A 230,686-nucleotide genomic window follows, 5' to 3' on the forward strand; every position below is an offset into this window, starting at 1 on the left:
TTCCTGGGGAACAACGGCATTCCTCAATACGAGATCTCGAACTTCGCCCGTCCGGGCCATGCCTCCCGCCACAACCTTAAGTATTGGAAGCGACTTCCATACCTCGGTCTGGGGTTGGACGCACACTCCATGTTGGGCGGTTGGCGCTTCCAGAACACGGACGATCTGAATGCTTATCTCGAAGGCAAAGCAGCGCCCGACCCGGTTGTTGTCACGCCGCATGAGGCATTGGAGGAGGAGGTCTTTCTCGGCCTGCGGCTGAATGAAGGAATTCTTCTTCCTGAAGACGGTCCCGTCGTTCCAGTGCTGCAGCAGTTGGTTCGAGAGGGCCTGATGCAGCTTCAGGGAGAGCGGATTGCTTTGACGCCGAAGGGGCGTCTTCTCTCGAACGATGTCTTTACGGAGCTTCTAGGCGCTGGAGCATTTTCCCTGTAGGTATAGAGTGGGGTTTCCGCATCTACGAGCGTTTTCCGCAACGAAAACGCCGCTGCACTCCTCTTCCGGGATACCCAGCAACAGGGAAATGCTCTACTGCCTGAGACAATACTGGCATGGAGATTATCGAGCTTCGCAGCGATACGTTGACCCAACCCACCGCCGCTATGCGCCAGGCAATGGCTACCGCCGATGTTGGCGATGATGTTTACGGGGAAGACCCAATGGTCAACCGGCTGGAGGCGCGAGCCGCACAGGTCTTCGGTAAAGAAGCTGCGATTTTCGTTCCCACCGGGTCGATGGGTAATCTCACTTCCATCATGGTTCACACGCGGCCGGGGCAGGAGGTTATCTGCGAATCACGCGCCCATATTCTCGACTGGGAGATGGGATCGATGGTCTCCGTTGCCGGAACTGTGCCGCGCACCATCTTCGGAGACCGCGGCGTGCTGACCTGGTCTCAGATCCGCGAAAAGATCGTCCTCAATACCGCCGCGTATTATCGCGCGCGTACGGGGCTGATCGAGCTCGAGAACTCGCACAACATGGCAGGGGGAACGGTCACGCCGCTCGATGTCTTTGAGGAGATCTGGGCTGGAGCCAAGGAGTGTGGCATTCCGACGCATCTGGATGGAGCCCGCATCTTCAACGCCGCTACCGCGCTTGGAGTTTCCGTCTCACGGCTGACCAGTGGCTTTGACACGGTCATGTTCTGCCTCTCCAAGGGCCTGGCTGCGCCCGTCGGATCGATGATCGTCGGCAGCCGTGCATCGATCGACCGCGCACGCGTCATCCGCAAAACGCTGGGCGGTGGCATGAGGCAGGCAGGTGTACTCGCTGCTCCCGGCTTGATCGCCCTGGAGGAGATGTCCAAACGGCTCGCGGAAGATCACGCGAATGCCCGCCTGCTGGCGGAGGCGATTGCTACCTCGCCAGCTGTGGAGATCGATCTTTCAGGTGTACAGACCAATATCGTGATCTTCCGCTTGGCCGGCCACGGGGATGCTCCAGGTCTTGTTCGCCGTCTGGAAGCAAACGGTGTTCGCTGCAGTGCCATCGGTCCACACTCAGTGCGGCTGGTAACGCACAACGATGTTTCGCGCTCGCAATGCGAGACCGCCGCGAAGCTGATTGTGGAAGAGCTGAGCGCCTAGGACTTGCCTAGGCAGTCTCTGCGGGTGCGTGCACGATGAACTTCCGCGGCAGGGTCACGGTCACCTTGACTCCCGTACCATCGGCGAAAGCTGGGCTTTCAAGCTCGATCCGGCCCCCATGCTTGCTTAGAATGCCGCGGCTGACCCACAGACCAAGGCCTGTGCCTCTTTCTCCCTTTGTTGAGAAGAAAGGCTGAAAGAGGCTCTGCTGGGTTTGTTCGTCGATCGCCGCTCCGCTGTTGGTTAGTATGACCCGTGCCCCATCGCCCAGCCTGATCAGTTCCACGCGGACGGATCCTCCAGGGTCGGCGGCTTCGTAGGCATTGGTGATGAGATTGGTGAAGACCTGGCGCAGCTCCGCCGGATACCCTTCGACCAGTGCGGTCTCAGGCAGGATCTGCTCCAGCGTCACCTGGGCTCGCTGAATCTTATAGGAGATGAGCGAGATGAGGTCCTGGAGTAGTTCCCGAAGCTCGACCGGCACAGGCGTACGCGACTCACGATAAAGGGAGAGCATGGCGCGGCTGATCTGCGTCACCCGCGATAGCTCCTGGTCAGCCATCTCCAGTAGGTGGCGGCGCTCCTCTTCCTCGTAGGAGTCGGTGCGCAACAGGTAGAGAATATTGGCCACCGAGTCCAACGGGTTATGAATCTCATGCGCGATGGTGGCTGCTAGCCGCCCGGTGACAGCAAGCCGCTCGTTGGAGATAAGAATCCGCTGTGTTTGCTTCTCATGGGTAATATCGCGGAAGACAATCACAACGCCCACCATCAGGCCCTCTGCGTCGCGGATAGGAGCTCCTGAGTCGTCGATGTGAACCTCGGTCCCGTCGCGCCGCCGCAGAATGGTGTGGTTGGCAAGCCCAACCACGCGGTCCATGCGTTTTACGCGGGCGATCGGGCTCTCGATCGGCAGCCGAGTCTCTTCGTTGACGATATCGAAGACATCTTCGATGGGTTGGCCGAAGGCTTCATCGATCGTCCAACCCGTCAGCTCCGATGCAATCGGATTCAGCATGGTCACCAGCCCATGTCCGTCGGTGACGATTACGCCGTCGCCAATCGAAACCAGTGTTGTTCGCAGCCGCTGCTCCGATGCAAAGAGCTGATCCGCTCGCTCCTGTAGTGACGTCACCGATGTCTGGAAGCTGAGAGAGACACGGTTGAGCTGATGGTTCATGTAGATTGCGATCAAAGTGCCGGTCAGAAGGGAAAGGACAAGCAGGTAGACTCTGGTGATGCGTGCGCGTTCCTGCCAGACCCCTACGCTCTGCTGCCGCAGAACGCTGGTCGCCTGCATAGTCTCGGAAAACTGGCTGCGGATGGTATCCATCTGCGCTTTGCCCCGCAGATTCACCTCAGCTGGATTCTCATCCTTACCTGTGCGTACAGCCTCTATCTGGAGATCAGCGAATTCATGTTTCCATTGCAGATAGGATGCCCGGAGATTACGGATGCGGGTGGTTTGCGGCAAGCTCAGGCCTGGTGTCTGTTCAACGTCATTCAATCTCTGGACGATCTCGCCTTCATGGCCGCGGTACAGATCGAGAAATTGTTCATCATGCGTGAGCTGGTAGCCCCGGAGTCCAGTCTCCTGGTCGAGAATAAGCTTCTGCGCCTGCCCCAGCCGTTGCAGGTTCCGGTCGATCAGTTGTAACTGGTTCACCGCCAGGTTGGCGGAACGGATCTGCCACGACAGTACTCCGCTGACGATCAGCAATGCGGCAATCGGCAGTAGAAATGTCAGCAGAAGGATCCGTCGAAATTCACGAATGTTCAATGAACGGCACCTATTGCGGACTGGGGTCCGAGAACAGGCGCTTCAGATTCGCCAGCAATGCGGGCGCGCCTTCTCCCTTGGTCATGTAAAGCGAGACATTCGCGGTTGCGTCTGCCGGCAGACCTACATAGGCAGAGAGTAGCAAAATAGGAAGGTCAGGACGCATAGCCCGCATCTGCCGTGCTACCTCATCCCCATCCATGCCCGGCATGGAGTAATCCAGAATCACAGCCTCCACGGGATGAGCCTCCAGCAGGGACAGGCCAGAAGGACCATCAGGAGCGCTCAGCACACGGTAGCCGGCGCGTTCCAGCAGCATGCTCCGAATCCGAAGACCAACGGCTTCATCATCGACACATAGGATTAGAGGTGCGTTCCGCATCAGTGGGCCTGTGTGCCCACACTACACCATCCCCTTCGTAGATGGCTCGTAAATCCGTTGCGAATCAACAGATCAGATGAGCAGATTCACACTATTTTTGCATTCCAGACCTTCGGTTGCGATAGCCTAAGGCCGAACACAGGAGAAAAACGCTCTGTGAGCCAGACCATCTTTCTGCTGGAAGACGACCTCGATATCCAGCGGCTGGTGCAGTACCATCTGGAGGCTGCGGGCTTCATCGTCCGGGCTTTCAACGCGGCTACGAATGTAGCCTCTGACGCTGAGCGGCAACCCCCGGCCCTCTTCCTGCTGGACATCATGGTGCCCGGCGGTGACGGTCTGGATCTTTGCCGTCGTCTGCGCTCCAACCCCGCGCTGTCGACGATCCCCATCATTTTCCTCACCGCGCGCGCCAGCGAGAACGATCGTGTGCTCGGTCTGGAATTGGGAGCCGATGACTACATCACCAAGCCTTTCGGCACCCGGGAGCTGTTGGCTCGTGTGAAGGCCGTGTTGCGCCGCTTTGAACGTCCTACTGCGCCAAGCATTGTCAGCTTCGACAATATTGAGATTGATCAGGCTGCCATGCAGTTGAAGGTAGGCGGTCACCTGCAGACGACGACGGCGACTGAGTTTCGTCTGCTGGACTATCTGGCCCGCCATCCAGGCCGTGTCTTCACCCGCGATCAGTTGCTTGACGCCGTCTGGGGCGACGCTCGCTTCGTCACCCCGCGTTCGGTCGACGTCTATGTGCGGCGAATTCGCGAGAAGATTGAAGCCGATCCGGAAAACCCGCGTTACCTTAAAACCATGCGCGGCGCCGGTTATCGTTTCGAAATGCCGAAGACCGTCTGAGGGAACGCCTTGAAGCGGACCATCACTGGAATTGTGGTGCTGCTGTGCGTGGTTACGGCTCTGGCCGCATTTGGCGCTGGTTGGGCTTTGTCCGGCTCGCCTGTGTGGCTGCGCTTCATCACGCTTGCCGCCATCATGCTGGGCATCTCTTTAGTTGCCATCGCGATTATCAGCGGTGCGCTGCGGAGAGATGCCTCCACTCTTCGTCTGGCTATCGTGGCGTCCACGCCAGAGCAGCAGGCCAATCGGCCTGACCTGGGTGATTTTCAGGATCTCTGGCCTGCGTTTGACGCAGCCCGGCAGAAAGTTCGTTCCCAGATTGCAGCGATTGAAGAAGAACGGGCCAAGCTCGCAGCCGTCCTGGATTCCATGCAGGATCTGGTTGTCGCGGTGGATTCGGCGGGACGCATCCAGTGGGCGAATGAACCCATGCGTCGCGAGCTCGAAGGTGCGGTCCGCCACGGACAGGCGATTGTGCATACGATCCGTGATCCCGAGGTGCTGCTCTGCCTGCAGGTGGCTCTTGACGATGGCCTGGTGACACAGCGCCGGTCTACTTCGCTCAAGCCCGGTCGCATCTTCGAAGTGAACGCCGGTCCTATCCCCGGTGGCGGTGCTGTTGCCGTATTACACGACCTGACCCGCATCGAGCAGGTGGAGCGTACCCAACGTGAGTTCATTGCCAATGTCTCTCACGAGCTGCGCACCCCGCTGACCTCCATCTCCGGTTACGTCGAGACCCTTTTGGACTTTGAGCGGTCGCTGTCTCTTCAGTCCAGGGAGTTTCTTGAAACGATTCTGAAAAATGCCACTCGCATGACCCGCCTGACCGAGGATCTTCTGGTTCTGGCCAGGGTTGAAAGTGGTGAGAATCCCATCCATCCCACGGTCGTTCCCGCGGAGAAGCTGGTACGTGATGCGGTCGCTGCTGTCCGCGGTATTGTGCGCGACGCGGGCGCCAAGCTCGACATTGGAATCATGGACGCGATCAATGTAATGGCCGATGCTGATGCCACGACCCAGGTGCTCTCCAACCTGATCGAGAATGCGACGAAGTACGGCCGCGCTACAACCGGCGAGCCTGCTCGGATCGAGGTCTCTGTCGAACAAAAAGGGGCCTATGCGGAGTTCCGCATCCGCGACTGGGGTGCGGGTATCGCCTCGGAGCATCACGAGCGCATCTTCGAGCGCTTCTACCGTGTTGACAAGGCACGTTCCCGCGAGACCGGCGGTACCGGTCTCGGGCTCGCGATCGCGCGCCACATCGTGATGCAGCATGGCGGAAATATCTGGGTGGAGAGCCGGCTCACCCAGGGAAGCACCTTCGCGTTCACGCTGCCTGTGGTGCAGGGCTGATATGGTGAGGGGTGTGCGCTCCGTTGTGCCCATCCTGCTCTCGTTTGCCCTGCTGACCGGCTGCAAATCACCAAAGCAGACGGGCGCTCCTGCCGCAGACCCACGCATACTGACGATCAACGGCGCCGGGGCCAGCTTTCCCAATCCCATCTACTCCAAGTGGTTTGCCGAGTATGGCCGGTTGCATCCTGGTGTGCGCATTAACTATCAGCCCATCGGCTCCGGAGGCGGCATTCGGCAGGTCTCGCAGGGCATCGTCGATTTCGGCGCCTCTGATGATCCCATGACCGATACCCAGTTGCAGCAATCGTCCCATCCACTGCTGCATATCCCCACCGTGCTCGGAGCAGTGGTTCCGGTCTACAACCTGCCTGGCATCTCTGCGGAGGTGCGGTTTTCTCCGGAGGTACTGGCTGGGATCTACCTCGGAACGATTACTTTCTGGGACGACCAGAAGATCATTGCCGATAATCCCGGCATAAAGTTTCCGCATGAAGAGATTCTGCCGGTGTATCGCTCCGATGGCTCCGGCACAACTTTCATCTTCACCGACTATCTCACCAAGGTGAGTTCAGCCTGGGCGCAGCAGGTGGGTAACTCCACTTCAGTGAAGTGGCCGGTCGGTATTGGACAGAAGGGCAATGAGGGCGTTGCGGGCATGGTGCGCCAGGCTCCCTACGCTTTCGGCTATGTGGAGCTGGTTTATGCCTTGCAGAACCATATGACCTTTGGTCTGGTGCGGAACGGTGCAGGCCAGTGGATCAAGGCCACTCCTGCGGCTGTCACGGCTGCTGCCGAAGCTCAGGCCGATACGATCCCTGCGGATTTCCGGGTCTCCCTGGCGAATGCCGGCGGAACGGCCAGCTACCCGATCTGCTCGTTTACCTGGCTACTCGTTCCGCAGCAGTCGGCTGACGCCACCAAAGGCAGACAACTCCACGACTTCCTGCTCTGGATGATCTCTGAGGGAGAGCAGGAGGCTGCTGCCATGGGTTACGCTCCTTTGCCTCGTCCTGTAGCAGAGCGTTTAAAAAATACCGTCGCCAGTATCCGATAACACACGCAAAGCCTTATTAATCAAGCTGTTCATTCCGCGTTCACACATATTCCAGATACTCTAAGAAGGGGATCTGGAAGAGCCGGGTGACGATACAGCACTCAGAGATGGAGGGGGCACGGGCTGCCTCAGAGGTACGCCGCTTTTTGATGCAGCGCGGCAGTGGCGGTGTGGCTGACCGCACTTTTGCAGCCCTGATGCTGGGGTGTGCCCTGAGCATCTTTGCTATCGTTGCTCTCATCCTGGGAATTCTGATCCTACGCTCCAGGCTCAGCCTGCATGAGTTCGGCTTGAGCTTCTTTCTGCGTTCAGACTGGGATCCGGTCCGCGGCAGCTTCGGTGCGGTTCCATTCATCTGGGGAACGCTTGCCTCCGCCTTCCTGGCTCTTTTGATTGCGGTGCCACTGGCGCTTGGCGTAGCGATCTTTATCAATGAAATGTGCCCCCGTGCTCTGCGCACACCGATTTCGTTTCTTACCGAGCTCCTGGCTGCGATTCCTTCAGTGGTCTATGGCTTGTGGGCTATCTTCGTCCTGGTGCCGATCATGCGGAGCAGTGTCGGGCCCTTTCTGAAGAAGTTTTTCGGCTGGACAGGCCTCTTCCATGGCCCGAACTTCGGCATCGGTCTGCTGACGGCCAGCATGATTCTGGCAATCATGGTGTTGCCGGTCATCTCCTCCATCGCGCGCGATGTCATGAAGGCCGTGCCCAATACACAGCGCGAAGGTGTGCTGGCGCTGGGAGCCACCCGCTGGGAGATGGTACGTATCGGTGTGTTGCGCAATGCGCGCATCGGTATCGTCGGAGCCGTGATCCTTGGACTTGGCCGCGCTCTTGGCGAGACGATGGCCGTCACCATGGTGATCGGCAACCATGCGGCGATTCCAAAGAGTCTCTTCGCTCCGGCCTATACGCTGGCTTCTGTCATCGCGAATGAATTTACTGAAGCCACCGGCGACCTCTATCTGAGTGCTTTGATTGAGATCGGCCTGGCGCTCTTTCTTGTCACCATTGTCGTGAATGCTATCGCTCGCTTGCTGGTCTTCATGGTGACGCGCGGCAATACAGCGAGGGCGGTGTAACGTGCCTCATCGTCCATCGCGTGCCAATGTAGGCCGCCGCCAGGCGGCGAATCACTTGTTTACCATCCTGGCGATATTGAGCACCGTGCTGGTGATCGCTCCATTATTCGCGATCCTGGTGTACTTGCTGTTTCAAGGTGTCCGCTCGCTCAACGTGGCTTTCTTTACGCATCTGCCGCGGCCCGTGGGAGAGCCCGGGGGCGGTATGGCCAACTCGATTGTCGGTTCGGGCATTATTCTTGCCTTGGCCAGCCTGCTTGGAATCCCGGTCGGTATCGGCGCAGGAATCTACCTGCATGAGTACGGCGGCGGCAAGACTCTAGCGAATGCGATCCGCTTTACCGCTGATGTACTGAACGGTGTGCCATCCATCGTGATGGGCATTGCGGCGTATTCGCTGATCGTTGTTCCACAGAGGCACTTCTCGGCGTTTGCCGCAGGTGTGGCGCTGGCCATCATGATGGTCCCGACGGTGACACGCACCACGGAAGAGATGCTGGCAACGGTGCCCAATGCAGTACGTGAGGCGGCGTTGGGGCTCGGCATTCCCAAGTGGCGCACGGTGATGACGGTCAGTTTGAAGACTGCCTCTCCCGGCATTATCACCGGTTGCATGCTCGCGTTTGCGCGTATCGCTGGGGAGACGGCGCCGCTGCTCTTTACTGCCTTCGGCAACCAGTTCTGGCCTACCAGCCTGAATGAGCCGATTGCAGCGCTGCCACTCCAGATCTTTGTCTATGCCGTCTCACCGTACGATGAGTGGCATCGTCTGGCCTGGGCCGGCGCTCTGGTGCTGATTGTGATGATTATGGTCTCCGTCACGCTGGTCCGGGTGGTGACCGGGCGTGGCATGCTCAAGGGAGGGCACTGAGTGGGCGTCGGTATTGAAGTCGAAGACCTGAATGCGTGGTATGGCCAGACCCACACGCTGAAGGGCATCAATCTACAGATTCCCGCCAACTCGGCGACGGCGCTGATCGGCCCGTCCGGCTGCGGTAAGTCCACCTTTGTGCGCTGCCTGAATCGTATGCACGAAACCAATCCCGTCGCTCGTGCAGAGGGAACGGTTCGCGTCGGCGGCGTTGATGTCTACAAGGACGCTTCTCCGGTTGAGATTCGCCGCCGCATCGGCATGGTCTTCCAGCGGCCGAATCCGTTCCCAACGATGTCGATCTACGACAACGTTGCCAGCGGCCTGAAGCTGAACGGTTTCCGCAACAAGCGGGTGCTCGATGAGGTCGTGGAGCGTTCGCTGCGGCAAGCGGCGCTGTGGGACGAAGTAAAGGATCAACTGAAGGCCAAGAGCGGCGCCTCGCTCTCCGGCGGCCAGCAGCAGCGTCTCTGCATTGCCCGAGCGATTGCCGTTGATCCTGAAGTGTTGCTGATGGATGAACCCGCGTCGGCGCTCGATCCGGTCTCGACCGCGAAGATTGAAGACTTGATCTTTCAACTCAAAGACGAGTACACCATCGTCATCGTGACCCACAATATGCAACAGGCGGCGCGTGTAGCGGAGAAGACGGGGTTCTTTTTGAGCGGCCATCTTGTCGAGTTCGATTCGACTCACAAAATCTTCACAAACCCAAGCGACAAACGGACCGAAGATTACATCACGGGCAGGTTCGGCTAATGCGTATCCGGTTTCATCAGAGTCTGGATGAGTTGAAAGAAAAGCTGCTGGTCATGGCGGGCATGGCCGAGCAGGCGATTCAGCGTTCCATTGAGGCATATCGCACGCGTGATTTAGAGATCTGCGAACTGGTCTTCAAATCGGAGCCGGCCATCAATCGGCTGGAGCGTGAGATCGACCAGGCAGCGCTCGATCTGCTGGCGATGGAACAGCCCATGGCTATTGATCTGCGGTTCATTCTTTCCGTCATTCGCATCAATGCTGACCTTGAGCGCGTCGGTGACCAGGCTGTGAACATCGCCGTCCGCGTGCGAGAGATGGGGGCTTACTCGAATGTCGACCTCCCGGTAGACATTCCACGTGCCGCGTCCCTCGCTTCGGCTATGGTCCGCAAGGCTCTGCAGGCGTTCATCGAGGGCGATGCCGAGTTGGCACGTTCGGTGCTCGCGATGGACGATGAGGTGGATGCGATGAACGACGCTGCCTTTACCGCATTGAGCGCGCTTATCAAGCGTCAGCCGGAACTAACGCCACAGGCCCTGAATGCCTTGATCATCTCGCGCAATCTGGAGCGCGTCGGAGACCACGCAACCAACGTCGCCGAGGACGTAATTTTCTGGGTGCGGGGCGCCGACGTGCGGCATAAAGGCTCGGTAGCAAGTTAGCCGCTCTGTTTTGTGTAGGTTACAGGTGGATAACCATCCAGGGGTCTGGTCAATCTAACCTAGAACGATGAGCCAGTTTGTTCGACTCCTCTCTCTTGCCGCACTCTGTGCTGCTACCGCGGTCCAGGCGGACCCTGCCCGCTTCGATCTGACCGGCCCCAAAGTCGATATCCGCGTTACGCGCGGCAGCCGGACGCTCCCGATCGCACAGGTTGCGAATCTGCAGCCAGGAGATCGGCTCTGGTTGCGTCCGGAATTGCCGGAGACCCAGTCCGTGCATCTGCTGCTGATTGCGGCGTTTCTGCGAGGCACCACCAACCCTCCACCGGATGAGTGGTTTACCAAGATCGAGAGCTGGAACAAGAAGGTGAAGGAAGAGGGAGTCTTCGTCACTGTGCCGAAAGACGCGCAGCAGGCGTTGCTCTTTCTCGCTCCTGAGACGGGCGGAGACTTCGGCACGTTGAAGTCGGCTGTGCGCGGCCGTCCCGGTATCTTTGTCCGCGCCTCGCAGGACCTGACGGAGCTTGGCTTCGAGCAGGCCCGCATCGAGCGTTATCTGGCAGGAATGCGACAGATTCCGGCGACGAATGATACCAAGCTGCTTTCGGAGCGCTCTGAGGCCCTGGCTCGGACACTCGCTCTGAAGCCCAACTCCGATTGCTTCAACCAGCCTGCCGAGCAGCAGATTGTCTGCCTGACGCAGAGTGGGAATCAGACCCTGCTCGATGATGGCCATGGCGCCAGCATCGTAACGGAGCTAGCCAACAATGGCGGTGCTGACCTCGCTGGCGCTGCGGCTTCGACCGCTCCATTCGGTGGTGGCGCTTATAGTGCGTATGTCGGTGCGGTAGTGGATCTAACCAAGCTGTTGACCAACATGCACACCGCGCAGTACCAGTACATTCCTGCGGTAGCGTTTCCTGATACCGACCACTTCAATCTCCGCCTCAATGCCGCTCCTTCGTTTCACAATCCAAAGTCGGTGATCGTGATTGCTCTGCCGGGCATTCAACCGACGAAGCTGCCACCGCTGCAGCCGGCCAACCCGAAGGAAGTGACCTGTCTGCTCAAACCGGAGGTAGTACTGCATCTGCAGAACGCGCCTTTGGTCTTCTCGACCGGTATTGCGCATGACCTGGTGCTGCATGTGAATACCCAGGAAGGAAAGGATATTCCGCTGGTTGCCGATGCCTCCAAGGGCGGACTCGTATTGACCGCTGCTGTGGAGGGAAGGCGGTCGATGACGGAGGATGACACCCCCACAACATCGAATCCTGTCCCCCCTTCACCTGACGGATTGACTGGTACTGTCCATGGTCAGTGGGGTTTTGATTCCTTCGATGGCCCTACCTTGCCACTGCAGAACGAACCCGGCAAAGGCTGGAAGCTGGTGTCGGAAGATGGCGTGATCGTGGGTCGCGAACACTCCTTTACTTTGGCTTCCACGGGCGCCGGTTGTGTCGAGAAGGTGCAGGTTGTCAGCGGTCCGAAGAAGATTAATGCGGACTTTCATCCCGGAGATCAATCAAGGCAGGTCATTGCGAAGGCTATCCTCAAGGATGTGAATCCAGGCGATCTGCGGGTCGAAGTAGAGCAATATGGCGACCAGCCGCCGCAACAGGTTGAGACCAAGGCCTACACAGAAGCTGCGAAACTTACCTCATTCAAGCTGCACGCCGGCGATACCACCGCCATCCTGGAAGGAACCTCTCTGGATCAGGTGCAGTCTGTCGAACTTAACGGCCTGACGTTCGCACCTACCGGCGAACCAGACCGCATTCTGAACCTGGGTCTCCCGAAGGATGCCGCCGCACCGAAGCTCAAGGCGGGGGACGCGGCTACAGCCCATGCACACTTGAAGGACGGGCGTACCGTCGATGTGCAGGCCACGGTCCTGGAGGCGCGTCCCACGGTGACCTTGGTGAATCGGTATATTACAGCGCCGAACGGTGGCACACCATCGATTCGTTTGTCCAATAAAGACGACCTTCCTCTTTCAGATAGGTTGACTTTCTTCCTGAAAGCAAACGGGAACTTTCCACGCAACCAGAAGATTGAGGTGGCCACTAAAGATGGATCTTTGAAGACGCAGCTCAGCTTCGAAGACGGCACGCTGGTGCTGCAGGACGTGTCCACCGCGATTGCGAACCTTGATCCATCGAAGGCGCTTGGGGCGTCTGCTTTCGGCAAGCTGCAATTTCGCGCCGTGGGAGCTGATGGTTCTCAGGGAGATTGGCAGCCGCTTGCCACACTGGTTCGAACGCCAACGCTGAAGGAGATTCGCTGCCCAATCGATGACACCAAATCGTGCCATTTGGTGGGCAGCAATCTCTATCTGCTCAAGTCTGTAGCGGCAACCAGCAAGTTTGACAGCGCGAAGGAGGTACCGCCGGGCTTCGGCGACAGCCAGCTTGAAGTGCCGCGCCCCTATGGCACCGTGCTCTTTGTCAAGCTGTTGGATGATCCTGAGAGTGTCAACGCAGTCGCCTTGCCGGTAACGCCGGAGTTCTAAACTAAAAAAGGCACGGCGCTGGCCGTGCCTTTTTCTTGCATCTGGAGACTTAGATTGATCGCTTCTCGCGATGGAGTAGCTCTTCGAGCTCTTCCTTGAACTCCCGCACATCCTTGAAATCACGATAGACGCTGGCGAAGCGGATATAGGCCACCGTATCCAGCTCTTTGAGGCGGGACATGATGAGTTCTCCGACCTCGGAGGTGCTGCGCTCGCGCTCCGGTGAGTCGACAACATAGGCTTCGGTCTCGTCGACCACGCGCTCCAGCTTTGCCGCCGAGACCGGACGCTTTTCGCAGGCGCGCAGAATGCCGGAAAGGACCTTCTGCCGGTCAAACTTCTCGCGGCGGCCGTCTTTCTTTACGACCATGTAGGGAATCTCGTCGATGCGCTCATAGGTGGTGAAGCGCTTGTTGCAGCGCTCACATTCGCGCCGTCGACGTATGGAGTCGGCTTCTTTGCTTTCGCGGGAGTCAACGACCTTGTCTTGCGTAAATCCGCAGTAGGGACACTTCATCGGGATAACTTGATTTTATCAAGCAGATGTCTCGGCTGCGTGCTCGCTGGCCTCAGCAACTTTACCGATCGAGACGCTTTCGATGCGCGAGAACACCAGGCCGACGGGAATGATGCTGAGCGAGGTCACAATCAGAAGCAGCGCTCCACAGGCCGTAGAAGCCTCGATCGGGGCGCCATAAAAGGCCTGCATGGAGGCGGCTGTGGCAGCTATCTGGGTGAACCAGCCGATGACGGGAAGCTGCAGAAGCGAGCCGCCGAGCGATGCGGCCATCAGCAGCATCACGCTGGCAAAGGTGAGTGTTCCAAGCTCCGGAGTATGTACGAAGGCATGGGCCGTCTCCAGGTACGCTCCGGCGATCATCGCCCACATGACGATGGAAAGAATGATGGTGACGACGAGCGAACCAATGCTGGGAATCGCGCCCAATCCGTCGCGAAAGCCAAGGATCTTTTCGGCAACGGTTTCGCCGAGCCCCTCGGAGAGCTTGCCCAGAATTGCTTTGGCCATGGCTCCCAGTGCAGAACCGGCGATCCGAATGGCAATTGCAAAGATGGCGATTGCGATGGTTGCCGCAAGCGAGAAAGCGCCAACCCGGACAAAGGTCTCGTGGTGTGGCATGTTCTTTGGCAGAAAGAGCAGTGCCGTAGAAAAGACCAGCGCTGCCGAGCCCAGATCGAACATGCGCTCCAGCGTGTAAATCGCGATCTGGGGTGCGATCGAGGTCCTGGTGCGTTTGGCGATAATGTATGGGCGTGACAGGTCCGCCAGACGTCCGAAGATGGCGACTGCGGTAAAGCCGATGAAGTGCGACCCCGTCAGCGAGAGCGGCGAAACCTTGCGGAGTTTCCCCAGCAGGATGGTCCATCGCCAGGAACGGAAAAGATAGGTACCCCAGATCAGGCCAATGCCGGCAGCGACGTGCCTGTAGTCGATCAGGTGAAGCTGGCGCACAAACAGCCCGAAATCGAAGTGGATCTTCGACCGGAAGAGATAGATCAGGATGGCAAGAACTGCGAGTACTGCCAGAGAGACCGGAGTTTTCTTGTCCTTCATTGAGCCTGGGCCTGTGCCGTTACGTTACGGGTCTGCGCCTCGAGTTTACGCCGGTTAAATTCACGGATGACGCGGGCTACGTAGGCACGGGTCTCCCGGTAGGGAGGGATGCCATGATAGCGATCCACCGCTCCAGGACCTGCATTATAGGCCGCCAGAGCCATGGCCATATTGTCGTGATAACGGGTCAGCAGTGTGTCCAGGTAGGCCGAGCCTCCATTGACGTTTTCGCCAGGGTGGAAGCTGTTGTGAACGCCGAGCTCGCGGGCAGTGCCGGGCATGAGCTGCATCAGTCCCTGCGCTCCGGCGCGGGATACGGCGGCGGGCCGGTTGTTGCTTTCGGCACGAACGACCGCGGCCAGCAGGTCGGCGTCGACGCGATGTGCCGCCTCGGCTGAGGCCAGCAACTGGTGCAGCTCAGCGGGTGTCAGTGATGTCTCTTCTCTTGCCACGGCTTCTTTCGGCTCCGGTCGAATAGACGGCGCCGGGAGCTCGAAGAATTCAGCCTGAGTGATGGCTTCCTGTGGAACTTCCAGGTAGCTCTGTTCACTGGTGTAAAGCCGGACCCGGCCAGGCTCTGCCGCTGCTTCACGGCGGACGCAGTCCAGCGTAAAGCCGGTGCGCAGCGTGATGTGCTCGGCGGCGAAGGCGGTGGCGCTGAGCAGACAGAGACTTAGGACACGGACAAACACTGCTTAAGCCTACCGAATTTCCCGGGAAACGTCGCTTAAGAAAGCATTTAACCAGCAATGAGACGAAGTAAAAAGAAGATCGCGACGCCGGCAAAGAAGACTAGCGCCATGCGAATGCCGGGCTCACGGTTTACCTCCGGGACAAGGTCCGTAGCGGCCACATAGATGGTGACCCCGGCAGAGACCGGCAGACCAATGTGGACCCATGAGGGGAAGATATTGATAAGAAAGACTCCCGCCAGGGTCGCCAGACCCAGCGAAAGGGCCGCATTCAACGCGGTCTTACGGGACTGCCCGCTAGCCAGCATGACCGAAGCCACGGTGAACCCCTCAGGCAGCTTGTGCAGGAAGACCGCCAGAAAGACGATGTAGCCCAGCCAGTTGGAGATCAGGAAGCCTGAGGCGATCGCTACGCCGTCGAAGAGCGTGTGGACTCCCAGTCCCAGCAGCACGGAGTACGACTTGTAGCGGGCGATGAACTCGTCGTGATGGGTTTCTTCACCGAAGTGAAAGTGCGGCGTGATGGTGTGCTCAATCAGGTGAACGCCGCAGTAGCCCACAAGCACCAGCAGGGGAGCCCAGGTCGGGGCGAGTTTCAGGCTTTCAGGAAGCATCTCCAGAACGGCGGCCGCCAGCATGAAGCCCGAACCAAGGGCGACGAAATAACGCAGCGAGCGCGTCGTAGGCGAACGGCGCACGAGCAACAGGCCACCGAGGAAGTCGGCGAGACCGGCGACAGTACCGAGAGCAAGGCTTAAGGCAAAGGCAGACATCAGGAGGGTTCAGTTAAATGCTTTCCATTCAATAGTCTCTCATTGGATGGGGTAGCGGAGGAAAGGGTGCAGGAGCTAGACAGCACGATCCTGTGGCAGATCCTCGCTCGCCATGGCCAGAGTGACGCCAAGGGCGCAAAAAAGAACGATCTGCTCCAAACGGGTGGAGACCTGGTGCAGACGATCAAAGTCCGCCCGCTCCGGGTTGGTAAGAGGCAGGTTCGTGAAATCGCCGCCTACAAGCTGGCGATCATGCTCCATCAGCGGCATGATGTGGAAGCCGATATACATCGTCAGGCACAGCATGAGTGCGGTGAGGCTGACAATGGCCAGCATCTGCAGCCGGTAGCGGTGGCTGCGCTGGTAGAGCAGGACCGTGGTCAACGCAAGAACAACGCCGCAGCCAAGACCTACCCAGTGCAGCCGCGTAAGGCACAGGCCGACGATGATGCCGGGGATTCGTGTGTTGCCTTGTGTCATCTCCAGCACCTGCGGAGAGAAGATCGCAGGTGCGGCGATGGCGCCGAAGAAGACGATGCCGCCCATCCAGGCGACGAGCGAGAGCAGCCGGAGGGCACGAAGAAAGGCGACCATGCTTCAAGTTTCGTCGCAGTGGGGCTATCGGAGCAAGTTGGCTTGACTAAATGCGCTCGCGGCCTATGAGACGCTCAACGCGCTTTTCCATCGGTGGATGTGTGCTGAAGAGCCCTGCCAGATCGCTGGCCCGCAGGCGCGGCGCAGAGATGAACAGGTGTGCCGTTGACGGCGTCGCGTCCATCGGAAGGCGGCGCGAGGATGCGTCAATCTTCTGCAGCGCGCGTGCCAGGGCGTGTGGGTTCCCGGTCAGCTCTGCTCCGGAGGCATCGGCGGCATACTCCCGCGAGCGCGATACCGCGAGCTGAATCAAAGTGGCGGCAATTGGCGCAAGAATCAGCATTAGAAGTGCGCCGATGCCGCCGCCACCGCGTTCACGACCGTCCCGGCCTCCATAACCGCCAAACATCATGGCGAAGCGGCCCATATGCGCCAGCAAGGTAATAGCTCCCGCGATGGTGGCGGCAATCGAGCTGGTCAGGATGTCGCGGTTGCGCACATGTCCAAGCTCGTGCGCGAGTACGCCTTCCAGCTCCTCGTCGTCCAGTAGATCCAGAATGCCTGCGGTTACAGCGACGGAGGCGTGCTTGGGATTGCGCCCGGTAGCGAAGGCATTGGGGGACTCGGTAGGCAGCAGGTAAATCTTTGGTACGGGCAAGCCTTGCTTGTAAGCAAGCTGCTCCACGATGGAGTACACACGGGGAAGCTGTTCCCGGGTCGCCGGCTGCGCGCGGTACATCGCCAGGGCGATCTTGTCCGAGAAGAAATAGCTGACGAAGTTCATAACGGCGGCCAGCAGAAATGCCAACACCATGCCATTCTGTCCACCGAAGTACCCTCCCACGAACATCATCAGCAGGGTCAGGGATGTGAGCAGCACGGCAGTTTTCAGGGTATTCATGGCGGTCTTCGCCCTTCTGCATATTAGACGTAGTGGGATCGGCGGACGATGCTGGATCAGTTACCCGGCGTTCATACGCCGGTGATATACCAGGCTCATGGAAAACCTGCATCTCGATCGTCGCCGCTTCCTGCGGCAGAGTTTTGCTTTCAGCGCGACGGCGCTGTGGGCTTCGCGCCATGGCCTGGCCAAGGTGATGCCGAAGGATCCGGCCGCAGCCGAGCTGCTGATGCTGGGCGACTGGGGATATCTGAATCCCGCTGCGCAGCAGGTCGTCGCCAAGGGAATGGCCGATTACACGCTCCGCGAAAAGCTGAAGCCCCAGGCCCTGCTGATGCTGGGAGACAACTGGTACGAAGCACTTGAGGGCGGAGTGGATTCCGAGCGCTGGAAGAGCGGCTTTGAAGAGATGTATCCGAAGAACGTCTTCGATTGCACCGCATATGCTGTGCTGGGCAACCATGACTACCAGTGCTTTCCGGACAGCAAGGTCGAAGCAGAGCTGGAGTACTCGCGTCGCGGCCACAGCCGCTGGACCATGCCGGCGAAGTGGTACACCTTCGAGTTCCCGAAGAAGAATCCGCTGGTCACCTTCATCGCGCTCGACAGCAACATGCCGCATCCGATTGCTCCGCGGAAGGATGGCAAGCCGACGATCGACTTCACTTTGACCGAAGAGGAACGCATCGCCCAGCTCGCATGGCTTGAGGCGGAGCTGCAGAAGCCTCGCAAGACCCCTTTTACGGTGGTGATCGCGCACCATCCCGTCTTCTCCGATGGGCCTCACGGCGATCACAAGATACTGATTCGGGATTGGGATCCGCTCTTCCGCAAGTACGGTGTGCACGCGTACCTGGCTGGGCATGATCACGATCTGCAGCATCTGGAGTTCGAAGGGCATCCGACGACCTACTTTCTCTCGGGAGGCGGCGGAGCGGACCTGTATGACCTCAAGGTCGATCCCACGGTACGTGGGCCATATGCACACAAGGTCTATGGTTTCAGCCGCCTCTCGGTCACCCCAAAGAAGCTGACGCTGCAGCACCTGGACGGTGACGGCCGTCTGCTGCACGCCATTGACAAGACTCCGGAAGGAAAGCTCACGGTTCTGAGCTAATAGAAAAGAGCCACGAAAGACTTGAGGCTGCCCTTGGGCAGCCTCAAGTTATTTACGACCGGTTGATAGCGCGTTTGAGTACCACCTCAAGCGCGGCCTTCTGTTCCGTGTATTCCGCCTCGGTCAGCTTCCCGGTTGCGCGATCCGTTTCCAGGGCGAAGAGCTCGTCCTTGAGGGTCTGCAATAGGGGCGGAGCGGAAGGTGCAGACGGCACAGCTGGCGCAACTCCTGCCGCCGCGGCAGCAGGCTGCGCTGGTTTGCCGCTGAGGAAGAATCCTGCGGCGACTGCCAGCAGCAGCGCCAGACCGCTCAGAATCCACCACTTGTACTTAGTCAACGGATCCGGAGTGTCGATCGGAGTTCCTAGTCCACCGCCCGGCTTGGTATCGGTCGCTGCCGATCCGCCTGCGGGTGCTGCCTGGCTGTCGCCGCCACCCGTAGCGGGCTGCCCATCAGCGCTCGTCTGTGCTGCATCGCGCGGCAGTTGGCCGGTACCGGAGACGGTAAATCCAAGCTTGGCGCCGGGAGCGATGTCACGCGCCACATAGGTCTGGGCATTCAGCTCTTCGACAAGGTTGTACTGCGCTCCCCCGGCTGCCTCGAACTTGAAGGTTTTCGGCATCATCAGGGCGATAGTGCCGGTCTTCATCGTCGGACGAGGTCCGAGCGTCAGCGTTCCGTTGTACGGAAGTTCATACGAGACCTGGAAGCGCGTCTCGCCGGGACGAATAGGGAAGACAAAGGCGTAGTGGCCCTTTTCTTCCAGAGGCATCGGCGAAGACTGCACCGGCATACCGCCCGGCCCAAGCGCGGCGGAGCCAGAGATGGTGGCATCGGTCGGCAGCCAGAAGTCAAAGGGACGGTCAGAGTACTGTGTCTTCTTCGGGTTGGAGTCATTCTTCACGAAGAAGTTCTCGACTACGCGCATCCGCTTTCCGCTCTCGTCGGTCTGCAGACGCATCACGTCTGCCTCCCACTCAATGCCGCTCACCTTGGGAGCGCTGTCGAAGACCTCTACCTCAACGGACTCAGTTCCCGGAGGCGCAGGACGGAAGTACGGCGTCTTGTCATGCGTGACGCGCACCAGGTGAATGCCGGCGTCCGGCACTTGTAGTGTGAAGTTGCCTTTGGCGTCGGTAGTGGTCTTGGTGGACTCCTGCATGCCCTGCTGCAGGCGGATCAGCGTTACCTCGTCGCCGGCGGAAGGCTTATTGCGCGTCATGTTCTTGACGGTGCCGGTAATGGTGCCCTGCGCGGCGGCAATGGCGGGAATCGCGAAGAGAAGGGAAGCGCACAGGCGCTGAAACTTAGAGGAAGTCACCTCTTCAGGATAAAACGGACGGCCCCGGCTGCACGGTATTCGTACAGCCGGGCACCCAGACACGCTCCAGGTCTACTGCAGCGTGTCGCGCTTCTCCAGGTTGCCTTCCACATCCTTGCGGGTCAGCCACAGATCGCGCCACTGCTTGTCGCGGAGCAAAGGAAGCTGGTCGGTGTGGTGTTTGCAGCCCGGCTGCGAGCAGTTGCCATAGCTGACCAGCACCTTGGCATGCGGTATTTTTGTGAACTCCACCGCCATCGTGATGGTGTCGCCGTGTACCGGTGTCTTGATTCCATTGGCGATCGGCCCGAAGGTGACGACGCGGAAGATGCCCAAGTTGCCGTAGCCTCCGTTGCCGGGCAGGTCTACGCCATCAATCGCCGCTCCGCGCTCGGCGGCGGTATTGCCGTCCGACTGTCCGTTGATCTGGAAACGCATGACCTCACCCCATGGGCGATCCATTGCGCCGTAGGTCTTGATGGTCTCGTCGATGGCTTCGTCCAGCAACTGCACGGCGTACTTCGGATCCTTCAGACCACGCGGAGTGGTCAGCGGTTCCTCCACCTTGTAGGGGACTGCGAAGTTGCGCGAGCCGGAGGCGGTGGAGATGGTCAACTGCGCGTTGGTGAACTTCTGCGCCCAGACGTAGAAGAGCAGGGCTCCCCGCGAATTGGCTTCGGCGTTGCGATCCCAGCTCTTTAGCATATCGGCAGCCTTCTTCGTGCTGTCGCTACCGTACTGGTTTACAGCTTCCAGGAGCTCAGGCAGCATGCGGTCGGCAAGCTCCATGTGGGTCGAGAGCTTCTTGGCGGCCAGCGCCTCGAAGTTGATCTTCTTCTCCTCCGAAAGCATGCGCAGGCCGCGGTCGGAACGGAAGTGTGGGAACTTCGGAGCGACGTAGGCGGGATACTCCGCCGGATCCAACATCGTTGGCCAGCCCGCATCCCACGGAGGCTGGTTGGAGTTCTGCACATAGCCGGACGGCGGATCAATCAGCTTTGGCAGCTTCTCATAGGGCAGGTATTCGTTCCACAGATACTTCGATTCGTCGCCGGGAACCACGCCGCCCCAGAAGGCATAGTCACCCTCGCTGCGCTTCGGCAGGGTGGAGGCAAAGAAGTACATGATGTGCCCATCGCGGTCGGCGTACATCACGTTATACATGGGCAGTTGCAGGCGCTTGAGCTGTACTTCGTACTCGGCGAAGGAGTGGGAAATGTCCATGTGCCAGTACTGATCCAGCATCTGCGGCTTGTCCAGGCCGGCGACGCGTAGAGCGATAGGTGATCCATTGTCAGTTCGAACGATGGGACCGTGGACAGTGGACTTAATGGTGAGCCCTTGTTCTTTGGTGCTTCCATCCGGCTGCAGGACCTTCAACGTATGTGTCTCTACCTTGAAGGGAAGCACCTTGCCGTCGAAGAGATAGCCTTCGTCCTTGAGGACAATTTTGTAGAGGTCGGCGCCGTCGTTGGTATTCACCGTGTTGGTGATGGCGTTGTAGGGAGAGAAGCTGAAGCGCAGGACTGGCAGGCCAATCTGTGTAGCGCCGGAGAGGTCGATGCCTGGCGCTGTGAGCTGCACCTGGAAATAGCTCTGCTCACCGGCCCAGGCCAGATGCGGATTCATCAGCAGCATTGCTTTGCCGCTGGCGGAGTGCGAGGGAGCGATGGCCCAACCGTTGGAGCCATCTTCCATATCCATGTTGGGTGCGGCGGGATCATCATCCGCAAACGGAGCCATGCGAGGATCCAACGCGGCATCGGCTGTGCCTGCATTGCGCGCCGGGAACATCAGGCGCTGGCCCGCCACGAAGGTGAAGTTTACGAACTTCTCTTGATGGGTGATGATGTCCAGCGTCGTCACGGGCAGGACACGTTTGGCTTCCACGCTCAGCGTGTCGCCATGGGCTGCGGCGAAGGCATTGATGCCGGCGGCAAAGGCATCCAGGTATTTGCGGAACTCAGGCGTCTGCGCCGCCAGCCACTCCTCGCCGCGTTGCGGAATCCCGTTGGTCCATACCCAGGTGTCGTTGTTGAGGTTATTCGCTGCGGGGCTGATGGGATTCCCTTTCGGTCCCCAGTACTCAGCTGCTCTGCCACGTGCGTTGCCGTAGACGGTTAGCAACAGGTTCCCGTGAGCCGCTGTTTGTGCCCATCCATAGGCGTAGAACATGTCTTCGACGGACTTCGCGTAGATGTGCGGAACACCCCACGTATCCCAAAGGATCTCGGTGCCCTTCTGCGGGGTGTATTTCGGCGGCTCATGGCTGGCCGCCAGCAGGGGAGAGGAGAGAAGCGAAGACACGACCAGCAAAGCAGTGCGGCGCAGACTCACAGGAGGACTCCTGGATGGATTGTTCAGCTTTAAAAGGAATGTAACATTCGAACGGAGCTCGAACCCTGATTCAATTCTTCAATCATTCAGTTCTTCAATTCGCCATCGGTTGTCCGAAGGTGATCCAGAAACGATTGCAATCGCGCAGGATGAACTCACGCATACCGTAATGCGTGTCATGTGGCGGTTCAACAATATCGACGCGTTCGTGAAGACGCTCGTAGAGCGCATCCGCGTCCGAGGCGTAAAGATAAAGATCAACTTCACGCCGGAACGCATCGCTGGGGCGGCCTTCGATATTCAACATGATCTCGCTGGCGCCGTAACGCAGACGGGCCCAGTTCATCTCGCCGCACTCAATGTTTTCGCCTGTTTTGGTAAAGCCGAGGACGGAGACGTACCACTCCACTGTCGCTCGTACGTCCGGCACATGGATCATCGGGAAGATCGACTGGGTCATATCCCCTCCGCGAGTGCCACTATCGTAGCGCGGCGGACTTGGAAAAGGGGACAGTTAAATGCGGATTCCTTTGCCTGGGTGTGGACAAATTTGTTCGTGTGGTTTCGTTAGGAAATGGGGGGATTCCACACCCACCCTAGCGTTGCGAGGGTGGGGCACCCGGGGCAGAGATGAGAAGCAGATTTCTCCGCTACGTTACGAATGACAAAACAAAAGGTGCCCTAGCTCTGAGCGCTGAAGGCGCGTTCTATATCAGCCTGGGGCAACGCCCCAGGTATCCGGCTCTATAACTCCGCAGCGAAGTAGCTGAAGAATTCCATCTGGCCATTCGTTTGGGTTGTGTACCTTGGGATGCATGGGGTATCGCGAATATGTCGATGCGCCCTGGTGCTGCGTGGCCGAAAGGAATGCTGCGGTTATGCGCGTTCCAGGCGATCCATTTCCCCCATGATCTCTGCCGCTTCATTTTCCAGCAAAGACCGTTGGGTGACATAGTCCTCTTCCGGATATTTGCCGGCCTTGTACTCGAAGTTCAGGTCGCGCAGATTTTCGTACACGGCTTCTTTGCGCTCACGGAGATAGTCGAGCTGGGACTTGGCACGTTGCGAAAAAGGGTTCTCGGCCGGCCAGAAGATGTAGGCCAGTGAGGCGAGGGTCAGAATAGCAGCGGCAACCAGTCCCATCAGTACTCCGTCTCCCGGCGAATGCGCTCACGCACCGCGTCGTTCTCCGGCAACTGAACCGGAATGCCCTCAGGTGTGGTCACGGTGTTTCTACGGCGGCGCACCCAGGTGCGTACCAGTAAAGCCGTTCCGACGGTGGCCAGCAGGAAGACAACCACCGGGGTGATCCAGGCAACTGTATCGAAGCCGCCGCGGATCGGGGCAGCAAGAATCGTGGGACCGTACTTCGCGGCGAACCAGTTGAAGATCGAGGTATCGTCGCCGCCGCTCGCAACCTGTGTCCGCAACTCGCCGATCATGCGGTCAGAGTCCGGGCAGCCCACGTGGTTGCATTCCAGCAGAATCTGGCCGCAACCGCAGGCGCACATCATGGCGTGGCCAATCTTATTGAAGCGTGTACCGGTGTCATCCGCCGCAGCCATCAGAAGGACTGCTCCAAATAAAACCACGCAGAATTGCATCATGCGATGGCGAAACATTCGTGTGGAAAGGCGGTGTATGAAAGAACGGATCTGCATTAGTCACCGCTCCCGACTGCAACGGCTTCCGTATGCATGACACGAGAAGTTGCCAGCGCCGGTTTGATGGCCGGCGCGAGTGCGACGAAGGTTCCCATGATGATGATCAATACGCCGATCCAGATCCAGGCGATCAACGGATTCAGGAAGGCCTTGATAATCGGCTTGCCTGTCTCTGGATTCTTGCCTTCATAGATGACGTACAGATCGTGCTGCAGGGTTGAACGGTTCGCAACGATGGTGGAGTTCGTCTGGCTGGCGGCGTAGAAACGGTGCTCCGGCGCAAGCTGGGTCACGTATTTCCCATGACGATAAACATCCAGCAGAGCGTACTCGGTGTCGTAATTGGCGTTCGAGTCCTGGGTGTAGGACTGGCAGCGCAATTCATACGGTCCGATGTTGATCTTGTCGCCGAAGCCTACCTCCTGTTCCGTCGACTGGTTGAAAGCTCCTCCAGCGATACCGACAATGATTACGACAACGCCAAAGTGAACGATGTATCCGCCATAGCGGCGGGTGTTGCGCTGAATCAGTTGCAGCGAGGCTGCAAAGAGGTTCTTGCCGGTCTGTGTGCGGACAACATTAGCGCCGCGCAGAAACTCCGAAAGGATCGCGGTGACGACGCCCGCGCCGAGCGAGAAGGCCATCAGGGAGTAGAGCTCTGACTGATCTTCCCACGGGCGGATATGCGCAAACATCAGGCCGATGGCGGTCGCAACCGTCGCGATGGACGGCAGAACAAAGTTCCGGCGAATCGTCCGCAATGTAGTGCTGCGCCATGCCAGCAATGGACCCACACCCGTAAGGAACAGAAGGAAGAGGCCGATCGGCAGGGCGACGCGGTTATAGAACGGAGCGCCAACTGTCGCCTTGGAGCCCTGTACGTACTCGCTCAGGACCGGAAAGAGCGTGCCCCATAGCACCGTGAAGCAAGCGACCAGCAGAATGAGGTTATTGAAAAGGAAGCTGGACTCGCGGGAGACGATCGACTCGAGCTTGTTCTCCGTCTTCAGGTGATCGCGCTGCCGCGCAAAGACGAAGAGGCAGACGCAGAAGACGAGGACCAGGAAGCCGTAAAACCAGTTCCCGATGCTGGACTGGGCGAAGGCATGGACGGAGCTGACCAGGCCGGAGCGTGTCAGCAACGTTCCCAGCACCGTAAGCATGAAAGTGGAGAAGATGAGCCAGACATTCCAGCTCTTCATCATGCCGCGCTTCTCCTGCATCATCACGGAGTGCAGGAAGGCCGTGCCGGTCAGCCACGGCATCAGGCTGGCGTTTTCAACCGGATCCCATCCCCAGTAGCCGCCCCAACCGAGCACCGAGTACGCCCAGTGCGCGCCCAGGAAGATGCCGACGGTCAGGAAGAGCCAGGTCACCATCGTCCAGCGACGGGTGATGTGGATCCACTTCTCGCCGGGATAACGCATGATCAGGGCGCCGAGGGCGAAGGCGAAGGGAACGGTGAAGCCAACATAGCCCAGGTAAAGCATCGGGGGATGGATCACCATCTCCGGATACTGCAGCAGGGGATTGAGACCGGCGCCGTCTGGAGGAATCTCTCCCGGCTGGATGGAAAACGGTGGAGCCGCGAAGACCAACAGCAGCAGGAAGAATACCTGAACCCCAGCGAGGATCGTGGAGGCGTGGGCGGTCAGCCGGACATCGATCTTATGACGGAGCCGGAGGACGAAACCATAGGCGGCCAGCAACCAGCTCCACAGCAGCAGCGAACCCTCCTGCCCGGACCATAATGCGGAGAATTTGTACGCCGGATGCAGGTCGCGGTTGGTGTGGTGGAAGATATAGGCCACCGAATAGTCATTGGTGAATGCCGCCCATACCAGGGCAAAGGCCGCGCAGGAGACGGCGGCGAAGGTCATGATGCCGGCGCGGCGGGCGGTCTCGGAGAGGCGCTCAGGGGCAATGCGTCCGGAACGGCCGGTTGCCATCTGCCAGAGCGATGCTCCGCCCATAGCCAGGGAGTAGACAGCAAGCACAAGGGCCAGCAGCAGGGAGAAACTGCCAAAGGTAGGCATGGGGTGCGGCATGAAGAGGCTCCACCGCTCATTTTCTCAGGCCAGAGGCATGCCGGGCAATGAGCTTGCGCGGTTAGCGGACTGATCGGCCGGAAATCGCGCGTCCGGCCAGCCCCGATTCGGTCCCAGCCACGTCCCAGCTAGGCGATATCGCGCTTTTCGTTCCCGTCGCCAGGGTTGATCAAACGGTGGACGCTGGCCAGAAGGTTATCCGGCAGAAGAGGTTTCAGGCGAAAGTTCACGTTCAGGTCCGCATATTCCTCCTCTGCCTCTTCCATGCCGCTGATGACCAGCACTGGCAGAGCAGGGGCAAAGGTACGAAGCTCGCGCACGAACTCCGCCCCGGTCATGCCGGGCATGATGTGGTCGGTAATCACCAGATCGATGACTGCGGGAAACTCGTTGGCTCGAAACTGTTCGAGGGCGCGCTGCGGATTTAAGGCGGGGATGACAAAGTAGCCGGCACGCTTCAGGATCGTCTGGCGGGTGGCTGCTTGTACCGCATTGTCGTCAATCAAGAGAACCGTAGGTTGCATACGTTTGTTCGGCAGGAAATGAAGCATAAGTAAAGCAATCTTTCATGGGCCTGTTCCCGAACAGCGGAGGGACACCGAGCTTCATATTAGCCTGACCGTCGTCCCGGGCCAGAGAGGCACGCGGCGCAGCCGAACTCTCCTGGTTAACGACCTACGATGCACCTCCCCCTCGGTAAGGTTGCCGACACCGAAGGAAGGGCTTCCGTGAGATATCAGTAATCCGGTTAGAATGAGCGCGATGACGATGTTGCCCAAAATCGTCAGGACTGGATTCCATAGTGACCCTGACCTTCATTGACTGGCTGATCATGCTGGTCTACTTCGTTTTCGTGCTCGGCATCGGATTTACGCTGAAGCGTTACATGCGGACCAGCAACGATTTCTTCCTTGCCGGCCGCTCCATTCCGGCCTGGATCTGCGGTCTGGCCTTCATCTCAGCCAACCTGGGAGCCCAGGAAGTCATCGGCATGGGCGCCTCCGGCGCCAAGTACGGCATCGCCACCAGCCACTTCTACTGGATCGGCGCCGTCCCGGCCATGGTCTTTGTCGGCATCTTTATGATGCCCTTCTACTACGGCTCCAAGGCTCGTTCCGTGCCGGAGTACCTGCGGCTGCGCTTCGATGAGAAGACCCGGGCGGTCAATGCCTTCAGCTTCGCCATCATGACGGTCTTCAGCTCGGGCATCTCCATGTATGCCATGGCGCTGCTGATCCAGACCCTGGGGCTGTTCCGCGGCATTATTCCCGACCAGTACATCTTCCATGTCTCGGTTCTGCTCAGCGCTGTCATCGTGCTGGCCTATATCTTCCTGGGCGGACTCACCTCGGCCATCTACAACGAAGTACTTCAGTTCTTCCTGATTGTGGCCGGTTTCGCTCCGCTGGTCTGGGTGGGCCTGAAGAACGTCGGCGGATGGCATGGAATTCAGCAGCGCCTGCCCGGCGCGATGACCCATTCCTGGCAGGGCATGACCCACGCCAATACCAACCCCCTCGGCGTGGAGTGGTTCGGCCTGGTCATGGGACTCGGCTTTGTGCTCAGCTTCGGCTACTGGTGCACAGACTTCCTCGTCGTCCAGCGTGCCATGGCGGCTAATTCTGAGGAGAGCGCACGCCGCGTTCCCTTGATCGCGGCCATCCCCAAGATGTTCTTCCCCTTCCTGGTCATCCTGCCCGGCCTGATCGCAGTCAGCGTGCCTGCCGTGCAGCATGTCGCGGAGAACCATCTGGTCGGTTCCAGCACTGCGGGAACGAGCCTTGGCATTATTCCGCAGAAGGTAAACCCGGTCAGCGGAGCTCCGATGCTCGACGACAAGGGCCAGCCGGTCTATAACTACGACCTCGCCATTCCGGCGCTGCTGCTCCACTATTTCCCCTCGGGTATCCTCGGCCTGGGACTTACTGCGCTGCTCGCCAGCTTCATGTCAGGCATGGCGGGCAATGTGACCGCCTTCAACACGGTGTGGACCTACGACATCTACCAGAGTTACATCAACAAGCGCGCTACTGACGCCCACTATCTGATGATGGGACGCATCGCGACTATCGGTGGCATTTTGCTATCGATTGGCGCGGCGTACGCAGCGACCAGCTTCAACAACATCATGGACGCGCTGCAACTGGTCTTCAGCTTTGTGAATGCGCCTCTCTTCGCCACCTTCCTTTTGGGAATGTTCTGGAAGCGCACTACCGGACACGGAGCCTTCAGCGGTCTGATCCTCGGTACCGGAGCAGCTCTGCTGCATCATGGCCTGACACTGCCGCAGGATGCCGCTCCCGGCCTCCATGGCGCCTGGATCAAGCTCGTCCACACCTATCCCAGCGATATGGCGCAAAACTTCTGGACCGCAATTGTGGCCTTCTCTGTCAACCTGCTGGTGACCGTCGCTATCAGCCTGATGACGAAGCCTCGGCCTGAGCCCGAACTGGTCGGTCTGGTCTACTCACTCACACCCAAGCCGGTGGAAGAGCATCTCGCCTGGTGGCAGAAGCCGGCATCGCTGGCGATTGCTGTTCTGGTCTTGCTGGTGATTCTCAACCTGGTGTTCGCGTAAGGAGGAATGCATGGGACTCGATATCCGTTTTCCGCTCGGCCTGATGTTTCTTGTGACCGGCGGTCTGATGACCGTCTATGGATTCTTCACCCGCGGCTCAGCCATCTATCAGAAGTCGCTGGGCGACAATCTGAACATCCAATGGGGAATCGTGATGTTCCTGTTCGGCGCGCTGATGTGGTATCTGGGCAAGCGCCAAAGCTGGAAGAACGATCCTGTGAATCCGCGTCCATGGGAGCGGCCACAGTATCCGCACTAAGGTAAGAGTTAGAAGTTGCAAGTTGAAAGTTGAAGAGGTACGGCATGGGCGGGCGAAGTGATTTGCCCGCCCATGCCGTCTTTCGCGACGCGCAACTCAGCGCATGAGCCTGTGTTGAGTAAAGTTCCACAGCCGACTTGCGATAATCAAGATATGAAGCAACGACAGGTGGAGCAATATGAGATTGTCCGAAAGCTGGGCGCGGGCGGTTCCGGCGTCGTCTATCTTGCCACGGACACTCTGCTGCAACGTCCCGTCGTCCTTAAGCTGATCAAGCGTGGAGCTCTGACCGTCGAACAGATCCGGTCGACCGTTCTGCGTGAGGCCCGGCTCGCCTCCGCCATCGATCATCCCAATGTTTGCGCGATCTATGACACGGGTGAGACCGAGGATGAAGCATTCATTGCCATGCAGTACATCCCCGGCAAGGGCCTGGACAAGGTCATCGGCGAGGGTCCGGCGAGCCTGCAGCTCATCCTCTCGGCAGGCATGCAGATGGCAGACGGCCTGGCTGCCGCGCATGCGCTCGGTATCTTCCATCGCGATCTGAAGCCTGCCAACGTCATGCTGACGGATGGCGGCCTGATCAAGATTCTCGACTTCGGCCTCGCTCGCCGGCTCTCGGCGGAAGACATGCATTTTGACCCGGTGAAGCCTGGTGACAAGCGCGATGCCAATGCTCCCGTGGGGCCGACGTATACGGCACGCGGCGGAACCGTGGCTTACATGGCTCCGGAGCAGTTCGTGACCGGGCAGTCGAGCGTTCAGAGCGACATCTTTGCGTTGGGACTCATCCTGTACGAGCTCGCTGCCGGCCGCCATCCGTTCCATCGTCCCGATGCGCCGGAGTTCCAGTCCATTCGGGCGATTCAGTTCTCCGATCCGCCTCCACTACGCGAGATTGCGCCCTCGCTCCCACAGGAACTGGAGAGCGTTATCCTCCGCTGCCTGGAGAAACAGCCGTCGGCACGTTTCGGATCGGCAGTAGAGCTACGCGAGAGCCTGAAGACCATTCTGACCACGATGCAGCTTGAAGCTGTCGTGGTGCCTGGCGGCTCACCGCTCGCCCGTCCGCTCGAGACGCCGCAGGAGGAAGAGAAGCGCTCCACCGGCATTTTGTCGATGCTTGCCGAGCGTTTCCGCGACAGCGCCGAGACTCCTTCCAAGGAAAACTCGATCGTCGTTCTTCCGTTCGTGAACTTCGCTCCGGCAGGTGATGTCTCTCCGCTCTACGGGCATGCGCTCGCCGATGCTATGTCGGCCAGGTTGGCGCGTATCTCGGATCTAGTCGTGCGTCCCACCAGCGCCCTGATGAATGTGCCGGTGCAGCAGCTTGATCCGCTGGCTATCGGCCGCAAGCTGCTGGTGCAGTTTGTGCTCGCCGGAAACTTCCTGCGGTCGGAGAAGGGCTTTGACCTGAACTGGCAGTTACTGGACGTTGCCGGGCAGAGCATTCTCGCCGGCGGCGCCATCAGTGTGGCCTCGTTCGATCTGGTCGCCGTGCAGACGGAGATCAGTAATGAGGTCTTCGCCTCGCTGCAGGGCTTTGGCGGTCTGAAACGCAAGCGCGCCGCCGGAGTTCCGAGTACATCTTCACCGCTGACGGAAGACACCTCAGAGGACTATCTCCAGGGCCGTGCGATTCTTTCCAGCTTCATGCAGACGACCGGATCGCGTGACGACCTTGATCGGGCTCGGAAGCTGCTGGAGGCGGTGGTAACGCGGAACCCGAACTTTGCTCCGGGATGGACTGGTCTCGGTATCGCGCAACTGCAGTATGCCCGTCATGGTCTGGGTGGCCAGATGCATCTGCTGGAGGCACGCCGTGCCTTCGACAAGGCGTTGTCGCTCGATCCCGGATCGATTGAGGCGAATCTCTATCGCGTCTACATGCTGCTCTCACGTGGCGAGAAAGAGAGTGTTCGTCACGGGATCGAGAATCTGCTGCAGACCGCGGAAAACGAATGGAACGTGCACACCATCGCCGGCATCACCTTGCGGCTCGATGGCATGTACGAAGAAGCGCTCGATCAGTTCTCGACCGCCCTCCGCCTCAATCCCTCGGGAGCCCCGAATATCTACAACCATCGCGCCCGCGTCTATCAGTACCAGAACCAGTTGGAGCTGGCCGGTGATGAGATTCAGAAGGGCCTGACACTGCAGCCCGATCACGCTCTGCTGCGCATCACCCAGGGATATCAGCTGATGCGCCGGGGAGAGTTGCAGAAGGCCGTAGAGACACTGGAGTCGGTGGTTGCGGACGATCCCTCGCTGCGCATCATGTCGCCGACGATTGCGATGTGCTACGTGCAGCTTGGAGACCGGCAGAAGGCCTCGACCTTCATCCTGGATGAGACGTTGGCGGCTGCCGAGGCCGACTCCGAGATGGCCTATCGCCTGGCTACGTACTTCGCGGTAGAAGGCGATGAGAGCGAAGCATTGCACTGGTTGCGCCGCGCCATCTACCTGGGGAACGAGAATTATCCCTGGTTCTCAATCAACCCGGCATGGAGCAAGCTGCGCGGCCACGCAGACTTCGAGCGCATTCTTGAAGACCTGAAGAAGAGCTTCCGGAGAAACCAGAAGAACTGGAAGCGCCTGCTCAGCAACGTCCGCAAGCTAGGTTGAACTATTCAACCATTCAACTATTCAGCGCAAAAGAAAGAGGCCGGGTTCTCCGGCCTCTTTCTTTTGCGCTTTAGCAGTCTTTAGTTGTGCAGGGGCGTGGTCATCATCGGCACGCTCAGCGCGAAGTCGATGGTGGAATCCTTCATGATGGTGAGCTGGCGGTCCTGCTTCAGCCAGACCACGGTCGAGGCGCCGGCGCCGATACCTGCGCCTACCAGAGCCCCCACACCGCCGCCAATCATGGCTCCTGCAGCGGTGGCGCCACCGGTAGTAAGTCCCATGGTAGCCAGGGTGCCCTTGGCGTGATCCCGGCGAACGATATCGCCTTCGCTGCCGATACGAGCGGTTCCTTGCTGGTCGGTATCGATGACCTGCGCATGGACGACAAAGTGCGTTCCGTCAGGCAGGTTGATCTGCTGTGGCTCCAGGTGAATCAGGGCTGCACCGCGGATCCGCTTGCCACCACGTACTTCCGTCACGCGCCCGACCATCTCCGAACCGGCGGGGATGATGACATGGCCATCGCGCGAAACATCCTGAGCAATCCGGGCATGGAAGGGAGCGCCGAGCGGGGTATCGGTTGTGGAGATCTCATCGTTGAGGTGCACACGGATCAGCGTGCCCTGCGGAAGTTCACCCTTGGGGGAGGGGACGTAGGTCACTACACCGCTATCAGGGTCCGCGTCGGTATGCGTTTTCAGCTCAGCGACAGCGGTGGGAGCAGGGGCTGCCGGTACCGGCTTGGGAGCGGCAACGGGAGCAGGCATTGTCTGAACCGGAGCCGGAGCCGGTGCCTCGCCGAGGGCGGGCGGAACCGTGGCGACGGGCTTAGCTGCGCTGGGCTTCTGCGGGGCGGCGTCCTGCGTATAGTCCTCATTGGGGGGCACGGATACGCCGCTTTGCTGCGCAAACAGCGGCGCAATTGACAGAAGCAGGGCAGCGGTGGATACAGAGTGCTTGACGGACATAAAACCTCGCGCGCGCAAGAAGCGCAATTGTATAGACCAAGCGTAGCCCTATAGGTTGCGGATGTGACCACCCGGGAACCTCGGTTGCAAACACTGCTACGGCACCGTTAAAGCTGGCGTGGTCAGTCCACTGGGCGGTTTTCGGCTGCTAAAATTTTCTAGAAACGAGAGTTATTCCGTATGGCAGAGCTTGTCGAGATGATCGCCGGAGTGGGTGGCAGCGCTATCGCTGTCGATCGCCGTCCGAAACTCAACGACCGCCTTGCCCATCGCATTGTGCGCCCCTCGGGCGTGCTGTCTACAGATTTGAGGAGAGAGATGACCGAGATTGTTTCCATTCACGCCCGCGAGATCCTGGATTCGCGTGGAAATCCGACCGTTGAGGCCGATGTCCTGCTCGCCGGTGGCGCGCTTGGCCGTGCCGCTGTGCCCTCGGGCGCATCTACCGGTGAACACGAGGCTGTTGAACTGCGTGACGGCGACAAAGAGGTTTACCTCGGTAAGGGCGTGCTGCAGGCCGTCGAGAATGTCGAGAGCATCCTCGCTCCGGAGCTGGCCGGCATGGACGCCAGCAACCAGCGCCTGATCGACGCGACCATGATTGCCATCGATGGCACCGAGAACAAGAGTAAGCTGGGCGCTAACGCCATCCTGGCCGTCTCGATGGCCACCGCGCGCGCCGCCGCCGCGCAGCTCAAACTGCCGCTGTATCGCTACCTCGGCGGCGTGAATGCCTGCATTCTGCCCACACCGATGATGAACATCCTCAACGGCGGCGCACACGCCGACAATACTGTGGATTTCCAGGAGTTCATGGTTATGCCGGTCGGCGCGGAGAGCTTCTCTGACGCACTGCGCTGGGGCACTGAGGTCTTCCACACGCTGAAGGGCGTGCTCAAGAAGAAGGGCCTGAACACCGCTGTTGGTGACGAGGGCGGCTTCGCTCCTTCGCTGAAGTCAAACGTTGAAGCCATCGAGGTGATCCTTGAGGCCATCGAACTGGCCGGATACAAGGCCGGTGAGCAGATCGCCATCGCACTCGATCCTGCCTCGTCTGAGTTCTACAACAAGGAGACGGGTAAGTATGTCTTCAAGAAAAGCGACAAGCGCGAGCTGAGCAGCGAAGAGATGGCGTCGTTCTGGGAGAGCTGGTGCCGTCAGTACCCGATCGTCTCCATCGAAGACGGTCTGGCGGAAGATGACTGGGCCGGTTGGAAGCTGCTGACCGATAAGATCGGTAACTTCGTGCAGCTCGTCGGTGACGATCTCTTCGTCACGAACTCCCGCCGTCTGCAGCAGGGCATCGAGCAGGGCGTAGCCAACTCAATCCTGATCAAGGTGAACCAGATCGGTACGGTTTCGGAGACGCTGGAAGCTATCGCTCTGGGCCGCCGCTACGGATACACCTCGATCATCTCGCACCGTTCGGGCGAGACCGAAGACACCTTCATCGCCGACCTGGCGGTAGCTACCGGTGCAGGACAGATCAAGACCGGTTCGGCCAGCCGCACGGATCGTATCGCCAAGTACAACCAGCTTCTCCGCATCGAGGAAGAGCTGGGGCCGGGCGCCGAGTTCCTCGGAATTGAATCCATCAACTGCGGTGAGTAGCAGTTGTGAGAAGCCCTCTTCAAACTTCCTTTGTGACGATGGGTGCGCTGCTGCCGGCAGCTGCACCCATTGTTGCAATAGGGGCTGAGCCGCCGGCAGCCGAAGCAGTACACCAACGCGGAAAGTGAACCAGTAATGTCAAAGAACAAGCCGCTCGTCCTGACCATCCTGGATGGATGGGGTATCCGCACCGAGACCAAGGGTAATGCCATCGCTCTTGCCCGCAAGCCGAACTACGACCGTCTGTTGGCGGAGTATCCCAATACGACGATCCGCGCCAGCGATCACTTTGTCGGTCTTCCTGATGGACAGATGGGTAACTCGGAGGTCGGTCACCTGAACATCGGCGCCGGCCGTATCGTGCGCATGGATATCGTCCGCATCGATGAGACAGTCTCGAAAGGCGACTTCTTTACCGATCCCACGCTGGTGAAGGCGATGCAGGCTGCTGCTCATGGGCGGGCGCTGCATCTGATCGGCCTGGTGTCGGACGGCGGTGTGCACTCGCATCAGCGGCATCTCTATGCGCTGCTGAAGATGGCTGCAGAGCAGGGTCTGAAGAAGGTCTATGTGCATGCCTTCATGGACGGTCGCGACACACTGCCGAGCTCCGGGGCAGGCTATCTGGAAGCCCTCTCCCAGAAGTTCCGTGAGTATGGTGTGGGCAAGCTGGCTTCCGTGAGCGGACGTTATTATGCGATGGACCGCGATCTGCGCTGGGAGCGCGAGGCCAAGGCCTTCGATGCCATGGTGAAGGGGCACGCCGAGGGCGGAGCTTATGAGGACGCCATCGCCCGCGTGCGTGAGGGTTACAACAACGGCGTTACTGACGAGTTCATCGTCCCCTTTGTCGTTACTGAGCACGGCAAGCCGGTAGCAACCATTCAAGACGAGGACGCGGTCATCTGCTTCAACTACCGTGCCGACCGCGTTCGCCAGATCATTCGCGTCCTGGCTCGCAACTCGCACCTCTCCAAAGACGACGGACGCGAGTTGCCTAAGTCTGCGGAGCTCGAACTGGAGATTCCACGTCCCGGTGTGCCGAAGAACCTGCACGTGGTGACGATGACGCAGTACGACAAGAACTTCACCCTGCCCATGTATCTGCAGCCGGAGAGCATGGAAAACCTGCTCGCCAATGTGATGGGCAACGCCGAGCTTCGCAACCTGCGTGTGGCCGAGACCGAGAAGTACGCGCATGTCACCTACTTCTTCAACGGCGGTATCGAGAAGCCCTTCGCCGGCGAAGAGCGCGAGCTGGTGCCTTCGAAGAAGGTTGCGACGTATGATCTGGCTCCCGAGATGAGCGCCGAAGGAATCGCCGAAGTTGTCGAGAAGGCAGTCAACGATACGGCCTTCGATGTGATTGTCGTTAACTTCGCGAACGCGGATATGGTGGGCCACTCCGGCAAGATCGAACCTACGGTCAAGGGCGTGGAGACGGTCGATTACTGTCTGGGCCGTCTGTACAAGGCGATCAGAGCCCGTGAAGGCGCCATGATCGTGACGGCCGACCACGGTAACGCCGAGATGCTGATTGACCCGACCACCGGAGGGCCGCACACCGCGCACACCACCAACCCCGTGCCCTTCATCCTGGTGACCGATCAGGGCAAGAAGATCGGCGTGCGCGACGGTGGCTCGCTGCGCGACATCTCTCCGACGATTCTCGGGCTCCTCGGAATCCCGCAGCCCAAGGAGATGACGGGAGGCGACCTGCGGGTGCTTCCTCCAACGAAGTAGAGCGTCGCTGTAAATTCAACCAACCCGTGCGCTGGGTGGCCCATGTCCCCTTAGGGATATGGGCCCGCCTTTACCTTCCCATGCAAAGTTCTCACGGAGTGGGCTTACATCCTGCTTTTAAGAAAAGTACGACCGGTTTTCCCCTGATTGCGTCATAATTTCGTTCGCGAGAGCACCGTGAAACTCCTGTCTCTTCTTCTACTGACGTCTGTTGCAATGGCGCAAACGAGCCCGGAAACCGTCGGTGATGCATTGGCGGCGAACGGTGTGCCTATGGGCTTGATTACACCTGCTGAGCAGACCGCCGGCATGCGCAACGGCCATGTCATAAGCAATGACCATGAGGTCGTGGTCGCCTGGTATGCCGAAGACGGTGAGTTTCTCAAACCACCGCTGTTTCTCACCCGGTATGACCGCCACACAAGGCAGATGGAAAGGGCGGAGCTGACGGGCAGCAGCGCTCTCGGCGCGAAAGGCTTTCGAGAACCGATCGCTCTCAAAGAGCTTCCGGACTTATGCCTGGGAAGCTTGAACTCCATTGAACGGGTTGGCAGTGTGTTGTTGATTGGTACGCATATCAATCCCTCTGCGGCCTGCACCATCGTGCTTGGCCCGCGTCTTAATTTGCGCCACTCCATCTATGGCTGGGTTCTTGGAAGAGATGAGGACGATCTGATTCTTGAGGAATCGATGAGGCACTTTGCCCCGATTCATCCTGGAACTCTTGATGTCTTTCATATTTCCACTGGCGCCATGCAGCGGATTTATCCGCGCAAGGTAGATGCCGCCAGAAAGACTTATCAGGAAGCTCTGAGGAAGGTTATGCCCCCCGAAGCTGGATGCGGGGAGGATAACCAGATCTGTAGCGTTGATGAACTTGATAGCGACATTAGTGCCGTAAAAGTTTTGGGGCGAAACAGGTTTCGCTTCAGCGTAACGCTTTCGCCGGCGGGAATGGGCGAGCGCGCCGAACAGGAGATGCCGCAGCAAACGAACGGTTACGTTGCGACCCGTGTCGCTGGTGTATGGCATTTGCGGGCGGAAGGTGATCGCGAGCAACCTATGACAGTGAAAACAGCTCCTTCGTCTTTGCGGCGATGATTTCCATTGCAAAGCCTTGTGGTGTAAGGCAGCATGAAGCCATCTGGGAGAGCTTCGTTGCGCGTCTTTGCTCTTGGCTGTGTTGTGTTGGTTGCGACCCTTTGTTGTTCAGGACAGCAGAAGATCACTGCGGCCGGGGTGCTTACAGCCAACGGTGTGCCCGACTCTCTGATCCTTCCAGGAGAACGATCGCTGCTTCTAACTAGCGTTTCGACGGAAACGTTCGGGCCGAACCGCTACATCGCATGGTTACCGATAGATAGCGGAGACGCGATAGGCGGGCCTTTGACGGTAGTGCGCTACAACACCACCGATCACCATATCGAGCGCCGGGTATACAAAGACGGGGATGGCGTTCGCGATGCTCGTTATAAGGGGATGCCTGCTGGTCGCGAAGTCTCGGGTATGTGTTTCGAAAACGATCTCGGAGACTGGCGGGAGCAAGGAGGCTGGCTGACCCTTGGTTTTCACGTCAATCCATCGGAAGGCTGCGCCTTTATCTTTGATGACAAGTTTAACTTCCGGTTTGAGATCGATGGATGGATATGGACCGCCGTAGGGCGGTCACTGATTGTTGTAGAGAACCTTCGTCACTTTGCGCCCACACATCCAAACGCGTTGGATGTCTTCTCCCCAGTGACCGGAAAGCTCGAACCGATCTATCCCCGTCCGGACGACCCCGTGCGAAGCGCGTATCAGAAACGACTCAAACCCGTGATGGCTACGCCGCAAGAGTGCGCGGCGAAAAATCTCTCCTGTGATCTGCATTCCATCGATGCAGACATCGACGACATTACCGTCATATCCCCGACGTCGTTTCGCTTCGATATCACTCTGAGTGCCACAGGGATGGGTGGGACGGCGGAAAAAGAGGTTCCCAGTCTGACCACGCGGTATCTGGCAACATCGATCGGCGGATCGTGGAAGGTGAAGCCCATTCGTTTGCCCAGAGGGCACGATTAGAGCTGGCGGCGATTGTCGAGAGCACGGCTCAACGTGATCTCATCGGCGTACTCGATATCACTTCCCGCAGGAACGCCTGTGGCGATGCGAGTGACGGGAAGGTCGGGAGCCAGCCTGTGGATTTCCTGGGCTAAATAGTGGCTTGTCGCCTCACCCTCAACGGTCGGAGAAAGCGCAAGAATAACTTCCTCTATTTCCGATAAGCGATTGAAAAGATTGGCCGTGCGGAGTTGCTCGGGGCCGATGCCATTCACTGGGGAAAGAGTCCCGTGAAGGACGTGGAAAACTCCGTTCCATGTCCGGGTCTTTTCGATCGCGCCAATGTTGGTCGGCTCTTCTACGACGCAGACCAGGCGTTGGTTGCGGGTAGGGCTGGAGCAGATCGCGCAGGGATCGATGTCGGTGATGTTGTTGCAGCGCGAGCACAAGCGAAGGCTCGCCTTGAGCTGAAGAATCGCCTTGGAGAGAGCTTCGGCGTCCGTCGTGCTGGAGCGCAGGATGTGAAAGGCGAGCCGCTGCGCCGACTTCGTACCGATGCCGGGAAGTTTGCGCAGCTCTTCGATCAGCCGCGCCATAGGTTCTGCGAAGCGGGCCATGAGGTTAGGTCAGTCCCGGAATGTTGAGACCGCCAAGGGCCGACTGAACCCCCTGCTTCATGATCTCGTCGGCTTTGCGGCCGGCTTCGTTGATGGCGGCCTTGATCAGATCTTCGAGCAGCTCGATATCGGCAGGCGAGCCCATGCCAGAGGAAAAGGCCGTGGGGTCGATCTTGAGAGAGAGCAGTTCCTTCTTGCCGTTCATGCGGGCCGTAACCATGCCTCCGCCTGAGGTGGCTTCGACCTCGGCCTGGCGGAGCTTCTGTTCCATCTGCTCCTGCATCTGACGGGCCTGGCCCATCATCTCTCTCATCTTCGCGATGTCGGAAAAGTTCATACGTTTGTTGGACGGTCTGTTGATCGGTTGAGGGTCTATTTTTCGCGCAGGTCGATGACGGTTCGAATCTCTGCGTTGAACAGCTTCTGCGCCTGCTGCACGATGGGATGCTCCATGGCAGTTGCTTTGACGGAGCCTGCTGCAGCGGGGCGATCCTTCTTCGCTGCCGCGTTGGCTGCCGAGCCGGCCAGAAGCACCAGCTTCAGGTCTCCAGCGCCCTGCAGTCGCAGGGACGCCTTGATGATCTTCTCCGCCTCCGCGTTGATCAACAACTTCAACATGCCGGCCGAGAGTGTCGTCTGGACGCGCAGCTCGTTGCCTTCGATGATGAAGGTGGACTCATCCATCTGGTCGGCAGCGGAGCTGTGGCCCTTGCTGGCGGAGAGCTCATTGACGATGGCGTTCTGCAGTGCGGCGATGTCGTAGCCTCCTGCCGCCTGGGCTGCGGTTGGGGTTGGCGTTGCGACCGCTGTAGCGACGGGGGCAGGAGCCGGAACCACTACCTCAACTGGAGTTGCAGGCGGAGCCATGACAGGAGCGGGTGGGGGAGCCATCACGGGCTCCGCGATCGGTGTAGCAACCGGCTCGGCGAATACAGCAATGGAGGGCGCTACCGGCTTCGGCACGGCGATAGGGCTCGGTGTCGACGGCGCCTCCACCACTGGCTCAACGAGCGCGACCGGGGCCGCGACTTCTGGCAGGGGCGCCGCGGCTGGAAGCACAGGCTCAGGAGCCAGTGCCAGGTTGCCGGCTGTCTGGTCGATAGGAATAACGTTGTTCAGCGTTGGCCGCGAAGACATTTCTGTCTTGCGTGAGCGGTCTGCCTCGAAGGGAGAGAAGGCGGGTTTCGCCGGAGCGGCTGATGTGGCCGAGGTAGAGCTTCCAGGTTGCCCGCCGGAGGGGCGTGCCGGCGGAGGCGTTGCAGGCCGTACCGGCGGCGCTGCCGCAGCAGGGCGTGAGCTGGCTCCCGTCGGTGCAGGGAGCTGGCTGAGCAGGTCTTCCACCGGCAGCAACCGCTGCAGGTGAACCAGCTTCAACAGGCCGAGCTCCAGATGGAAACGTGGCTCCTGGCGAAAACCGAGATCGTCGAAGGTACGCAGCATCACCTGCAGAAAACGCGTCAACTCTTCTTCGGTGAAGAGCTGGGAGCTGCGGGTGGCGCGCCGGCGCTCATCCTGCGAGATCTGCAGCAGGTCGCTCTGATTGTTCTCTTCGGTCAGGTTTGCGATCTTGGCGACGACGCAGTTGCGCAGGTAGCGCACAAACTGACGGGAGATCTGTGTCGGGGAGTTGCCGGCGTCCAGCAACCGCGCTGCTGTCTGAATCACGACGGCGGACCGATTTGCGCTGACGGCCTCGAGGATCTCTTCAAAGACCGTGTTCGGCACACTGCCCATCAGATCGCGAATCTGAGTAGCGACGAGCTGTGCCTTGCCGTCCACCACCGGGGCGGAGGCGATGGCCTGGTCCATGATGGAGAGCGCGTCGCGCATGGAGCCGTCGCCCGCTTCCGCCAGAAGAGCGAGCGCAGCGTCATCCGCGGCGACATCTTCCTGCTGGGCGATGCCGCGCAGCTCGGCCAGGATGTCGTCATGTCGAACCGCGTGAAAGCTGAAGTGCTGGCAGCGCGAGCGGATAGTCTGCGGAATGTTCTCCGGCTCGGTGGTCGCCATCATGAAGACGATGTGGTCGGGTGGCTCCTCCAGCGTCTTGAGCAGGGCGTTGAAGGCGGCATCGGTGATCTGATGTGCCTCGTCGAGGATGTAGATCTTGTAGCGGTCGCGCGCCGGACGGTAGCGGGCGGCATCGCGCAGCTCGCGAATCTCATCGATGCCGCGGTTAGTAGCGGCGTCGATCTCGATGACGTCTACTGCATTGCCCTGGCGGATTTCGATGCAGGAGTCGCACTTCAGGCAGGGCTCGGCGGTGGGCCGCTCAGCCGAGCCGATGGCATTGCGGCAGTTCAGGGCCGACGCAAGAATGCGGGCGATGGTCGTTTTGCCGATGCCGCGATGGCCCGAAAAGATGTAGCCATGCGCGATGCGCTGCTGCTCCAGAGCATTGATGAGCGTCCGGGTGACGTGATCCTGTCCGGCCACGTCGGCAAAACGGAGAGGGCGATACTTGCGGGCAAGAACCTGATAGGCCATTGTTACTGGCGTTGATTGTATCGCCGGGAGGGGTGTGGAGATGCGGGTACCGGATTAAGGCACATCCTGGAACCGTACCCGCGGCGATGAAAATTCAAGCCCGGCCGGCTTTTGCAGTACGCGCTGCGATGCGTTTGCGCCGGCGAATCTCCTCTTCGCTGAACATCGTGCCGCGGCAGACGTTGGCGCCGCAATAGCAGGGCTGGTCTTCTTCGTCCGAGTCGTAGAGGTTGTACTCGTAGGTTAGTTCTTCGCCTGGGGCGATGTTGCGGATAGCGACAACAAAGACACGTTCATCGATCTCCTGCGTCTCACAGTTAGGGTTGCAGGAGTGATTGATGAACATCGCCGCACCAAAGCCATCGATCACCGTATTGCGATCACCTACGCCGAACAGATAGGTGACGAAACGGTCGGCATAACGTTCGTCGGCGACGTCCTTTGTAATGCGAGGACCATCATATTCAACAATGCGTGCGCCCTTACGGATGGGCGTAGTGGTGTAGCAGCCGGCTGCATGGATGGCACTGGAGCGGATGACGAGTGTCGCTGGCATAGATTGTGTGGGTGTATCCCTGTGGGGAGAGAGTAGCACGGAACGCCTGTGAACAAATGGTATGACGTGGGTTGGCGGCGCCACAGGTCACGGCGTCTAATACGACATATGCGTTGGCTGGTTTTGAGCTCGGTTGTGATGTTGAGTGGCCTCTGCTGGTCGCAACAGCAGCAGCCCGCGAAGTCGTGCCAGGATGCGGCAGGTAAAACCGTGGCCTGCGACGATCCAAAGGCGAAGACAAACGATCCGCAGACGCCGCAGCAGGTAAAGCAGGCATTTCCGTTTCCTGAAGAAGAATCACGGAAGGCAGCTGAAGGAAAAGATACGCCGCAGGAGCCAAAGCCTGAGGCGGATGCGCCTTCTGCTCAGAAGCCGGTAACGCCGGCCGATGTCAAAAAGAGCTTCCCGTTTCCGGGGGAAGATGCAGCCCCCGCAAATGACCCTGCAGGAAATTCCTCCTCTTCGTCCCCCAACTCCTCCTCTTCGTCGTCAAGCGGTAGCAATCCCAGCGATGAGTCGAAGACCGCTGAGGATGAGGACGCCGGTCCGGCGACTCCGACAGGTGTGAAGTTGAAGGATCTGGGCAGCCGGGGCGAGATTACGAAGAAGCAGACCCCCGAACAGCGTTTCGATGAAGACCTGAAGGTGGCCGATTTCTATCGCAAGGACGGAAACATCCAGGGCGCTTACAACCGTTATATCGATGCGCTGGATCAGTTTGCCGACGATCCGGATGCTCACTTCGGCGCTGCCGAGATGGCGCTGAAGCTCGGCAAGAAGGACGAAGCGCGGCAGCACTTCGAGGCCGTGTTGAAGGCCGATGCCGAGCCAAAGACAAAAAAGGCGGCAGAGAAGGCGTTAGCTTCGCTGAAATAGCTTTAGGCCTCGTCGAACTCTTCTTCAATATGCAGGTAGCGGCGCATGTAGCGCAGGGGTTCCTCTGCTGAAGCCATCTCGCGGAGATGGTATTTCCACGCATCCGTGCGTGCGGAACGGCGTGTATAGGGCTTGCGGATGACGGTGCCGATGGTACCGTCCGCCATGCGCCGTTGAAAGCTCTGGGAGGGCACCTGGAAGGTGATGGGTTCGCCGGGCTTCCAGAAGGCGTGCGCGAACTCATGAGAAAAGAGCAGGGCGTAGTAACGGCGCTGCTCACAGAGCGTGGCTATAGCGTCTTCGCCACTGGTCCAGGGCAGGCCAAGGCGGCTAATGTACCACTTCCGGAAGGGAAAGCCATTGGCATGGGCCTTTCCCACAAGCAAAGTCAACAGTTCGTACCGCGTCATAAAGACAGGAGAAGCGTCCAATTACAAATACTGCAGTGACCTTACGCTAGGTTGCCCGAAGCAAGTGGTCAAGACAAAAAGACGTATTTGATGGTGAGATGGAGTCTGATGAAGGTACGAAGCGTTGTAGTGAGTCTAGTGGCGGCGGGGATTCTGACAGCCTCGCAGCCCGTGTGGGCACAGGCACACCATACCAATCCCCTGAACCTGGATCCGATCGTTCGGGAAGGGTTTGAGCGTTTTTACGACTTGGATTACGACGGCGCACTCCAGCGTTTTGACAGGGTGGAGGCGGCGCATCCCGAGGATCCGATGGCCGTGGGGTATCAGCTCCTGGTCACGCTCTATCGCGAACTCTACCGGCAGGACCTGCTGGATACCACCTACTACGCCCACGACAGCTTTATCTTCAATAAACGCGAGACGAATGTCAGTCCTGCGGCGCGCCAGCGGATCGAAGAGTTGACCAACAAAGCCGTTGATCTTGCGGAGCGTCGCCTGAAGATCGATCCAAAGGACAAAGATGCCTTGTTCGCCCGTGGATACGCCAAGGGTATGCATGCGTCATTCGCCACACTCGTGGACCATTCTTTTTCGAAGGCCGCGAAGGAAGGCCTCTCCTCCCGTACAGATTCGGAAGAGGTGCTGAAGATCGACCCTGATTATGTGGACGCGAAGATGGCGATGGGAATTCAACAGTTCGCCGTCGCCAGCCTTCCCAGGCTGGTCCGTATTATGGTCGGAATCTTCGGCGTGGGCGGCAATAAGGAAAAGGGGCTGGTCCTGCTGCGGGACTGCGCTGCGCGCGGAACTGTGACCAGTGTGGAGTCTCGTACGGCGCTCAGCCTGTTTCTACGGCACGATGGACGATACGGGGAAGCCCTGGGGGTAACGCAGACTCTGGTGGCGCAATATCCGCACGATTACCTCTTCCGCCTGGAAGAGGCGAATCTTTTGAAGGACGGCGGTACCGGCATGCGCGCGGTTGATTCCTATCGGGCGGTCATTGCGGATGCGCACAAGAACGGATACTTCATCGAGCCCCGGCTGCATATGGCCTACTATGGCCTGGCGGAAGCGGAACGTGGACAGAACCTGATCCATGACGCTGCCGATCACTACCTCGCCGCGGCTTCGGCTCCAGCCGCAAGCGACTGGGTAAAGAAGCGTGCGCAACTGAATGCGGGCCAGATGCTCGATCTACTGGGTCGACGCGACGATGCAGTGCGTCAGTACCAGTTGGCCTCGGCGCCGATCGGGGACCAGAGTCAGGCTGATGAAGCGCGCAAATACCTGAAAAAGCCTTACAAAGGGAAGTAGATCTGCAGGTCCTTAATTACGCGGAGAGGTGCTGATGCGCCTCTCCGCGTTCTCGTTTTACCAGACGATAGACCCCCCAGGCGCAGGCGACGATCAGCGCTCCCCACAGCACAATCAGCAACGGTGTGGACCACTCGCTGGAGAAGTGCGTCCATCCTCGCAGAATGGATCGGCCATAGCGGTAGCCCAGCCAAGCCGCTGCGCCATGACGTATCAGACGGCTGGTGCCAAAGGCGGCGTAGAACTTTTTGCGAGGAACCTGCAGAACGCCTGCAGCCAGAAGGAATGGCGTCAATGGCGCGGGCGGAGGAAGAATCGCGGGCAGGGCAACTGCAAGAAGTCCATGTTTGGCTGTCCAGCTGGTGATGCGTTTCAGGTAACGCTGTGGGACACGCTTTTCAAGCGTATGCATGCCGCCCACCTTACCCAGGTGGTAGGTCATACTTCCGCCAACCAGAGAGCCTGCTGTCGCCACGATGGTTATCCAGAGCCATGCATGGTGTCTTGCCGCCAGAATGACCAGCAGGATGTCCGTGGCGCCGGGAATGGGCAGTGGAATGAACGATGAGTCCACAACCGCCAGAAGAAAAAGCCCAGCCATGCCCATGCCAGTTACAAGTTGCACTAATCCGCGGCGGGAATGGACGGCCTGGAGCCTCATATCCTGCTAGGACGTAGAGTTGTGTTGCAAAGTTCTTGTTCGGCGGGCGAAAAGTTTTTATTCGACAAATCGTAGTTCCGGAGCCTGCGGAATGGCTCCGGTCGCCGCTGCAAGGTCGAAAAAGTGCTTCATCGCTGCGACACACCGCTCATCGAGGACGTAGTGGATGTTTTCGGTAAGGTAGGTGCGGATGATCTGAGGAGAGACGGCGATGCGTTTCTTCCAATGGGCTACGAGATCTTCGATATGCGCCAGACCAGCGTCGCGGGAAGCGTTCAGGTCATCGATCAGCAGTGCTGCATTGGTCTGCGCCAGGGCCTCCGCGCTCAGAGCCCAGATGGCGGCCACCCAGGGCAGGCCGGTGCGCGTCGTCCATTCTTCGGCGACGTCGTACCAGTAGAGACGCTGGCTGGCGTGCATCTCGATGACCGGATGCGATTCGCTGGCGATGAGCGCAGGGTCGCCAATCAGCAGGGCAGCATCAGCATGCTCAAGCATGGTGTCCACCAGAGGAGCATGCGGCCGGAACTCCGGGTCGGTTCCAAGAAAATGCCGGAAGAGCACCTTTGCATACGCCACGGAGGAACGTGACGAAGTGTCCGCCGCGAGCGTTCGGATCTGATCCAGAGGAACGCGGCTTACGATCTGAATGGAGCGGACGCGGCGCAGCGAGGCGATTGTGCACCCGGGAACGATCAGCAGATCGGGGATGGTTGCAAGCGCTGCAATGGGGATCAGGCCCAGATCTGCTTCGCCCTCGGCCAGCTCATGCGCGCAGTTCGACGGCAGCGTGTAGTGAATGTCGTACCGTTCCGCGAGAGCTTCGCGTTTGGCAGAGTGCTCAAAGTCATAGAGCAGAGGTGCAGGGTTCAGAAAACCGATCGCCGAAATACGTAAACGTCCCACTCTTTCGAGTTTACTCAATCGCTGTCCAGTGGAAGCTCTGTTCTGATTTCGTGTCTTCGGCATGGTGTAAGGTGGCTACAATCATCAACTGCAGTGCAGGAGCCGAGCAGCAAAATGAATGCGTGCACCAACGACGCGCGTCTGGCATGGATGGCGCTTATCCTTTCCCCCGGCATGGGGGCGATTCGCAGCTGGCGTACGATGCAGCGTCTGGGAGACGCCGCCAGCCTGCTGACTCTGCCGCTGACTGAGTTGGAAGGCCTGGGACTGCCCGCCGCGGCGGCACAGTTTGTCGCCGATGGCCGGGCACTCGCGGCTGCGGAGGACGAGGCCCGGAAGGCTGAGGAGGCGGGAGTGGCCTTTCTGACTCCGGAGGATGAGGCCTATCCCGAACGTCTGCGGCAGATTTACGACCCGCCCGCGGTGCTGTGGCTGCGGGGCGACCCGGCAATCCTGAACCTGCCTGGAATCGCGGTGGTCGGTACGCGGCATCCCTCGACCTACGGACAGGGAATGGCGGAGCTGCTGGCGCGTGATCTTGCCGCACGTGGGCTCGTAATCCAGAGCGGTATGGCCCGGGGCATCGATACCGCCGCTCACAAAGGGGCTCTTACTGCGGGTGGAAAGACTGTGGCTGTCTGGGGGACGGGTGTAGATGTGATCTATCCCAAAGAAAACAAGCGGCTTGCAGAAGAGATCCTTCTCAAGGGCGGGGCGATCGTAAGCGAGTTTCCTCTCGGAACCTTTCCCGCGCCACAGAACTTCCCCGTGAGAAACCGGATTATCAGCGGCATGTCCGTCGGGGTGCTGGTGGTGGAGGCCGGAGAGTATTCCGGCACCCGGGTGACAGCCCGTTGCGCTCTGGAACAGGGGCGAGACATCTACGCCGTTCCGGGAAACGTGACCAATAAGAACGCCTGGGGACCGAATACGCTGATCAAGCAGGGAGCCCGGCTAACTGCAACATGGGAAGACATTTGGGAGGATCTGCCAAGCGACGTCCGAGCCCTGCTTACGGCCGGGGATGAATCCTCGCCGGGTGGAACCGCATCTCTATTCCCCGAGAACACAGCCAACGGAGAGGGAAGGCTGGCGGGATTGGGGGAGCAGGAGCGGCAGGTGCTCAGTGCTCTGGCCATGGATAGTGCCGTCCAACTCGATGAGTTGATTGAGAAACTCGAGGGTTCGATGGGGGCGGCCGAGATCTTTGCTGCGCTCTTCGAACTGGAACTTGCAGGGCTGGTGCGGCAGTTACCGGGCAAAAACTACGTCCGCGTGATGGTGTGAACCTTTTCCGGTTTCGTTACGTTTTGTGTTGCAGTCCGTCGAAGCAGCCATGTTCCGCAGTTGACCGCGGGGCCGGGAGGCGTGTTAGGTTCTCCAACAGTATTAAGAGCGAGTAGGCCGCCACCTGCGGCGGCCGGTTTAGAAGCGCAGAAGGAAGACCCATGGCGAAGTCACTGGTGATTGTCGAAAGCCCGGCAAAGGCAAAGACAATCGGAAAATATCTTGGCAACGACTACACGGTGGAGGCCTCAATCGGCCACATCATGGACCTGCCGAAGAACGATATCGGGGTAGAGCTCAAGAAACGTACCTTTGAGCCGACGCTGATCGTCTCTCCGGGCAAGGAGAAGGTCGTTGACCGCCTGAAGAAGCTCGCCTCGAAGGCTGATGCTGTGTACCTCGCGCCTGACCCTGACCGCGAAGGCGAGGCGATTGCCGCCCACCTGAAGATGCAGATCTCGCCCGCCGCGCGGGGTAAGCGGGTGCAGCGCGTTACCTTCAACGAGATCACTCCCAAGGCCGTGAAGGCCGCTTTCCAGCACGCCCGCGATATCGATGAGCATCTGGTCGATGCGCAGACGACGCGCCGCGTCCTGGATCGCCTGGTGGGATACCAGATCTCTCCGCTGCTGTGGGACAAGGTAAAACGCGGGCTCTCCGCCGGTCGAGTGCAGACCGTAGCACTGAGGCTGATCGTGGAGCGTGAGCGCGAGATCAATGCATTCCAGCCGGTGGAGTACTGGACCATTGATGCCGAGTTGATGCCGAAGGCCGGCAAACAGAGTTTCATCGCTCGTCTTGTCGGTATCGATGGAGAGCCGGCACGTGTAGCCAATGGCAAAGATAAGGAAGGCAAGGCGCAGTTCCTGTCGAATGCGCTGCCCGATCAGAAGATTACGGACGCTACCATCGCGGCTTTGAATAAGGCCACGTGGTCGGTTCGTGCGGTCGAGAAGAAGGAGCGGCGGCGTAACGCGCCCGCACCGTTTACGACCTCCAAGCTGCAGCAGGATGCTGCCGGGCGCCTTGGCTTCAATGTCCGCCGCACCATGGGTGTGGCGCAGCGTCTGTATGAGGGCATCGATGTTGGCAGCGACGGCACTGTGGGTCTCATCACCTACATGCGTACCGACTCGGTGCGCGTCTCGCCGGATGCCATCACCGAAGCACGTGACTATATCGGTAAGAAGTTGGGGACGCAGTATCTTCCTTCTTCGCCGAACCAGTTCAAGGGCAAGAAAGATGCCCAGGATGCGCACGAAGCCATCCGTCCGACTCACGTTGAGTACACGCCGGACTCGATTCGGAAGTATTTGACCGACGAGCAGTACCGCCTCTACAAGCTCATCTGGAATCGTTTTGTCGCTAGCCAGATGATGCCTGCGGTCTTTGATCAGACCACGGTCGACATCGCGGCGAAGAGCGATAAGACATACGACTTCCGCGTCTCCGGATCGGTGTTGAAGTTCGATGGCTTCCTGAAAGTCTATGAGGCTCCGCAGGCTGTTACGAAGAAGGCCCAGGACGAGGCAGGCAAGCAGGACGACGACTCCGACGATACCGATACCAGGTTGCCGGCGCTGAACCAGGGCGATGGGCTGAACCTGAACAAGCTTGATCCGCAGCAGAAGTTCACCGATCCGCCGCCGCGCTTCAACGAGGCTTCGCTGGTGAAGACTCTGGAAGAGCTCGGCATTGGCCGTCCTTCCACGTATGCGTCGATCATCAACACGATCCAGGAGCGCGACTACGTCAAGAAGCTGAAGGCGAAGCTTGTGCCGACTGAGATCGGCATGGTCGTGACTGAGCTCCTGGTCAAGAACTTCCCGTACATCTTCAAGTACGACTACACGGCGCAACTCGAGACCGAGCTCGACGATGTCGAGGACGGCAAGGAGAAATGGACAGATCTGCTGAAGGGCTTCTACGACCACTTTGAGCAGGAGCTCACGGTCGCCGAGAAGAATATGGAGGAGATCAAACGCTGGGAGAAGCCGACTACAGAGGTCTGTGAGAAGTGCGGCTCCCCGCTGATCCTGAAGTGGGGTAAGTTCGGCAGCTTCTTCTCCTGTTCCAACTTCTCGAAGGCGAAACCGATGTCCATTGCGGTTTCGAGCGTAAAGAAGGATCCGAAGGCAGCCATTAAGAAGATCACTGCCAAGCTCGGCTATCCGCTGACGGTGAAGGGCATGGTGGATGACGCGGAGGCCTTTGCGGAGGAGGTCGAGGACAACGCCCAGCTTCGCGATGCTTTGGCGCAGGCGTCTGACCGTGCCAAGAAGATCGTCATCGAGCCCTTCTCCTGCGACTTCACCAAGGAGAACTTCGCCGACAAGCCCGATCTCGCCTCGCCTGACGCTCAGGACGCGGAGCAGGAAGAGGAGTACTGCGATAACTGCGGGAAGCAGATGGTGCTGAAGAACGGTCCTTTTGGTCCGTTCATGAGCTGCCCGGACTACAGCGCCGACCCACCGTGTAAGACCATCCGCAAGCTGAACCAGAAGGTCCAGCAGAAGCCGCCGGAGCCGACAGGAGAGATCTGCCCGGAGTGCGGCAAGAACGAGCTGGTAAAGCGCCAGGGGCCCTACGGCGAATTCGTCTCCTGCTCGGGATATCCGAAGTGCAAGTACGTCAAGCAGAACCTGCTGGACGTGCCTTGCCCGAAGTGCGGTGGCAAGATTGCCGAACGGCGTACACGCCGTAACACCACGTTCTACGGTTGCACGAATTACCCGAAATGCGATTTCACGTCGAACCAGAAGCTGGTGCCGGGACCATGCCCCAAGTGCAAGTCCAGCTACCTGCTTGAGATCGAGCGTAAAGACGGCGTCTACCTGGTCTGCCCGAATAACGTGGAGGCCCTGCCGAAGCGAAAAGCAAAGGCCGGGGAAGAGGCTGCAAAACCGGCGACAGAGTGCCACTTCGAAAAGAGAATCGGCGACGTTCCTGCTCCAAAGGAACTGGAACGGCCTGACCCGGAAAAGACGCGTCCTCTAGTGGAAGCCTGATCTGATCTCGTTTACCAAGGCGAAAGGCCGGGTTACCCGGCCTTTCGTTTTTGCGCCGAACCTGATACAACATAGGCGAGGACCAAGGTTCTCTTACTTTGTAAGTTGTTGAAAAGATTGGGACGCTTTCATGGCGAAGGCAGTATGGAACGGCCAGCTTCTGGCCGAAAGTGATAATTTCGAAACGGTCGAGGGTAACATCTATTTCCCTGAAGAGACCGTCAAGCGTGAGTTTCTGCGTTCCAGCTCGACCATCTCGAGTTGCCCCTGGAAGGGGCAGGCCCGCTACTACACCATTGTGGTCGATGGTCAGGAAAACCCTGATGCCGCCTGGTACTATCCGGACCCGAAGCCCGCTGCGCGCCAGGTGAAACATCACATCGCTTTCTGGCGTGGCGTAGAAGTTTCGAAATAGACAAAAGTCCCAAAATGGTAATACGGCACAATACAGTCCGGTAAAAATTTCTTGCGGAAAGCATTACCACGGTACTAGTGTTGTTCCCCTATGGAAGGGGGCTCAGTTTCCATGTCGTCTGGGACCATCATTGCGTACTGCCTGGTAAATATTCTCCTTGGCATCATCCTTCATACGTCTTTCCGCCACTCCAGCCTGGCGCAACCGAAACGGGGAGAGCTTCTCGTTTACTCTCTGTTATTTTTGATAGCTGGTTTACCGATGGTCTTCGGCGCGTTTCTGTATGCGCTTGCCCGGTCGGTCGTGCAACATCATCACCAACTCCACCACGGCTGAGCCGACAGCCCCAAGATAAGAAAGGCCGCCTGTTGGCGGCCTTATCTCTTTGTATTTCTTTAGTATGCCTGCATTTGTTCGATCGGAAGACGAACCTGGAAGCAGGTTGCCCCTGGCCGCGATTCCACCGAAATGTGCCCGGAGTGCTTGGAGACGATTCGCTGCACGGTGTCCAGTCCCAATCCCAGTCCCTCTCCCGGAGCCTTGGTGGTGAAGAACGGCTCAAAGATTCGCGACTGCATCTCAGGCGGGATGCCGATGCCGGAGTCCCAGATCTCGACCAGGGCAAGCTGGCCGGAGGTGCGGGTGCGCAGCCGCAGCGTGCCATTGTCCTGCATGGCGTCCAGAGCGTTTTCGATCAGTGCGGTAAAGACCTGATTCAACTCGCTGCCGTAGGCGGGCACGTGGGGCAGCATCGGGTCGTAATCCCGTTCCACAATCACATGGCCCAGCCGCGATGCCATCATGGCCAGAGTGTTGTCCAGCGCAGCTGCCAGGTCGATCTCCTGGATCGGCGCCTGGTCCATATAGGAGTAATCCTTGATGGCCGAGATCAGGTCGAAGATCCGAACTGTCGCGTCGATAACAGTCTCAGTCATGCGCTCCGTCTTGAGAGCGGAGCTGATGGTGCCGATAGCGATAGGCAGCACCTCTTCGCCAATATGCGACAGATTGTCCAAGTCGCAGACTTCGAGTGTCGTCTCCGCCAGGACGGGGGCGTACTTCCACGGTTCACTGACGTTGTGATCCGTAAGCCACTCCGCAAAGTCATCCTCGCGGGCCGAGATGGCGATGGAGTCGCGAGCGATCACCGGCCGGCTTCCCGTGGGCGATTTTGTCCGCATACGCGTGACCCACTCGCGATACTGGGCCTTCTGATCTTCGGTCAGGCAAAGTGAGCCGAGCTGGTATTTCAAGTCGCCGTAGGTGCGCAACTCTCCCAGGAGCGACGAAGCCGCTCGCTGCGCCGCAGAAGCTGGGTTATTTAGCTCATGCGAAAGATTCGCGGCAAGCTTTCCCAGCGCGGCAATCTTCTCCGATTGTTGCTCCATACGCGTGACATCGCGAACGCGATTCAGCAGCGTGGAGACGCAGCGCTGGCCCATGCCGGGGATAGCGCGAAGCATGTCGTCAAACTGGTGACGATAGATGTGCAGGCCCCAGACATCGCCGACAGCCCAGCCGGTGCCGCCGTAGGTCTTCATGCGGGAGTAGGGAAGAAGGCCTGAAAGCTGTCCTACGCGTGAGATAAAGAACGCAACCGATCCGCGCTCGCGACGGCGAACGTGTACCTCACCCTTCAGCAGGATGGTCATACGGTCAGCGGGATCGCCTTCCTGAAAGACCTCTTGACCTGCGGAGAGTTTTTGTTCCGTGCCGTTCTCGGCGAGCCAGAGATAGTCTTCTTCTGCAAGGCCGTCCAGAGCCTCCACGCGGCGAAGCGCGGCGATGATCTGGTCGACCGGGGTACAGGCGGCGGTTGCTTCCGGAGTAGCGGTAGCCATACTTACAAACTCTCCTCGAGCTTCAACCTTAATGGTAGCTGAAGCAACTGCGGAGTCCAGGCTCTTCCACAGCGAACGGTCGAAAGTTCGCGTTGAGGTGCCGAAACTTTGCATTCACAAGGGCATACGTGTGTGAGACGGATATGGTTCCCGTATCGATAGGAAGAATTGGATGTGGAAGATGTGTTGTTGGCAGGAGGAGCGCCGGGCCTGATCTTTGTAGCGAAGTTGAAACGATTCATGCTTAAAAGACAATCCTCAGCGAATTCTGTTTCGCCGAGGATTGTCGAGAAGTTGCTAGCTGATGGCGGCGGTCACCAGCTCTTGCGCTTCACGTTGAATCTGCTTCAGATGTGCTTCGCCTTTGAAGCTCTCGGCGTAGATCTTGTAGACATCTTCCGTGCCGGACGGACGTGCGGCGAACCAGCCATTCTCCGTCGTGACCTTAAGACCGCCGATTGCCGCCTTGTTCCCGGGCGCTTCGGTGAGAACCGCAGTGATGGGCTCACCCGCAAGCTCCTTGCTGGTGACCTGCGAGGGATTCAGCTTACCCAGTTTGGCCTTCTGTTCGCGGTTTGCGGGAGCGTCAATGCGCTGATACACCGGAGAGCCGTACCTGGCGGTGAGCTCGGCATAGAGCTGCCCCGGGTCCTTTCCTGTGCGAACGGTCATCTCCGCGGCGAGCAGGCCGAGGATGAGTCCGTCCTTATCGGTGGACCACACCGAGCCGTTCTGCCGCAGGAAGCTGGCGCCGGCGGACTCTTCGCCGACGAAGCCAAGCGTGCCGTTTACCAGGCCGTCGACGAACCACTTGAAGCCTACGGGGACTTCCAGCATGGGACGCTTGAGACCCGCGGCGACGCGGTCGATCATCGACGAAGAGACCAGTGTCTTACCGATGCCGACCTTCTCACTCCACTGCGGGCGGTGCGTGAAAAGGTACTGGATGGAGACAGCGAGATAGTGGTTGGGGTTCATCAGACCCGAGCTCTTGGTCACGATGCCGTGGCGATCGTGATCGGTGTCGCAGGCAAAGGTGACATCGAAGCGGTCTTTGCCGGCGATGAGCGACGCCATGGCGTAGGGAGAAGAGCAGTCCATGCGGATCTTGCCGTCCCAGTCGCAGGTCATGAAGCGGAAGGTAGGGTCGACCGTCCGCGAAAGTACCGTGAGCGGCAGCTTGAACTTCTCTGCGATGCGTGGCCAGTAGGCGACGCCTGCACCGCCCAGAGGATCGACCGCAAAGCTCAGATCGGAAGATGCGACGGAACGAAGATCGAGCACTGAACCAAGATCGTCGACATATTCGCTGACGAAGTCATGTTTGTGCGTCGTGGAAGAGGCGAGCGCCTTTGTCAGTGAGATACGCTGAACACCCTTGAGGCCGGAGGCCAGAAGCTCGTTGGCGCGATTCTCAATCCACTTGGTGGCTGTGGTGTCGGCCGGGCCCCCGCTGGGAGGGTTGTATTTGAAGCCGCCATCCTCAGGCGGATTATGCGACGGCGTGATGACGATGCCATCTGCGAGGCCGGAGGTCTTACCGGCGTTGTAGACCAAGATGGCATGTGAAAGAGCAGGGGTAGGTGTGTAGCCTTGCTCGGAGTCGATCATTGTCTCCACACCATTGGCTGCCAGCACTTCAAGCGCGGAGGCCCATGCGGGATCGGACAACGGATGTGTGTCGGCCGCGAGGAACAGTGGACCCGTCGTGCCTTCGTTCTTGCGGAACTCGCAGATGGCCTGCGTAATGGCGAGGATATGGTCTTCGTTGAAGCTGGAGTGCAGACTGGAACCGCGATGTCCGCTGGTTCCGAAGGCGACCTTCTGAGCAGGATTGGAGACGTCCGGCTTTTGTGTGTAGTAGGCGGTAATGAGGCGCGGGACGTTAACGAGAATCGATTCCGGAGCAGGCTTGCCAGCTAACACGTTGGTCATAGAAGCAAGGATGACAGAGTTGCCGTCCGGGATGGAAGCCGCTTCTGCATCCGCATCATTTTCCTGTGAACAGGGTGGCCTGGGGTAGGCGCACTTGCAAATCGGTCTGACCAATCCTGTATGCTGGCAAGGCGTATGAAACACGGTTCGAAGCTCGTTTTACCGCTGATTTTGCTCGCCGGGGTGGCGTTTGGACAGGCGTCTCCTTCGCGCCAGATGGCAGATGCGGTGATCCGCCGGAACCCGACACCGCGCTGGGTCTATGAAGAGGGCACCATGCTGGACGGCCTGACGGCCGAGTGGAAGTCTAGCAGTGATGAGAAGTACTTCGATTATGTGAAGCAGACGGTGGACGCGCTGATCACCGAGGATGGAACGATTAAGGGCTTCAAGTCCGATGCGCACTCGCTGGACAACCTGGAGATGGGCCGCGCTGCCCTGATGCTCTACCGCGAGACCAAGGACAAGAAGTACGAGACGGTGGCTCGCTTCGTCCGTGCGCAACTGGATGAACAACCGAGAACGCCGAGCGGCGGTTTCTGGCACAAGGCGATTTATCCAAACCAGATGTGGCTGGACGGTGCCTTCATGGCCGAGCCCTTCTATGCCATGTATGCCGCGACCTTCGACGACAAGGCGGCGTGGGATGACATCGCCAAGCAGTTCCTGCTGATGGATGAGCATCTGCGCGATCCGAAGACAGGCTTGATGTATCACGGCTGGGATGAGAGCCGGAAGGAACGCTGGTCCGATTCGAAGACAGGCCGCTCGAAGGAGTTCTGGGCGCGCGCGATGGGCTGGTACGTCATGGCTCTTGTCGATGTCCTCGAGTACTTCCCGAAGGATCATCCGAAGCAGGCAACTCTGGTGAAGGATCTGAACGACTGCGTGGTCGCGCTGGAGAAAGTGCAGGACCGGAAGACCGGCGTCTGGTGGGATGTCCTGGACAAGGGATCGTGGGATGGAAACTATGTGGAGGCTTCCGCCTCGTCTATGTTCGTTTACGGCATGGCGAAGGGTGCACGTATGGGATGGGTGCCGAAGAGGTACCAGGCGTCCGCAGTACGTGGCTGGGCGGGTATCCAGCGAGAGTTTGTGAAGACTCTGCCGGACGGCGCCATCAGTCTGACCGGCATCGTGGCCGTTTCTGGACTGGGAGGTAAGCCGTATCGCGACGGGACGTATGACTACTACATCAATGAGAGGACAGTAGCCGACGACCTGAAGGGAATCGGCGCGTTCCTGATGGCAGGCAGCGAGATGGAGCGCATCCGGTAGTTCTGTCGATTGAATGGCCCATACACAGCTACGCTCGAATCGCTTTTAAGCTTTCTTACAAGGGGTGAACTGTATTTTGAGAATCCCACCATTGCGTTGCAATGGATGGGGTACCCGGAGTTGTGGCTATTCGAATAGCTCCCGCTCGAGCTTGGTCAGTTTGCCGGGATAGCTGACCGCAGTACTGTTACAAGCTCCGGGATCCTAGCCACGTCGCCACTGTGCAAAGCAGACTCGATCTGCGATGCGATCGCCGAGGCTTCAGGAAATCCATACATACCAAGCGCCCCAGAGAGCTTGTGCGCGGCCTCGAGCATTGCTGTGTGATCCGCATTGCCTGCCGCGAGCACGGCGATACGCTCTTCCACAATATGCCGATTCTTCTGCCACAGCGCGGCGATCAGAGCAGAGGTCTTTTCCTGGGCAGTCGACATCGATATCTACCAGCCAAGTGCCTCAGCCATCTGGTCGGCGAGGGTCATGGGATCGAAGGGTTTGAAGAGCACCGCGGCGACACCGAGGCCCGCGAAGCGGCGCTGATCGATCCCCTGTACTTTAGCGGTAAGCAGAATGACTGGAATACCCGCTGTTTCAGGATTCTCCTGCATGGCCTTGAAGGTTGTGGGCCCATCCATACCGGGCATCATCACGTCCATCAGGATGGCGTCGGGCTTTTCCTGTGCGGCGCGCTGGATACCTTCCTGCCCATTGGAGGCCGTAAGGATCTCCCAACCGGCGGTAGCTTCGAGGGCAAGCGAGGCGACCTCCCGGATGTCGTCTTCATCGTCAATGATGAGGATGCGTGGCACTGGGGGACAGAGTACAGGCGCAGGGCCACAGGCGCAAGATACTTCCGGCCTATTTCATCCAGGTGTCGTGAGGGTCTTCGTCGTGACGGCCGACGGTGATAAGGCAGGGAACAAGCAGCATGGTGGCGAGAGCAAAAGCGACAATCAGATCGTGCATGGGTAACCCCTCCGCGAGGTGGAAACGGACACGTGCCGGGAACTCTTTCTGTCCCTCTTGCGGATGACGTTAGCAAGCGATTGCTGCCCGGTTATCACCAGGATGTAATCTTTCGTCTGCCGCACGAACGAAAGTAACGATGGATCACTTTCCCTGTAGGTGTAACGTAGGGCTTCGGTATCTATGGGCGTTTCCGCAATGAAAACGCCGCTGCACTCCTCTTCCGGGATACCCAGGAACAGGGAAAATGCTCTAGAATCTGCAGCCATGAAGAAGATTGCTTTGTTCTGTGCAGGTCTACTGGTGACTTCGGCTGCGGTGGCAGGTACGCCGGAAGAGGATGCGGTGTTGGCTCCCGTACAGGCGTTCTTCGCCGGGCTCTCGGCGCGCGACGCTGCAGCGATGAAGGCGCCGTTTCTACCCGGCGGGTCGATGGTGTTGATGCGCAACGGCAAGCCTGGCCAGATGACGATTGAACAGTTCGCCGAACGTGTGAGCAAACCGGGAACGACGAAGATCGAAGAGAAGATCCATGACCCGCTGATCCGCATCGATAACGATCTCGCGGTCGTTTGGGCTCCATTTGATTTCTATGTCGACGGGAAGGTCGATCACTGCGGCACCGACCTCTTCAATATGGTGAAGAAGGATGGCACGTGGATGATCGCCGGGATTGCGGATACCGGGAAGAAAGAGTGCAGGTGAAAGGGTTGAAAGTTGCAAGTTGAAAGTTGAAGACGTACAGCATGGGCAAGGGTGATATCGCGCCCGCCTTGTAGCATCGTTAAGCGCACGAAGAAAGGCCGGGCATATGCCCGGCCTTTCTCGTTGATACGGGAGCTGGTTTACGCGGTAACCGGTTCGAGCATGGTGGCGAAGTTCTTGCCGGTGCGGGCGGCGTGGGCTTCTTTGTGGAAGGCATAGCCGGTGATGAGCGGCAGAGCCATGGTGGCCTCGGCGTAGACCATCTGCTCCCAGGCCAGGTCGACCTTGCCCCAGCTCGAAGCTTCCTTCAGCGTGGAGCCGGAGAGGGCGCCGTCGCGCGAGTCGGCAACGGTGATCTGGATGGCGTACTTGTGCATGGCCACATCGGCATCGTCGCCAAGCAGAACTTCCGCGGCCACGACGATGTCCTGGGCAAAGTTCTTGGGGACGCCGCCACCGACCATCAGCAGGCCGGTCACGGGATTTTCCAGCTTGATCTTGGTCAGTTCGTAGAAGTCCTTCGCGGAGTCGATGGCGACCATCGGCTTGCCGGCGGCGCTGCGGTGGTGCTGGTGAGCAACCAGGCCGAAACCGGCCGAGCAGTCGGAGAAGGCCGGGCAGAAGATCGGCACGTTCTTCTCATAGGCCGCGAGCACGATCGAGTCGGCTCCACCGTTTGCCGGGGTCTTGCCGTTCTTCACCAGGTAAGCGCCCATGGCGTGGATAAACTCACGCGAGGAATAGGCGCGGGGCTCGAGCGAGTCCGCGATGATCTTGGTGGTGTCGTCGCAGATGCGGAGCTCGTCTTCGTCGATGAAGGTATCGTAGATACGATCGATGGCCAGATCGCGGAGATCGGCATCGTGGGCGCCGTACTTGTACTCTTCGCTGGCGATCCAGTGCTTGAAGCCGAGAGCTTCGAAGAAGTCCTGATCGACGATGTTGGCGCCGGTGGAGACGATGGCGTCAACCATGTTGTTGCGGATCAGGTCGACGAAGATCTGCTTCAGACCGGCGGAGATGAGGGAGCCGGCGAGGCAGAGGATCACGCCGCAGTCCTTGTCCAGCAGCATCATCTCGTAGATCTTGGCGGCGCGGTTGAGGTCACGCGACGAGTAGGCCATGTTTGCCATGGCATCGACCAGCGGAACGACGTTGTGCTGCTTGATGTCGATGTGCTGGATGGGGTTGGTCAGGAGCTCTTTTTTAGTCGGCATAACAACCTCTAGGATATCAATTCTGCACTGGAACGGCGCGGGTTTTCGTGAATTTTCGGTTGGCGGAAAAATGCAGGGAATTTGATGGTACATCCAGGGTCTTTCGGGGGTGGATGGAGGCGGATATACTCGTCGCCATGCAAAGATTGCGGACCTTGGTGCGCTTTGGCGCGGCTGTAGCGTTGCTGCCTTTAATGGCGGCTCCGCCGACGTATGGATGGGGGCTGGAAGGCCACATGATGATTAACCGGCTGGCGATACAGGCGCTGCCAGCGGATGTTCCGGCGTTTCTGAAGACGCCCGAAGCGATCAACGAGGCGGAATACCTTGGGCCGGAGCCCGATCGCTGGCGCGACTCCACTGAACCCGAGCTAAACGCCGCGCAGGCGCCTGAGCACTTCATGGACATGGAGTGGGCTGATCTGGCTGGATCGCTGCCGCGCAAGCGCTATGACTTTATCCGCGGGCTGGCCGCGGCGCAGTCGAAGCATCCGGATGTCCCGCTGACTCCCGAAAAGGTTGGCCTGCAACCGTACGTAACCACCGAGGTTTGGGAGCGTCTGAAGGCGGCGATGCGGGCCTACCGGACATTGTCGGCCGAGAAGAAGGATACAAAGCCGGTGGAGGCGGCGATTCTGTTCTACGCCGGCTGGCTGGGGCACTATGTCGGCGATGGATCCAACCCGCACCATACGTCGATCCAGTACAACGGCTGGACCGGGCCGAACCCGAACGGCTACACCACCGAGCACAAGATCCACGGCCTGATGGAGAGCACGTACGTCAAGGCGAATATTAAGATCGCCGAGGTCTCGCCGCTGGTCAGCAAGGAGCCGAAGCTGCTGGGAGACGTCTTCGACGATTACGTGGCATACCTGCGGCACTCGCAGACCATGGTGGAGAAGACCTACCAGTTGGAGAAGGCGGGTGGCTTTATGGGATCGGGTACGCCGGAGGCGCGAAGCTTTATTGACGAGCGTCTGGCGGCGGGAGCGACAGAACTGCGCGACATGATCTATACGGCCTGGGTGCGCAGCGCGGACCCGGTACCGCCGTATCGTCCCTAGATCCAATGAATTGTGGGCACGAGCACGGGAGAGTCCGACGGACTCTCCCGTTTTTCATATTTGCGGCGTATTTACACGATCTGAACCAGATGTTGACCGTAGATTTGCAGGTTCTTCGCGGAACGGTGTCACTCTTCACGCAGCAATCAGGGCGAGGTGAGGATGGCAACTGCGGTTCGGACTCCGGTTTCTTTGCAGCCGGTTGTATGGGCGCCGGGCGATGCTGTGTTGCAAGCGGGGCCCTACCGGGCGAGGCTGGCGGTAACTGAGGCTGATCGGCTGGCGGTATATCGATTGCGGTTTGTCGTTTTCAATCTGGAGCTGAACGAAGGAAGCGAAGAGGCCTTTGCCACCGGCCACGATCGTGACCGCTTCGATGACGTGTGCGACCACATCGTCGTGGAGCGTATCGAGTGCGGATCGGTGATCGGCACTTATCGGCTGCAGACAGGCCTGCGCGCCTTGCAGGCGCATGGATATTACAGCGCACAGGAATTCGATCTCAGCCCGTATGAGTCGATGCGGGAGCGGACCATCGAGCTGGGCCGGGCCTGCATCCACCGTGACCATCGCCTGCCCGAGGTCTTGAATCTGCTTTGGAAGGCGATTGCCCGTTACGCCAAAGAGCGCGATGCTCGCTGGATGATCGGCTGCTGCTCGTTGAACTCGCAGGATGCAGCCGAAGGCTGGAGCGTCTTTCGCGGATTGAAAGAGTACCAGGTGGAGGAGCAGCTCCGGACGCTTCCTCTGGAGGCGCTCCGCATGGAGCCCGCCGGCGACGAGGCCGAGGTAAAGCAGCCTCCCAAGCTGTTGCGCAGCTACCTGGCGCTGGGGGCGCGCATCTGCGGAGAACCGGCGATCGACCGCGAATTCCGCACCATCGATTTTCTTACCCTTATGGATTTGGAACGGCTTCATCCTAGAATGGCTGCAAGGCTGTTTGGGTGAAGGGACGAGAGATTGACTGGTGTGTTGCGGGCGCTAAGGCGTCTGTTGTTTCTGGCGGGAATGACGGTGGTAGCGCTGACCGAAGCAGCGCTGCAAAGGGATAAGTCGGCGCGGGGCAGGGCGGTCTGGATGTGTAAGTGGAGCCGCTTCGTCGTGCGTATGGCCGGTGTGCAGCTGCGCATTGTTGGCGAACCGGCGCGGCACGGGCTGCTCGTAAGCAACCACATGGGCTATATCGACGTGCTGGTGCTGGGCTCGATTGTGCCGACGGTCTTCGTCTCCAAGGCAGAGGTAAAAGATTGGCCGGTCTTTGGCTGGTTGACCCGCATTGCCGGCACCATTTTCGTAAATCGTGAGAACCGGATGGCGACGGCCAGTGTGGCGGCGCAGATGCACGAACGCATGGAAGAGGGATTGATGGTGCTGTTTTTCCCTGAGGGAACAAGCTCCGATGGTGAAAAGATTCTCCCCTTCCGTACATCTCTCTTTGAAGCTCCGGTGAGGGCCGAAGCGGAGATCTGGACGTGTTGCGTTCGCTATACGATTCCGGGCGAGGGACGCGACGCGGTGCGGAAGAAGGTAGCCTACTGGGGCAATATGAGCTTCGGCCCGCACATGATGAAACTATTCACCTTGAAAACAATTGAGGCTGTGGTGGAGTACTCGCCGGTAGCGATCCGCACCGAAGACCGCAAGGATGCCGCGCGCCGCAGCGAAGAGCTCATGCGCGGCATGCACGAAGAACTCAATGCGAGCGAGCCTGTTCTCTCCTGAGCTTCAAAGCATTTTTCCCCTGTTGCTGGGTATTCCGGAAAGGATGTACAGCGGCGTTTTCATTGCGGAAAACTCCCATAGATACGGAAGCCCTACTCTATATCTACAGGGAAAAGCCTCAACGGGAGAGCAGGCTGCGCTTGCGCAGCTCCACCAGAATGCTTTCGACAGACCAGTCCAGTGCTTCCGTCCCCTTGACGGTCATGTTGGCATTGAGCTGCGAGGGGACGACGTACATCTCTGCCATCGGTCTCGCAGTAGCCTCGAACTGATCACGGACCGACTGTTCGGTACGTCCGCGCTCACGCATATCCCGGTAGATGCGGCGGTTGAGGCAGATCTGGTTCGGTGCGTCAACGTAGACGGAAAAGTCGTAGAGCGGCAGCAGCTCCGGATAGTGCAGCGCCAGGATGCCTTCGACAATGACTACGCGTGTCGGCGTAACCGGATCGAACTGGTTGGGCACACGCGAGTGTGTCTTAAAGTCGTAGATCGGACGTCGGATGGGATTACCGTTGGCGAGCAGGCGGACGTGCTCGATCAGGAGCTCAGACTCAAGCGAATCCGGGTGATCGAAGTTCGTCTTGTCGCGAGTCTCGAACGGCAGGTGCGAGAGATCCCGATAATAGAGATCGAGAGCGAAAAGCGTGGCCTCGAGCTGAGTACAGAGCTCGCGCGCGAGAGTGGTCTTGCCCGAGCCTGAGCAGCCGGCAATTGCAATGACGAGTGGCTTGAACATCATTAAATCTGCGGCACCAGAGCAGTAAGAAGCGCGGTGAACTGGCCCTCGATGCGCTTGCCGATCTCCATGACCTCTTCGTGATTGATCGGCTGGTCGAGCACACCGGCAGCCATGTTGGTCACTACAGACAGGCCCAGGACCTCAATGCTCATGTGGCGCGCGATGATGACCTCGTGCACGGTGGACATGCCGACAAGATCAGCTCCCAGAGTACGGAAGGCCCGGATCTCCGCCGGCGTCTCATAGCTGGGGCCAAGAACGGCGAGGTAGACGCCTTCGTTGAGCGTCCAGCCCTGTTTGGCGGCCTCATGGATGGCGAGCTTACGTAGCGCAGGCGAATAGGCCGCGGACATGTCGAAGAAGCGCGGGCCCAGCGCGTCGATATTGGGGCCAAGCGCCGCGTTGGTTCCGGAGAGATTGATGTGGTCTGAGAGGGCGACAATGGCTCCCTGGCCGTAGCGCGTGTTGATGCCGCCGGCGGCATTGGTAACGATCAGCTTTTTTACGCCGAGCAAGCCAAGCACGCGCGTGGGGAAGGTGACCTGAGCCATGGTGTAGCCCTCGTAGGCATGGACGCGGCCTTGCATGACAGCGACAGAGACTCCGCCAATGGTGCCCAGCACCAGCTTGCCACTGTGTCCCGCAACGGTTGACTGCGGGAAGTTCGGAATCTCAGCATAGGGAATCGTGACCGCGTCGGCTACCTGCGCGGCAAAGCTGCCGAGGCCGGAGCCCAGAATGATCGCGAGCTGCGGCTGAAGTGTGGTCTTTGAGCGGATGTAAGTCGCGGCGGTCTGTGCTTGGGCGAGGATGTCGGACATGTGGATTTGCGAAAAGGGTATCAAAGACGAAACCATAAAGCATTTTTCCTGTAGGTGGAGAGTAGGGTTTCCGCATCTATGGGCGTTTTCCGCAATGAAAACGCCGCTGCACGCCCCTTTCGGAATACCCAGCAACAGGGAAAATGCTTTAAAGCATTTCCCCGTAGGTGTAGAGTAGGGCTTCCGCATCGATAAGCGTTTTCCGTAATGAAAACGCCGCTGCGCGCCCTTGCCGGGCTACTCAGCAACAGGGAAAATGCTTTAGTCAGCGATGAGTGAGAAACAGAGTGCCGGGTTGTTGATGTTCCGTATCCGCGACAAGGAGCTTGAAGTCTTTCTGGTGCATCCAGGCGGACCGTACTGGGCAAAGAAGGGTGGCGGCTCCTGGACTGTGCCGAAAGGCGAGTTCGACGATGAAGAAGAGGCGCTAGCCGCTGCGGTGCGGGAGTTTCGCGAAGAAACCGGATTTGAAGCCGAAGGGCCGTTTCTTCCGCTGGGCAGGGTCCGGCAGAAGAGCGGAAAGATGGTCGAAGCCTGGGGCTTTCGGGGAGACTGCGATCCGGCCAGGCTGGTAAGCAATACGTGCCTGATCGAATGGCCGCCAAGATCCGGGAAGAACATCGAGATACCGGAAGTCGACCAGGGGCGCTGGTTCACGCTGGAAGAGGCCAGGAAGTATCTGCGCGAGGCCCAGTGGCCCTTCCTGGAGCGGCTTGCCGAGGTTATCCATTCCGAGGACAGCCGGTAAGGTCTTCTTTGGTTGAGACGCCTCTGCGTATTGGTGTGTCCTCACGATTTACCGCTAAATTGGAGATGTGCTCCCGTTTCCTGATATTTCAGCGTTAAAGCGAATCTCCAATATTATCTTGCCTTAGTCAGAATACCGGAGATACACTTCTCGAACGAAATTGGTCTTACCAATTTCTACTTTCCCAGGATAGAGGAGTTACAAGAATGAAGGCATCGCAGATGCGGAGCTCAGTGGTGACGACCGCTGCGAGGTCGTAAAGTCGGCGGTCAGAGTGTGACATACCGTTGGATAGCTGGGTTGACTCACAGTACGCGAATCAGCGATGGCGCTTCAGGAAGGAGGTCGAAGTGATCGGCACAGTTGCGGTCGTCTCGATGCGCCGAATTATCTGACTGGGTCAGGCGTATATCTTGAATGCAGGCGCGAAGTATCGTGTCCGCGACTCAGGATTGTGCCGGACTGTTCCTCCTCAACTGTTTCATGGATTGGGAGGTATGACTTCAAACTGATCACCGCTTCTTAGCGTCTGTCCATCGGGCCCTCTCAGAATGAACTCGAGTTTGTAATCTCCCGGAGACAGCCTGTTTTTTTCAGGATCAAAGGTTTGTGCGATCTCCCACCTCCCGTATCTTCCGGTCGTAATCTTTGTGGCTTTCCGGACGACAACCTTTCCATCAGGTGTGCGGAGGATACAGTCAGCCATCCACCCTCCAGGAAAAAACTGGGTTTGATCCCGAGAATTTTCTTCACGGACCATGATGACGGTCAGCCGGGCATATAGTGTTTCAGTGGAATGCAAGAGTTTCGGATTCAGTGGTATCCATTTGCAGGTGCCCTCATTCAAAGGGTCTAATAGATTTTCCCGAAGAGGAGGCGAACCAGGGAGGGGTGCTGCCAATGCTGTTTCCACGGGCTCTCCCGAACAGCGAGTCGAGAGGATGGTGGAGCTCACTCGCAATTCGTCGAATCTCGTCCAGGGATAAAGCTCAAAGCGAATCCCGGCAGTTTCGCCAGTGGTAAGCGACTTGGCGATCACTTCATAGCTGCCATAAAACAATGGGTTGTATTCCGCCCAGACCACACGAGCGCCCGGATTACCTGTCTTTTGCGGGCTTGAAACACGCCTTTCAACCAGGTGCTGCTTGCCGTCTCCATCTAACAAAATAAGATCGACCCTAATCTTGTCCCGGAGATCGGTCCTGCCCTGAACCGTTATGACACCATTAACAGCACCACCGTGGAGATTGGGGAAAAACCATCCACCAATGTGTATCGAGGAGTGCTCCTGATTTAGCGTGGCGCCAGCCTGCTCTAAGAGCGGAACGGGAAGTAGGGGGTGATATGGCGCATCTTCGGGTATGGATACAGCGTAATTTGCCGTCGGCGGATATAAGGCAGGAGCCAGAATGGGCGGATATGAGACCTCCCTATCTCCTCGAACTCCTTGTCCAGTACTGCCGATAATCAAGTCCTCGTTGGAACCTACCTGGGTCTGAACGGTGCAAGAAAATCTGATACCACATTGGGTGTGCGAACTTATCAGCAGGTTATAGGTGCCGGGTCCGTTTGCATTGATTTTATTGAACGCATCACGAAAACTGCTTCGATAAGACACCTGGGAGCCCTGCTTGTCATTCCTCGCGTCCTTCTCTTTCTTCAAAGAAGGAGTGGGGGCTGCTTCCAGATAATATGATTCGATGAAGTGATCAACCTGAGGGAGAAGCCAGGCGGACCACAACTGCCCCCCCGCTGGTCGTGTTCTGTCGGGACGGTAGACCACGGCGTGTCTGCCCGGCGTATTCAGCAGATTCTGCCAGGCTGCGAGCCAGGAACCAATCCACGCGTTGGCCTGAACAGGATCAAACTTCTCCTCCTTGATCTGGTCGAGTTCCTGCTCTAGGACCGTTTGATCCGTTGTAGCCGGCCACAGATGCGCATTTGGATCGACGATCGAGACGCTCCAATGTGCGGTGACCCCGGCCTTTACTTCTTTGCGTATCTCGCCAATGGCGGAGCTGATCCAAAAATTTCGTCCCTGTTCAGGCTCGAGCAGGAGCACAACGTTGACTGGCTCTATAGAAGCAATCTCTGATTTTGGGTCGATGATCGGATATGGCTGCGCAGAGACGACGGTTGCCGGCTTTCCATTTAGCCGAACCTGGAAGTCCTTGGCAGTAAGGCCGATCACTGCCTCGCCGTTCTGGTGTCTTGCAGTCACACGCACGGAGAGGAGCGCATCTTGTGCACGGGTAGCCTGTCCGACGACAGTATCCACGGGGGGACCCGTTGGCGTGCTTTGTAGTCCAATCGCCTTGCGGGGCTCAGAGCCCGCCGCTGTTGCCTGCGCCGTCTGCGCCACCGCAGGCTGACTCATCCAACCCAACACCATCAGCGATGCGATGAGCATCGGCACAGTAGCACCGAACGATGGCTTTCCACCGCATCTCGCTCTGCGAATCGCATAACAGTACAGTTCGGCACTCAGCGGCTTCTGTTCTATCCAGATAAAGGTAGACTCTTGCATTGATAGCCTCAGGAGTGCAGTCTCTCACGACGCTCCCGAAATACGGGGTTTGCGACAAGTTCACCCGGCCCCGAGACGCGCCAGGGCGTGGTGCGCCAATCCTCGGCCCGGTACGTCGTTTCCATATAAACAACGTACCGGGCCGCATGAAGACAAAGAAAACTCTTGCCAACTAACTATAGATAACTCGACAAGTTCGCAGTCGAGAGCTCTGGCGAATGTGAGTCTGGATACGACCACGCAGCAGTACAGTCAGTACGCCAGCGTAGGGCTGGAGAACTCAAACATCACGCCGCTTCCCGAGGAAATCCCTGCGTGGCTCCAGGTGTATCCATCGGAAGTCTTTCTCAGCCTTAGAAGATTTTATGTGAAGGCCGAGCATCATCTCGGCCTGAAGGAGCTTATGGAAAACGAACCGGAGAGCTTCTCATAATCCAGATTCCTGATTGCAGAAGCTCTACAGTTTTATTTTTCGAATCACAGAAATCGCGCTAAGCTCTTTCTCATCTTAAATTCTCATGGAGGGGGATCGAGATGCAGATCAATCTAGTTAATAATCCCTATGCAACCTGGCTTTCCATTTTTCTCATGTTGTTGATCTGCGCAATCTGGTCGGCTTGCCAGTGATCGAAGGCCTGCAAATATAGTCTTTCAGTGCAGATGATTCGATACAGCACAGCGTAGATCGCCACTTGGCTGTAGTTCTATCCGTTGGGATTATGTGCGATGGAACGCAGCTGGATGATGCAGCGTGCGCCGGACGTCATGCCGGAATCGAAAGCGATGTTACCGCTGCATCGTTCTACCACCAGTTTTGCGATGGAGAGGCCAAGCCCCGTGCCTTTCTGCCGGCCGCCCGGAGGATTCGATCCGGTATAGAAGCGGTTGAAGACCTGCTCCTGCTCGTTCGGCGGAATTCCCGGTCCTTCATCTTGAATAGAGAGCTGCACCATATCGCCGGCCATCACGGAGCGAACCTGAATGGTGGAACGATGCGGCGCAAACTTCCAGGCGTTGTGCATCACATTCACCAGCGCCAGCCGCAGCAGGTTGCGATCGGCCTGAATTGGTTTATCTGTTTCGAATGCGTAGGTGACCTTAACCTCCGCATCTTCCATCATCACGCCCAGCAGGCCAGCGACCTCTTCGACAAGCGGTCGTAGTGGAAAGATCTCAAACTGCCCGGGAGCTTCTGCGGCTTCGACACGAGAGAGAAGAAGCAGGCTATCGACGGTCTCGTTCAGTCGTGAGGTTTCTTCGAGGATATCTTCGATGGCCTTTCGCGAACCGGCTTCTGTTCCCTGACCGAGTGCGACCTCCCCGACGGTGCGGATCGACGCAAGCGGAGCGCGCAGCTCGTGTGCGGCATCGGCGGTAAAACGACGCAGCTGCTGGAAGGCACCATCGAGCCGGCCGAGTAGATGATTAAAGGCAAGCGCCATGTGGCCAAGCTCGTCGTCGGAGTTGGGGACCTCAAGACGATCATGCAGATTGCTGGCGCTGATGTGCGTGGCGTGTTCCGTCAGCGTGTGAATGGGGCGAAGGGCGCGGCGTGCAATCCCCTGCCCGGCCATGGCCGCCAGTATCAGGGCAAGCGGTATTGCAATCACCAGTAGCAGGAGGAATTGCAGCATCCGGTCGCGCAAAGGAACCAGGCTGTATCCTAGCCGGATCAGCAGAATGCGCCCATCCATGCCGTGAATGTGGCTGATGATGAATGCGTGATTGCCGTTCTCCAGGCGAACGACGCGCTCATTGAAGCTGCGGTCGCCTTCGCCGTTCCGAATGGGGCCATCGAGAGGCATGCCCCGCAGGGTGGGGCTGCGGTAGAGAACCTTGCCGGAGATGTCTCGTACCTCCATATAGCGGTCCACGAGGAGGTGCGACTGTGGACGGGAGAAGTAGTCCTGGCGGAGCTGTAGCTGGCCGACGGCGTCGAAGTAAAGCAGGCCTTCGACGGTGACAACATCTTGGATTTCGTCGTGCAGCATTTGCCGTGTCATTGCGGCGTACTGAAAGGCAAAGACGATGGCGGCATAGACGAAGAGCAGTAATGCCAGGACTGCGACGTACCAGAACGTGAGGCGGCTGCGGAGGTTAGTCGGCTTCAGCAGCTTCAAGGTCAGGGCTCCCTCAGACAGAAACCTAGGCCTCGCACGGTCTGCAGCAGTTTGACCGAGAACGGATCGTCAATCTTCCGTCGCAGCCGTGCGATCTGGACATCGATCACATTGTTGATGGGAGTAAAGCGTGAGGTCTCGCGCCAGATGTCACGAGCCAGCATCTCGCGGGAGACGATGCGTCCCCGGTTCTGCGTGAGGTAGAGCAGCAGATCGAACTCACGCTGTGTCAGGTCAAGCGGCTGGCCGTTGCGGGCGGCGCTCTGCGTGCGGAGATCGAGTGTAAGGTCGCCGATACGCAGTGGGCCGGGGTCAGAGGTCGGCAGCATGCGGCGTAGCAGCGCGTCGATGCGGGCAACCAGCTCCGGAAAGGAGAAGGGTTTTCCGAGATAGTCATCGGCGCCTGTCTTCAAGCCCTCAACCCTGTCTTCCACGGTGTTGTGCGAGGTAAGGATCAGCACGCGTAGGTCGATACCGTCTTGCCGGAGTTGCCTCAGGATCTCAAGGCCATTGCGATGCGGAAGGGTGAGGTCGAGCAGCAGCAGATCGGGCCGTAGCTTGTGAACAAGATAGAAGCCCTCTTCGCCGGATGAGGCCGTTTCAGCGTAATAGCCGGCGCTTTCCAGGCCGGAGACCAGGGCATCCGACATCTTTCTGTCGTCTTCGATGATCAGGATTCGCGGCTGCGACGACACGTCTGGTTGCTCCCATATCTATCATTCCCGATGGCCCGTTAGGGGGCAAGCCGTCCGAAGCGAATGTAAGACAGATGTAAGCCAATGTAAGAGATCAAAGTGATTCACTGCAGGTGATATTGCACCAGGCGAGGAAAGTCCTGCAGATGAAGCGTTTCGTCACGGCAGTCGTATTCCTTGGGCTCACGATTCCTGCCATACATGGCCAGACTGAGCCTCAACCGGCTCTGGAGCTGGTGCAGGCGGAGACGCAGGCGCTGGCCAATCAGCCGCGCATGCTGGCGGCCCAACTGCGGGCCCGCGCTTTTGCAGAACGGGTGAAACAGGCCCGGGCCGGCTACATGCCAACCGTCAATTTCAATGCCACCGGCGCCCAGGTAGCGGATGCGAACACGGCGGTGGCTGCGGGCAACCTGGTGACCTCCGCTTTATCTGGAAGGTTTGCCTATGGTGCCAGCCTAACCCAGCTCGTTACTGACTTCGGTCGCACCTCGGAGCTGGTAAGCGCTGCGCGTTCCACGGCAGAGGCACAGGCCGATGTTGCGACGCTGACGCGCGCCCAGGTGCGCCTGAATGTGCGAACGGCCTACTACCGGGTGCTGGCCTCGGAGTCGGTGCTGCGCGCCGCCGAAGCGGCGTTGGGGAACCGGAAACTGATCTCACGGCAGATCGACGCCCTCACCCAGAGTGAGCTGCGCTCGACCCTGGATCTGAACTTCGCCAAGGTGCTGGAGAGTGAAGCAGAGCTTGCGGTTGTGCGAGCTCGCAGCAACGTTGCCCAGCAGCGTGCGGCGCTGGCTACGGCGATGGGGTTGGAGCTGATGGTGACAGCGCCACTGGCAGAACCCTTGCTCACCGTAGAGGCGCTGCCAGGCTCACCGGAAGAGCTGCAACAGCAGGCTGCCGGACAGCGTGCCGATCTCGGTGCTGTAACGGCGCAACAGCGCGCCGCACAAAGCTTTGCCGCGGCCGAGAAGCGGTTGAGCTATCCCACACTGAACGCCTTAGGCGCCGCCGGACAACTGCCGTATCACGATCACACCCTGCACGATGACTATGCGGCCATCGGCTTCAACCTTTCGATTCCGGTTTTTAACGGCGGCCTCTTTACGGCACGGCGCAATGAGGCGGAGCTGGAGGCGAAGGCTCGCGCGCAGGATGTACGCCAGCTTCGTCTGCAGGTGAGTGAAGAGGTGCGTAGCAACTGGTATCGCGCCGACGAAGCTTATCGCAGTCTCGATGTTGCATCCCGTCTGGTGGCACAGAGCAAAGAAGCATTGCGTCTGGCCCAAAACCGCTACGAAGCCGGACTGGGCAGCATTGTGGAGTTGAATCAGGCGCAGTTGAGCGAGACCTCAGCCGAGATCACCTCGGCCGATGCGACCTACACCTATCTCACGCGGCGGGCGGAGTTGGATTTTGCCGCTGGACTTCTGAACTGAAAGGGCTTTCACACATGACGAATCGACATTGGGTGATGGCATCGGCTGCAGCGTTAGCAGCGATATGCATTGGAGCAAGCGGATGCAAAGAGAAGGCTATGGCCGAAGCTCCGGTGTTAACGGTCCCAATAGCCACGGCGGCGCCGGCCACTCTGGCGAACGATCTGATACTTTCCGCCGAGTTCCGCCCCTATCAGGAAGTGGACGTGATGGCGAAGATAGCGGGCTATGTGAAGTCGATCGGCGTCGACATCGGCGATCACGTCCCGCAGAACGCGGTGCTGGCAACGCTTGAAGTGCCCGAAGTGCAGGACGATGTCGCCAAGGCAAAGGCCGGAGTCGCCGCAGCAGAGGCGGACATAGTCACGGCCCAGGCCGCGATAGAGAAGGCACGAGCCGGCGCGGAGATCGCTTCTCTCTCGTTCAAGCGCATTCAGGATGTCGCAACGCGCGATCGCGGTCTGGTGCCCCGGCAGGAGATTGACGTCGCACGCTCGCGGGAGCTGGAGGCAAATGCCCAACTTGCCAGCGTGAATGCAGCGCTGAAGGCAGCGGAGCAGAAGAAGCTGCAGGCGGAGTCAGAGTATCAACGTGCAGTTGCCATGATGCAGTATGCAACTATCCGTGCCCCCTTCAATGGAGTCGTGACCAGGCGATATGCCAACACCGGATCGATGATCCAGGCTGGCATCTCCTCGCAGTCGCAGGCAATGCCGGTGGTGAGACTGGCGCAGAACGATGTGCTGCGCCTTGTGCTTCCGGTGCCAGTGACAGACGTCGCCGGTGTGAAGACCGGGCAGCTGGTAGATGTCGACGTAGCCAGCGTCAGCCGCAAGCTGCAGGGTAAGGTCACCCGTTATGCGGACTCCGTACAGATGGCGACGCGCACCATGGACACCGAAGTCGATGTACCGAATCCGGATGGTGCGCTGGTACCTGGAATGTATGCCGAGGTGCATCTTCACCTGTCCGCTCGGCCTCATGTGCTGAGTGTGCCGCTGGACGCGGTGGATGGCCTAGGAACCAGCCAGCAGCAGGCGTATGTGGTGCGTGACGGCGTCATTCATCTCGCTTCGGTCAAGGTAGGCCTGCAGACGCCCGCGAGGGTAGAGATTCTGTCGGGCCTGCAGTCCGGCGACAAGGTCATTGTGGGACGGCACACAGGTATGTACGACGGCCAAAAGGTCGATGCCCAGCCCGCAGCGTACGAAGCGAACACCACCAGCGAACGATAAGAAGGAAGACGCGCGAATGTCCGGGTTTTCGATCCGTAATCCGTACCTGATGGTAGTGCTGTGCCTCGTGGTCATGATCATGGGCACGGTCAGCGTGACCGAGATGCCGGTCGATATGTTTCCCCCGGTCAACCTGCCGGTGGTGGCCGTGGCGACCTTCTATTCCGGCATGCCGCCGCAGCAGATTGAAGCCAACCTCACCTACCACCTGGAGCGTCAGTTCACCCTGGCCAGCGGCATCGACCATATGGAGTCCCGATCGCTGCCGGGTGTCTCGCTGATCAAGGTGTACTTCCGTGCCGGAACCGACCCGGATGCCGATGCTGCCACCATCTCGTCGCTGGCCAGCAGTGACCTGCGCGATATGCCGCCGGGAACGTATCCGCCGATCGTCCTCAAGCAGGATGCTTCCAGCATCCCGGTAGCACTGGTGACGCTGAGCGGCTCAGGACTGAATGAGAGCAAGCTGAAGGACGTAGGTCAGAACTTCGTGCGTAACCAGCTTGCCAGTGTGGCTGGGGCCTCGGTAACGCAGCCCTTTGGTGGACGCTGGCGGCAGATCATGCTTTACGCCGACCCCTACAAGCTGGAGGCGAACCAGCTTAGCCCGATGGACGTGGTGCGGTCTGTGAACGACTCCAACGTCATTCTGCCTGCGGGCGATGTGCAGATCGGGCGCTACGACTACAACATCTATACCAACTCCATGCTCAAGGGTGCGGATGATATCGCCCAGGTGCCGCTGAAGATGGTGGGCCAGTCGCCCGTGCGTGTGGGCGATGTCGCCACACCACAGGACTCTTTCGGTCTGCAGTACAACATCGTGCGTGTGAATGGGCAGCGCGGCGTCTATCTGCCGATCTTCAAACAGGGTGGCGATTCGAACACAATCGCTATCGTTGATGGCGTGCACAATACGCTGCAGCATCTGACGGATGTTCCGGCATCACTCAAGACGACGGTGGAGTTCGATCAGTCCCGCTTCGTAAAGACTGCAATTGAGACGCTGGTGCATGAGGGAGGCGTGGGACTCTTCCTGACCTGCCTCATGATCTTGATCTTTCTCGGGAGCCTTCGAGCCACGGTCGCTGTCTTCTTCTCCATTCCGCTCTCGCTGCTCACGACCTTCTTTGTGTTGAAGATGGCGGGCAGCTCGCTGAACAGCATGGTGCTTGGCGGTCTGGCGCTGGCGCTCTCCCGCCTGATCGATAACTCGGTCGTCGTTCTGGAGAATATCTTCCGGCATCTGGAAGAAGGCGAGTCACCGCAGGAGGCTGCGGAGAATGGCGGCAGGGAAGTCGCACTCCCGGTGTTGGCGGGTACGCTTACCACAGTCGTAGTCTTCTTCCCGGTGACGATGCTCTTCGGTGTCAGCAAGTTCCTCTTCTCGGCGCTTGCACTTGCCGTCGTAATCTCACTCTTCGCGTCTTACTTCGTCGCGCTGACCGTTGTACCTCTCTTCTGCGCGCGATTCATCAAGAGTGGGCACGGCGATGTGGTGCACGAATCGGCCGAAGACGAAGCTGCTGTCACCGCTGATCCGAAGAGTACGCACCATGGAGTATGGTCGCGCTTCAATGCGAGGTTCACGGCGGCCTTCGATACCATGCTCCACCGCTATGACAAGGCGGTGGCCTGGGTGCTGGAGCGGCCATGGCAGACACTGGGCGCCTTCAGCGTCGTCTTCGTTCTATCACTGCTTCTATTTCCGTTGCTTGGGCTCTCGTTCTTCCCACGTACAGACGCGGGCCAGTTCGTCATCAGCTTCAAGGCTCCTTCAGGAACGAAGCTTGAGGCGACCGAGCAGGAAGCGGAGCGCATTGAGCAGATCGTTCGCCGTATCGTGTCGAAGCATGATCTGGGCATCATGGTGACCAACATCGGCGTCGATCCGGGCTTCTCCGCCTTGTTCTCTCCCAATGCCGCCATGCACACCGGTTTTACGCAGGTGGCGCTCGAGCACGATCATAAGCGCAGCAGCTTCGCCTATATCGACGAGGTGAAGGCGGCCATCGCGAAGGAGATTCCAGAACTGCAGACCTTCTACGCCTCGGGCAGCCTGGTGGATGGCGTATTGAACATGGGAGCTCCCGCGCCGATCGATGTACGCATTACGGGCAATGATGTCACTGCCGACTTCGGCCTGGCGCAGAAGATCGCGGGACAGATCCGAGGCATCCATGGAGTCGCCGATGTCTATATCCCTCAGGACATCGATTACCCTTCCTTGCGCATCTCTATCGATCGCACACGCGCCAGTCAGTTGGGGCTCAACGAAAAAGAGGTCGTATCGAACATCATTACGGCCTTGACCTCCAACCAGATGATCGCGCCATCAATCTGGATCGACCCCAACAGCGGCAACAACTACTTCCTGACGGTGATGTTCAAAGAAGGACAGGTCCGGTCGATTGAAGACCTGAAAGCGATTCCGCTGCACGGTAAAGACATTACCCAGCCAACACGTCTGGATATGGTGGCGAAGATCGAGCAGTTCAATGCTCCTACCGAGATGGATCACACGCAGATCCGCCGCAACCTGGATATCTATGTCCGCCCGCAGAACGAAGATCTGGGTGCGATTACGAAGCAGATAGGGGCGATCGTCGACCACGCCAATCCACCAAATGGCATCTCGGTCACGCTAGCGGGAAGTGTAACCTCGATGAACGCTTCGTTCCACAGCTTCGCCATCGGCCTGATTCTCTCGGTGCTGCTGCTTTACCTGATCCTGGTGGCGCAGTTCCGCTCGTTTCTTGATCCGTTCATTATCCTGCTGGCGTTGCCTCCAGGAATCACGGGTGTCATCCTGGCGCTGCTCGCGTGGAACACAACCTTGAATGTGATGTCGCTGATGGGCGTGGTCATGCTGGCAGGCATCGCACTCTCGAACAGCATCCTGATCGTCGAGTTCGCCCATCACCTGATGAAGCAGGGAAAGAATGTGCGAGAGGCGATCACGCTCTCCTGCCGCGTCCGTCTGCGGCCTATCCTGATGACCTCTCTGGCTACGCTGATCGGTTTGTTGCCTATGGCGTTGAAACTGGGCGAGGGAAGTGAGTCCTATGCTCCCCTGGCGCAGGCATTGATCGGCGGGCTGACTGTATCGGTCGTGCTGACAATCTTCCTTGTGCCGGCGGGATTTTATCTGGCATACAAAGACAAGCGGGCGGCCCATGTTTAGGGCGAGATAACGTCAAGGACAAAAGTGTGATCACGATGGATCTCGTCCATGCCGTCTTTTAGCCATGTTGCATTATCAACTTGAAGATGCGACACGATTTGCCTGCACAGTTCCTACGCAGTCAAAAACATTGCATTTAAATGAGACATATATGAAACCGCATTCACGCCGACGGGATGACAAACAAAAGCAGTACTAGACTATGGCTTCTGGGGCGGAACGGCGCTGGTCGGAATCTCAATGGCGCCGACCTTATTGCCGATGAGGTCGTGAATGCCGATACGCAGGAAGGTCTCTCCTTTGGCCGGAACGCTGATCTGTTGTGAGTACTTGATGCCCCCGCTCATCATGCCTTCGTAGTCGGTGGGTTTGAGTGAGACGGAGATTGGGTTGTTCACGGAGCTGAGCGCTTTGCCATCGCGGTCATAGGCGATAACAACGAACTGGACGGCGAGGACATGGTTTCCGTTGTCTTCCGTCGGCAGAGAGACGTTGCTCGGTAGAGCGGCATAGTTCACCGTGTACTGGCGAAAGGGGCCTTTGGTCGAGGGTGCAGTCGTGGTGGTGCCCACAGCCTTATCGCTAATTGTAGGAGAGCCTAAGACCTGGGCCTTGAAAAGGATTTCGGTCGGAACGGGGCCTCCACGCTGCATCGCAGAGCGCATCGCATCATAGCCGGACGGGACTGTCTGTGAATTGGTGGCGGCCATGGAACTCTGCGGAGCGTAGGCATAGTAGCCGTGGCGATAGGTAAGCTGGACGTTCTGTGTCGAGCTCTTGAGAGAGATCTTGCGATACTTGCTGTTCCAGTCCTTGTTGGTGGGTGTGTAGACCAGGGTGTAGAAGTTCGAGCCGGCATCAATGGCGTTCTGTACGGCCGATTTCAGGTCGTTGGTGTTACGGAAGGCTTTGCCGCCGGTGGCTTCGGCCATCTCCAGCATGGTGGCGTGCTCGGCGGCTGTTTGTGAAGAGAACTTGATCAGGTCCTGCGAGAAGGCACGTTGATTGCGGGCATAACGACTGCCGGAGTTGGAGGCATCCATCATGGGCGGAACGAAGAGGCCGCGAGCATCGATGGGATAAACCGCAACCTGGCTACGAGTAAGCAGATTGGTTGTGTCCTGGAACTCTTTATCGGCTGTGAACTGGATCGTGGAGGGATCATCCGCATTGGGGAGGATGCTGATTGGGAAGGAGCCAGAAAACCAGATCAGGTTTTTGCGGCCGGGAAACGAGGAGAGATAGCGACCAAGCTGGTTCATGGCGTCCAGCGTGTAGACGGTCCGCATCTGATCCTGGATGGCGGCGAGGTTGGCTTCGAACTGCTGCAGGTTCACGATCACCTGTGCTGCCGCCGGATCGCCTCCCATCGCCGCGTCCATTTGATCGGACATGGTTTCGGTTCCGATGGGATCGTTTAAAAGGGAAGAGGACCTGGGGTTGGACTTCTTGTGTTCGAGTGCGTTCCGCAAAACCGCTGGATCAGAGGTAAAGCCCTGCAGCAGGATCAGACGCGTGGTCAGGCCGAAGATGGCAATGTTTGTCCCCGGCTGCAGCGTCTTGAGAAACGCAAGCATCTGGTTACGGACATAGGTCTGGTCTTTGAGCGGAGTATTTAGTGTGTCCAGAAGGACGATGTTGAGCGGGCGATCGACCGGTGCAGCGGTGTAGTTGGTAAAGATGCCGGGATCGAGTTTGAGGGATGGGCCAAGCTTCGCCGGCGTGGTGACGGAAGGCGCGCTGTGTTCTTCGAAGCGGACGATGTTCTGTGGCTTTCCGTCTTCCAACAGGGTGAAGTCCGCAGGTTTGAGGTTGTGCACCGCATTGCCCCGTGAGTCCGTTACGGTGACGTCGACAATGACGATCTGTGTACCGGTGCGGATAGACGGGGTCTGTGCAGCGGCAGAAAGGGTGAGCACGATGAGAGCCAGAGCAGGAGACGTGCGCATAGTTTTTATGTGGAATGAGGGTAGCCGAAGATCAGACCCAAGGGGAAGAAAAAAGACCGGCACAGGGCCGGTCTTTTCGGGCTGAAGACTGAAGTAGGCGTCTAGATGACGTGGGGTTGGTTGCCGTAGCGCTGCTTGACGTAGTTGTCGAGGATGACCTGAAACTCCTGCACGATGTGGTCGCCCTTGAGTGTCGTAAAGAGCTTGCCATCGACATACACAGGAGCTTTGGGCTCTTCGAAGGTGCCAGGCAGTGAGATGCCGATGTTGGCATGCTTGGACTCGCCGGGGCCATTGACGATGCAACCCATAACAGCCAGCTTCATCTCTTCCACGCCGGGATAGATCTTCTTCCAGTCGGGCATGGAGGCGGTGAGGTAGTTCTGCACCTGCTGCGCCAGCTCCTGGAAGTAGGTGCTGGTGGTGCGTCCGCAGCCGGGGCAGCTTGTCACCTGCGGGGTGAAGCTGCGGATGTTCAGCGCCTGCAATACCTGCTGGGCGCAACGAACCTCTTCGCTGCGGTCGCCGCCGGGTGTAGGGGTGAGCGAGACGCGGATGGTGTCGCCAATACCGGCCAGAAGCAGGGGAGCCAGGCCGGCGGCGGAGGCGACGGTGCCCTTCATACCCATACCGGCCTCGGTGAGGCCAAGGTGCAGAGCGTGGTCACATCGGCGGGCTAGTTCAGAGTAGACATCGATCAGGTCGCGGACATTCGAGACCTTAGCGGAGAGCACGATCTGATCGCGGCGCAGGCCATAGCGCTCGGCGGCAGCGGCGTTGTCAACGGCGGAGACGACCATGGCCTCCATCATGACGTCGCGGGCGTCAAGCGGCGTGGCCGACTTGGAGTTCTCGTCCATCATCCGGGTCAGCAAAGCCTGGTCGAGCGACCCCCAGTTCACGCCGATACGGACGGGCTTCTGGTTCTTGACGGCGCATTCCACCATGGTGCGGAAGTTATCGTCGTCTTTCCGGCCGATAGAGACATTGCCGGGGTTGATGCGGTACTTGGAGAGCGCCTGAGCGCAGGCGGGGTACTTCGTCAACAGAATGTGGCCGTTGTAGTGGAAATCGCCGATGATGGGCGTATTCCAGCCTTTGTTGTGAATGCCTTCCACGATATAGGGAACAGCCTTGGCTGCGTCTTCATTATTAACAGTGATACGGACCATCTCAGAACCGGCGCGCGCCAGGGCGGCGATCTGCTGGACGGTGGATTCGATGTCAGCGGTGTCAGTGTTAGTCATCGACTGCACGACGACGGGCGCGTCGGAACCGACACGAACGCCTCCAACATTGACGGTTACAGCTTTACGGCGGTGGATTTCAGGCATTGGACTCTCTACCCGTAAGTTTACCGCAGCGGGATAGTGAGGCGGGTTAGACTGGAGGGAAGTGGCCCGGTAGCTCAGTTGCATAGAGCGGCGCACTCCTAAGGCGAAGGTCGCAGGTTGGACTCCTGCCCGGGTCACCACTTACACCTTCCAGCAACGTCCAGTAGAATCCAAGAAAGACCTGCAAATACATCAAAACAAAATAGATTTCCCTTTTTTGGGGTTTTAGGTCGTCCGATGACGTATGGTGAAAACCAGTGGTTTTGGGGATACTTTTTGGGGTACGCGCCTTGTAAAAAGGGGGTACTTCAAAAACCCACGGGGGTACTGGCGATGAGATCGGCATTGTCGGACGCGAAGGTAAAGCAGGCAAAGGCAGGGACAACAGCTTGGAAGATCACCGATGGCGGAGGGTTATTTCTTCTAGTGACACCAAGCGGCGGGAAGCTTTGGCGCTGGAAGTACCGCTATCAGGGCAAAGCGAAACTCATGGCACTCGGACAATATCCTGATGTCTCTCTGACTCTCGCCCGAGAGCTGCACAGAAAGGGCCGTGAGCTATTGGCTACCGGCGTCGATCCGATGGCCCAGAGGAAGGCGGACAAGCTGAGAACACGCGAGGCGGACGAGAACTCGTTCGCGACCGTCGCGGCCAAATGGCTGGAGCACTGGCGTGTTGGCAAGTCCGTCCGGCATTGGGGTACGGTTAGCCGCCGTTTGAAGGCCGACATCTTGCCGATCTTGGGAGCATGTCCCATCGGGACGATTGGGGCTCCGGATGTGGTTGCGGTGGCGAAGGCAATCGAGGGACGTGGACCCACAGACCTCCCAAAGCGGTCACTGCAATACATCGGGCAAATCTTCCGATATGCCATCGCTCATGGGTATGCGACACGCAATCCTGCGAGTGAGGTAAAACCCGGCGACATCCTGAAGTCAACGCAAACGGTCAATCAGGCTTGCATCGATGCAAAAGAGCTGCCTGATCTACTCAAAGCCATCGAGGTCTATCGCGGGACGCAAATGACGCGGCTGGCGTTCAAGCTGATGGCCCTGACCTTCGTTCGGACGGCAGAATTGGTTGGCGCGAAGTGGAGCGAGTTCGACTTAGCTGCGGCACGTTGGGATATCCCGGCTGAGCGGATGAAGCTGAAGGCTCCCCACATCGTTCCGTTGGCAAGGCAAACGATTGAAGTACTGGAGTCATTGCGCCTCATCTCGGGGGATTCCGAGTACCTGTTCCCCAAGGCATTATCCGGGGCGGCTAGGAGATCAAGGACTCCATCGAAGGCGGCGGACGCCGCTGCTGGCAGGTCTGTGACGATGAGCAAAAACACTCTCCTTGAAGGGCTGGACCGCATGGGCTACAAGGGCCGGATGACGGGGCATGGCTTCCGGAGCTTGGCATCGACGATTCTCAATGAGCATGACTTCGATGAAGCGCATATAGAACTGCAGCTCGCCCACATGAAGCGCAACAAGGTCGCGGCGGCTTACAACCATGCGAAGTACCTGAGGCAGCGCACAGTGATGATGCAGTGGTGGGCCGACTTCTTGGAACAGACCCAGCGTGGCGTCAAGGTTCTTCCCTTCCGGTCGCTTGTTGGGTAACGGATTGCCGCCGCTGGGCCTTCGAGCGTGAAAATAGCGCGTTGAAGAGGCCACGGACGTCACACGGGGCAACTGGGCGCGATTGTGGGGCGACCTAGGCGATTCGGGCAACCGGGGGTCTTCTTCTCCAGCCCCAACGGGTAGCCACTGCCCAATGCTTTGAGCTGCAACTTCGCCTCCGTGAGTGTGGCAAAGTGCTTGGATTCCACTCGGGAACAGGTGATCCTTGGACGCCCCCGAGGAGGAACGACATGACCAGCACACCAACACTCACAATCGACCAGACCGACGAACTAATCCTGAAAGCCTGCACACCCGAGGACGGAGCCATTGAGGACGCCGAGGTAAGCGAGACGGAGGTCTCCTACTTCTTCGAGTCCGGCGCGGTCGGCACAGTGTCCCGTGTAAGGGGAGCGGTCCAGATCACAAGTGCACACCGTAGTCGGTAACGCCCCTCCGACCGCACTAGACGAACCTGACGCGACTGGGCGCTTACTCTAGGCGACCTGCAAACGGGTCCGGGCACGCCACTGTGATTTACGATGGCGAAGACCAAGGTTTAGAAAACCGGGAAGCCTCGTGACTATAACTCAAGCTGTGACGTTGGATGAGATCGAAGAACATCTCAGGAACCTCGGTTCAGGCAATCACTCCGATAACATGGATCGGCTGAGCCGATTTTCATGCTATTTCTGTGTCGTGATGACGGAGGACGATTTCTTGGGCACCGTTTTCCTGCAAAACCCGGAGGTGGCGAGCATCGTCCCCGAGGGGGAAAGCCGTAAGCTTCGAGATGTGGCACGACGTGGGATTGATCTTCAACTGCCGGTTCTCGGCCCGAATTGGAACCTCGCGACGAACCTCGACCAGATGCGCAGTCAGCTCGCTGGTGGCAGTATCTGTTTGGGCTCCCCTGTCCTGTGTGAGGCTAGAGACGGTGAGGAAAAACACGGGGCTTGGTACCTGCAGGACGGTTCTCACCGCTCCCTTGCGTATGCGATGTTGTTGCTCATGGGTGAGGCTCAATATGAGGAGCAGATCGCATTTTGTGCAATGAATGCTCCGATGGCGGCAGCCCTCACACGATAGAGGCGACCAACCCAAGGTCAGCAGGAATAGCCAACTCACGATCTTCCGCCTCGTCTTTATGGCTCTCGTACCAATTGAACAGGCCTGCTGCGAGCAAAATCGCAGCGGCAAGAAGCAACACTGATCTCATGGCTTTTCCAAGCCAACGACCAAGACGTACATAGTTCATAGGGCGGCAGTCTAGCAGCCCCCTCGTCATCCCGAAAGGAAAATCCCATCGGACTCTCGTGGAGGCCCTTGTACCATCCTCTTTATGAACGATCCACTCAGCGCAGAACCCGACCTCATCAAAGATCTGCTTACGAAACCCATACCTAAAAACCTCTGGCACTACACCAGTTACAAAGCCTTTCAAGGCATCGTCGAGTCGAAGCAGATTTTTGCTACCGACCTCCGCTACCTCAACGATAGCCAAGAGTTCGTTCATGCCAAGGAATTGGCCCAGGAGCTTGCCGACGAAGTAGTAGATTCGTCCGCTGCCGGTGTGGTGGTGAATGGGATGCTCAAGAAAGCCGTGGACTTAGCATTCAATACGGGGCCGCTTCGTGCAGATCGACTTCAAGTTATGGTTGCGTCGTTTTCCAATGCGCGAGATCAGCTAAGCCAGTGGCGAGGCTACTCGGGGGCATCAAGCGGAGTGAGTATATCGTTCGACCTTTCGAAGATCCGACCGCCATTGGGGGTCGAGACTGCGGTTGTGTTCGCACCCTGCGTCTACGAGCTTTCGGAGAAAAAGGCGTTACTACAGCGTGCGCTCTCTCATATGGTTGGCGTTGTGGCTGAGTGGGTGCAGGACGTTCAGGAGGCGATCCAATCAGACCCCCAGCTTCTTAACAAAATTAAGAACCCGACTGAACATGGTTCCCCCTACGTCAATGGGTTGGATCTCAATGCCCGTCTTCGACAGGCCATGACGAAGGTCAACTTCGACCTCGTCCGCCTTTGTCCGTTATTGAAAGATTCTTCGTTTTCAGAGGAGCGAGAGTGGCGTTTGGTACTCCCAATCTCTGCGGGCAAGCAATTGCAGAATCCAATAAAGTTCCGTCCCACCAGCAACACGCTAGTTCCGTATATTCCGTACCCGTTATGCGGACCGGACGAACCGGCACCAGTAAATGACCTTATCCTTGGGCCAGGAAGCCACGCCGAGGCGGAAGCGGCAACATTCTCATTTCTTCAAAGTAAACACATAATGGTCAAGCCTCAGACTTCAAAGGTTCCTTATCGTGCTTCTTAGACGTGTCACAGAGCGGCGAACTCCGACGCTTGCTTGGCCAACTTCACCAGCTCCGCCACGAAGGCCTTGGTCCCGTCGTCCTCATCGTCTTCGAGGACAGGATCGTCCTCATCGTCAACGCCGTCGAGCAACGCCTTCAGGTGCATTTGAATGCCTTGCTGGTGCCGGTCGATGGCCTTGCGGTGATCGCTGATGGCCTTCAGGTGCTTCGCCCTGTCCGCATCTGACACGCCCTTCACAGACGTGACCATCGCAGCCTGGTTCATCGGGATCGTAACGATGGAGACCTCCCACAATCTTAATTCGGTCAAATGCCGAATGTCTCCGTCGTAGGTGGCCTGAAGCGTGTCGAAGCCAATCGACAACCCTTTGATGATGCCTTCGCGCATGAACTTGTAAGCTTTTTGAGCCGTCGGATCGCTCATTAGCAGGGAGCCGATGACCTGCAAACCGTCGCGCGAGTCGATGACCTTACAAGAACCGATTGGCTCGTCGGTCTTATGCTGCCATAGCACCGGGAAGGTCTTGCCGGGAATTAGCGTTCTGGAAAATGCGCCTGCATCTACCACGTCATTTCCAAGGTCAACGTTGCCGTAGACCGAAGCCATGCCGACGAAGGTGCCTGCATCATCGACGCTCTTGATCTTGAGATTGAAATCTCTGTGCTCCATGTTCGCCTCCTCCAGTTTTTTGGCATATGAACACACAGCGCGGAGCCGCCATAAAGACAGGCCCCGCGCTGCATTGATCTTATGCTGGCGAACTGGAAAACGTTCCTGTGACATAGCTCGCGGGGCGTTTGACCACAAGGACCAAGCGCTTTTCCGCTCTCACAGCAACGAGGTTTTTTACGAAGTAGTCTTGATGCTCGGTAGAAATTTCCACCTGCATCTCCATCCGATCACGAATTTGCGAGGCGATGGGACTGCCGGAGCCGACAAGGAAGGTGCCGTTGGTGATGCTGGTGGTGTAGACCACGTCGAGGCCGAACAGCGATGGGCGGGCATTGGTCTGCGGGTCACCCAGAATGTAGCGTCCGAAGCTGTCCTTGGTCAGGCGCATCTCGAACCAGTCATTCGGATGAAGGATGATGAACGTCGGATCGAGTTCCTTTGATGCCGTGATCTGCTGGATGGCGCGACCGACGATGTCAATCTTGTTCCAGCCCTTCGTCGGTGAGAGCAATCCGGTATTGAAGCTCGAAGCCTGAGTGATGAGGCCGTGCAGGTTCTCACCAGTGTTATCGCCGGAGAGAAGCTGAAGTTCCTCTTCGAGGTTGACATAGTACGGCAGCGTCGAACCAATGAAGCTGTTCAGTTCCACGAAGTCGTCCAAAATCTGCTTGGTTGCAGGAATCCAAGTGGCGATGGTCCGCACCTTCTCGGAGACCGAGGTGAAGGTGACGGCGTTCTCCGGCTTGGTGCTGGCTTCCACGACCGGCGATGCGATGTTCATCGGCGTGTTGACCTTGACAAAATCAACAACTTGCATCGAGGTCGGTGCCGCGCTGAGCAGATCGCGGACCTTCAGAACCTGCCGCGCTTCCTGCGTGATCCCCGGAATCCTATCGATCTGAAGCACACCCGATACAGCCTGTCCGACTGCTGCCGAGGTGATGGTGGTCTTACGTTCGAAGTCTGCGAAGTCCTTGCCAGACAGGTTGATTCGCGCCACCCCTTTGCGGTCACGGAGAAGGCGGGCGACGTCTTCGTTCTCCTTGAGCTTCTCGGAAAACGATGGCCCGGATATATCCGCCGAGTGCTTCTCAGCGAGCTTGATGTCCAGAAAATCCACTTGCTTCTGTAGTTCTTCTAGCTGGCTCTTTGGCGCAGCGTTTGCGATGCCCTCTTTAAGGGTAGCAAGCGCGTTTTTGAGTTCGAGGTCAAGGCTGTTGGGCGTAGGCATGGTGAGGCGCTCCTGTTATTGCACAGAATGGGGTTGGTGATTTCACCCCGAGTGCAGGGAGCGGCTCGGACGGGCGCTGGTACGCGGAGACTTCAGAACGCGAGTGCTTAACTACGCGGGTCGCGGAGCCTCGGAACGCCTGTTCCTGATTATGCACCTATACGTCGGGGTGAGGCCGAATTTTCTCGCTCGGTGTTTTCATGGCTTGGCTCTTCTTTAATGAACTATGGTCGGTGGTCCCGGTGGAAGCGGCTCTGGCTCCGGCTGGCTGGCTTCGATGATCTGTTGGTGGCCATAGACAGCCTTGCCGAGTAGCGAAATCTCCTTTTGCATCGCGAAGATCACTTCGTCCTGAGCGGCGATTCGCTTCTCCTGGTCGCGCACAAGACCGATGAACATCGTGATAACGTCCCTTACATCTGCTTCGATGGTGGGGTCTTCGGCGGGTAAAACATTGTCGTTGTCCATTCACGTCTCCTTTGGTCCTACATGATCTTGAGTTCAAGGGGATCGATGCCGCCGTTGTCGCCGACGGTCTGGATGCGGGTCCTCGATGCAGGCGTCAGCCCGAATTCTCTGAGCTGCCGGCTCACGATCTCGGCCTGCGCGTTGATGATCGACAGCAAAGGGGACTGCTGCACGTAGCCGCTCCCCGTCTTCATCAGCAGGCCCGAGTGTGAGCCTTTCGCTGCGGTCTTCACCATCAGCGTCTGGGCTTCGATCAGGGTCGCGTAGGCCTGACACAGAATCCCGAGCGCAACGCCATCGCTTTCGCTCAAGACCCTCATGCTCAACAGGAGCGGCACCAGCCTGCGCCATTCACGACGCGCAGCAGCGGTGAGGTGCTTGGGCATCTCCGGAGCACCAGCAAGTGGTATCGGCTCACGATCTGGCAGCGGTCGATGCGACCTGTTGCCTTCAAAGATCTTCAACGCGGTTGGTTTCCTTGGCGGTCCCGGCATGTTATTCACCTTCGTCTCCATCTTGAACCAATCCCCCCGTACGCCAACCTGCGATTTTTCGTGAAAGAGGTGCCTGCGGTACGGGGTCTGTTTTTCCTAGAGATCAAGACCGCCCTCGCCTTGCACGTTCCGGTATGTGACAACTAACTTACTTTGCACGTGGCGGGAGGTGATAAATAACTCGCCCGCACCACTTACTAAGTCGCCTTCGACAACTTACTACGCAGGCCCGCGTTGGCACGGAAACGGCCCGTCCTGCTGTCGCCACGCTGTGGAGCATGGGTTATAACCTTCCATCGCTTCAGCGGCTCTCCTAGAGCACTTCGTTGAGTGCTTGGTCGAAGCGTTCGTCTTCTTCGCGGCGACCTTCCAGCAGCATCAGGATGTGCAGGTCTTCTTCCATGCGCTTCTCTTGAAGCTGGGTCCAGCATCGCTGCATGCGTTCGGCACGCTCTTTGTCTTCGTCGCTGATGGCGCACTTGGTCAGCTCATCGATCAGGCGTTGCATGCGCTGGGCGGTTGTCATCATTGGATCACTCCTTCGCCGGCTTTAGCCAATCTGCTTCTGCTTGGGAAGCCGCTTTAATTAGTTCGATGACAAGCGACCTCCGTGGCTCCGGTAGGAGATCGACCAACTGCGAAAGCGGAAGGTTCGGGTGTTGTTTCCGAACATCGTCGGTCAGGAAGGCTACTTCCTTCGCAATGGCAAGTTCCTCGTCGATCTTTTGCAGTTCCGCTTCTGCGTCATCTTTAGCGGCCTGAGCCCATGCCACGAATTCCTCAACCTCCATCTCGCCAGCGTCGCTGGGTAAGTTGAGGTCTGGGTTTTGCACCGCGTTGAGCAGCTCGGGGACTTCCTTCACTTTCATAGTTATGCCTCCTTCGGGAATGGAATGATCTCTGGAAGTTCATCGAGCAGAGCTGCGAGGCGTGACCGTTCTGGCTCCGGCAGGTATAGCCCAAGCTCAAAGATGCGAACGTCCGGGTGCTCATCTCGCACCGGTGCAATCAGGTTCTCGATCTCGTCGCAGATAGCAAGGCGGCGTTGATCTTCAGCGGCCCTTGCGCTTGCTGCGTGGTTGTTATGGTCAAACGTAGTCATTGTTGCCTGCGTGACCTGCAAGTCTGACGTGCGCGTTCGCAGCGCGGCGTGGTTCTGTATCTGGCGCGTCCGCCAACAGCGGATCGGAGCGCTGTAACAGTTGATCGAAAGTCGTCGAGGGCGATGGCCTGCATGAATTGGTGTTTGCGGAGCGCTGCTGTACCACTAGGGCTCAGTCCCACTAGACCATTAGTGAGACTAGTGGGACCTTTTAGTGGGACACTTACCCGGTAGGTCGCAGCTCTTTTGTGGGGAATGCAAGGCTGCACTAACTCCAGTTTTCCTTCTGCCACGGCGCGTTGACGGTAGCGCCGAATGAGACTCCAGTCGCAGCCGAACAGGATCGCGATGCGTTCCAATGGCAGAGCAATCGGTAAGCCTGGGCGCTGACCCTGAAGTTGCTTGAAGAGAGCCACGAACCGCGCGTACGTCGATTCATAAACGCCCGCATTCATAACTTCCCACGCTGCTTCCAACGGATCAGGGCCACCCACTGGGTAACGAGATACGCTCGCGGCAATTGCCAGAACCTCGTTCTTCTCTAAGGGCGGTATGCAGCGCCGGAAGTTCGCTTCGAGGAGAAAAGCTTCCAGTTGCTCATAGGTCATGCCGCGTCTGCGCTCCGCTCCAGCCAACCGCGTTAGGCCGTCGTTTCGCTGGTTCTCGTACAGCTTGCCGATAATGTTCGGCTGTTTCGAAGTCGGCGTGGCCAAGAGGTGCAACAGCCATTCCGGTGTCGGAAGAACTGCAGCATCTGGATTCACCCAGCGATATTCGTGGCCGGACGGATGGAGTGAGGGCGGGGCGATTACATAACCTCCGTCCCCACGCACATCTAAGCCAGGCCGCAGTCTTTCGACGCTGTTGCGAATGCTGACGTCCTGCGGATACTTGAAATAGCAATGCCTACCGTGCGCCGTGATCGCGGTCAATGTTTGCAGCCAGAGGTCGCCATACCTGCTGGCCATTTCGCGTAAGGACACCGCGCCCTTCTCTCCGTCGACATCCAGCACCCAGATGCCTGAACCGGTACCTGTCTTGACGGCCCAGTTACAGCCCCGATGAGTGACGGCCCACTGTTTGATGATGGACGGCTCGCAGGTTGCCTTATCCGGCCAGTTTGTCAGGACAGGCACTTTGTCTTTCTCCTTGCAGGGATGGAGCCTCCAACCCCTCGCAGCGAGGCGAAGCACATCTTCAAGAGAACCTGTTGAGTCGGATATCGCACGGCGACGACGACGATGTGGTAAGTTCGACTTGTCCATGGGGTAGTCCTCACTCTGGCCCTGCTGGCTGCTCCGGCAGGGCTTTTACTTGCGCCGCCGTGGACGCGGGGCGGCGGGAACCTCAGGTGCAGCAGCGATACGGGCCTCGACCCAGCGATTGACATCAGCCTCCAGCCAGCCGACCGCCCGCGCGCCCAGTCTGCGAGGAGCAGGAAACAGACCGGCGGCGACCATGGCATAGATTGAACTTTTCGAAAAGGGCACCCGTTGCTGTACAGCGGGCAAACGTAAGAAACTCTGACGTTCCAGGACATTCATGGACGGCCTCCGTCGCTACAGGAATAAGTTCCGTAGAGTACGGTAACGCGAATCATTTTTTGCCTGACGTCACTGCGGGCCAAAACGGCTTTCCCATGCGTGCCATGTTTGCCATGTTTCCCATGCTTCCCAGGAATTGCCTCAAAATGCCTCGAAACCAGTGCAAAAAAAAAGCGCTTGACAAGCCCTTTAGAGATTTCACTACGGCCTGTAAGTCGTTTGAAAATTAGAGTTGCGGGCAATCGGGAGGATGTGCAACTGGGCCTAAGCAGGGCAGGGAAAGCATTCAAAGAAGAAAAGCCGCCAGAGAAGCGGCCCGTTCATATCCGTTTATTGGGGGTATAGCTGGGGGTATTTCTCTCAGTATTGAAGCACTATCTCTATATGATTCAGATACTTACATAGAGAGCAGGACTCCTGCCCGGGTCACCATTCATTTCAATCACTTAGCTTTCAGAAGCCCTCCATCCGGCTCCACCGCCCGTACCGTCTCCCGCATCGCCCTGCAGATGGTCCAGATGGTCAACAGCACCTTTGAGGCGGAGATGACCATCGCCTTCGGCGCCCGCAACATCGAGCTCACCCGCACCCTCCACCGCCGCGCCGTCCAGCTCTCGCTCATCGTCTCCGTCACCATCGTCGCCGGCATGATGCTCTTCGGCCCCTGGTTCCTCACCCATTGGACCCACGGCCACGTCCCGCCCAGCCGCGGTCTGCTCGGAATCCTGCTGCTGGTCGTCATCCTCTTCTCCCTGTGGTCCACCAGCTCCACCCTGATGACCTCCACCAACCAGCACCAGAAGCTCGCGGAATGCTTCAACCAGGTACTCGAAGAAAAAGGGAAGCGCGGTAATACCCCAATCTGCTCTGCCGACTGCTCTAGAACCGACCAAATAGCCCAGTCGCCCAGATCGTCGTCGATCAACTTCCCGCTCTTGGAAAGCGGCCGTAGCAAGCGGCCGCCCTCGATCTTGGCCGCAATCATCCAGGCATCGATTCCGTGCTTGACCCATAGCGGAATCGCCACGGTGCGGACTCTGCCTCCTTTCCCACTAAGATCGGGCAAGACCCAACAGCCCTCGCGCATCTCGATACCGCCAACGTCCGCCAGCTCCTGACGGCGCAAGGCGCAGCCCAGCATCAACGCCAAAATCGCATAGTCCCGCTTGCCCTTGATCTTGGAGCGGTCCGGGACCGAGATCGAACGGGTCCTCGAAGTGAACGAACTGCACGTTGTTTCCGCAGAGGTTGTCGAGGCCGCACGAGACAGCCTAGTGATAGGGCAGGGTTGAGCGCCGTTCACTCATACGCCAAATAACGACAAAAGATCTACGACAAATAGCTTCGCACACTACACAAGTGTTGCATCGATCCATTGAGACCGCCCCGTATTTCGGGGGATTATTCGGTTGGCTGACTCGCGGACATTATGGCCCCAATTCGGGCACTACTCGGGATCGCTTTGAACACCGAAATAATTCCTCTCGTTGGTTTTTTCGCCCTCGTGACATAGCGATGGCACTCAACGCCGAAGAGATTACGACGGTGCCTGAGGCGAAGCGCGAGAGTCTGGAGGCGCGGCCGGAGAAGGTGCTGCGGTAGTATTGCGACATGCGCGTCGCTCAACTGGATGGTCTGCGAGCCCTGGCGGTAGTGATGGTGTTCGCGCACCACTCGCTGGGAATCCCACTGCTGTGGAGTGGTGTGGATCTGTTTTTTATTCTTTCCGGATACCTGATTACCTCCATTCTGTTGCGGAATCGGCAGAGCCTGGGCGCGATGCTAACGAGTTTTTACAGTCGGAGGGCAGAGCGAATTCTGCCGGCTTACGTGCTGTTTCTGTTGTGTGCTTATCCGTTTGTGCGGCAAGAGTGGCATCACAACTGGATCTACTATGTAACGTTTCTACAGAACATCCCATACGCATTTCACCTCGGCACCATGACTGCGTTAGTCCCGCTTTGGTCGCTGGCGATCGAGCAGCATTTCTATCTGGTGTGGCCGCTGCTGGTATTCTTCCTGCCGAAAAAGTGGCTGGTGCCGAGTATGCTGGCGCTGCTGATTGGAACACCGGTGTTGCGCGCGGTTTGTACGCCGCTGTTTTCAACCTCAGAAACGATCTATGCGTTTACACCGTTCCGGATGGATGCTTTGGCAGCAGGGGCATTGATGGCCCTGACCCTGCCAACGTCGAATGCGGAGAAAGTAATCCGCTGGGGAAAGGTCTCAATGGTGTTGGGAGTGGTGGCGTACGGAGTGCTGGCCTACCACCACCCCTGGTTCAATCGCACTGTAAATCTGTGGCCGTTCAATGCGCTAGCGTATTCGCTGAATATAGCGATTTTCGGCGGGTTGCTGATGTGTATGATTGTGGCGAATGATGGTTGGCTGGCACGGCTCCTTTCGAACCGGGCGCTGGTGTGGCTGGGCAGGATCAGCTACTGCTTTTACCTCTTTCACCTGCTGGTCATTGAGCAGATGCAGCACTACTTCGCGAAGATACCGGCTGCGATAGCAGCATTTGTTGTGACGACAATGATTGCTTCGGTGAGTTGGGTGCTTCTGGAGAGTCCGGTGTTATCACTGAGGGCGTCGAAGCGCATCAAGGTTGCCGTCTGAGCCATCTGGTATACGAGATAGTAGCAACGTCGCGAAGCAGCAAGTGGCGAGCGCGGCAGTCCATCTCACTCACTTGAAAGTGAGAGGAGAGATATCACCTTCTCGTGCTAATCGTCATCGTCTCCTCGGCCAGCTGGGCGTCTTTCAGGCCGACGGCAATTTTGGTGTGACTGTCGGAGTCGGCGAGATGCTACTGCAAAGCCACGAGGAAGTCGTCGCTCCTCTCGCCGCTCTTCCGAAGGCGTGGCCGAAGGGCAGCTATCGCGGCTTGCTAGCTCGCGGCGCCTTTGAGGTCTCCGCAAACTGGTCAAATGGACACGCGGATCGTTTAGAAATTCTTTCTCGGGCTGGTGGTCCACTCAAGCTGCGCTATCCGGCAATTGCGGGTGCTACGGTTCGCACTTCGAGCGGTAAGAGTGTCATGTTTAAGCGTGTGGACAACGCTGATATCAGTTTCGACACCACGGCTGGCGAAACATACGTCCTTACCGCCATTCCGTAATCGGCCTCCACAAGGGGATTGTTCAAAGGCTGCTTTGATGCAGTACGACATTCTGACAGATTGGTACAGAACCCGGTTTGATCGATGTTTCGGAGCAGAAGTTTGTCGGTGTAGCGCAGCAATCCACGAGCGGCCCCTCATACCTTGGAAGAATTCATTCTCGCAGACAGGGATGTCTTGAACTCTTCGTGATACGAGAACACCCTCCGGAAGGAGGGTGTTCTTTTTATTTGATCCCGGGGTTTGGCGGAACTGGCGTTCCAGGCTTGGTTGGCGGCTCACCGCCATCAGAGTCCCCATCATCGCGGCGCTTGACGTAAAGCAAGTCTGTCATTATTTCTCTTCCCAAAGAGTTTATGGTGAAACTTCTTAATGCATTGTTTCGGCTTCATCACCCAATCCAATAGAGCCTTGCAAAGAAAAATTTGAAGTGCGTGCTAGCGCTCGTCAGTCGGCCCTCGACTTCGGTGCCCAAGAGTTCGTCGACCTCGATAACGACGCCATAGAAGATGTTGGAGCCTCTCGGCCTGAAAGTAGCGGAAGCTAACAGTTTTGGCTTCCTGGAACCGGAATTGATCGCCACCGCTGAGATGATCCTCGTCTAGAGCATTTTCCCTGTTGCTGGGTATCCCGGGGGGCGCGTGCAGCGGCGTTTTCATTACGGAAAACGCCCATAGATCCACAAGCCCTGCACTACACCTACAGGAGAATGCTATCGGAGGAGTGCCCCGGAAGCAGGGCGACGATTCCCGGAGCCACAATCCTGGTCGGTGATTCTCGCACCGTCTCAAAGTGCAACGGAGCCTTGAGACCGGGCGTTGCATCACTCACTCGGAACGAAGTGCCTGCATCGGCTCAACTGAGGCTGCGCGCCACGCTGGGATGAGGCATGCAATCAAGGCCGCAAAGAGCAGAACGAGCGAGACGGATGCAAATGCTGAGATGTCCATGTGGCCAATTCCATACAGCGTCTTCTGCATGCCCCTACCAACGAAGTAGGCTCCGATGAGGCCTAATGACAGTCCGATCCCGGCGAGAATAAGGCCTTCGCGGACAATCAGGGTCACGACCCGGCTTCGATCCGCTCCAAGGGCCATTCGAAGAGCAACTTCATGCGTGCGTTGTGCCACGGAGAATGACATGACTCCATAGACTCCGATTGCGGCAAGCACAAGAGCTACCACCGCGAAGCAGACGAAAAGAATGAGGGTAAATCGATCGTTTGAGAGAACCAGATCCCGGACCTCTTCCATCGACCGAGGCTGCGCCAGGGCGATTTCCGGGTCGACAGAATGAATAGCTGCAGCGATGCTCTTGGTCATGGTTCCGGGATCATTGATCGTTCGAACACCAATACCCGCGGTCGACCAAGGGATTTGCCAGAAGGGAATCTCCATCTCTGGCCTGTCCTGGCGAAAGCCGCCGCTGCGGACGGTGTGATAGACGCCGACGATCTGCCATTCGACAGCTGGTCCAAGCTTGGTGACGCCGGGGATCAGCTGTTCGACTGAGACGCGTTGCCTTAGCGGATCACTGCCTTTGAAGTACTTCTTTACGAACTCCTCATTGACGACTGCCACCTTTACGCTCGCAGCCGTGTCCTGATCCGTGAAGCCCCGACCTTTCACGATTTGGATACCGAAGGTTTTGAAGAAATCGGGTGTCACCATCCCAAAGCCTGTATTCGGCCGCATGGAGGGATCGTTGAATGCCGGCTGTCCAACGATGGTGAATGGCATTCCGAATCCCGCGCCGAAGAGAGGGAGGCCAGTCATGGCGGAGGTCGAAGTAACCCCAGGGACTGCACTGACCCGGTCAAGGATTTGCCTGTAATACGCCACGATCTTCTCGGGGTCTTTGGGGCGGGAGTCAGGAACGGGAAGGAAAAATGTCAGAACATGATCGGTGCGAAGACCGAGGTCGACGCGCAGAAGATTGAGAAAGCTATGGATGGCGAGACCTGCTCCAGCCAACAAGGCGAGCGCCAATGCAAATTCTCCGATGACAAGACTCTGTCTCAAACGATGTCTGCCGCTGCCGACTCCCGTGCGGTTGCCTTCTTTGAGTGTTTCGCCGGGATCGACGCGTGAGGCATACCAGGCGGGAGCGCTTCCAAAGAGGAATCCGGCCAGAGTTGTAGCGATAAGCGTAAATAGAAGGACCGGGAGATTAAGCGTGAGGTCGGCCTCTTTCGGTAGGGTCCCTTCAGGCATGATCGCAATGAGACCGCGAAGCAACGCATAACCAACTCCCACACCGAGCAGGCCGCCGGTTGTCGCCAGAAGCAGGCTCTCGGTAATGAGCTGCTCAAAGATGGTTCGGCGGCTGGCGCCGAGCGCCGCTCGCACGGCTAGTTCTTTCTGTCGCGCAAGACCACGCGCCAACAGCAGGTTGGCGACATTCACGCAGGCAATCAGGAGGATGAAGGCGACAGCTCCGAGCAGGAGCCAGAGCGTCTGCTTGCGTTCACTTGGAAGGAAGTCATTCTTGAGAGGTTCGACAAAGACTCCCCAGCCTTTATTGCTCTTCGGATTGTCCTGGGCAATGTGGAGGGCAACCGAATCCATGTCCTTTTGGGCTTGCTGTACGGTCACTCCCGGTTTCAGGCGGCCTATCGAGAGGAGCCAATGGAAGTCATGATTGAGTTGTTCCGGCTTGAAGACGAGGGGCACCGCGAGCTGGTCATTGCCGCGGTCATCGAGGCCCGGCGACAGAACGCCCACGACGGTATATGGCTGTCCATCAATCCGCATGGACTGACCAATAATCTTGCGATTCTCACCAAGATGCATCCAAAGCTTGTGAGTAAGAATCACTACGTGGTTTTTGCCATCGACGCCTTCTTCCGGCAGGAAGTCTCGCCCAAGAAAGAAAGGTCGTCCGAACATGGTGTAATACCCAGTCGTCACCTGTCTCCCATCAATGTTTTCAGGCTGTTCTTTGCTCGCGATATTGAAGGAGCTTCCAGTAAAGGCGTGGAGGTCCCGAAGCGTGGAATTTTCCCGCCTCCAATCGGTAAAGTCTCCTGCGGAGATTCCGTTGTGGAAACCTTGAATCTTAGACCAGACGACGACCAATTGATCGGGTTCTCGATAAGGAAGAGGAGCCAGCAGCGTCGCATAGTCAATGGTGAATATCGCCGTGTTCGCGCCAATGCCGAGAGCGAGGGTCAGCAGGATTGTGAGCGTCAGGCCTGGATTTTTCGCAAAGCCGCGGAGCGAGTAAAGCAGGTTACGGAGGAAACTCGACATCGTAAAACCTCTCGATTTCGTCTCGAGCGGTTCCTGCCCAAGATCTATTGATGCAGAGAAGAAAATAATTATCTCCGGGCCATTGACGCCGGTCAACCTACACAAAAGCGACGATTAAGCCTGTTATCGATGCCTTTCAAAATTTATTTGCTCGAGATCAAATTATGTGTACTATGCGTACTAGTACACGTCATGATTCCGTTTCGGCTTACCCCAAAACCCGGCGTTCCCATCTATGAGCAGGCAGTGTATGCCGCTACCCGTGCGATTGTCGCGGGTCAGATGCGTGTGGGCGATCCTTTTCCTTCCGTGCGCACGCTCTCTCGTGAGCTGAAGATCAATCCAAACACGGCCCACAAAGTGATTGCACAGCTGCTAAGCGACGGTCTGCTGGAATCTCATCCTGGCATTGGCACCGTGGTGGCAAAGCTTCCGCACTCCAGCTCAAGTGAGCGGACGGAGCTGTTAAATCGGCAGATTGAAGAGTTAGTGGTAGAAGCCAAACGGCTGTCGATCGATGTAGATGAGGTCACCGCAGCGATTGAGAAACACTGGCAGCGCTTGTCACAGCATGAAGAGGCCCATCGATGACGATCGTTGCGCCGGCAATTGAAGCCCGCCAGTTGAGTAAGCGCATTGGAAAGAACACGCTGCTTGCGCCGCTCGACCTCACGGTTCCGCGTGGAGCAATCCTTGCGGTGATTGGCGCCAATGGTGCAGGCAAAAGCACACTGATCAAACTGCTGCTCAACATGTGGGAGCCAACTACCGGCGAAGCCACCGTGTTGGGCATACCGTCGACCTCACTCCGCGGCGCAGCGTTACAACGGATCGGATATGTCTCTGAGAAACAGGAGATGCCGGAATGGATGACGGTCGGCGCTTTGATGGACCACTTACGGCCGATGTATCCGGTCTGGAACGACAGAGATCTGCTCGACGAGTTACAGCTTCCGTTGGATCGCCGGATCAAACACCTCTCCAGGGGAATGCGGATGAAGGCCGCTCTGGCAAGCGTGCTGGCGTTCAAGCCGGAGCTGTTGATGCTGGATGAACCATTTACCGGGCTTGATACTGCCATTCGCACGGAATTAGTGAAGGCTCTGCTCGGTCGGGCACATGTCGAGAACTCAGGTGATGCTACGACGATCGTGATCTCGTCGCATGACCTGGATGAGATGGAGAGTTTTGCGACCCACGTGGCGTTCCTGCATGAAGGTGAGTTGTTGTTTGCGGAGCCGATTGAAAAGCTGCTGACTCGATGCCGCGAAGTGACGGTTAGGTTCGGACAAGTGACGGCGGAGCGATCTATTCCGACGCTCGCCGAGGGTTGTATTGCAGCGGAGGCATCAGGCGCCATGTTGCGATTCGTCGATATGAAGGTGAATGTCGACGATCATGAAGGGGCTATCCGCGCGCTGATGCCGGATGTTGTGGATGTGCAGTCAGAGCCGATGAGTCTCCGATCCATCTTCCTGGCATTGAATCAGGAGAGCCGTGCAAACGACAGGAGCCGCGTATGAAACAGGCGATCTCATTGCTGTGGAAAGATTTGCGTCACCTGTGGCCGGAGCTAAGCGTCTACATTCTTCTGCTAACGGTTATGACGGTGGTCACGCCGCAGACATGGCTGGGCAGAGAACAGGCGGGTAGCTCGCTTGGCATGTTCGCCGATTTGCTGGTCTTCCTGCTTGCTGTCTGCTGGTTAGTACTCATTACACGCGTCGTGCATGGAGACCGGTTAGCGGGTGACGAGCAGTTTTGGGTGACACGGCCTTATACCTGGAGATCGCTGTTGGGTGCAAAGCTCCTGTTCGTTCTGTTATGCCTTATTACACCCTTTGTGCTGATGCAGTGGGCCATGCTGCATGCCGCAGGACTCAACCTGCTTGCGGCAAAGGCTGGTATGGGGCTCACGCTGTGGATGTTTGCTCTGATCGTCTGGCTCCCATTTGTCGTGATCGCCGCGGTGACGGAAAGCCTGGCTATGGCCTTCACGTTTCTGGCCGGAACCCTGATTGTGTGGGTGGGTGTGTTGATGTGGATTCTGTCCGCTTCGGCGATGCGCACGTCGCCTCCCTATGTCTTTGAGCTATTCAGCGCAATCTTTGGCAGTGCACTACTGGCGATTCTGATCTACCAGTATTCCAGGCGGCGCACGCCCCATGCTCGTCTTGCAAGTGCAACCACACTAGCGCTGTTTCTCCTGCTGGTCCTCGGATATGACAAGGGCCAATTTGGCGCACCGGTACGAGCGTTGATACGTCATTACTATCCGGTAGCGACGGCGGGGCCGCTGCACCTGACGTTTCTGCCTGGTCCTCTTTCCCATGACGAGCGCCGCGAGTCGCCCCAGCTTCCCCACGGTTATATCGAGGTAAAGCTCCCGGTTCACATAGAAGGAGTTCCAGCAAACCACCGGCTTCACGGCGCGAGTATCTTGGTGGATCTCAGAACTGACCATGGGAGCTATGAATCTCCGTGGCAGTCCGCGACGCTCGACGATCAGACCATTAGTTTCCTGATGCGCGAGAATGTCTTCGACCGTTTCGCGAGCGAAAGTACGACGGTACATCTTGAGATAGCTGTCGAAGAGCTACAGCCGGCGAGGTCGGGAACGATGGTGGCTGCAGACCGATTTCCTGGGCCTGCCAATGGAGTGTGTGAGCTGATTCGAGGCAGAGTGTATTGCCGCTATGCATACTGGATGAATACTCCCACCAGGATCGAGGCAAGGACCCATACCGGATCGTGCGATCAGGAGGGTCCCAGAACCCTCTCAACGGTCAGCCTGCATATGGCGCCAGACGGAACGAAACCCGATCCGGTCGCGAGCCAGGCACTTCTTTTTCAGGGACAAGTCTGTCAGGGAGATTCCTTGACCTTTATGGAGTACGCCTCCGGTAGGAACCTGCGGCTCCTGCTGGATATACCGCAGATCAAGTTGGCAGAGTATCGCACTCACTAGAGTAGCTGGTCGAGGGATTGCAAAAGGAGTGGAAGGTTGGAAAGCCCAAATACGGGCTTTCCAACCTTCCACTCCTTGTTATTTCCACTGCTCGAATGAGCAGCACAAAGCAACGGGATTACATTGCTCCTGGCGCGATGATGGAATCCACCTGGATGGTCGTTCCCGACACCTTACCCATGACCATCGCCTTTTGTCCTGCGAACTTGTCGATCTGGCTTTTATCTCCCTTCAGGATATAAACCTTAGTTCCAACCACAAGCGCATAATCTGACCCCTGCTTCGCGCATGCACGCGTGCATTCCGCAGGCTTGTCTTTCATCATGTGCTTTGTACCGCACATGGAATCCGTAACAGTTCCGGTGAAGGATTGGGCAGATTGCGCGAAAGTGGCAACGGCTGCGAGAACGAGTGTGCCCATGGCCATGACGACTTTGAGTTTCATTGCATTTCTCCTTTATTGGATGTGGGTTGAATGGCAACATCGTTGCGGGTTGAGGTGGAACCATCATGGCTGGAATAGAGCATCCCTCGCTTTAGAGCGCGCTCCTTCATCATGACGAAGAAAACCGGTACAAGAATCAGGACGTGGATGGTCGACGTGATCATGCCGCCAACGATCGGCGCGGCAATCGGTTTCATAACATCTGAGCCAATGCCAGACTCCCAAAGAATTGGAGCCAGACTGGCCAGCACGGCAGAGACGGTCATCAGTTTTGGCCGTAGGCGATGAACTGCGCCATCGATTGCAGCTTCTTCGATATCAGCATTCGTGAGTTGCTTTTTGGTCTGCAGCTTATGATCGAGCGTTTCGTGGAGGTAAACTACCATCACCACGCCTGTTTCCACGGCAATACCGAACAATGCAATGTAGCCCACGGCGACAGCGACACTGAAGTTGTAGTGAAGCAGCCACTGCAATAGCAAGCCTCCACTCATGGCATAGATCGTCGGAAAGATCAGGACCAGGGCCTCCGCGACCGAGTGGAAGACCAGATACAACAGCAGGAAGATGACGACGAATACTACTGGCAGGATGAGCCGCAGACGCTGCTTTGCGCGCAGTTCCAGTTCATATTCTCCAGACCACTGGAAGGAATAACCCGCAGGCAAGGTTAGCTTCTCATGCAGAAGCTTGCTGGCCTTATCCACAAATCCGCCGTAATCAGTGTTTTTCAGATCGATGTAGATATAGCCGGTGAGAGCGCCATCTTCATCGCGAATCATGGCGGGACCGCGACTGAAAGAGATACGCGCTACCTGTCCAAGTGGAATCTGCGCTCCGGAAGGTGTACCGATCAGCACCTTGTTCATCTGCTCAACGCTGTCACGAAAATCGCGCTGATAACGAACATTGATGGGATAACGCTCCCGGCCCTCGATATTTTCCGCAATATTCTGGCCACCGATACCCGACTGCACGGCGATTTGTACATCGGCAACCGACAGACCATATCGTGCAGCCTCAGTTCTGTTGACATCAATGTTGACGTAGAAACCCTGTGCTACTTTTTCCGCAAAGATCGAGCGCATCTCCGGAAGGCCGGAGAGCACATTCTGTATCTGCGATGCGGCCTGCTGAATGCCGTTCACATCTTTTCCCTGAACCTTGAGGCCCAAAGGGGTCTTGATGCCGGTCAGTTCCATGTCCAGACGATTCTCGACCGGCATTGTCCAGGTATTAGAGAGGCCAGGAAACTGAAGCTTCTCGTCCATCTCCTGAATGAGCTTTTCGTAGGTCATATCGGCCGGCCATTGCTCACGAGGCTTGAGCATAAGCGTCGTATCGTACATATCGAGAGGCGCGTTGTCAGTCGCGCTGTCGGACCGGCCTACAGCGCCGAAGACGCTTGCCACCTCAGGAAAGCTGCGGAGAATTTTATCCTGCCGCTGCAACAAAATTTTGGCTTGCTCGATGGAAATACCTGGCAGGGCGGTCGGCATGTACAACGTTGAGCCCTCATAGAGAGGCGGCATGAACTGGCTTCCCATTTTCGTCGCCAATGGGAAGGTCACGGCCAGAAAGATCAGGTTTATGGCGATCGTCAGCCAGCGATGACGCAGGCACCATCGAATGATAGGAAGATAGATCGCCCTGGTGAAACGCGAGATGGGATTGGCGTCCTCTGGCTGGAGCTTCCCGCGCATCAGCATGACCATCAGCACCGGCACCAGCGTGATGGCAAGGATGGATGAACCGCCGACAGCCAATGTCTTCGTCCAGGCAAGGGGGCGAAACATGCGTCCCTCCTGCGCTTCGAGCAGGAAAACCGGCATAAACGAGACGACGATAATCAACAACGAAAAGAACAATGCCGGCCCTACCTGTTTGGCTGCATTGATGAGGATCGTCTTTCGCTCAGGTTCGGTGACCGGTTCCACTGTATTTGCCTGACGTTCCGAAAGATGGCGGTAGCCATTCTCGACCATCACAATGGACGCGTCGACAAGCACACCAATCGCCAGAGCAATACCACCCAGCGACATGATGTTCGAAGTCACCCCAAGCCAGTACATCGGAATGAAGGCGGCCAGAACAGCGATCGGCAGAGCGAGGATGGCGATAAGCGCGGAGCGGAAGTGGAAGAGAAAGACGAGGACGACAACGCTGACGATGATTGCCTCTTCCAGCAGGTCGCGCTGCAGGGTCTTGATGGAAGCGTCTATCAGGGCAGACCGGTCATAACCTGTCGTGATCTGAACGCCAGGTGGAAGAGACGGCGCGATCTCACGCAGCTTCGCTTTGACTCCATTGATGACATTAAGAGCGTTCATGCCCTGACGCATGACGATGATTCCACCTACTGTTTCTCCGTCTCCATTCCACTCCGCAACCCCCTCGCGGATATCCGGCCCAAAGCTTACCGTCCCAAGATCCCGCAACAGGACTGGAGTTCCGTTTCTGCTGCTGACAGCGACGCTTGCAAGGTCTTCCAGTGAGCGCAGATAGCCAAGTCCACGGATCATGTACTCGGCTCCGCTGAGATCGAGCACACGCCCGCCAACTTCATTGGTGCTCATCTTCACTTTCTCGATGACAGTAGAAAGGGGAATTCCGTAGGCAAGTAGCTTATTCGGATCGAGCTGGATCTGATACTGCCGGACGTAACCGCCAATGGTTGCTACTTCCGCAACTCCAGGGACCGTCTCCAACGCGTAACGTAAGCGCCAATCCTGCAGGCTGCGCAAATCGGCAAGACTATGTTTACCGCTCTTGTCCACGATGGCGTACTCGTAGACCCAGCCCGCCCCTGTAGCGTCGGGGCCGATTGCAGGATGCACGTTCTCCGGAAGTCGTCCGCTGATCTGCTGAAGGTATTCAATGACGCGCGAACGCGCCCAGTAGAGATCCGTTCCATCCTCAAAAACCACGTACACATAAGAGTCGCCGAACATGGTCTGCGCGCGGACGGCCTTGACGTGCGGGGCGGCAAGCAGGCTAGTGACGATGGGATAGGTCACCTGGTCTTCAATGACATCCGGTGGTTGCCCCATCCAGTTTGTGTGGACGATGACTTGGACATCGGATATATCCGGCAGTGCATCGAGAGGAATGTGCTGCAGCGACCAGATGCCGGCAAGCGTAAGCATCAGAACCGCGGTAAAGACAAGGAAGCGATTCCGTGCGCAGATCTCGATAATCTTCGACAGCATTACATGCCTCCTGTCACGTTCATGCGCACTTGCTTCGTCGCGATCGGATGGCCGCTCTTCTGCGCTGTGATCGTCACCTGCCAGCTGCCGCCGGAGCCGAGCGCACCGCTCCCCTCATAGAGTCCATTGCCTCTATCCGTCAATGTGGCGTTGGTATTCATAGCAGACATCCCCATTGCCGGCATCGCAGCCATGTAGAACGTCACCGATATGGTTGCGCCGGTCACCGACGCCCCTTTGTTGTCCGTGAGCTTCACCCGGAAGACGTTGTTGCCTTTCTGCGCCGGACTGGGATCGGAGGTGAAGTCGATGGTCGCTTGAGATGCCTGAGACTGGCTTCCAGAGGCGGCAGCGCCACCAGAACCGGGAACAGGAGGCACAAACGAACCCGCCGCCGCCTGCAACTGACTCTCGGAATCGATAAGGAAGTTCGCCGAGGTGACGATCGACTGATGCGGCGTCAGCCCTTTGAGGACGACAAAGTCATCGCCGACGCGCGGACCGACCATGATCTCCTTCGGCTCAAGGCTTCCATTGCCATGATTGAGAAACACAAGCTCCCGCGTTCCCGATTGGAAAACGGAGGAAGCGGGCACAACAAGCTGACGGCCCAGACTGCTTTTGATCTCCGCGTTGACGAACATACCTGGCTTGAGTTTCAGTCCAGGGTTGGCTATTGCCAGGCGCACCCGAACGGTGCGTGTCGCCATATCTACCTGCGGCAGAATTTCCTCGATACTCCCTCCAAAGGTACGTCCCGGGTACGAATCCACCGTGATGGCAACGGCATCGCCGGGTTTCAGCCGGCCGATATCATTCTGAAAGATCTGCGCGTTGACCCAGACGCGGGAGAGGTCGGCCATGGTATATAACCTCGTCGATGGCTCCACGTAGAGATTGGGCAACGCGTTGCGCTCAGTGATGTATCCCGAAACCGGCGAGTAGAACGTCAGCTCGGTAACCGGCTTACCTGTCTCTTTCAGTTTGGCGAGCTCGCTCTGCGGCACATCCCATTGTTCGAGTCTCTGTTCGGCTGCGCCGGACAGTGTTGCCGCACCTGCCGCCACACCATCGATATGGCTCGATTGCAGGAGCTTCTGGTTCTGCTGTGCAAGCAGGTACTCCTGTTGGGTCGCCACCAGATCGGGGCTGTACACCGTGAATAGGGGATCGCCCTTGCGCACATACTGATAGGTTGCGTTGGCAAAGACCTTGCGGATGTAACCGGGAAACCGTACCTGCACGTAAGAGAGCAGTCGCTCATCAATCTCCACGGTACCGGTTGCACGAATATCATCACTGAGCTGTTTGTATTCGGCAGTACCGAGCTTTACGCCGATGCTCTGCATCCGTTCGGGTGTAAGCTGCACCGGAACCAGAGTGGCATCTTTCGACTCAGGCATGGGCGTGGCAACCTTCGAGGGATCGGTATCGGGTCCGGCAGCGACCTGCATATCGTCCGCCATGGGTGTTTTAGCCATTGGCGACGGTTGATTCTGATGGGAACGGTAGGCCCATATGCCCGCTGCTACTGCCAGAAAAGACATCCAGACGAGTGAGGTCCTCAAGACATATTTGTTCATCGCAGTGTCGCTCCGGTTAATGATTCGAGGTGGGCCAGCGCGGTCTCGTGATCCAGAAGAGTCTGCGCGTATTCAAGCTTCAGCGTGAGAAGGTCGGTAAAGTACAGCAACACATGCGTGAACTGATCTTTGTTCGAGGCGAATGCGCTGAGCACGGCTCGATATACCGCATCAGACTGTGGAACCAGCCCCTCGCGGTACTCCCTCAACAACTCCTCGTCCTTTGTTACCTGCACATACGCCTGTTGAACTCGTGAGAGCTGCTGTGCAAGATGCGCGTCAAAGGTCTTCTGCGATACGGTGAGTTGTTCCTGCGCTTCGGCAATCTCCGCGTCCACCCGCTTCTTGCGGGGAAAGCGGACATTCAGATTGAATTCGTAGTAGTCGCGATATCTGCGGTCGGTGTTCTGATACATATAGCCGACTTCAAAGTCAGGCTTGCCTTCGCGTTTCGCGGATGCAACCTGCGCATCCTGCTTTTGAATTGCATTCGCATCAGCCCGAATTTGCGGGTTGCTCTTCTTCACCAGAGACGACAACTCGCCAGCGGTGGTCTTCAATGGGGTTTCTGTCAGATCGTCGGTGATGACATCGGGTGATTGCTGGTCGCGGTTGAGCAGACCCTTCAGATGGGCCTGGATCTGGCCCATCTGTTGATGGTGCATGGTGATCTCGCGCAGGATCCTGGTTCGGTTCAACTGTGCTTCCAGCACATCCTGTTGCATCCCCTGGCCGACCTGATAGTGTGCAGTCGCGTCCTGAATAAGCAGATCAAGGACAACCTTGTTTTGCTGCAGGATGCCGAGCGTCTGTTGCAGGTAGGCAAGTTGGAGATAGTCAGATTTCACGCCATCGGCAATCCCGACTTTGGTGATATCGATCTCGGCCTGCTTCGTGTCTGCGTCACGCTCCGCTACCTGCCCGCGCAGCCTCAACTTCCCGGGATAGGGAAGCTCCTGTGAAGCCCCAATTCCGATGTAGGCAAAGTCGCTGTTCGTGTACCCGGCAAAGGGCTTCGGGCTGCCGACGCTGAGTTGTTGATAGGTGAGTTTGGGATCAGGGAGCGCTGTAATCTGTGGCGCCATCTGTCGTGCGGCTTTTGCAGTATGCTCCGCCGATGAAATTTGTGGGTTGTTCGCCGCAGCTTCGGCTAAAAGCTGCGACAAAGGGGTGCGTGTACTCGCGGCTGTTTCCTGTGCGCTGCCAGGAAAGGTAACGGCGAGTACGAGCGTGGCGGTCAAGAAGACCACGTTCATAGTGACTCCGATCTCGATTGCGGTTCAGAACATCACCGGCCTGCGCAGACACGAATGCGCACAGGCCCGTGAACGCAGAGCGAGTGGAGCGGACTAGATTCGGAGAACGGAGATTGAACCTGGCGGAGATTGAAGGGGAGAAGAGCTAGGATGCTCCACCCAGCCGGCGGCAGCCAGCGTTGGGCGGAACAACTCCGCCGCAGTCAGCCAGACCGTGGCGACAAAGGCCGGGTGATAGGTAGCTGCATTTACCGCAAGTGCATCATTGCGGGTGCTTTGAGGAGCTTCCTGGCAGCAGCTGTGTGATGCCGGCATCCCCATCTGCTCGCACTGGTGGTGCATTGCCCGGCAGCAGGCACGCTCCTCGGCGTCCATCTGCACGTCGGAAACCATGCAGGCCATCGCCGGAGCGAGATAGCTCGTCAGCAAGAGAAGGACGATGGCGAATTGGCGGAAGGTGCCCATGCGGACGCCTTTCATCATAGCCGACGCTCGTATTCTTCTCCAGGGGTAAAGAGAAGGACGATCGGACGGAGCGGCAATGAAAACGCCGCCGGGTGCCCCTCCGGGATATCCAGCAACAGGGAAAACACTCTAAGCTATGGTTTCGTACCATGTGCACTGGCCTTCAAGCGCTCATCAAGGAATTGGAGATAGTGACTCCAATCAAATGCTGTAACGTCGTGGCCTCCATCCCTAACGTGGTAACGAACGTCATACATTCCGATTGTTGTTCCCGTCGGCGGCATATCTTGTGGAGGCAGACCTTTTCTTCCCAATAACTCGTAGACTGGGCTCACAGCCAAAACTGAAAGAAATTCTCCCTTGGGATCAGAGAACGGGTCGTCGATGGCGCTCCCGACGTAGAGTAAACGTGGAGAAATCAGGGATAACAGTAAATGCCCATCAACGGGAAGCTCTTCGATGTGCCCGAGATACCGCTGATAGTTCGGGCAGAACCAGTATGGAAATGCGAGCATAAGGTGATCCGTCGATTCTCCAACTTTTCGGCGAGACAACGTCGCTCCTGCCTGACCGCTCTCGTTCGACAGAACCGCAGCAAACCGTTGATCTTGTGCTACTGCCCAGAGGGCCGTCTTACCGAATCGTGAAAAACCGAATGCGACAAAGCGGCTGCGATCGATGGATGGATCTTCTGAAAGGATGTCAATGATCCTGCTCATAGACCAAGCCCAAACTGCGATTGCGCCGGGTGAATTGCGATTGGGGAGCCGCTGACCATTTCCAAATAGCAGGGAACGGGCGCCATAAGCAATTCCCCCGATAAAATCGGGCTCGACATCGCCGGCATACATGGTGGCAAGACCATACCCATGATGAAGAATCTGTTCTAACTGCCACTGATCTGCGGCCGAGCCACGGGTAGCCTCGCCTGGGGAGGCGAGGCGGTGAGGCGAAAGTTCCTTCGCAAGTGGAGGGCCATCCGTCTGCACTGGAGTCCAGATCGGAGTCAATCGCACTCCTTTGTCTCTGCTGACTGTCTGGTTCCCTTCGAAATTCAAACCGACAATGACGGGAACGGGGCCAGATGATCGCACTGGAAGATAAAGCAACAGATGCCAGGTGCGGCGGACCGTAGAGCCAACTTCGATGACAAGTTGTCTGCGAATAGCAAGTCCCTCAAACGCTGTTTCGGTAGTCACCTCTGCAATACGCATCGGTATGGTGGCTGTCGAGATTTGACCGTAGACATTCTGGGCAAACAAATTCAGGAGTTCTTCTCTGCGCCTGGAGAAATCTGCAGGACTCTTGACGGGTGTTCCATCTGCGAACGTCAACGGCTTGGGTTCAGCACTTGTAGAGCCAGGCGCTTGCCCATTGATACCGGGGAGAGAACAAACGAGCAAACAAGCCGACAGTACGATGGAACGGGTCATGACGTAGCCTCAAAATTTGGATCGTTGATGGCCTGAAGACAAAAAGCGATGGCCGGATCTCACCGATCCGGTCATGCCAGAGGCACCACAGGAAAATGCTCTAAAGCCGATACGCCGAAGGCGATGCCGAGGCTCCGCTTCTTCCGGCGAAGGGGGTAGCGATTCCGGTAGAGACGTCGATTTTGAAAACCTTATTGGCATTTCCGCGAACGCAACATAGGCTTTCGGAGGAGCTCCGTCTATATCCGGTATCCGGCGTAGAAAGGCTGCGGAAGATGGCCGAAACCGATTACAACGCTGCCCGGGAGGAGGAACTGAATCTCCGCCAGATCTGGCCTAGAGAATGGACGAATCCCGACCCTCGCGAGGGGCGCTTCCACGGGTTACTTTCCGGAGAAGCCAGGCCCTGCTGGGAAATGCTTGCGGCGATCCGGTAGCCATAGCGGGGGACCGTTTCAACATATTCTCTTCCGTCGGGCATCTTACCCAACGTTAGCCTGAGAAGATAGATCGTTTGGACAAGGGTATGGTCTTCCACGTCGTCGGAGCCAGGCCATGCTTCGCGCAGCAGGGTTTCTTTCTTTACCGCATTACCTTCCCCCTGGAGCAGGACACGGAGCAGGCTGAGTTGCTTAGAGGGCGCAGGGATAATCTGCACTCCGCGGGATAGGGTATCGGGAGAGGTCTCGAAAATGTAGTCACCGAAAATATAAACACTTCTCACGGGCCTTCTCCGCGGAGGTCGAAGTGATCTTTCAGGTTCCCTTGTAACGCGAAAGAAATCATAACACGTACCTACCTATAAAAGACATTTTTATGGTGTTTTCATTGGGCATCGATCAGTCTGAACAGTAATTCGGCGCGACTCCCCTTGTTAGGGGCATGTAATACACTCTGGAAAAACCCCTTCCCGGCGGGAAACTTCCGCAAAAAGGTAATCTGGGCTTAGTCAACGAAACTATGCCTGCATTCCGGTGTCTAATGACTTCTATCTCTATGAGTTCGTCTCAATGTATAACTTACGGATTATTAGCGAATGGAATACTTGACGTAATTTGACGCAGGCAAGCCTTCGCGCAGGGCCAGAAAACCTATCCGCGCGCGGAAATATCGGGCACCGCGAGGACTGGGCATTTCGCCACATGTAAGACCTTACTGAGCGTGCTATGCGGAGAGTGGTCTGCCAGGGCCCGGTGGTGGCCGGTCCCCGTAACAATAAGGGTCGCATCGCAATTGTTTTCCATCGCCAATATCTCTTCCGCAGGGTCGCCATACGCGAGCTCCATGTGAGGGCGGCACCACAGGTCTGCGGCTTCCGGCAGGAGAAACTCGAGTTGCAGCCTGCTTGCGTTCTCACATTCTTCGCGGCGGCCTCCTGCTACGGACTCCTTCTTCTCCATGGCATGAAACATGGTGAGCAGCGATTGGAACTGCTCGGCCAGCGCTGCTGCGTATCTGGCGGCGCGTGTGCCGGTTGTAGTCAGGTCGGTCGCAAAGAGGATTGAACGAAATAAATTGGATGTTCGCTGACACCTGGGTCCCGCTATGAGCACAGGGCAAGGAACATGCCTCATGACACTTTCGGCCACCGATCCGAGTGCGATACGAGCTATTCCCAGCGAGGCATGGGTGCCAAGTACAAGAAGGTCGATCTTTTTCTCTCGGACAGTTCCCAGAAGCACCTCTTCCGCACCACCGAATGCAACGACTTTTTCGATCGACGCGACGTTTGTCCGATGTAACCGAATAACCTTGTCGAGCTCCTCTTTCGCTGACTGGACAAGGGCGTCGACTGCCTCCGGAACAATGCCGGCCGAGGCCATGCTGGGCAGCATCAGCGAGATGGCATGGGCAATGGAGAGATGAGATCCGAACTGTTCCGCGAACTCCAATGCGATATCGAATGCCAGCTGCGCTGGCTCAGAAAAATCGGTTCCAACGAGGATTCTCTCGAAGGAGATTGGCGAAGCTGTCAGATGATTACCGGACGGTTTTTGAGATCCTGAGATGGTCATTGCTGGACCCTCCGGAGAACGCGACGTCACACTACCCCAGTCGAGGGGGATACTGCAGTGATTGAGGTCACATCAGGAGGGGCGGATTGGACAAGCTCCATGCAGGCTGAACGAGAGCAAGGGCGCATGGAGCTACGGTTACGCCCTCGTTTTCGTGGTCAGGCAGCCAAAAGGGGATCAGGTCTTGAGATGGTTGAAACGGTCGATTGCAGGTGCTGCGCGTCATCGTGCAAGGCAACATCCGCTTGAGACACTATGCCGATGCAGGACCCGAGTTCGTCGACGACAGGGACCCGGCGAACGCGATGCAGACGCATTTTTTCTTCGCAGACGTCGAGGGGATCGTTAGCCCGGCAAGTAATGGGGTTCATCGTCATTACATTGAAAACAGGGACAGCTGCATTTCGTCCCATTGCAACCAGTTTCATGGCGAGATCGCGGTCGGTGACAATCCCGATGAGATGCCGGCTGTTTTTATCGCTGACAACCGGAATAGCGCCCACATGGTGCCTTCGCATAAGTTCGGCCGCGCGTTGGCACGATTCCGTTGAAACGCATGCCACGACAGACTTACTCATTGCATCCTTTACTGTGATGTTCATATCAGTTAGTCCCTCCCGCATGTCAGGCCCAATGATCTCTAAAGAACAATTGCGAATCTGTGCAATGGCCTGAGGCGCATCAGGCTTGCTACGTTCTTAACGTTCCAGCCATGACGATCTTTCTTTCGTGGTATTCATATTCGTCCTGAGATGCGCCGGGTGGATGTGATACGGGTCACCGTTCCAGGGACCGACGGGCAAGCCTCCACCTTCCGCATTTCACGAAGCCATGCGCATCGGATTTTGATCCAGAAGTGTGACTACTTCCTGATCGGTGGTCTGTCCAAAATCCTCATAGAACTGGCCCACCGCATAAAAGTCAGTAGGTTCACTTACAACAAACAGCTCATCGACCTCGCGGGAAAGCCATGCACGGGTAGATTGCGGGGCGACCGGAACCGCGACTATCAGATGCGCAATGTTCATGGAACGAAGCGACCGCACCGCCGCCAGGATGCTTGACCCGGTTGCAATGCCGTCATCGACGAGGATGACGGTCTTTCCCTGTAAAGGGAAAGCGGGTCTTGCGTGCCGATAGAGTTTGGCACGTTCGTCTAGTGCAGTCCTGGCCGCGCGAGTGATCTCCTCCACCTTTTCGGAGGTGATTCCTGCACTACGCATCACGGAATGGTCAAAATGGCATCCCTCACCTACTGAAACGGCGCCAAATGCATACTCTTCGTGACCTGGGACTCCGAGCTTACGGGCAAGAAAGATATCGAGAGGGAGATGTAATACATGGGCTATATGAGATGCGACGGGAACGCCCCCGCGTGGAATTCCGAGAACAACGGTATCCGGCCGATTTGCGAACTTTTCGAGAAGCTGCACCAGCTGCATGCCGGCATCGGTACGGTCTTTGAACTTCATTGCCTCTCCTCGCTCAGGTCACTGTGGGAGTCGAGTGAGCACTCCTCTTTTTCTTCCTTCTTAGATGAGTGAGCAGGGCGCCGCCTGTTCCTACAATGATGAAAAGAACGCCAATAACGGTAACCAGAATGGGAATAAGTGTCTGCATTGACGGCCCCTCCTTCTACGGGGGAGGTTCTCCGGATTGGAGCTATCTGTAAGTATCCGCGATTCAGACACAAAGGAAGGTGACGCCAATCACAATCGGCTGGTTTTCCTGGTGGCCTCGTTCCGCCCTAGAGCATTTTCTGTAGGTGCAGTGCCGTGCATCTGTGGGTGTTTCCGCAATGAAAACGCCGCCGCACGCTCCTCCCGGCAACAGGAAGAATGCTCTAGGCAGGTAGAGTGAATGAGAATTCGCGTCCTATGCCCGGATGGCTTTTAATGAACAGCTCGCCGCCGTGCATCTTGATCAATTGATGGCAGATGGCCAGATCGAGGTTGGTACCTTCTTTGACGCTTCCTGTCGTTATCTCTGCCTGATAAAAGTTTTCGAAGATCCGGTCCAGTTCATTGGACGGATTTCCTGCTCCGTTGTTGAGTACCGAGATCCGAACCCCTTCTTCTTGTTCGATAGCCCGAATCAATACTGCTCCTCCGTCCGGGGTGAACTTGATTGCATTGCTGAGGAGCTTCAGGAGTATCTGGCGTACGCGTGTGGAGTCCGCGGAGACCCGTAGGTCCGATCCCCATTCCGACTCCAGGGCAACACTCTTTGCAATAGCCCGATCGCGAACCGAGTCGACGATCTCTTGCAGAAGATGCGTAATATCGATTTCTCGGGTGTGAAGATAGACTGCGCCGGCCTCGATCCTGCTCAAATCGAGAACGTCATTTAGGATTGCCAGCAGATGTTCCGAATCATATTGAATGTGCTCAAGCATACGTATCTGTGTGGGGGAAAGCGGACCGTGGATCCCCTCACCGAGAAGACCTGCAAGACCGAGGATGGTATGAAGAGGAGCTTTGAGTGCGTGGCTTACGTTAGCTATAAATTCGCTTTTCAAGCGGCTAAGACGTTCTGACTCCTGCTGCCGCGCGACCATTTTGCTGAGATAGCCTTCGTGAATGGTGCGCAGCTGTTGTTCGGCGATTCGCCGTTCCGATATATCCCGCATCACGGCGATCATGGTTCCGTCATCATCTTTGTTGGTGTTGAGTGTGATCTCTATTGGAAACTCTGATCCATCTTTTCTTTGGCCGTTGACCTCCAGGCAATGTGCGGAGCACCGCCTTTTTGACCGCATAAAGACTGAAAGGCCGACTATCTGTTTGCTGCGATGTGCGGGAGCGATCAGCTGTTCTATGGGGTGCCCCAGTAGGTCTTCGCGGCGATACCCGAAGAGTCTTTCCGTGGTTCTGTTTGCCGTCACAATGTCGCCATATCGATTGATCTCCAGGATTGCATCGGGAGCCCGGTCAACCATCTCACTGGATATCTCTTCAGTTTGGGGGAGGTCAGCACTACGCTTCGAATTTTCCATAGAAACCAGACATGCAGGACGCCGGAACGCAGGTCCCGTCTTTTTAGGATTTCCTGTTTATTCCACAGTGACGCTCTTTGCGAGGTTGCGTGGTTGGTCGACATCACATCCGCGTTCTACAGCGATGTAATAGGCGAATAGTTGTAGCGGAACAACTTCGAGGATGGGTAGCAAGGCTTCCACTGTCGATGGAATGAAGATGACGTGCTCGACAAGCCGTGAGATCTCCTGATCGTTTTCACATGCGACGGCAATGACGCGCCCATTACGCGCCGTCACTTCCTGAATATTGCTGAGGGTCTTTTCGTACTTGAGCACACTTTCGGGGTCATTTGGATCCTTCGTTGCAACACAAACAACGGGCAGGGTTTCGTCGATCAGTGCGTTGGGTCCATGCTTCATCTCGCCGGCTGGATATCCCTCTGCGTGGATATAACTGATCTCTTTCAACTTCAATGCGCCTTCCAAAGCAATGGGATAGTGGATTCCACGGCCAAGAAAAAGAGAATCCTCTGCACCGTAGAACTCCTTTGCAAGGCGCTCGCAGACGGGGGCGGCGGAGCGCAGAACCGCATCAATCTGGTTGGGTAACTCCCCAAGCGCCGAGAGGAGGCGGTAGCATTCCTCGCTACTGAGCGTATTGCGGATCTGTGCAAGGTACACCGAAAACAGAAACAGAGCTGCCAGTTGTGCCGTAAATGCTTTTGTACTGGCAACACCAATCTCCGGACCGGCATTGGTGGAGATTGATCCCAGGGCTCTGCGGGGAATGGCGGATCCAATAACATTGCAAACGGCGAGCGTAGGCATTGCGTGTGCGATCATCTCTGCCTGAGCGGCGAGTGTATCTGCCGTCTCGCCGGATTGGCTGACAAGTATTCCCAGGTCAGTCTTTCCTAAGATGGGTTTGCGATAGCGAAACTCGCTGGCGTAGTCGACCTCAACGGGAAGACGAGCGAGACGTTCGATCATGAATTTCGCTACCAGGCTTGCATGCCAGCTTGTGCCGCAGGACGCGATGACAACACGCTGTATTTTGAGAAGCTCTTCCTCTGACAGCTTCAGATCGGGCAGGCTGACCTGGCCAGTGGTCATTGAGAGGCGGCCTCTGATCGTGTCACGGACCGCGCGGGGCTGCTCGTAGATCTCCTTGAGCATGAAGTGAGGGTAGCCTTCCTTCTCAGCCTGGGCCGCATCCCATGAAACATACTGCGGTGGCCGCGACAAAGCATTGCCCTCAAAGTCGCTGAACTGTACACCGGCAGGCGTCAGCACGGCGACATCGCCATCCTGGAGGAAGGCGATATTACGCGTATGGTGAAGGATGCCCGGTATATCGGAAGCGAGAAAGTATTCGCCGTTTCCAAAGCCGATTACAGCCGGCGGGCCGTTTCGGGCTGCAACCAGCTTGCCAGGATCATGCGCAGAGAGTACACCGATCGCAAAGGCGCCTTTCAACTTTCGCACCGCACGGCGAACTGCTTCTTCCAGGGGCAGAGGCGCCGAAGAGCCCGGAACATCATCCGCGTCCAGAAATTCCTGTTCGATCAGATGAGCGATGATCTCCGTATCAGTCTCTGTGACGAAGATATGTTCCTTATCCTGCAGATCCCGCTTGAGGGTCAGGTAGTTCTCCACGATTCCGTTGTGGACAACAACGAGGGAGCCGGAGCAGTCGCGGTGAGGATGTGCGTTTCCTTCTGTGGGGCGGCCGTGTGTGGCCCATCGTGTGTGTCCCAGGCCGTAGCTGCCAGTCAGCGGCATACCCGCAACCAGAGCCTCCAGGTTGCGAAGCTTACCGGGTGCACGATAGACAGACAGGTCGCCATAACCATCGGCAAGTGCGATGCCGGCCGAATCATATCCTCGATATTCAAGACGGCGCAGGCCCTCCATAATGACAGGGACAACAGGTTTTGGACCGACATATCCAACGATTCCACACATGGGGTCTCCTGACTCAAGATCACGTGATCTGATGTAGATGGGCCGCACTCCCGGCGGCGTTAGGCTGTGTGTTTGGTGATGGTAAGTGCTTCCCGCTCAAGGAACCATTGCACCGTTTTCGCGATACCGTCCTTGAAGTTGCAAACTGGCGCGTACTTGAGCGTCCGTTTCGAAAGACTGAGATCGGCTTCAGAGTGCTGGACGTCTCCGAGCCTCGGCGCCGTATAGAGCGCTCTTTTCTTGAAGCAAAGGAAGTGTGCCAGAAGATCGTACGTCTGGTTAAGGGTATGACTCTGCCCTGTACCGATGTTGAAGACCTTCCCGGAGACATCAGCGGCAGGAGTATTGCAGGCCAGGAGATTCGCGGCGACCACGTTGTCGATGAAGGTGAAGTCCCGGCTCTGATTGCCGTCGCCAAAGATCAATGGAGATTCGCCTTTGAGCATCTCAGAAGCAAACTTTGCGATAACGCCGGAGTAAGGTGAATCGGAACTCTGCCGGGGGCCAAACACGTTGAAGTAACGCAGGCACACGCCCTCCAACCCATAGACATGCCAGAAACTACGGACGTAGTACTCGCCTGCGAGTTTTTGTGCCGCATACGGGGAGAGCGGGTCCGGCAACATCTCCTCATGTTTCGGCTGCGACGACTTATTGCCGTAAGCGGAGGACGATGCGGCATAAACCACTCGGGAAACGCCTGCATCCCGTGCGGCCAGCAGGACGCTCAGTGTTCCATCGACATTGGCAACATGCGTTGAGAGAGGATCGCGGACAGAGCGCGGAACGGATGCGAGTGCTGCCTGGTGTAGGACAAAGTCTACACCGCGGCAGCACTCGCGCAGGCGGCTGGTTTCGTTCACATCCATGACGCGGAAATCGAGGTCCCGAATAATGCCATCAAGATTATGAACGTCACCGGCAGTAAGGTTATCTACGCCAATCACCTCGTGCCCTTGTTGTAAAAGTTCATGCGCGAGGGAAGATCCGATAAATCCTGCTACACCAGTGATGAGATAACGTGCCATCCTGCGGACTCCTGGGGCCAATTCTGAGAATCGCGATGGTAGGTGCATTTCAAATGCCATCGCAAATCAGCCCAACGACGGCTCTTTAAATTCACAATTTCCGCAACTGGCGTACGGATGCGCAAAGAGCACAAGGACTTGCGGCACACAGTCGCGAATACCCACGGACAACACTTCTGTAAAAGTGTGCAAACGGTTGCATCGAATCAGGAGCCCGGGGGCGCTGCAAATCCTGTTTCCTGCCTGTAATCCGTGTATAGCCGCCACTTTGGAGCAAGCTCAGGTTCTGGCTGCCGGCGTGCAAAGAAGCCGTGATGAGAGTGACCTGCGCCTCATAGAGGCCGGCGGATCCACCGGAAGGGAAGAGTCAATGCAGAAGATTCAAATGCTTAATCTGGAGCGCCAATATGCCTCACTTCGCGAAGAGATCGACAGAGCGATTGAAAACGTGCTGGAAAAGCAACATTTCATCCTCGGACCCGAGGTTGCCGCTCTTGAGTCGGAGGTGGCGAACTATTGCCAGGTGGGGCACGCGGTAGGCGTCGCCTCGGGAACCGATGCGCTGCTCCTGGCCATGAAGGCCGCCGGGGTTGGCCCCGGAGACGAGGTCATTGTTCCGGCTTTTACCTTCGTTGCCACGGCGGACACCGTGAGTTTGCTGGGCGCGACGCCGGTATTTGCCGACATCGATCCGGTCACTTACACCATGGACGTGAAGGGGCTTGAAGCACTGGTGGGACCGGCGACAAAAGCGATTATTGCCGTGCACCTCTATGGACAGGCGGCAGATATCTTCGCGATTGCGAAGTTCGCGCGCGCGCACAATCTCGCCTTTATTGGGGATACGGCACAAGCGCTCGGCGCCAAATATGCCGGAGACGCGGTCTGCTCGTTTGGCGATTTCGGATGCCTGTCCTTCTTCCCCAGTAAGAACCTCGGCGCGTACGGAGACGGCGGTATGATCGTGACCAAGAGCGCCGAACAAGCCGCCTATTTGCGAATGGCGCGCGCTCACGGCAGCGCGAAGAAATATAAGAGTGAATTTCTTGGGTGGAACAGCCGCCTCGATGAGATCCAGGCGGCAATCCTGCGGGTCAAGCTACCACATCTCAATCGATGGAACGAGCAACGGCGTGAACGCGCAGCTCTCTATCACCAGGTGCTACGGGATATCGATGAGGTAATCCTTCCGGAGACTGTGGAGGGAAGGACTCACGTGTTTCATCAATATACGATCCGGGTTCCGAATCGTGACGCCGTGCAGAACGAACTACGCCAGTTAGGGGTGGAAACAGCGGTGCATTACCCCATTCCGTTGCACCTGCAGCCCATGTATGAGCACCTGGGATATAAAAAAGGCCGTTTACCCGAGGCGGAGAGGGCCGCCGGAGAGGTGCTTTCATTACCGATATATCCCCATCTGCTTCCTGAAGAAATCCACTACGTCGGCGAAGCATTGAAGCAGGTCATGGCAAAACCAGAGATGCGAACCAAGGTGATCCTGGCACAGGTGAGCTGATATGAAGATTTGCGGAAAAGCATTGCCTCCGAGGGCAGCGCTGCTCCTCTCGCTGGACTTTGTTGTTCTGGTGATTGTGGCGCCGCTGCTCTTTGTCCTGCCGCTGGTCGCGGGATCGAGCGGCAAGCCCACCGGATCGGTTCTGCTTGGCCTGCTGCGGCTGATGCTGGTAGGGATTGTCTGTCAGGTTATCTTCTACTATCACGATCTCTATAACCTGCAGACCGTTCGAATTCCCAGAACTACGATTGTGCAGGTTCTGCGCGCCTTTGCTCTCTTGTTTTTGCTGCTGGCAGCGGGAGTATTTCTTCTGCCCTGGTTGACCCCCGTGCTTTCAAAGGTGTTGTTGTTCGCCAGCTTCCTTGCGGTTGTGACGCTGGTTTCCAGAAGGCTGGCGCTGCCTCGCAACCGGCAGCGGGTTCTTGTCGTGGGGGCCGGCGATGAGGCCGCGGAACTACAGGCGATTGTTCTTTCAAGTCCGGAATGGAATATGGAGGTAGCTGAAATTACACCTCCTGCCATGCTGACCAAGGCGCTTCAAGGGGAGAAAAGGGTAAGCGAAGGCTTCGAACGTATCATCGTGACGAACGTGAAGGCGCAGTCTGACGACAACCTGGAAACCTTGCTGAGTTGCAAGATGGCCGGCATGGAGATCGAGGACGCTCAAGCCTTCTTTGAGAATGCGACTGGAAGAGTCCGCGTCGATCATCTGAGTGCGGAGCAATGTATCTTCTCAGACCGCTACAGCAACCGGATCGGGAAGCGGTTTGCGAAACGGATCTTCGATCTTCTGGTTGCCGGAATGCTATTGGTTGCTACCAGTCCGGTCGTTCTTATTGTTGCGTTGGTGGTTTACCTGCAACAGGACGGTCCGGTGTTTTACCGGCAGCAGCGTATTGGGCTGTTTGGAAAGCCGTTCAGCATTTTGAAGTTCAGAACGATGTCGCCGGTGACATCAGTTCAGAAGACCGGGTGGGCGGGGAATGAGACCCACCGCATTACGCGGCTTGGGAAGCATTTGAGGAAATATCGTATCGATGAGTTGCCGCAGCTCGTCAACGTACTGCGCGGCGAGATGAGTTTGATTGGGCCAAGACCCGAGCAGCCTCATCTATGTGAAGTACTCGAGCAGCATGTGCCGTTCTACAAGCACCGCCATTCGGTTCCCCCTGGGCTGACAGGCTGGGCGCAGGTGCGGTACCACTACGGTTCCACGATCGAGGAATCAAAACGCAAGCTTGAGTATGACTTGTTTTATGTAAAACATCTTTCACTGTGGCTCGATTGTGCAATCGCGCTGGAGACGGTGAAAGTGGTCCTGGTGGGGCGAGGCGCTGTCTAAAAGAAAACGGGGAGCGCAGACTTCGCGCTCCCCGGTGCAGAGAGGATTTTATTGGTAGGCCCCCATCGACGGCGTAGAACCTCGAGAGGCGCCTACGATGTCGATGGTGGAGGTTGTGCTTGTAGTTCCAGTGGACTTGGCAGGCGACTGTGACTGCAGCGCGAAGTTGCTGGTTGAGACGAAGAGCGGATTCGAGCTTATTGACGATGAATCCCAGGATGGAGCTGTGCCCGCACCGTACCACAGGTTACGGGAGCCGCTGACATTCGTCGATCCACTTTCGACATAGGGCTGCGAACTGGATGGCTGGGAACAGATGTTGTTCGTCAGGTGCATGCCGGCTCCACTGCTTACGACACCAAAGCAACCGTTCTGGTTTCCAAGCGTGTAAGCTCCTGCATCAACCACGGTGTTGTTATAGACCTCAACATTACCGCTGCTTGTGCCTGCAGCAGGGTCGGTGTTGATGGCGATGCCGGCTTCATTGGCAACTCCGTATGGATTGGAAGCGAGCGCAACGTGTGCCACGACATTGTTATAGATCTCGACCGTTCCCTGTGACGGATTTACAGAAGCAAGTGCAATACCGTCGCAATAGGAATTGGTTACAACGTTGTCGTGAATATGCAGGTCGTACTGGTTGCTGCCGAGGGTGGCGTGGAACATGATGCCGCGGCAGTATCCCTTGAAGTTCTGACCAACATTATTCCAGCCCACGTCGGCATGGTTGACGTTACTCGAGAAGTAGACCGCGTGGTAGGTCTTGTCGACGTTGCCGCCGGTGTCGTGCACATTGTTACCGTGGACGGCCCAGGTTTCCGATGGATCAGTGGTTTCTCCAAGGAGGCATGCCGTTCCGCCCAGACCCGAGGGCGGTGCAGGGCAGGAGAGGCTGTTATTGATGATGCGGGCATTTCCAGCTTCAGCATCGATTGCCGAGCTTTGGCCTACGATATTGAGGTTTGCGATGGTGACGTACTTACCCCATCCGTGAACGCCATACGTAATGGAAGAGCTGCCCACGTTCACCGTTCCGCCGGGATAACCCACGATCGATAGCTGGCTGGTCGGAGAGGAGCCGCCAATATCCGTGGAGATCGCCGACTTGTATCCGCGGCCATCATCGAAGCTGACATCCGTACCCGGAAGCAGATAGATGACAGTATTACGTACCGGGGTCATCGAGTCGGACGAAGTGACTGAGTTGAAGGCTGCACGCCACGACTTGAAGGGCGAGGTGAAGCTGCCCGTGTTGGTATCGGCTCCGTTCGGTGAGACAAACACAATGTCTGTCTGTGTGACTGTGAAGGGCACGCCATTCGAGGCCGCGCCATTTACGGTGACGACAATGTTGCCGGTCGTCGCCGCACTACCGAGTTGCGCAATGATGGTCGTATCGCTCCACGAGCAGAGGCTGCAGTTCGTGATCAACTGTCCGCCGAGGGCGACAGTACTGCTGCCCTGAGTTGAACCAAAGTTGCTGCCGAAGATGCGGACGTAGACGCCGTTCCCGTTGTCTCCGCCGGTGCCGCTGCCAACGTTCAGATCGGTGTAATTGATGTGCGGTCCTCCCGACGAGCCTGAGGAAGAAGCCGTATTGACCGTCACAACAACCGTACCTGTGGTGGATGCAGCGGGAGAGCTGGAATCAGTGGCTTTGATGGTGAGCGTGGAGGCGCCCGCAGTTGTGGGTGTGCCGGAGAGTGAGCAGTTGGTCAGTGTGAGACCTGCAGGAACTGTGCCGCTGGTCAAGGTGCAGGTGTACGGTGCCGTGCCTCCGGAGACACCGATTGTGCCGGTGTAGGCGGAGCCCACCGTTGCTGTGGTCGGCGAGGTAAGCGTTAGCGTAACCGCGGCATTCACGGTGACAGTGACGGTGCCAGTCGTCGAGTTCGCAGGGCTGCTGGAGTCGGTAGCCTTGACGGACAGGGAATATGTTCCTGCCGTGGTTGGCGTTCCGCTGAGAGAGCAGCCGCTGAGCGTCAGCCCTGGTACCGAGCCACTTACAAGAGCGCAGGTGTATGGTGCGGTGCCACCGGAGACTCCGATTGTGCCGGTGTAGGCCGTCCCTACGGTAGCAGCCGCTGTGGGAGAGGTAAGTGTCAATGTCGTGGCTGCTGCTGCTTTCACTGCGACAGTGACGGTTCCGGTCGTGGAGTTCGCAGGGTTGCTGGAGTCAGTGGCCTTGACGGAGAGCGAATAAGTTCCCGCCGTAGTTGGCGTTCCGGTGAGAGAGCAGCCACTAAGCGTCAGCCCTGGGACTGAACCACTGACAAGGGAGCAGGCGTATGGTGCAGTGCCACCGGAGACTCCGATTGTGCCGGTGTAGGCCGTCCCTACGGTAGCAGTCGCCGTGGGAGAGGTAAGTGTCAATGTAGCGGCAGCGGCGGCTTTCACGGTAACCGAGACAGCGCCGGTCGTCGAGTTTGCGGGGCTACTGGAGTCAGTGGCCTTGACAGAGAGTGAGTACGTTCCGGCGGTAGTCGGCGTTCCGGTAAGGGAGCAGCCGCTGAGAGTGAGCCCTGGTACCGATCCGGTTACAAGTGAGCAGGCGTACGGTGCGGATCCACCGGAGACGCCAATCGCGCCGGTGTAAGCAGTGCCTACGGTGGCGGAGACGGGCGAGCTGATGGAAAGCGTGACAGACGCTGTGCCGATGATGTTCAGTGGCACGGTCGCTGTCGTCGTATTTGCCGGCGAAGCAGAGTCCGTTGCCTTGATGGACAGGCTATAGGATCCAGCAACAAGCGGCGTTCCGCTGATGGTGCAGCTATTGAGCGTAAGTCCGGAGGGCATGCTTCCACTAGCCAGTGAGCAGGTATACGGAGCTGTGCCCCCCGAGACACCGATGGTTCCGTTGTAAGCGACACCAACGTTTCCAGAGGGTGGTGCAGTGAGGGCCAACGTTACTGGAGCAGCGGCAATGCTGAGTGTGACTGGTCCAGTTGTAGCGTTGGCCGGACCGCTGGAGTCAGTTGCCTTGATAGAGAAGGTCGAGTTTCCAGCAGTCGTGGGAGTTCCGGTCAGCGAGCAACCGGTCAGCGTCAATCCATTAGGAATCGTTCCGCTCGCCAGTGTGCAGGAGTAAGGTGCTGTTCCACCTGCAACTCCAATAGCACCGTTATACAGTGCTCCAACGGTGCCCGATGGCGGCGAAGAAAGGGTTAGTGTCGCCGGTGCTGCGATGACGGTCAGCGTGATGGAAGCGGTTGCCGAGTCAGTGGGGTGGTTGGAATCCGTCGCTTTTACGACGAGGCTTGTGCTGCCTGCGGCCGAGGGGGTTCCGGTAATTGTGCAGTTGTTGATGCTCAAACCCGAAGGAAGAGTTCCGCTGACAATCGAGCAGGCATAGGGAGAAGTTCCTCCGGTGATGCCGATAGTGTCGTTGTATGCCTGGCCGACAGTGGCTGTGGATGGCGAGGTAATTGTTAGTTGGGTCGTGGAGCCCTGGATGACGACGGAGATCTTCTTCTTCCCCTGAGCCGTGGGTTTGGATGAATCCGTTGCGCTGATACCAAGTGTGTAGACACCTGCTGTTGTTGGAGTGCCCTGAAGCGTGCAATTGTTCAGAAGGATGCCGGCGGGCAGTGTTCCGTCAGTCATGCTGCAGGTGTAGGGGCCCTTTCCACCGGAGACGCCAATGGAAGCAGAGTAGCCGACACCAACGGTTCCTGAGGCTGGAGAGGTAATGTCCAGTGTGGCTGCGTCCGCGATAGTGAGCGCCAGGCTCTTGCTCGAAGCTGATGTGCCGGCCGCATCTGTGACTGCGAACACCAGCGAAGAGTTGGCGGCAGCGGTAGGTGTTCCGCTGATAGCGCAATTCGAGAGCGACAAACCGTTCGGTAAGCTGCCGGATGCAACTGCGCAGGCATAAGGAGACACTCCTCCCACAGCACTGATTGCTGCAGTGTAAGAGGTACCAACAGTGCCTGACGGCAATGATGTCGTCGTGACGGTCAGCGTCGACGCTGCGACGGTAAGTGTAAGAGGAGTGGAAGTCGATGCCCCGGTGGCGTCCGTGACAGTTACTGTGACCGCGAATGTGCCCGCATTGGCAGGCACGCCACTAATGGCGCCAGTGGAAGAGAGCGTGAGACCAGTAGGAAGCGAGCCTGAAGAGGCAGCCCAACTATACGAAGAAGAGCCACCGGTGGCGGAAAGCTGAGTCGAATACTCTGCACCTACCGTTCCGCGCGGAAGAGATCGGGACGTAATCGTGATGGGAGATACCGTCGAGCCAACACGGATCGTCCTTGGAGTAACAACGTTTGTCTGCGCATCGCTGGCGTCGGTCGTTTTGAAGGTGAATGTATATGTGCCGGCAGCAGTGGGCGTACCTGCGATTTTGCTTGTGGACGGGTCAAAGGAGAGGCCCGCCGGAAGGTTCCCGGAAGAGATCGATGATTGAACCGGATTCGATCCGCCCGCAGTCGTCACCAAACCCGAATAGGGAGAGCCCACTGTGGCTGAATCCAGATTCGCAGTTACCGTCAGCGCCGGATTGACGGTAACTGCGATGGACCCAGCGTCGCTTGCCGTGACCAGAGTGGCATTGATGGTCGTATGGAGCGGGGATGATACCGTCTGCGGCGCGACGTAGGTGATGTATCCAGATCCCGGAGTAACGGTGCCGCAACTTCCATCAGAGCATCCCGTTCCATTGACGGCCCAGGAGGTGCTTGACGTGGTTGTTGCTGGAATCTGGATCGATTGGCCGGCGTTCAGAGTAATCGTTGACGTAGCTGAAGCTGCGTTGACTCTGGATCCCCCCCATCCGCACCCATTGGTGCCCAGGAGAAGGAGCGTCAGAGTTAGAAGAAATAAGGGAAATCCGAAAGAGCGGTCGCAAAATGCGATTTGATGTTGAGTGATTCTTGTAAAGCAAACAGAAATTTCCTTGCGCACGCGCTCGTTCTCCCTGAAAAAGGTGAGGTGAAAAAGATGTTGATGAGGCCCGACTGGTGAACGTGTGCAAAGCTTTGCAATCCTGTCTCCGCTGACGCCAAACACCTAAGTCGTTGATTTCTCGTCTACCTTTTGGCTGGTCGCGGAAGATTTATTCCCCGGACTAGGAAAAAAATTCCGGTCCCTGGGCTCGGTGAATGGACTGTGACGTGCTCGGAGACAGGCGGGGGCCAGTCCGTTGCCTCAACGAGCTGGAATGTTGCATTGGTTACAGAGTTCAAAGAAGATCTGGGGCGGTATCGGGCCTATGGAGAGTCTTACCGGCGAATCCTCCTCAATCCTGCGGTCTGGTGTATCTTCTGGTACCGCCTGGGCCGTTGGATATATAGCCCGGACAGGAACCTGCTTGTCAGAAGTTTGGGCAAGCCTCTCCATCTGATTGGGGCGACTTGGATCGAGGCGTTTTTGCAGATGCGGATCAACGTCCGTGCTGAGATCGGTCCCGGTCTCTTGATCGCCCACTGCGGCGGAATCACCCTACATCCCGAAGTCGTCATCGGACGGAATTGTGATATTGCGCATCATGTCACGCTGGGCACGCGAGGCGCCGGCGCGCAAGGAGCTCCTAAGCTTGGAAACAATGTCTACATCGGTACGAATGCCGTTCTGATTGGCTCTATACGGGTAGGAGACGGGGCCAGAATCGCGGCGAACTCACTCGTCAATCGTGATGTTCCTGCCGGAGCGACTGTCATGGGAGTGCCGGCGGTTGTCGTAAAACAGAGGACCGCAAAACAAATCGCAGAAGAATCAGAGGTGACTGTATGACGAAGTCAAAACATCCTCTGCTGCTTTTTGCTGCCCCCTATTTTGCTCCGGCATATCACGGTGGCGTTGTTCAGATTTATCTCGGCCTGCTGACCCGGCTAAAACGATACAGAGTCATTGTCGTTGGCGATCGATCCAATACGTCACTGATGGCATTAGAGGAATGGGACACATTGGCAAAGCAACGCTACGGCCTGGATGTGGAGCGGATCGATGCATTTGAATTCCATATGGGTGACCGAAAGATGGGACCGCTGGGCAGGCTTGTGCAGTTAGCCCGGTTCCTGCGACATGGGCGACGGCAATGGCAGGAACTCTGCAAGAAATACTCACCCGATGCTGTTGTCTGTGGTGGTACGTACTCCGCCGGATGGTTGATGAAGAATCTTCCTCGACGTACGGCGCTGGTGAACTACATTCATGGAGAGGAGCTGACGATGGCGGTTAAGCCTCGCTTCCTGGCTCCATACATGCATTATTGGCAACACCGCTGCATTCGACGAGCCGATATGAATCTTTCGGTAAGCAGCTATACGGCACACTTGGTATCTCGAATGACAGGAGCTCCCGTGGAAAAATCAAAGATCCTTTCCAACTTTATCGACCTCAATCGGTTCTATATCTCGGGGAAGCGCGCAGAACTGCGCGCCGGCTACGGTTGGCAGGAGAAAACCGTTCTTCTGACAGTGGCAAGGCTGGAGAAGCGGAAGGGAATCGATCAGGTGCTTCGCGGGCTTGACGTTTTGAGGCGGCAGGAGAAACTGTCTTCCTCATGGAGATATGTAATCGGAGGCAAGGGACCAGAACGCGACGCTCTGGTCCAGTTGGTAAAAGAGCTGGAACTTACGGAGTATGTCGAATTTCTTGGCTTCGTTCCCGACGAGGACCTTCCCGGACTCTACGAGAGTGCAGATGTGTTTGTGCAGCCCAACCGGGAGATCAATGGCGATACAGAAGGATTTGGAGTTGTCTTCCTGGAGGCAAACGCTTGCGGTCTGCCAGTCATTGGAGGCGAGGCCGGCGGTACTGCGGATGCAATTGGTCATGGTCGGACAGGATTCCGGGTGAACGGCGAATTGGTGTATGAGATTGCTGCTGCGATCTCTATCCTGATGGAAAATGACGAGCTGCGCACCCGCCTGGGGCAGCAGGCGGTGGAATGGGCAGCTAACTTTGATGTGAACAAAGCGGTCCATCGGTTTGAGAACCTGATGGACGAAGCTTTGTTTAAACATGGTGCGGCGCCCAAAAACCTTACATCAGTAAGCGCCGATATCTAAGCGGCCTTTCTCTCGCGGTTGCCCCAGCAGGTTCCACGTCAAGTCCAACGACGTACCCTTGCCAATGGCGGGGCTTCCGGAGGTTGGTACAAAGTCGCCGTGGGCAGGATCGCGCAGTAACGGATTAGCAATCGTGAAGCCTGCATGGGCCGGTGAGGAGGCCGCTCCATTGAGCCACCAAACCAGGTTTGACTCCGCTCGCATTGGCACCAGTGTGCTATTTGGAGAAAACAGGGGAATCTTCGAATCGAGAACGATCAGGTTGTTTCGCAGACGAACGGCCTGGGATGGCGATCCCCGCGAAAAAGAGATCGCGCCTGAGTCCGTGTTGCGGCGGCCCCCGCATCGGTACATCGTATTGTTATAGATCTCGACCGTGCCGGTCCCGGTCGAACCGTAGTTTGCGCCGCCTTGAACATAGATACACGAATAGTTGGAACCCCCATCGGGCGGATCCGGCCCTTGACCGACGTTATAGAAAAGGTTGTTATAGGCCTCCACCGTTCCTCGGGACGGATCTATCGTCGCGAAGTTTATGCCGTCGCATACGACATCGTGAATGATGTTGTCGTGCACATGCAGATCGTATTGGTTACGGCCGGTGCCGCGGTCCGTTGGGGTGGAGTGAAATTGAATGGCCCGGCACCCATGAACATTGGAGATCTTGTTCCATCCAATATCAATGTGATTGCTGTCGGTACTGAAGTAGAGCGCGTGATAGACCTTGGTCGTGCCGGGTTGTGCGATGTCGTGAATGATATTTCCCAGGAAAGCGACGTCAGATGCCTGGGAGAACTCAATACAGCCGGTAGGACCGAATCCGTTTGGGCAGGTAAAGTCGTTCCCAACAACTCTCCAGTCGGTCGATGCGGTTACATCCAGCGCTTCCTGATAACCAACGAAGTGAATATTTCCTATCACCCAATGATCGGATGTGCGTTCCACGTTAGGCGTGCGTGCTGCAATACGTGGTGCGTTGGCGGAGCCGATGGTGACATGTGCTCCGGGATATGCCAAAAGCGCAATGGGTGCGTCGTGGCGACCGCTGGACATGATGTTGACTGTCGCTTCGTATCGGTCTAAACCTGCATCACTGAACCCATCCCGGACATACAGGATGTCGCCGGACTTTAGTTTACCGACGGCCGAGCTTAGCTTTTCCCGCGTCTTTGCTGCTAGGAACAGGATTCGACCAGGGCGGACCTTAAATGGAATCCCGTTTGAGACAGGTCCGCTGCCGGTGTGCAGAAGAATCTGACCCGATTTTGCATTCCGTCCAAGTTGGAAAGAGATCCTATCCTCTGACCAGACCGGATAGGACACAGCCGCTACGTCACCTATCGTGACGTAGCTTGTGCCTCTCGACGATCCAAAGCCGGAGCCGTAGATCGTAACAAAGGCTCCTTGATCGTTTTGACCTCCCGCGGCTGGACCGCTGAGCAGATCGCTGAAAAAAATTCTGGGAACAGGCGTGCGCGTTTGGCTGTCACCGGGCAGGGCGGGGATCAGCAAAGCCAGCAGGATAAACAGCGTTCTAGTGCCAGGTCGCATGGCTCGGGCGCCAGAAGAGAGTGTGTGCAAGGCTGTTTTCATTGAATGTCCCATCAGAGGAGAGTAGCGATCCATCCCAGATATTGACTCGGGGGATTGAGAGCGATTCGCATCTTCCTGGCCACACACCAGGCACCGTCGTGAATCCGTACCGATATCCGGCTTTTTGTGCGGCAGCCTGAACGGAGCTATCGACATCTCCATTGGGGTACGAAATCCATGCGGAACTGCCGGTGCCCTGCCAGACCTTTGTGTTGAGAGCGAGCCACGAGTTGCGGAGCTCCTCTGCTACAGCCCTGCCACCAAGGTGTGTCAGAAGTGGATGCGTGCACGTATGGGAAGCGAGCATGTGACCCTGCTTTGCAAGAGAGCGCATTTCCTCCCATGTCATAAGCCGCTCATACGGATCGCTGGCGATGCGATCGAGAGTCGGGTCCAATCTGAAGAGCGCTTCGTCAACCCGCTCAAGAATCTCCGCTGCGCTGAACTGCTTCAGCCATGACAAGACCCTCTCCTCGGAACCCGATACGATCTCCGGGCGTGGGCGATTGTTTGACCGGGCATGGAAGCTCTCCAGGAAACTCTTCCAGAGATCGCTACGGTGCGTCTGCTGTGTGAGACCGCGCAGCCAAAGCACATGTTCGGGCCAGAACGGATGGGAACATCCTGCATAGGCTGTCACAACAAAGAAACATGCCTTGATATTGAAAGCGGCCAGGTAGGGAGCAGCCACCTCATAGTTATCGGCCCATCCGTCATCAAAGGTCACGAGGACCTGAGGACGCTCGCTACGCACGCGTGTGTGTGACAGATCAGTGGGGGCGATGATATCGGTCTCAGCACGAAGGTACTGCAGCAACGCTCGAAAACCGCTTTCGCGGAGCACCATGCCGCGAGGCGACCGGCATTGATGCATCTGGCCGTCCGGGATGATCCGGTGCAGCATCAGCACAATAACGCCGTGCTTTCTTGCAATATTGCTGCGTGCCGCCTGAAGCTGACCGCATGCATCGAGTGTCTGGATCCTGATCTGACGCAGTACAGTTCTCAGGGACGTGCCGTTGTTGTTGCTTCTCTCAATGTGCACGTGATACCTCACGTTCTGGTCTCCAGGAGACGTAACGTTCGCCCCGCACAAACTGGACGATTGCTGCGAGCGCCGCGGCATTCACAATACAAAAGTAGAGAGGAAGGGCAAGGGGCCTGGAGAGCCTCTGGACCGGAACGAAAGCTGTAAGCAGGGCGACAGCATACACGCCTGCCTGGGCAACGAAGATGAACCGGTAAAGAGGGATGTGGATCAGAAGAGACGAGGATAGAAATACACCCAGGAGGAAGACGGGGACACTGTATCGGAGCAACTTATGGGAATACAGCTGCAGCGCGATCCACGGGTGTTTCCAAGGCAAGAGAAGCGAGCCTACGCTGCTGATCCCATGAAGAGCTCTGGTAATGACGCGCACCCGCATCGAGAACTCTTTGCGTGAGGTACTTGCAGTTGACTCACGTGCGACAGCACGAGGTTCCAGCTTGACCTTCGCGCCTTGCAGCAGGACATGCATCGGCTCTACGAGGTCACTGATGATGTGTGGTTGAAGCGGTGTGTACAACGATCGACGAACTGCGTAGATGCAACCGCAGCAACCTGTAATGCTGGCGATCTCCGATTGCATCTTACGGATGCGATTGTCGTAACCCGCAAAAGCCTGTGCACCGGAATTGGACGAGGACTCTTTCTCCGGATCGAAATAGTAGTAGCGGCCCGAGACCGCACCAACAGTCGGATCGGAAAAGTTTCCGGCGATGTACTGAAGTGCGTCCGCCTGATACTCCGTCGTAGCATCGGAGAAGACGACGATGTCACCGGTGGCATATTGCACGGCAACGTTTTGCGTATATGTCTTTCCCCGCTGTTGTGGGATGACGACCAGGCCAACTCCCTGTTCTGAAAACGACCGGACAATTTGAACAGTTTCATCTGTGCTGCCGTCGGACGCGACAAGGATCTGTAACCTGTCAGGGGGATAGTTGAGTGCAAGACAGTCGGTGAGCTTTTTACCGATGTTTCTGGCCTCGTTGTGAGCGCAGATGAGTATCGTGATGCTCGGCGCGTTCGATGGTTCTGAAGGACGGCTCCGGCGAAACTTTGTCAGCGCCCAGAGCATGAGCGGATAGCCGGCATAGGCGTATGCGATAACGACGACACACGCCCAGAAAGCCAAAATGGCATAACGGTCGAAGTGGGGACCGAGCAGGCCGGCTTTAGGCAGATAGAAGAGCATCGTATACCTCAATATGCCGTCGAACCATCGTCTCGATCGAGAACTGCTGCTCTACAAGAGCCCTTGCTGTATTCGTAAGGCGATCTCCCCGAGGGGGGAATGACAAGAGGGACAGAACGGTGGCAGCTGCGGTGAGATGGTCCTCACAGGGAACAAGATAGCCGGTGACACCATCTGTCACTACCTCTGACGTCCCACCAACATCTGTGGCAATTACCGGGACTCTTGCCGCCATCGCCTCGATGACGACATTCGGAAAACCTTCCGTTCGAGACAGTAAGGTAAAGATGTCAGAGCTCATCAAAAGGGACGGAACGTCGGAGACGCGTCCAAGGAAGAATACGTTTGAGGACAGACCCAGTTCCTGAACTCGGTTCTGAAGCACGCGATAGTGCTCCAGATCTGTCTTATCCCCTGCGATCACAAAGGCTATCTCGGGATATTCATTATGGACGATGGCGGCGGTCTCCAGAAAGACGTCCAGGCCTTTCCATGGATTGATATTGGCTATCGTGGTGACTACCGGTACGTCGAGCGGTATGCCGAAGGCTTTGCGCACCTGGTCTCTATCGATACGGTGGTTATAAGTAGCCAGATAGACACCGTTGTAGATGACCTCCATCTTTTGCGGCACGATGGCATCCCGCTGCTGATGCCAACCTGCGACTCGTTTTGAGACGGCGAACACTCTGCTGTAGAGCGGTGCGCAGAGTTTATAGAGCAGCATATGCTTTCGTGTTCTCAGAAGCCCCATGTCACGGCGGCTGGAGCAGATCTTTCGTACTCCGGATAGCCGGCAGACCACGGCGCCAAACAGATCGGAACTTTCAAAGTAAGTCTGTGCAATGGCAATGTTCTTCTCACGAATGATCTGCCGTATCTTGCGTGCAACGCCGATAGCTTTCCATGAAAGGCAGGAACGGATTGGCAGAACAATGACCTCGGCTCCATAGGTATAGGCTTCCGGGCTGGGATTCTCACGGAAGGTGATGATGGAAACCGTATAGTCAAGCTTTTTCAGGCGATTTGCGAGCTCAAACATCATCCGTTCTGCCCCACCCATCTCCGTCAATTGATCGATCAGGAAAAGGATGGAGCGATCGGAAGTGCTTCTGTCAACTCTTCCAGGAAATGGGATCGTCTTCCGCATTGGGAGCGCGTTGTTCGTAAGGGGGGTCATGACATCACCTTTTCATCTGTCAATGAGGCAGCGGGAATCGCCCATGGCGCTTTCGCGATAGAGGCTGCTTGTGGATGCTGCAGTTGTTTACGGCTTTCGGCGGTGAGGGACGATCCGCAGATGACGCACCCGAGGAGTATCCAGAGATTAGAGTCCACCTGGATAAACATCCATCGATCCCCGAAGAGGTTCACGATTGTGGCAGCTACGATCATGGCTGCGTAACCCAGACCAATAAGCGACAGCAGCGAATCTCGTGCTCTTGTAAAGAGCCGCATACCTTCACGCAAGAGCAGCAGGAGTTGGAGAATGAAGAGACAGAGGCCGACAAGGCCGGTCTCCACGAGCATCTTCAGATAAAAATTGTGAGTGTCTTTATAAGAGCCGACCCGGCTGAGCTCGGCATACGTGAGAAAGCCTGTGCCAAACACTGGATTTTCACGAAACAGAACCATGGCATCGCTCCAAAGCATGACCCGCTCCTGAGCAGATGCGTCAAGTTCAGCCTCCATGCTGACGTCGGAGCGCGAATAGGTCATGGCAATACGCTCACGGACTGCCAGGGGAAGGATCGCCTGCCATCCAATCGCCAGCAGCAGAATTGGAATGAATAGAGCGCGTACCCTGACAACAGCAAGAAAACACAGAATGACCGCGAGAGCCAGATAGGCTTCACGCGAATAGGAGAACAGGAGACAAACCGTATTTGCCACGGCGACCGTCAGTGCAAATAGCCTGAGACGAGGATTCTTTTTTATGACAATCAGTGGAAGGACGAAGGCGGTTGCTTCCACCAGATAGGAGGCCAGTCCGTTCTCCCCGGCGTAGCCGAGCGGGCCTGCATCCCGTGTTTCCTCAGAATAGTGTGTGAAGTCGCGGCCGAATGATGATTTCAGGTAGCTATAGTCAACCGCCACCGAGGTGAGGCCACACAGAATGATAATGGTGACGATCTGCCGTTTGGTTCGAATGGCACGGACAACGGCGAAGGCCAGAAGCGGCATAACGATGAAGTTCTTGTAATCGACGAGACGATGGTCCGAAAACCAGATGGGAAGCTCTCCGCCCAGGTAAAACGCTCCTCGCCATAACGACAAGAAATAGAAGATCGCAATGCATACGAGAAAAATTGCGATACGTGGTCGATAGGCAAGCTTGGACGGGGGCCGTATCACTGTGCCAATGAATACACAGAGGAGCAGGATGTCGACGATGTTGGAGCCGAGCGGAAACGCATGCAGGTGGTACCGGGTTGTCTGCAGGGGAAGCAGAACTGAAAGGATATAGATCCCGATCTCCGATCTCCACGCGAGGGTGAGGAGTGCTCCGAGCACAACCGATCCATAGAGGGCGATGCTACGCACCCCGATAGTTGTCTGTGGATTCAGGTCAACGAGGATCATTGGGATACTCCTTGACCCGCGTTCGACGTCTCGCACTCTTCAAGGATTGCGATCTTGGCGGTATCATTGCGAAACGCAAATCTGGATACCAGCTGCTTCCATGCGGTAAGCCAGAGTTTTCGGAAGCTGGACGAGATGGCCAGCATGCTTAGCAGGAAGATGATGGTGTAGCTGGCGAGCCGTACCAGAAGCGTGACAACGGTCAGATGAAATGTAGTAAAAGACGGAAGAGGATAAGCAAGAGCTACAGCCGCAACACCGCTAAGAATCAGTGAAGCGCTGGGCGTGAGTGGAAGAAACTTTCTATTGATAACGATGAGGCTGGCCACCATGACGACGTAGCCTAGAAAGGTGGCGAACGCTGCTCCCATAAGTCCGAACCGGGGAACCAGATAGAGGTTCAACGCGATGTTGAGCACCGCAGCCGAAGCCGCAATGCCTGCAAGCAGTGTGGTTCGTTTTTCGAGGATCAGGCCCACATTGAAAAAGATGTGGAGGGCATAAATCATCAATGAGGGAATAAGGATTGTGAGTAACCGGTCCGCCCCGGCAAATCGTGCCGATGCGAGAAGCGTCAGCATCTCCCGCGAACACAGGGCGCATGCGCCGACGATGAAAAGGGCTGCGAGACTGAACCAGGAGACTGAGGTGGAAAGGAACCGTTCGGTCGCCGGTTTGCCCTCTTCATTCCATATCCGCATATAGATCGGAAAGATGGCGAGATTCAGAGGCGTCATCACTGTGTCCTGCAAATACCCGGAGACCCCATAGGCCGCGGAATAGAGGCCTAGTTGATGATCGCCAAGGTAGCGTTGCACGATGATTCGGTCGCCTGAATCCAACACCAGGCTGGAAAGCTCATAGATGATGAGGGGAGCTCCAAAAAGGAGCGAGTCGCGGATCAGCGTCCAGTCCATCGCGGAGATGTGGAATAGTCCTCGTCTCAAAAAGCTGATGAGCTGCGCCGCGACGATGGCGAACTCACTTGCCAGAACTCCAAGCAGCACAGGGAAGGCATGGTGAAGGCCGGTAAATGCGAGAATCACAAAGGCCGCAAGGGTGCTGACCTTGGTGGTGATCTCGACGATCGTATGAAGACGACTCTTGCCTTCATTCCGGAGGAAGCTGAGCAGGATCGCCTGTAAGGTCCGAAAGAAAACGACCGCCGGTGCAACCATAAGGCACTGGTACAGGAGCCGGTCTCCGCGAAAGACAGGGGTAAAGAGCAAAAATGCGTAGTACAGCAGAGAGACCAGAACCACAATACAGGCCGGGCAGATAAGCAGCGTCGTGTAAAGACGCCTCTGCTCCATAGAAGAGGATGTGCCGGCTTTGAAGAAACGTGCCGCTGAATATTGAAGTCCACACTTCGAAAGGACAACCAGCACCAGAACGATCCGCAGAGTAAGCGACAGGACACCGTATTCACTGACCGAGAGCAGCCGCGTCAGCAGAGGAAAGGTGATAAGCCCCAGCAAAATGAGCGATCCCCGGCCCATCAGATAGTTGGCCATGTCCCGGAAGAGTGTAGAGCGCGCGTTCATCGTGTCGCCTCCGCCGGGAAGCAGCCCTTTCCATGTGCCGCGGTGTTTTGGAGGACGGTGAACTGCGAAGTTTTGTAGAGCACCTGAAAGGCAGGGTCTTTCGGGGCATTCTCCAGAAGGGTTGCATATGCCGTCCGGTACTCCTGGGATGCGTTGATGTGCGACCAGTCGTTATCGAGGATCAGGTATTCGTAGACAGGATGGTGATATTGCGAGAGCCGGTGAGTCTGGTAGAGGCAATCGCGATTTGCCAGGGAGGGCAATAGATAGCGAGGCGCCGCGACTGAAGCTCCATCAGGAATAAGCCGGGCGACTTGCCGGGCTTCCTGTGTCCAGGGTTTTGAGCGCAGCTCGCTGGCCTGATCTTCTCCTGTCACAAAGATTAGACTCGCGACACAGAGTGCGAGGCAGATCGCCGGGGCAACGGCGTTGCTTTTGATCCACAATCTTGAGATTCCTTTGAGAAGTCCGCGTGTGCGCGTACCGGCAAGCAAAGCACTGGCGAAAAGCAGCACGGCCGGAATGATCGAATATTGGGCATAGATGACGGTCGTGATGCATTTTCCCGCCCCGGCAGCCAGATTGATTCCGATAAATGGCAGCGAAGCAAGGACGAGTGCATTGCCGAAAGGCAGGACGAGTGCCGTAGGCGTCAGCAGTTCCTTCAGATACACAACATTGCCGCGAGGAAGGAGTGTGCTTTGAGGACTGCTGCATACATGGACAAGCATTTGCTTCGGAGTTGCGCCGAGGTGGCTGAAGCATGCATCTGTGACAAACGACGAGCCGTGCAGCGCATGAGGAAGCACGATGAAGTACGAGACGTAGGCCCAGACAAGTCCAGCGACGAACGGAACGCCGATCCAGCGAATAGACCTTCGCTGGATCAGCGCAACTATCGAGAGAGCGAGCGCAAAGATTGCGAGGTCCTCTCTTACGGCCAGGGTGAAGGCCAGTGCGACACAGAATGGTAGAAAGCGAGACTGTTGGAAAAAGTAAACCGCAAACAGCAAGGGAAGTGCGACAAAGCTCAACGGATAGAAGTCAAACGTCGATTGATAAAAGATGGTTGGTACCAGGAAAAAAGCAACTGACCAAAGCCGGGAAGTGCTTTCACTGCAGTATGTGCGGGCTATTTTGTATATCGGATAACAGCAGGCAAGCATGGCCGCATTACGTAAGACAAGCAGCGTTACAGGGCTGGGAAAGAGCCCATAGAAGGGCACGAAGAGAAACATGATGGGCGAGTTGTGCCCTGCAAAGTCCGTGGTTACCGGATAGGAATAAAGCAGATCCTGCAGCAGGGAACCCCAGAAGAGATGACCGTGCAGGGTTGTATGCATGATCTGCGCGAAATAGGCGAGATCCTGCCCCACATACCCGAAGACGTAAAACTTGCGGATGGCAAGACCCGTCAGCGTAATGGAGAGCATGGCAAGTGCTGCGATGGGCCAATAGGTCTTTCGTTCCGCCCAGTCTCGGATTCCTTCGGCCTCGCGGCGACAGAAGTGATAGAGCGCGAGCCAGAGTATGGTCAGTGTGGCGAGCAACAGATAAGAACGAAGAACCGGTGGTCGCAGCCGCGCCGTATATTCAGGAAGAAACAGGAACAGTAGAGCGAATGCCATGGAACACTTCGCCAGTTCGCGGCGAAGCGTGCGCGAGCCGCTGCCATCGAGCATGGCAACCAGCAACGAAGTGACTGAGAAAAATGCGAAGGCTGATACACCAGTGATGGCAGCCCAGATGATTCCCCGCGCTCCAAGCGGGCGAAGAAATGCCAGCCAACTCCAGACGGCGATGGCGGAGGAGCCGAGGGCGATGGGCAGCCGGATGGCCCATCGCTCTGCGATGCTCTTCCCATGGTCCTGCTCGTATCTTGCTGAAACAGGCACAAGAGTCGCCATAATTCTTCGCCCTTTCCTGCTACTGCTGAACACTGATGTTTGCAAAGCTGACCGGCTGCGATGAAACATCCAGGGCGACGGCGCCAGAGGTGAGCGTGCTATCGGATGCCGAAATGATAAGGCGGTTGTCGTAGTACACCATGATCTGGTTGCCTGTGAACTGCAGACGGACCGTATGACGGGCCGTATCCATAACGATCGCGGGCGACTGTGCAAGCAGGGTCAGCCCGGCAGAGTCGATTGCCCAGCCCGTACCGCGGAACAGTTTGATAACGTTGTCTGCGGGGTATAGCCAGACCGCATAAGACGCACCGGTAGAGAGATTCACGCGGCCACGTATGCCACCCGGATAGTTGGAGTGGTTTGCCAGGGTAATATCTGCTGAGAAGACGTAGTCGGTCCAGGTGGAGCTACCCGCGTATTGCTGGGTGTGGCCGCCTCCGTTGTAATTGAAAGAATTGTTCGACACCGTCCAGTTTGAGGCGAGCCCAAGCGGAGAAGCTGTCCATTGCGACGAACCAGCGCCGAAGTTATCGCTGAAGAGCTGCGTTCCCAGATGAAGCGAGACAGGCAGTGTGAATGAGTTGGTCGCATTGCTCGAGCTGACAGTAACGTTCGCCATTACGGTTCCTGCAGCGAGTGCAGCGCTGGACGATGTGAGTGTCAACGGACCTGGTGCGCCCGCAGACGCCGGCGACGGCGTCAGCCACGAGCTGTTGCTGGTTGCGGTCCACGGCATACCGCCTGTCCCGGTGTTCTGAACGGAGACCGTAGACGGCGGCGGTGAGGAGCCGGTAGGACTGAAGAGATACACGCTGGAAGGCGTGACGCTGATGACGGCCGTTGGTTGTGAGGTGACGCTGAAGGTCACCGGAATTTGAATCGACGCACCGGCGGACGGACTCAACGTAAGCGTGGCTGAATAGTTTCCAGCAGCCAGGCTCGCCGCACTCGCTGTGACTGCAATCGACGCGGGAGTGGAGCTTCCCTGCGTTGGCGAGCTGGTAAGCCAGGCCGCGGTGGAAGAGGCCGCCCAGGAAACGCTGCTCGGGGATGAGGTAAGCGTTACTGTCTGAGCGGCTGCCGTGGCGCCGGGAGAGGCGCTAAAGGCTAAGGACGTTGGAGAAGCAGCTGCCGTAGTTTGCGGAGCAACTGCATTCGTGATGGTGACGCTGCTGTAAGTAACAACCTGGTTCGAAGGATCCAGGGCTATCAGGCCAGAGGTGTAGGTAGGGTCTGTGGCCGAGAAGAGCTTCGTTCCGTCGCGATAGACCGATATCGTACTGCCAAGGAACGATAGCTTATAGGTGTGAGCGCTGGTGTCAAAGAGGACCTGGTTGTTGCTTCCGATCAAAGTGTATCCATTGGAAATGTTCCAGTTGACCACCTTGAAGAGATTGACCGTGTGATCGGCCGGGTAGAACCAGAGAGCGTAGCCGGATCCATCGGCCGGGTTAACACGACCCCTGATCCCGCCAGGGTAATTGGAGGCCGGCAGCGTCAGCGTTACAGAGAGGTCGTAGTCCGTCCATCCGGCATTGCCGGCATAGAGCGGAGCTTCGCCACCGCCGTTATAACGAAGAGCGCTGCCGGTTGATGACCATCCGGAAAGGCCGCCGAGAGGCGAGATCGTCCATCCGCTAAGACTCGATGTGGATATGACGGTGGGCGGTGTGAGCACCTCAAACGTAACAGGAACAGATACGGACAGCACAGGATTGGTTGAGCTGGCTGTAACTGTTCCACTGTAGGTTCCAGGCGATAGTGAGCCTGCAACGACAGAGACATTCAGTGTGCCTGGCGTGCCGCCGGTGGTCGGAGAGACGCTGAGCCAGGAAGCATTATCCGAAGCGGTCCAGGTAACATTGGTACCGCTTGGATTGGTGATGGAGAGCTGCTGCGTTGTAGCTGTTGTCGTGCCGGAATTCTGGCTGAAGGACAACGAGGTCGGGCTTGCGACCAGTGACGCGTTGCTCGGCGTAACGGTAAGTGAGACTGCGACTGTCTTTGGACTGCCCGCTGCTGTGGCTGAAGTGAAGGTGATGGTCGCACTGTACGAACCGGCAGCCAGGCTGGAGCTATTGACGGATACCGTTACGGTATTGCTGCCCGCTATACCGCTTGCCGGACTTACGCTTAACCAGGACGCATTATCCGACGCCGTCCAGCTATAGGAGCCGGAACCGATGTTCGCAACCGTGACGGTCTTCGATGCCGGCGATGACCCCGAAGGTGTCGTAAAGCTCAGTGTGACAGGTGTAACCTGCATCGTGGCAGGCTGCGTGTTGGTGAAGCTGTATGTTCCACCATTGCTGAAACCAGGAACGGCGAGAAGCGTCCCTTCATCGTCGCCGTAGAAGACATACGCTTTGGTCGGAATGAGGCGGCCGTCGGCGTCGGTTGCTGACCCAGTGAAGTTCAGTGTGATGGACGAAGAGGTGACTGTCCCGCTGCTAAGCAGTGAATGGTTGCGGGCACGAAGATAGTCACCCATGCCATCCATGTATTGGTGAATTCCTTTGTTCGTCTTGAACCATGTCGAGAATTGGGAGATGAAACTCTGCCGGTCAGACGTCGTCGTAAATTCGAGATTGCCGCCGTCGTGGGTGTAGATCTGAACTGGCATCATGCCAGACCAGAAGTGCCACATGTAGTACTCCCATTGATTGAGGCTCTGAGCGACGGTATAGCCGTTCTGCGAGCTTGGCCAGACGGCGTCAGGACGACTGAAGCGGCCGCCGGAAAGTCCTACCTGAGAAGCGAAGGCATAGAAGGTCTGTGCAGGTTTACCAGCGACGCTATGTACCACCATGTCATCTGCATAGAAGAAGGGAAAAGTTTCTTCGTAGTCCACTGCATAAACCGGTGGCTGTTCGTAGATGCGGAACGGTCCATAGGGAATTCTCTGGGCCGTTGTCTTCGGATAGTTGAAGTAGTAGGCGCCGGGATTCTGAGGTGTTGTGATGTAGCGAATTCCGAGACTGTTCCACATCTCGTATCCGGCGTTGTCAGTGATGTCCCAGTAGTGCCCTACCATCGAACGGCCAAAGGCGGGGAACGTATCCGTTCCGCCCTGCCCGAGCTTCCATTGAAGAGCCGACGTTACATTCGATTGCCACTGCGCATCGGTATTCGCAATACTCAGATTCCAGTAAAGGTCACCGCCCGAACCATAGGCCAGACCGTGCGGTGTCGCATGCAGAAAGCCGGAGTTGACGGCGCTGATCAGTTGGGCGCGTTCTCCACCAGGCGTGGACAGTGAGGAGAGCTGCATGTTTAGTTGAGGGAGCCAGGGACCGCCTGTGCCGTCAGAGGCGACAGTGCCGGTCAGCGATGTGTTCCACATATCCGGAATGCGAGACATGAGGCCGGGTTCGTTGTCGTCCATCTGAATCGCCGCAATGCGCGGATATCCGCGAAGTACGAAAGGCTTGCGAGCTGCCCATACCAGGCTTCGCCAGAACAGATCGTCAACACCTTCGACAAATCCGAAGCGATCGGCGTGCAGGTAGTCATAGGTGGTGAAGTCGACGATGCGTCCCTGCCCGTAGGTGCTGGCCAGAATCAGGGGGTCGGTTCCGAGCTGCGCCACGACCGTCGCGGTCGCGCCGGTGAGAATCGTCGCATTGGAAGCGATCGTCGTTGTTCCGTTGCCGTGATAGTTGTAAGTGATGGCGCCGGCCGGGTCGCCGAGCCAGTGGCGCTGGAGTGCTGCGATGTAATGCGGCGTTGATCCACCCACCTGGACCGCCGCGGGAACAGTAATGCTTGTCTGCGCGGCCCCTAACGTGGCGCCGGTAGCATGAAACATCGTCATAATATGATTCTGCGTACCGATCGCCTGATCGCTGTCGAGGTTCACAAATCCCGTACCGTTTGCGACAGCGGTCATAATTGCGTTCTGCCACGCAGCGCTCGGATTCAAACCGTTATGGCCGGCAATAATCAACTGTGATGCGGTCAGATCGGTAGCCGAGGTCTGGCTGATATCGACGACCCTATATGGAACCTGCAAATGAACGAGATATCTCTCAGGACCCATTTGATAGGATCCTGGGCTGGTGCTGCTGGTGTTATACCCGGATGTAACCGACGAGTTCACCAGCACGACCACGGTAAGATCCTGGCTTTGGGCGACGGCGCGGGATACCAAAAGCAGCGCAAAAGCAAAGACCATTCCACAGAGTACGAGCAGGCGAAAATGACGAAAGATCGATCTATTTGACGTGTTCATAGTGGTTTCCTTACTGAGTGGTCGTAAACTTCAATACTTTCCGCGCCGGTGTTAGCGATAGCCATATCCGTATCCGTACCGGCCTGAGAGCGAAACATTGTTGTAGATAACGAAGTTCAGCCGTTCACCGAGGTGCTCTACGGCGCGTTCTACCAACATTCGTGGTGTTCCGCGTTCGCGAACAACAAGAAGCACAAGATCGGCGTTCGGCAGGATCTCCTCGACGTCGGCGACAGCCAGCACCGGTGGGCCATCGATGATGATCCATGAAAAGGTTTGTCGCGCCCAACAGATCACATCCTGCAGCGCTTGGGAACGGAGAAGCTTTACCGGCTTCGCTGCCGGTTTATTCAGTCCCAGATAGAACAGGGGAACATCGCTGAGCCGCCGCACCGCGGATCTGGCAGTAGCCTCTCCTTTGATGACATCCACCAGGCTGGAGGGCGGCGGAGTTGGGATATAACGACTCTGACTTGGCCTGCGCAAGTCAAGTTCAAGAAGCAGAGTGCTGTGACCCGCTTCCGCCAGGGCCCATGCCAGGTTATAGGCGTTCAGGCTCTTGCCGTCGGCGGGGCCGGGACTCGTGATGAGTGCCGACCCACCCGAAGAGCGAACATTGGACAGCCGATGTTGCATGAGCCGGAATTGTTCGGCGGCAACTCCATTAGGATCGGCCTCGAACACGGAGATGTCACGCGCCTTACCGCCGCTTTCGAGGCGCTTAATATCATCAAGCTCAGGAGCGGCATGGAGAATAGAGGCATCATATGGCGCGGATGCGAGATCAGCACTTGTCCTCAGAGAACGTACGTTACGGCTACGCGGATCACTTGCAGGCTGAAGAGAGAGTGAGATCACCTTATTGGCCCCCTAGGAGATAACGCGCCGGTGCGAGTACGCGACGCATCTGCGTTCGTTCCATCGTTGGTGTAATGCCGAGAAGTGGAATGCCGGGAAGGCAATCTCTTAACTCCAACTCGGACTTTACGGTGCTATCCATCATCTCGCTGACAAAGGCGGTACCGCCGGCCAGTATCAGTGCTAGACAGAAAGCGCCGATGAGAAGCGGCATGCGCTTCGGGCCTGTCGGAATATCAGGAACGCGCGCAGAGTCGAGCATCGTAAAGCTGCCCCCTTTCTGGTCGTGCTCCAGCTGGGCCGCCATCTGCGCCGAGTAGTTCTTCTCGAGCAGGGAGCGATAGTGATCTTTTGTCGTGTCGTAGTCGCGTAACAATTGCGAGATCTCTTGTTCGCGGAGAGGTGCGGAATCAACTTTTGACTGATAGCGGCTGATCGAGGCCTGGATATTTCGCTGTTCGCTCACCAGACGGGCCCGATCGCGACGGATCAGTTGCAACTGTGGGTTCGCGGTGGGCTGCGCGTCGGGTGATGAAAGCGCCGCTGCATCGACTACCGGAGTTGCCGCGATCCGTTCATCCAGAGCATGGATTTCGGCCTGTTTTTGTATGACGTCAGGAAAGCTATCCGTATAGTGCTTGCGCAGTTCTGCGAGTTCTGCCTGGGCCGCCAGTTTTTCGCTTACCAGCCGTTGGCGGGGATTGGAGGATGGCCCAGGTGTACGCTGCGATACTGGATCCGGAGAGGCCGAGGCTGCAAGAAGAGCTTCGTGGTCCAGGCGACTTTGACCTTCGACATTTGCTTGAAGCTCCACCTGCAGACGTGAGAGCGTTTGCATGTTGGCCTGCAATTGATCGGGTAGTTCTCCGAGATGCCTCAGCTTGTAAGCGCTAAGCTGGTTTTCCAAAGCATCTAGTTGAGTCTTTGTCGTGACCAGTTCATTCGCCAGAAATGCGGTTGTTCCCTGGGCCTCCTGCTCGCGGTCCTGGAGATTCCATGTAATAAACGAATCTGCGAGCTTATTTGCAACAGCTGCAACCTCTTTGGCCGAATCTCCGGTATAGCTCAACGTGAATGCGCTCAGGCCATCGGCGTTATGTTTCAACTCGATGCCTATGTTTTTACGCATGCGCTCGATAAGCTCTTCGCGGCTTACTTTGCCGCGTAGCTTCGGAAAGAGCTGGAAGTCGTCCAGAATCTTTTCCAGTCGGGAAGCGCTGAGAATCTGCTGGCTTAGCGTGTTCAGGCGGTCGCTTGCACCCATCGAGACTGCACTGCTGACGTATTTGTCAGAGATTCGCTGCGGGTTTACCAGAATCTGCGTTTGAGCCCGATACACATTCGGCATCTGCTCGATATAGGCGGCCGACCCCGCGAAGACGACGACAAGGACGATGAGAATCAGTCGCAAGCGGTACTTCAGCGCACCGAACAGCATCGGGATGCGCACGGAAAGTGGGGTATGCTCATCTGACACGGGGACCTCCATGCTGTTTCGACCAGGTGAACGTCACAAAAAAGACCGTTCTTGCCAAATCGACCGAAGAGACGGTGCGTTGAAAATGTCGTGCCGTAAATGACCATTCCGCCCATTCCGAAAGATGACGGTGGAACTCGCCCGACACGAAATATCCATCGATGTCTGAGCTTGTATTCGTCAACGCTCCGCCATGGTAGCTGGTATAACCACCGTCGACTGAAACAGTGAACCGTCTGGGATTGCCAGCCTGCGCTCCGCCATAGACAGAGGTCTCCCAAAGGGACCCTGCGACGACACCATTACCGCGTTTACGGCTTGTGCCTATGTAGATCCGGTTTCCTCGAGCGTTCTGCGCTGAAACGGCAAACGCGTATTGATAGTTGCCGGTGCATTGCGCAGAACCGAAAACCGGACCGCCCGAGCCTTCGACCCGCACAGCCGTGGTCATCTGGTACGTGGACAAGCCTTCGAGCGCGGCGGTTACGCAGGTGCCCGCTCCGAAGTTTTGTTGTACTGCATCGCTTCGAACCCCAACGAGCAGGCGGCGACTCCATAATTCGCGATAAGCCGCATTTATCTCGTATTGCCGGGTGGAGGGAGCAGCCCCAAGGAAATTATGGAAGCCTGCGCTTGCGCCGAAAGATAGCGCGCTTACTTCAGAAGTTTCGTGGTCGACAAGAAATGTTACGTATTGCCGCAGCGTGTCACCGGTGATGAGTCCCGTTTGTACGCCGTTATTGTCGATTGCTGAATTTACAGAAGCAAGACTGACGCTGCTTCCAGCGCGCGCCGCATCTGCGCCGTATGCATTTGCAGCGTTCAGACCCCATACGGTACGGGGGCTGGTGATCTCAGTCATGCCAACGGTTGTCCAGTGATACTGTTGCATTTTGATATCACTTGCCGGGAACTGAAGTACGGTCGCGTCGTGCGTAAGATAGCTGGAGAAGCGGTGTCCCACGGAACTGATGCCGACGTGGCCCTGTATTCCAAGTGTGTTGGACTTCAGGTCGGGTGTGTTGTTTACGGCAGTATCCCGGCCATAGGAGAGGGCTGCTCCGAGGTCGAAATATGACCGTTCTTCACGCGGGACCGCAGCGTCTACCCATCCCGGGCGGATCTCCTGTTGTGTCGAGGTTTGGCTATTGTCTGCCTCTGAGGATTGCTGGGTCTGAGAAGGTGTTTGCTTGTGTGCAGTTTGAGCAACTACACCGGCCGGGGGAGTAAGGCAGATAAGGCAGAGCAAGGAAACAGGGCAGAGTGCTTTCACGGGATCACCACTGTGTCGCCAGGATTGAGCTGCAGATTATGATTCGGATCCGAACCTTGAAGCAGAGACTTGTAGTTCACCCAGATACCGCCAGCTGGCCCGCTTGCACGGAGTACATGGATCTTTTTCTTGGAGGCAAATTGGGTGAGACCACCAGCCTGTGCGATCAACTGAAGTACGGTGATCGGGGTATTCAACGGGTAGGCGCCGGGACGTGTAATTTCTCCGGTGATGTAGACCATTCGGCTGTGTATCTCGGTTACTGTGACCGTCACACGCGGCTGCACCACCATTGATTGGAGGCGGGTTTGGATCAGGTCTTCCAACTGGGACGGTTCTTTACCCACGACATACACTTCGCCAAGCAATGGGAGTGAGATCTTGCCATCGGGGCGGACAACGACCGTCTGGCTCAGGTCTTTTTCCTTCCAGACCTGGATGTTGAGGACATCTCCGCTTCCAATCGTGTACTGCGGCGCAGCAACGGCAGGCGCAGTGCGAGGGTCGGCTTTCGGCACGCTCGAAGCGTTGGTCTTGCCTGCATCTGCCACGCGCTGTTGTCCATAGCAAATTCCGGTGCAGAGAAGAGCCACGGACACGGCTCGCAAGCACCATATGGTATGAGACCTGGGCTTCATAATTGCCATCCTTCCGATGCTTAAAGAAGAAGCAATCAAAAAGCCAAATGGGCCATCTATTTGGGAGCGTTTAAGGCAGATATCAGGCTTTGCGGAGGGATGCCTTCGGAAATGTGTGCAGGACCTTGCACACTTTCGGCTGCGCTGCTTTAGCGGCGATTGCCATCCGATATACGTCGATCGTTTGCCGCGCGATCTGATCCCAACCGACATACCTGCGAGGGTTATTCGCTGCTCCCGCGAGAAGGTCGAGATAGATGTTTCTGCCTGCCTCAGCTCGCGGCTGCTGGTATAGATTTGTGATGCCGTCGACCGCTTCTTGGAGTGCGAAGGAAAGTGCTGCAACGTCTCCGGGAGGCACCAGCAGTGCGTTCTGGTTTGGTTCCAGATACTCCCGGAATGGCGGCAGGTCGGAGGCGATAATTGGCTTCCGGTAGCACAGGCCTGTCAGCAGAGCGCCGCTGGTTGTTATTGAACGATAGGGATACACCAGCAGATCGGCAGCCTGGTAGTAGGAAGGCAGTCGGCTTGTGGGAATGTAGTGAACGTCTGCTCGCAGGGTATCCGGCAGGGCAGCGGCTGCTGCTTGAACCTCGGCCTCGACCTCCGATGAACCCGTACCTGCAATGACCAGCAGCGGCATAGCTGTCGATCGATTTCTCCATCGAGGCACGCTGGCCGTCCACGCCTGGAGCAGAAGATCTAATCCCTTATAGGACGCCATCACTCCCTGCCAGAGGACGATAGGTCGGTCTGGAGGAAGCTTCAGGGTTGCACGGGCATCGCTGGGATTCCTTTGATCCGCGGATTCGAAGAGAGGCCCATGCGGTATGACAGAGATAAAGATGGAAGGTATATCGAATCGAGCCTCCAATGCATCTGCGATATCCCGCGAGTGGCAGATCAGGTGATCCACGCTGCGATAGAGGCGGCCGTATATGCTCTCCAGGCGATTCCCGGTGTCGTGTGGAAGCAGGTTATGAACAGTGTGCACAACCGGGATGTGGCATCTCCGGGCGGCACGGAGCAACTCGAAGTCGCTTCCGATATTGTGGTTCAACAAAGGTAACTGCTGCAGGTGGATGATGTCGGGGCGCTTTGAGGGAGTGCTCTCCAGCGTTCTTGCGAGTGCAATGGCGTTCGAGATAGCGGCGGCGCAACGCAGGACACGCCGCAGTGATGAGGGCCAGCCATTTGCAAGCTGGTCAAAGCGGAAAGGACCCGGATCAGGAGATAAACCCACTTGAGAAAAATACTCAGGCTCGCGAGAGACACTGGCACTGAGCAGGCGCAGGGAGACATTTGCTGAAGCGAGCGCACGGGCGAGTGAGGCGGTATACCAGGGGGTAAAACACAGAGGATCACTTAGCCATACGCGCAGGGATGAGCCATCCGGTTGCGGGCCTTCTGTCGCCTTATGCGATGTCGCGATCGGTACCACGCCCATAAAATGCGCCTGCTTTCTCGAAAGGGCTGAGTCTCATCAGCAGATGACGCTTTGCCATGGCTTCCTTGTACGTTGAGAGATAGCCGTCGAGCATGACCGAAACGTCGAAACATGCGGTCGCTTTTTCTGCCGCACGAGCCGCCAATACTTGTTGCTTCTCCGGTGAAGAAAGCAGCAACAGGATGGCGTCTGCCAGCAGATCGGGATCATTAGGTGGTACAAGCATGCCTGCCTTGCCGCCTTCCAGCAAACGAGGAATTTCGCCAACCGCCGAGGCGACGATGGGTTTTTCAGAGGCCATTGCCTCCAGTACTGCCAGAGGCATTGCTTCGATTCGCGATGGCTGTATGACAATCGTGCAGCGCGACAGAAAACGGGCGGTGTCGTCACAGAACCCAGGTAGGTGGAGAGCGTGAGCGACGCAGAGCTCGGCCGCCAACGCAAGAAGACGCTCCCGTTCGGGACCTTCTCCTGCCACGACGCACTGCAGTTCGGGATAGGCTGCCAATAGTTTGGGAAGCGCCCAGACCAGAACGTCGACTCCCTTTTCTTTCGAAAGTCTCGAAAGGCAGCCGAGAATAATACGCCCGGACCGGCTGGGCGTCTGCGATGCGGCCTTATATGTAGCGACCTCAATGCCATTGGGGATCTGCCGTATGCGCCGGCCCGGCACACCGGCTCGTCGCAGATTCGACCGAACGCCATGCGATACGGCCACCACACGGTCAAAGTGACGAAGAAGAAACCTGTCGAGCGTAGCGTATTGCCGAAGAGATGCGGTCCGATTGGTCCAGTTATGACAGGTTGCAACAAGTGCGCAGCCGGCCAGGCGGGCAGCGACGAGCCCATAGATATTCGCCTTATAGCCGTGGGTGTGCAGCACTTCGATACGGTTCCTCCGGAGCCATCTGGCCAGAAGCACAATGGTTCTAAGGCTCCATCTGCCTGTGCAGCCTAGATTGAGTACCCGCAGGCTCTGACGTTCGGCTTCCTCGACAAAACGCGAACAGGATGCGCTGGTGCCGTTGAATACGCCGAGGTAGACCTCGGCTCCGGCGCGTTGAAGAGCGGCCGACAGAAGGCAGATCATTCTTTCCGTGCCGTAGAAGCCGGAACTTGAGACAAGTTGGAGAACCCGCATATACCACACCCCACATCGTTCAGCCTGGCATCGCCCGGAACAGGGAAGACCAGATATGCTGATAGCCCCTGTCTCCGATCGTGCGTTTAGCAAGTTGACGGAACAGATACATACCGCGAAGCCGGCTGACAGCGAAAAGATCGCCTTCAAGGTAGGCGGCAATCGTGCGGAGTGAGGTCTTACGGCGTACCGCAAATCTTCCAATCACCGCGGGAAGCTGCACGCTGTTCTTGACTGTAGCGGTGCGGTACATGCCAGGTTCCGAGGTATAGACTTCTTCGTATCCCGCCACGGCACAGGCACGAATCACGGTTTCATTCCAGCGCCCACCAGGCATTGAAATCGATGTGACGGCCCGGCCGATCTTGTCTTCGAGAATCAACCTGGAATTGCGAACCTCCTGCTCCAACTGGGAGGGGTTGCAGGCCGATAAAAAGATGTGAGTGGCGCCGTGGGAGCCGATCCGATGACCTTGTTCGGCGATCGACCGGACGTCGTTCCAATTGATATATCCGTGTTTCGATTCCATCCAGGCTGTAGGAATGAAGAAATGGCCCTGTACGTCGAGCTCATTCAAAATGGGAACTGCCCATCGCATATGCGACACATGGCCGTCGTCAAACGTTATATGTGCCGATTGTTTGATCTGTCCCGCCCCATGAGCGGCAGCCCACATGTGGCTCATGAATATATCGGGCGAGATGCAATAGACATCCGCCGAATTCTGATCGTCGATCTCGTGATAGGCCAGGACATGCGGAACAATGGTTGATGGAAGGTTCATAGTGAGCCGTCCTCTGTGCCTTGATGGAGCATCTGTGCCTTTGTCGGCACAGGGATCTTGCTCCGTTTGGCACGCTGGATTACCTCAGAGAGGAGGAACAGGCATCCGGAAATCAGAAGAAGTGAGATTACCGGACGGCCGAGCAATAGATGATCGATTGCCTGGAGAATGGCCTCGATGGAGATCATGGAGATATGCATAGGGGACACCTACCGTGCGAAAGCGGGCCTGAGAGCCTCTTCCGTCCCTTTCGGTGCTAACGTCTCGACCTGCTGCTGCAACGGGATATCTTTCATGAGTTCGTCGCATGTAGCCTGGGCGATGGACGTCATCGCATTATTGTTGAGAGTGTCATTCAGGATCTGCGAGGTATTCGCTACATAGACACCGGCAACCGGCGTCCGTGCCGGAGGCAGAACCTCGGAATACCCTAGCGTTGGTACGGGCTGAACGACCCGCTCGCGGAAGACAAAACGATGTTCAATGTCTGCTTCCTTGAGGTCGGGGTGCATCCGCGAAAGATCGGTCCAAACATGCTGCCAGACTGCATCGTCGGAGGCCTCGAACAACTTATCGTCGGGCGCAGTATAGCGGGGCAGATACACGAGATGGCGATTATTGGTCTCCTGCGTGGGATCGATCAGGTTCGTCATTTCAATGACGCCCGTGAAGCCGATCTTTTCTGTAACATTCGTTACGTAGAACGGGCTCAGACGCTTCTTCAGAACGAGGACAACGCAGATAAGACCGAGGTACATTACCTGTCCCAGGCGGGCTTTATATGCGGCATCTTCTGTGTCGAGCAGATCGGCGATGACCTTGTTGGGAGCCGTCAAAATGGCGCCGTCGAAGTACATATCTTTGTGGCAGGCTTTGACATGGATACGTCCTTCCTGCGTAGTGCCATTCGAGGAGATACACCGGATCTTCACTCCCGTGTTCGTCGAGCCTCCAAGTGATACAACAACCTGCTGCAGCTTCTGAAAAACCGTGCTATACCCGCCACGAACATAGCCGAGCTGCTCCTGCTGTCCCGGGCCGCGTTGCCGCGTCGACGCAAGGCGAACGATCGTACCCCAGAGGAATGCCGCCGATGCATACCTGCGCAACTCGCCGAGTTTGCAGCGGAACAGCGGCTCCCATATCTGGTCGTACACCTTCCTGCCGAAGATATGGCGGGTCCACTGAGACAAAGGAATGGATTCCAGGGCAAGGCCGTCTTTGATCTTTGTGACATAGAGGGTCATCAGCGCCAGGCGGAGCTTTGATGCGAGCGAGAGATGACGATAACGCAGTAGATCTACCGGGCTGGTCATCTTGTGCAGGGCGCCTTGGGAAAACAGGCCCACTTCGGTCTTGGTCCACTGGAGTTGATCACTCAGCTCCAGGTCGGCGAGAAGACCCAGCAGGGCTTTGTCCGAAGTAAGGATGCAGTGATAAAACTTGTCCCAACGGAATGGGCCGAAGTTGTGGGTGCTGGTCAGGCCGCCCAGATCCGACCGGCTTTCCAGGATCGTTACCTTATATCCGGCGCGCAGTAGGCGGAAGGCGCATACCATGCCTGTAAAACCGCCGCCCACAACGGCGATATGGGAAGGGCGCAATGTGCCTTGTTGCATGTCAGATACTCCCCGCGACGAGTGCGGCGCCGCATGTAATAAGTCCAATGGCCAGCCAGTGTGACCGGGATACGTGCTCGTCAAGCAGAAGGGCTGCCAGGCTTGTTACCAGAACGTATCCGAGGCTGAGGAGGGGATAAGCGTATGAGATATCGAGGTGGCGCAGCGCCATGAGCCAACACACGGTTGCCAGTCCGAACAGAATGACCCAGAGACCAAGCCATGGAATGGCGACAAGGCGGCCCGCGTTCTGCTTCTTGGCAAGGGTGTTGGTCAGATGTTTCAGGGTAATCTGTGCGAACGACCCCGAGGTGATACTTGCGGCGAGTATTCCCCAGGAATATGCCAGCGATGGCGTAGTATCGGCATTCATCTGACTATTCCTCTATCGGTTTTGGAAAGCAACGCGATGCCAACCGCCATGACGGTAATACCGGTCCAGCGCCAAGGCCCCATCGATTCATGCAGAAGATAGTGGCCCAAAAAGCCCAGCAAAATGTAGTTAACGGCAGCGAGAGGATAGAGGTAACTGATGTTCTTTTGCGCGACTGCGGCAAACCAGAGCAGCGTTCCAACTCCGTAGACGCAAAGTCCGATCAGCACCCCCCATGGGAGACTCAGTGGCCACTGGAGAGCCAAGAGACCAAGTCTACCTTTCCCCAAAAGGCCAACCTTGATCAGTATCTGCCCGGCCGCAGCCATGGCCACTGAGCCTCCCACCAACATCTCTGTCTTGTAGCGAATGGTTCGCATGAAGATCCTGCAGTTTCTTCCCGTCTAGGAGTGCGCCACGACTACCGGCATGCCTGGGACCATCGGCAGGCTCGGCGTCCATTGCCGGTTAATGGTTTGCGGTGGGTGGAGTGCTTTGGAAACGGCTCCCGAATGAAGCGATACGGGCAGGCCATCCATTTCCAGAGATTTTTGAGCCGCTTCTAGAATGCGGACGACACGTAGGCCATCCTGAGAGTCGCTCCTTGGTGTGATGCGATGCTCGACACAGTTAATGAAATGTTGGAACTCAAGTTTGAGCGGTTCGGTCGCGATCAGATGAGGTATCTGAATATCACCGAAACGCACCTGAATCGCTTCGCCGTAAGAGCATGTAGCCGGGCTCTGCGCGCCGCTGTCGTAGATCCGGAGTTTCTCCGAAGCTGCTGCGTCATCGAAGACGAGCATCTTCTTGCTGCCAACGACGGTCGTGCTGCGCATCTTGTGCGGGTCGAGCCATGAGATGTGGATATGCGCCATCCGGCGATTCGCGAAGAACAGGCTAAGGAAAACGACGTCTTCAATGCCATCCTGGATAAACGATTGTCCCCTGGCGCTCACATCGACCGGATCCTCGCCGAGTATGTAGAGAATCTGGGAGAGATCGTGCGGCGCAAAGCTCCAGAGGGCGTTCTCATCACCACGAATGCGGCCGAGATTTACCCGCTGCGTGTAGATGTAGTAGATCTCGCCCAGATCACCAGACTGGATGATCTCGCGGATGCGATTGACGGCGGGATGGTATTCGAGAAGATGTCCAACCATAAGGATCCGTCCCCTCGCTGCCGCAAGTGCCGACAGCTCCTCCGCATCCCGGACGTTAAGGGTAAAGGGTTTTTCTACAAAGACGTCTTTGTCAGCAAGAAGCGCTTTTTTGGCGAGGGGATAGTGCGTAATTGCTGGCGAGCTGATGACGACAGCTCGAATCTCGGCGTGTTGCGCGAGCATTTCATCAAGTGATGCAACGGTTTGCACATTCCAGTTGCGTTCTGCCATTGAGCGGCGGGCCTCATTCAGATCGCTGCAGACTACCAAGTCGCACTCGGGCATTTCATAGAGGCACCGGGCGACGTTGCAGCCCCAGGCGCCGAGACCTACAACTCCTACCTTCAATCGAGCTCCCATCGTGGATGTCTCCTTGTATGAACCGTATGCAGACACAGGAGCAATCTCCATGCCATTTCGGATCGCACCTTAGAGGGAGCAGAAGACTGCCATTTCAGCCCGGAAATAGGCAGGTTACGCGCAACTCTTTGCATACTTTTCCCGTCCCTGGGCCGTGTATTCGGGCGGGGAAAGGGGGTGCGATAGCGCGGATAAGCAGTTACAGGGGGGCGCTCCAGCGATATCGCTAAGTCAGGCCTGAGGATTTGGCATATCCCGTGCAATGTCTTCGCGGCATGAACCTAGTAACTGTGTCCACGCAAACTCGTCAAGCGGAGCGTCAGCTCGAGAAGCTCCAAGCGAAGACCGCAAAGGTCGGCGTTATCGGCCTTGGATATGTTGGTCTCCCCCTATCCCTTCTTCTATCGGAAGCGGGCTTTACAGTGCAGGGCTTCGATATTGACGCCCGCAAAGTGGACCAGTTGGAAGATGGGAAGAGCTATATCTTCCGCATTCCGGCGACGGAAATTGAAATGGCTCGTTCACAAGGATTCCGTGCAACGACCGATTTCAGCAAAATCAGCGAACAGGACGCCATCATCATGTGCGTGCCCACGCCGCTGACGGATCATCGGGATCCCGACCTCTCGTTCATTCAGAAGACAGCGGAATCCATCGCTCCATGGCTGGTCCGCGGCCAATTGGTCGTTCTGGAGAGCACGACTTATCCGGGTACAACCGAAGAGGTGCTGATCCCAATCCTGGACCGTGGCTGCCCCGAAGGTCTTCAGGCCTATGAGCCGGGCATGGATGTAGACGCGAATGTCTTCTATGTTGCGTTCTCGCCTGAACGTGAGGATCCGGGCAATAACACTGTGGCTCGCCGCGATATCCCGAAGGTTATCGGCGGGCATGGCGCAGTTGCCGGAAAGCTGGCAGGCGCGCTCTATGGGAATATTTTTGGCCGCACAGTTGCGGTCTCATCGACGCAGGCGGCAGAGATGACCAAGCTGCTTGAAAACATTTACCGGTGCGTAAACATCGCGATGGTAAACGAACTCAAGCTGCTTTCACTCCGGATGGGAATCGACATCTGGGAGGTCATCGATGCCGCCGCGACCAAACCGTTCGGCTTCCAGCCGTTCTATCCCGGTCCTGGCCTGGGTGGTCACTGTATCCCAATCGATCCCTTCTATCTGAGCTGGAAGGCTCGGGAGTGGAACTTCCACACCCGCTTTATCGAGCTGGCCGGCGAGATCAACGAGGGAATGCCTCGTCACGTGGTGCACTCGGTCTCAGAGGCTTTGAACGCGCACCGCAAATCGATGAACGGGGCAAAGGTCCTGGTTCTCGGTGTCGCTTACAAGAAAGATATCGACGACCTTCGTGAGTCTCCATCGCTCGAGATTATCGAGATGCTGCAGGAGGAGAAGGCAACGGTCGACTACAACGATCCATACTTTCCAACTGTTGGCCGGGGCCGGCATTACGACCTGGGCATGACATGTACCCCTCTGGATCGTCTGGCTGACTACGACTGCGTCGTCATAGCCACTGATCACTCCGACTACGACTACGAGGCGATCGTGCGCAATTCTCAACTTGTTGTTGATACGCGTAACGCTACTCGCGGAATCGTGTCTTCCAAGATCGTTCGTTGCTAAGCAAAGGTGCCTCGGGGATAGGCAAGGAGAGATTTGAATGCACGACACGCGACATAGCCTTAGCCGTCCTCGAGTTGCTGTAGTCATACCTGTTTGCAATGAGCAGGAATCGCTGCAGGTGCTCAGGATCAGGCTCGCAGAGTTACAGCGGGGTCTGCAGGATCGCTACATTACCTTTTACCTGTTTATCGACGACGGAAGTACGGACCGTACCGTGGCGCTTCTGCCGCGGACGGCACCGTACGGAACCTCTTACAGAGTCGTTTCACACCCCAACAATCTCGGTATCGGCGCCGCATTCCGCACCGGATTTGAGATCGCGGCGAGCGCAGACGTTATCTGTACCCTCGATGCAGATTGCAGTTACCGTGCGGACCAGCTTGCCCAGATGGTTCATTTGATTGTGGATGGGAAGGCGGATGTGGTTGTGGCATCTCCGTATCATCCGCAAGGCTCCGTCGAGGGGGTCGCGCCGTGGCGGCATGCTCTCAGCCGTTATTGTTCGCGGCTCTATCGCATGATCTCACCGGTTAAGCTCTACACCTATACCAGCATGTTCCGCGCATATCGCGGTTCTTTCATTAGGCGAGCGCATTTCCGGAGCAACGGATTTGTGTCTACGGTGGAGATTCTGATGAATGCGTCCTATCTTGGGTATCGGATCCACGAAGTGCCAATGACGCTGCATCGACGTACTACCGGATGCAGCAAAATGCGGATCCTTCGCACAATCAGAGATCACTTGAAACTGGCTCTGGATTGTATCTTCGCTGGAAACAACGGGTATCCGTCCTTCTGCAAGCCCGAGGCAAAGCAGGACGGGCAGGAGAAAAAAGAAAACGTCGGGCGAATGATGAAGATTGTCGGAAGCCGTTAGTCCACGCACGTTCGGCAGGATCGTCTGATCCGCTGGAAAGATAGAAGGTTTTATGAGTTTTGAATTTGTTGCATCTGAAAATGCTCTTCTCCTGGAGCAGGAACGAAACAGAAGATACCCCAACGTGCACTTCGGCCGGAATGTAGTTGTGGGCCAGAACGTCAGCATTGGGGAAGGTACGGTAATCGGCAATCACGTAGTACTTCACGACCACGCCACCATCGGTAAGGACGTCAGGATCGATGACGGGGCAATTATCGGCAAGAAGCCTTTGAAATCCAAAGCCAGCGCTATGACCGGGTCCAAAGAGCTGGGGCCGGCCTTTTTAGGCAACGGTTGTCTGGTTGGAAGCAATGCCGTGATCTATTCAGGGGCGATTGTCGAAGACGGGGTTCTGATTGCCGACTTTGCCAGCGTACGCGAAGACACTGCGATTGGCGAACTCAGCATCATCGGCCGAGGAGTCGCCATTGAAAACCAGGTCAGGGTAGGGCGATGCTGCAAGATTGAAACCGGCGCCTACATCACCGCAAAATCCGCGATTGGTGACCAGTGCTTTGTCGCTCCCGAGGTGACGTTTACTAATGACAACTTCGTCGGACGCACGCAGGAGAGATTCAAGCACTTCGGTGGAGTAACTATGCAGAAAGGCGCCCGCATTGCTGCGAACGCCACGATTTTGCCCGGAGTGCTGATTGGGGAAGATGCCTTGGTTGCAGCGGGATCTGTAGTAACACGCGATGTTCCAGCGCGCATGGTCGTCATGGGGGCGCCGGCAAGAGTAGTCCGCCCGGTAGATATTGATCAGTTGTTGCCGTACGAAAGCAACGTTAAGCCGGGAGAAACACCGTGAAGATACTTTCCATAGGTGGAACGCGGCCGCAGTTCGTCAAAATGGCAGTTCTTGTAAAAGCCATCGAGGCGTATAACCGCGAACACCAGGGTGCAATCGAACACAGGTTGCTGCATACAGGGCAGCACAGTGACCCGATGATGTCAGCGGTATTCTTTCAGGAACTCGGTCTGCCGAAGCCGCGATTGCTGGAGACCGTCAGGATGGGGACGCCTGGAATTCAGACTGCGCTCATGCTTGCCGGTGTCGAGGCGGAACTATTGGAGTGGAGGCCGGACGCTGTAATCGCGTACGGCGATACGAATTCGACCCTCGCCTCTGTGCTGGCGGCGGCGAAGCTTCACGTTCCCGTAATTCATCTTGAGGCAGGATTGCGCAGCTTCAATCGGATGATGCAGGAAGAGCTAAACCGAATCGTCGCGGACCATATCTCGGACCTGCTGCTATGCCCGACACAGAATGCCGTAAAACAGTTGGAGTCGGAGGGGCTCGGTGAGCGTGCGGTATTCGTGGGAGACGTAATGCTTGATGCTGTCAGCCTCTTTGGCAAGGATGGACAGTCTGCCGTACAGCGCGAGCTCCACTTAGGAACCCAGGAATATGCTCTCGTTACGATTCATCGAGCCGAGGCGACCGATGAACCCGAACGCCTTAACGGCATTCTTGATGCGCTAAAGAAGATGGATGTTCCCATTATTTTCCCGATGCATCCGCGGCTGCGAAAGCGTCTGCTTGGAACGAGCAACTCCGATCTGTTTCTTGCGGATCATGTGCACGTTGTCGAGCCAGTCGGATACCTGGACATGCTGGCACTGCAGCGCAATGCCAGGTTTATCATGACCGATTCCGGCGGCCTGCAGAAGGAGGCCTACTTCATGGGGGTACCGTGCCTGACGCTCCGTGAGGAAACCGAGTGGATCGAGACGTTGCACGGTGGGTGGAACATACTGGTCGGCAATGAGACTGGAAAGATCCTGGATGGAGCTCGCCGTCTGGAACGCTTCGGACGCAACAGTGTTCAGGGGCCCAGGGATCTGGTCGAGTTCGGTGAAGGCCATGCAGGAGAACGTAGTATCGATCGAATTATGGAAATGGTGAGGGCTGCATGACAAAACGTGTACTTATTACTGGGGCTGCCGGCTTCCTGGGATCGCATGTAACCGATCGGATGCTTGCAAAGGGTTATGACGTCGTAGCTGTTGACGATATGTCGCATGGGAACTCCGCGAATCTTGAGGCTGCGAAGCAATACCCTGGATTTGAATTCCACTCCGCGGATGTTTGCGATTACGCCGCCTTGCGGCAGGCAGCAGGAAAGGTGGACATTGTCCTTCATCTGGCGGCATACAAGATTCCGCGCTACGAAAACCCAAAGAAGACTCTGATGGTGAACTTCCACGGGACGCACAATGCATTGCAGATTGCCGTCGAGAACAATGCGCGCTTTGTGATTACATCGACCTCGGATGTGTATGGCAAAAATCCCACGGTGCCTTTCTCCGAGGATGGGGACTCCGTTCTCGGACCCGCGACGGTGGCGAGGTGGGCCTATGCGGCTTCGAAGATGTTCGATGAACACCTCGTGCTTGCCATGGCGGAAGAAGCAGGGATCAATGCGACCGTTCTGAGGATATTTGGTTCGTATGGACCACGTCAGAACCTCAGCTGGTGGGGAGGACCGCAGGCTGTCTTCATCAGCGCTATTCTGCGGGAGGAGGTCATACCCATCCATGGTGATGGCCTGCAGACGCGATCCTTCACGTTTGTCCAAGACACGGCGCGCGGCATCGTAGCTGCCGCCGAATCCCAGAATGCCAACCGCGAAATCGTCAACATTGGAGACAATACTGAGATCTCGATTCTGGATTTGGCGCACACCATTCATCGCTTGAGTGGGAAAGAGGGATCGCTGCGGATTACATTCGTCCCTTATCACGAGATCGCAGGACGTAAGTACGAGGATGTTCGCCGTCGTGTACCGGATATCCGAAAGGCAGAACGCCTGCTTGGTTTCCGCGCGGAAGTTCCTCTCGGGGTTGGTCTGATGAAGACAATCGCGTGGCAGAAGGAACAACTCGAGGCCAATGGAAGCCTCAAAGCCGCGCTAGTCTAAAGTCCCATCTAGGCCTTAGACCAGGCTGTATCGAACGATCAGCTTCGATTGTTATGAAGTTGGACTAGTTCCTGTCCATACTGACTCCATGAGTATCTTCCCCGGCGAACTAGCTTCGCGGGAAGACATGTCATATGCCAATTAGGACTACGCCTCGAGTCTAAGCCCGCTGATGCAAGAGAAGCATAAATGGGCTTTAGCCCTGCGCCTTCCGTTTGAGGAAAGCCCAGCGCTAAAGCCCAGTCTTCGGGAGGTCGATAAATATCGGTACCCGGCTTGCCGGTATATTTCTTAGTGACCCGCTGAAAACCTCATTGGCGCTCTAGCTTCCTTCAAGTGATACTGGTCGATCTTGTAAAGCAAGGTGCGATAGCTGATGCGAAGCGCTGCGGCGGCGTGCCTGCGGTTCCAACGAGCCGCTTCCAGCGCCTGCTGTATCAGCCGGCTTTCGGTCTGGTCCTTGAAGTTCCGAACGATGGAGCGCATATGAGTCACACTGGCATCGGGCTCTCCTTCAACCGTTGGGCAGACCTGCTCCGTGATGGTGGCACGGCCCATCACCTTGCTCTCGATATCGGCGACGGAGGCATCGCTGCCCTTAAGAATCTGAATGCGTATGACGGCATTGGACAGCTCCCTCAGGTTTCCGGGCCAGTGATATTCCTGTAGCAAAGAGACGATGCGTGGTGAGATATAGACCGGATCTTGCTGGAACTGAGCAGCCTGCCGCTTGACCATCTGTTCCACCAGGAACGGAATCTCCTCCCGCCGTTCCCGCAACGGAGGAATATTGATCGTAAAGGCGCTGATGCGATAGTAGAGGTCCTCGCGAAAGAGCTTATCTGTGATGGCATTCTCGATATTAACGTTCGTGGCAGCAATCACCCGGACGTCAGCGGTTGAGACGGTCCTTGCGCCGAGACGGGAGTAACGGCCGTCCTGCAGGACATGAAGCAACTTAGCCTGCATCGGAGCGCTCATCTCACCGATTTCGTCCAGCAGGAGGGTGCCGCGGTCGGCCAGTTCGAACTTACCAGGCTTCGCCTTGACGGCTCCGGTAAAGGCGCCCGCCTCATAGCCGAAGAGCTCGCTTTCAAGGAGGTCCGGCGGGAGAGCGGCGCAATTGACAGAACTGAAGACGTGCGACGAACGGCGAGAGTGCTTGTGGAGGAGATTGGCAACGACGTCCTTACCAACGCCGCTCTCGCCGAGGATCAGTACAGGCACATCCACGGCGGCGAGGAGGCGAATGTTCTCATAAATTCGCATCATAGCCGGTGAGGCCGCGAGGAAGTAGCGGTTATGGCCGATCTCTTCCAGATGATAGCGTCCAGAGGTCGGCCGGACATCATGATCCACCTCGCGAGTTACTTCAAACTCCTCCGCCAACTGGGAGAGTTCCGTAAGCATCTCTTCGAGTTCAGGGCGTTGAACCGGGACTTTGAGGAAGTGGTGAATCCCAAGCGTCTCTGCATCCTGAACCCACGGGCTCAGACCTAGGGGGGGCGCCAGCCAAATGCGATGCGCACCCACCTGCTGACTAAGTCTCGACAAAGAAGTCTCATCTCTGGGGGGACGTGCGGAGACGTCCAAAATAACAGCATCGAAATGGCGTGTCTGGCAAGCCGCCAAGGCTTCTTTCAGGGATTCGAAGACCTCAACAAGATGTCCCTCGGATTGAAGCGTTGCCTCGGCAGTCTGAATAAATGGCCTTGAGCTTGTAATAATTGCGACTACTTTAGTCCTTAGCATCACGGATACCTTTAAGTACCTCAATATGTTGAAAATGGCTCGTTTTTTTTAGGTGAACAGGCGTATGGTGTACCCCAGATTCCAAGGCGCACCTGTGCCGGCTGTTGAGACGCCTACTTCTCAGGCGATTAGGCCTTTCATCGCCTGGAAGTTTGGTCTTTCGTTTGCTGTCCCGCATAGCAGGATCCCCAACGAAGGAGGGAAGATACGTTCTGTGCCCAGACCTCGGAGAGCGAGATGATCCAGGCTACCTGTAGTACCCCCATTGCAGCTATCCATTCACCGGAGGGGCCGGTCTTGTCGAGAATTGTCCAACAAATCGAGAAGACACTGATCCCAGTCAACGTAAGTACAACCGACGGAAGATATGAACGCCAGTTCAGCAACCTTTGCGGAACATGGGAGGTATACAAGGCAGGGCCGTAAAGCGCCCGAAGCATTCCAGGAGAAGCCATAATGTGTGTCCTTTGGAAGAAAACCAAATGCAGTACAACGAGCCCGATCACGATAGGAGATAAGACCCGATAAAAATGAAACTGGCCTACCGTATCTAGAAAGGGCGAATTTAGTCCTCAAAACCGTAATTGATGCTGGTCAATTGATCCATTGTTATATCCAGGTCTTTTCCAATGAAAGAGATACAGTTTTTTGGAGAATATACGTTTGAGAAATCTCCGCTACTTGTCATGCGCGGAATTGAGATGATTGATCTCACGCCAAGGCAATTAGAGACTCTATCCTTGCTGCTTGATGCCAAAGGAGAGGTCGTAAGCAGAGAGACATTCCTGGACAAGGTCTGGGGGGACGTTATTGTCGAAGAACATAATCTGACTCAGACAATCTTTCTGCTGCGCAAGACCCTTGGTAAGTTACCAAATGGTCAGGAGTACATAGAGACGGTACCCAAAAAAGGGTACCGAATGTCACCATCCGCATTATCTCTTTCGACAATGCGCGAGCCCTCTCCCTCCCTGTGGGACAAGGCGAAAATGAAGATTCCCTCGCCGGCTTTGCCGAGCGTTCCCTTGATGGAAGGAACGCGCTCCAGAAGCATTATTAAGAGGATGTTTCTGATACAAGCTGCCGTCATAGTTGTCACGATGGCAGCTACGCTGCTCCGTGGCTTTCAGGCAAGGCCGCACTTGTTGAAAGTTAGGCAGCTAACACATGACGGCGTGTACAAGGTAAGTGATGCTCCCCTCTTCCTGCGCGATAAGAGGCTCTTCTTTACGGAGCGCCAGGATACCCGGAATCTCTTGGCAAGTGTCTCTCTCGATGGCAACATCTCCAGGAACCAGGTGCTTCCGGTTCGGGATGGAGTTCTGTCTGGTATCGGTAAGTCTGCGGAGGACGTGCTGATCTCCCGGCCGGGGGATAAAGGCACGATCACCGTGGCATCATTAAACGGAGACAACAATCGCCCGTTAAGCGAATTCGGTGGGGAATCGCCTTCGTGGTCGCCGGACGGCAAGCATCTGGCCTTCATTCGCGGACAACAATTGTTCACGGCTGACGACAAGGGCCAGAACCCTGTCCCCCTGGTGGCAGTGCAAGGGACCCCCTTCTGGCCAGTATGGTCGCCTGACGGCACTGCCATTCGGTTTTCGGTTCGCGAGCCAGATGGCGGAGAAAGTATCCACGAAGTAAACCTGGCGACGAAACGCCTCTCGCCGGTCCTCCGGGGCGAGCCTCATGAACATCGTGCATGTTGCGGTGCATGGACCTCCAATGGAAGGTACTTCGCGTATGTCGTCGGAAACTCCGCATCAACGTCACTATGGGTTCAGCGCGAAGAGGTTCTTGGCTGGAAGAAGATCAAGCGTTCCTGGGAGCTGGCATCAGGGCCGGTGGATTTCTGGCGGGCGCCCGTTATCGACCAGGATCATATCTATGCGATCGGTGAACAGGTAAGGCACAAGCTCGTTCTGCTCAACTCGAAATTTGCTCCTTTTCTTCCGGCGGTATCAGTGAATTCATTGAGCATCTCTCATGATGGAGAGTGGGTTGCATACTCCGTGTATCCGGAGGGTTCACTCTGGAAGAGCCGCCTGGATGGTACCGAACGGACACGTCTTTCGGCGCATGACGAGTACACGCGCATGCCGCAATGGTCGTCCGATGACCATGAAATCTTTTATCTGCGCATGATCGAAGGCAAGCCGTGGAGTTTAGCGCAGGTGGATGCGCGTGGCGGTAAGCCAGGCATTCTGGCAATCGGCGGCAGCGGAACGAGTGAGCTGGCCTACAGTACCGCGGGCGATCAGCTTGTCATGGATCAGACGGGCCCGGGCAGCACGACATCCAGAAAGCTCGCCATTCTTTCTTCAAAAGGGCAATTGATAGAAGAACTGCCGGAATCTGAGGGGATGACCGCTGCAAGGTGGTCAGCGGATGGGCGATATATCTCTGCTGTAAGTGTAGATCGAGAACAACTACGCGTCTTTGACAGGGTGTCCAGAAAGTGGGATGTTGTGTTCACCTCGGCCACGATCGGAGCTAACGTCTGGGATCGCAAGGGAAATACGCTCTATTTCATGGCACGCCAGGAGCAGCGTTGTACCCTCTTCAGGTTTCAGCCCGGCGGGCAGGGGGCGAGCGAAGTGATGGAGATACCAGAGGTCTATGCGAATGGTGATGTATCACGGGCATTGGAAGTTACCGCACGTGGAGACCTGATCTTCGAGTACCTGGAGGGCGCAGCGGAGATCTATGACCTTAATGTAGATCTCAGATCTCCCCTGTAAGTGATCACCGTCACCAGAGAGGGTGCAGACGGTCACGGTCTTCCCGTATCGGGCCTGTTATGTAGCTATGTGAGCGCGCTTGCGCTGAAGGAGGGCTTGTCATGCCGACTACGCTAACCGTCCACTCAGGCAAATTGCGTAAGAACGCCATTCAGTTTCCTCATCTTCATAATCTGTTTGAGGACATGGAGCGCCTTACCGAACGTATCTCCAAGCGTGCTTTCAGTCTCTTCCAGCAGCGTGGAGGGGGCGAGGGCCGCGACTGGGATGATTGGTTTAAGGCTGAATCGGAGTTCCTGAAAGCGGTTCCAGTAGAGATTACAGAGTCTGATCAGAAAATTTCCATCCGGGCTGAAGTACCCGGGTTCACGGCCGAAGAGCTTACCGTTCAGGTGGAGCCGAATGGAGTCTATATTCGCGGTAGATCCGAAAGCAGGAAGGAAGAAAAGGGGAAGGGAATTGTCACGTATAGTGAAGTGTTTTCGAATGAGATCGCGCGCCATATCGAACTGCCGGCCATAATCGATGCAAGCCATAGTGAAGCAAAGCTCAGCGATGGTGTGCTCGAACTTACGTTGCCAAAATCGGCGCCTCCCAAGGCCGTCAACATCAAGGTGGCATGAAGACATAGCCGCCGTTCGATCGGGATGCAGAGGACGTCATCGTGGACCGTATAGGTTCACGGAATGACTACGTAGGGAAGTGTGAATCTGCTTTCGCGAATATCGAGCAGAACCCGATTGATCTCATCCAGGCGGCAGGGCGTTATCTTTGGCCGCCATGAGAGGTTTGCAACAAGCTGCAGATACTCGGCGGCATCTTTCCGCGTGAGGTTGGCGACGCTGCGGAGTTGCCGTTCTCCCCAAAGAAGCGTGTCGTAGTCGAACGACGGAATGCGGTCCAGATGGACGGCATTGATCGCGACGATTCCTCCCTTCGAGAGAGACTGCAGGGCAGAGATAACAACATTACCGACAGGCGCAAAGGTGATTGCGGCATCAAGCTGTTCGGGAGTTTTCTCATCGAGCGGACCTGCCCAACGTGCGCCCTGGGTGCGGGCCAGATCCTGGTGGTCGGGTTCACGCGTGGCCACGAAGACGTCGCAGCCCCAGTGGAGAAGAACGGGCACCACCATTTGCGCCGAAGCTCCATACCCAAAGAGACCGACTCTTGTACCGGGTTTGACGTCAGCAACGCGCAGACTCCTGTACCCCACGGCGCCGGCACAAAGAAGAGGCGCAGCCGTTTCAGATGGCAGATTTTCCGGCATTGGATAGGTGAAACGGGCATCGACGGTAACGTATTCTGCAAACCCTCCATCGCGTCCATATCCCGTGAATACGGGATGATCGCATAGATTCTCACGCTCCGTCCTGCAGTATCGGCAGGTGCCATCGGTACCGCCGAGCCAGGCAACCCCAACGCGATCTCCAATTTGAAGAGAACTATCGTTCGTCTTCACGACTTCACCAACGATCTGGTGCCCGGGAATGACGGGCTTCTTGATCCGAGGAAGGTCACCTTCAGCGATATGGAGGTCTGTATGGCAAACTCCACACGCCAGCACTTTCAGCAACGCTTCACCCGTCAAGGGCGAAGGTATTGGGACGTCCCGCAGCACGAGCGGTGAGGTCTCAATCGGCGCCGGCTGTTCCAGAACTGCAGCACGCATCGTAGAACTCCTCGATGATCCATCATCGTACTGTCCTGGTAGCAGGAGCAAATCACTCCGTTCGAAGTGCGGTCATCGGGCTTACGTCCGCTGCTCGTCTTGCCGGCAGGTAGCCCGAGCAGACAGTGGACGGCGGCATAGACTCTCCCCTTGATATTCGACAAAAGAGTTTCGCATCTCGTGTCGAATGTCAAGGGGAGGCTGCCGTTGATATCTGCGATCAGGCCTTCGAGCTCACCATTTGGAGCTCCTGCAGGCCGACGCTTCCGTCGATGAGATCGCCGAGCTGTTGGGAAAACGCCTGGAAATGCGGGGTAGCGAAGTGGTACTCCAGGGCTGCTTTTGAGACCCAGTTTTCGTAGACGACCCATGTATTTGCGTCACTCAAAGAATGATGCAGGTCGTAATTGATGCAACCCTCTTCTGCGCGCGATGGTGGCACAAGTGCGAGAAGCGCCTGTCCAAGTGCCTCGCTCTTACCCGGTTTGGCTACCAGGGTTGCAATGATCGTTAGTTGCTGCATCGTTCCTCCGATTCTTGTTTTGTGGTGGCTGTGTTCAGGTTGCTACCGCAATGGTTTCAAGGAGACTGTCTTTCCGGTTTGTACGGAGGTGCGAGCGGCATCGAGGATCTGCATGACGATCAGGTTCGTGTCCAGGGAAGACAGGTCTCCCTGGTCTTTGACCTGTCCATGAAGAACGGCAGCCAGGTATTTCAGAGAACCGGATTGATCGGCGGGAAGCGAGGGAGAGGTTCCGGTCTGCTCTTCGGATTCACCAAGGAAGCGTTTGCGTGCATGGGATGGTCCGACGGTAAAGATGGTTCCCTGGGTCCCATAGAGCTCCATATCTTTGCGGTCGAAGCTCCAGTTCCACGAAGCCATCAGGACCGCCTGCGTCTTCGGGTAGCGCACAATGATGGTCGCATCGTCGTCAACGTGCGGATAGATCTCTGGTTTGTCTGTCTGGGCCGATGCCGTTACTGAGATCGGAGTCTCTCCATGCATCAGCACGGTCGTAAGGTCAGCGCCGTAGCAGCCGAAATCGAAGAGTGCACCCGCGCCATTGCGGACGGGATCGGTGAGCCAGGGAAGCCATTCCGGGCCGACACCAATCTCCTTCGGGCCTTTGTGTCCGTCGTGTACGACAACCTTCCGCACATCGCCCAGCTTGCCATTGGCTGCGAGACTCAGGGCCTCAGCGTTGGAGGAGTACCACGTCGTCTCATAGTTGACGAGGACATGCACGTTGTAACGTTTTGCCGCATCCCGGATAGCGAGCGTATCGGGCATGGTGGTCGCAAGGGGCTTCTCTACCATGGACGAGATGTGATGACGGGCAGCGGACTCGATGACACGGCGATGGTCGAGGATAGTGGTGTAAACCAGTACCGCATCAGGGTGGGTGCTGTTGAGCGTCTCTTCGAGGTCGGTATGGAAGAGGGAATGGTCGAGCGAGAACTGCTTCTCGTAGTTGGCGGCGAGCGCGGTATCGGGTTCCACGATTGCGACCAGTTGGGCATCCGTGGACTTGGGAAGATCGCGGAGGAAGCCTTTGACGTGGCCGTGAACAAGGCCGACGATCGCGACTCGAATCGGCTGCTGCGCGCGGAGCACCGGTGCGAATGCGAGGAAGAGAAGTGCCAGGGGTAGTCTCAATTTCACTGGGGTCAAGCTCCTTTGGGGTCAAAAGGCAGTGTGCCGTGTCGCTTTGAGGATGGTCAAGCGAACAGGAGGAAACCCAACATCTTGAGCGCATGGTGGCTGAACAAACGAATGTTTTCGGTTCAGCCACCATAGGACATCTGGCCATGGTCTCCGCGGTTAGGTTGTGCTTGCTTTGCTCCGGCTTCGGTACAGCATGACAGGCCGTCGTGCTTGCATCGTGACCGTGACCTCACGTCCTGCCTGCTTCAAAGAGACGGGCTCTTTTCTGTCCGGGAAGAGCGCGGCGCCAGTGACCTCCTGTGGGGCCCAGGAGGCGGGCAGCGTCGCCGTCAGTGGACCGTCATGGACCGCATACATGGCGATGCGATCATTGCCCAGGGGACAGAAGACGGCATCCTTTCGCGCTACTTCCGCTCCGTTGAGGGTGACCTTATAGCTCTGATTCTGCCAGTCCATCTCGATTGCATTGCCGGAGCCTTCGAGGTATGTGACGGTTCGGTCCTGAGTGCGCTGAAAACCCTCGATGTTAAGCAGGTGGAGGCGGAACCAAGGCACCATTGTTAGATAGAAAGAGTCAAGCATCCTCTCCTGCGAGGCGTCGCCATTGAAGATGGAGTGCTGTGCTTCGCCGTAAAAGGTCATGAGAAAGAGCGGAAGCTCGCCTGCATTCCCGGCCCGGCCCCAGACAGCGCTCCTGCGGTAGATCATGGAGAGCATCGGTACTGGCTTTCCACCGAAGGGGCAAGGTTTGGGGCCGCCGGCATACCAGCTCATGCTCATCTTGCCGATGAATGGATAGCGAAGCCCTTCCGACGTGACATCGACGCCGTGCTTGGCGAACTCTTCCATGATGCGGTAACGGCCCGCATTGAGATTACGGATACCGCTGGCTGGGTGTTTTAGGTCCCAGTCGTTGCGGATGGCGTAATACGAGAGCACGTCGACATGAATGGTTCCCGGTAGCTTGTAGCGTTCGCAGGTATAGCGGACGCGATCCGGGCCTGGGCCCTCCATATATTTGGCCAGTCCCTGAATATAGGACTCTTCGCCGGTCCATTCGCGGCTCTTCCAGAGCTCGCCATCGGGTTTGCGGGCGATCATCTCTTCATTCCATGCCGGGCTGCTGCGATACGCGTCGTCGTAGTTGTCCGAGAGGCTGACAGTCGTGTTCAGAGCCTTCGCGCGGCCCATCAGACGCATCATGCCGTCATAGCCGCCGATGCGTTCATTCACGACATTGACGGCTGGATAGCCCGTATCTTTTCCGCGGAATTGCCATCCCCACAGATGGACGAGTTGTGGAGAGCCGTCAGTCAGCGCATGCATGTCTCGAATAATCTGTTCGCAGCGTTCAAAGGTCGCTGACGGTTTAGGAAACTTCGGTTCGTCAACTCGAATGCCATAGATGAACTTGTCATCGTAGAAGTGGTTGGGGATGGCAGGCATGCGTGCACGCACAAGTTTTGCTCCATCGATCCAGTCGAGGGCCTTTCCGCCAGCTTCCGGTTCGAGGAAGTCGAGACGGCAGGCAGACTTCTGCTCTACCAGCAGATTGGGCGTTGCGTTGTTGCCACAGCTCTTTGGAGCGCCGCGGCCCAGGTTCATGTCGTAACAGGCGCTTCCGTCAACGCGATGAACCTTCGTCGTTCCAAGCGATGCGACCCTTGCGGGAGCTTCGCCTGTCACCGACAGAAGCGTGCCGTCCATAAAGGCCGTGGTCTCCTGCACGCAGACCGTGCCGGAGTGCCCGGCCATGATGACCGGAAGAACGCCATTGATCTCTCCCCAGAAGGTATTGAGAGGCAGCTTCCCGGCCTTGGCATCGCGCAGCGAGACCAAATCGCCGCCGTCGTCCGCATGAGCGATCCATGCATTTGGATCGGATTCATGCACACTGACAAGGGAAGGCATCGAGAGTGAGATCAGCTCAAACCCGGGTAGCTCCTGTACTTCCTCGAGCGTGACCTGAATGCGCCGTCCATCGATCGCATAGCGCAGGCTGAAGTTTGCCGCAGGGGCGGAATCGCAGGTCGCCTGGAAGCGAAAGTCGGCAGTAGACCGTGTTGTCTTCTCGCTGGAGGGCCGTATCTCCACGTCACTGAAGGCGTGCGGTTCGCGCTGGAAGAGCCGGACCTTCAAGGGGGTAGAAGGCGCGCTTCCGCGATAGAGCTTTCCGGAGCGGAGCAACCGATAGGAGACAGGCAGACCGGTCGTTCTGTCGAGTTGCAGAACCAGATGGGGCGAGTGCAGCGACGTGACGCGGCCTGCAGGAACGGGCACTGCTGGCTCAGAGAAGAGATTGCCGGTCTTTGCCATGGCCATGCCGGCGGCACTGATTTTCAGAAGGGTGCGGCGGCTCAGGCCATCGGGACGATCGGTCATGCGTGTTGCTCCTTGCATTTGTCTGAAGAGATGATCTTGCAGCATGCCGCGGGCCGAGTGTTGTGCACCCGGCCCGCAGCATGGCTAGAAGCTGAGTTTGCCGCCAAACTGCAGTTGGCGTACGGTACCCGCTCCGGTGATGCGGCCGAAGGTTGCCGTGCCGATGGTGCCACCGGGATTCGAGTAGCTGGGGTTGTTCAAGGCATTGGAGGCCTCTGCCCGGAACTGGAACTTGACACGCTCCGAGATCGGGAAGGTCCGAGCCAGATTCAGATCGACATTGTGATACGCAGGACCTGTCAGGAAATTGCGAGAGGTGTTGCCATTGACGGGAACACCATTCGTTGGCACAGCATTCTGAACAAATGCTGATGTATTGAACCATTGGGTGAGCGAGCGTTGCACCGCATTCGGATCGCCGACCACGGAGGCACGGTCGTTGGTCTGACCGTCAAGGTTGGCATCGAGCGAATTCATCACGGTAAAGGGAGAGCCGCTGCGGAGACGAGCGAGAGGCGAGATCTCCCATCCGTTGGTGATCGCTTTGAGCCAGCGTTGCGGTCCAGTGTAGTAGTCCGGCTGCCAGACGATGCCGATCGTCGACATCTGGCGATAGTCGTTATCGGTACGGCCACGTTCGTCGCGCAGACGCGTGTAGTTCTGCGCGGTGCCTCCAGGACCGGAGCTTTCAAGTCCGACGCTGGAGAGCGACTTCGACCACACATACGTGCCGCTGACGGAGAGATGGTGAGACATGCGCTGCGTCACCGTTGCCTGCAGCGAGTGATACGACGATGACTGATTGGATTCAGTACGCAGGATGGTGCCGAAGGGCTGATACGGGCGGCGGCACTGAACATTGCCGGTTGTTGCCGTGAGCGTTGGTGTGCCTGTTGCGCCGGTAGTGCATCCCGAACTGCCGGCAGCGAGACCGTAGTTCGTGTTGAGGCCCGGATAGTTGAGATCAGGAGCGTAAACCTGGTTGCGGCTGAGTGCTCCTACATATGCAAGAGAGATGCCCCACGAGTTTGTAAGCTGCTGCTGGACAGATAGATTCATCTGCACCGTATAGGGAGAGTCGGCAGACTTGCTTGTCGGCTGGATAGGACCGGCTACCGGAAAGAAGTTGCCGCTGTACGGAAAGATATTGCCGGAGGGCTGGCCACGATATGGATTCGAAAGACTGGCGCCCGTCGTGCTGGAGACGACCGGGAAGCTGTAGCGGATGGCGAAAGGAATCGTATTGCCGCTGGCCATCCAGCTCTCCTCTGAGAGTGAACCCCAGAAGAGTCCTGCGCCGCCACGGAAGGCCGTTTTGCCATTCGCAAATGGATCGTATGCGAAACCGAGTCGAGGAGAGAAGTGGCTGTACCGCACAGGCGTAATACCGCGGGAGATGCCCGCGTCGCCGGGGAAGAGTAGGCCGACGGGTGCATTTGGACGCACCGTAGATTGCTGTCCAGGCACAAAGCTGGATTCACGATTCGCCGGATCGACCGGCGGCGTTTGAATGTCATAACGCAACCCCAGATTGACCGTGAGTTGCCGATTAAGGCGGAGATCATCCTGCAGGAAGAAGGACGATGTAAGCGTAACGGCGGAGACGGAAGCAGGGGCATCCTGCTGCGCTGAACTGGGCAGACCGAGCAGGAAGTCGCCAAGGCCGGCGAGCCCAGTCGACTGGCTGCCAACGCGGGTAACACCTCCATTGAAGGAGAAGCTTCCCCAGTTATTCAGATTGGCGACCTTCTGCGATTTGTCGAGAACGGCCTCTCCTCCGAATTGAAGCGTGTGTCGGCCAAGCGTCCAGGTGACAAGATCGCGGACGGCATAGTTGTTCGTGAACCCGGGACCGGAGTTCGTTTGCCCGAGAGTGAAGTAACCGGTAATGGAAAGATTGGGTAGCGCCTTTGGTCCTTGCGGTGTAAAGGCAGAGCCGAAGTCGGCAAGCGAGAGCGTCGGAGTGTTGACGCGGTTCGAGAGCAGGCGCGTGTAGGAGATCCAGGCATTGTTGACGATGGCAGGCGTAATGGTCCAGGTGTGCGCGAGAACGAAGTTCTGCTGCCGCCAGAACATGTTCTGCGAAGAGTACGGGACATTGCTTGATCCGCCGCGCGCTGCATTAAAGCCGCTGGAGTTGAAGTAGGTGCCCGACAACTGCTGGTTTGCACTCAGCGTGTGATTCAGCTTCAACAGGAAATCATCGGTGTTGTAGGGAGAGTTGTAATAACCCTGCCACGAAGGATAAGCGCCGACCGAGCTGGAGAACGTGGTATTCGGCGCCGGCAGATAGCTCTGCATGAACCTCGTCGCAACCGGATCGAGATGGGCCGCGGGAATGATGTTGCCTGGATATGTGGTTCGGTTGGCCGCGCTGGAGCTGCTGTATGGATTGCAGACGAGATATTTGCCGCTTGCAAGGTCGGCGGCGGACAGGACCGGGGCGGAACCTGACGCGCACGAGTAGGTCGAGGTTGCGGAAAGACTCGCAGGGAAGTGATCGCTCAGGTTGCCGGCCTGATTTGCGACTGTGGGAATGATGGAGTTCTGCAGGAAGGTGCCGCTGGTCTGGCGAAGGCCGGCATAGGAGCCAAAGAAGAACGTCTTGTTGGGTACGATCGGACCGCCAAGCGTTGCTCCGAATTGGTTGCGGTGCAGAGGAGACTTCGGCAGTGTGGCGTTCGATCCCCAGTCGCGCGCATTGAGCTTCTGGTTGCGAATGAACTCAAAGACCGTGCCGTGGACCGTGTTGGTGCCGGTCTTGACCAGTGCGTTGATAATGCCGGAGGCAAACCGTCCGTACGGCGCGCCGTAGTTGCTGGTCTGAACGCGAAACTCCTGCAGCGCGTCAGGATTGGGAAGAATGTTGCCCGAGTTGCGCAGGCCTGTCATATTCGGGGCGCCGTCAAGATAGTAGTTGACCGAACCTGCACCGTTATCACTGCCGCCGTTGATCAGGGTAATCTGTGCGGGCGCACCAAACGACTGGATGTTGGAGTTTGTCTGCACGCCTGGCGTCAGATCAAGCAACTGATACGGGTTGCGGTTCACCAGGGGCAGCTCAATCATCTGGCGTGAGTCTACGGTGGTTCCGACCTCGGCGTTGACGGTGTTGACCAGCGGCGCCGAAGCTGTGACCTCAATCGACTCCGTCACTTCACCGGCCGAGAGGGCGATGTCGACGCTTGCCGGAGCTCCTGCATTGAGTGTGATGCCCTTCTGCACAAACCGCTTGAATCCCGGCATGGATACGGTGACGGTGTAGTTGCCGGTCAACAGGAAGTCAATGCGGTAAGCGCCATCGCTCCCTGTCTGGGCAGACTTCGACTGACCCCGGTCAGTATCCGTGGCAACCACGGTGGCATTTGGGATGGCGGCGCCGGTGGGATCCGTGACCGTGCCGACGACGGAAGTTGTGGTGACCTGGCCGAACAGTGCTACGGGGGCCGCAAAAAACAACAGGAGGAATAGAGCGCGATACACGTATGACATAGTTTGATGTCCAAACAAATAAGACTTGAACTACGCCGCTTTTTTACTCTTAGAAAGTATTTGTTGTAAATAAAAAACTGCATTTGGCTCGAAAAAGAGCCGTTTCCCCTGAAAACATGTATCCGCTCCGTTGGGAGCGCATACGTAATGTGACGGCTTCATGTGAGGGGAACACTGTGCGATATCTCGCTTCAGGCTCAACGCCAAGCAGCAGCCTGGCTTCCAGGTTTGACTGCCGTTCTCTTCACTCTTCTGTCATGTTCGAGTCTGTTTGGTCGATAAAAAGTTTGAGACCGGGTGTTCTATCGGCAGTCTGGCAGTCAGCTGTCCACGAGTCGATATTAGGGAAGCCGGTCATGCAGTTGATGGCCAGCCTCTCTCTTCGCCGCGATCTCCTCCTTCGATCGCGGTGCAGCGCAGTTGTCGTTTGTAGCAAATGGCACGTAATTCTCCTTCGCCGGTCAGCATGTGGGCTCGCTGCATTCTGACCGGCAACTTTTTTGCCACGGTCGTTCTTGCATTCACGCCCTGACGGCACCATTTCCTTTCGAAGAGAGGAGCGGTTGCGGAAGTCTTCTTTTCTCTATATAAATACCTACTAGTAGGTATTTAATTTTTAAGACAAAATTCTTCATCCAAATCAGGAGTCCATACGAAATGAACCGAGTGAAATGTGCCGTGATCTTTGCACTGATGTCGAATGTGTTTGCCATGGCGCAGGCGACGGAAGCAGGACAGGCCATCGCAAGACATCAGATCACGGTACAGGGAAGTGGCGTATTCACGCGGAAGGTGACCGTACAGGGAGTGACCTATAAACCGACCTCATCCGGCGGTGGCACGGTTGGCTACCGCTTTAACTTCAGCAGGTTTCTAGGAGCAGAGGTGGAATACGACTTCTTCCGGAACACACAGAAATTTGAGACGTCGAGTACGTCGTTGTCGCTAAGGACCAATGTCCATGCCGCAACTGGTTCGGCCGTTATCAATCTGCCCAATCCACTCACGAAGCGATTCAAATCTTACGCGATGGTAGGAGGCGGCGTTCTCTTGTTCGATCCACGGGACACCACATTCATTCCCAGGCAGACGGCGAACGCCATCATGTTTGGAGGCGGAGTCGATATCCCCATTACCCGTCAACTTGCGATCCGTGCCCAGGCAAAGAACTTTCTATATAAGGCTCCGGACTTCTCTTTAGGAATATCGCGTCCGGATAAGTTCTCCCAGATGATGGTGCCATCCGTAGGTCTTGTATTCCAGTTCTAAGGTCTGTTGCTGTGGCGTGGCCTGCGAATGTCGCTTGCAGGCCACGCCTTACTTTTGGATCCCTGCGAGAAATGCCTGCTGAATGCGGTTAAAACTACGCCCGCGCAGAATGGCGGCAACGACAGTGCGGGTAGCGCGCGCGTCACTGACGCGGACGTAGCGGCATCCGGGGTTGCGGTCAATGGCCATCTCCGGAAGGAGCGAGATCCCGACGCCGGCAGCAACCATTCCGACAAGGCTGCTGAACTGGCCGCTCTCGAAGGCGATACGTGGTGTGACGTGAGCATGTGTGCATGCGGCAATACTCAGATCGCGGAAGCAATGGCCGTCGCGCAACATAACAAAGGACTCTCCACGTAGCTCCTTGAGAGAGAGTGATTTCGCTCCTGCGCGAGGATGATCCTTCGGCAGCACGGCGAAGAGCGGTTCGGTGTGGAGGGGGAAGAGCTCCAGATCCTTATGACGGAGCGGCAGGGCTAGAACCGCGATATCGATCGAGAGATTCCGCAGGCTCTCCACCAGTACGGGTGTCATCTCTTCCACAATGCGCAGATTGGCTTCAGGGTATCTTTTCGCAAAGGCAGCCGTATGGCGCGGCATCAGGAAGGGTGCGATCGTCGGGATGACACCGACAGCGACGCTGCCGCGAATGTCAGCAGATTTATCAGCCACGGTCGCTCGAGCCGCCTCCATCTGGTTGAGGATAGAGCGGGCGTGAGGCACGAACGCACGGCCGGCCTCCGTTAAGCGGACACTCCGTCCCAGCCGGTCAAAAAGCTTTGCCCCCAGATCGTCCTCGAGCTTAAGCACCTGCTGTGAGAGCGATGGCTGTGCGACTTGACAGTGCTCTGCGGCGCGGCTGAAACTGCCTGTTTCAGCAATGGCGCAGACGTAGCGCAACTGATGAAATTCCATAGGAGATAACTATACTCCGGATGGGAAATATGTATTGGAGCTATCGGTCCCCCGAGTGCTACAGTCATCTGGTCGAGAACGACAAGAGCGAATGGTGCGCGTGTTTTACACGCGGCTGAAGAAAACAACAACGGATCGGGCGTATAAGGAGTGACAGCTTCTGCAAACCGATGCAGAAGTCTTCCATTGCGCCAGGTGCGATGAGCGAACAAGAGCATTCAAGAAGGAGAAGAGACCATGGCAACCGAAGCAAAGTGCCCCTTTCATCACGGTAGCAGCCCCGGGACAACCAATCGTGAGTGGTGGCCGAACCAGTTGAACCTGAATCTGCTGCATCAGCACTCGTCTCTGTCCGATCCCATGGGCGAGGATTTCAACTATGCTGAGGAGTTCAAAAGCCTGGACTATCCTGCGCTTAAGAAAGATCTTCTTGCGCTGATGACGGACTCGCAGGACTGGTGGCCAGCCGACTTCGGTCACTACGGCCCGTTGTTCATTCGCATGGCATGGCACAGCGCAGGCACCTATCGTACCGGAGACGGTCGTGGCGGCGGCGGCAGGGGCCAGCAGCGCTTCGCTCCCCTCAATAGCTGGCCTGACAACGTCAACCTTGATCGAGCTCGCCGTCTGCTGTGGCCGATCAAGCAGAAATATGGCAGGAAGATCTCCTGGGCTGACCTGATGATTCTTGCAGGTAACGTCGCTCTTGAGTCCATGGGATTCAAGACCTTCGGCTTCGCAGGTGGACGAGCGGATGTATGGGAGCCGGATCTCGACGTCAACTGGGGACTGGAAACGACCTGGCTGGGCACGGACAAGCGTTATTCCGGAGAACGCGATCTCGCCAACCCTTTCGGCGCAACGACCATGGGCTTGATCTACGTCAACCCCGAAGGACCAGAGGGCAAGCCCGACCCAGTCGCTGCTGCGCGTGACATCCGCGAGACCTTCGGCCGTATGGCGATGAACGATGAAGAGACGGTCGCTTTGATCGCAGGCGGTCACACCTTCGGAAAGACCCACGGCGCGGCTCCGTCTCACCATCAGGGGCGCGAGCCGGAAGGCGCTCCGATCGAAGAGCAGGGTTTGGGTTGGACAAGCGCCTACGCCACTGGCATTGCCGGCGACGCGATTACCAGCGGCCTGGAAGTGACGTGGACCAAAACACCCACGAAGTGGAGCAATGATTTCTTTGAGCACCTCTTCAAGTTCGAGTGGGAACTGACCAAGAGCCCCGGCGGCGCCAACCAGTGGAAGCCAAAGGGAGATGCGGGGAACGGCACAGTGCCGGATGCCCACGACTCGTCCAAGAGCCATGCACCGGCGATGCTGACCACTGATCTTTCTCTGCGCTTAGATCCGGTTTACGAGAAGATCTCGCGCCACTTTTACGAGAATCCGGCTGCGTTTGCTGATGCGTTTGCACGTGCTTGGTTCAAACTGACCCATCGTGACATGGGACCACGGGCGCGCTATCTCGGTCCGGAGGTTCCGGCGGAAGAGCTGATCTGGCAGGATCCCGTCCCAGCGGTGGATCACGTGCTGGTGGATGAGCAGGATGTCGCAGCTCTCAAGCAGAAGGTGCTGGCTTCGGGTCTGTCGATCCCGGAACTGGTCTCCACAGCCTGGGCTTCGGCATCTACCTTCCGTGGCTCCGATAAGCGTGGCGGTGCGAACGGTGCGCGAATTCGTCTTGCTCCGCAGAAAGACTGGGCAGTGAATCAGCCGCAGCAACTGTCGAAGGTCCTGAAGGTGCTCGAAGGCATTCAGGGCGAGTTCAATAGCTCACAGGCCGGCGGCAAAAAGATCTCGCTTGCGGATCTCATCGTGCTGGCTGGGAATGCAGGTGTTGAGCAGGCCGCAAGAAATGCGGGGATTAACGTCACCGTACCTTTCGCAGCGGGACGAGCGGACGCTTCTCAGGAGCAGACGGATGTGGCGTCTGTCGCAGTGCTGGAACCAGTTGCGGATGGCTTCCGTTCCTACACCAATGGCAGTGGCATTCCGGCCGAGGTCGCTCTGCTGGATAAGGCACAGTTGCTGACGCTGACTGCGCCGGAGATGACGGTGCTGGTCGGAGGCATGCGCGCTCTGAATGCTAACTTCGGACAGACTGCGTACGGCGTCTTCACTGAGCGGCCGGAGGCGCTGACCAACGACTTCTTCATCAACCTGCTTGATATGGGAACGGTGTGGAAGTCGACCTCAGACGCCAACGACGTCTTCGAAGGACGCGACCGTAAGACCGGAAAGGTCCGGTGGACAGCAACACGCGCCGACCTCATCTTCGGTTCCAACGCTCAGCTCCGGGCTCTGTCTGAGGTCTATGGCAGCGAAGATGCACATGGGAAGTTTGTTCAGGACTTCGTCGGAGTCTGGAACAAGGTGATGAACCTCGATCGTTTCGACCTGGCGTAAACAGAACCAGAGTCTCAGCAATCGCAAACCACTCAACCTCAACCTGACCGGGTTGGGGTTGAGTGCGTTAAGGCGCCGTGATTGCTCTATGGATCAGATAAGATGATGGGCGCGCATGTTTCAGCCCGATCCGCAACTCGCGAGAAGTGAAGTATTGCGAATCTTCAACCACGCCCAGATCTACCTCTTTCTGGGAGCGGCCATCAGCAGCGTCGGGGTGGTATCGAGCTTATTCGCATTATTGCGCCGCCGGTTTGATCCCTTACTTCTATGGTTTGCGCTGCTTGCCCTGCTTTATGGCGGCCGCCTCTGGATGAGATATCAGCTTCTATTGCAACTGGACCTGCGGCCTCCTGTCTTTTGGAGAATTTATACAGCGGTCGGGTTTCTGGTTCCTATTCCCGCGTTTTTCTTTTTCCGCGAATTGAATCTGCTTGGGCGGGCTGGACGAATCGCATGCAACATTGTGTGGCCAATTGCCTCAATGCTTGCTCTTGCAGGCTTGATCTTCGGTTCTCAGCAGATCTTTTGGAACATCAATAATGGGTTTGTTGCCATTGCACTCCTGCTCGTTTCTATCGCGCTCATCCGTGCAGACTCAGAGAAAGACGACATTCGTCTCGTTCGCCGCGGACTTTTACTCTTTAGCGGCTGCGCGCTCTACGGTAATGTGAGCGAGTTGTTCGGACGGCATGACAACATAGAGCCCTTCGGCTTTGTAGTATTACTTGCCTGCCTCGGTATCGTTGCAGGTCGCAGAGCCCTTGGAAAAGAACAGCAGCTATCTATTATCCAGAAAGAGCTTGAGATCGCCCAGCGAATCCAACTCTCATTGCTGCCCGTTTCCTTTCCTATCTCCAAAAGATTTCAGGTCGCCGCCCGGTACGTTCCTATGACCTCTGTCGCCGGTGACTTCTACGAGTACGTGGTTGCAAGTGACGACGAGGCCGGCCTACTGATTGCTGACGTGTCGGGACATGGTGTTCCCGCGGCGCTGATCGCATCCATGGTTGAACTCGCTATAACGACGCAACATGAGAATGCACGCACTCCGGCGGAGCTTCTAACCGGTATGAATGATGTTCTTTGCGGGAATACTCAGAACCAGTTCGTTACAGCGGGATATGTCTACCTTAGTGCGGCGGAACGGGAACTGCGATATGCTGCCGCGGCTCATCCTCCAATGCTTCTTCTTCGACAGGGTGCGACGATCGAAATTGAAGAGAATGGGCTTATGCTGGCAGCTTTCGAGTTCGCGAAGTATCAGACCGTGAGTGTCCCGATTCAGCCGGGAGACCGTTTCGTCCTGTACACCGATGGGATTCTGGAAGCGGAAGATGCTGCGAAGACAGAGTTCGGCAAGGACCGGCTTTGCGGATTGATCCGCGATACCGCAGGTCAAACCTGTGCTGAAGCGGCAGACCACATCATTGCGTCGATCCGGCACTGGTCTCCTAACCAGAATGACGACCTTACGGTCCTGATTTGTGATTACGTTGGCTGAGGGCGTGCCCGCCTTAAACGGTATAGGTGGCCCCGTCGGTGACGATGCAGGCACGGTTTCTACCTTCATTCTTCGCCCGGTAGAGAGCCGCATCGGCCTGTCGTAAGAGTGTCTCTGAAGTGTTGCCGTGTGCGGGGAAGAGGGCAATGCCGATGGAGATGGTGATCTCTGTATGGAGTCCCTCATCGACCAGGGTCCGGAGCGCTTCGACGGCCATGCGAAGGTTGTCAGCTCGCTCCAGTGCCGACTCCTCTGTGGTCTCCGGGAGAATGACAGTAAACTCTTCGCCGCCGTAGCGGCATGCGATGTCTTCGCTCCTTATTGTTTTCTGAAGTACGTTGGCGACCTCCCGAAGGACGGTGTCGCCGGCGGCATGACTGAAACGGTCGTTGAAGCTCTTGAAGTGGTCGACGTCGATCATGAAGACGGCGAGCGTGCTCTTGCGCCGGGTGGCCCGGGCGAGTTCGCGATCGAGAGCGACCTGCATGAAGTACCGATTGAAGAGGCCGGTCAGGGCATCGCGGATCGACTGATTTTCAAGCTTGCTTCTCAGTTCCAGAGAGGCGTGCGCCATGGCTGTCAGCTGTACCAGTTGATGAAGCACCTCTTCGCGTTCCTGAACACTTTTGAGCGAAGCGACATCGGAGAATTCAACAAACACAATGCCGAGCGTGTCTCCCTGGGCGACGAGTGGAACGCATACATAACGCGCAGGCGAGAGCCCGATGAAGTGGGTGCAGTCGATCTCTGACTCTCCCGGAATTCTCCAGCGCATTCGTCCGCCTCTCAAACCACAGCATGAGTCCGGAGGAAAGACTTCGGAGAGTGATGGCGCGGGATCGCCCCAGGAGGCGACCGTTTCGAGCGTGTGACGAGAGTTGTTGATGATGCACAGCGCCCCTTTGGTCTGAGGCAGCAGTTGCGGAAGCCGGACAGAGGCGGCACGATACACCTGCATGATCGAAGCGCAGAGCTGCAACTCATCACGGTAGGCTCCGAGCACGGTGGCATCGTGGGAATGACGTTCCAGTGATCCCATCGTGCGTTCCAGTTCGTGGTTCGTCTCTTCGAGCTGCTGGGTTGTAACGGCCCACTCCCTCGCGATACGAGCGCGAATGAGAACATCGCGAACCATCAGGCTGAACAGCGCTGCCAGGACCAGGATCGAGAGAAGGAGGACCCCAACCTGACTCGCAATGGAGATCTGTGCCCGGTCTCGGGAGGCCTGCATTCGTTCGCGGAGGAGCTGATTCTCCTGCTCCGTCATGAGCGAAAGCGTCTGCTGGCACCGCATGGCCAGTTGTCTCGCCCGGCCTAGATCCAGGCCGCTAAGCGCAATGTGCAGGATCTCCGCTTCCTTGGCGAGGGCTTGGACGTTCTGGTCCTCCTTGCGATTATCGGAGATAAGGTCGCGCAGATTGACCACCAGGTTTTGCAGGCGGACGCTGTCTGCCTGCGCAGCTTTCAGGCTGTCATTATGCTGGGTCGCGCCATAAAAGGCCATCTCCGCATCCAGGCGTTCGACCAGTTGTGAGGTCTGCTGAATGGAGAGCAGGACTTCCTGGGTGTGTTCAACCCAGGTCCGTGCAGTAACAAGATTCTGCGTGTTGCGATAAAGAAAGAAACCGGCGCCAATGCTGAAACAGACAGATCCGAAGGCCGCAACAAGGATCAGAATGATCGGCACCTTCGGATTGGTGAGCTGCCTTTCCATCTCGACGTCTGCGACGCTCCCGGCCGATATTTCCCAGTAGACTGGAATCTTATCTCTATTCGAAATAGCGTGCTACCAGGTATGAACCGCGACGATCTCTGTCGAGACCGCTTTGTAGTCCACGACCTTGATACGGAGTACGACCTGCAGGTTCTGGTGCTGCCAGTTGGGTGCAAGCCTCGCGAGTTTTTTGATGGACTCTTCATCACAGACGAAGTCAGTCGCGGCCAGAGTGCCATATTGCCCCATGCCGGCAAGGCTGAGAAATGGGCCGGTGGCGTTGCCCGAGAGCAGACGGGTAATCAGCGCATAGTCTTCGGTGTCGTGTGAGTCGTTGGATGCGTCGAGCAGCCAGCTTTGACCGGGGTTAAGATGATCGTCAATACGGTTGCGGCTGGTGAGGGTGAAACGCAGCTTCTTCGTGAACTCCCGCGTCATCTGGTTATTGAAGCCGCCGATGGAGACGGTGGGATTGCTGCGCACCTCGGCAAAGGAGATGTCGTTCGAGAAGCGAATCTGCTGCTGCTTGTTCAAGCCGGTTAACGTTCGCGTGATCTCCGCAACAGCGGCGACATCGCCAAGTGCGACAAAGCTGTCCGGCGCGGCATGCAGCCCGGTGGAGTCGACGGTCTGATGAGGATCGAGCGTGGGGAAGAACTCCATGCCGGAGGCCTCCAGATGGTGCTCCTTAACATAGTTGTCGGAAAAACTCTCTGAGAGCCGGTAGACCGCGTTGCTTCCCACTGAGAGCAGTACGGGAGAGTTTGCGGTGAGCAGCGGCGACCAGAACTGTTGCACGGCGCCATGGGGACGAGCGCTGTAAAACCGGATCCCGAGTAGCGCAAGGACGACGGCGAAGACAATGCCGAGCGTGAGGATGACACGTCGATTGCGCCAAGGGGAACTCTGGTTTACATGGACGATCGGCGCAGGAACCTGCTGCTGGGGTTCCTGCCTGGCAGGCACGATCTCCGCAGCCGGGCCAACCGCAGCTTCCTCCTCTTTAGGAGCGAGAAATTCAAAGGCCGCACGGTAGCCGCCGACCGGGATGGAGATGCGGGGGCTGGCTGACGGATTTGCCTGGTAATAGATGGCCAGTCGCTTGCGAAGATCCGCGACTCGAATGCGGACAACCGGGTCTTCGCCCGGCTCATAATCCGCCGGCCGATGGAAGACCTCTTTCCCGATCACACGCTCCCGAAGTACAGCTTCGTCTCCCGCGATGCTGTGTTCCACCACGTATCGCAACAGCGACTGATTCTGCGAAGAAGAAGAGAAGGAAGAGCTTGTCAGCATCTCTTGGACCGCAGCCCAGATCTGCTCCCGTTCACCTGAGGCGAGGGGAGGAATGTCTTTCGCGTGCGGGTCCGCAACCTGGGGGACAGATTTCATGGGACAGAGAGGTATGCTACCTCCCCCTTTCTTCGACTGTCAAAGCTGATTTCAAAGGACTTAGGCCGGTTACCTCAATCTGCGTACTGTATTGCACCTTGTCGACTGTATCTGCAGGCAAGTGTAGTGATTCGGCATCTGAATCTTCCTATTTTTTTGAGACCAAAAGAAAAGAGTGTGTGTGTTGGTTCGCAGACAGAGTCCGGTTCGAGACCTTGTACGAGGCTGCCGCTGGGCAGCCGGAGCAGCCGTGTTGCTGGCCGCGTTGGCCGGAAGCGCGGAAGCACAGTATGTTCTGCACCGCAATGAGGCCACAGTGGTGGTTGAGCCCTACGCGGCGAACATTGTCCGCGTCAGCTTGAGTCTGAGGCAGCAAGATGCGGTGGCTCAGGCGGGCTATGGCGTTCTGGCTCGCCCGCAGACAGAGGGGTGGACACAACGGCAGGGAGTAGACGGAGACCACTTCCAATCCCAGGCACTGGATATTCAGGTCATGCCTGCCGCTGAGAAAGGGCCGGAATCTGGAACGCATGCAGACATTGCGAAGTTTTTCAACGGATCGGCCCCAGGGGTAGGGCTGCATATTGCCACGGCGGACGGTCGCTCGCTGGTCGACCTGAGGGGCTGGGGCATGGCCGTCCCGAACTACAAGGACGGAACGGCATGGCTCAGCGCGGATCGCAGACCTTCCGATCCTCCCTTCTTTACCGTGAGCGCCAGCTTCAGCGCCGCTGCCGACGAGCACGACTACGGCATGGGGCAAAACCAGGAGGGCTACCTCGACCGCCGAGGCCATGTGCTTCGTTGTGCGCATGACTACAACGCTCCCGGCGGGCAGAGCGTCTGTGTCCCGTTCGTCGTTACGAACAAAGGATATGGGCTGATCTGGGATAACCCGTCACGCACCACCGCTAGTTTTGGCTTCAATGACCAGAACACCTTCCTGAGCGAAGTTGGCCAGCGGGTGAGCTTCTTCATCATCGCCGGCGACTATGACGCGCAATACAAGGGCTATCGGCTGTTGACCGGCGATACACCCATGCCTCCGAAGTCGGCATTCGGATACATCCAGTCGAAACAGCGATACACCAGCCAGCAGGAGTTGTTGGAGGCAGCCAGGGGATACCGTGAGCGGCATCTGCCAATCGACGACCTGGTCATCGACTGGTTCCACTACACAAAGATGGGGCAGATGGATATGGATCCGGCGAAGTGGCCGGATCCGGTGGCGATGAACCGTGAACTGCACCGCATGCACTTCCAGACGATGATCAGCGTCTGGCCAAGGTTCGTTCCCGAGAGCCGCTATTACAACACGCTGATGCAGAAGGGATGGCTGATGCATCAGGCCGACGGAACCCCGACGAACGGCTTGCCCTACGATCGCGCCGGATCGGACATCGACACTACGAATCCAGAGGCGGCGCAGTGGTACTGGAACACTGTGCGAGAGAACTATGTCACCAAGGGCTTCGACGCCTTCTGGGCAGACGAAACCGAACCCGACCTTCCGCCAAACGGCAGCTACTTCCATGTCGGGCCGGGAACGCAGTTCTTCAACGTGTATCCGTTGTTTCATACTGCCGCCTTCTACGACGGTATGCGCAAAGATATGCCGGGGCGAGCTCTGATCCTTTCTCGCGACAGCTATCTTGGCGCGCAGCATAACGGCGGCATCTTCTGGTCGAGCGATATCTCCCCGAGCTGGGATGTCCTGCGCCGCCAGATCCCGACCGGCCTGAACTTCGTTGCTAGCGGCATGCCGTATTGGTCTACCGATATCGGCGGATGGCAGTACCTTCCGCAGTCGCATAAACCGGAGCATCCACCGCTGCTCGACCCGAGCGATGCACGCGAGAACGTTGGCGGGTTCGATGACTATCCGGAGCTGTACACCCGCTGGTTCGAGTACGGAACCTTCCAGCCCAACATGCGCGCGCATGGATCGCGTCTGCATAACGAGGTATGGAGCTATGGCAAGCAGGCGGAACCGATTCTCGAAAAATACCTTCGGCTGCGTTACGAGCTGATGCCGTATTTGTATTCGCTGGGATGGCAGTCACATCTGACCGGCGCGCCTTTCATGCGCGGTCTGTTCCTCGACTTCGGTAACGATCCGAATGTTGCTGACCTGGGGGATGAATACATGTTTGGCCCCGCGCTGCTGGTGGCTCCGGTGACAGAGCAGGGAGCGACGACGCGCAGCGTGTATCTGCCGGCGGGAACTTCCTGGTACAACTTCTGGACCAATGAGTGTCTGCAGGGCGGTCAGCGGGTGACGGTGGCTGCGCCGATCGACACTATTCCTGTTTTTGTGCGTGCGGGATCGATTCTTCCGCTGGGTTCCGCGGTGGAGAGCACGCAGGACAAGCAGACCATCGCGGCCATCAAGGTCTATGCCGGAGCAGATGGCCACTTCACCCTCTATGACGACGATGGCACGACCTATGCCTATGAGGGCGGAAAGCACCATGTGGCCGAGTTGCATTGGGACAACCGTGCACAACGATTGAGTTCCAGCGATACGTCGATTCCAGTTGATCCGGCGAAGGGCGTCGTGCAGGTGGTGCATCCATGAAGCACTGCATCTTCGCTATCAGAGCGTCACCGATGCGATCTCTACGGATCGTTCCGATGTAGAGAGTTTTCTAAGAGGCCTATCAAGTGCAATTTTGAGGGAGTCCATGATGAAGATAAGACAAAATAAAACGACAAGGCCGGGCCGCAGTATTGCGATCTTCTTCGCACTTCTGTTTATGCTTGGCGGTTTTTCAGGAAGGCTTATGGCGCAAACGACGTCGAGTCTTTCCGGAACAGTGCAGGATGGGACCGGAGCAATCATTCCCGAAGCCCGCGTTGTGCTGACGAACACTGCCACGAACGAAATTCGTCGGCTGGAGACCAATTCGTCAGGCTATTTCAACTTTGCGGGAATCGTTCCCGGAAGCTACACCGTTGCCATTACCGCGGAGGGATTTCGTGGATATCAGCAACAGAATGTCGTTCTGAATCCGGGCGATACGCGATCGTTGCCAAATCTGGTGCTGTCGCCGGGAGCGGCGACGGAGACCGTCACCATTAACAGCAGTGCGGAAGCGATTGCGCCCGAGGACTCCGGTGAGCGCTCAGCCTTGCTGGATGCGAAAGACATCGAGCGGATTCCGCTTGCGAGCCGAAACTTCTCAGAGCTGTTGAAGGTGTTGCCGGGGGTAACGACAACCTCGACTGGAACAGGGAACGGCACCGGCTTCGACTTTACCGATGCGGGATCCTCGGGATCGGCTGTCGGTGTGGGGCTGAATACGAACGGTGCGCCGTATCGTGGAGGAACAGCATATCTGCTGGATGGCGCCAACATTATTGATCCAGGTTGCGCCTGCTGGTCGATCGCGACCGTGAACCCCGATATGACGCAGGAGGTAAAGGTTCAGAGCTCCAACTTCGGGGCCGATGCGGCGCAGGGGCCGGTCGTCATCAACGTCATCAGCAAGGCCGGCGGAGCAGCATTCCATGGCCAGGCTTATCTATACACACGCAACGCTATCCTTAATGCCAATACCTGGCAGAACAAACACAGCACATCGCCGACGGCACGTCCGGATGCGCAGTACTACTATCCGGGTGGCAGCATCGGTGGTCCGATTCTGATTCCAGGTACCGGCTTCAATAAAGACCACAAGCTTTTGTTCTGGGCTGGTTATGAAGCATTTCGCCAGACACTGCCGGCATCGTCACCTCTGCAGAGCTATGTACCGAGCACAGCGATGCGGGCAGGAAACTTCAGTCTGACGGACTCTGCCAACGCCGCGCTGTGCAAGACGAGCACCGGCAACGACTTCTGCTCGTCACTGAATGGTGGCTACGCTCCCGATGGAACACCCTTAACTGGGACCCAGATTCCATCCTCGTATCTTGATCCCGGGGCGCTGGCGCTGTTGAAGCTCTTCCCCACAGCGAATGCTGATCCATCCGGCAATTCGGGTGGATACAACTACTATCTGCAGCCCACCAACGTTCATAACGGTTATATCTATCGCGGACGCGTGGACTACAACCTGAGCGACCGCAACAAATTCTTTGTCAGTTATCAGTACGGTAGCGACTCCGCGACATCTGTCTCGCATATCTGGTGGACTCCGTCGTATTCGGTGGCTTATCCCGGCGGGCCACTCATCAGCCCGACCCATTCACATGTGCTGAGCGGAAGCTATATTCACGTCTTCAACGGAGCGTCAACCAACGAGCTGCGTGTTGCCGTAGGTTGGCTCGACAATCCGTTCACCGGTTCAAACCTGCAGGCGATGTCGAAGAGCGCGGTCGGGTACAGCTACAACACGGTGTATAACGGCGCATCTTCATTCGTGCCTTCCATCAACTCTCCTGGCGCCAGAACCCTTCCTGACATCTCACAGCCGGATATCTTCCAACAGGGAGGAACGTACAACTCCATCAAGAAGTCTCCATCGGTGGCGGATGATTTCACCGTGGTGTACAAGACTCACACCTTCAAGATGGGTGGCTTCTGGAGCCTGGCTGGCAATAAACAGGGAACCTATGGTTCTGCAAATGGGGCCTTGTCGTTCGGCAGTGGTGTGAAGGTCGATCAGGTTACCGGCAACAAGATCGGCACCGCCAATCCACTGGCGAACTTCCTGATGGGTATCACCAGCGGGTTCTCGCAGAACAGTACCAATCCGGTGACCGATATGTACTACAACACCGGCGCCGGATACATTCTGGATAACTGGAAGGTCATGCCAGGACTTACCCTCAACCTCGGTCTGCGTATTGAGCACCTGGGCCGCTGGCAGGATGCTTCGGGGACAGGCATGGCTGTGTGGCGTTCCGATAAGTATGCTTCGGAGCTTGGCGCAGGCAAGGCATATCCCGGCGTCTCCTGGCATGCTCTCGACTCAAGCCTGCCGAATGGTGGATCCCCGGTGCAGACACTGTTTCTGTCGCCAAGGCTTGGTCTGGCCTACGATCTCCATAGGAACGGAAAGACCGTCTTCCGCGGAGGCTGGGCGCAATATCGCTGGAACGATCAGTTCAATGACTACGGCGGCCCGCTGCAGACGGCGCTTGGTGTGAAGACGTATAACTCGACGGGCGGGCAGGCGATTACGTTGAAAGAGATCAGCGCGCTCTCGTCGTCCGGCTCTTCCTTGGGATCGTTGCCTTCGAGTGTCTATGTCACCGATCCCAATGACGATAAGGTCGGTGTGACGAACGCATACAACTTCACCATCTCGCAGCGGTTGCCGAAGGCGATGCTGCTGGAAGTGGCCTACGTTGGTAACGACACACAGAACATCCTGATGGGTGGACAGAGCAACGGATCAGGCGTCGGTGGATCGAACTTCGTCAACCAGAACAAGATTCCTTTGGGAGGCTTGTTCAAAGCAGATCCGGTAACCGGCGTTGCAGCGCCAAGCGACCCAGAGAATATTCCCAATCTTGTGAACTACTTTCCTTACTACAAAGGCTATGGAAGTAATGCCATCACCATGGCCTCCCATCTTGGTTACTCCAACTACAACGCGGCACAATTCAGCCTGATTCGGATGACCGGACGGGCTACGTACAATATCAACTACACCTTCTCCAAAGCGCTTGGCATCGTCGGCAGCACGCTCGATGCGTTCAATGTCCGCAATAACTATGGGGTGTTGAATATCGATCGCCCTCACGTGATCAATACGTCTTACGCCTTCGATCTCGGGCGGTGGGTGCACGGGAATCCGTTGCTCGGCGGCGCGGTGAATGGATGGACACTCTCAGGCACAACAACCTGGCAGGCGGGTGGCAATATGCAGGCCAACCTGGGGCAGAACCTGGGCATGACGGTCTATAACAGCACGCTCGGACACTACATCACTTCGAATACCTACTACGGAACACCATCGCAGACGGTGCTTCCTGTGACGACATGCAATCCCAACTCGAACCTGGGAACCTACCAGCACATCAATCTGAACTGCATTACAGCTCCCCAACTGGGACAGGTAGGGGTGCGCCAGCTTCCATATCTGAGCCTGCCTTCGTACCTCAACTCGGATCTGGGCATCTACAAGAAGTTCCAGATCACGGAACATCAAGGCGTTGAGTTCCGTGCGACGGCTTTCAACTTCCTGAACCATCCACTGCCGGGTTACAGCTCAAGCAGCCTGGTGCAGCCCAAGCTGGTGACGACTGACAACAGAACGTTTACCTCGCAGGTTTCCAATGTGGGGCGCGGCGTGACCGATGCGAAGTACACGCAGCGCACAATGCTGTTGGCGGTGAAGTACACCTTCTAAGTCATTGTTGCGTCACTATATCTGGCCAGACATCGCTCCCGTCTGGCCAGATTTTTGTTTAAGACAAAGAGTCATTCTGCTCTGCTCAAGCCGCGCCAGATCGCGGTCCATGCCTGATATAGAGAGTAAAGATTGGCTGAAAGATAGGTTTCGTTAAATTGCTTGCGAATCAAGCCATTTCGTACGATGACAACAGAGCAGTTAGGGGTTGAATGGTCTGTACTGAGCGGCGAAAGAAGGGTAAGAGGTTTCGATTATCTACTGTGGCAATCGCACTGGTGTTGCTCATCATGCATCCGGAGATTGGGACTGCTCAGGACAATGCCTCTGTCTATGAGAGCAATCAACTTGGGAAAGATTGGGCACGATTGGATGCGTATGGCTCGACCAATGTGCCGATGGACAGTTGGGTCTATCCAGCTCTAGAGCGTTTGGCCAATCTCGGACTGATTCCTTCACAGAGCATCTCGATCCGGCCGTGGAGCCGTAATGAGTGCCGGCGCCAATTGCGGGAGGCAGAGTCAAATTATCTGACGATCTCGCCTGGTGACCGCGTGATGGACGAAGCTGAGGGGTTGATCTCGGACCTGAAACAGGAGTTCGATCTCGCAGCAGAGACACCGGCGGCGGAGGTGGAGTCCATCTATGCGCGGGTGGGTACGATTGCGGGGCCGGCATTATCAGATGGATTTCACTTCGGCCAGACGTGGCGGAACGACTATGGCCGGCCGCTTGGCCGTGGAAACAGCGCGCTTGCAGGATTTTCTGTCCGTGCCAATCATGGGCGGTTCTTTTTTTATGATCGCCAGGAGCTCCAGTACGGCCCGGGCAAAACGGCCATCACACCAGCCTTGTCAGAGCTCTTCAATCAATTGGACATGGCCCCGTTTGGTTCCGCTCCGGTAAATCCATTTCCGGTTTCGCCTGCGACCGGCGCGATTGTGCGTCAACGGCCGATCGAGTTGTATGCGGGATTCTCGTTCATGGGAGCGCAACTCTCATTCGGAAAGCAACAGCTTTACTGGGGACCAACCCAAAGCGGACCGTTTTCGTTTTCAAGTAATGCTGAACCAACCTATAACCTACGGCTGGTCTCCACGCGGCTCCGCGTGGTTCCGTTCCTGAATGGTGCGGTGACCTATCGTTACGATCTGGTCTTCGGAAAACTTTCGGGTCACAAGTTTCCGGCACGTCCTTACTTCAACGGGCAGAAAGTGGAATTGACCTTTCTGAATCATCTGGAGGTCGGCTTTACTCGATGGTCATTGCTATGGGGTGTGGGGCATCCGATGACGCTCGGAAGTCTGAAAAGAAATCTGGACAGTGGAGTCTCCACCGGAGCGACCTTTTTGTATGGCGACCGGACTGATCCGGGTGACCGGAAGGGGGGCTTTGATCTTCGGCTGCATGTGCCGGGACTGGAGAAATACCTTACGATTTACACGGACGGATTTGCCGATGATGACCCAAACCCGATCGATGCTCCACGCAGAGCCGCCTGGAGCCCGGGTTTTTATCTTTCGCAGCTGCCTTATCTCCGCCATATGGATCTTCGATTCGAAGTTCCCAGCTCGATGGAGATGAGTGAGGACGAAGGCGGTACCCGTTTCTTCATCAATAACCAGTACCGTGACGCCAATACAAACAAGGGTTTCCTGTTGGGGAACGCCGTGGGACGCGATGCACGTGCCTACGAGGTTTCCACAACGTACTGGCAGTCGGGGCGTACGACCTACACAGCACTCTTTCGCCATGTGCAGGGTGGCCGCATGTTGCCTGGAGGTCAGTCCATCACGGATGTATCGTTCACAGGTACGTTTGCTTTGTCGAAGGAGTGGAGTGTAACCGCGTTTACTCAATATGAGCGTTGGCTGATTCCAGTATTGCAGCCTGGTCCACAACGAAACGGAAGTGCCTGGATCACGCTTACCTGGAATCCAAAGGCGGAATCGCTGCTGTCCCGCCACAAATAGAGCATTTCCCTGCAGGTGTCGTGTAGGGTTTCCGCATCTATAGGCGTTTTCCGCAATGAAAACGCCGCTGCACGCCCCTTCCGGAATGCCCAGCAACAGGAAAAATGCTCTAGCAGCCACAAAAAGGCCCTTATCCACTTGGGATAAGGGCCAAGGATGCGAAGCGTGCCTGCGTTATTTCGCAGCGGCCAGGGAAGTCTTCCATGCCGGGTTGCGAGAGGCGCTGATCAGGTTCATGTAGATACGGAATGATCCCGGGATGCCCTCCGGAATCTGCCGGAAGAAGGCGAACGAGGTATAGATGTATTGGCCCTTCCCGTATTTGGCGTAAAGCAGGCCACCTTTTTGCGCGTCCTGCCCGTCGTCATGCATCTCCGTCAGGGCGGTGAACTTCGGATCCCAGGTGCGTGCGAAGCCGTGGCCGCGCTCCTCCACCCAGTTGTTGAAGTCTGCGCTGGTGATCTTGTTAGGCCAGTTCAATAGCGGATCGGCCGAGTCGAGGATGGTTGCCGTGGAGGTCTCATCTACGACCTTCTCGGCGTCCGCCGGCACAGAGATGGCGTATGGACCGTAGTTGTGGTCGTACTCATTGGTCTGGTACTCCACCACTACAGTGCCGCCATTGTTGACATACTCCAGCAGGCGATTGTTATTGGCCCTCAGGTCAGGGCGGTTGGCATAGGCACGGATGCCGATGACCACCGCATCGAAGCCGCTCAGATTCGCAGATGCAAGATCTCCAGCAGAGAGTTGCGTCACCTGCACGCCGGCATCGCTGAGCGAGGCAGGAACATCTTCTCCGGTGCCCATGATGTAGCCGACCTTTAGACCGGCAGGCGTCTTCAAATCCACACCCGTCGCACGATAGGTTGCCGGGCGGTAGGACGGATAAGGCCGCAGCCCGGGCCACGTAACCGTGGTAAAGCCTTCCTTGTACTCTTTACCGGCATACTTCGCGATAGCGGTAATGGTGTAAGGTTTCAGTTTCACGTTTTTGGGAGTGACGTCGAAGGATAGGTTCTTCTCGTCGCCGTCACGCGCGGTGGAAAAGGATGCTGAGCGTGGCGACGAGGTCCAGCCCTCGGGCAGGTTCAGCGCAAGCTCTCCTTCGGCTGGACCCTTGACGTTGCTGCGCAGCGTCACTTTGAGGGTGAGCTTTGCGTTGTTGGAAGGGATTACACCTGCTTCCGGAGAGACCAGCACCGAGATGGCCGGCGCGATCATCAGTGGCTCCGGAACGGGACCGATGCCATTGATACGGTGTGTTGTCTGTACCGTCCCTGTCACGCTTGCCTGCACGCCGTGGAAGCTGTACTGCAGGCGCGCAGTGACGGGGTAGGGCATTGTCGGAAGTCCGAGATAGGCCGGATTGTCCAGGTTGTAGTAGGACTGTTCCAGCGTGGGCCGGCTGAAATAAGGCTTGGTGATGGGTTCGTTGTCGGGGACAACACCCTCTACCGTCAGATCGTCTGCCTGTCCGGCATCCATGGAAGCAGCGGGTTTTCTTTGCGCAGACCACTTCCAGTCACCGGAATCGCTGAGGACTGAGAGATCGTCAATGGCTACGTTCTGTGTTCCCTGATTGGCAATGTGGACGTTGACCGAGACCGGTTGGCCGGGGGTAGCGAACTGATACGTTAGCGTGTTGCCACGTAGTTCTCCAAAGGGCCCCATGCGCGGCTTTTCGCCCACTGGATTGACGCTGGCGACCAGCATGACGCCGAGGGACTGAGACAGCGCTTCGTTGAACTGATCTTCCTTGATAGAGAGCTCGTGCAGGATGTTGTACTTTGCCGCTTCAGGAAGGCTGCTGCGCGTGATCTCGTTCCGGAGAGAACGCGTCTTCTCCAGGCCGCGAGCGAGTGCAGCTGCGGACCGCGATGGGTTCGCGGCACTGTAGCTCTCGGTGGCTTCGCTGACGATCTGTTGCAATTCCTCGAGACCTTTGCGCCACGCTGCGCGGTCGGCGACAGGGGCGTAGTCCGCGATACCGGAGAGCGAGATGTCGATCCCGTCAAAGAATGTCTTCTCCGTGGCAGGCAGCGTATCGCCGCTCACACGCGAGGCATAGAGATGGTAGGGCGAGTTGAACTGCGCGGGCAGGGGAATGCCGACGCCGTCGTTCTGTGACTTCTGGTTAGCCAGGCCCTCACGAGCGACCGCGAGATAGCTGCGCCCAAGGAGGGCGTTGTACTCTCCTTCGGGAACTTCGAGGGTCTTGGAGGGAACCCCTTCAATCCACGAGCCGGTGACGTAGTTCTTGAAGCGCACAGGCTCCCACTTGCCGGTAGCGTAGTCGAAGATGCCCTGTTTGGTGACGCGGGCGAAGGGAACGCGCGCGTAGACCTTCAACGGAGACCATGGTTTCAGGCCTGCGGCTATCTGGTCCGGAAAGACATTTGGATCGCCGGCGAGCTTGTAGGCCTCCTGCGCCATGACACCGGCGGTCTGGTGGTGCCCGTGGCCGTCAGAGACATTGCCGGCGAAGACGCTGGTAATGACGAGCGGACGGCTGATGCGCACCTGGCGTACGACGTCGTAGAGCACGCGATCGTGGCCCCAGTTCTTCAGCGCTTCATCCAGCGTTTTAGAAAAGCCATAGTCGGCAACCCGGGTCCAGTTCTGGTGCACCCCATAGTAGGATCCCGCGGCGAGCAACTCATGCGTACGCATGATGCCGAGCTGATCCCAGTAGTCCCCGGTCATGACGTTCTGGCCGCCTTCTCCACGGTTGAGCGTAAGCAGCGTGGTATCGGCGCCCTGGCCGCGGCTTTCATAGGCCAGCATGCCGCCGTCTTCATCGTCAGGATGAGCGACAACCATCATCAGGCTGGCGCGAGTCTTCAGTTTTTGCAGCGACTGCCACAGACCGGAGGCGCCACGATCCAGGGGAAGGGGATAGGCCTCCGGAGAGAGATAGCGGGGCTGCGGACCTGCCTGCGCCGTAGCCGCCATTGGAGAGAACGCAAGCCATGCGGCCAGGGAGTAGGATATGCAGTGCTTCCACGTCGTCATGTGTGAGCCATTCCTCGGCGAGCGAACACAGGAGGCCGCCCGCCGATGAGTGATGTTGGATTGTCCTTGTTGATATCACCCACTTGCGACTTTGTAAAGTTTGTTTATAATCTGCCTACCTGCCTATGTCCTCTACGCTTGCCAATTCGCGTGAGCCGCGTATCTCTCGTCCGGCAAATCTGCGCCGTTCGAACAATCGGGCCCTTCTTCAACTGGTACGGGAGAACTCCCCCTGTTCCCGTGCTGATCTTGTACGCATGTCAGGGTTATCTGCTCCGACCGTCACTGCCGCGATTGCGGATCTGGAGGCGTTGGAGCTGATCGAATATCTCGGGGAGGGAATCTCCTCCGGCGGGCGTCCTGCGGAGCTGCTTCGCTTCCGTCCGGAGCATGCCTACGTCGCCGGCGCCGACATTGGAGGAACGCGTTTGCGCATGATGCTAGCCGACCTGGACGGTAGGCCGGTGGCACAGTGGGCATGCAAGCTGGGAGCGCGGGAGAAGGATCCCGTTTCGATCTGCCATCTGCTTCGCGGTGGACTCACGCAGATGTGTGCGCAGGCAAAGGTCTCCCTCAAGAAGGTAAAACATCTGACCGTGGGTGCGCCTGGTGTGACCGATGTGGCTCGCGGCGTCGTGCTATCTGCGCCGAACCTGACTGGATGGGACGAAGTTCAGTTGCGTGCTCTGCTGGAAGATCAGCTTGGGTTCGAGGTGATTGCAGAGAACGACACGAATCTCGCCGCCGTGGGGGAGCACTGGCACGGCGCCGCTGAGAACGTCGACGACTTTGTGTTTATCGCCATGGGAACCGGTGTCGGCGCGGGCATCTTTCTTGGTGGCCAGGTCCATCATGGCTCTGCGTGGAGCGCCGGCGAAATCGGCTATCTCGGCGTTCCTGGAATGCCGCGTGAACCCCTGGAGATGCACCGCACTGGCCAACTGGAGAGTGTGATCGGCGGAGCCGGGATTGAGGCTCAGTGGCGGGAGGAGCTGGACCGTGTAACCCGCGTTGACGCTGAGCTTCGTGCCCTTCGAGCTTCGCAGATTTTCGATCGAGCTGCCTCCGGCGATGTACAGGGGAAAGCCGTACTGAAGAACACGGCGCGCATACTGGCCGATGCCATTGCGACGATCACATTGCTCTTCAACCCATCACTGGTCGTCATGGGGGGAGGCATTGGATCGCACCTGGCGTTGTGTGAAGCCGTGGGTGGTGTCCTCGCGGAGAGCGACTTCCCGCATCCGCGTGTGCGATGTAGTGTGCTAGGGCCCGAGGCCCAGCTCTATGGTTCCGTGGCTCTGTCACTTCAAGCCATGGACAGCAAGCTGCTGGGTTGAACAATGCAGTAGCAGTAACGGAGGCCGCGCTGGAGTAGTCGCCAGCAGGCCATCCGGGGACATGATTCAAATTTCAAGGTCAGTTGCTGAATGGGGGAGGTCAAAACTATGAGAACTCATCGTGTTCGATCAGTTCTGCTAGCGTTTGCCATGCTTGGGCCTGTTGCTCTCACAGGACCTGCGGCATATGGACAATCGCAATCCATCAATGGAACGATCCGCGGTCGTGTCGCGGATCCGAGCGGGGCAGCCATCGCGGGGGCGACGGTCACTGTAACGAATGCCTCAGTAGGATTTACGCGCACCGTAACTACTGGCAACGATGGTTATTATGTGCTGGTCAACTTGCCACTGGGTGAATACACCGTCAATATCACGTCAACCGGGTTCTCCCCTCTGAAAGTATCGGGCGTGAACCTCAACGCCGGTACTGAGGCGGTTATTGACGGCGACCTCAAGGTTGGTACGGCGGATACAGCCGTGACAGTTGAGGCCTCCATCGCTTCCATCGATCCGACCAATCTGAATGTGCAGCGTACTCTCACTCAGACCGAGATTGAGAACGTTCCGCTGACATCGCGTAATCCGTACAACTTCATCGTCTTCCAGCCCGGTGTATCGGGGCACCCGAATCCAGAGCTTGGTATTCCTCGTACGTTGAACACCAATGGCCTGATGGATCGCATCAACTACCAGATGGACGGGATGGTAAATACTGAGGCCGACCGTACTGGTCTTCGTCTGTTTCCCATCGGCAACATCTTCGTCAAGGAAGTGCAGACAGTCTCGAACTCCTTCGCGCCTGAGTATGGATGGACGACCGGCGATGTCTACAACGTCATCTCGAACTCCGGAGCGAACGATTTTCATGGGACATATCAGTTCATCAAGCGCTGGGTCGACGCGACGGCGTATCCGCTGCTGCAGAACAAGGTGACGAGCCCGACGAAGCCGAATCTGATTCTTGAAGATCACTCTTTCAACTTTGGCGGCCCAGTCAAGAAGGACAAGCTCTTCTTTTTTGGATCGTATGAGCACGTACTGCGTGGCAGCCCGGCGCCTGTAACAATCACGGCAGCAAATGCCACGGCGATCGGTCTGGCCGCGTCGGAGCTTGTACCCGCTCCCGGCCTGTTGCACGGCACCTTTGCGGACGTTCGCACCGATTACAACATCAACGAGAAAAACTCCATCTTCCTGCGTTACAACTACTTCCGGAACTCGTTCCCGTTCAATACGCAGGTCGGCGGGATCAACGCGACCAGCGCTGGAGTGGACTTCAAGGACCGTGCGCATGTCTTCGGGCTTCAGTGGATCTCCACGATCTCGAACAGCCTGGTGAATGAGTTCCGCTTCTCAGTGCCATTCCGTTCCAACACCCACTTCGCCGGACCCAGCACGGGGAAAGGACCGGCGATCGTGATCTCCAACATCGCCGCCTTTAATGGAAGCAGCAACGCAGGAGATCAGTACAGCGATAAACAGCCCTCAGGCTCCGAAAACATCAGCTACGTTCGCGGACCGCACACGATCAAGGCCGGCTTTGTCCTGTCGCAATTGCAGAATCGGCAGCGCCTGGTCTCTTTCAACCGCTACACCTTCGCCACAGTTCAGGCCTATCTGAACGCTAAGAATGGCACCGATCCCTACGGCTACGCTAACTATGCCTCGCAGACGGACCTCAATGGTATCGGCTATACCTCGCTGTTTTATGGCGGGTATGCGCAGGACACCTGGCAGCTTTCGCCTCGCCTGACGGCCGTGTATGGCATTCGTTACGATCGTTTCTCTTCACCCCAGGCGAATTCCAGTGCACTGTATCCGGATTCGCGTAAGTTCAACGTGCCCAACACCAACTTCGCTCCGCGCCTGGGTTTCAGCTATCGCGCAACCAACACGACGACGTTGAAGGTCTCCGCCGGAATCTTCTACCAACAGACTCCAACCAACCTTTGGTTCAATGCCTTGAACCTGGACGGCTCGAACCGTACCTCCTCCTTTACCTATATCGGAGGGGCCAGCGGTACTCCGGGACGCCCCGCTTTTCCCACAATTCCTGCTTCCGGTTCAGGCGCCACGCAGAACGTGACGACCATCAATCCGAACATCAAGAACGAGTACACCTGGAACGTCAACGCACAGGTGACCCAGCAGCTCACGAATCATATCTCGGCGACGATTGGCTATATCATGTCAAACGGTCGCAATCTGCCATGGATGCATAACATCAACGTCATCCCAACGGGAGCAACGCTGGCTGACGGCCGTCCAATCTTTAGCGCCCCGGTGAACTCGTCGACCCGGTATGATCCTCGCTTTGACCAGGTAAACCGCGTTGAGTCCGGTGCGAACTCGAGCTTCAATGCCATGTTCACCAACGTGACGATGTCGCCGATGCGTGGCATGCAATTCAACGCCAGCTACACCTGGTCGCACGTCATCTCCGACGCTCCTGAGGTCAATACCTTTGAGCAGAACCTTGGTGTTTCGAATACGCTGAACCGGAAATTCGACCGCGGCAATTCTTCGGTAAATCGGCCGAATGCATTCAATTTGTCTGCCGTGCTTGAACCGCAGTTCAATGTCAGTAACCGTGTAGGCCGTGAGATTGCGAACCACAATATGCTCGCGATTCTCGGCAATATCTCTTCCGGAGATCAGGCGAATATTCTTGCCAGTAATGCCACCTTCTATTTCGATGGCTCAACCGGCAGTGTCGGGCGCCCTTCCTTTGTAGGTAGAAACTCGGCTCGCGGACCTTCGATCACCCAGATCGATGCCCGCTATACGCGCACCTTCCCGAAGATCAAAGATCGTTTCGCGCCAACCTTCCTTCTGGAGGCGAATAACCTCCTGAATTCGAACAATGTAAGCACACTTGCTATCACGCAGCCGGTCAATGCCTCGACTGGCATCGCGAATGGCGCCACGACAACGACCCGCACCACCGTTCTGGAACAGCGTATCGTTCAGTGGGGCGCGGCGATTCGTTTCTAACTATCCATAACAAGGGCCGCGGGTACACACTGTCCTGCGGCCCTTCCAATTTGCAGAAGGCATCATGGAATCCTCAAAGAGTTCGACATTTCCGGCAGTTATTTATCGCGATCAGGTGCTCTCCCATGTCTTTCAGGACGCCAAGCGCCTGTTTCTGCCGGCCATGCTGGAGATCGACTACGCGCATGTGTTGATGCTGGCGGAACAGCAGATCATCTCCCGGAAGACTGCTTCAAATTGTTTCCAGGGACTGAAAGCGCTCCCATTGCAGGAAATTGCGGCGGCGAAGTATGACGGGTCTGTAGAGGACCTGTTTTTCCTGGTCGAGAGGAAGCTTGCCGAGCTTTGCGGGGAAGAGGATGCCGGCCGTATTCACACGGCCCGTTCTCGTAACGATCTCGATATGACGATGTACCGCATGGTCCTGCGTGGGCGGCTGCTGGAGGTAGCTGAGGCGTGTCTCGCCCTGCGCTCGGTCCTGCTGCGTCTCGCAGGGGAGTATCGTTCCGCGCTCATCCCGGCCTACACGCACAATCAGCCTGCCCAGCCTACGACCATGGGGCACTACCTGATGGCGATCATCGAGGTGCTGGAACGGGATACCGAACGCCTGCGTGCTGCCTATGCCCACGTGAACCAGTCACCGCTGGGTGCCTGCGCGATTACGGGCACAGGATTTCCGATAAACCGCGAGCGCACTGCGGAGTTGCTTGGTTTCAAAGGTCTGCAAATCAATACCTATGGCGCGATTGCGGCGGTGGATTACATCATCGAGCCATGTTCGGTGCTTGCCACACTGATGGTCAGCCTCGGCCGGTTTACCCAGGAGATGCTGCTCTGGTCGACCGCCGAATTCGGCTTCCTGCGGCTGTCAGAGGGGTATGTGCAGGTTTCAAGCATCATGCCGCAGAAGCGCAATCCCGTTCCGCTGGAACATACCCGCATCCTGGCTTCGCGTGCCATGAGCGAGTCACAGGCGGTGCTGAACTCACTGCATAACACTCCGTTCGCCGATATGAACGACAGTGAGGATTCATTGCAGCCGCTAGTGGATCTTGCTTTTGCTGACGGCCTGCGCGCCTTAAGGCTGCTGACCGGTGTTTTAGAAGAAACGTCGTTCAATCTGGAGCGTCTTTCCGCGCGAGCGCATGGCGAGTTCCTTGCAGTGACCGAACTGGCCGATACGCTGGCGCGCGAGGCCGGTCTTTCCTTCCACGATGCGCATGCTATCGTTTCGACAGCAGTCAAAGCGTCCATGGGAAGGTACCAGCCCGAAGCGATGGTCGATTTTGTGGAGAGCGCTCTCCGGCAGAGACAGGCAAAGCCGATGGAGCGTGCGACGCTGTTGCGTGCTCTCGATCCGGAGAACTTCGTTGCGGTTCGGACCACAACGGGAGGCCCTGCTCCGTCAGCCCTGAATCCACAGATCGATCGTGCAAGGTCGCAGTTTCACGAAGACTCAGCATGGCACCGGAGCGAGGTCGATCACCTGTCGGCTTCGTCGCAACGGCTTCACACGGCGGTGGATACCTTTGCCCGTGGCTGAGAAGAACCCGCAGCTTGTACGCGGCCTTTCCACCGCAGCGGCTACCAGCGCCAACATCATTGATATGGTGGGCGTGGGCCCGTTCATCACGCTCCCCCTGATCGTGACGGCGATGGGCGGCCCGCAGGCCATGCTGGGATGGATCCTGGGAGCAGTCCTCTCCCTCTGCGATGGTTGCGTGTGGAGCGAACTTGGCACGGCCTACCCTGAGGCGGGTGGGTCCTATGCCTATCTGAAACATATCTATGGGAAGAATGGTGCGGGCAAAGTCTTTGCCTTTCTCTATGCCTGGCAGCTTCTTCTTTCCGCGCCGCTCTCGATCGCCTCAGGCTGCATCGGTTTTGCGCAGTATGTCTCTTGGTTTGCGCCATCCGCCTCGCGGCCAATTGCCAGCGGTCATCTCTTTCATGCTCCGATCATCTTCAGCGGCCAGACCCTGATAGCGATGAGTGCCTGCGCCATTGCTCTGGTGGCGCTGTATCGGCCGGTTGCGCACGTAGGCCGCATCGCCCGCGTGACGGGCGTCGTTGTCGTCGCGACGCTTGTCGCTGTCATCCTGGTCGGCTTTACACACTTCTCTCCGAGCCTGGCTTTTTCATTTCCTGCCGGAGCCTTCCATCTGGATGCGGCCTTCTTCTATGGACTCGGCGCCGGTCTGCTGGTCTCCGCCTATGACTACTGGGGCTACTACAACGCGTGCTTCCTGGGAGCCGAGGTAGAGAAGCCGGAGAAGACCATCCCCAGGGCAGTGCTGGGTTCTATCGTCATTGTCGGTACCTTGTATGTGCTGATGAATATCTCGGTGCTCGGTGTGCTGCCCTGGCAGTCAATGATGGCGCTGACGCATGATGCCGCAGCCCGGCAGTATACGATGGCAGCCTTTGTGCAGATGGCGTTTGGCTCGCACTCCTGGGCACACACTGCGGCCTCGATTGTGGTGGTGCTGATTGCGACAGCGTCGCTGGCGTCGGTCTTCGGTCTGCTCCTGGGCTACTCGCGTATCCCCTTTGCCGCCGCACAGGACGGCAATTTTCCCGCCATCTTCGGGCGGGTCCATCCACGTTTCCACATCCCGGCCATCTCTCTCTTTACGCTGGGAGGCATCGCGATGTTGCTGTGCCTGCTGCGGCTGCAGGAGGTGATCGCATCGCTGGTCATCATCCGTATCGTCTTCCAGTTCCTGATGCAGGGAATTGCGGTGATGGCGCCGAAGCATCGCGCAGAAAGGCGAAAGCAGGGCCGGTTCCGGATGCCGCTGTATCCCTTGCCTGCGCTGGTTGCTCTGGGAGGATTTGTCTTCATTCTCTTCTCACGGCAAAACTTCGCGTCAGAACTAAAGCTTGCCGGTATCGTCGCCGTCAGCGGACTGCTGGTTTACTTCGTTCGCTCCCGTGTCGCTGCCCGCTCCTGAAGCTGGAAGGTAGAGTATTTTCCCTGTAGGCGTAGAGTAGGGCTTCGATATCTATGGGCGTTTTCCGCAACGAAAACGCCGCTGCACGCCCCTTCCGGGATACCCAGCAACAGGGAAAACGCTCTAGAATTCGGTCATCCGGAGATGACCATGAACCTTCGCCCTGATCGCCGCAGCTTCCTCACGGGCCTTGCCGCTCACAGTCTTGTGTTCTCTAAAGTTGCGACAGCAGGTGCGCAGCGGGCGCCCAATGGTGCCGGCGACAGGGAACTTCTGCTTGGCTACTTCGCGAAGAATGCACGGGCGCTGCTACGTGAACCTGCTGGCTTATTGAAGTATCCGAGCATCTCTCCCAGCCTTCCCAAGGCAGCATATTCTTCGGAGCTGTGGGACTGGGACACACTTTGGACGGCGCGCGGCCTGTTCGCGATCGCGAAGCAAACCTCGGATAACTCATTGCGGCAGGCAATCGTCGCCCACGCCCAGGGAAGCATTGCGAACTTCTTCGACCATCAATCGAGCGAAGGCCGTATTCCCATGCTGATTAAGCTGAACGATGCTGATCCGTTGCACTGCCTGAGCGGCAGCCGGCCTCATAAGGAGAACCAGGCCAAACCGGTGCTTGCACAATTGGCGTTGCTGGCTACGGAGGAGAGCGGCGATGCCGGGTGGTTCTCTCCGTTCCTGGAGAAGCTGCAGCGTTTCTATGATTCCTGGACTGCGGACAACACGAGCAAGGTGGGCCTTCTGGTCTGGGGCGACGATGTCGCCATTGGCAATGACAATGACCCCACAACCTTCGGACGGCCATTCTTCTCCTCCGCGAACCTGTTATTGAACTGCCTCTATTACCAGGACCTGAAAGCTGCGGCAGAGATGGCACGCAGGCTTGGGAAGGAAGATACCGCTTCGCGATTTGCGTCGAGTGCTAAGCAGCTTGGCGAGGCAGTGCAGCGGCAGTGCTGGGATCCGCGCGACAAATTCTTCTATACGGTCGATGTGCAGTGTCAGGACCGCCGCGCCGAGCTGATTCCGAACATCAAGCGCGGTATGGATATGTCCTGGAGCACAATGCCAATCCGCATCCAGACCTTCACCGGCTTCCTGCCGCTGTGGTGTGAGCTCGCAACCAAAGAGCAGGCCGAAGATCTCCGGCAGCACTTCCTGAACCCCGCGACTTTCGGCGGTAAGTATGGCGTGCGCACCTTATCGCGCGCGGAGAGTATGTATTCGCTGGCAGCCAGCAGCAATCCCAGCAACTGGCTCGGACCGGTATGGATTATCGCGAACTACTTCGCGTGGAGTGGCCTGCAACGATATGGATTCACTCACGAGGCGCAGACACTGGCGGCAGTAACAACGCAACTGCTGGCGCAGGACCTGCGCGTAAACGGATCGCTGAATGAATATTACGACCCCGATACAGGCAAGGCGTTGAGTCACAAAGGCTTCATGGATTGGAACCTGCTCGTGCTTGAGATGCAGTAGAGCGACAGCACAGTTATGACTTCGGGGCTTTCTTCTGGAACGTGACGCGAAGACCGCCAAAGATATTGATGGGTGCGCCGGGCGCCAGGAAGGTGGAGTGGCGGGTCGGGTACTGTGTCTCGCCCTCGAAGTTGATGGAGGCAAATGGGCGTCCAACGAACGCTCTGTTGTTGTCGAACGGAGTTCCACCGAGCTGTGCCGCCGTTGCGTAGTGCGTGTCAAACAGGTTGTTGATCTGCGCGAACAGCTCAAACTGCGGTGAGAAGGCATACCTTGCTCCGACGTTGGCGATGCCGTATGCATCCGTACGGCCGACGCCGAGGTAGTACGTTCCATCAGGCTGGTGCAGGTTGTTCTCATTGCCGCGAGCATACGACCCTGAGGTGGAGACGACATTGAAGTTCACTGTCAGCTTGCGGGTGGGTTGGTAGTCAGCATTGAACTTCAGAATGTGTGACGGAGTCTGCGGCAGCGTGTTACCGGCACTGATCTCCTGTTCGCCTTCAATGCCGTGCGCTCCGTCGATAGCCGCCTCATTCGAGCTGTTCGCGCTGCCGTCGACCACTTGTGGTGTACCGTAGGTTGCCTGCAGGAATGTGTAGTTGGTCGAGAAGGTGAAGGGATGGAGCTGGTAGGTGATGCCGGCCTCCGCTCCCTGGCGGATAGTGCGTCCGAAGTTGGTGAAGTAGCCAAACCCAGTGGCGGTGGATGAGACGAAGAGCAGATCGTCGTAGTTAGTGCCGCGGAAGAAACCGGCATTCCACTGCAGACGGTTTTCGTTCTTGCCACGGATGCCCGCTTCGAAGGTACGGCTGACGACTTGTTTCAGCGGCGGATCACTGACCATGGCGTTGGGAAGGCGGCAGGGAAAGCTAGGATCAGCGCAGCCCAGCTCGGTTGAAGTTGGAGCACGGTTGCCTTCGCTGTAGTTCAAATACAGCATCGCTAACGGCGAGATACGATAGGTCAGACCGGCGGACGGATTGAAGCGTTGGAAGGTGTACTTCCCAGTCAGCGTTCCGCGCCCGGCGGAAGGCGGCAGCCGGTCAAGATTATCAACGGTGGCATGGTTATAGCGGCCGGCAAATGTGAAGGTGAACTTCGACAGCAAAATGGTATCCGTGGCGTAGAAGCTGGGAACGTTGACCGTACCATGCAGGTTGGCACGGGTGTCGACCGGTAAACCGTCTGCGTCGGTCGATCCATCGGTATAGGTCGGAATGGTGGTAAAGCTTAGTCCATCGGTGTTCAGGTAGGCGAACTGGGAGATCTGCGTGTAGCTGATGTTACTGCGATCCCAGGAGACACCTGCGGCGAGCCGGTTGCGGGCCATGCGATACGACAGCAGGCCTGAGAGGCCGTAGGCGTTCTGTTTGTTCTGCGTATAGGTGTCAATGCCCGTGCACTTCTCTGAGGGCTCGTCCTTCAGCAGACCCTGCGCAATGCAGCGCCAATAGGGGAAGGGCTGCTGCGTGGCATTGCTGGCTCCAGTAGGGAAACCGGTATAACCGTTCGTGCTGAGAATGTTCTTCTCGGCGGTGCTCAGCGTATAGAGCGACTGATCGAAGGAGTCGTCGTTCAGGTCTCCGTTGAAGGTGTTGGCGCGGATGTAGCGGTAGTAGGCATTCGCCGAGAGTGTCAGCTCGTTGTTCACCTCGTGCGTCACATTGAAGGTGAGTGAGGGCGCATGATTCCTCGTCTGGTCGGGAATGGTGTAGACGCTGCTGTAGTCCTTGTTCAGATTGCGGAAGTCCTGTGTGCCATTCCCGCTAAGGTTGTTGATGGCATACACACCGGAAAGCGATAGCGTCGTCCGGCCGAACATCCATCCAAGCTTGGCGAACGACTGCTTCACGTCAGAGGGAGAGTACTTGCGCCAACCGTCTTCGTGATACAGATTGCCGGCGACGTACCAGTTGAAGCCGCGTGAAGTGAAACCACCCCATTCACCTTCGACAGCGCGGCGTCCGAAGCTGCCGCCCATGGACCTTACGGTGAGGCCGGCATTGGCGATGCCGTCTTTGGTACGCATGGCAAGAGCTCCGCCCAAAGAGTTGAGTCCATACAGCGGATTTGCACCTGGGATCAGCTCGATGTCCTGTACTGCAACCTGGGGAATCAGATCCCAGGAGACGACATCGCCGAACGGCTGATTTTGCCGCACTCCGTCCAGATAGATCGAAAGCCCCTGAGGTGTACCCAGGAGCGGGGAAGCCGTGTAACCACGGTAGTTCACATCCATCTGATAGGGGTTGCCCTGGTTCTCGCTGATGTAGATGCCGTTCACTCGCTTGTTAAGTCCATCGCCGATATTCAGCGAGTTGACGTCAGCGAGCTGCTGCGCCGAAAGGTTCTGCACCGGGACGGGGACGGTCGAGGTGTCCGTATCAGCCTGTCCGATCGGCGTCTCAGAGAAGACTGTGACCGAGGTGGAGAGGGACGATAGTGTCAGGGTGACAACGCGTTCCACAACCTCTGAAGAGCGTACGTCGATCACAACGCTCTGCGTTGCGAATCCATTGCGGTAGAGCTGGAGCTTGTAGCTACCGAAGGCAAGTCCTGTGAACATGTGCTCGCCACTCGCAGAGGTCTGGAACTGCCGCACCGATCCCGGACCGCTCAGGGTGCCGGTCACGGCCAGGCCTGAGCCTGACGTATCTTTCACCACCAGGTGAAGTCCCCCGGAGTCACGAGCCTGTGCCACTGCTAAAACATGGAGAAGAGCAAGCAATAAACCGCAAACAAGACCGGGCAGACGACGCATGACACCTTTGGCCGAGCAGGGGGCCCGGCGGTAACTCTGGATTTTTATGTTGCTGCTTGGATATTCCGGACGAAGGCCTTTTGTTCAGTGTTTTCGGAAAAGTTTTTCAAAGCGACGGAGATGGATTGTTGTCTGCTGCGTCTCTCATAGAGCATTTCCCCTGTAGGTGTAGAGCAGAGCTTCCGCATCTATGGGCGTTTTCCGCAATGAAGACGCCGCTTCACGCCCCTTCCGGAACACCCAGCAACAAGGAAAATGCTTTAATGAGTGCATTCCCATGAGCTCTACCTTCAACCAGTCGAGACTCGCGATCCTTGCTCCTGTCATAGCAGGGCAGGGGAGAGCGCGCGCCGCTGAGGCTGAGGTGCTTGCGATGTTCGACCTGCACCACGCGGCGTTGTTGCGCTACGCGGTTTCATTTGGCATTGCCGTGCAGGATGGGGAAGATGTAGTGCAGGAGACCTTCCTGGCCCTCTTCCGGCATCTGCTGGAAGAGAAGCCACAGGATAACCTTCGTAGCTGGCTCTTTCGCGTGACCCACAACCTGGCCTTGAGACGCCGTGGAGTACACCGCCGCGAAGTGTTTGAAGCAGAGAACATCTCTCTGGAGCGCACCGATCCCGCTCCCGGTCCCGAAGAGACGTTGCTCTTCAGCGAACGAAAGCTCCATTTGAGTCGCGTGTTGCAGGCAATGCCTGCCACCGATCGTGCCTGCCTGCAGCTCCGCGCTGAGGGGTTGCGGTATCGTGAGATCGCCGAAGTGATTGGAATCTCCCTCGGTTCGGTAGCAGCGGCAGTAGCGCGTTCCATTGAGAGGCTGGAGCGATCGGAGATGAGCCGTGGGTGATAACGTGCACCTTTCGCGGGAAGATCTCCTCCTATTACAGGATGGAGAGTTGACAGCTGCCGAGGCGGCCGCTGCGGAGCGTCACCTTTCTGATTGCGAAGTCTGCCGCGCGTTGAAGCTTAGAACGGAACAGACCTTTGCCGCAGCTTTGGCGGCGATTGCCGCCGAGACTTCGAAGCTGCCGGATTACCGGCGCAACGTATTGCAGCATCGTATGGTGTCGGCAAGGCGGCGGCCATGGACGATTGGCTTCGCCACTGCGGCGGCGGGTTTATTGGTGGCTGCTGGGCTTGGAATTTCGCTGCATCGGAATCATCAGGCGATTGTCCCTTATCTGGAAGATCGTCCCGTCCCGAATCCGCAACTGACCCCCGGCGCCGTCCGCGTCATGGCCCTTGGCGAGGTGTGCGGTGAGAAGGACGACGATCTCGACCCAGCAGTTCCGGCAGCGACAGAGCAGGTTGTCTTTGCCGAGTACCACGTACCGCAACAGCAGCGCGGCAAAGAGTTCCAGGTGGACTACCTGATCAGTCCACAGCTCGGCGGAACAGCAGAGATCCGAAACCTGTGGCCGCAACCCTACAGCACGATGTGGAACGCGCAGGCAAAAGACATGCTGGAACGCAGACTGCATGGGATGGTTTGCAGTGGAACAATGACCCTGGAGCAGGCGCAGCAGGAACTTGCAGGCGACTGGATCGAGAGCTACAAACGGGAGTTTAAAACGCAAGCCCCGCTTCGTGTGGAAGCAGGGCTTGAACGTCCTTTGTTGCCCTAGAGCATTTTCCCTGTAGGTATAGAGTAGGGCTTCGGAATCTATGGGCGTTTTCCGCAATGAAAACGCTGCTGCACTCCTCTTCCGGGATACCCAGCAACAGGGAAAATGCTCTAAAGGCCTATGGCAGAGCCACTAGCCCCCATGGGCCGCCTTTGGCTTTTGCCTTCTTCACAACGGTAAAGCTTGCCAGGTCGACAAACGAGACATCGTTCGAAGGCCCATTGGCGGTAAACAACGTCTTGCCATCCGGTGAGAGTGTCATGCCCCATGGCCGAGCGCCCACCTCAACCGAACCGGCAATCTTGTTGTCCTTCGTGTCGATCGCAAAGACCTGCTTGCCGCGGCCGGTGCTGACGTAGAGCTTCGAGGCATCCGGGGAGAGCAGAACATACATCGGCTTGATCACACCGGCCTGACCCAGGGTGATGGTCTTGGTCATCTTGTGTGACTTCACATCGACGACGACCACGTTGCCATCATTCTCGGCATTGACATAAGCAGTCTTGCCATCGGGCATGAAGGCTACGTTGCGCGGACGGTGACCGACCTTGATGGTGGCTGTGATCTTGCCCTTCTCCGGATCCAGAACAGAGATCTCGCCCGTCCCTTCTGAGGTGACCCAGACCTCCTTGCCATCAGGACTGACACGCACACCCTCAGGCTCGCTGCCAATCTTGAAAGACTTTTCAACCGTGCCGGAGTCGACATCAATGATGCTTACCGACGAGATATCTTCGTTCGAGATAAAGAGCTTCTTACCGTCTTTGCTCAGGTCGAAGTTCTCAGGGTCCGAACCTCCGGGAATGGTGCGAACGATCTTACGTACTGCGAGATCGAAGACTGCGATGCCGTCGGCAGAGTGGTCTGGCGGAGGCAACGTGCTCTCATCCACGCCGGGGCCGGCAATCGGCGTTCCGCTGAGTGCAATGTAAAGCTGCTTGCCATCGGCCGAGGCATGGATGCCGCGCGGCCGCTTACCCAGATGTACGTTGGCGATGGTCTGCGCCGTGCCGATGTCGATGATGGTCAGGTCGCCGGAGACCTCGTTGGTGGCATACACGCGCGGTCCGGTCGGCTCCGGTGCGGGCTTCTCCGCGGAAGGCGCAGGTGCGCTCGACTTGCAGCCCAAGGCTGCAAGAGCAAGGCAGGTGGTGGCAACAAAAGGCAGTGCAAGCTTCCGCATGATTCTGACTATTCTCCCTTGTAGGTGAAGTTGGCCGGAGTGTCGCTCTTCGGAGAGACGCTTATGGTCTGCTCCTGGACGCCAAGTTTTTCATGCCACACGCCCAGCGTGTATGTTCCGGGCGGCAGGTTTTCGATCTTGAAGGTGCCGTCATCCTTCGAGACGGCGAAGTATGGATTGTCAGTAACGCCGATAAACGAGTGCATCCAGTCATGGATATTGCACTTCACCGGCACCATGATCTCCGGCTTGGTGAACTTACGCTGCAGCGGAGCATCCCCAGGACCCATGCTGTGGTTCCATTCGCGGTTGATCTGGGCCACCGGATGAATATTGTGCGTCACAGGATCTGAGTTGGTGATGATGAGCTGCTGGCCGACCATGATGCCCAGCACATGCGGCCGGAACCAGCAGCCGGACTGGTCCAGCGTCACAGTTGTGGTGGGAACCTCGAAGACCTTTCCTTCCAGACCCTTCCTGATGTAGACGAAAGCGTTGGCCAGGTCGCCCTTGCTATCGACAACGAGCGACTCATCGTAAGCCTTGCCTTTATGAGCCTTCACGCAGGTGGGATCCTGGCTGATGTCGATCAGCTTCGGCGTTGGGCGTTTGCCGGTGTACTTCAGCGTGCCGGAGATGGAGCCGGCGGTCCCAGGGTCCACATGATAGAAGACCGGAGCAGAAGAGGTTTCCGTCGTCGCGACAGGTTCGGTGGGCTTCGACTTACAACCGGCGAGGGACGCGGCAATCAGGACCAGGGCGAAGGATGAATTCAGTCGCATATCACCGTCACTTTACTACCTGCGATGACTACTTTGCAGGCGGGCCTGAGTTCGGAGGCAGGTCTCCGGTAAGAGCGTTGAGGAATTCGACCAGGTCTCGGCGGTCCTGCGGGCTGAGATGGATCTTCCTGATCTCAGGGTCGAGATAAGGATTGGAGTTGCCCTGTCCGGCGTAGAAGTCCACCACCGCTGCCAGAGTCTTGATGCTGCCATCGTGCATATAAGGCGCGGTCTCTGCGATATTACGCAGCGTCGGCGTCTTGAAAGCGCCTTTGTCCGTCTCGACCCGGGTCTCGTGATAGCGGCCGATGTCCGTGAAGTCTCCGTCACCATTCACACCCTGGCCGATATTGTGGAACTTGCCATCGGTGAAGAGCGCATCCTTCGGTCCGATGGTGTGGCAGGACGCGCAGTTGCCTCCGGCAGGATTCAGAAAGACCGCAAGACCTCGAAGCTGGGCCGGCGTAAGCGCGCTCTGGTCGCCGCCATACTGAAAGCGGTCAAACGCGGAGTTTCCGCTCAGCAGCGTACGCTCGAAGCTGGCCAGGGATTTCTCGACACGGACAAGGTTGATCTCCTTCGAGCCGTACACCTTGCGGAACATCTTGGGATACTCAGCATCGTCTTTCAGCTTGTCGAGAAAGATCTCGTGCTTGGCGTTATTCATCTCGACCGGATTGGCGATGGGGCCAACCGATTGCTGTTCGAGCGAGATCGCACGTCCGTCCCAGAACTGAAAGGGCATATAGGCGGAGTTGAGAAGCGTGGGAGCGTTACGGACGCCGAGCTGGTCGTTCACACCCTTCGAGAGCCGCAGGCCGTCAGTGAAATAGAACTTCGGATCGTGGCAGTGCGCGCATGCCAGAGAGTTGTCGCTGGAGAGGCGCTTGTCGTAGAAGAGCCGCCGCCCCAGCTCAACCGAGTCTGCCGTGACCGGATTGTCGACAGGGACGGGAACCGGTGGAAGGCCGAGCGGCGCTTTGATCGCGATGGGTTTGCCGACCGGGTTGTCCTGGGTCCTGGAGCGGCATCCTGCAAGCAGTAAGGGCAGGATGGCGAGACAGGTAAGCGTGCGTGGTGACGGCATATCGAATGCTAACGGTTATGGGACGTATCAGGCCCCATTTGGGTTCCAAGGTGTTCGATGATCGGAACAGAGCCAAAAATCGAAGCGTTTTACGAAGTCCTTGACATTGGCTTCTCTGCATCGATACTATCCTCGCGGCAATGAGACGTCTCACGGTGCCGCTCAACTCTCCGCCTAAATGCCCTTATCTGCTGCATTTCCCGCAGCGTCGGCCAAAGGTGGGTGGGCGTTATAGTGTTCACGTCCTCAAACAACCGGATTCACTGGTTTCTGCCTGTCATGGGTGGGGCAGCCAGTTCTCCGCAACATAAGAAGGAAGATGTCACATGGTGAATCGCTCTATCGTTCAGGACGCTATCAATGCCGGTGAGGGCATCCTCCGGCTGGCTCCCTGCTGGGTCCCCCGTTCGTTTATGATCCCCGGCCGCCGTCTGCGGCTGCATCCGGACGATCTTTATGCCTTTGGCGCCAACCGCGGCGGCATCAACGAACGCTGGTTTTCGTCCACGACCAAGGCGTCGAACGGCCCGCTGACCACTGAGGACGAGGGCCTGAGCTACGTCGTGACCAACGCCGGTAAGAAGTTCCTTCTGAAGGACGGCGTCGATGAAGCCGGCGATCTGCTGCTGGGCGCCGATGTGATGGCTCGCGAGAAGGGCTGGAACATCCTCTGCAAGTTCTTCGACAACATGGGCCCAATTCCTCACCATATGCACCAGGATGATGAGTTCGCGGCACGTGTCGGCTTCAAAGGCAAGCCAGAGGCCTACTACTTTCCGCCGCAATACAACCAGATTAAGAACAACTTCCCATACACCTTCATGGGCCTTGAGCCTGGCACGACGAAGGACGATGTGCGCAAGTGCCTGGAGAACTGGAACAAGGGCGACAACGGCATCCTCGGCTTCGCGCGTGCCTATCTGCTGGAGCCGGGTACGGGCTGGCAGATCGATCCAGGCATCCTGCACGCTCCGGGTTCGCTGGTCACTTATGAGCCGCAGGTGAACTCTGATGTCTTCGCGATGTTCCAGTCTGAAGTAGATGGCCGTCTTGTGGACTGGAGCCTGCTGGTGAAGGATGTTCCTGCAGACAAGCAGCACGATCTGGACTACCTGATCGCCATGCTCGACTGGGATGCTAATGTGAACCCCGAGTTTGGCAAGTCGAACAAGTGCTTCCCAACTCCGGTGAAGCCGTTTGCCGAGACCGAAAAGCTGGGCTATCGCGAAGTGTGGGTCACCTACGGTACACGCTTCTACTCGGCCAAGGAACTCACAGTACTGCCAGGTCAGAAGGTGACGATCACCGACGCGGAAGCGTATGGTTGCATCGTTGTTCAAGGCCATGGATCGCTCGGCAAGCAGCCGGTATCTGCTCCGACGATGATCCGTTTCGGCCAACTGACAGAAGACGAATACTTCATCACCAAGGCTTCTGCCAACCAGGGCGTGGTGGTCGAGAACAAGAGCATCAGTGACCCGCTGGTGATCCTCAAGCACTTTGGCCCCGGCAACCCCGATGCCGAGCCGCTGAAAAAGAAAAAGTAACCGGAGAGTGTTGTGAGCACACACAAGAAGCCTGCACTGCATAACGCAATGTGGCCGGGTCTGGTCGGGAAAGGACCAGACTCGGAGCCGCCGATTTCTCTGGAACAGATGCTCGACCTGACGGCTGCCGCCGACGTGAACGGCGTGAAGTTCGACGGCGTGGATCTGTTCGCCTCAGCACCGCATACCGACATCGATTCGACGCCGGACGATCTGAAGAAGCTCGCCGACTCCATCGCCCGCCGCAACCTGGTTGTGGGCTCGCTGGTAGCGCCGGTATGGCCGCCTACAGGTGGTGGCTCGTGTTTCGGGTCCGAAGAGGAGCGCAAGAACTATCTCACGCAGGTGAGGAAGGCTTGCATCATGGGCAGGACGCTCAAGGAGATCGGCATCCGCAAGTACGGCATCATCCGTGTCGATACCGCCGCCAGCCCTTCACAGTGGGCAGAGAATCCGGTTGAGAACACGAAGAAGGCCGCGGCTACGCTGACCGAAGCCTGCAACATCGCCGAAGAGTATGGCGAGCGTCTGGCTCTCGAAGGCGAGATCTGCTGGGGCGCCATGCATAGCTGGCGCCGCGTGGTGGAACTGCTGGAGGCCGTGAACCGTCCGCAGACGCTGGGCTATCAGGCGGACATGGCGCACTCTATGCTCTACACCCTGGGCTACAACGCTCCGCAGGATCGCATCCTGCCGGAGAACTTCGACTGGAACGACAAGGCCACGTTGATGGCGGCGTTTAAGACGCTGACCGATGCGCTGCGTCCCTGGACGATCGACTTCCACGTCGCGCAAAACGACGGTACCGTTCATGGAGCTGGATCGCACGACAAGACCGGACGACATTGTCCGGTGAACGATCCGAACGGCAAGATGGATGTCGTCGAAGTTGCCGGCCTGTGGCTGCGCGGTACGGATGGCCAGCACACAAAGGCGATGCAACACATCTGCTGGGACGGCTGCATGTTCCCCAACGCGATGATGCTGAATCCGCAGACCTGGAACGACATTCTTGCCACCATGATCAAGGTGCGCGACGCGCACGGATGGGACTAAGAGAACAGACATGGCTAAGAAAAAACTGAACGTCGGCCTCGTGGGCTATGGCTTCATGGGGAAGACCCATTCGAACGCCTTCCTGCAGGCTCCGCGCTTCTTCGATACGCCGTATGAACCGGTATTGAAGGCTGTCTGTGCACGCAGCGCAGAGAAGGCCAAAGGCTTTGCCGACACCTGGGGCTACGAATCGGTTGAGACCGACTGGCGCAAACTGATCGAGCGCAAAGATATCGATGTGATCGATATCGCCAGCCCGAATAACACGCATGCTGAGATCGCTATTGCCGCCGCTGAGGCCGGCAAGTGGGTTCTGTGCGAGAAGCCTCTGGCTCGTACGGCTGAAGAGGGCAAGCCCATGTGGGACGCGGTCAAGAAGGCCGGTGTGCCCAACATGGTCTGGTACAACTACCGCCGCGTTCCCGCCGTCGTGCTGCTGAAGCAGTTGCTCGATGAGGGCCGCTTCGGTCGCATCTTCCACTATCGTTCGCAGTTTCTGCAGGACTGGACCATCTCGGAAGATCTGCCGCAGGGCGGACAGGCGCTGTGGCGTCTCGACTCTGCTGTCTCCGGCTCAGGCGTTACCGGCGACCTGCTGGCGCACAACATCGATATGGCGATGTGGCTGAACGGCCAGATCGTCGATGTGACGGCTATGACCGAGACCTTTATCAAGGAGCGCATGCACAATGAGACAGGCAAGAAGCAGCCAGTCACCATTGATGATGCTGCCGCCTTCCTCGGTCACTTCGAGAACGGATCGATGGCCCTGTTCGAATCAACGCGCTACGCTCGCGGTCACAAGGCGCTATTCACTCTGGAGATTAACGGTGAAAAGGCCTCGGCCCGCTGGGATCTGCACGACCTGCACCGCCTGGAGTTCTTCGATCATCGCGACGAGGGCCGCTTGCGCGGCTGGAAGAGCATCCACATCACGGACGGCGACCATCCGTACATGAAGAACTGGTGGGTTCCCGGTCTGCAGATCGGTTACGAGCACACCTTCATCCACCAGGTTGCGGATTTCCTGATCGCAGCAGGTGCGGGTAAGAGCGCGGAGCCAACCTTCGAGGATGGACTGAAGTGCGACTACGTCACCGATGCCGTGCTGAAGTCGGCCAAGTCGAAGCAGTGGGAGTCGGCGCTTCCGCCGAAAGAGTAAGGAATAGATCCAGATGTACATCAGCAATCTCAGAAAGACGGCAGGCCTGTTCGCGGCTGCCGTCTTCTTCGTCTCCGCGACTGTGACGTCGCCCGCGCAGAAGGCTGCCGGTAAGAAGCTTCCTCCTCTTGGACCCGTGAACCGGGTTCCTCCTGAGCCGCGCAACTGGGAAGACCACACCGGCTGGACGTCGCTCTTTGATGGCAAGACCCTGACCGGATGGAGTGGTGCTCCAGAGGTCTGGAGCGTCGCCGATGGAACCATCGTCGGCTCGTCCAGCGATGCTATCCCTTCTGGCACCACCAACCTGATCTACAAGGTCAGCCAGTTTGCCAACTTCCGCCTCCGCATGGAGGTGAAGATGGAGGGTAATGGCGCCAACGGAGGCATCCAGTACCGCAGTCATATTGTTCCCGTTCGCGACCGTATTCTTCCCGCCAATCCAACGGAGGAGCAGAAGGCCCGTATGGCCAAAGCGGCTGAGCTGAACAAGAAACATGCCGCCTGGAACATGACCGGCTATCAGATGGACTTCAACTATGACAACCGGTACACCGGCCAGCTATATGAACAGAGCTCGGAGCGCGGCATCATGACCTATCCCGGTCAGGTGGTTGCATTCGAGGGGCACGGAGCTAAGCCGCGCGTTGTGGCTGAGTTGGGTACCGGCGAACAGTTGAAGTCGTACTTGAAGAAAGACGGCTGGAACGAGATCGAGATCATCGCAGACGGCCACACCCTGACCCATATCGTGAACGGGCACGTCTTTACGCAGACCGTTGATACCGACCCGGAGCGGATGGCGGCTAGCGGCTACATCGCGCTCGAGCTCGAGGGACCTGGAACATTGCGAATTCTGCATCGCAACATCTACATCAAGAAGCTTCCCTAATCATCAAGAAGGATTTACGCTGGCGCGATGGCCTTGCCATCGCGCCAGTTCTTTTTAGAATGGCCAAGGGAGATGGACGCACATGAGTTCCGAAACTCGCATTTATATCGAAGAACGTATCGGCCGGCTGTCGCAGATGGGCGGGGTGACCGCATTTGAGTATGCCGAAGGCAAGGCCAAGGGGGTTTCGGCTCTACGGGTGCGTACTGCAACCGGCCTCGAGTTCTGGGTGATGCCGGGGCGCGGTATGGATATCGGAGAGGCCACCTATCTGGGCAAGTCGTTGAGCTGGCAGTCGCCGACCGGTGTGACCAACTCATCGTACTTCTCGAATCGCGGCCTGGAATGGCTGAGCGGTTTCCATGGCGGCCTGCTCTGCTTCTGCGGCCTCTCCCACGCAGGCGCTCCGTGCGACGATTGCGGCCAGCACCTCGGCCTTCATGGTCCTATCTCCAACACGCCGGCAGAGCAGGTGAGCTGGTCAGAGGAGTGGCAGGGCGACGACTGCATCTTCACCATCACGGGAAAGGTGCGTGAGGCCTCGGTCTTTGGTCCGAACCTGGTGCTAAGCCGCAAGATCACAGCCTCGCTGAAGGGAAGCACGATCGCGGTAGAGGACACCATTGAGAACCTCGGCTATAACGAATCGCCGCTGATGGCGCTCTATCACCTCAACTTTGGCTACCCCTTGCTGACAGGCAAGAGCGAGATCTTTGCCAGCCCTACGAAGACGGACGCAGCTACTCCCCATGCGCAGGAGAGCCTCAAGCAGTGGCGTCTCTTTGAAGAGCCCACGCGCGGCATCGAAGAGCGCGTCTACTTCCACACGATGAAGCCGGGAGCGGACGGCTGGGTGAATACGCTGCTGGTGAGCGACCGGGAGAAGAAGGACTGGGCTGTAAGCGTACGCTACGACCCAAGCACGCTGCCTGACTTTGTCCAGTGGAAGCTGACGGGTGTAAACCACTACGTCCTCGGCCTCGAGCCCTCCAACTGCCGCAGCCTCGGCCGCAAAAAGGAACGCGAGCGCGGAACACTGAGGAGCTTGAAGCCAGGCGAGAAGACGGTGCTGCGGGTGGAGCTGACCGTCCACGACGGCGCAGAAGCAGTAGCCGCCGCCATCAAAGCCACCGAAGTCTAGATTCACGATACTCTCGATACCCCACCCTTCGCAGTTTCACCGCGAAGGGTGGGGTATCGCGCTTTCGCGCGACCGCTTTGTCTATACTTTTTCCCAGAACCCACTCACATAAGAATGGTCAACACCACACGCCTGCGTTGTACCCACAAATCACTCAAAATCAGAATTGTAGGCGCGCCACAATCTGACCACTGCGCGGAGGATAGTTACTGCCTGCACTGCTTATGTTGTCCCCAATATAGCCAAAGCCACTGGTGACGGAGCCGTTGGATCCATATTGTGTGACTTGGAGGAAATTCGATGTATTGCTCAGACTTGGGTAGGCCCAACGATTAAAGACATTGAAGAAGTCTGCTCGAACCTCGAAAACCAATCCCTCCTTAATACCGATCGATTTGCCGATGCCCATCTGCTCGTTTGGGTAACGAGGATTACGATAGTCGGAGAACCTTGGTTTTGAAGTCCCATAGGTACCCGATGTGGGTTGAGACCATGCAGCAGAGTTCAAGATCAAACTGGTCCTCGGATTGAAATCATGCTTATTCAGGTTGTGGAGGAATAGAGGTTGTCCGGGAACGCGATTGGCAAAGTTGTTGGGCGCAAAGGTGGCTGATGTCAATCCGTCCTGGGCGCCAGGAATGGTAATGAGAGTCCCGCTCTGATAACGGAGGATCCCGTCAGTTGTCCATCCTTTGAATAGGCGCTTCTTCCAACCCGACTCCGCCAGTCCGAAGGTCGGGATCTCGTAGCGATAGCTGATTGAAAAAGCATGTGGCGTATCGACACCGAGATATGTCTTTTGGCTCGCGCGCGGCTGGCTGGCATCCGCAATTGCGACCGAGGTTCCATACACGCTATCGGTGGTGCCCAAGTCCTTAGACCACGTGTAGGCCCCAATGAACCAAAGGCCACGCGAGAGCCGCTTCGTCATCTTGATCTGCAGCGAGTCATACCAATAGTTGCCGAGCATGGTACCGCTTACGCCGACACTGCTAAATTGAGGATATGGCCTTAATGCTTGCGCCAGGGAAGCAGTGGAAGGGAATCCAGCATAGGGAGCGGTAAAGCCTCTGGCCTTCACCGCTGGATCTGACATCGTCTTTTTCAACAAGGCGAGGTCGGTCGAGTTCGTCAAGCTGAGGCCGTAGTTATTGAGACGCTGCTGAGTCAGCTGGTTGGGGTTGACCAATCCATCGGCCTGGAACCAGGACCCACGGACGCCGACGTAGGACATCTCAAAGGACAGATCGGGCGTCAGGGCCCGCTGAAAGCCGACATTCATTTGTAGAGTTCTAGGTGGTTTACCGTTTGTCGGATGAATCCAACTAGGCAGGGTGTTGACCTGGCCGGTGTTGGGGCGGATTCCTGGATTCAAGTTGACTCCATAGAGATCATCCTGCGTATACGAAATACCGTTGGAAAACTGGGCTGCGGATAGACCATAACCGGGAGCCGTGTAACTCTTGGTGTTCCACCCAAATCCCAGGCTGTTCCCCGATCCGACATAGTTGAAGGAGGGTTGCTGACCGTAAAAGATCCCAACACCCGCATGGAAGATACTTTTCGGGTCGACTTGGTAGGTAATTCCCACACGGGGTCCGAATGCATACGGATAATAGTGTTCGAACGAGCAGTTGCAACGCCCGCTCCCATACCCTTCAAACTCCGCACCTCCGAGAAGGTTCCCTGCGGATGGATTCGCAATGTCGGGGCTGAAACGCGTTGTCCGGTATTTCAATTCATGCTGCCTTGGCTGCATGTCGTAGCGAAGCCCATAGGTTAGAGTCAACTTCCTGGTCATCTTCCACGTGTCCTGCGCATAGATGCCACCGGCAGCTCGTACAAACCAGGGGTTCGCCACGTTTCCGATGGACTCACTGTTCACATTCCCCAGGAGGAAGCTGGCGAAACCATTTCCGACAGAGCCTCCATTGAGATTCTGGCCATTGGTTGAGGGAAGTCCTGATTGTTGCGCATCGAAGGAATAACTGCCAAGCGCCTGGGTGGAAACTTGATTGAGGAAGCTTTCATGCCTCCATTCACCTCCGAACTTGAAATTGTGTGCGCCTCGAAGCCATGAGACCGAAGCAACCGCTGTCGGCTTGTTAAGCACGTAAAGCTGATAGTTGGAAGGTCCGAGGCCTAACGATTGTCCATTAATTGAGAGACCTGAGATAACAGGAAACCCTCCGACTAAGGCGCCACCCAAGCCTAGCTGGGTTTGTTGGTTAAACGTCGTGATCGGTGTTGAGTCGGGATTGTAGTAGCGCTGGAACCCAATACCGGCATGTACCACGATGGTTGGAGTTACCACGTCATCCATGTTGACGCGGACGGTATTACTCCGAATAATTTGGAACCGGCGAGCGGAGATGGGATCGGGAAGGCCATCGCCGCCATTGTCTTTGTCCGTTGCCTGCATGGAGTAGTAGCCAGACAGATGTATGCTGCGCGTGAGATTGTGATCGATCTTGATGCTTGGAATCCACTGGTACTTGTTGGCCGGAAAGACGACCGGGTAATTGTTCGTCGGATTGCTATTGGCGGCATTTGGGATTAGCGACAGAACCTTCGCTGAAGCGGGATCGAAACGGCTGGGATTGATGTAGTTGTTCGGAAAAGGATCGCGAACAGTCTGGCCGTTCACTATTCTGGTAGTCGCTGGATCGTAGATGGCGCCATTCATGATGGGACGTCCAAGGGGATCCGTTCCGATCTGCTTTCCAGTCAGAAGATAGCTCAGGTCGCCGTTACGATATGCCGCGGTCGGGACGGTCTTGAACCCACTGCTCGTATTGGCTCGGTCCCGATACATTTCGTAGTTGAAGAAGAAGAAGGTACGCTCATGGCCGTCGTAAAGCCTGGGAATCCATACCGGGCCACCGAAACTACCTCCAAAATCGTTCTTCCTGCTCTTAGGCCTCACCAGATGTCCGTGGCCGTCGTCCGTAAAGGGTTGGCCGGCGTTGAAGGCTTCATTGACGAAATACTCGTACAGCGAACCGTGAAACTTGTTCGCGCCAGACTTCGTTGTGTAGTTGAAGATTCCGCCTGTGGTTTGGCCAAACTCCGGCGGAAAACTGTCCGCCTGCATCGTGAACTCCTGAAGGGCTTCCACTGAAGGCTGTACTTCGTCGGATGCTTGCGCGAACAATCCATTGCCCGTATCTTGGCCGTCCAGAATGATGCGATAGGTCGATCCAGGAGCACCATTGATATGGATATTGTTCCAACTGCCGACCCAGGTTCCAGGTGCAATGAGTGAAAACGAGAGTGGGTTGCGAATCGCCCCGACACCGGCCATGTTGAGTGGAAGCGAATTGATGTCTTTGGAAGTGATCGTTAGGTTGTTCTCGGCATTCTCTGTTTTCAGCAGCGGCGCATCTCCGGTGACAGTAACGGTATCGGCTGTCGAACCAATTTTGAGAACTACATCCAGACGCACCGTCAGATTCACAGAGACGGTAATGCCACTACGGACCAAAGTGGTAAAGCCGGGGGCTCCGACCGTTAGGGAATAAATGCCCGCTGGTAATTCCGGGATGGTGTAATTTCCGGCACTGGTAGTCAGAGTTTGGTTCGTTGTCCCAGTAGCCAGGTTTGTAGCCGTAACTTTGGCGCCAGGAACGGCACTATCCGTCGGGTCAGTCACTGTTCCAGTCATGGCGCCACGATCCGATTGCGCGAAGCAGAGCGTTCCGAAACAGCCGAATAGAATTCCAGTCAGCAGCAGAGGGGTCAGCCCTGGGCATAAAAAAGATCGATTCTTGCGCGAATTGAGTCTCATCGTCGGTCTCCTCTAAGTGTTCATCTTCGTTCCCGGATCCACGCGAACAGCGCACTTCGGCTCAGTTGCTCTTCGTCCTTTGCGCTACCTCCTGCGCAAAGGACGAGTGCGATAGCGGTACGACGGGGACTTTCCAAAAGGAACGCTCCGAAGACTAGACCTTCGGTGAGGAGTACACAACCTACGTTCTGCCCTCAATCTCGAGGCTCGAACGGATAAGTGCGGAATAGGCGAATGGGGTAGCAGGTGAATAGTACAAATGGGCCATATTCCAAGGGGCTACCTAACCGCGTGCATTTTATATACAAGTGATGTTCCCTGCGGATAAGATCGGGAACCGGATCGGGGAGCAGGCTCCGCGCCGAAGCTCTCTTTCCGTTCAGGAGTTGGAAATGCGTCGAGTCAGGCCAAAAGATGCAACACACAGTCTGGCTCTTGCCACGGCGGGACGGTTGCGGAGAGATAGGTACAGTGACAATGGCGGTTTTTCGGTTTCGCTTGTAATTTGCATAACGACTTTGAGCCTGCTGCTTTTGGGGAGCGTTTGTGCGCAGGCACGGGAAGAATCATCGCCCGCAATCTATCAGACTGCGGCCTCAATTCATGCCCTATCGCAAGAGCAGGCCCAGCGCGCATATCCCGCACACCTGCTTGGCGTCGTCACTCAATCCTTGAACGACGGTTTCACGCTTCAGGATCGTACGGGAGGAATCTGGATTTACTTCGACCATCCTGAGCAATTTATGCCGGGTGATGAGATTGATGTCGAAGGCACTGCAAAGCCAGGCTTATTCGCACCCGTCGTGCAGGCTCTGTCTGTGCGAAAACTCGGACGCGCGCCTCTGCCAAAACCCATAAAAGTTTCGTTCAAACAGATCAGCAATGGCAATCGGGATTGTCAATACGTTTCGGTGACTGGCATGGTCCGCTCTGTGGGAATCAGAAAAGGAGCATCGAACTCGCAGAAAATATGGATGAGAATCGCCGTCGATGACGGCATCATCGATGCCACGTTCCCTGCAGCAGACGCCGACCTTGCCGCAAAGTTGATCGATGCGTTCGTTCGCATCGATGCTCCCACGATGTGCTCGAAAAATCAGAAAAGGCAGATTATCGCTGCCAATCTCTCCGTGCCCAGCATGCGTAATCTGACTGTGTTACGGCCTCCTCCTCCAGATATCTTCGCTACGCCGCTTATCCCGGTCGGCAAACTAATGCAGTATCTCTCGGGTACGGACTACTATCACCGCGTACGCGTCGCTGGCGTAGCAACATATTACAAACCCGGTGAGAGCCTTATTCTCGAAGATAGGGGACAAGCTCTGTTGGTTAAAACGGCAGAGAATAAGACGATTCAGCCAGGTGACCGGGTCGAAGCCGTTGGCTTTCCTGCGCCTGCAGACTCGGGCCCGATTCTGCAGGATGCAGTCCTGCGGCGAACAGCATCTGGCGCAGCGTTGCAACCGGCCTTAGTTAAGATCGCCGAGATCTCGTCCGGCACGATGAACAATACCTTGGTCAGTGTGGACGGCCATCTTGTGCGACGAATCCACGAGCCCTTTCGTGAAGTATTGCTGCTGCAAGATGAATCGAACATCCTACTCGCAGAATTGAATCAATCTGGTGGCTCAGATCCATTTCCAGAACTTCGTGAGGGAAGCAAGATTCGCATATCTGGTATCAGTGTGCTTGAGGTTGAAGGGATGTGGAACTATGGACTGAGGAGTGCCTATGACGTTCGGTCCAAACTTTTACTTCGAGCCCCAACCGACGTCGAGATCATTGAACCTCCAACATGGTGGACGACGCGTCACGTCCTGTACATTGCCGGTGTGTTGGGGATATTGGTCCTGGTTTTTCTCGCACAGATCATCGTCAGCCGCATAGAGAAGTGGAGGCTCGAGGCGGTGCTCGAAGAACGAGAGCGCCTGGCCCACGAGATTCACGATACCCTCGCCCAGAGTTTTGCAGGAATCGGTTTCCAACTCCAAGCAATTCTTAAAGAGATTCCTCGTGACATGCCCAGCTTGAAGGAACAAGTGAATCTGGCTCGGGATTTAGTGCGCCATAGCCATAAGGAGGCGCGCCGGAGCATCGAGCCACTGCAACCGAATTCGTTGCAGGAGACCGACCTCCTGCTTTCACTTGAAAATGCCGCGCGGAACATGGTGCAAGGAGGATCGGTCAACGTTGTTACCTCCTGTAGCGGAAATCCGCGTTCGCTTTCATTGCAGATTGCGGATGCTTTACTTCGTATCGGTCAAGAAGCCATTGCGAATGCGGTTCGTCACGCCGATCCTAGCAATCTCACAATTGCTTTGCACTACGAGGACAACACGATCCAGCTGAAGATCCAGGACGACGGTAACGGTTTTGTGAAGAGTGGAGATCTGCTTGGCTTTGGCCTCCGCGGAATGCGCAAACGAGCCGCGTCCATCTCGGGGCGACTTGACATCATCACCGGGCTTGGGCAGGGAACTTGTGTCGCTATCACCGTGCCATTACCTCCAGTTATGACGTTGTCCAATTCACTGAAACGCACTTTCAGATATGCATCGGGGCATATATTCCATGTTGAAGCTAAGCAACGAGCGAATACGAATACTGATCGTTGATGATCATCCGGTTGTCTGTTCCGGCCTGACGAATATGCTGAGCGCACGAGTGGGGTTCGAGGTCATCGGATCTGCCGCTAGCGGTGAGGAAGCGCTTGCTGTTGTCCAACAGGACAAGCCAGACCTGCTCCTGTTGGATCTCCGTATGCCAGGCATGGATGGCATTGCCGTGATGCACGCGTTGAAACACATTGAGGCTCCTCCTCGAGTAATCGTGCTGACGAGCTTTGAGAAGGACGAAGATATTTATCGCTCTATTCGCGCTGGTGCCCAAGGATATCTGCTGAAAGACACAACGGAATCAGAGATAGTTGCCGCCATCACAGTCGTCGATGCAGGCAAACGATACATTCCTCGCCATATCGCTGCCCGGCTCGCTGACCGGATGATGCGTGCCGATTTGACAGGGCGTGAATTGCAAATCCTCGAAATGCTCGCCCAGGGGTCAACCAACAAGCAGATTGCAGGAGCTCTGGACATTAGCGACAACACTGTTCGACATCATGTCAACAAGATCATGGACAAGCTTCAGGTTTCTGACCGCACCGAAGCGGTTGCAACCGCCATCCGGCGCGGCGTTCTCTCGGGAACGGACTAGCTGCGATCTCGACGCAATCGACCCATAATTCAAACTGCCCTAATTCGAGAGCATCCGGTTCATATAAAAGTTGATGAAGCGCTCAGGGTCCGACTCTAAACATACGAACGTGTTCGGTGCTCCCGCCCCTATCCGGGTAAATCCTGCGTCATCGATAGTGATATGCATTTCTTTCATCGGGCACATATCGGGCTTAACGAGGAACGCTAATGTCATTGCGTCGTGAAGCAATGGCGTAGTCTGCCCCCACAGTTGATACAAAATCAGCAGTTGATCCGTAAGTGGCGTATCCACCCTGAAAAGTAGCCGTCTGTTTACTTCATCAAATTTAAGCTGCGTAGAATCTGACGGGACCATGTACAGGGGGACATTAGCCGCCATAAGCTTCTGAGCTTCCGGGATTGCTTCCAGAATGTTCCACTCGGCAATTTGGCCTTGTGGATGGCCGAACCCGAAGTCCCAATTCCGTTTATAGAAAGAACCCCCCATAATCACAACGCGTTTTACTTTCTTGAATGTCTCCTTATCGCGATCGATCATGGCGGCCAGGTTGTACATCGGCCCGATAGCTATCAGAGTGATCTCATTCGGATACTTTCTGATGAGGGCTAGTGTGCTCTCAATCGCATCTGGAGCCGGTCTCCGTACCCCGTCCCGCTCGCCATAGCGGCGCTGTGTAAAGTGACTTTCTGGCATTGGACTAGGAACCCCTGTTGCGACGGGGATATCCGCCCGTCCCACTTCGTCAAGAAAACGCTGCAACATTGCAGTTCGAATGGAAACCAGTCCGAAAGCGCTGTTGATCTGCAATACATTCAATTCTGGACACTTCAATGCAAGGGCGAGTGCGAATGCATCATCAATATCGTCGCCAATGTCGGTATCGATAATGACTTTTTCCGAAGGAGTGAATTTTTCTTTTTGAGCGGCTGAAGTGGATTGTGCGTAGACAGGGGTCAGAGGCAGCCCAATTACGCCAATATATAAAATCCATAACGTTACGATGCTCAATGTTCGTTTCATTTTTCTTTCCTAACGACTAAGTATCCCCTGCAAGGGTGAACGGTCTTATTGCGTGAAAATCCGACACGAAAGCTCATGCATGTTTTGGAGCAGTCAGTGCTTAGGCCCTACGAACGTGCCTGCACGCGATGGGAGCGCAGGTTGCGTGAGGGCATGTTTCGTTCTTTGGGGTCCAGTTAAAATCAGTTCTTCCATGAGATGAGCCAGTTCGTCCGGCGGAATGCTGTTCAGCAGATATGCCTGATTCTTATCAGGCATATCTACCCAGCGGTTTGAGCCATCGCTGCGGTCAATAAAGTTGTAGCCAGCCGAGTGTGCATCGAAATACTTCACGCCGTTATAAGAGAGACCGCGTTCGCTCCGGAGCGAGGAAGTACTAATGGTTAATTGTTATGTCGTCCACTAGTGCCCCTCCATACTGAGAAGTGCTACTGTCCTTCGTGCCGGTGATGTCCAATCTCCGGATTGGATAGCCACTCAACCCTGTAATCTGCACCCAAGCTCCCGTGGTAGTGCCCGTAGCGTGGTTCGGTATGCTTGTATAAGGCACTGTCACAGTGACTACTGGAGTAGTGTCGTTCACATTGGTGTAGCCGGTCAGTATTACATCCTGCTTCCACCAGTCGTAATTGGTAACGTAGAGCGAGGGAATTGTCACCGGTGCGCTGAAATTGAGACTGCTCGTGTTGCTCCAGCCGCTGCCTCTTGTGGGCGTGCCGACATCGATTGACGGCGCGCCGGTATTACCCGCCTGAGTGTGATCCTGGTAACCATCGTAGGTGTAGGTGCCATAGCGATAGGTTGCGACGCCTCCTCCGTTCCAAGTGATTGTAAGACCGCTCACGGGTTGGTAATTCGATGGCACTACGCTGAAGTCGCCTACCGAGAGGTCAGTGAAGGTAAGCAAGGTGGTTGTCGGGACAGGCGATGTAGCCTGCGCGCCGATACTAGGTGAACTCGGAATCGTGTTCCCGTAATAGTCGCTGCCGCCATTAGCGGAGACGCTCACGCCCGCCCCCGATGCTGGAGAGCCGTATCGCAGCGTGTAGGCCACAGGACAGGGCTGAGGGCCAGTCAGACCTGAAGGTGCCCAGCTGCACGTTCCTGCGCCTCCAGGATTGTTCAACAGCGGGTCGCCAAAAATGGATCCACTGTCCACTGCCGCTCCTTCCCAGGAAGGCAAAGTTGTGTAGGTGGTCCCGTTCCATATCCATTCTGGATTACTGGTCGTGTAATACAGGTTGTTCTGGAACGTGATTCCGCTGATTGAATTGCTTGCGGTACGCACAAATTCCACATTGTTTGCGGAATTCGGATCATTCATGTAACAGACGTTGTCCTCGATCATGCTTCCGGTTGCAGCGGCGCCGCCCCCGTTCCACAAGCCAAAGAAGAAGCATGCCGCCGGATCAGTGGTATTCCCTGATTCGGAAACTGTATTTACGAACGTATTGCCATAAACCTGCAAGGCATTTTGCGGAGGATAGCCCGCCAGGCCAAAGGCCCCATTACTTCCTCCCTGCAAACCGTCATTCTCTGAGATGTTGTAACGATAGGTGTTGGGTCCCCAGGTCGATCCGCTGGGATTGACGGTGTAGGCATAGATCCCTGTGCCAAAGTTGTTGTGCGTGTAGTTGTATTCGACGAGGGAATTCGTGGTTCCGCCGTCAAGATCGATCGCGTCCCAATCGCATCCTGCTGTGAAGCTTGGAGATGGCCGTACGTTATACACCTCGTTGTGACGAATCGTTATGTTGTTGGAGGTGTAGGCCTCGATCCCGGCAGTTCCACCGCAGGAGGTCACATTGGCGCCAATATCGTGCACCACGTTGTATTGGATGGTCCCGCCGTTCCAGCCGTCCGCTTCCAAGGCCCCGAAAGAATCGCTGGCCGGCATGCCCAGGTTGTAGACCATGTTCCCCTGAACCAGAACATTTGTAATGTTCTTTCCATAGCCGTAGCCCGCGACACCAGGACCGTCAGGTGAAGTCACGCTGGCGCCATGCAGATTGTTGTTGAGTATCTGCACATTGTTCAGGGGCCCCTTGTTCCCGTTGATCGCGTATCCGATAACGAATATCTCGGCGCCACCTCCAGTGACCCCACTAACCGGCGCGAATCCCGTGATCTCGGAGTTCTCAACCACCAGAGTTTGTATGGGTGAAGCGTGGTGCTGATTTTCGAGTAAGACACCATTTAGCGTTTGCGAACCATTGACAATCTTCAACCGGTTCACAGTGAAGCCATTGACCGTATCGCCGGTGATCGCAGATGAACCCGTTCCCGTACAGTTCGATTGAATCGTCGCCATGCCCGTCCCATAAGATTGGAACGTAAACGGATTAAGTGCGGAGGAGTTCGGAACATTAGTGGTGTTTGCCACCAGGCATCCTGCGAATGTCTGCCCTCCCTCGAAGCTCACGATCGCTCCCTCCGGGAAGACGGACGTGTTTACCTTGTTAATCGTCTGCCACGGAGTGGATGTCGATGTCCCGTTGTTGGTGTCGTTGCCGGTAGGCGACACGTAATAGTTGACTTGATCAGGCATGATGATTGAAGCCTGATTCGATGGCCCGGAGGAGCCTGAGTAGTTGACTGCTTCCACCACGTAGTAGTAGGTCGTCGAATGCATCAAGCCGCCATCTGTGAATGGCGAGCCCGCAACGCCCTCGGCAATCAGACTCGCGGCGGACGGTGTAAAGCCGCTGGTGGTGCCCCGGTACACGTTGTAGCTCGTTGCGTTCAATACCTCGGTCCAACTCAGGCTGACAGTGCTGACCGAAATGGCGCTGGCGCTCACATTGGTGGGAGCAGCCGGTGGCGTTCCTCCGCCTCCTCCGCCCCCAATAGGATTCCCTGTGGAGTACGCACCGATGCTGGGCGGGCTCGTCAAGCTGTTGTTGTAATAATCTCTCCCGCCATTACTTGCGACGTCCACACCTGTGCCAATCGCCGGCGAGCCCGATTGCAAGGTATACGCCTGCGGACACGTCTGCGGCCCAGTCAACAAGGACGGCGTCCAACTGCACGTCCCTCCGTTGCCGGGATTGTTCAACAACGGGTTGGCCGACGCGGGGTTCGCTTCCAACCCGCTTGCGGTCCAAGCCGCGAGGCCCTTATAAATAGTTCCGCCCCAGCGCCACCAGGGATAGCTGTAATCTGTCCAATACAAATTGTTCGATAAGGTCATACCTGTTTGCGTATATGGGTTGTAATAAAATTGCCCATTCCGCCCGTACTTATCCAGATTATTCAGATAGCAGATGTTGTCCTTGATAAGCGATCCGCTGGCCCAGGCCCCTCCTCCAAAGCCAAAGTAAAAGCACGCACTTGAAGTCGACAGGGTATTTTCCGTGGTGTTGTTATCGAAGAACGTATTGCCATAGATATAGAGCGGGTTATGAGGGACGCTGCCCACAGCGTCCATGAGTCCTCCCTGAACCCCTGTCCAATCATCGTTCTCCGAAATGTTGTACCGGAAGGTGTTGTATCCCCAAATGTTCGAACCCACGTTGGGATCGTAGGCCAGTAAACCGTTTCCGGCGTTATGGTGGGTGTAGTTATATTCCACGATGGAGTTTGATGTCCCTCCGTCCAAATCAATTCCGTCCCAGTCGCATCCGGTACCTCCAAAGGTCTTGGCCTGCGTATTGCTTGCTGGCTGGACGTTGTATACCTCGTTGAATCGCACCGTGACGTTGTTGGAGGTGTATGTTTCAATCCCGGAGGTTCCGCCACACTTGGTGCTATTAGCCCCAATGTCATGGACAAGGTTGTATTGAATCGTAGCCCCATTCATGCCGTCTGCTTCCAGCGCGCCATAGGGGGCGGGATCGCCCAGGTTATAGACAGTATTTCCCTGGATCAGAACATTGGTAATGTTTTCTCCATCGCCGTATCCGCAAACGCCACAATGATCCCCGGCTGTCACGCTGGCCCCGTGCAAACTGTTGTTCAAAATTTCGACGTCATTAAGCGGCCCGTTGTTGCCATTGATCGCGTAGCCGATGACGATGATCTCTCCGCCGATGGCCGTGCTGCCGCTGGGAGGAGCGAATCCGGTAACCTCCGAATTCTTCACGACGATGGTTTGCGTCGGCGTGTTGGAACTTTGATTCTCCAGCAAGATGCCTATCGCGGTTGAGCTGCTCGCACCAGTGGTGAATCCGTTTGTCACCTTCAAGCCATCGAAATAAAACCCGTTGATATTGTCAATGGTGATCGCGGCCGAAGTGTTTCCCGTGCAGTTCGACTGGATCGTTGCCACGCCCGTTCCATAGGAATTCACCGTGAACGGAGCTGCGGCAGAAGAATTCATTATGTTGATGGAATTAAATACCAGACACCCCGCGAAGGTTGCTCCGCCCTGGAAGGAAACCGTATCGCCACCCTGAAAGAGAAAGCTGTTTACTTTGTTGATGGTTTGCCATGGCGTCGAAGTCGATAGACCGTCGTTGTTGTCATCGCCGGTCGGCGACACGTAGCGCTGAGTCGCAAGCGCCGGCACGCTAAAGAGGGTACTCAGAATTAGGAACAGGCTCCAGCTCTTCGTGAGAATCGATTTCACCGTACATTCTCCTCATTATGGATTCGAGCGTTTAAGGCGGTCGGGCAAATGAGTACCTCAGGCGCGCAGGCCGAAGAATATGCTTCGTGACAAGGCACACACATCCTACATTTCGCCCTGAATCTTATGACTCAAGCGGAGAGGTACAGAATGGTGTAATGGTGTAGTCAATGAATAGTACAAATGGCCATCTACAGACGACCAATGTCCACACCGGTTTCTCCCGGCAATTTTTCCGAGCTGGGGCAGAGTGGCCGCAGGTTCGCGGTCCTCTCCGCCGCGGTGAGGCCATGCACTCCCCCAATGCGTTGTAACAGGAAATGGTTTAGCCAAGGATGCGCTTGTTTGTGAATGCCTCTTCATAGCCTGCGAGCGGAGATTCTTGTCCCATGTCTCCGCAAGCTGTTGCTGTTTCCTGTAATTCAGGCAAGGCTACATAGTGGTTGCGGATAATGTTCGCGGTAATAAATGCGACTGAGAGCGCGGGCAGACCGAGCGAACCGATTTCCTCCAAAGCTCCGATAACAAGCAGAAGATATTGCGGGTTCTCGATCTTGATATGGAGGTTGCGCCGCCAACCCAGCTTGCTCCAGGATGGCGAGTACGGTCTTCATGGTTCGAGCTTCGCTCGAATTTCCCACCCGTCACGATGTGATGGATGGGGCGCTCAGTGTATTCGCACATTTAGAAATGCAGGCTGTCGACGTTGTTCTTATCGATAAGCAGCGGCTTGCCGAGAATAATCTCAGATCCACTAATCTCCAGATCACCCAGCCGGCCGACATGCACACTCTTGGCTCCAGCCGGGATCTTCTTCTCCGCCTTCAAAGCCCCCGCATAAACCGTCAGGTATCCAAGGTCCTGCGTATTCCACAGGAAGATCGTCTGTACAGAACCATCGTGCAGATAGGTGCGGCAGATTGAGGGCAGGGACAGGCCGATGACTTTGACGTCGCTCCGCCCAGCCTGTGCGACCGCCTCCGCCGCTCCCGGAACCGCCGGAGCCGAGATCGCGACAACCAGCTTCACCTGCGGATAGGCTTTGAGGATCACCTGAGTCTGATTGAAGGCCTTGTCGCGATCGTCATCACTGGGTTGAATGGTGGCAAGCTGCAAATTCGGATGGTCGGAAGCGACACGCTTCTTGATATCGGCGATCCACTCATTCTGGTTCTCGGCGCTCAATGCTCCGGTCACGATGGCAAACTGTCCGCCATCCGGCAAAAGCCGTGCACCTTCATCGGTCAGCGCATTGGCGATGCCGACTGGCGTGGCCTGGTTCAGAAAGTAGTCGCGTGCATTCAGTTCGGCGTCTGCGTCCCAGGTCAGCACCGGGATGCCGTGCGTGCGAGCCTTGCGGAGCACGGTGGAGATACTGCCCTTGTTCTCCACCGCGACGACGATGGCGTCGACGCCGCGCGTGATCCAGTTCTCCACCAGTTCGTTCTGCTGCGAGGCGTCGAGGCTGGTGGGTCCATCCCAGATGAGATCGACTCCGAGCTCTTTGGCGGCCTCTTCCGCTCCAGCACGGGCGCTGATGAAGTACGGATCGCCTTTGGCCTTCGGCATGACCGCAATGGTCAGGCGATGTCCAGCGGCAGCCGCGCCATTGCGATGGACGGCGGCGTGGAAGAGCAACGTGCCGACGGTCGCCAGGATAACGAGGGCAGCGACAGCAAATGCGGGCCGCTTCCACAAAGGAGCTTCGCCCGCCGTGACCTTGAACGCGCCGGTGGAACGCAGCCGGTCGACGGCAACGATCGCCAGCAGTAGCACGCCGATCAGGACTCCGGTGAGCTCTGACGGTAGCGCCATCAGATGCATACCGTTCTGCAGCACGGAGAGGAAGAAGAGCCCCAGCATCGAACCGAGCAGCGTGCCGCGGCCGCCAAAGACCGAGACGCCGCCGACCACCACTGCGGTGATGGCTTGCAACTCGTATCCGGTTCCAAGATCGGACTTTGCCAAACCGAGATGTGCGACGTATATTACGGCGGCCAGCGATGCGATGACGCCGGAGAGCACATACAGCAGCGCCAGCCGCTTGCGTACCGGAATGCCGGCATAGCGGGCGCCTTCGGCATTGAAGCCGATGGCGTAGATCGAGCGGCCGATCACCGATTTATGCAGCAGGACGACATAGGCCGTCAGCACGAGGACGAGAATAGGAAGCTGTACGGGGATGAGCTTCCAGAAGTATCCCTGGCCCAGATGGAGAAAGCCTGCGGGATAACCCGTAAAGCTCACAGCTCCATGGGTGATGCCCTCAGCAATGCCGCGATAGAGCGAGAAAGTGCCGAGGGTTACGATCAGCGGCGGCAGCCGAAGTCCGGCTATCAGGAGCGCATTCAACCCGCCGGCAGTAAGGCCCAGCAGCAGCGATAGCCCAACGCAGGCGGCAATCGGAAGATGACCGTCATGCCACATCGTGCCGAAGAGGACGGCGGTCATGCCGATGGCGGAACCAACCGAGAGATCGATGCCACCGGTAATCAGGATCGGTGTAAGTGCGATTACCAGCAGGCCGAGCTCGACCGAGAAGCGGACGATCTCAAAGAAGTTTCCCCAGCTGGCGAAGCTTGGCGCGGCGATGCTGAAGTAAATACACTCGAGCACCAGCGCGACAACGAGAGCAACTTCCGCAGCGGAGATATGCAGGCGCTTAAGCATGGCTCACCTGCCTCCGACGATAGTGGCTCAGGACATTGACCGAAACGGCCGCCAGAATGATGAGCCCTTGGATCGCGCGTTCCCAGTAGGCGCTGACGCCGAGGAAAGTAAGCGCAGGTCCAATGATGCCGAGCAGAACGACGCCAAGCACCGTCCCAGCAATCGTCCCGGAACCGCCGGTGATGGTGGCTCCCCCTACCGCCACCGCGGCAATCGTCTTCAGCTCCAGGCCAATGCCGGAGTTGCTGGGAATTTGATTGAAGCGCACTGCATTGAGCGCGGCAGAGAAGCCGGTGAGCAGTCCGGTGATGGCGAAGACCGAGAAGAGGACCCGGTTGGTGTCGATACCGAGAATACGTGCCGCTGCCTCGTTTGAGCCGGTTGCGAAGATATTTCGTCCACCTCGGAAATAGCGCAGCCCCACTGTAAAGACAACGACAAGCAGCACCGCAATCATCAGCATGAGGATGGTATAAGCCGTCTGTGAGAGACCGAATCTCTGGAAGCTGCCCGGAAGATCTCCAACCCACGCGCCCTGCGTCTGCCAGCGCAGGCCATCGCGAATAGTCACCATGGAGGCCAGCGTCACGACGATGGAAGGCATGCGCATCCAGGCGACCAAAGTTCCATTGAATGAGCCGAGAAAGGCGCCGACAACGCTGGCAATCAGCATGGCAACCAATACAGGCAGACCGGCGCGTGCGGCCACTCCCGTGACAATACTGCAGACAGCAAAGACAGACCCTACCGAGATATCGATCTGCCCAGTCAGGATGATGAGGGTCATCCCGAGAGAGACGATAAGAACCGGGACATTCGCGAGGAACAGGTCAGAGAGGTTGTCGACAGTAAAGAAGCCGTGTGTGGTCGCTGCAAGCAGCGCCAGCACCAGCAGAATGGTTGCGGCTACGGCAAGTTCGCGTGCGTGCGCCTTCATGCTTGTACCTCGTGGCCAAAGGCCAGCGACATCACCTTTTGCTGTGTAGCTTCTTCCCGGCTGAGCGTGGCGGCGATGGTGCCGTTGTAAAAGACTCCGATACGGTCACTCATCCCCAGCACTTCCGGCAGCTCGGAGGAGATGAGGATGACCGCCATGCCGCGCTCCGCGAACTCCACGATGAGTTCATGGATCTCTGACTTGGAGCCTACGTCTACACCCTGTGTCGGTTCGTCGAAGATCATGATCCCTGGCTTGATGGCCAGCCAACGCGCCAACGCTACCTTCTGCTGGTTTCCGCCGGAGAGTGCTCCGGCCACGGTATCGGTGGCAGGGGCCTTGATACGAAGGCTGGTGCGATATCCCTCTGCGACTGACTGTTCCCGATTGCTGTCCAGCAGACCATGCTTCGCCACATCATTCAGGCTGGCGAGCGTGATGTTGCTGGCGATACTCATATCCAGGATCACACCGTGCTGGCGGCGGTCCTCGGGCAGATATCCGAGGCCATGCGCAATGGCTTCAGCAGGGCTGCCGATCGTGACCTGACGGCCGTGCAAGGTGATGGGTGTATGTACCGGAGTAATGCCGAAGAGCGTCCGCGCCAGCTCCGTGCGGCCCGAGCCGACCAGGCCGGCCATGCCGAAGATCTCTCCCTTTCTCACTGAGAACGAGATATCGTGCAGCCCGGCCTCAGGATTGTTGAGGCCCTTCACCTCGATGGCGACCTCACCCGGAACGACTGATCGCTTAGGGAAGACTGACTCGATCGACCGGCCGACCATCAGCTCGATCAACTTTGCCCGATCGACATCGCAGGCATTGCAACAGGCGATGGTCTCGCCATCGCGCAGCACGGTGATGCGGTCGGCGAGGGTAAGAATCTCTTCCAGACGGTGCGAGATGTAGATGATGGCGACGCCTTCGGAGCGGAGACGTTTCACCAGCGTGAAGAGCTTTTCTGTCTCCCGCTCGGAGAGCAGGGCAGTCGGCTCATCCATCAGCAGAATGCGGGCCTTTGCTCCGATCGCCTTGGCGATCTCTACGACCTGCTGCTCCGCCATGCTGAGCGTTCCGGCAAGCCGGTCCGGATCGATGTTTGCCCCGATGGATTGAATCAGCTCGCTCGCCCGCTGTTTGCGGCTGCGCCAGTCCACTGTGATGCCGCTTTTTTCACGCTCCAGCGGCATGCAGATGTTTTCCGCGACTGTGAGGTGCGGAAAGATGGCAGGTTGCTGATAGATGGCAGCGACGCCCAAAGAGCGGGAACGGTTGGGGTCGTTTTCCGTGATGCGTTGACCGAAGATCTCCAGCTCACCCGAGTCCGGATGAATGGCTCCGGTGATGATCTTGGTCAGGGTCGATTTGCCGGCGCCATTTTCACCGATGAGGGCATGAACTTCACCAGGCAACAGCTCGAGCGAACCGGAACGAAGCGCCCGCACGCCGGCATAGGACTTCGTCAGAGACTTCGCCGCGATGGCGAGCGGTGGAGCACTGTTCGATGAGACGTTTTGCATGCGGGAAACTGGGCCACCAGCTTATTCCTTGGCGTGCTTCTTTGTCTCGCTCTTTGCGGGTTCGTCTTTCAGGCGGCCTGCCGAGGACTCGCGTACGACCAGCTCGGCCGGAAGCTGCACGCGGGTAATGGGAGGTGGAGACTGCTCTCCGCCTTCAATACGCCGCAGCAGTACTTCCACCGCGCGGTGCCCCATCTCGTAGGTGGGCTGCACCACGGTAGAGATCCCGGGCTTGAAGAGGGCCTCGGCGTTTACCTGGTCGAAGGTCACAAAGGCGAAGTCCCTCGGCGTGCGCAGACCAAGTGAGTAGAGGCTGCGGAGCGCGGCCATACCGGTAACGCCGTTGGTTGCCAGCAGTGCCGTCGGCTTGCTATCACCCGTGCGGAAGCCCCGCTGACACAAGCCGGAGACGACTTCCTGGCCAAACGCCGCATTCCAGATCAGCGAGTCATCCACCGGAATACCCGCGCGGGTCAATGCGTTGCGATAGCCGCGAAGACGTTCGCGCTCATTCTGCAGCGAAAGGGGACCGGTGATGATGGCGATGCGGGTATGACCGTTCTCGATGAGATGAGCCGTTGCCATCTCGGAGGCGCCGGCGTCATCGACGCAGACCGAGTCAACCTCCAGATCAACTGGCACGCGGTCAACGCAGATGATCGGAGAGCCGGCGACGCTTTGCGGATCTTCAGTCTCGGCGGCTTCGCGTGATTGAGCCGTTACCAGCAGAATGCCTTCCACTCGCTGCGCGCGCAGCAGGGCCAGCATGTCGGCTTCACGTTCGGCGCTGCCTTCGGAGTCAAGCACGATAAGGAAGTATCCACGCTCGCGCGCCGCGGCCTCGGCTCCACGCACAATCTTCGGGAAGAAGGGAATCGTGATGTCAGGGATGACGATGCCCAGCGTATAAGTGCGATTGGTCTTCAGGCTCCGGGCGATCAGGTTGGGCCGATAGTTGAGGACGCGGATCGCCTCCAGCACCTTCTGCCGCGAGCGTTCGCTCACCTTTGCAGATCCGCTGATAACGTTTGAAACCGTACCGGCGGAGACGCCGGCGAGCTTCGCGAGTTCTTTCTGATTCGGTGCCATGGGCCGGAAACAATTCCTTTAGATCGTTGGCTATGCGTCCAGATACATCAACCAACTCTACATGCGACTCTATATGAGAGTCGACGCCCGGTCACGAACGAATACCGCGCAGAGTCTTACGATATGGCTCACCAGTTGGCCTGGTGAGAAGTCAGAATGTTAAAATCCCGTCAGGGTCTACCAACGGGAAGGTGAGGGAAATGAGCGCTTTACATACGAAATGGAATCAGCTCACAAGCAAGCTGAATCCGGTGTATCTGAAGTTCACAGGTGCAGGTATTGGGGTTGCGTTGTGTCTGGTGGCTATTTCGGTCACCGCAGAGCCGAAGCCGGCCGATCCGCCGGCAGCCGTCATGGCCGCGTATCAGCAGGATGAGCATCCTGAGTTTCCCGCCGGTCCGGGACGCGATGTGACGCTGCGTGTGTGCAGCCGTTGCCACTCGCCGAACAACATCGTCAGCCGCCCGCAGAACCGCGAGGGCTGGGAAGCGACCATTGCCAAGATGGTGGACATGGGAGCCACCGCCAGCGATGAGGACTTCGCCGCCATCCTCGACTACGTCTCCAAGAACTTCCCCGCACCTGGTACGGGTGGTGGAGCTGCAGCGACGGCACACGTCAATGCAAACAAGGCGACCGCCGCTGACCTGGCCAAGGCTCTCAGCCTGACCGATAAGGAAGCCGCCGCGATCGTGGACTACCGCACCAAGAACGGCGACTTCAAGACGATCGATGATCTGAAGAAAGTTCCGGATGTGGACGGCAAGAAGATCGACGATAAGAAAGACATCATCGACTTCTAACGCGTACGAGACTACAGAAAGCGAAAGCCCCTCCGTGCGAGGGGCTTTCGCTTCTTTGGTTCCTATGCACTGGGTGAATGTCCCTCGGGGACATGGGTATTCGAGCGAAGCTCGAACCGTCTTATCTGCAGATCCTTTCTAATGAACAGTTCTCATCCGCCGCTGCATGAAATCCATCAACAGATAACTCCCCAGCGTCTGCGGCGTGGTGAAGTACGCCTTCCCACGGCACATCGCGGTCACCTTCTGCACAAATTGCACCAGGGCAAAATCATTGGTGAGCATGAAGGTATTGATCTGAATGCCGGATCGCTTGCACCGTCCCACCTCTTCCAGCGTCTCAGAGACAACAAGAGGATCAAGCCCAAACGCATTCTTATAAATACGTCCGTCAGGCAGGGTCAGCGCCGAAGGCTTACCGTCCGTGATCATTACGATCTGCTTCATCTGCTTGTTGGAGCGGGAAAGAATGCGGCGGGCGACCTTGAAGCCCTCGCGGGTGTTCGTATACCAGGGGCCCACCTTCACGCGGCCAAGCTGCGAGATAGGAATCTCCTCGGCTGAATCATGAAAGAGCACCAGGTGCAGCGAGTCACCGGGGAACTGCGTACGCGTCAGGTGCGAGAGCGCCATGGCGACTCGCTTCGCCGGCGTAAAGCGGTCTTCACCATAGAGGATCATCGAATGCGAGCAGTCGAGCATCACTACCGTGTCGCAAGATGCCTGGAACTCTGACTGATGCACGTACAGATCGCTGTACTCAATGTTCAGAGGCATGCTCAGTCCTTCGCGTTCAATGGCGGACTTCAGCGTAGCAGTTACGTCGAGATTGAGCGTGTCGCCAAACTCATAGGGCTTGGACGATCCGCTGGCCTCGACACCAGATGCTTCCTGGATCGTGTCATGACGACCGAAGTTGGCGCGGCCCATAGAGCCAAGCAGATTGCGCAGGGCCTTGTATCCGAGAAAGTCCATCGACTTGTCGGTGACCTCGAAGCGGACCTGCGACTCGTTGCGGCCGACCTCGCCTGGCGCCGTGGACTGCTGCGTCCTGTCCGAGGTCTCCGCATCGGTGCGGATCATGTTCTCGTTCTGCATGCGCTCGACCAGGCGGTCGACCAGGCTCTCCTGCTGTTCGGCAGACATCTCGTCGTACTGCTGCTGTGTCTGCTCGTCGAGGAAGTCGCCGTTCTCCAGCAACTGGCGGATGGCCTCGCGCAGGTCGTCGAGCGTCTGGTCGAGATTCATCTCATTGAATTC

177 protein-coding genes, 1 tRNA gene and 1 pseudogene (2 of these 179 only partly in view) are annotated in these 230,686 nt (G+C 57.1%); 77 read left to right on the forward strand and 102 right to left on the reverse strand.

Annotation, left to right across the window (positions count from 1 at the left end; translation table 11 throughout):
* Positions 1–435 carry the 3' portion of a radical SAM family heme chaperone HemW gene (gene hemW / locus FTW19_RS11185; protein ID WP_147647702.1) on the forward strand. 711 nt of this gene lie to the left of the window's left edge, so 435 of the gene's 1,146 nt are visible here — the last part of the coding sequence; the start codon falls outside the window, past its left edge; its stop codon occupies positions 433–435.
* Positions 436–551: 116 nt separating this feature from the next.
* Complete coding sequence (locus FTW19_RS11190; RefSeq protein ID WP_147647703.1) at positions 552–1,589, forward strand: threonine aldolase family protein; 1,038 nt, start codon at positions 552–554, stop codon at positions 1,587–1,589.
* Positions 1,590–1,596: 7 nt separating this feature from the next.
* On the opposite strand, the gene FTW19_RS11195 is transcribed toward FTW19_RS11190, so the two are convergent.
* Together FTW19_RS11195 and FTW19_RS11200 are read right to left on the reverse strand one after the other, a co-directional pair.
* Entirely contained in the window at positions 1,597–3,369 is a 1,773-nt protein-coding gene (locus tag FTW19_RS11195) for an ATP-binding protein (RefSeq protein ID WP_147647704.1), read from the reverse strand.
* Positions 3,370–3,379: 10 nt separating this feature from the next.
* The gene (locus tag FTW19_RS11200; protein ID WP_147647705.1) at positions 3,380–3,751 is read right to left on the reverse strand and encodes a response regulator; all 372 of its coding nucleotides are present in this window, start codon (positions 3,749–3,751) and stop codon (positions 3,380–3,382) included.
* 156 nt (positions 3,752–3,907) lie between these two features.
* Here FTW19_RS11200 and FTW19_RS11205 point away from each other — a divergent pair, with 156 nt between their 5' ends.
* The 8 genes from FTW19_RS11205 to FTW19_RS11240 all read left to right on the forward strand — a co-directional run bounded on the left by FTW19_RS11205 (position 3,908) and on the right by FTW19_RS11240 (position 12,908).
* Positions 3,908–4,606: a winged helix-turn-helix domain-containing protein gene (locus FTW19_RS11205; protein ID WP_147647706.1), complete on the forward strand. Its 699-nt coding sequence runs from the start codon at positions 3,908–3,910 to the stop codon at positions 4,604–4,606.
* A 9-nt stretch (positions 4,607–4,615) separates the two neighbouring features.
* Entirely contained in the window at positions 4,616–5,962 is a 1,347-nt protein-coding gene (locus FTW19_RS11210) for a sensor histidine kinase (RefSeq protein ID WP_246153685.1), read from the forward strand.
* Positions 5,963–5,975: 13 nt separating this feature from the next.
* On the forward strand, positions 5,976–7,019 hold the full coding sequence (gene pstS, locus FTW19_RS11215; protein WP_246153686.1) for a phosphate ABC transporter substrate-binding protein PstS: 1,044 nt from the start codon (positions 5,976–5,978) through the stop codon (positions 7,017–7,019).
* 86 nt (positions 7,020–7,105) lie between these two features.
* Positions 7,106–8,101 carry a phosphate ABC transporter permease subunit PstC gene (gene pstC / locus FTW19_RS11220; protein WP_348641849.1) on the forward strand — a complete coding sequence of 332 codons (996 nt, stop codon included), beginning with the start codon at positions 7,106–7,108 and terminating at the stop codon, positions 8,099–8,101.
* A gap of 1 nt (position 8,102) precedes the next feature.
* Positions 8,103–8,972, forward strand: coding sequence for a phosphate ABC transporter permease PstA (pstA, locus tag FTW19_RS11225; RefSeq protein ID WP_147647708.1), 870 nt, complete (start codon positions 8,103–8,105; stop codon positions 8,970–8,972).
* On the forward strand, positions 8,973–9,731 hold the full coding sequence (gene pstB, locus FTW19_RS11230) for a phosphate ABC transporter ATP-binding protein PstB (RefSeq protein ID WP_147647709.1): 759 nt from the start codon (positions 8,973–8,975) through the stop codon (positions 9,729–9,731). It begins immediately after the preceding gene.
* Positions 9,731–10,396 carry a phosphate signaling complex protein PhoU gene (gene phoU, locus FTW19_RS11235; RefSeq protein ID WP_147647710.1) on the forward strand — a complete coding sequence of 222 codons (666 nt, stop codon included), beginning with the start codon at positions 9,731–9,733 and terminating at the stop codon, positions 10,394–10,396. The genes pstB and phoU overlap by 1 nt, the downstream gene beginning before the upstream one ends.
* 67 nt (positions 10,397–10,463) lie before the next feature.
* Positions 10,464–12,908, forward strand: coding sequence for a hypothetical protein (locus FTW19_RS11240; protein WP_147647711.1), 2,445 nt, complete (start codon positions 10,464–10,466; stop codon positions 12,906–12,908).
* A gap of 49 nt (positions 12,909–12,957) precedes the next feature.
* On the opposite strand, the gene nrdR is transcribed toward FTW19_RS11240, so the two are convergent.
* From nrdR to FTW19_RS11270, 6 genes are all read right to left on the reverse strand, one after another.
* Entirely contained in the window at positions 12,958–13,425 is a 468-nt protein-coding gene (gene nrdR / locus FTW19_RS11245; RefSeq protein WP_147647712.1) for a transcriptional regulator NrdR, read from the reverse strand.
* Positions 13,426–13,443: 18 nt separating this feature from the next.
* Positions 13,444–14,481: a lysylphosphatidylglycerol synthase transmembrane domain-containing protein gene (locus tag FTW19_RS11250; RefSeq protein WP_147647713.1), complete on the reverse strand. Its 1,038-nt coding sequence runs from the start codon at positions 14,479–14,481 to the stop codon at positions 13,444–13,446.
* Positions 14,478–15,173: a lytic transglycosylase domain-containing protein gene (locus tag FTW19_RS11255; protein WP_147647714.1), complete on the reverse strand. Its 696-nt coding sequence runs from the start codon at positions 15,171–15,173 to the stop codon at positions 14,478–14,480. Before FTW19_RS11255 ends, FTW19_RS11250 begins: the two co-directional genes overlap by 4 nt.
* Before the next feature lie 47 nt (positions 15,174–15,220).
* Entirely contained in the window at positions 15,221–15,946 is a 726-nt protein-coding gene (locus tag FTW19_RS11260) for a ZIP family metal transporter (protein WP_147647715.1), read from the reverse strand.
* A 75-nt stretch (positions 15,947–16,021) separates the two neighbouring features.
* A complete protein-coding gene (locus tag FTW19_RS11265; RefSeq protein WP_147647716.1) occupies positions 16,022–16,540 on the reverse strand; it encodes a DUF4149 domain-containing protein in 519 nt (172 codons plus the stop codon).
* A 46-nt stretch (positions 16,541–16,586) separates the two neighbouring features.
* Complete coding sequence (locus tag FTW19_RS11270; protein WP_147647717.1) at positions 16,587–17,441, reverse strand: zinc metalloprotease HtpX; 855 nt, start codon at positions 17,439–17,441, stop codon at positions 16,587–16,589.
* A 97-nt stretch (positions 17,442–17,538) separates the two neighbouring features.
* On the opposite strand from FTW19_RS11270, the gene FTW19_RS11275 reads away from it, so the two are divergent.
* Positions 17,539–18,558, forward strand: a complete 1,020-nt coding sequence (locus FTW19_RS11275; RefSeq protein WP_147647718.1) for a metallophosphoesterase — start codon at positions 17,539–17,541, stop codon at positions 18,556–18,558.
* Between the two features lie 52 nt (positions 18,559–18,610).
* On the opposite strand, the gene FTW19_RS11280 is transcribed toward FTW19_RS11275, so the two are convergent.
* The 7 genes from FTW19_RS11280 to FTW19_RS11310 form a co-directional block, all read right to left on the reverse strand.
* A complete protein-coding gene (locus tag FTW19_RS11280) occupies positions 18,611–19,879 on the reverse strand; it encodes a carboxypeptidase-like regulatory domain-containing protein (RefSeq protein WP_147647719.1) in 1,269 nt (422 codons plus the stop codon).
* A 72-nt stretch (positions 19,880–19,951) separates the two neighbouring features.
* Positions 19,952–22,216 carry a penicillin acylase family protein gene (locus tag FTW19_RS11285; protein ID WP_222705573.1) on the reverse strand — a complete coding sequence of 755 codons (2,265 nt, stop codon included), beginning with the start codon at positions 22,214–22,216 and terminating at the stop codon, positions 19,952–19,954.
* Between the two features lie 94 nt (positions 22,217–22,310).
* Entirely contained in the window at positions 22,311–22,676 is a 366-nt protein-coding gene (locus FTW19_RS11290) for a VOC family protein (protein ID WP_147647720.1), read from the reverse strand.
* 416 nt (positions 22,677–23,092) lie between these two features.
* Positions 23,093–23,359: a hypothetical protein gene (locus FTW19_RS11295; RefSeq protein WP_147647721.1), complete on the reverse strand. Its 267-nt coding sequence runs from the start codon at positions 23,357–23,359 to the stop codon at positions 23,093–23,095.
* Positions 23,359–23,781, reverse strand: a complete 423-nt coding sequence (locus FTW19_RS11300) for a cytochrome c-type biogenesis protein (protein WP_246153687.1) — start codon at positions 23,779–23,781, stop codon at positions 23,359–23,361. Before FTW19_RS11300 ends, FTW19_RS11295 begins: the two co-directional genes overlap by 1 nt.
* A gap of 95 nt (positions 23,782–23,876) precedes the next feature.
* A complete protein-coding gene (locus tag FTW19_RS11305; RefSeq protein WP_246153688.1) occupies positions 23,877–25,928 on the reverse strand; it encodes a heme lyase CcmF/NrfE family subunit in 2,052 nt (683 codons plus the stop codon).
* 128 nt (positions 25,929–26,056) lie between these two features.
* On the reverse strand, positions 26,057–26,452 hold the full coding sequence (locus FTW19_RS11310; RefSeq protein ID WP_147647722.1) for a response regulator: 396 nt from the start codon (positions 26,450–26,452) through the stop codon (positions 26,057–26,059).
* A gap of 278 nt (positions 26,453–26,730) precedes the next feature.
* Here FTW19_RS11310 and FTW19_RS11315 point away from each other — a divergent pair, with 278 nt between their 5' ends.
* The 3 genes from FTW19_RS11315 (at position 26,731) to FTW19_RS11325 (ending at position 31,393) form a co-directional block, all read left to right on the forward strand.
* Positions 26,731–28,506 (forward strand): sodium:solute symporter family protein, encoded by a 1,776-nt coding sequence (locus FTW19_RS11315; protein ID WP_222705574.1) that lies wholly within the window; start codon positions 26,731–26,733, stop codon positions 28,504–28,506.
* Positions 28,507–28,516: 10 nt separating this feature from the next.
* Positions 28,517–28,765, forward strand: coding sequence for a hypothetical protein (locus tag FTW19_RS11320; protein ID WP_147647723.1), 249 nt, complete (start codon positions 28,517–28,519; stop codon positions 28,763–28,765).
* A gap of 153 nt (positions 28,766–28,918) precedes the next feature.
* Positions 28,919–31,393 carry a serine/threonine-protein kinase gene (locus tag FTW19_RS11325; protein WP_147647724.1) on the forward strand — a complete coding sequence of 825 codons (2,475 nt, stop codon included), beginning with the start codon at positions 28,919–28,921 and terminating at the stop codon, positions 31,391–31,393.
* An 80-nt stretch (positions 31,394–31,473) separates the two neighbouring features.
* On the opposite strand, the gene FTW19_RS11330 is transcribed toward FTW19_RS11325, so the two are convergent.
* Positions 31,474–32,361, reverse strand: a complete 888-nt coding sequence (locus tag FTW19_RS11330) for a TrbI/VirB10 family protein (RefSeq protein ID WP_147647725.1) — start codon at positions 32,359–32,361, stop codon at positions 31,474–31,476.
* Between the two features lie 318 nt (positions 32,362–32,679).
* On the opposite strand from FTW19_RS11330, the gene eno reads away from it, so the two are divergent.
* The 4 genes from eno to FTW19_RS11350 all read left to right on the forward strand — a co-directional run bounded on the left by eno (position 32,680) and on the right by FTW19_RS11350 (position 37,779).
* Positions 32,680–33,972, forward strand: a complete 1,293-nt coding sequence (eno, locus tag FTW19_RS11335; protein WP_147650593.1) for a phosphopyruvate hydratase — start codon at positions 32,680–32,682, stop codon at positions 33,970–33,972.
* Positions 33,973–34,107: 135 nt separating this feature from the next.
* Positions 34,108–35,715, forward strand: coding sequence for a 2,3-bisphosphoglycerate-independent phosphoglycerate mutase (gene gpmI / locus FTW19_RS11340; protein ID WP_147647726.1), 1,608 nt, complete (start codon positions 34,108–34,110; stop codon positions 35,713–35,715).
* A gap of 177 nt (positions 35,716–35,892) precedes the next feature.
* Positions 35,893–36,816, forward strand: a complete 924-nt coding sequence (locus tag FTW19_RS11345) for a hypothetical protein (RefSeq protein WP_147647727.1) — start codon at positions 35,893–35,895, stop codon at positions 36,814–36,816.
* A gap of 57 nt (positions 36,817–36,873) precedes the next feature.
* A complete protein-coding gene (locus tag FTW19_RS11350) occupies positions 36,874–37,779 on the forward strand; it encodes a hypothetical protein (RefSeq protein WP_147647728.1) in 906 nt (301 codons plus the stop codon).
* On the opposite strand, the gene recR is transcribed toward FTW19_RS11350, so the two are convergent.
* The 4 genes from recR to FTW19_RS11370 all read right to left on the reverse strand — a co-directional run bounded on the left by recR (position 37,776) and on the right by FTW19_RS11370 (position 41,418).
* Positions 37,776–38,375, reverse strand: coding sequence for a recombination mediator RecR (gene recR, locus FTW19_RS11355; RefSeq protein WP_147647729.1), 600 nt, complete (start codon positions 38,373–38,375; stop codon positions 37,776–37,778). The genes FTW19_RS11350 and recR overlap by 4 nt on opposite strands.
* Before the next feature lie 4 nt (positions 38,376–38,379).
* Entirely contained in the window at positions 38,380–38,712 is a 333-nt protein-coding gene (locus tag FTW19_RS11360; RefSeq protein WP_147647730.1) for a YbaB/EbfC family nucleoid-associated protein, read from the reverse strand.
* Positions 38,713–38,747: 35 nt separating this feature from the next.
* Positions 38,748–40,862 (reverse strand): DNA polymerase III subunit gamma/tau, encoded by a 2,115-nt coding sequence (gene dnaX, locus FTW19_RS11365; RefSeq protein ID WP_147647731.1) that lies wholly within the window; start codon positions 40,860–40,862, stop codon positions 38,748–38,750.
* A 94-nt stretch (positions 40,863–40,956) separates the two neighbouring features.
* Positions 40,957–41,418, reverse strand: a complete 462-nt coding sequence (locus FTW19_RS11370) for an SET domain-containing protein (protein WP_147647732.1) — start codon at positions 41,416–41,418, stop codon at positions 40,957–40,959.
* A 108-nt stretch (positions 41,419–41,526) separates the two neighbouring features.
* Between FTW19_RS11370 and FTW19_RS11375 the strand changes: the two genes are divergently transcribed.
* Positions 41,527–42,294 carry a tetratricopeptide repeat protein gene (locus FTW19_RS11375; RefSeq protein ID WP_147647733.1) on the forward strand — a complete coding sequence of 256 codons (768 nt, stop codon included), beginning with the start codon at positions 41,527–41,529 and terminating at the stop codon, positions 42,292–42,294.
* Positions 42,295–42,296: 2 nt separating this feature from the next.
* Here FTW19_RS11375 and FTW19_RS11380 read toward each other — a convergent pair whose 3' ends face one another.
* Positions 42,297–42,704: a hypothetical protein gene (locus FTW19_RS11380; RefSeq protein ID WP_147647734.1), complete on the reverse strand. Its 408-nt coding sequence runs from the start codon at positions 42,702–42,704 to the stop codon at positions 42,297–42,299.
* A 108-nt stretch (positions 42,705–42,812) separates the two neighbouring features.
* Here FTW19_RS11380 and FTW19_RS11385 point away from each other — a divergent pair, with 108 nt between their 5' ends.
* Positions 42,813–44,024: a hypothetical protein gene (locus tag FTW19_RS11385; protein WP_246153689.1), complete on the forward strand. Its 1,212-nt coding sequence runs from the start codon at positions 42,813–42,815 to the stop codon at positions 44,022–44,024.
* A 16-nt stretch (positions 44,025–44,040) separates the two neighbouring features.
* On the opposite strand, the gene FTW19_RS11390 is transcribed toward FTW19_RS11385, so the two are convergent.
* Together FTW19_RS11390 and FTW19_RS11395 are read right to left on the reverse strand one after the other, a co-directional pair.
* Positions 44,041–44,649 carry a YqaA family protein gene (locus tag FTW19_RS11390; protein ID WP_187143423.1) on the reverse strand — a complete coding sequence of 203 codons (609 nt, stop codon included), beginning with the start codon at positions 44,647–44,649 and terminating at the stop codon, positions 44,041–44,043.
* Positions 44,650–44,742: 93 nt separating this feature from the next.
* Positions 44,743–45,591 (reverse strand): menaquinone biosynthetic enzyme MqnA/MqnD family protein, encoded by an 849-nt coding sequence (locus FTW19_RS11395; RefSeq protein ID WP_246153690.1) that lies wholly within the window; start codon positions 45,589–45,591, stop codon positions 44,743–44,745.
* Positions 45,592–45,705: 114 nt separating this feature from the next.
* On the opposite strand from FTW19_RS11395, the gene dprA reads away from it, so the two are divergent.
* The 3 genes from dprA to FTW19_RS11410 all read left to right on the forward strand — a co-directional run bounded on the left by dprA (position 45,706) and on the right by FTW19_RS11410 (position 50,301).
* The gene (gene dprA / locus FTW19_RS11400; protein WP_147647737.1) at positions 45,706–46,878 is read left to right on the forward strand and encodes a DNA-processing protein DprA; all 1,173 of its coding nucleotides are present in this window, start codon (positions 45,706–45,708) and stop codon (positions 46,876–46,878) included.
* 161 nt (positions 46,879–47,039) lie between these two features.
* Entirely contained in the window at positions 47,040–49,886 is a 2,847-nt protein-coding gene (gene topA, locus FTW19_RS11405; RefSeq protein WP_147647738.1) for a type I DNA topoisomerase, read from the forward strand.
* Positions 49,887–50,016: 130 nt separating this feature from the next.
* Positions 50,017–50,301: a DUF427 domain-containing protein gene (locus tag FTW19_RS11410; RefSeq protein WP_147647739.1), complete on the forward strand. Its 285-nt coding sequence runs from the start codon at positions 50,017–50,019 to the stop codon at positions 50,299–50,301.
* 395 nt (positions 50,302–50,696) lie between these two features.
* On the opposite strand, the gene FTW19_RS11415 is transcribed toward FTW19_RS11410, so the two are convergent.
* Complete coding sequence (locus tag FTW19_RS11415; protein ID WP_147647740.1) at positions 50,697–52,142, reverse strand: sensor histidine kinase; 1,446 nt, start codon at positions 52,140–52,142, stop codon at positions 50,697–50,699.
* A gap of 297 nt (positions 52,143–52,439) precedes the next feature.
* Positions 52,440–54,077 (reverse strand): phosphoglucomutase (alpha-D-glucose-1,6-bisphosphate-dependent), encoded by a 1,638-nt coding sequence (pgm, locus tag FTW19_RS11420; RefSeq protein ID WP_147647741.1) that lies wholly within the window; start codon positions 54,075–54,077, stop codon positions 52,440–52,442.
* 135 nt (positions 54,078–54,212) lie between these two features.
* Here pgm and FTW19_RS11425 point away from each other — a divergent pair, with 135 nt between their 5' ends.
* The gene (locus tag FTW19_RS11425) at positions 54,213–55,355 is read left to right on the forward strand and encodes a glycoside hydrolase family 88/105 protein (protein WP_187143424.1); all 1,143 of its coding nucleotides are present in this window, start codon (positions 54,213–54,215) and stop codon (positions 55,353–55,355) included.
* 155 nt (positions 55,356–55,510) lie between these two features.
* Here the strand turns inward: FTW19_RS11425 and FTW19_RS11430 are convergent, their stop codons facing one another.
* Both FTW19_RS11430 and FTW19_RS11435 read right to left on the reverse strand, forming a co-directional pair.
* Positions 55,511–55,789 carry an Hpt domain-containing protein gene (locus FTW19_RS11430; RefSeq protein ID WP_147647743.1) on the reverse strand — a complete coding sequence of 93 codons (279 nt, stop codon included), beginning with the start codon at positions 55,787–55,789 and terminating at the stop codon, positions 55,511–55,513.
* Between the two features lie 6 nt (positions 55,790–55,795).
* Positions 55,796–56,164 (reverse strand): response regulator, encoded by a 369-nt coding sequence (locus tag FTW19_RS11435; protein WP_147647744.1) that lies wholly within the window; start codon positions 56,162–56,164, stop codon positions 55,796–55,798.
* A gap of 424 nt (positions 56,165–56,588) precedes the next feature.
* Here FTW19_RS11435 and FTW19_RS11440 point away from each other — a divergent pair, with 424 nt between their 5' ends.
* Entirely contained in the window at positions 56,589–57,026 is a 438-nt protein-coding gene (locus FTW19_RS11440; RefSeq protein ID WP_147647745.1) for a nuclear transport factor 2 family protein, read from the forward strand.
* Between the two features lie 140 nt (positions 57,027–57,166).
* Here the strand turns inward: FTW19_RS11440 and FTW19_RS11445 are convergent, their stop codons facing one another.
* Positions 57,167–58,243, reverse strand: a complete 1,077-nt coding sequence (locus FTW19_RS11445) for a 1,9-bis(guanidino)-5-aza-nonane synthase (protein ID WP_147647746.1) — start codon at positions 58,241–58,243, stop codon at positions 57,167–57,169.
* Between the two features lie 137 nt (positions 58,244–58,380).
* Between FTW19_RS11445 and FTW19_RS11450 the strand changes: the two genes are divergently transcribed.
* The 3 genes from FTW19_RS11450 (at position 58,381) to FTW19_RS11460 (ending at position 61,032) form a co-directional block, all read left to right on the forward strand.
* Positions 58,381–59,310, forward strand: a complete 930-nt coding sequence (locus tag FTW19_RS11450; RefSeq protein ID WP_147647747.1) for a nuclease — start codon at positions 58,381–58,383, stop codon at positions 59,308–59,310.
* Positions 59,311–59,472: 162 nt separating this feature from the next.
* Complete coding sequence (locus FTW19_RS11455; protein WP_222705575.1) at positions 59,473–60,258, forward strand: GNAT family N-acetyltransferase; 786 nt, start codon at positions 59,473–59,475, stop codon at positions 60,256–60,258.
* Positions 60,259–60,279: 21 nt separating this feature from the next.
* Entirely contained in the window at positions 60,280–61,032 is a 753-nt protein-coding gene (locus tag FTW19_RS11460; RefSeq protein ID WP_246153748.1) for a lysophospholipid acyltransferase family protein, read from the forward strand.
* 118 nt (positions 61,033–61,150) lie between these two features.
* On the opposite strand, the gene udk is transcribed toward FTW19_RS11460, so the two are convergent.
* Together udk and FTW19_RS11470 are read right to left on the reverse strand one after the other, a co-directional pair.
* Entirely contained in the window at positions 61,151–61,774 is a 624-nt protein-coding gene (udk, locus tag FTW19_RS11465; protein ID WP_147647749.1) for a uridine kinase, read from the reverse strand.
* A complete protein-coding gene (locus FTW19_RS11470; protein WP_147647750.1) occupies positions 61,774–62,595 on the reverse strand; it encodes a purine-nucleoside phosphorylase in 822 nt (273 codons plus the stop codon). Before FTW19_RS11470 ends, udk begins: the two co-directional genes overlap by 1 nt.
* Positions 62,596–62,866: 271 nt before the next feature.
* Here FTW19_RS11470 and FTW19_RS11475 point away from each other — a divergent pair, with 271 nt between their 5' ends.
* Positions 62,867–63,343: an NUDIX hydrolase gene (locus FTW19_RS11475; RefSeq protein WP_147647751.1), complete on the forward strand. Its 477-nt coding sequence runs from the start codon at positions 62,867–62,869 to the stop codon at positions 63,341–63,343.
* 481 nt (positions 63,344–63,824) lie between these two features.
* Here FTW19_RS11475 and FTW19_RS11480 read toward each other — a convergent pair whose 3' ends face one another.
* Complete coding sequence (locus tag FTW19_RS11480; protein WP_147647752.1) at positions 63,825–65,870, reverse strand: hypothetical protein; 2,046 nt, start codon at positions 65,868–65,870, stop codon at positions 63,825–63,827.
* Positions 65,871–66,090: 220 nt separating this feature from the next.
* On the opposite strand from FTW19_RS11480, the gene FTW19_RS25795 reads away from it, so the two are divergent.
* Positions 66,091–66,303: a hypothetical protein gene (locus FTW19_RS25795; protein WP_187143491.1), complete on the forward strand. Its 213-nt coding sequence runs from the start codon at positions 66,091–66,093 to the stop codon at positions 66,301–66,303.
* A 271-nt stretch (positions 66,304–66,574) separates the two neighbouring features.
* On the opposite strand, the gene FTW19_RS11490 is transcribed toward FTW19_RS25795, so the two are convergent.
* Positions 66,575–67,990 carry an ATP-binding protein gene (locus FTW19_RS11490; protein ID WP_147647754.1) on the reverse strand — a complete coding sequence of 472 codons (1,416 nt, stop codon included), beginning with the start codon at positions 67,988–67,990 and terminating at the stop codon, positions 66,575–66,577.
* Positions 67,991–67,992: 2 nt separating this feature from the next.
* Positions 67,993–68,685 carry a response regulator transcription factor gene (locus FTW19_RS11495; RefSeq protein WP_246153691.1) on the reverse strand — a complete coding sequence of 231 codons (693 nt, stop codon included), beginning with the start codon at positions 68,683–68,685 and terminating at the stop codon, positions 67,993–67,995.
* 146 nt (positions 68,686–68,831) lie between these two features.
* Here FTW19_RS11495 and FTW19_RS11500 point away from each other — a divergent pair, with 146 nt between their 5' ends.
* From FTW19_RS11500 to FTW19_RS11510, 3 genes are read left to right on the forward strand one after another with little or no spacing between them, the layout of a single operon-like run.
* Entirely contained in the window at positions 68,832–70,127 is a 1,296-nt protein-coding gene (locus FTW19_RS11500; RefSeq protein WP_147647755.1) for a TolC family protein, read from the forward strand.
* Positions 70,128–70,141: 14 nt separating this feature from the next.
* Positions 70,142–71,362: an efflux RND transporter periplasmic adaptor subunit gene (locus tag FTW19_RS11505; RefSeq protein WP_147647756.1), complete on the forward strand. Its 1,221-nt coding sequence runs from the start codon at positions 70,142–70,144 to the stop codon at positions 71,360–71,362.
* A gap of 16 nt (positions 71,363–71,378) precedes the next feature.
* Entirely contained in the window at positions 71,379–74,546 is a 3,168-nt protein-coding gene (locus FTW19_RS11510) for an efflux RND transporter permease subunit (RefSeq protein WP_147647757.1), read from the forward strand.
* Between the two features lie 200 nt (positions 74,547–74,746).
* Here FTW19_RS11510 and FTW19_RS11515 read toward each other — a convergent pair whose 3' ends face one another.
* Together FTW19_RS11515 and ispG are read right to left on the reverse strand one after the other, a co-directional pair.
* Positions 74,747–76,495 carry a VWA domain-containing protein gene (locus FTW19_RS11515; RefSeq protein WP_147647758.1) on the reverse strand — a complete coding sequence of 583 codons (1,749 nt, stop codon included), beginning with the start codon at positions 76,493–76,495 and terminating at the stop codon, positions 74,747–74,749.
* 101 nt (positions 76,496–76,596) lie between these two features.
* The gene (gene ispG, locus FTW19_RS11520) at positions 76,597–77,829 is read right to left on the reverse strand and encodes a flavodoxin-dependent (E)-4-hydroxy-3-methylbut-2-enyl-diphosphate synthase (RefSeq protein ID WP_147647759.1); all 1,233 of its coding nucleotides are present in this window, start codon (positions 77,827–77,829) and stop codon (positions 76,597–76,599) included.
* A gap of 63 nt (positions 77,830–77,892) precedes the next feature.
* Here ispG and FTW19_RS11525 point away from each other — a divergent pair.
* The 4 genes from FTW19_RS11525 (at position 77,893) to FTW19_RS11540 (ending at position 80,529) form a co-directional block, all read left to right on the forward strand.
* Positions 77,893–77,969, forward strand: a tRNA-Arg gene (locus FTW19_RS11525).
* A gap of 193 nt (positions 77,970–78,162) precedes the next feature.
* Positions 78,163–79,440, forward strand: a complete 1,278-nt coding sequence (locus FTW19_RS11530) for a tyrosine-type recombinase/integrase (protein ID WP_147647760.1) — start codon at positions 78,163–78,165, stop codon at positions 79,438–79,440.
* A 251-nt stretch (positions 79,441–79,691) separates the two neighbouring features.
* Entirely contained in the window at positions 79,692–79,889 is a 198-nt protein-coding gene (locus FTW19_RS11535) for a hypothetical protein (protein ID WP_147647761.1), read from the forward strand.
* 154 nt (positions 79,890–80,043) lie between these two features.
* Positions 80,044–80,529: a hypothetical protein gene (locus FTW19_RS11540; protein WP_147647762.1), complete on the forward strand. Its 486-nt coding sequence runs from the start codon at positions 80,044–80,046 to the stop codon at positions 80,527–80,529.
* Here FTW19_RS11540 and FTW19_RS25800 read toward each other — a convergent pair.
* A complete protein-coding gene (locus FTW19_RS25800; RefSeq protein WP_187143425.1) occupies positions 80,519–80,659 on the reverse strand; it encodes a hypothetical protein in 141 nt (46 codons plus the stop codon). The two genes, FTW19_RS11540 and FTW19_RS25800, sit on opposite strands and share 11 nt — an antisense overlap.
* Positions 80,660–80,782: 123 nt before the next feature.
* On the opposite strand from FTW19_RS25800, the gene FTW19_RS11545 reads away from it, so the two are divergent.
* Positions 80,783–81,766 carry a DUF2971 domain-containing protein gene (locus FTW19_RS11545; protein WP_147647763.1) on the forward strand — a complete coding sequence of 328 codons (984 nt, stop codon included), beginning with the start codon at positions 80,783–80,785 and terminating at the stop codon, positions 81,764–81,766.
* A 5-nt stretch (positions 81,767–81,771) separates the two neighbouring features.
* Here the strand turns inward: FTW19_RS11545 and FTW19_RS11550 are convergent, their stop codons facing one another.
* From FTW19_RS11550 to FTW19_RS11590, 9 genes are all read right to left on the reverse strand, one after another.
* Positions 81,772–82,437: an HK97 family phage prohead protease gene (locus FTW19_RS11550; RefSeq protein ID WP_187143426.1), complete on the reverse strand. Its 666-nt coding sequence runs from the start codon at positions 82,435–82,437 to the stop codon at positions 81,772–81,774.
* Between the two features lie 79 nt (positions 82,438–82,516).
* On the reverse strand, positions 82,517–83,671 hold the full coding sequence (locus FTW19_RS11555; protein WP_147647765.1) for a phage major capsid protein: 1,155 nt from the start codon (positions 83,669–83,671) through the stop codon (positions 82,517–82,519).
* A 216-nt stretch (positions 83,672–83,887) separates the two neighbouring features.
* Complete coding sequence (locus FTW19_RS11560) at positions 83,888–84,139, reverse strand: hypothetical protein (protein ID WP_147647766.1); 252 nt, start codon at positions 84,137–84,139, stop codon at positions 83,888–83,890.
* A 17-nt stretch (positions 84,140–84,156) separates the two neighbouring features.
* Complete coding sequence (locus FTW19_RS11565) at positions 84,157–84,603, reverse strand: phage terminase small subunit P27 family (RefSeq protein ID WP_187143427.1); 447 nt, start codon at positions 84,601–84,603, stop codon at positions 84,157–84,159.
* A 343-nt stretch (positions 84,604–84,946) separates the two neighbouring features.
* A complete protein-coding gene (locus FTW19_RS11570) occupies positions 84,947–85,162 on the reverse strand; it encodes a hypothetical protein (protein ID WP_147647768.1) in 216 nt (71 codons plus the stop codon).
* Between the two features lie 4 nt (positions 85,163–85,166).
* Complete coding sequence (locus tag FTW19_RS11575; protein WP_147647769.1) at positions 85,167–85,502, reverse strand: hypothetical protein; 336 nt, start codon at positions 85,500–85,502, stop codon at positions 85,167–85,169.
* A 2-nt stretch (positions 85,503–85,504) separates the two neighbouring features.
* A complete protein-coding gene (locus FTW19_RS11580; RefSeq protein ID WP_147647770.1) occupies positions 85,505–85,735 on the reverse strand; it encodes a hypothetical protein in 231 nt (76 codons plus the stop codon).
* The gene (locus FTW19_RS11585) at positions 85,732–87,000 is read right to left on the reverse strand and encodes a bifunctional DNA primase/polymerase (protein WP_147647771.1); all 1,269 of its coding nucleotides are present in this window, start codon (positions 86,998–87,000) and stop codon (positions 85,732–85,734) included. The genes FTW19_RS11580 and FTW19_RS11585 overlap by 4 nt, the downstream gene beginning before the upstream one ends.
* A gap of 45 nt (positions 87,001–87,045) precedes the next feature.
* A complete protein-coding gene (locus tag FTW19_RS11590; RefSeq protein ID WP_147647772.1) occupies positions 87,046–87,279 on the reverse strand; it encodes a helix-turn-helix transcriptional regulator in 234 nt (77 codons plus the stop codon).
* A 518-nt stretch (positions 87,280–87,797) separates the two neighbouring features.
* On the opposite strand from FTW19_RS11590, the gene FTW19_RS25805 reads away from it, so the two are divergent.
* The 3 genes from FTW19_RS25805 (at position 87,798) to FTW19_RS11605 (ending at position 90,400) form a co-directional block, all read left to right on the forward strand.
* Positions 87,798–88,397 (forward strand): hypothetical protein, encoded by a 600-nt coding sequence (locus FTW19_RS25805; protein WP_187143428.1) that lies wholly within the window; start codon positions 87,798–87,800, stop codon positions 88,395–88,397.
* Positions 88,398–88,890: 493 nt separating this feature from the next.
* Positions 88,891–89,898 (forward strand): acyltransferase family protein, encoded by a 1,008-nt coding sequence (locus tag FTW19_RS11600; protein WP_147647773.1) that lies wholly within the window; start codon positions 88,891–88,893, stop codon positions 89,896–89,898.
* A 187-nt stretch (positions 89,899–90,085) separates the two neighbouring features.
* On the forward strand, positions 90,086–90,400 hold the full coding sequence (locus FTW19_RS11605) for a glycoside hydrolase family 95-like protein (protein WP_147647774.1): 315 nt from the start codon (positions 90,086–90,088) through the stop codon (positions 90,398–90,400).
* Between the two features lie 827 nt (positions 90,401–91,227).
* Here FTW19_RS11605 and FTW19_RS11610 read toward each other — a convergent pair.
* Positions 91,228–93,651 (reverse strand): ABC transporter permease, encoded by a 2,424-nt coding sequence (locus FTW19_RS11610; protein WP_147647775.1) that lies wholly within the window; start codon positions 93,649–93,651, stop codon positions 91,228–91,230.
* A gap of 192 nt (positions 93,652–93,843) precedes the next feature.
* Between FTW19_RS11610 and FTW19_RS11615 the strand changes: the two genes are divergently transcribed.
* Genes FTW19_RS11615 through FTW19_RS11625 form a run of 3 tightly spaced genes read left to right on the forward strand, consistent with a single transcriptional unit; the run spans position 93,844 to position 96,619 of the window.
* Entirely contained in the window at positions 93,844–94,242 is a 399-nt protein-coding gene (locus FTW19_RS11615) for a GntR family transcriptional regulator (RefSeq protein WP_147647776.1), read from the forward strand.
* Positions 94,239–95,174 (forward strand): ABC transporter ATP-binding protein, encoded by a 936-nt coding sequence (locus FTW19_RS11620; RefSeq protein WP_147647777.1) that lies wholly within the window; start codon positions 94,239–94,241, stop codon positions 95,172–95,174. Before FTW19_RS11615 ends, FTW19_RS11620 begins: the two co-directional genes overlap by 4 nt.
* Entirely contained in the window at positions 95,171–96,619 is a 1,449-nt protein-coding gene (locus FTW19_RS11625; RefSeq protein ID WP_147647778.1) for a hypothetical protein, read from the forward strand. The genes FTW19_RS11620 and FTW19_RS11625 overlap by 4 nt, the downstream gene beginning before the upstream one ends.
* A gap of 118 nt (positions 96,620–96,737) precedes the next feature.
* Here the strand turns inward: FTW19_RS11625 and FTW19_RS11630 are convergent, their stop codons facing one another.
* The 13 genes from FTW19_RS11630 to FTW19_RS11690 form a co-directional block, all read right to left on the reverse strand.
* Complete coding sequence (locus FTW19_RS11630; RefSeq protein ID WP_147647779.1) at positions 96,738–97,064, reverse strand: hypothetical protein; 327 nt, start codon at positions 97,062–97,064, stop codon at positions 96,738–96,740.
* Positions 97,061–100,273, reverse strand: a complete 3,213-nt coding sequence (locus tag FTW19_RS11635) for an efflux RND transporter permease subunit (RefSeq protein WP_147647780.1) — start codon at positions 100,271–100,273, stop codon at positions 97,061–97,063. Before FTW19_RS11635 ends, FTW19_RS11630 begins: the two co-directional genes overlap by 4 nt.
* A complete protein-coding gene (locus tag FTW19_RS11640) occupies positions 100,273–101,754 on the reverse strand; it encodes an efflux RND transporter periplasmic adaptor subunit (RefSeq protein ID WP_246153693.1) in 1,482 nt (493 codons plus the stop codon). The genes FTW19_RS11635 and FTW19_RS11640 overlap by 1 nt, the downstream gene beginning before the upstream one ends.
* 98 nt (positions 101,755–101,852) lie before the next feature.
* Positions 101,853–103,112: a TolC family protein gene (locus tag FTW19_RS11645; protein WP_147647782.1), complete on the reverse strand. Its 1,260-nt coding sequence runs from the start codon at positions 103,110–103,112 to the stop codon at positions 101,853–101,855.
* A gap of 93 nt (positions 103,113–103,205) precedes the next feature.
* Positions 103,206–103,595: a hypothetical protein gene (locus FTW19_RS11650; RefSeq protein ID WP_147647783.1), complete on the reverse strand. Its 390-nt coding sequence runs from the start codon at positions 103,593–103,595 to the stop codon at positions 103,206–103,208.
* Positions 103,596–103,711: 116 nt separating this feature from the next.
* A complete protein-coding gene (locus tag FTW19_RS11655) occupies positions 103,712–105,010 on the reverse strand; it encodes an acetylxylan esterase (RefSeq protein ID WP_147647784.1) in 1,299 nt (432 codons plus the stop codon).
* Positions 105,011–105,299: 289 nt separating this feature from the next.
* On the reverse strand, positions 105,300–105,734 hold the full coding sequence (locus FTW19_RS26445; RefSeq protein WP_147647785.1) for a winged helix-turn-helix domain-containing protein: 435 nt from the start codon (positions 105,732–105,734) through the stop codon (positions 105,300–105,302).
* Positions 105,735–106,101: 367 nt separating this feature from the next.
* Positions 106,102–107,025 (reverse strand): universal stress protein, encoded by a 924-nt coding sequence (locus tag FTW19_RS11665; RefSeq protein WP_147647786.1) that lies wholly within the window; start codon positions 107,023–107,025, stop codon positions 106,102–106,104.
* Positions 107,026–107,183: 158 nt separating this feature from the next.
* Positions 107,184–107,627 (reverse strand): CBS domain-containing protein, encoded by a 444-nt coding sequence (locus FTW19_RS11670; RefSeq protein WP_187143430.1) that lies wholly within the window; start codon positions 107,625–107,627, stop codon positions 107,184–107,186.
* A 219-nt stretch (positions 107,628–107,846) separates the two neighbouring features.
* Complete coding sequence (locus FTW19_RS11675; RefSeq protein WP_147647788.1) at positions 107,847–108,497, reverse strand: phosphoribosyltransferase; 651 nt, start codon at positions 108,495–108,497, stop codon at positions 107,847–107,849.
* Positions 108,498–108,868: 371 nt separating this feature from the next.
* Positions 108,869–110,020 carry a PAS domain-containing sensor histidine kinase gene (locus tag FTW19_RS11680; protein WP_147647789.1) on the reverse strand — a complete coding sequence of 384 codons (1,152 nt, stop codon included), beginning with the start codon at positions 110,018–110,020 and terminating at the stop codon, positions 108,869–108,871.
* A gap of 57 nt (positions 110,021–110,077) precedes the next feature.
* The gene (gene glmS, locus FTW19_RS11685; protein ID WP_147647790.1) at positions 110,078–111,967 is read right to left on the reverse strand and encodes a glutamine--fructose-6-phosphate transaminase (isomerizing); all 1,890 of its coding nucleotides are present in this window, start codon (positions 111,965–111,967) and stop codon (positions 110,078–110,080) included.
* Positions 111,968–112,026: 59 nt separating this feature from the next.
* Positions 112,027–112,995, reverse strand: coding sequence for an NAD-dependent epimerase/dehydratase family protein (locus FTW19_RS11690; protein WP_147647791.1), 969 nt, complete (start codon positions 112,993–112,995; stop codon positions 112,027–112,029).
* Between the two features lie 370 nt (positions 112,996–113,365).
* Between FTW19_RS11690 and FTW19_RS11695 the strand changes: the two genes are divergently transcribed.
* Both FTW19_RS11695 and FTW19_RS11700 read left to right on the forward strand, forming a co-directional pair.
* Positions 113,366–114,514 carry a DegT/DnrJ/EryC1/StrS family aminotransferase gene (locus tag FTW19_RS11695; RefSeq protein WP_147647792.1) on the forward strand — a complete coding sequence of 383 codons (1,149 nt, stop codon included), beginning with the start codon at positions 113,366–113,368 and terminating at the stop codon, positions 114,512–114,514.
* A gap of 1 nt (position 114,515) precedes the next feature.
* A complete protein-coding gene (locus tag FTW19_RS11700) occupies positions 114,516–115,856 on the forward strand; it encodes an exopolysaccharide biosynthesis polyprenyl glycosylphosphotransferase (RefSeq protein ID WP_147647793.1) in 1,341 nt (446 codons plus the stop codon).
* Positions 115,857–115,904: 48 nt separating this feature from the next.
* Here the strand turns inward: FTW19_RS11700 and FTW19_RS11705 are convergent, their stop codons facing one another.
* On the reverse strand, positions 115,905–120,761 hold the full coding sequence (locus tag FTW19_RS11705; protein ID WP_187143431.1) for a beta strand repeat-containing protein: 4,857 nt from the start codon (positions 120,759–120,761) through the stop codon (positions 115,905–115,907).
* Between the two features lie 471 nt (positions 120,762–121,232).
* Between FTW19_RS11705 and FTW19_RS26105 the strand changes: the two genes are divergently transcribed.
* The gene (locus tag FTW19_RS26105; protein WP_246153695.1) at positions 121,233–121,589 is read left to right on the forward strand and encodes a serine O-acetyltransferase; all 357 of its coding nucleotides are present in this window, start codon (positions 121,233–121,235) and stop codon (positions 121,587–121,589) included.
* The gene (locus FTW19_RS11715) at positions 121,586–122,869 is read left to right on the forward strand and encodes a glycosyltransferase family 4 protein (protein ID WP_147647796.1); all 1,284 of its coding nucleotides are present in this window, start codon (positions 121,586–121,588) and stop codon (positions 122,867–122,869) included. The genes FTW19_RS26105 and FTW19_RS11715 overlap by 4 nt, the downstream gene beginning before the upstream one ends.
* Here FTW19_RS11715 and FTW19_RS11720 read toward each other — a convergent pair.
* From FTW19_RS11720 to FTW19_RS11810, 20 genes are all read right to left on the reverse strand, one after another.
* Positions 122,849–124,420 (reverse strand): IPT/TIG domain-containing protein, encoded by a 1,572-nt coding sequence (locus FTW19_RS11720; RefSeq protein WP_187143432.1) that lies wholly within the window; start codon positions 124,418–124,420, stop codon positions 122,849–122,851. The genes FTW19_RS11715 and FTW19_RS11720 overlap by 21 nt on opposite strands.
* Positions 124,404–125,519, reverse strand: coding sequence for a polysaccharide deacetylase family protein (locus FTW19_RS11725; protein WP_187143433.1), 1,116 nt, complete (start codon positions 125,517–125,519; stop codon positions 124,404–124,406). Before FTW19_RS11725 ends, FTW19_RS11720 begins: the two co-directional genes overlap by 17 nt.
* Entirely contained in the window at positions 125,497–126,702 is a 1,206-nt protein-coding gene (locus FTW19_RS11730) for a glycosyltransferase family 2 protein (RefSeq protein ID WP_147647799.1), read from the reverse strand. The genes FTW19_RS11725 and FTW19_RS11730 overlap by 23 nt, the downstream gene beginning before the upstream one ends.
* Positions 126,683–127,882 carry a glycosyltransferase family 4 protein gene (locus FTW19_RS11735; RefSeq protein WP_147647800.1) on the reverse strand — a complete coding sequence of 400 codons (1,200 nt, stop codon included), beginning with the start codon at positions 127,880–127,882 and terminating at the stop codon, positions 126,683–126,685. The genes FTW19_RS11730 and FTW19_RS11735 overlap by 20 nt, the downstream gene beginning before the upstream one ends.
* The gene (locus FTW19_RS11740) at positions 127,879–129,285 is read right to left on the reverse strand and encodes an O-antigen ligase family protein (RefSeq protein WP_147647801.1); all 1,407 of its coding nucleotides are present in this window, start codon (positions 129,283–129,285) and stop codon (positions 127,879–127,881) included. Before FTW19_RS11740 ends, FTW19_RS11735 begins: the two co-directional genes overlap by 4 nt.
* Positions 129,282–130,829, reverse strand: coding sequence for a lipopolysaccharide biosynthesis protein (locus FTW19_RS11745; protein WP_147647802.1), 1,548 nt, complete (start codon positions 130,827–130,829; stop codon positions 129,282–129,284). The genes FTW19_RS11740 and FTW19_RS11745 overlap by 4 nt, the downstream gene beginning before the upstream one ends.
* Positions 130,826–132,736, reverse strand: coding sequence for a DUF2079 domain-containing protein (locus tag FTW19_RS11750; RefSeq protein WP_187143434.1), 1,911 nt, complete (start codon positions 132,734–132,736; stop codon positions 130,826–130,828). Before FTW19_RS11750 ends, FTW19_RS11745 begins: the two co-directional genes overlap by 4 nt.
* A 19-nt stretch (positions 132,737–132,755) precedes the next feature.
* A complete protein-coding gene (locus FTW19_RS11755; RefSeq protein WP_246153696.1) occupies positions 132,756–136,970 on the reverse strand; it encodes a BACON domain-containing protein in 4,215 nt (1,404 codons plus the stop codon).
* Positions 136,971–137,021: 51 nt separating this feature from the next.
* Positions 137,022–137,828, reverse strand: coding sequence for a CpsD/CapB family tyrosine-protein kinase (locus FTW19_RS11760; RefSeq protein ID WP_147647804.1), 807 nt, complete (start codon positions 137,826–137,828; stop codon positions 137,022–137,024).
* 1 nt (position 137,829) lies between these two features.
* Positions 137,830–139,305 carry a GumC family protein gene (locus tag FTW19_RS11765; protein ID WP_246153697.1) on the reverse strand — a complete coding sequence of 492 codons (1,476 nt, stop codon included), beginning with the start codon at positions 139,303–139,305 and terminating at the stop codon, positions 137,830–137,832.
* Entirely contained in the window at positions 139,295–140,578 is a 1,284-nt protein-coding gene (locus FTW19_RS11770; protein WP_147647806.1) for a hypothetical protein, read from the reverse strand. Before FTW19_RS11770 ends, FTW19_RS11765 begins: the two co-directional genes overlap by 11 nt.
* Entirely contained in the window at positions 140,575–141,129 is a 555-nt protein-coding gene (locus FTW19_RS11775; protein WP_246153698.1) for a polysaccharide biosynthesis/export family protein, read from the reverse strand. Before FTW19_RS11775 ends, FTW19_RS11770 begins: the two co-directional genes overlap by 4 nt.
* Positions 141,130–141,298: 169 nt before the next feature.
* Positions 141,299–142,663 (reverse strand): glycosyltransferase family 4 protein, encoded by a 1,365-nt coding sequence (locus tag FTW19_RS11780; protein ID WP_147647808.1) that lies wholly within the window; start codon positions 142,661–142,663, stop codon positions 141,299–141,301.
* Positions 142,632–143,753 (reverse strand): glycosyltransferase, encoded by a 1,122-nt coding sequence (locus tag FTW19_RS11785; RefSeq protein ID WP_187143435.1) that lies wholly within the window; start codon positions 143,751–143,753, stop codon positions 142,632–142,634. Before FTW19_RS11785 ends, FTW19_RS11780 begins: the two co-directional genes overlap by 32 nt.
* Positions 143,754–143,823: 70 nt before the next feature.
* Positions 143,824–144,588, reverse strand: a complete 765-nt coding sequence (locus FTW19_RS11790) for a polysaccharide deacetylase family protein (protein WP_147647810.1) — start codon at positions 144,586–144,588, stop codon at positions 143,824–143,826.
* Entirely contained in the window at positions 144,585–144,788 is a 204-nt protein-coding gene (locus FTW19_RS25810; RefSeq protein ID WP_187143436.1) for a hypothetical protein, read from the reverse strand. The genes FTW19_RS11790 and FTW19_RS25810 overlap by 4 nt, the downstream gene beginning before the upstream one ends.
* A gap of 9 nt (positions 144,789–144,797) precedes the next feature.
* A complete protein-coding gene (locus tag FTW19_RS11795) occupies positions 144,798–146,207 on the reverse strand; it encodes an NAD(P)/FAD-dependent oxidoreductase (protein ID WP_147647811.1) in 1,410 nt (469 codons plus the stop codon).
* Between the two features lies 1 nt (position 146,208).
* Positions 146,209–146,580 (reverse strand): EamA family transporter, encoded by a 372-nt coding sequence (locus FTW19_RS11800; protein WP_147647812.1) that lies wholly within the window; start codon positions 146,578–146,580, stop codon positions 146,209–146,211.
* On the reverse strand, positions 146,577–146,960 hold the full coding sequence (locus FTW19_RS11805) for an EamA family transporter (protein WP_147647813.1): 384 nt from the start codon (positions 146,958–146,960) through the stop codon (positions 146,577–146,579). The genes FTW19_RS11800 and FTW19_RS11805 overlap by 4 nt, the downstream gene beginning before the upstream one ends.
* Positions 146,961–146,984: 24 nt before the next feature.
* Entirely contained in the window at positions 146,985–148,154 is a 1,170-nt protein-coding gene (locus tag FTW19_RS11810) for a Gfo/Idh/MocA family protein (RefSeq protein ID WP_348641850.1), read from the reverse strand.
* Positions 148,155–148,378: 224 nt separating this feature from the next.
* On the opposite strand from FTW19_RS11810, the gene FTW19_RS11815 reads away from it, so the two are divergent.
* From FTW19_RS11815 to FTW19_RS11835, 5 genes are read left to right on the forward strand one after another with little or no spacing between them, the layout of a single operon-like run.
* Positions 148,379–149,746 (forward strand): nucleotide sugar dehydrogenase, encoded by a 1,368-nt coding sequence (locus tag FTW19_RS11815; protein ID WP_147647815.1) that lies wholly within the window; start codon positions 148,379–148,381, stop codon positions 149,744–149,746.
* Positions 149,747–149,783: 37 nt separating this feature from the next.
* Positions 149,784–150,623, forward strand: coding sequence for a glycosyltransferase (locus FTW19_RS11820; RefSeq protein WP_147647816.1), 840 nt, complete (start codon positions 149,784–149,786; stop codon positions 150,621–150,623).
* 52 nt (positions 150,624–150,675) lie between these two features.
* Complete coding sequence (locus FTW19_RS26265) at positions 150,676–151,476, forward strand: N-acetyltransferase (protein WP_147647817.1); 801 nt, start codon at positions 150,676–150,678, stop codon at positions 151,474–151,476.
* Positions 151,473–152,585, forward strand: coding sequence for a non-hydrolyzing UDP-N-acetylglucosamine 2-epimerase (gene wecB, locus FTW19_RS11830; RefSeq protein WP_147647818.1), 1,113 nt, complete (start codon positions 151,473–151,475; stop codon positions 152,583–152,585). Before FTW19_RS26265 ends, wecB begins: the two co-directional genes overlap by 4 nt.
* The gene (locus FTW19_RS11835) at positions 152,582–153,589 is read left to right on the forward strand and encodes an NAD-dependent epimerase/dehydratase family protein (protein ID WP_147647819.1); all 1,008 of its coding nucleotides are present in this window, start codon (positions 152,582–152,584) and stop codon (positions 153,587–153,589) included. The genes wecB and FTW19_RS11835 overlap by 4 nt, the downstream gene beginning before the upstream one ends.
* Before the next feature lie 291 nt (positions 153,590–153,880).
* On the opposite strand, the gene FTW19_RS11840 is transcribed toward FTW19_RS11835, so the two are convergent.
* Positions 153,881–155,143 (reverse strand): sigma-54 interaction domain-containing protein, encoded by a 1,263-nt coding sequence (locus FTW19_RS11840; protein ID WP_246153699.1) that lies wholly within the window; start codon positions 155,141–155,143, stop codon positions 153,881–153,883.
* A gap of 899 nt (positions 155,144–156,042) precedes the next feature.
* Here FTW19_RS11840 and FTW19_RS26450 point away from each other — a divergent pair.
* From FTW19_RS26450 to FTW19_RS11850, 3 genes and pseudogenes are all read left to right on the forward strand, one after another.
* Positions 156,043–156,252 (forward strand): annotated as a pseudogene (locus FTW19_RS26450) (winged helix-turn-helix domain-containing protein); the annotation flags it as partial.
* A gap of 153 nt (positions 156,253–156,405) precedes the next feature.
* A complete protein-coding gene (locus tag FTW19_RS11845; protein ID WP_246153700.1) occupies positions 156,406–158,085 on the forward strand; it encodes a TolB family protein in 1,680 nt (559 codons plus the stop codon).
* A 101-nt stretch (positions 158,086–158,186) separates the two neighbouring features.
* The gene (locus tag FTW19_RS11850) at positions 158,187–158,708 is read left to right on the forward strand and encodes an Hsp20 family protein (protein WP_147647821.1); all 522 of its coding nucleotides are present in this window, start codon (positions 158,187–158,189) and stop codon (positions 158,706–158,708) included.
* Between the two features lie 56 nt (positions 158,709–158,764).
* Here the strand turns inward: FTW19_RS11850 and FTW19_RS11855 are convergent, their stop codons facing one another.
* From FTW19_RS11855 to FTW19_RS11875, 5 genes are all read right to left on the reverse strand, one after another.
* Entirely contained in the window at positions 158,765–159,757 is a 993-nt protein-coding gene (locus FTW19_RS11855; protein ID WP_147647822.1) for a zinc-dependent alcohol dehydrogenase family protein, read from the reverse strand.
* Positions 159,758–159,977: 220 nt separating this feature from the next.
* Positions 159,978–160,280, reverse strand: coding sequence for a putative quinol monooxygenase (locus FTW19_RS11860; RefSeq protein ID WP_147647823.1), 303 nt, complete (start codon positions 160,278–160,280; stop codon positions 159,978–159,980).
* 42 nt (positions 160,281–160,322) lie between these two features.
* Complete coding sequence (locus FTW19_RS11865) at positions 160,323–161,420, reverse strand: Gfo/Idh/MocA family protein (protein WP_246153701.1); 1,098 nt, start codon at positions 161,418–161,420, stop codon at positions 160,323–160,325.
* A 159-nt stretch (positions 161,421–161,579) separates the two neighbouring features.
* On the reverse strand, positions 161,580–163,805 hold the full coding sequence (locus tag FTW19_RS11870) for an endo-alpha-N-acetylgalactosaminidase family protein (RefSeq protein WP_187143438.1): 2,226 nt from the start codon (positions 163,803–163,805) through the stop codon (positions 161,580–161,582).
* Between the two features lie 84 nt (positions 163,806–163,889).
* Entirely contained in the window at positions 163,890–167,297 is a 3,408-nt protein-coding gene (locus FTW19_RS11875) for a carboxypeptidase regulatory-like domain-containing protein (RefSeq protein WP_147647826.1), read from the reverse strand.
* Positions 167,298–167,954: 657 nt separating this feature from the next.
* Here FTW19_RS11875 and FTW19_RS11880 point away from each other — a divergent pair.
* Positions 167,955–168,566, forward strand: a complete 612-nt coding sequence (locus FTW19_RS11880; RefSeq protein WP_147647827.1) for an outer membrane beta-barrel protein — start codon at positions 167,955–167,957, stop codon at positions 168,564–168,566.
* Positions 168,567–168,614: 48 nt separating this feature from the next.
* Here FTW19_RS11880 and FTW19_RS11885 read toward each other — a convergent pair whose 3' ends face one another.
* The gene (locus FTW19_RS11885) at positions 168,615–169,481 is read right to left on the reverse strand and encodes a LysR family transcriptional regulator (protein ID WP_147647828.1); all 867 of its coding nucleotides are present in this window, start codon (positions 169,479–169,481) and stop codon (positions 168,615–168,617) included.
* A 237-nt stretch (positions 169,482–169,718) separates the two neighbouring features.
* Between FTW19_RS11885 and katG the strand changes: the two genes are divergently transcribed.
* Positions 169,719–171,899, forward strand: coding sequence for a catalase/peroxidase HPI (gene katG / locus FTW19_RS11890; RefSeq protein ID WP_147647829.1), 2,181 nt, complete (start codon positions 169,719–169,721; stop codon positions 171,897–171,899).
* A gap of 115 nt (positions 171,900–172,014) precedes the next feature.
* The gene (locus FTW19_RS11895; protein ID WP_147647830.1) at positions 172,015–173,403 is read left to right on the forward strand and encodes a PP2C family protein-serine/threonine phosphatase; all 1,389 of its coding nucleotides are present in this window, start codon (positions 172,015–172,017) and stop codon (positions 173,401–173,403) included.
* Between the two features lie 13 nt (positions 173,404–173,416).
* On the opposite strand, the gene FTW19_RS11900 is transcribed toward FTW19_RS11895, so the two are convergent.
* Together FTW19_RS11900 and FTW19_RS11905 are read right to left on the reverse strand one after the other, a co-directional pair.
* Positions 173,417–175,117: a diguanylate cyclase gene (locus FTW19_RS11900; protein ID WP_147647831.1), complete on the reverse strand. Its 1,701-nt coding sequence runs from the start codon at positions 175,115–175,117 to the stop codon at positions 173,417–173,419.
* 72 nt (positions 175,118–175,189) lie between these two features.
* Positions 175,190–176,509 (reverse strand): hypothetical protein, encoded by a 1,320-nt coding sequence (locus FTW19_RS11905; RefSeq protein ID WP_147647832.1) that lies wholly within the window; start codon positions 176,507–176,509, stop codon positions 175,190–175,192.
* Positions 176,510–176,690: 181 nt separating this feature from the next.
* Between FTW19_RS11905 and FTW19_RS11910 the strand changes: the two genes are divergently transcribed.
* The 3 genes from FTW19_RS11910 to FTW19_RS11920 all read left to right on the forward strand — a co-directional run bounded on the left by FTW19_RS11910 (position 176,691) and on the right by FTW19_RS11920 (position 184,781).
* Positions 176,691–179,087, forward strand: a complete 2,397-nt coding sequence (locus FTW19_RS11910; protein WP_348641851.1) for a TIM-barrel domain-containing protein — start codon at positions 176,691–176,693, stop codon at positions 179,085–179,087.
* A 205-nt stretch (positions 179,088–179,292) separates the two neighbouring features.
* The gene (locus FTW19_RS11915; RefSeq protein WP_246153702.1) at positions 179,293–182,808 is read left to right on the forward strand and encodes a carboxypeptidase-like regulatory domain-containing protein; all 3,516 of its coding nucleotides are present in this window, start codon (positions 179,293–179,295) and stop codon (positions 182,806–182,808) included.
* Between the two features lie 263 nt (positions 182,809–183,071).
* Complete coding sequence (locus tag FTW19_RS11920) at positions 183,072–184,781, forward strand: capsule assembly Wzi family protein (RefSeq protein WP_246153703.1); 1,710 nt, start codon at positions 183,072–183,074, stop codon at positions 184,779–184,781.
* Between the two features lie 174 nt (positions 184,782–184,955).
* On the opposite strand, the gene FTW19_RS11925 is transcribed toward FTW19_RS11920, so the two are convergent.
* Positions 184,956–187,796: a PIG-L family deacetylase gene (locus FTW19_RS11925; protein ID WP_147647834.1), complete on the reverse strand. Its 2,841-nt coding sequence runs from the start codon at positions 187,794–187,796 to the stop codon at positions 184,956–184,958.
* Between the two features lie 125 nt (positions 187,797–187,921).
* Between FTW19_RS11925 and FTW19_RS11930 the strand changes: the two genes are divergently transcribed.
* The 5 genes from FTW19_RS11930 (at position 187,922) to FTW19_RS11950 (ending at position 196,578) form a co-directional block, all read left to right on the forward strand.
* Positions 187,922–189,136, forward strand: a complete 1,215-nt coding sequence (locus FTW19_RS11930) for an ROK family transcriptional regulator (RefSeq protein ID WP_147647835.1) — start codon at positions 187,922–187,924, stop codon at positions 189,134–189,136.
* A gap of 108 nt (positions 189,137–189,244) precedes the next feature.
* Complete coding sequence (locus FTW19_RS11935) at positions 189,245–192,133, forward strand: TonB-dependent receptor (RefSeq protein WP_187143439.1); 2,889 nt, start codon at positions 189,245–189,247, stop codon at positions 192,131–192,133.
* Between the two features lie 64 nt (positions 192,134–192,197).
* Positions 192,198–193,679, forward strand: coding sequence for an argininosuccinate lyase (gene argH, locus FTW19_RS11940; protein WP_147647837.1), 1,482 nt, complete (start codon positions 192,198–192,200; stop codon positions 193,677–193,679).
* Positions 193,672–195,090 carry an APC family permease gene (locus FTW19_RS11945; protein WP_246153704.1) on the forward strand — a complete coding sequence of 473 codons (1,419 nt, stop codon included), beginning with the start codon at positions 193,672–193,674 and terminating at the stop codon, positions 195,088–195,090. Before argH ends, FTW19_RS11945 begins: the two co-directional genes overlap by 8 nt.
* 150 nt (positions 195,091–195,240) lie before the next feature.
* Positions 195,241–196,578, forward strand: coding sequence for an MGH1-like glycoside hydrolase domain-containing protein (locus FTW19_RS11950; RefSeq protein ID WP_147647839.1), 1,338 nt, complete (start codon positions 195,241–195,243; stop codon positions 196,576–196,578).
* A gap of 13 nt (positions 196,579–196,591) precedes the next feature.
* Here the strand turns inward: FTW19_RS11950 and FTW19_RS11955 are convergent, their stop codons facing one another.
* Positions 196,592–199,342, reverse strand: a complete 2,751-nt coding sequence (locus FTW19_RS11955) for a TonB-dependent receptor (RefSeq protein WP_147647840.1) — start codon at positions 199,340–199,342, stop codon at positions 196,592–196,594.
* A gap of 277 nt (positions 199,343–199,619) precedes the next feature.
* Here FTW19_RS11955 and FTW19_RS11960 point away from each other — a divergent pair, with 277 nt between their 5' ends.
* Positions 199,620–200,189, forward strand: a complete 570-nt coding sequence (locus FTW19_RS11960; RefSeq protein WP_187143440.1) for an RNA polymerase sigma factor — start codon at positions 199,620–199,622, stop codon at positions 200,187–200,189.
* The gene (locus FTW19_RS11965) at positions 200,182–200,967 is read left to right on the forward strand and encodes a zf-HC2 domain-containing protein (RefSeq protein ID WP_147647842.1); all 786 of its coding nucleotides are present in this window, start codon (positions 200,182–200,184) and stop codon (positions 200,965–200,967) included. Before FTW19_RS11960 ends, FTW19_RS11965 begins: the two co-directional genes overlap by 8 nt.
* A 118-nt stretch (positions 200,968–201,085) precedes the next feature.
* Here FTW19_RS11965 and FTW19_RS11970 read toward each other — a convergent pair whose 3' ends face one another.
* From FTW19_RS11970 to FTW19_RS11980, 3 genes are read right to left on the reverse strand one after another with little or no spacing between them, the layout of a single operon-like run.
* Positions 201,086–202,150 carry a beta-propeller fold lactonase family protein gene (locus FTW19_RS11970; protein WP_147647843.1) on the reverse strand — a complete coding sequence of 355 codons (1,065 nt, stop codon included), beginning with the start codon at positions 202,148–202,150 and terminating at the stop codon, positions 201,086–201,088.
* Positions 202,151–202,158: 8 nt separating this feature from the next.
* Entirely contained in the window at positions 202,159–202,932 is a 774-nt protein-coding gene (locus tag FTW19_RS11975) for a carboxypeptidase regulatory-like domain-containing protein (protein WP_147647844.1), read from the reverse strand.
* A 28-nt stretch (positions 202,933–202,960) separates the two neighbouring features.
* Complete coding sequence (locus tag FTW19_RS11980; RefSeq protein ID WP_147647845.1) at positions 202,961–204,019, reverse strand: cytochrome-c peroxidase; 1,059 nt, start codon at positions 204,017–204,019, stop codon at positions 202,961–202,963.
* A 326-nt stretch (positions 204,020–204,345) separates the two neighbouring features.
* Between FTW19_RS11980 and FTW19_RS11985 the strand changes: the two genes are divergently transcribed.
* From FTW19_RS11985 to FTW19_RS12005, 5 genes are all read left to right on the forward strand, one after another.
* The gene (locus FTW19_RS11985) at positions 204,346–205,566 is read left to right on the forward strand and encodes a hypothetical protein (RefSeq protein WP_147647846.1); all 1,221 of its coding nucleotides are present in this window, start codon (positions 204,346–204,348) and stop codon (positions 205,564–205,566) included.
* A gap of 12 nt (positions 205,567–205,578) precedes the next feature.
* On the forward strand, positions 205,579–206,622 hold the full coding sequence (locus FTW19_RS11990; RefSeq protein WP_246153705.1) for a sugar phosphate isomerase/epimerase family protein: 1,044 nt from the start codon (positions 205,579–205,581) through the stop codon (positions 206,620–206,622).
* Positions 206,623–206,632: 10 nt separating this feature from the next.
* Positions 206,633–207,784 (forward strand): Gfo/Idh/MocA family protein, encoded by a 1,152-nt coding sequence (locus FTW19_RS11995; protein WP_147647847.1) that lies wholly within the window; start codon positions 206,633–206,635, stop codon positions 207,782–207,784.
* Positions 207,785–207,797: 13 nt separating this feature from the next.
* A complete protein-coding gene (locus tag FTW19_RS12000; protein ID WP_147647848.1) occupies positions 207,798–208,676 on the forward strand; it encodes a 3-keto-disaccharide hydrolase in 879 nt (292 codons plus the stop codon).
* An 82-nt stretch (positions 208,677–208,758) separates the two neighbouring features.
* The gene (locus FTW19_RS12005; protein WP_147647849.1) at positions 208,759–209,817 is read left to right on the forward strand and encodes an aldose 1-epimerase family protein; all 1,059 of its coding nucleotides are present in this window, start codon (positions 208,759–208,761) and stop codon (positions 209,815–209,817) included.
* A gap of 160 nt (positions 209,818–209,977) precedes the next feature.
* Here the strand turns inward: FTW19_RS12005 and FTW19_RS12010 are convergent, their stop codons facing one another.
* Positions 209,978–213,604 carry a carboxypeptidase regulatory-like domain-containing protein gene (locus FTW19_RS12010; RefSeq protein ID WP_147647850.1) on the reverse strand — a complete coding sequence of 1,209 codons (3,627 nt, stop codon included), beginning with the start codon at positions 213,602–213,604 and terminating at the stop codon, positions 209,978–209,980.
* A gap of 518 nt (positions 213,605–214,122) precedes the next feature.
* On the opposite strand from FTW19_RS12010, the gene FTW19_RS12015 reads away from it, so the two are divergent.
* Together FTW19_RS12015 and FTW19_RS12020 are read left to right on the forward strand one after the other, a co-directional pair.
* Positions 214,123–216,219, forward strand: a complete 2,097-nt coding sequence (locus FTW19_RS12015) for a sensor histidine kinase (RefSeq protein WP_187143441.1) — start codon at positions 214,123–214,125, stop codon at positions 216,217–216,219.
* The gene (locus FTW19_RS12020) at positions 216,176–216,817 is read left to right on the forward strand and encodes a response regulator (RefSeq protein ID WP_147647852.1); all 642 of its coding nucleotides are present in this window, start codon (positions 216,176–216,178) and stop codon (positions 216,815–216,817) included. Before FTW19_RS12015 ends, FTW19_RS12020 begins: the two co-directional genes overlap by 44 nt.
* Before the next feature lie 39 nt (positions 216,818–216,856).
* On the opposite strand, the gene FTW19_RS12025 is transcribed toward FTW19_RS12020, so the two are convergent.
* From FTW19_RS12025 to FTW19_RS12055, 6 genes are all read right to left on the reverse strand, one after another.
* Entirely contained in the window at positions 216,857–217,840 is a 984-nt protein-coding gene (locus tag FTW19_RS12025; protein WP_147647853.1) for a nucleoside hydrolase, read from the reverse strand.
* Positions 217,841–218,216: 376 nt separating this feature from the next.
* Positions 218,217–222,407 carry a fibronectin type III domain-containing protein gene (locus FTW19_RS12030; RefSeq protein WP_147647854.1) on the reverse strand — a complete coding sequence of 1,397 codons (4,191 nt, stop codon included), beginning with the start codon at positions 222,405–222,407 and terminating at the stop codon, positions 218,217–218,219.
* A gap of 684 nt (positions 222,408–223,091) precedes the next feature.
* Positions 223,092–225,077, reverse strand: a complete 1,986-nt coding sequence (locus tag FTW19_RS12040; protein WP_147647855.1) for an ABC transporter permease/substrate-binding protein — start codon at positions 225,075–225,077, stop codon at positions 223,092–223,094.
* Entirely contained in the window at positions 225,070–226,014 is a 945-nt protein-coding gene (locus FTW19_RS12045) for an ABC transporter permease (RefSeq protein ID WP_147647856.1), read from the reverse strand. The genes FTW19_RS12040 and FTW19_RS12045 overlap by 8 nt, the downstream gene beginning before the upstream one ends.
* Positions 226,011–227,534, reverse strand: a complete 1,524-nt coding sequence (locus FTW19_RS12050) for a sugar ABC transporter ATP-binding protein (RefSeq protein WP_147647857.1) — start codon at positions 227,532–227,534, stop codon at positions 226,011–226,013. The genes FTW19_RS12045 and FTW19_RS12050 overlap by 4 nt, the downstream gene beginning before the upstream one ends.
* A gap of 21 nt (positions 227,535–227,555) precedes the next feature.
* Positions 227,556–228,623 carry a LacI family DNA-binding transcriptional regulator gene (locus FTW19_RS12055; protein ID WP_147647858.1) on the reverse strand — a complete coding sequence of 356 codons (1,068 nt, stop codon included), beginning with the start codon at positions 228,621–228,623 and terminating at the stop codon, positions 227,556–227,558.
* Between the two features lie 200 nt (positions 228,624–228,823).
* Here FTW19_RS12055 and FTW19_RS12060 point away from each other — a divergent pair, with 200 nt between their 5' ends.
* Positions 228,824–229,426, forward strand: coding sequence for a ComEA family DNA-binding protein (locus tag FTW19_RS12060; RefSeq protein ID WP_147647859.1), 603 nt, complete (start codon positions 228,824–228,826; stop codon positions 229,424–229,426).
* A gap of 138 nt (positions 229,427–229,564) precedes the next feature.
* Here the strand turns inward: FTW19_RS12060 and FTW19_RS12065 are convergent, their stop codons facing one another.
* On the reverse strand, positions 229,565–230,686 hold the 3' portion of the coding sequence (locus tag FTW19_RS12065; protein ID WP_147647860.1) for a vWA domain-containing protein. The gene runs 120 nt beyond the window's last position; 1,122 of the gene's 1,242 nt are visible here — the last part of the coding sequence; its start codon lies off the right edge, out of view — the gene reads right to left on this strand; the stop codon is at positions 229,565–229,567.

Origin of the sequence: Terriglobus albidus (genome assembly GCF_008000815.1) — a bacterium.
Classification (GTDB): domain Bacteria; phylum Acidobacteriota; class Terriglobia; order Terriglobales; family Acidobacteriaceae; genus Terriglobus; species Terriglobus albidus_A.

Excerpts from the sequence above, each read along its gene's own strand:
- FTW19_RS11190 (WP_147647703.1), top strand. The coding sequence starts at position 552 with ATGGAGATTATCGAGCTTCGCAGCGATACGTTGACCCAACCCACCGCC.
- FTW19_RS11200 (WP_147647705.1), bottom strand. The coding sequence starts at position 3,751 with ATGCGGAACGCACCTCTAATCCTATGTGTCGATGATGAAGCCGTTGGT.
- phoU (WP_147647710.1), top strand. The coding sequence starts at position 9,731 with ATGCGTATCCGGTTTCATCAGAGTCTGGATGAGTTGAAAGAAAAGCTG.
- FTW19_RS11240 (WP_147647711.1), top strand. The coding sequence starts at position 10,464 with ATGAGCCAGTTTGTTCGACTCCTCTCTCTTGCCGCACTCTGTGCTGCT.
- nrdR (WP_147647712.1), bottom strand. The coding sequence starts at position 13,425 with ATGAAGTGTCCCTACTGCGGATTTACGCAAGACAAGGTCGTTGACTCC.
- FTW19_RS11250 (WP_147647713.1), bottom strand. The coding sequence starts at position 14,481 with ATGAAGGACAAGAAAACTCCGGTCTCTCTGGCAGTACTCGCAGTTCTT.
- FTW19_RS11260 (WP_147647715.1), bottom strand. The coding sequence starts at position 15,946 with ATGTCTGCCTTTGCCTTAAGCCTTGCTCTCGGTACTGTCGCCGGTCTC.
- FTW19_RS11265 (WP_147647716.1), bottom strand. The coding sequence starts at position 16,540 with ATGGTCGCCTTTCTTCGTGCCCTCCGGCTGCTCTCGCTCGTCGCCTGG.
- FTW19_RS11270 (WP_147647717.1), bottom strand. The coding sequence starts at position 17,441 with ATGAATACCCTGAAAACTGCCGTGCTGCTCACATCCCTGACCCTGCTG.
- FTW19_RS11275 (WP_147647718.1), top strand. The coding sequence starts at position 17,539 with ATGGAAAACCTGCATCTCGATCGTCGCCGCTTCCTGCGGCAGAGTTTT.
- FTW19_RS11290 (WP_147647720.1), bottom strand. The coding sequence starts at position 22,676 with ATGACCCAGTCGATCTTCCCGATGATCCATGTGCCGGACGTACGAGCG.
- FTW19_RS11295 (WP_147647721.1), bottom strand. The coding sequence starts at position 23,359 with ATGGGACTGGTTGCCGCTGCTATTCTGACCCTCGCCTCACTGGCCTAC.
- FTW19_RS11300 (WP_246153687.1), bottom strand. The coding sequence starts at position 23,781 with ATGGCTGCGGCGGATGACACCGGTACACGCTTCAATAAGATTGGCCAC.
- FTW19_RS11305 (WP_246153688.1), bottom strand. The coding sequence starts at position 25,928 with ATGCCGCACCCCATGCCTACCTTTGGCAGTTTCTCCCTGCTGCTGGCC.
- FTW19_RS11310 (WP_147647722.1), bottom strand. The coding sequence starts at position 26,452 with ATGCAACCTACGGTTCTCTTGATTGACGACAATGCGGTACAAGCAGCC.
- FTW19_RS11320 (WP_147647723.1), top strand. The coding sequence starts at position 28,517 with ATGGGACTCGATATCCGTTTTCCGCTCGGCCTGATGTTTCTTGTGACC.
- FTW19_RS11325 (WP_147647724.1), top strand. The coding sequence starts at position 28,919 with ATGAAGCAACGACAGGTGGAGCAATATGAGATTGTCCGAAAGCTGGGC.
- FTW19_RS11330 (WP_147647725.1), bottom strand. The coding sequence starts at position 32,361 with ATGTCCGTCAAGCACTCTGTATCCACCGCTGCCCTGCTTCTGTCAATT.
- eno (WP_147650593.1), top strand. The coding sequence starts at position 32,680 with ATGACCGAGATTGTTTCCATTCACGCCCGCGAGATCCTGGATTCGCGT.
- gpmI (WP_147647726.1), top strand. The coding sequence starts at position 34,108 with ATGTCAAAGAACAAGCCGCTCGTCCTGACCATCCTGGATGGATGGGGT.
- recR (WP_147647729.1), bottom strand. The coding sequence starts at position 38,375 with ATGGCCCGCTTCGCAGAACCTATGGCGCGGCTGATCGAAGAGCTGCGC.
- FTW19_RS11360 (WP_147647730.1), bottom strand. The coding sequence starts at position 38,712 with ATGAACTTTTCCGACATCGCGAAGATGAGAGAGATGATGGGCCAGGCC.
- dnaX (WP_147647731.1), bottom strand. The coding sequence starts at position 40,862 with ATGGCCTATCAGGTTCTTGCCCGCAAGTATCGCCCTCTCCGTTTTGCC.
- FTW19_RS11370 (WP_147647732.1), bottom strand. The coding sequence starts at position 41,418 with ATGCCAGCGACACTCGTCATCCGCTCCAGTGCCATCCATGCAGCCGGC.
- FTW19_RS11375 (WP_147647733.1), top strand. The coding sequence starts at position 41,527 with ATGCGTTGGCTGGTTTTGAGCTCGGTTGTGATGTTGAGTGGCCTCTGC.
- FTW19_RS11380 (WP_147647734.1), bottom strand. The coding sequence starts at position 42,704 with ATGACGCGGTACGAACTGTTGACTTTGCTTGTGGGAAAGGCCCATGCC.
- FTW19_RS11385 (WP_246153689.1), top strand. The coding sequence starts at position 42,813 with ATGAAGGTACGAAGCGTTGTAGTGAGTCTAGTGGCGGCGGGGATTCTG.
- dprA (WP_147647737.1), top strand. The coding sequence starts at position 45,706 with ATGAATGCGTGCACCAACGACGCGCGTCTGGCATGGATGGCGCTTATC.
- topA (WP_147647738.1), top strand. The coding sequence starts at position 47,040 with ATGGCGAAGTCACTGGTGATTGTCGAAAGCCCGGCAAAGGCAAAGACA.
- FTW19_RS11410 (WP_147647739.1), top strand. The coding sequence starts at position 50,017 with ATGGCGAAGGCAGTATGGAACGGCCAGCTTCTGGCCGAAAGTGATAAT.
- FTW19_RS11415 (WP_147647740.1), bottom strand. The coding sequence starts at position 52,142 with ATGGCTACCGCTACTCCGGAAGCAACCGCCGCCTGTACCCCGGTCGAC.
- pgm (WP_147647741.1), bottom strand. The coding sequence starts at position 54,077 with ATGACCAACGTGTTAGCTGGCAAGCCTGCTCCGGAATCGATTCTCGTT.
- FTW19_RS11425 (WP_187143424.1), top strand. The coding sequence starts at position 54,213 with ATGAAACACGGTTCGAAGCTCGTTTTACCGCTGATTTTGCTCGCCGGG.
- FTW19_RS11430 (WP_147647743.1), bottom strand. The coding sequence starts at position 55,789 with ATGTCGACTGCCCAGGAAAAGACCTCTGCTCTGATCGCCGCGCTGTGG.
- FTW19_RS11440 (WP_147647745.1), top strand. The coding sequence starts at position 56,589 with ATGAAGAAGATTGCTTTGTTCTGTGCAGGTCTACTGGTGACTTCGGCT.
- FTW19_RS11445 (WP_147647746.1), bottom strand. The coding sequence starts at position 58,243 with ATGCCGACTAAAAAAGAGCTCCTGACCAACCCCATCCAGCACATCGAC.
- FTW19_RS11450 (WP_147647747.1), top strand. The coding sequence starts at position 58,381 with ATGCAAAGATTGCGGACCTTGGTGCGCTTTGGCGCGGCTGTAGCGTTG.
- FTW19_RS11455 (WP_222705575.1), top strand. The coding sequence starts at position 59,473 with ATGGCAACTGCGGTTCGGACTCCGGTTTCTTTGCAGCCGGTTGTATGG.
- udk (WP_147647749.1), bottom strand. The coding sequence starts at position 61,774 with ATGATGTTCAAGCCACTCGTCATTGCAATTGCCGGCTGCTCAGGCTCG.
- FTW19_RS11470 (WP_147647750.1), bottom strand. The coding sequence starts at position 62,595 with ATGTCCGACATCCTCGCCCAAGCACAGACCGCCGCGACTTACATCCGC.
- FTW19_RS11475 (WP_147647751.1), top strand. The coding sequence starts at position 62,867 with ATGAGTGAGAAACAGAGTGCCGGGTTGTTGATGTTCCGTATCCGCGAC.
- FTW19_RS11480 (WP_147647752.1), bottom strand. The coding sequence starts at position 65,870 with ATGCAAGAGTCTACCTTTATCTGGATAGAACAGAAGCCGCTGAGTGCC.
- FTW19_RS11500 (WP_147647755.1), top strand. The coding sequence starts at position 68,832 with ATGAAGCGTTTCGTCACGGCAGTCGTATTCCTTGGGCTCACGATTCCT.
- FTW19_RS11505 (WP_147647756.1), top strand. The coding sequence starts at position 70,142 with ATGACGAATCGACATTGGGTGATGGCATCGGCTGCAGCGTTAGCAGCG.
- FTW19_RS11510 (WP_147647757.1), top strand. The coding sequence starts at position 71,379 with ATGTCCGGGTTTTCGATCCGTAATCCGTACCTGATGGTAGTGCTGTGC.
- FTW19_RS11515 (WP_147647758.1), bottom strand. The coding sequence starts at position 76,495 with ATGCGCACGTCTCCTGCTCTGGCTCTCATCGTGCTCACCCTTTCTGCC.
- ispG (WP_147647759.1), bottom strand. The coding sequence starts at position 77,829 with ATGCCTGAAATCCACCGCCGTAAAGCTGTAACCGTCAATGTTGGAGGC.
- FTW19_RS11530 (WP_147647760.1), top strand. The coding sequence starts at position 78,163 with ATGAGATCGGCATTGTCGGACGCGAAGGTAAAGCAGGCAAAGGCAGGG.
- FTW19_RS11535 (WP_147647761.1), top strand. The coding sequence starts at position 79,692 with ATGACCAGCACACCAACACTCACAATCGACCAGACCGACGAACTAATC.
- FTW19_RS25800 (WP_187143425.1), bottom strand. The coding sequence starts at position 80,659 with ATGAGATCAGTGTTGCTTCTTGCCGCTGCGATTTTGCTCGCAGCAGGC.
- FTW19_RS11545 (WP_147647763.1), top strand. The coding sequence starts at position 80,783 with ATGAACGATCCACTCAGCGCAGAACCCGACCTCATCAAAGATCTGCTT.
- FTW19_RS11550 (WP_187143426.1), bottom strand. The coding sequence starts at position 82,437 with ATGGAGCACAGAGATTTCAATCTCAAGATCAAGAGCGTCGATGATGCA.
- FTW19_RS11555 (WP_147647765.1), bottom strand. The coding sequence starts at position 83,671 with ATGCCTACGCCCAACAGCCTTGACCTCGAACTCAAAAACGCGCTTGCT.
- FTW19_RS11560 (WP_147647766.1), bottom strand. The coding sequence starts at position 84,139 with ATGGACAACGACAATGTTTTACCCGCCGAAGACCCCACCATCGAAGCA.
- FTW19_RS11570 (WP_147647768.1), bottom strand. The coding sequence starts at position 85,162 with ATGATGACAACCGCCCAGCGCATGCAACGCCTGATCGATGAGCTGACC.
- FTW19_RS11575 (WP_147647769.1), bottom strand. The coding sequence starts at position 85,502 with ATGAAAGTGAAGGAAGTCCCCGAGCTGCTCAACGCGGTGCAAAACCCA.
- FTW19_RS11580 (WP_147647770.1), bottom strand. The coding sequence starts at position 85,735 with ATGACTACGTTTGACCATAACAACCACGCAGCAAGCGCAAGGGCCGCT.
- FTW19_RS11585 (WP_147647771.1), bottom strand. The coding sequence starts at position 87,000 with ATGGACAAGTCGAACTTACCACATCGTCGTCGTCGCCGTGCGATATCC.
- FTW19_RS11590 (WP_147647772.1), bottom strand. The coding sequence starts at position 87,279 with ATGAATGTCCTGGAACGTCAGAGTTTCTTACGTTTGCCCGCTGTACAG.
- FTW19_RS25805 (WP_187143428.1), top strand. The coding sequence starts at position 87,798 with ATGGTCAACAGCACCTTTGAGGCGGAGATGACCATCGCCTTCGGCGCC.
- FTW19_RS11600 (WP_147647773.1), top strand. The coding sequence starts at position 88,891 with ATGCGCGTCGCTCAACTGGATGGTCTGCGAGCCCTGGCGGTAGTGATG.
- FTW19_RS11605 (WP_147647774.1), top strand. The coding sequence starts at position 90,086 with ATGCTACTGCAAAGCCACGAGGAAGTCGTCGCTCCTCTCGCCGCTCTT.
- FTW19_RS11610 (WP_147647775.1), bottom strand. The coding sequence starts at position 93,651 with ATGTCGAGTTTCCTCCGTAACCTGCTTTACTCGCTCCGCGGCTTTGCG.
- FTW19_RS11615 (WP_147647776.1), top strand. The coding sequence starts at position 93,844 with ATGATTCCGTTTCGGCTTACCCCAAAACCCGGCGTTCCCATCTATGAG.
- FTW19_RS11620 (WP_147647777.1), top strand. The coding sequence starts at position 94,239 with ATGACGATCGTTGCGCCGGCAATTGAAGCCCGCCAGTTGAGTAAGCGC.
- FTW19_RS11625 (WP_147647778.1), top strand. The coding sequence starts at position 95,171 with ATGAAACAGGCGATCTCATTGCTGTGGAAAGATTTGCGTCACCTGTGG.
- FTW19_RS11630 (WP_147647779.1), bottom strand. The coding sequence starts at position 97,064 with ATGAAACTCAAAGTCGTCATGGCCATGGGCACACTCGTTCTCGCAGCC.
- FTW19_RS11635 (WP_147647780.1), bottom strand. The coding sequence starts at position 100,273 with ATGCTGTCGAAGATTATCGAGATCTGCGCACGGAATCGCTTCCTTGTC.
- FTW19_RS11640 (WP_246153693.1), bottom strand. The coding sequence starts at position 101,754 with ATGGCTAAAACACCCATGGCGGACGATATGCAGGTCGCTGCCGGACCC.
- FTW19_RS11645 (WP_147647782.1), bottom strand. The coding sequence starts at position 103,112 with ATGAACGTGGTCTTCTTGACCGCCACGCTCGTACTCGCCGTTACCTTT.
- FTW19_RS11650 (WP_147647783.1), bottom strand. The coding sequence starts at position 103,595 with ATGATGAAAGGCGTCCGCATGGGCACCTTCCGCCAATTCGCCATCGTC.
- FTW19_RS11655 (WP_147647784.1), bottom strand. The coding sequence starts at position 105,010 with ATGACCCGTTCCATCGTACTGTCGGCTTGTTTGCTCGTTTGTTCTCTC.
- FTW19_RS11665 (WP_147647786.1), bottom strand. The coding sequence starts at position 107,025 with ATGACCATCTCAGGATCTCAAAAACCGTCCGGTAATCATCTGACAGCT.
- FTW19_RS11670 (WP_187143430.1), bottom strand. The coding sequence starts at position 107,627 with ATGAACATCACAGTAAAGGATGCAATGAGTAAGTCTGTCGTGGCATGC.
- FTW19_RS11675 (WP_147647788.1), bottom strand. The coding sequence starts at position 108,497 with ATGAAGTTCAAAGACCGTACCGATGCCGGCATGCAGCTGGTGCAGCTT.
- FTW19_RS11680 (WP_147647789.1), bottom strand. The coding sequence starts at position 110,020 with ATGGAAAATTCGAAGCGTAGTGCTGACCTCCCCCAAACTGAAGAGATA.
- glmS (WP_147647790.1), bottom strand. The coding sequence starts at position 111,967 with ATGTGTGGAATCGTTGGATATGTCGGTCCAAAACCTGTTGTCCCTGTC.
- FTW19_RS11690 (WP_147647791.1), bottom strand. The coding sequence starts at position 112,995 with ATGGCACGTTATCTCATCACTGGTGTAGCAGGATTTATCGGATCTTCC.
- FTW19_RS11695 (WP_147647792.1), top strand. The coding sequence starts at position 113,366 with ATGCAGAAGATTCAAATGCTTAATCTGGAGCGCCAATATGCCTCACTT.
- FTW19_RS11700 (WP_147647793.1), top strand. The coding sequence starts at position 114,516 with ATGAAGATTTGCGGAAAAGCATTGCCTCCGAGGGCAGCGCTGCTCCTC.
- FTW19_RS26105 (WP_246153695.1), top strand. The coding sequence starts at position 121,233 with ATGCGGATCAACGTCCGTGCTGAGATCGGTCCCGGTCTCTTGATCGCC.
- FTW19_RS11715 (WP_147647796.1), top strand. The coding sequence starts at position 121,586 with ATGACGAAGTCAAAACATCCTCTGCTGCTTTTTGCTGCCCCCTATTTT.
- FTW19_RS11720 (WP_187143432.1), bottom strand. The coding sequence starts at position 124,420 with ATGCGACCTGGCACTAGAACGCTGTTTATCCTGCTGGCTTTGCTGATC.
- FTW19_RS11730 (WP_147647799.1), bottom strand. The coding sequence starts at position 126,702 with ATGCTCTTCTATCTGCCTAAAGCCGGCCTGCTCGGTCCCCACTTCGAC.
- FTW19_RS11735 (WP_147647800.1), bottom strand. The coding sequence starts at position 127,882 with ATGACCCCCCTTACGAACAACGCGCTCCCAATGCGGAAGACGATCCCA.
- FTW19_RS11740 (WP_147647801.1), bottom strand. The coding sequence starts at position 129,285 with ATGATCCTCGTTGACCTGAATCCACAGACAACTATCGGGGTGCGTAGC.
- FTW19_RS11745 (WP_147647802.1), bottom strand. The coding sequence starts at position 130,829 with ATGAACGCGCGCTCTACACTCTTCCGGGACATGGCCAACTATCTGATG.
- FTW19_RS11750 (WP_187143434.1), bottom strand. The coding sequence starts at position 132,736 with ATGGCGACTCTTGTGCCTGTTTCAGCAAGATACGAGCAGGACCATGGG.
- FTW19_RS11755 (WP_246153696.1), bottom strand. The coding sequence starts at position 136,970 with ATGAACACGTCAAATAGATCGATCTTTCGTCATTTTCGCCTGCTCGTA.
- FTW19_RS11780 (WP_147647808.1), bottom strand. The coding sequence starts at position 142,663 with ATGGGCGTGGTACCGATCGCGACATCGCATAAGGCGACAGAAGGCCCG.
- FTW19_RS11785 (WP_187143435.1), bottom strand. The coding sequence starts at position 143,753 with ATGATCTGCCTTCTGTCGGCCGCTCTTCAACGCGCCGGAGCCGAGGTC.
- FTW19_RS11790 (WP_147647810.1), bottom strand. The coding sequence starts at position 144,588 with ATGAACCTTCCATCAACCATTGTTCCGCATGTCCTGGCCTATCACGAG.
- FTW19_RS25810 (WP_187143436.1), bottom strand. The coding sequence starts at position 144,788 with ATGCATATCTCCATGATCTCCATCGAGGCCATTCTCCAGGCAATCGAT.
- FTW19_RS11795 (WP_147647811.1), bottom strand. The coding sequence starts at position 146,207 with ATGCAACAAGGCACATTGCGCCCTTCCCATATCGCCGTTGTGGGCGGC.
- FTW19_RS11800 (WP_147647812.1), bottom strand. The coding sequence starts at position 146,580 with ATGAATGCCGATACTACGCCATCGCTGGCATATTCCTGGGGAATACTC.
- FTW19_RS11805 (WP_147647813.1), bottom strand. The coding sequence starts at position 146,960 with ATGCGAACCATTCGCTACAAGACAGAGATGTTGGTGGGAGGCTCAGTG.
- FTW19_RS11810 (WP_348641850.1), bottom strand. The coding sequence starts at position 148,154 with ATGGAGATTGCTCCTGTGTCTGCATACGGTTCATACAAGGAGACATCC.
- FTW19_RS11815 (WP_147647815.1), top strand. The coding sequence starts at position 148,379 with ATGAACCTAGTAACTGTGTCCACGCAAACTCGTCAAGCGGAGCGTCAG.
- FTW19_RS11820 (WP_147647816.1), top strand. The coding sequence starts at position 149,784 with ATGCACGACACGCGACATAGCCTTAGCCGTCCTCGAGTTGCTGTAGTC.
- FTW19_RS26265 (WP_147647817.1), top strand. The coding sequence starts at position 150,676 with ATGAGTTTTGAATTTGTTGCATCTGAAAATGCTCTTCTCCTGGAGCAG.
- FTW19_RS11835 (WP_147647819.1), top strand. The coding sequence starts at position 152,582 with ATGACAAAACGTGTACTTATTACTGGGGCTGCCGGCTTCCTGGGATCG.
- FTW19_RS11845 (WP_246153700.1), top strand. The coding sequence starts at position 156,406 with ATGTTTCTGATACAAGCTGCCGTCATAGTTGTCACGATGGCAGCTACG.
- FTW19_RS11850 (WP_147647821.1), top strand. The coding sequence starts at position 158,187 with ATGCCGACTACGCTAACCGTCCACTCAGGCAAATTGCGTAAGAACGCC.
- FTW19_RS11855 (WP_147647822.1), bottom strand. The coding sequence starts at position 159,757 with ATGCGTGCTGCAGTTCTGGAACAGCCGGCGCCGATTGAGACCTCACCG.
- FTW19_RS11860 (WP_147647823.1), bottom strand. The coding sequence starts at position 160,280 with ATGCAGCAACTAACGATCATTGCAACCCTGGTAGCCAAACCGGGTAAG.
- FTW19_RS11870 (WP_187143438.1), bottom strand. The coding sequence starts at position 163,805 with ATGACCGATCGTCCCGATGGCCTGAGCCGCCGCACCCTTCTGAAAATC.
- FTW19_RS11875 (WP_147647826.1), bottom strand. The coding sequence starts at position 167,297 with ATGTCATACGTGTATCGCGCTCTATTCCTCCTGTTGTTTTTTGCGGCC.
- FTW19_RS11880 (WP_147647827.1), top strand. The coding sequence starts at position 167,955 with ATGAACCGAGTGAAATGTGCCGTGATCTTTGCACTGATGTCGAATGTG.
- FTW19_RS11885 (WP_147647828.1), bottom strand. The coding sequence starts at position 169,481 with ATGGAATTTCATCAGTTGCGCTACGTCTGCGCCATTGCTGAAACAGGC.
- katG (WP_147647829.1), top strand. The coding sequence starts at position 169,719 with ATGGCAACCGAAGCAAAGTGCCCCTTTCATCACGGTAGCAGCCCCGGG.
- FTW19_RS11895 (WP_147647830.1), top strand. The coding sequence starts at position 172,015 with ATGTTTCAGCCCGATCCGCAACTCGCGAGAAGTGAAGTATTGCGAATC.
- FTW19_RS11900 (WP_147647831.1), bottom strand. The coding sequence starts at position 175,117 with ATGGAAAGGCAGCTCACCAATCCGAAGGTGCCGATCATTCTGATCCTT.
- FTW19_RS11905 (WP_147647832.1), bottom strand. The coding sequence starts at position 176,509 with ATGAAATCTGTCCCCCAGGTTGCGGACCCGCACGCGAAAGACATTCCT.
- FTW19_RS11915 (WP_246153702.1), top strand. The coding sequence starts at position 179,293 with ATGGCGCAAACGACGTCGAGTCTTTCCGGAACAGTGCAGGATGGGACC.
- FTW19_RS11925 (WP_147647834.1), bottom strand. The coding sequence starts at position 187,796 with ATGACGACGTGGAAGCACTGCATATCCTACTCCCTGGCCGCATGGCTT.
- FTW19_RS11930 (WP_147647835.1), top strand. The coding sequence starts at position 187,922 with ATGTCCTCTACGCTTGCCAATTCGCGTGAGCCGCGTATCTCTCGTCCG.
- FTW19_RS11935 (WP_187143439.1), top strand. The coding sequence starts at position 189,245 with ATGAGAACTCATCGTGTTCGATCAGTTCTGCTAGCGTTTGCCATGCTT.
- argH (WP_147647837.1), top strand. The coding sequence starts at position 192,198 with ATGGAATCCTCAAAGAGTTCGACATTTCCGGCAGTTATTTATCGCGAT.
- FTW19_RS11950 (WP_147647839.1), top strand. The coding sequence starts at position 195,241 with ATGAACCTTCGCCCTGATCGCCGCAGCTTCCTCACGGGCCTTGCCGCT.
- FTW19_RS11955 (WP_147647840.1), bottom strand. The coding sequence starts at position 199,342 with ATGCGTCGTCTGCCCGGTCTTGTTTGCGGTTTATTGCTTGCTCTTCTC.
- FTW19_RS11960 (WP_187143440.1), top strand. The coding sequence starts at position 199,620 with ATGAGCTCTACCTTCAACCAGTCGAGACTCGCGATCCTTGCTCCTGTC.
- FTW19_RS11970 (WP_147647843.1), bottom strand. The coding sequence starts at position 202,150 with ATGCGGAAGCTTGCACTGCCTTTTGTTGCCACCACCTGCCTTGCTCTT.
- FTW19_RS11975 (WP_147647844.1), bottom strand. The coding sequence starts at position 202,932 with ATGCGACTGAATTCATCCTTCGCCCTGGTCCTGATTGCCGCGTCCCTC.
- FTW19_RS11980 (WP_147647845.1), bottom strand. The coding sequence starts at position 204,019 with ATGCCGTCACCACGCACGCTTACCTGTCTCGCCATCCTGCCCTTACTG.
- FTW19_RS11985 (WP_147647846.1), top strand. The coding sequence starts at position 204,346 with ATGGTGAATCGCTCTATCGTTCAGGACGCTATCAATGCCGGTGAGGGC.
- FTW19_RS11995 (WP_147647847.1), top strand. The coding sequence starts at position 206,633 with ATGGCTAAGAAAAAACTGAACGTCGGCCTCGTGGGCTATGGCTTCATG.
- FTW19_RS12000 (WP_147647848.1), top strand. The coding sequence starts at position 207,798 with ATGTACATCAGCAATCTCAGAAAGACGGCAGGCCTGTTCGCGGCTGCC.
- FTW19_RS12005 (WP_147647849.1), top strand. The coding sequence starts at position 208,759 with ATGAGTTCCGAAACTCGCATTTATATCGAAGAACGTATCGGCCGGCTG.
- FTW19_RS12010 (WP_147647850.1), bottom strand. The coding sequence starts at position 213,604 with ATGAGACTCAATTCGCGCAAGAATCGATCTTTTTTATGCCCAGGGCTG.
- FTW19_RS12020 (WP_147647852.1), top strand. The coding sequence starts at position 216,176 with ATGTTGAAGCTAAGCAACGAGCGAATACGAATACTGATCGTTGATGAT.
- FTW19_RS12025 (WP_147647853.1), bottom strand. The coding sequence starts at position 217,840 with ATGAAACGAACATTGAGCATCGTAACGTTATGGATTTTATATATTGGC.
- FTW19_RS12040 (WP_147647855.1), bottom strand. The coding sequence starts at position 225,077 with ATGCTTAAGCGCCTGCATATCTCCGCTGCGGAAGTTGCTCTCGTTGTC.
- FTW19_RS12045 (WP_147647856.1), bottom strand. The coding sequence starts at position 226,014 with ATGAAGGCGCACGCACGCGAACTTGCCGTAGCCGCAACCATTCTGCTG.
- FTW19_RS12050 (WP_147647857.1), bottom strand. The coding sequence starts at position 227,534 with ATGCAAAACGTCTCATCGAACAGTGCTCCACCGCTCGCCATCGCGGCG.
- FTW19_RS12055 (WP_147647858.1), bottom strand. The coding sequence starts at position 228,623 with ATGGCACCGAATCAGAAAGAACTCGCGAAGCTCGCCGGCGTCTCCGCC.
- FTW19_RS12060 (WP_147647859.1), top strand. The coding sequence starts at position 228,824 with ATGAGCGCTTTACATACGAAATGGAATCAGCTCACAAGCAAGCTGAAT.